Origin of the sequence: Paraburkholderia sp. BL25I1N1, assembly GCF_003002025.1 — a bacterium.
Classification (GTDB): domain Bacteria; phylum Pseudomonadota; class Gammaproteobacteria; order Burkholderiales; family Burkholderiaceae; genus Paraburkholderia.
The window spans coordinates 1-199,800 of the sequence record NZ_PVZB01000017.1; the positions used below are offsets into that span (position 1 = coordinate 1).

Genomic DNA, 199,800 nt, shown 5'->3' on the forward strand with positions numbered 1-199,800 from the left:
AAGGGGCTGGCCGAGGCGATCGGCACGGCGTACCCGCGCACGGCCGTGCAGACCTGCATCGTGCACCTGATCCGCAACAGCCTGGAATACGCCAGCTACAAGGACCGCAAAAGCGTCGCCGCAGCGCTGCGTCCGGTCTATGCCGCCGCGAACGAACAGGCCGCGCAGCAGGCCCTGGAGGCCTTTGCCGAAGGGCCATGGGGTGCGAAGTATCCGACCATCGTGCAGTCGTGGCGACGGGCGTGGGAGAACGTCACACCGTTCTTCGTGTTTCCGCCCGACATACGCCGTGTCGTCTACACCACGAATGCCATTGAGAGCCTGAACATGCAACTACGCAAGATCATCAAGACCCGCGGTCACTTCCCCAACGACGAGGCCGCCATCAAGCTACTGTGGCTGGCATTGCGCAACGTGCTGGCGAAGTCTGTACGGGCGGCATTCGACTGGTCCTCCGCCATGAACCAGTTCGCTATTCTGTTTGGAGAGCGTTTTACCAACGCACGCGGGTAACTCCGCTAACCGCCTCGCACACAAAAATGCGGACAGGTTCTTGCCGCGGCAAAGAAAGTAGGCAAAGAAAGCCGCTTCACACCGCCAGCTCATAAGCGGGTCCCTCGGCTTGGAGGGGGCGCTGGCCCATCTGGAATCTGTGCCCCCGCATATTCAGCCTCAGTGACAAGGCCGTCATTCTTCCGGCGGCGCTGCGCGCGCCGTCGCGGTAATTCTCCAAACCATCGGTTCGCTCTTGTGCTCAGTACTTCCTGAGTTGCCAGTCCCCATCCGTACCAACTTCTCCAGCCCTCATCGTTTCGGCGTTCATGCCAAAACGACGTCGTCGGCCCACCGCGCACGAAAAACCCAATTGACTTACGCAGTCCCTTCCGGCGAGCGCGCAGCGCGAGGCGGGAGGTATGACTGCTGTGTCACAAGCGTCGAATGTGCGAGGGCACAGATTCCAGATGCGCCACTACTGCGGCTGCGCGGGGGACCCGCTTATGGGCTCGCGGTGTGAAGCGGCTTTCTTTGCCTACTTTCTTTGCCGCGGCAAAGAAAGTAGGTGCCGCCCCGCACAGGGGCAACGCCAATAGACCACCATGAATGCAAGGAAAGGCCAACCCCGCAGAGAACACAGACACAAAAATCCGAGCCGGCGCAGACCCAAAACCCCAAATCCCCGCCAGTAAGTTGCCACTACTTTGCCGTCGCCAACTCCGCCGATCAGCGAGCTTCACTCACAAACAGAAACCACCTGCACGGAACATCGCCAAACCCCAGCGCCGCAGGCAAAAAACGCGCATCGAACCCCTAGTGCACAGCACGAAATAAACCGCTAATCTCGACCCCGCAAGCCCGCCAAGAGCCGCGCGCAGCGCAAAAAAATCCGCGCCACCCGACTGAAAACGGCCCTAAAAAGCCACCCCGCGCAGCGGCAAAAAAGCACCCCTGGAGTACCCTTTGGAAAACGCAGCACTACCATCAGCATCCCCCGAAGACTGGATCGCCCGCAGCCTCCGCGCCGTCTGGCACCCCTGCACGCAGATGAAGCACCACGAACGCCTGCCCCTCGTGCCCCTCGCGCGCGGCCAGGGCGCGTGGCTCTATGACCGCGCCGGCCATCGTTATCTGGATGCCATCAGCTCCTGGTGGGTCAACCTGTTCGGCCACGCCAACCCGCGCATCAACGCGGCACTGAAAGACCAGCTCGACACGCTAGAACACGCCATGCTCGCCGGCTGCACGCACGAACCGGCCATCGAACTCGCCGAGCGGCTCAGCGCGCTGACAAGCAACACGCTGGGCCACGCATTCTTCGCATCAGATGGCGCATCCGCCGTCGAAATCGCCCTGAAGATGAGCTTCCACTCGTGGCGCAATCGCGGTTTCGCGGACAAGCAGGAATTCGTCTGCATAGCCAATAGCTACCACGGCGAAACCATCGGCGCGCTCGGCGTCACCGATGTCGCGCTCTTCAAGGACGCCTACGATCCGCTGATCCGTCACGCGCATGTTGTCGCATCGCCCGACGCCCGCCTCGCGCAGCCAGGTGAAAGCGCCGCCGACGTCGCGCGCCGCGCGCTCGATAACGTTCGCTCGCTGTTCGACGCGCGCGCCACGAAAATCGCCGCGCTAATCGTCGAGCCGCTCGTGCAGTGCGCGGCCGGCATGGCCATGCACGACGCGTCGTATATCGCCGGATTGCGCGCCTTGTGCGACCAATACGGTGTGCATCTGATCGCCGATGAAATCGCCGTCGGCTGCGGACGCACCGGCACCTTCTTCGCCTGCGAACAGGCCGGCATCTGGCCGGACTTTTTATGTCTGTCGAAAGGGATCAGCGGCGGCTATCTGCCGCTTTCCATCGTGCTGTCGCGTGACGAAATCTTCGCGGCTTTCTATCACGACGACACCGCGCGCGGCTTCCTGCACTCGCACTCGTACACCGGCAATCCGCTCGCGTGTCGCGCGGCGCTCGCCACGCTCGATCTGTTCGCGAGCGACAACGTGCTCGCCGCCAACGCGCAAAAATCCGCGAAGCTGAAGGCCGCACTCATGCCGCTCGCCGAGCACAAGCAAGTCCGCAATCTGCGCCAGTGCGGCACGATCTTCGCCTTCGACGCCGTGATCGACGACGCCCAGCAAGCCAAAACATTCTCGCGCCGCTTCTTCGAAAACGCGCTGCAGCGTGAACTGCTGCTGCGGCCGATTTCGACCACGGTGTATCTGATGCCTCCTTATATCCTCGACGACGAAGAACTTACGCTGCTCGCCTTGCGCACGCGCGAAACTTTCGAAGCCACGCTCGCGGAGACCCGCTAATGCACCTGCTCGACAGGCTCACCGAAGGCCTCAAGGAAATCGATGCGCGCGGCTTGTGCCGTCGCCGCCGCACTGCCGAAACGCCATGCGCCGCGCACATGACGGTGGACGGCCGCGAAATCATCGGCTTCGCCAGTAACGACTATCTCGGCCTCGCCGCGCATCCGCAACTCATTGCGGCGATCGCCGAAGGCGCGCAGCGTTATGGCGCGGGCAGCGGTGGCTCTCATCTGCTCGGCGGCCACTCGCGCGCGCACGCGCAGCTCGAAGACGATCTCGCAGAATTCGCGGGCGGCTTCGTCGACAATGCTCGTGCGCTCTACTTCAGCACCGGCTATATGGCGAATCTCGCCACGCTCACCGCGCTCGCGGGCCGCGGCACGACGCTTTTCTCCGATGCGCTCAATCACGCCTCGCTGATCGACGGCGCGCGCCTGTCCCGGGCCGACGTGCAGATCTACCCGCACTGCGATACAGAAGCGCTGAGCGCGATGCTCGAAGCCTCGGAGGCCGACGTCAAGGTGATCGTCTCCGATACCGTCTTCAGCATGGACGGCGATATCGCACCGCTGCCGCGTCTGCTGGAACTCGCGGAGCAACACGGCGCATGGCTGATCGTCGACGACGCGCACGGTTTCGGCGTGCTCGGCCCGCAAGGCCGCGGCGCGATCGCGCAAGCCGCGCTCCGTTCGCCGAACCTCATTTCAATCGGCACGCTCGGCAAAGCGGCCGGCGTCTCCGGCGCGTTCGTCGCCGCCCATGAAACCGTGATCGAATGGCTCGTGCAGCGCGCGCGTCCGTACATCTTCACCACGGCGTCGGTGCCGGCCGCGGCGCACGCGGTGTCGGCGAGCTTGCGCATCATCGGTGGCGAGGAAGGCGACGCGCGCCGCGCGCATCTTCAGCAACTGATCGAACGCACGCGCGCCATGCTGAAGGCGACGCCCTGGCTACCGGTCGACTCGCATACTGCCGTGCAGCCGCTCATCATCGGCGCGAACGACGCCACGCTCGACATCGCGGCCACGCTCGATCGGGCGGGTCTGTGGGTGCCGGCGATCCGTCCGCCCACCGTGCCCGCCGGCACGTCGCGTTTGCGTATTTCGCTGTCGGCCGCGCACTCGCAAGCGGACCTCGACCGGCTCGAAGCCGGCTTGCAGCAACTCGGAGCGAAAGCGGCATGAGTAGCACAGTTCAACACGCACTGTCTTTATTCGTCACCGGCACCGATACGGAAATCGGCAAGACGTTCGTCTCGTCGGCGCTGTTGCGCGGCTTCGTCCGCGAAGGCCTGCAAGCCGCCGCGATGAAGCCGATCGCCGCCGGCGCGTTCGAGCTGAACGGTGTGCTGCATAACGAAGACGCGGATCAACTCGACGCCGCGTCGAACGTGTTGCTGCCGCCCGCGATGCGCACGCCGTATCTGCTGAAGGAACCGGCCGCGCCGCATATCGCGGCCGCACTGGAAAACGTTACGTTCGATCTCGACCACATCGTCGATTGTCACGCGCAGGCGCTGAAGCGCGCGGAGATCGTGGTCGTGGAAGGCGTCGGTGGCTTTCGTGTGCCGTTGACGGCCACTCAGGACACCGCCGATCTCGCCGTCGCATTGAAGCTGCCGGTCGTGCTCGTGGTCGGCATGCGGCTCGGCTGCATCAGCCATGCGCTGCTCACCGCCGAAGCAATCGCCGCGCGCGGGCTCATGCTCGCCGGCTGGGTCGCGAATCGCATCGATCCGGACATGACGTTCCCCGACGAAAACATCGCATCGATCCGCGAGCATCTGGCACGTGAATACGACGCACCGTTGCTCGGCATCGTGCCGAATCTGAACCCAGCGTCGCCCGAACTTGCGGCGGACCAACTCGACATCAAACGGCTTTTGCAGACGCTGCGGCACACGCAAACGCATTCGCAGCGCTAAAAACTCACATATCCATCCATGAGGATTGACGACATGACGCAACTGAACATCGCTCCCACGCCCGCCGACACAGCCGCGGCAAACCACAACGCCAACGCCGCAGCCGGCGCGAAACAGGTGGCGCGCTGGCGCGTCGCCGACATCGTCGCGTTGTACGAACTGCCGTTCAACGACCTGATGTTCAAGGCGCAGCAAACCCATCGCGAGCATTTCGACGCGAACACCGTGCAACTGTCCACGCTGCTGTCGATCAAGACCGGTGGCTGCGAGGAAGATTGCGCGTACTGCCCGCAGTCGGTGCATCACGATACGGGCCTGCAGGCCGACAAGCTGATGCCGGTCGACGAAGTGCTCGCCGCCGCCAAGGTCGCCAAGGAAAACGGCGCGACGCGCTTCTGCATGGGCGCCGCCTGGCGCAATCCGAAAGACCGCCACCTCGAACCGATCAAGGACATGATTCGCGGGGTGAAGGCAATGGGTCTGGAAACCTGCGTCACGCTCGGCATGCTCGAAACGCACCAGGCGCAAGGGCTGCGTGAAGCGGGCCTGGACTACTACAACCACAACCTCGACACGTCGCCGGAATTCTACGGACAGATCATTTCGACGCGCACGTATCAGGACCGCCTCGACACGCTCGAACGCGTGCGTGACGCAGGCATCAACGTGTGCTGCGGCGGGATTGTGGGTCTGGGTGAATCGCGTCGTGAGCGTGCCGGTCTGATCGCGCAACTGGCGAACATGGAGCCGTATCCGGAATCGGTGCCCATCAACAATCTGGTGCAGGTGGAAGGCACACCGCTGACCGGCACTGAAGCGATCGACCCGTTCGAATTCGTCCGTACGATCGCGATTGCGCGCATCACCATGCCGCGCGCGATGGTGCGTCTGTCCGCAGGCCGCGAACAGATGGACGAAGCGTTGCAGGCGCTGTGCTTCCTCGCCGGCGCGAACTCGATTTTCTACGGCGATCAATTGCTGACTACCAGCAACCCGCAAGCAGAGGCCGACCGCAAGCTGCTTGAACGTCTTGGCATTCGCGCCGAGGCCGCGCAGCAAATGCCGCTCGATCAAAGCGGCTGCGAACATGGCTGTGATAAGCACGCTGCGCCGAAGTGAGCGTATGCGCCGCGTGAGATAAAGCACGCGCGATAAAAAAGGCTGCCTCGTTGTTTGAGGCAGCCTTTTTACTTACTGACGAAGCGCGGACTTACTTCTTATCCACGATGATCTGATCAAACGTCCCGCCATCGGAGAAATGGGTTTGCTGCGCTTTCTGCCAGCTACCGAACATCTCTTCCACCGTGAACGTCTTGATCGGTTTGAACTCTGCGACGTGCTTCGCGAGCACGGTCTTGTCACGCGGACGCAGATGATGTTGCGCGATGATGTCCTGCGCGGCCGGCGACCATAGATAGTCGAGATACGCCTGCGCTTCCTTGCGCGTCCCGCGCTTGTCGACCACCTTGTCGACGATCGACACCGGCGGCGCCGCCAGCAAGCTCACCGACGGATACACCGCCTCGAAATTGGCCCCGCCCACGCCCGTGTCCATCAGCGCGACTTCGTTTTCGAACGTCACCAGCACGTCGCCGATGCCGCGTTGCGTAAAGGTGGTCGTTGCGCCGCGGCCGCCCGTGTCGAGCACCGGCACGTTCCTGAAGATCTCTTTTTCGAAGTCGAGCGCCTGCGCGTCGGTGCCGCCGTGTTGCTTGCGATAACCCCATGCGGCCAGATACGTGTAGCGTCCGTTACCCGAAGTCTTCGGATTCGCGATGATCACCTGCACGCCGGGTTTGGCGAGATCGTCCCAGTCCTTGATGTGTTTCGGATTGCCCTTGCGCACGAGGAACACCATCGTCGTGGTGTACGGCGCGCTGTCGTCCGGCAGGCGCGCGCGCCAGTTCGCCGGCACCAGTTGACCTTTCTCGGCGAGCAGGTCGATGTCGTTCGGCTGGTTCATCGTCACCACGTCGGCCTGCAGGCCTTGCAGCACCGACAGCGCCTGCGCGCTCGACGCGCCATGCGACTGGCGGATCGATATGTTCTCGCCACTCTTCTGCTTGTACGCCGCGATGAAGCCGGCGTTGATGTCCTTGTACAACTCGCGCGTCACGTCGTACGAGACGTTGAGCAGCGATGTATCCGCGTGCGCCGTCGACATGCCCGCCAGCGCGAGCGTGATTGCCGTCATGCCGGCTGCCAGCCAGCGCGATGTCTCCGTCTTGCCTGCCATCTTGTCCCCGCCTGTCGATGATGAAAACCAGTGGCCGCACGAACGTGCAGCGTGAAGCGGGATTCTAACGGATCGCTTACTTGGCCAGTGATCCGTTCGCGCGTCACTCGATGCACGAACGCCGCGCCCAATCAGTCACACGAACGCTTGCTGTACAGCCTCGAACGACTCCTCGCGAAAGCGCAGCGGCGCCGCGCAGTGCACGAGCGTATCGACGAAATATTTCGCGCGCGGCCACGGACCGAAGCCGGCTGCCGTGTTGATATGCCCCGCGTCGCCGAGATTGACGAACGCGCTGCCGAAACGCTGCGCGAGATCGCGCGAGCCGGCGAGCGGCATCCACGGATCGGTTTCGCTGCCGATCAGGATCGACGGCACGCCGAGACGCCGCGCGTCGAACGCTCCCGCGAAGGCGAATTTCCGCGGACTCGCGGGCGCGACGAACAGCACGCCGACCACGTCGTTCGCATACGACGCCTGCTGCAATGCATACGCAGTCGCGAGGCAGCCGAAGCTGTGCGCTGCCAGCACGAACGGCCCACGCTCGCGCGCCAGCAGATCGCGCAGCGATTTCGACCACAGCGCGAGGTCCGGCGCGTCCCAGTCGGCTTGCTCGACGCGCAACGAGCGCGCGAACTGCCGCTCCAGCCAGCTTTGCCAGTGCGCGCCCTCGCTGCCGTGCAAGCCGGGAACGGTGACGAGCCGCGGCGGCCATATCGATTTGGTGCATGAAAGCATGTGTGTGCCTCGCTGCGGGAATCCGGGTAGTGATTGTCCCGCCGCTCACCGCAAGGGCGAACCAAGTTTTTGTGCTTTGTTTATCCGACAAATGCGCAGCCGAACGCGCCGCCAACATGGGCCGCGCGGCGCAAAGCCCACCTCCGAACCGCACGGCCGTACGCAAACGCGCGCGAATCGCGTCGAAAAAGTAGAATGAAGCCTATCCATAAAAGGAGGAGGCCTCATGCCGCAAGCGTCGTCCGCAACGCCGCAGCCGTCGCGCCGGTCATGCCGTGGCATCTTCGTCCCCAGACCCGATTTCGAAGGCGCCTTCCGGACCGTATGAAAATCCTCTTCTACATGCCGCATGCCGACGCCGCCGCCTGGCTGCACGATTTCGCTCGCGCCCTGCCGGATGCCGATCTGCGTGAATGGCAGCCGGGCGATACCGCGCCCGCCGACTTCGCGGTCGTGTGGCGTCCGCCGCGCGAGATGCTGGCCGGCCGCGACGATCTGCGCGCGATCTTTAATCTCGGCGCCGGCGTCGACGCCATCCTCGCGCTAGAACACGAGCAGCCCGGCACGTTGCCGCGCAACGCGCAGTTGATCCGTCTCGAAGACACCGGCATGGCGCCGCAAATGGCCGAGTATGTGACGCATGCAGTGCTGCGCTACCTGCGCCGTTTCGACGAGTATCAGACGCTGCAGAACAAGCGCCGTTGGGAAGTGCTCGAGCCGCATCCGCGTGACACCTTCACGGTCGGCGTGCTGGGACTCGGTGTGCTCGGCGCGCATGTCGCACGAACGCTCGCGGCGTTCGGCCTGCCGGTGCGCGGCTACAGCCGCAGCGCGCGGCAGATCGACGGCATCACGACATTCGCCGGCGAAGCGCAATTCGACGCGTTTCTCGACGGCGTGAAAGTGCTGGTCAATCTGCTGCCGCATACTCCGGAGACGGGCGATGTGCTGAACGCGCGCACCTTCGCGAAGCTCGCGCATGGCGCATATCTGATCAATGTGGCGCGCGGCGCGCATCTGGTCGAACAGGATTTGCTCGACGCCATCGCAAGCGGGCAGATCACCGCCGCCACGCTGGACGTGTTCCGCGAGGAACCGCTGCCACCGGATCATCTGTTCTGGCAGGAGCCGCGCATCACGATCACGCCGCACGTGTCCGCGCTGACGCTGCGCGAAGAAAGCGTGGCCCAGGTCGCGCAGAAGATCAACGCGCTCGTGCGCGGCGACACGATCAGCGGCGTGGTGAATATCGAACACGGATACTGAACCCATCGAATCCAGTTGAAGGAGCGCCGCCATGCGCGGCGTCGACATAGGAGACACATCATGGCCCTGCCTCAGCAAGTGAAAATCGTCGAAGTCGGTCCGCGTGACGGACTGCAGAACGAAAAGGAATTCGTCGCCACCGCGACCAAAATCGAGTTGATCAACCGTTTGTCGGCGGCGGGCTTCCGTAACGTCGAGGCCGCTTCTTTCGTGTCGCCGAAATGGGTGCCGCAGATGGCCGACGGCGCCGACGTGATGGCCGGAATCGAACGCCGCCCCGGCACGATCTATTCGGTGCTGACGCCGAACCTGCGCGGCTTCGAAGGCGCACTCGCCGCGCGTGCCGACGAGATCGTGATTTTCGGCGCCGCCAGCGAAGCGTTTTCGCAGAAGAACATCAATTGCAGCATCGCGGAAAGCATCGATCGGTTCGTGCCGGTTGCGCAGGCGGCGAAGGAGCATGGCTTGCGGATTCGCGGGAGTGTCTCGTGCGCGCTGGGCTGTCCGTATCAGGGTGAAGTGCCTGTGGCGTCGGTGGTGGATGTGGTCCAGCGCTTCGCGGCGCTCGGCTGCGACGAGATCGATATCGCCGATACGATCGGCGTCGGCACGCCGAAGCGCACGCGTGAAGTCTTCGAGGCGGTCACGCAGGTGTTTCCGCGCGAGCGTCTATCCGGCCACTTTCACGACACCTATGGTCAGGCACTCGCCAACATTTACGCGGCTCTGCAGGAAGGCATCGAAATTTATCACGCGTCGGTGGCGGGCCTGGGCGGCTGTCCGTATGCGAAGGGCGCGACCGGCAACGTCGCGACCGAAGACGTGCTGTATCTGATGAACGGCCTCGGCATCGAGACCGGCATCGACCTCGCGCAAGTCGTGGCGATCGGCGATTTCATCTCGACGTCGATCGGCCGCCCCAATGTTTCGCGCGCAGGCAAAGCACTGCTCGCCAAAGCGCGCAGCGAAGCGGCCAACTGCGTTTGACGCTTGCGCAATGCGGCCGCTCACCACTCACGCAATCAATCAGGACCTGAAACGATGACGGACCAAGCTTCTCTCGAATCCGACGATCTCACCGCACTGCCCGACTCGGCGCGCCGCGTTGCGCTGCTGCTGCGCGAACGCGGTCACGCGGGCCGGATCGTGATGCTGCCGGAAACCGGCAAAACCTCCGCCGAAGCCGCCGCAGGACTCGGCTGCTCGGTCGCGCAGATCGCAAAGTCGATCCTGTTTCGCCGCCGGGAAGACGACGCGCCGGTCCTGGTGATCGCGAGCGGCGCGAATCGTGTCGACGAAAAGAAAGTGGCCGCGCAGGTCGGCGACATCGGCCGTGCGGACGCGAAGTTTGTCCGCGAAAAAACCGGCTATGCGATCGGCGGCGTCTGCCCGATCGGTCATGCGACCGAGCCGGTCACGCTGATTGACGCCGATCTGCTCGAACTCGACAGTCTGTGGGCCGCCGCGGGTCATCCGCATGCGGTGTTCAATCTGACGGCGCAGGAATTAATCGCACTCACGAACGCGCCGGTGATCGACGTCGCGCTGCGCGAGACGGCGTGACGCGATGACGATGATGACAGCGGGCCTCGATAACGAAGACCACCACGCCGTGCCGTCGCCTTGCATCAACGTGTGCAGGATGGATGCGTCAACGGGCTGGTGCGAAGGATGTCTGCGCACCATCGATGAAATCGCCAACTGGTCGTTATTCGACGATGACGCGAAGCGCGCGGTCTGGGACGCGATCGAGCTTCGCCACGCGCAATTCGTCGCGAGCCAGCCGAAGGAGCGGCGATGAACGCAGCCCCGCGCATCGTCACGGTTGGCGAAACGTTCAGTTCGACGCTGGCCCTGTCGGCGGAGTCGGTGAAATCGTTCGCCGCGCTCGTCAATGATTACAACCCGCTGCATCACGATGAAGCGTATGCCGCGCAAAGCCGCTTCGGCGGCCTGATCGCGTCCGGCACGCAGCCCACCGCGCATTTCATGGCGCTGCTCGCCACGCATTATTCAACCTACGCGCAACCGCTGGGTCTCGAGTTCGATATCAAGCTGAAGAAAGCCGTCCAGGCGAACGACACGCTCACGATCACGTGGCGCGTGAAGCATGCTTACTGGAAGCCAAGTTTGAACGGCGATCTGACGCATCTCGAAGGCTCGGTCGTGAATCAGCGTGGCGAAACCATGCTGCTCGGTTCGTCGACGATTCTCGTGATGCCGAAACCCGAAGCGTCCGCGAACGCAGACGCAAGCGCAAACGTAGCGCCCAACTCGCCATGATCACGCTGCCGGAATCGATTCGGGTTTTCGAACGCGGCTGGCTCTCGTCGAACAACGTGCTGCTGGTGGACGACGCCTGCGCCGCGCTGGTCGATACCGGCTACGCCACGCACGCGCCGCAAACGCTCGCCCTCGTGCGGCAAGCACTCGGCGCGCGGCCGCTCGATCTGATCGTCAACACGCATCTGCATTCGGATCACTGCGGCGGCAATGCTCTGTTGCAAGCGACGTGGCCATGCCGCACCGTCATTCCGGCTTCGGAAGCCGGCGCCGTGCAGGAGTGGGACGAAACGCGCCTGACGTTTCGCGCCACCGGCCAGACCTGCGAGCGCTTCACCCTCACTGGAACGATCGCGCCCGGCGCGCGCTTGCGGCTCGGCGCGCTCGATTGGGATGTGCTCGGCGCGCCCGGCCACGATCCGCATTCGCTGATGCTCTACTGCGCGGACGAACGCATTCTGATCAGCGCGGACGCGCTATGGGAAAACGGCTTCGGCGTGATCTTTCCCGAACTGGAAGGCGAAAGCGGTTTCGCCGAGGAGCAAGCCGTGCTGGAAGCCATTGCGAGGCTCGACGTGCGCCTCGTGATCCCCGGCCATGGCGCACCCTTCACGAATGTCGAACAGGCGCTTGAGCGCGCGTTCTCGCGGGTTGCGTGGCTGCGCGCCGATCCGGCCCGCAACGCAAAGAATGCGCTGAAGGTGCTGATCGTATTCAAGCTGCTCGAAGTCCGTGTAATGGGCTTCGATACCTTGCTGCGCATGCTCGACGACGCCAGCGTGATGCGCGCCGCCGCGTCGATGCTCAAGCCGCGTGACGAATGGCCCGCGTTGCTGAAGGCGATTGTCGAGGAACTGGCGGCGAGGAATGGGCCGCTGGAAGTGGATGGCGCGCGCATCGTCGCGCGCGCGGCCTGACGCGCCGCCGCTGACAGAGGCAAAGCGGGATATCGTCGCTACAAAAAGAAAGCCGCTCGACCCTTGCAGGCGAGCGGCGGAAATTCTGTCGGACGTGATCAGCGTCAAGACGCATGATACGCGTGCCGGTTTTTTGACCGCATCGGTGATTTCCCTACAGAAGTTTGACGCCCGCTTTCAAAGCCGCCTACAACGCGTCACGTTACTACGCGCCGTCGTTGCGTATCTTTCGGATCATTAGTCCACGGTATGAATATATTTGCGCATCCGGTTACTCTGGAATCCGTAGCATTGTGATTCGCCGCAAGGGCGCAACGCCCGTCAGGTCGACGACAGGCGCTTTTGCGGCACGATCCGCCAGCCGAGATTGACCCCGGCTGCCGCCACCAGAATCAGCACCGCTCCCAGCACCTGAATCCACGCGAGCGTTTGCCCGAACGCGACCCGGTCGACGATGATCGCCACCACCGGATAGATGAACGAGAGCGCGCCCGTCATGGAGGTCGGCAGCTTCTGGATCGCACCGTACAGCAGCACGTACATGAGGCCGGTATTGACGACGCCGAGCACGACCAGTTCGAGCCACTGCACGCCCGTTGCGGGCAACGCATCGAAGCGCACGAACGGCGCGAGCATCAGCACGCCGAGCGATACCTGGATCAGCGCGATCAGATGGGGCGGCGTGCCCTTGAGCCGCTTCGTGATGATCGACGACACTGCATACATTGCGGCCGCGCCGACCGCGTATGCGACGCCGACAAGATATTGCCCCGGCACCGCGAGCACCGCCGGTTCGACCTTCACGACAAACACGAGGCCGATGAACGCGACCACCAGCCACGCGACCGTCGACGCACTGACGCGCTCGCGAAACACCAGCGCGCCGAGCGCCACCAGCATGAACGGCTGCGTGTTGTAGACGGCCGTCGCCATCGAGATGGACGCGCGCGAATACGCGGCGAACAGCAATACCCAGTTGATCACGATCGCCGCGCCGCCGAGCAAGGCGAGGCCGAGCATCTTCCACGAGAACAACTTGCGCTGAAATAGCCCGAGTAAGGCGCACACGAGCGCGAGCGTCGCGCCGCCGAAAATGCAGCGGAAGAACACGACATTGAACGGGCTTTGCTGCGACGACACCACCAGCCAGCCGATGGTGCCGGACATCAGCATCGCCATGGTCATTTCCGCGGCCCCGCGGCGGATTTCATTTGACGCCATGATTCGATCCTCGAATTGATTCCTGCATGACGAGCAGTGTAATTAATCCGATCGCCCGAATACATGGCTAAACTTAAGCGATCACGCGATCCGACCTAACAATCGAAGGCCCTCATGACCAAACGCCTTACTCTTCCAACGCCCACCCCGCTCGACGACACCGACCGGGCGCTCCTCGCCGCGCTCGCGGAAGACGCCCGTCAGCCGGTCAGCGAACTGGCGCGTCAGGTCGGGCTGTCGGCGCCGAGCACGGCGGAACGCGTGCGCAGGCTCGAAGCGCAAGGTGTGATCGAGCGCTTCACGGTGCAGATCGATCCGCGCGCGCTCGGCTACACGCTGCAGGCCATCGTGCGCGTGAAGCCGCTGCCCGGTCAGTTGCATCTGGTGGAAGAGGTGATCCGGCGCATTCCGGAGTTCGTCGAATGCGACAAGGTGACGGGTGACGATTGCTTCATCTGCCGCCTGTATCTCCATTCGATCGAGCAGCTCGACGAGATTCTGTCCAAGGTCACCGAGCGCGCCGAGACCAGCACCGCAATCGTCAAGTCGACGCCGGTCGCGCGCCGCCTGCCGCCGCTCGGTTGAGCGACGCGCGGACGCGGCTTCGCGTAGGAGCGAAATGAAACGAACGCGACGTTACTGTGCGACCGGTTCGAAAAAAGAAAGCATTTCGGCGACCAGGTCGTCTGACGCTTCCTCAGGTATGTAGTGGCCGCAAGACAGCGCGCGGCCGCTCACGTCGCGCGCCACATGACGCCATTCCGCCAGCGCGTCGAAGCACTTCTCGATCACGCCTTTGTCGCCCCACAGCACGCGCAGCGGGCAGCCGATCTTGAGACCGCGCTCGATGTCGGCGCGATCGTGTTCCAGATCGATGCTCGCCGATGCGCGGTAGTCCTCGCACATCGCGTGAATCGCATCCGGTTGCGCGAGGGCCGCGCGATAGGCGTCGAGCGCGTCGGGCTCGAACGGCGCAAGACCCGCGTGACGGCTGCCCATCACCGCGTCGACATACGCCGCCGGATTTCCGCCGATCAGCGTTTCAGGCAGCGGCGCCGGCTGGATCAGGAAGAACCAGTGGAAGTAATGCGTCGCAAAGGCACGGTCGGTGGCTTCATACATGGCGAGCGTCGGCGCGATGTCGAGCAGCATCAATCGCTCGACGGCGTCCGCATGATCGAGCGCCATGCGGTGCGCGACACGCGCGCCGCGATCGTGCGCGCATACGAGAAAACGATCGAAACCGAAATGGCGCATCACGGCGACCTGATCGGCCGCCATCACGCGCTTGGAATACGGCGTGTGCGCGGCATCGCTCGGCGGCTTGCCCGATGCGCCGTAACCGCGCAGATCGGTGGCGATCACCGTGAAATGCTCCGCCAGTTGCGCGGCGCACTTCCGCCAGATCAGATGCGACTGCGGATGACCGTGCAGCAGCAGAAGAGGCGGCCCCGCCCCGCCCTTCACTCCAAAAATATCGACGTCGCCCACGGCGACGCGAAAGGGCGTGAAATTCTCGAAAGCCATGGCGTCTCGCTCGTGATTTTGGAGTCTCTGCATTGTAGAAGCTCGATGTGTCCGCGCGAGGTGGGATAGCCCACGCAAGCATAGAACCTGAACACTCCTTCCAACTGTTCTAAACGCCTCAATCGAACGCGCTCGTTGCGCTTCGCCTATAATCGAACGACCGTTCTTAAAATCTTCGGATGGCTGTGGCGTGCAGGAAAGCGCCGCAAGCCATGTGCCGCTAAACTCAGTCATCGCCGGACGCGCAACGACGCACCGGCCCGCTCAAATCAGGAGACACGCACTATGGCATTGCCCGCCGTCCTGCAAAAACTTGCGCTGCCCGTCGTCGCTTCGCCGATGTTCATCGTCAGCTATCCCGAGCTCGTGCTGGCTCAATGTAAGGCCGGGATCGTCGGCTCGTTTCCCGCGCTGAATGCCCGTCCGGCTGAACTGCTCGACGAATGGCTCACGCAGATTCAGGCGCAACTCGCCGAGCACAAGGCCGCCAATCCCGATGCGCTGATCGGGCCGATCGCCGTCAATCAGATCGTCCATCAATCGAATACACGGCTCGAACATGACGTGCGCGTGTGCGTCGAACACAAGGTGCCGATTTTCATCACGAGCCTGCGGGCGCCGGCGCGGGAGATCGTCGATGCGGTGCATAGCTATGGCGGCATCGTGCTGCACGACGTGATCAATCTACGCCATGCGCAGAAAGCGCTGGAAGCGGGCATCGACGGTCTGATCCTCGTCGCGTCCGGCGCGGGTGGCCATGCGGGAACGACCTCGCCGTTCGCGCTGGTCGGCGAAGTGCGGCGCATCTTCGACGGGCCGATCGTGCTGTCGGGCTCGATCGCCAATGGCGGCTCGATTCTCGCCGCGCAGGCCATGGGCGCGGACCTCGCCTACATGGGCACGCGCTTTATCGCGACCACGGAAGCGCACGCAGTCGACAGCTACAAGCAGGCGATCGTCAATTCCACGGCGTCGGACATCATCTACACGAACCTGTTCACGGGCGTGCACGGCAACTACATCCGCGAAAGCATCCTGAACGCGGGCTTGGACCCGGACGCGCTGCCGGAATCGGACAAGAGCGCGATGAACTTCGGCAGCGACAAGGCGAAGGCGTGGAAAGACATCTGGGGTGCGGGTCAGGGCGTCGGGCTAATGGACGACGTGCCGAGCGTGGGCGAGTTGGTGCAGCGTTTGACGAAGGAATATAACGACGCAAAGGCGCGGCTGGGGATTGCGCGCTGAGGTGGTGCGCCCGGGCGTGACTTGGCCGGGGTTGCGCGTTTGCCTAAGCGTCTGATTCGGGGCGCTGGATCCGAGGCGCCTGATCCGGACAGCTTTGCACTGCGGCCCGGCTTCACGCCGAGCCGCAGCGATCGCCGCGCTGCCTGACTCACATATTGCGGCGGTACTGCCCGCCCACTTCAAACAACGCGTGCGTGATCTGCCCGAGCGAGCAGACACGCACGACGTCCATCAGCACCGCGAACACGTTCTCATCGTCGATCACCGCGCGTTTCAGGCGTTCGAGCGCGGCCGGCGCCGCGTCGCGATGCTGCGCCTGGAAAGCGCGCAGACGTCGCAACTGGCTCTGCTTTTCGTCGTCGGTGGAACGGGCTAGTGCGATCGGCGGCGGCGCTTCATGCGGATGCGCGCTCAAAAACGTGTTCACGCCGACGATCGGATACGAGCCGTCATGCTTGCGGTGCTCGTACAGCATCGACTCGTCCTGAATGCGTCCGCGCTGATAGCCGGTTTCCATCGCGCCGAGCACGCCGCCGCGCTCGGTCAGCCGGTCGAACTCGGCGAGCACCGCCTCTTCCACCAGGTCGGTCAGTTCCTCGATCACGAAGCTGCCCTGATTCGGATTCTGATTCTTCGCGAGCCCCCATTCACGATTGATGATCAACTGGATCGCCACCGCGCGGCGCACCGAATCCTCGGTGGGCGTGGTGATCGCTTCGTCGAAGGCATTCGTGTGTAGCGAGTTGCAGTTGTCGTAGATCGCGATCAACGCTTGCAGCGTGGTGCGGATGTCGTTGAAGTCGATCTCCTGCGCATGCAGGCTGCGGCCCGACGTTTGCACGTGATACTTGAGCTTCTGGCTGCGTTCGTTCGCGCCGTAGCGCTCACGCATGGCAACGGCCCAGATGCGGCGCGCGACGCGGCCCAGCACGGTGTACTCCGGGTCCATGCCGTTCGAAAAGAAGAACGACAGATTCGGCGCGAAGTCGTCGATCGACATGCCGCGGGCGAGATAGGCCTCGACATAGGTGAAGCCGTTCGCGAGCGTGTACGCGAGTTGCGAGATCGGGTTCGCGCCGGCTTCGGCGATGTGATAGCCGGAGATCGACACCGAATAGAAATTGCGCACACCGTGCTCGACAAAGTAGGCCTGAATATCGCCCATCACCTTCAGGCTGAATTCGGTCGAGAAGATGCAAGTGTTCTGGCCTTGGTCTTCCTTCAGGATGTCGGCCTGCACGGTGCCGCGCACGTTTTCCAGCGCTGCGCGGCGCGTGGCGGCAAGTTCCTGGTCAGTGAGTGCGCGGCCTTGTTGCTGCGTCATGCGCGCGACTTGCTGATCGATCGCCACGTTGAAAAACATCGCGAGGATGGTCGGCGCGGGGCCGTTGATCGTCATCGAGACCGAGGTTTCCGGCGCGCAGAGATCGAAGCCGTCGTAGAGCGTTTTCATGTCGTCGAGCGTCGCTACCGAGACGCCCGAATTGCCCACCTTGCCGTAGATGTCGGGCCGCTCGTCGGGTTCTTCGCCGTAGAGCGTGACCGAATCGAAGGCAGTCGAAAGTCGTTTGGCCGGCATGCCCTGGGAGAGCAGCTTGAAGCGGCGATTGGTGCGTTGCGGATCGCCTTCGCCGGCGAACATCCGCGTCGGGTCTTCGTTTTCGCGGCGGAATGGGAACACGCCCGCAGTGAACGGAAAATAGCCGGGCAGATTGTCGAGCATCAGCCAGCGCAGAATTTCGCCGTGGTCGACGAACTTCGGCAGGGAGACTTTGCGCACTTCAGACCCGGAGAGCGTCGTAACGGTGAGCGCGGTGCGGATCTCGCGGTCGCGGATGCGGACGACGTGTTCGGCACCTGAATAAGCGGCGACGGTTTGCGGCCAGCCGTCGAGCAGCGAGCGTTCGCGTTCGCCGAGGGAGGCGGTGCGTTGGGCGATGAGGGCGTCGAGTTGCTGGAGCGGCGAAGGCGCGCCGGCGTCTGCGACGCTCGCTATGGAGTGTTCGGTTGAGTCGGCGCCTAGGTTGGCGTTCGGGTTGCCGTTCGGGTTGGCGCTCGGGTTGGCGCTCGGGTCGGCGTTCGGGTCGGCGTTCGGGTCCGCGCTCGGGTCCGCGCTCGGGTCCGCGTTCGGGTTGGCGCTCACGCTCGCCCGCGACTGCGCCACAGCCCCAGCGGCCCTCACTGCCTCCGCGAGCATCCTGCGCGCCTCCGCAAGTTGCCAGCGTTCGCGCGCCACCCGCGCTTGCGCGTCGGCTCGCTCGCGATAAGCGTGGACCGTCTGCGCGATATCCGCCAAATAGCGCACCCGGGCCGGCGGCACAATTGCGTTGCGGCCGCTCGAAAAGCGCAAGCCTTCCGGCGCGGCCAGACGGCCGCCGCCTGCGCGCAAGCCATGTTTGCGCAGCGCCTCGGCGACGTGCACATAGAGCGCGGTCACGCCGTCGTCGTTAAAGCGCGAGGCGATCGTGCCGAACACCGGCATCGCTTCCGGCGGCTTCGCGAAGTCGCCGCGATTGCGCTGCACCTGTTTGGCGACATCGCGCAACGCGTCCGGCGCGCCCTTCCGATCGAACTTGTTGATCGCGACGAAGCCGGCGAAGTCGAGCATGTCGATCTTCTCCAACTGGCTGGCCGCGCCGAACTCCGGCGTCATGACATACAGCGATTCGTCGACGAACGGCACGATCGCGGCGTTGCCCTGCCCGATGCCGGATGTTTCGACGACGATCAGATCGAAGCCCGCCGCTTTGCATATCATCAGCACGTCGGGCAACGAGTCGGAGACTTCGCTCGACGCTTCGCGCGTCGCCATCGAACGCATGTAGACGCGCGCGCCGCCGCCCCAGTCGCCGATCGCGTTCATGCGGATGCGGTCACCCAGCAACGCGCCGCCGGACTTGCGGCGCGACGGATCGATGGCGAGCACGGCGATGGTGAGGGCGTCGCCGTAGTCGAGGCGAAAGCGCCGGATCAGTTCGTCGGTGAGCGAGGATTTGCCGGCGCCGCCGGTGCCGGTGATGCCGAGCACGGGGGTGACGGTTGCCTTGACCTTGGCTTGAGCGGACAGTTTTTCGCGCGCGGCTGCGTCGACGCCGCCCGCTTCGAACTCGCTGATGATTCGCGCGAGGCGCCGGAAGGTGAGGGATGTGGGGTCGGCGGTGTCGGCCGTGTCGGCCATATGATCCGCGTTCGCCGCGTTGCCCACCTGACTCGGCTGACTGAACAGATTCCGCGCGGCATTCACGTCCTCGTCGCCGCCAGCATCGCTGCGCGAATCAAATCGCGGCAACCCATGCTTCGAAAGCTCGTTCACCCACTCGCCAACCGGATTCTGCCCGGCCGCCACAGCCGCACGCGCGCCTTCGGCGCAGCGCGCGATCATATCGTCGATCATGCCTTGCAGCCCGAGCCGCTGCCCATCCTGCGGCGAATAAATCTTCTCGACGCCGTAACGCTCGAGCTCCGCGATTTCCTCAGGGACGATCACCCCGCCGCCGCCGCCGAACACCTTGATGCGCTCGCCGCCGCGCGCTCGCAGCAGATCGACCAGATAGCGGAAGTATTCGTTGTGGCCACCCTGGTAGCTGGACACGGCAACGCCGTCGGCGTCCTCTTGCAACGCGGCAGCGGCGACTTCATCGACGGAGCGGTTGTGGCCGAGGTGAATCACCTCTATTCCGCTCGCCTGCAGAATGCGCCGCATGATGTTGATCGACGCATCGTGGCCATCGAACAAGGCAGCCGCCGTGACAAAGCGCAAGCGCCGGCCCGCGGGCAGCTTGTGGCTGCCGGCGCGCTGCGGCGTGGACAGATCGGTCATGTCTCCCCCAGATCGTTACGCGTATGGGTGCTGGCAACCAGTATAGCGAAACGGGTCACGCTGCCTCGGTGGCCAAAGCCGCCTAGCGCACCGCCAAAGCTTTGATCTGTTCGAGCGACGGCCACAACGATTCGTTCGCGAACCGTTCGGCGAGAAAGTCGACAAACGAGCGCACCTTGGCCGACAGATGCCGGCGGCTCGCGTAGACCACGTGAATCGGCAGCTCGCGCGGCGGCACGTCGTCCACCAGCAACGGGACGAGGCGCCCCGCGGCCAGATCGTCGCCGATCACTTCGGTGCCGAGCATCGCGATGCCCGCGCCTTGCAGCACGATCACGCGCTGCGCTTCCAGATGATTGACGATCAGATTGCCCGTCAGACGCACGCGCGGCGAGGCGTCGCCGGTGGCAGGCGCGATTTCGAGCGCCGAGACGCCCGCGTATTGCAGATAGTTGTGGCGCGCCAGATCGGCGACCGTCTTCGGCGTGCCGTGGCGCTTCAAATACGCCGGCGACGCGCACAGCACGAGGTGCGCGGTCGCGATCTGCCGCGCGATCAATGAAGAAGACTTCAGCCCGCTCGGCGACGCGCGGATCGCGACATCGAAACCCTCGTCGATCAATTCGACCACGCGGTCCGACAAGGTCATATCGACAGTGACCTGCGGATACTGCGCGGCGTAGTCGGCCACTGCGGCCATCACGTGGCTCAAACCGAATGCCGACAGCGACGACACCCGCAAGCGCCCCTGCGGCACGACGCTCGCCGCGCCAACCACCTGCTCGGCCTCCTCGAGTTCGGTGAGCACCTGGCTCAGCCGCTCGTAGTACTCGCGGCCCGCCTCGGTCGGCGCGACCCGCCGCGTAGTGCGGTTGAGCAGCCGCGCGCCGAGTTGCTGTTCGAGGTGCATCACATGCTTGCTCGCCATGGCCGCCGACATCTCCATGCGTTCAGCCGCGCCCACAAAACTGCCGACTTCGACCACCTGGCGGAACACTTTCATGCTGACGAGGGTATCCATCTCAATCACTCGCTTTGGGAATCAATCGGCATCATTTTGCCGGGTTTATCAAAGACTGGTCGGCAAAACCGTTTCCCGAGCGAAAGAACAGCGGCGCGTAGACACAAAAAAACCCGCCTTCCGAAGGAGACGGGTTTGGAGATCAAACTGATGCGTCCGTCGCGCGAAGCCCGCAAGCAGACGTCGCGCAGTGCCGCCGGGACGCTTAGAACTTCGCGCGCAGGCCGACGCCGTAGGTGTTGCCGCTCGACACGCTGGAAATGTGGTCGTACATGTAGGCGGCGTAGACGTCCGTACGCTTGGACAGCGGATAGTCGTAGCCGAGCGCTGCCGTCTGACGGGTCTGATCGAAGCCGCCGCCGTCGCGCGAGTAGGCGTACGACGCCATTACCGACCCCGGCCCGAACGGCACCGTCGCGCCGCCTTGCGCCGTGTTCACGTGCCAGCTCGTGACCTGCTGGTCGTTGTACGTGTACATGTACTGGCCGAAGAACTTCACGAACTTCAGGTCATACGACAGGCCGACTTGCGCAACGCTCTGGCTTTTCAGGCCGGGCACGCCCGAGGTGCCGAAGCTGCCGAGGTCGCTCGGCACGTTGTTGAAGTTCACGTACTGGTACACCGCCGTGGCCGCGAACGGGCCGTGGAAGTACAGAACCTGCCCGCTCCATTTCTTCGCGCCGTTCTCGGTCGTGTTGCCGAGCGCGTACATGGCCGTCGCGCTCAAACCGCTGAAGTTCGGCGACGAGTACGACACCGCGTTGCTCCAGCCCGAGTCGCCGGTCACGCCCTGATCCGTCGAGTAGGTCGGGAACGTGCCGAGGCCCAGGTACGTGTGCCAGACCATCGGCGAGAACTGGTACGAATCCACGAACGGGTTGAACAGAATCGTCGACACGAACAACGGCGTCGTCAGACGGCCGGCCGTGACCGTACCGTAGGGCGACTCGATGCCGACGTACGCGTTACGCGAGAACATCGTATCGCCGGTGAAGCGGCCGTACTGGCCGTTTTGCGCCAGGAAGAAACCTTCCAACGCGAAGATCGCCTTGTAGCCGTTGCCCAGATCCTCCGCCCCCTTCAAGCCCCAATACGAAGTCGACATGCCGCCGCCCGCGACCTGCACCGCGGTCTTGCCGCCCGGGAATTTCTGCGCGCCGACCCATTCGTCGACCTGACCGTAAAGCTGCACGCTCGATTGCGCAAAAGCAGACGATGCACTGGCCAGCAGAGCGGCACACGCGGTTGCCTTGAGGGTGGTCTTCAGCGCACTGCTGATGCTTGTTTTCATGGGTTCTCCTGTCTTTGTCAAAAAGGGTGTGGCTGTGCGAAAGGGGGAGCTCGCGCGAATCATTGTTGTTGTCCGTTCGATCATCGAGCCAATCTGGGCGGGACCATCTTTGCGGACCATTTTTATGAACAAAAATATCGTTGGTTATTGCCGGTATATCGGTCTGATTAGTTTTGTCGCTTATCGGCCTGATAAAGCCCTGGCCGATAGCGCGCCCGGGGTGCCGCCCCAAGTTTTGGCGCACCGCGCAAACCGTTGCTCACCTTGCAGCGAACGGATTGATAACGCCTCAGATGACATGCGGATGACGCACCGCCGCAGAAACGACCAAATTTGACGATGGGAGAGGGTGTGCTGCCGAGTATTTTCAAAAAAGTGTGGCGTCGAAACGTCACATCGACGGCGCGCGTCAGGAGTGAAGGCAATGCGGAAGGCTGCTAACAACCAGATTGACAGGCAGGCGAAGCGGTGCGGTGCGACGAAGTGATATGAATTTGGGAGGACGAAATGGGCAGAGACGCCTCGTTCGCGGTTCGCAATGAGGCATAAGTGGGGCGTGCGGAATCAGCTACCCGACGGGAGCATTCGGACAATATTCAAGCGGCAGGAAGATAGAAAGAGATGTGTGCGCGCGCAGCCGGAACGGCAAACACTGGTTGCTCACGCAACAAACCCGATGCACAGCGCACGCAGCGCGTACGCCTAGTTCCGGTAAGGCGAGCCTTCCGATTGGCGCGGGTCGTCGGACTGGCGCTGCATAGCGCGCTGCGAACCGCGTTCTTCGTTGTAGCGGGCGATGTCGGCGCGAATCGAACCGGAGCGAACCGGCGCATTGGCCGGCGGCCGCGGCACCGCGCGCGACTCGGCACTGACTGGCGTGATGGCGCCGGCGTACTGCATGCTGCCGCGGCTGTCGCCGGCATATCCGGCCGGGCCGGCGACCCGGTGCACGCCAGGCTTGTAGACGTCGAAGCCGTCGGCGTAAGTTCCGCCCGCGAAGTTCGCTCCGCCACGCGGCAGACGCGCGTTGCGGTCGGCGTCCCTAGTGCGCGCCGGTGCTGCGGTGGCAGCGCCGTAGTAGCGGCCCCCGTTGCGCATCTCGCCACCCACGGCGCGATTCGCTTCGGCATGCGAATGGCCGCCGCCACCGCCGCCGTGCGGCACGCCCGACGCTTTCGCATAGGCGAACGAGCACAGCGCGGTGATAACCGCGCCCAACACCCAGTGCCTCGTTCTCGACAACCCGTCCACCCAGTGACTCTCATGCCCGAAGACTTGCCTGAAACCCATCGTTCGAGCTGCGATGGACTTGTTTTGGGATTGGCACGGGCGCTGCGACAAGTTCGCGGCGCGGGTACAGCCCGACGGCCTTTGAACCGTAATTTATGGGCACCGGCAAAGGGTGTCGAGCCAAAAAGTGTTAGGCCTCGGACGCGGATGTAACACCTTGTTACTGCGACCTTTTTCCGCCACGGAGGCCCCGCGTGAAAACCGTCAAACCGCTTGAGTCCAATGACTTGACGCGGCCCGCTCACGCGCTTTTGCGTATGACGAATCGTGTGGGATTTTCACCTCGATTGCCAAAAGCGCATAGACCAAACAGATCATGTCGCCAATACTGAAAACGTGAATCAAGGCGCTGTCCGACATTTTCCGGAACGCGCCTTTTGATGCGCAACCCTCATTAATCAATTCGGCAAATGAATTTGCATATTTAATCGAAAATCAACAACAATAGCGGTTTCCCATAGGCTGGGGCGGCGGCGTCACGCGCTTGCCCGGCGCGCTATTCCGCGTCACCGAATCGAGATTCCGACATGGCTCGCCCGAAACTGCTTCCCGACAACTTCACCCTGTGCCTCGTCGGCACCGTGATCCTTGCCAGCTTGCTGCCGGTTCACGGGCAGGCCGCCGTCGGGTTCAACTGGGTGACCAACGTGGCAGTCGGCCTGCTGTTTTTCCTGCACGGCGCCAAGCTCTCACGCGAAGCGATCATTGCGGGCGCGACGCATTGGCGCCTGCATCTTGTAGTGCTGCTCAGTACGTTCGCGCTCTTTCCGCTGCTCGGCCTCGCGCTTAAACCGCTCCTTTCGCCACTTGTCACGCCGGCGCTCTATGCGGGGGTCCTCTTCCTCTGCACGCTGCCGTCTACGGTTCAGTCGTCGATCGCGTTCACGTCCATTGCCAAAGGCAACGTGCCGGCTGCCGTATGCAGCGCGTCGGCCTCGAGCCTGCTCGGCATTTTCATCACACCCGCGCTCGTCAGCCTCGTCGTCACCAATCAGGCGGCCGGCGGCGGCGCTTCGCCGTGGCATACGGTAGGCAACATCGTGCTGCAACTGTTGGTGCCGTTTGTGGCCGGGCAGCTGCTGCGCCCGCTGATCGGCAAATGGATCGAGCGCAATCGCGGCGTGCTCAAGTTTGTCGACCAGGGGTCGATCCTGCTGGTGGTGTACGGCGCGTTCAGCGAGGCCGTCAACGAAGGCCTGTGGCATCAGATTCCGCTCTCGGCCCTCGGCGGCCTGCTGCTGCTGTGCGTCGTGCTGCTCGCACTGGCTCTCGCCGTGACGATATTCGTCAGCAAGCGGCTCGGCTTTAGCCGTGCGGACCAGATCACCATTATCTTCTGCGGGTCGAAGAAGAGTCTCGCCGCCGGCGTGCCGATGGCCAAGGTGATCTTCGCCTCGCATGCGGTGGGCGCCGTCGTTTTGCCGCTGATGCTGTTCCACCAGATCCAGTTGATGGTGTGCGCCGCGCTCGCGCAGCGCTGGGGCGCCCGCGACATGAGCGGCGAGACCCACGCCGCTTCGCGCGAGCGGACCGCCGCCGCCGTCGCCCGCCGGTGAATACGCGCGCAATGCAAACAGGACATTCATAAGCGCCCTCCCTGAGCGTCATTTGAAGAAAGCCGCCTCGCGCGGCTTTTTTGTTATTTCACGCGCAAACGGCGCCGCTGTCGCCTCGGCCGGATGGCATAGGCCGATTCCTGGCAATGCGAAGCCGGACGGGAGCGTCCTTCAGAATGGCTCGACCGAATGCAGCCGCACCAACCCGGTGCAACAGTTCATTAAAACTTCACTTAACTCCAGGCAAGTCCGGCCGATAAGCCGAAGGTCGAACGCTACGCCTACCCGCCATGCAACCTCGCTCGCCCTCCCGACCCGCCGCGCCGCGCGTCGAGGACTTGATCGCCCGGCGTGAGCTGTCCGCCGTGTTCCAGCCGATCATCGATTTCGAAGACGGCGCGATCCTCGGCTATGAAGGTCTGATCCGCGGCCCGGCCGGCACGCCGCTCGAAGCGCCGTTCGCGCTGTTTGCGCAAGCGCTCGCCGAGGGCTGCACGATCGAGCTCGAACGCGCCGCCGCGCGCACCTGCATCGAAGCGTTCGCGCAGCTCGACTTCGACGGAAAGCTGTTTCTGAATTTCAGCGCGGGCGCGATGCGTCAGCTGGCCGAGGCGCGCGACGATACGCTCGCGCTGCTGCGTCATCGCGGCGTCGATCCGCAGCGGATCGTGGTCGAACTGACCGAGCAAAGCACGATTCTGGATGTGGGCAGTTTCCTGCCGGTGATCACGACACTGCGCACAACCGGCGCGCAGTTCGCGCTCGACGACTACGGCACAGCGAACGCCAGCATGAATTTATGGGTGCGGCTGCAACCGGACGTCGTGAAGATCGACCGCTTCTTCATTCACGACATATCCTGCGACCCGCTCAAGTTCGAAGCCGTGCGCGCGATGCAGCACTTCGCCAGCGCGAGCGGTGCGCGGCTCGTCGCGGAGGGCATTGAAAACGAAGCGGATCTGATCGTGGTGCGCGACATGGGAATCGGCTGCGGGCAGGGCTTTTTCTTCGGCCGTCCGCGCGCGCAGCCGGCCCGCCACGTGACCGACGACGCCCGCGATGCACTGCGCGCGGGTCACATCGCTGTGTTCCCCGAGACCACGCGCACGGTGAGCAGCGCCTCACCTTCGGGCGGCATGGCGTCGGAAAAAATGCTGGTGCACGCGCCGGCATTGCCGCGCCACGCGACCAACAACGACGTGCTCGAACTGTTCAACCGCATGCCCGACCTGCACGCGGTTGCGGTGGTCGAACACGACGAGCCGGTCGCGCTGATCAACCGCCGCAGCTTCATGGACCGCTACGCGCTGCCGTATCACCGCGAGCTGTTCGGCAAGCGGCCTTGCCTGCTGTTCGCCAATGCGTCGCCGATGATTATCGAGAAATCGATGACCGTCGAGCAGATGGCCAAGCTCCTCGCCAGCGACGATCAACGCTATCTCGCCGATGGCTTCGTCATCACCGACAATGGCAAATACGTCGGCCTCGGCACCGGCGAGAAGCTCGTGCGCGCGGTCACGGAGGTCCGGATTGAAGCCGCGCGCTACGCGAACCCGCTGACCTTCCTGCCCGGCAACATCCCGATCAGTTCGCACATTGCCCGCCTGCTCGACAACCACGCCGGCTTCTACGCGTGCTACGTCGACCTGAACCACTTCAAGCCGTTCAACGATCAGTACGGCTACTGGCAAGGTGACGAAGTCCTGAAATTCGCCGCCGTCGTACTCGCCGATGCGTGCGATCCCACCCGCGACTTTCTCGGCCACGTGGGCGGCGACGACTTTCTGATCCTGTTCCAGAGCGACGACTGGCGTGAGCGCGTGCTGCGCGCGATTCATGTGTTCAACGAGGGCGCGCAGCGCTTCTACGCACCGGCCGATCGCCTCGCCGGTGGCATTCACGGTGAAGACCGACGCGGCAACCCGACCTTCTTCGGTTTCGTGACGATGGCGATCGGCTGTGTGCGCGTCGAACCCGCCGACGGCCCGTCGCTTTACAGCAGCGAGGAAATCGCATCCGTAGCGGCGCTGGCCAAGCGGCGCGCGAAACACGAGACGAGCGGCTTCGTGCTGATCGATGCCGACGAAAGCGTGGCCTTGTTGCGCGGACAGGCCGAAGCCGCGCATGTTTCGCTCGGGTGAACGAGCGGCGTTGAGACCGCATCGGGCTTTGTTTAGCTAATTTTACTAAACGGCATATTCCGGGCCAACTCCATTGCCTACGGGTATTTCCCGGTGTCGAGCGGGTGTTTTTCGGGCGGTTCCAGAGCGGTTTTACTATACAATCGCCCGAACCCAAACACCGTGCGGCCGCCCTTGCGCGTCCGCCTGATTCGATGGCCACAACCATCCGCGACGTCGCCCGCGCGGCCAGCGTGTCGATCGGCACCGTCTCACGCGCATTGAAGAACCAGCCGGGCCTTTCCGAGGCCACCCGCGAGCGCGTCGTCGAAGCGGCGCGCAAGCTCGGCTATGACGCTGCCCAGTTGCGCCCGCGCATCCGCCGTCTCACCTTTTTGCTGCACCGTCAGCACAATAATTTCGCCGTCAGCCCGTTCTTCTCGCACGTGCTGCACGGCGTGGAAGACGCCTGCCGCGAGCGCGGTATCGTGCCGTCCGTGCTGACCGCAGGCCCCACCGAAGACGTGATCCAGCAGATGCGCCTGCACGCGCCGGACGCGGTGGCGATCGCCGGTTTCGTCGAGCCCGAAACGCTGACCACGCTGGTGGCCATGCAGCGCCCGCTCGTGCTGATCGACCTGTGGGCGCCCGGCATGCGCTCGGTGAATCTCGACAACGCCGCGGGCGCCATGCTCGCCATGCGGCATCTGTTCGAGCAGCGGCGCAAGCGTGTTGCATTCATCGGCGGCTCGCTCGCGCACTTCAGCATCGCGCAGCGCGCGCTCGGTTACCGGCGCGCGTTCTTCGAAGCGGGTTTGCTGTTCGACCCGTCACTGGAAGTAACAATCGACGCCGGCCTCGACCCCGACAGCGGCGCCGCGCGCGCCATGCATCAACTGCTCGACGCGCCGGGCCCGCGCCCCGACGCCGTGTTTGCCTACAACGACGCCGCCGCGCTCGCCGCGCTGCGCGCGTGCCTCGCGCGCGGACTGCGCGTGCCCGAGGACATTGCCATCATCGGTTTCGACGACATTCCCGCCGCCGCCCATGCCACGCCGCCGCTGTCGACCCTCTCGGTCGACAAGGAAGCGCTCGGCCGGCGCGGCGTCGAGCTGCTGCTCGAAGACGCACCCGCCGAACTGGAAGTCCGTTTGCCCGTCCATCTCATTGCCCGTGCCAGTACTTTGGTGAAAATGCCATGACGCAATCCGATCCGCTTCACCCCGCTAACGGCGCCGCTGCGGCGCCGCCCGTCGAGAGCTTCCGCTCACGCGACTTTCTGCTCTCGCATGTGCAGGACACGCTGCGTTTCTACGCGCCGAACGTGTTCGACCCGAGCGGCGGCTTTTTCCATTTCTTCCGCGACGACGGTTCGGTCTACGACAAAACCACGCGGCATCTGGTGAGCAGTTGCCGCTACGTCTTCAACTACGCGATGGCGTATCGCCAGTTCGGCGACCCGCAGCATCTCGAGTACGCGCGCCACGGTTTGCGGTTCCTGCGCGAAGCGCATTGGGACGCGCAGCACGAAGGCTACGACTGGGAACTCGAATGGCACGACGGCAAGAAGCGCACGCTCGACGCGACGCGCCACTGCTACGGCCTGGCCTTTGTGCTGCTCGCCTATTCGCATGCGGCGATGGCCGGCATCGAAGAAGCCAGGCCGATGATCGGCGCAACCTTCGAGCTGATGGAACACCGTTTCTGGGACGCCGCCGCGGGCCTCTACGCCGACGAAGCGTCGCCCGACTGGCGGGTCAGTTCGTACCGTGGCCAAAACGCGAACATGCACACCACCGAGGCGCTGCTCGCCGCGCACGAAGCAACCCGGCATCTCGTCTATCTGGATCGCGCGGAGCGGGTGGCGTCGAATATCACGCTGCGTCAGGCGAAGCTGTCGCAGGGCCTGGTGTGGGAGCACTTTCACGCGGACTGGTCGGTCGACTGGCACTACAACGAGGAAGACAGCTCGAACATCTTCCGCCCATGGGGCTTCCAGCCAGGGCACCAGACGGAATGGGCGAAGCTGCTGCTGATTCTCGAACGCTTCCGTCCGCTGCCGTGGCTGCTGCCACGCGCCATCGAGCTATTCGACGCCGCCATGACGCACGCGTGGGACGAAGACCACGGCGGCCTCTACTACGGCTTCGGCCCCGACGGCACCGTGTGCGACCACGACAAGTATTTCTGGGTCCAGGCAGAGACCTTCGCGACGGCCGCGCTGCTCGGCAAGCGCACCGGCAACGAACGCTTCTGGGACTGGTACGACGAGATCTGGCGCTATAGCTGGGCGCATTTCGTCGATCACAAGTATGGCGCGTGGTACCGCATCCTCACGTGCGACAACCGCAAGTACAGCGACGAAAAGAGTCCGGCCGGCAAGACCGACTATCACACCATGGGCGCCTGCTACGAAGTACTGGCCCACGCGCTGCCCGACGGGGCGGCCGCTGCGCCCGAATCCGCGGAGCAAACAAAATGAGCAATCCCAGCGCGAACCACGAATTCCCCTTCTTCGTCTCAGCCGGCGACATCCTCACCGATCTCGTGCGCACCGGCACGTCGCAATGGCTCTCGCGTCCTGGCGGCGCCGGCTGGAACGTGGCGCGCTGCGTGGCGCGGCTCGGTCTGCCGACCGCGTGCGCGGGATCGTTAGGCGTCGACAACTTCTCCGACGAGTTGTGGAACGCAAGCGTCGCGGCCGGGCTCGACATGCGCTTCATGCAGCGCGTGGAGCGGCCGCCCTTGCTGGCGATCGTCCATCAGACGCATCCGCCCGCGTACTTCTTCATGGGCGAGAACAGCGCCGATCTGGCATTCGATCCGGCACAACTGCCGGCGGGCTGGATGGGTCAGGTGAAATGGGCGCACTTCGGCTGCATCAGCCTCGTGCGGCAGCCGATCGGCAACACGCTCGCGACGCTGGCGGCCGAGTTGCGTTCGCAGGGCGTGAAGATCAGTTTCGATCCGAACTACCGCAATCTGATGGAGCACGGCTACGAGCCCACGTTGCGGAAAATGGCCGCGCTCGCCGATCTGATCAAGGTGTCGGACGAGGACTTGCGCCTGCTGTTCAAGACCGACGACGAAGCGGGCGCACTCGCGCAGTTGCGCGCCATGAATCCGACCGCCACCGTGCTGGTGACGCGCGGACCGGAGACCGCCGTGCTGATAGACGGCGCGATGGTGACCGAGGCACGGCCGCCGCGCGTCGAGGTGGTGGATACGGTCGGCGCGGGCGATGCGTCGATCGGCGGCTTGCTGTTCAGCCTGATGACCGCGCCGCAGCGGGCGTGGCCTGAGCATCTGGCGTTCGCGCTGGCCGCCGGCGCGGCCGCTTGCCGCCATGCCGGCGCCCACGCGCCGTCGCTCGATGAGGTGGTCGCGCTGCTGTAATTCTGTTGCCTTGTGCGGCGCGCATTCTCACCGGCATGGAGCGCCGCCGGGGCGGAGAACGGAAGCTCCATCATCGTGCTAGGATGAAAAAACCGAAACCTTTGGAAGACGGAGAGACGCCATGGACGACATCACCTACACCAAAGGCATTTACACGGCCACTGCCTCCACAAGAGAAGTAGAAAAAGACACCTGGCAGGGCGTGGTCACCCTTTCGCGCGACGAAGGCGACGCAACCGCCGATCAGGAAACCACGCTGTACGAAGTCGAAGCCACTTCGTCGACGCCGGAGGAGGCCCTTGAGGAAGCCAAAGCGCTTGCTCACCGCATCCTCGGAGAAATCGAACTTTAGGCAGCAACCGGCGCCGCGTCTTTCGCGTTCTCGTTTGTCGTCGCTCGGCGCCACCCTGAACCAAACGGCCGGAGGCGGTCATGGCTGAACAGCTCTTCCTCTACGGCGTGTATTCCATTCACGTCCGCCCGCTCGAACTCAATGGTGCCCGCTGGGACGCGGAATACGAAATCCGCCATCGCGAGAAAGCCGTCAAACCGTGGACGACGGTAGGCGGCGACAATGGCTACGGCGACGAGACCGAAGCGGTCGCGGCCGCTCATCAGCAAGCCGTCGACGATATCGAACACGGCGCAGGCATCCCCAAGCCGCGAGCCTTTCCGTAAGTTCGCAGCGTGCGCACGCCGCGGTTCGCGTGCGTGACCGCGTGACTGCGTGACTGCTGCGTGCTTGCTTCCAAGCGCGGTGCGAGCCCATTGAAGCCGGTCGATACGCCGGGCCGAAACATTATGCAGGCATGGCGAACTCACGGCAGCGCCGCACCGTCGCGCCCCACGCGCCACGCCGAAAATCACCTTTCGAGGACGAGGCGGCGTGCTACGCTTTGGCCGTTTTCATCTCCACGAGTTTGCGATGGCGACCGAACCGTCAGACCGTCCTTCCGGCTTCGGCGACGCTGAAGCTCGTGCATCGACGCGCCGCCCAACAGGCAGCCGCGAATTCCGCCTGGACGATCGCGTGGTCATCGATCACGGCATGCCGACGCCGCTCTGGCAGGATCTCTATCATCGCGCGCTCGTGGTTCGCTGGCCGGTTTTTTTCGTATCGCTCGGGGTCTTGTTCCTGCTGCTCAACACCACGTTCGCCGCGCTCTACATGCTGGGCAACGCGCCCATCGCCAATCAGTTTCCCGCCGGTTTTGGTGGCGCGTTTTTCTTCAGCGTCGAGACGCTCGCCACGGTCGGATATGGCGACATGCATCCGCAAACCGTCTACGCGCACTGGATCGCCACGCTGGAAATTTTTGTCGGCATGTCCGGCATCGCGTTGGCAACGGGGCTCATCTTCGCGCGCTTCTCGCGCCCGCACGCCAAGATCATCTTTGCCCGCTACGCGGTGATCCGACCGCTCGACGGACGCATGACGCTCATGGTGCGCTCGGCCAACGCGCGTCAGAACGTGATCGCCGAGGCGCGCGCGCGGCTGCGGATTCTGCGCACGGAAACCACGGTCGAAGGTTATACGTTGCGCAAGCTCTATGACCTCACGCTGGTTCGCGATCAACACCCGGTATTCAAACTGGGCTGGACCGTGATGCACATTGTCGATGAAAGCAGTCCGCTATTCGGCGAGACCGCGGAAACGCTCAATAAACGCGGCACGTTGCTGCTGCTCACACTCGAAGGCATCGACGAGTCAACCTCGCAAACCATGCAGGCGCGCCACACGTGGTCGTGCGACGAGATCTACTGGCAGCACCGTTTCGTCGACATCATGACCGAGAAAGACGGCGTGAGCCATATCGACTACGCGCATTTCAATGAGATCGTGCCGCTCGACGACGCGCCGGTCGCGAGCGCTGCAACGCTGCGGACCTTGCCGTAATCAGGTTCGGACCGCACCAGGGCTTACCCGACTCCGCCCGTTGCGCGGCAGATCCATCTCAAAACTTCATTAAAACGCGCGGGTCTTCGCGCCCATTTGCGACTGTCCGGGCAAAGTAGAAAAAATCCTCTCTCATTGGCGCTAAAAAATAGAGTCTCTTTCGCTGCGTCACCTTCGTGGTCCCCACCACCGCGCGCGGATGCAAACCGCAACTATGTTGCATGGGATCGGAGTAAGCGCTGAAGCGCCAACTCCGGCCGACAACGGAGACTCACCCATGACCGCTCGCCTGCCCATCGACGGCACGCCCGCACTGGCCGATTACAAGCTTTCCGACAACCTCACCGCCACGCGCGGCCGGATCTTCCTGACCGGCACGCAGGCGCTGGTGCGTCTTGTGCTCATGCAGCGCGCCGCCGACAAGGCGCGCGGCATGAATACCGCGGGCTTCATCAGCGGCTATCGCGGGTCGCCGCTCGGCATGGTCGACCAGCAGTTGTGGAAAGCGAACAAACTGCTCGCGGCGAGTGATATCCGCTTTTTGCCCGCCATCAACGAAGAACTCGGCGGCACCGCCGTGCTCGGCACGCAGCGGGTCGAATCGGATCCGGAGCGCACCGTCGAAGGCGTGTTCGCGATGTGGTACGGCAAGGGCCCGGGCGTGGATCGCGCCGGCGACGCGCTCAAGCACGGCAACGCCTACGGCTCGTCGCCGCACGGCGGCGTGCTGGTGGTGGCCGGCGACGACCACGGCTGCGTGTCCTCATCGATGCCGCATCAAAGCGACTTCGCGATGATGGCGTGGCATATGCCGGTGGTGAATCCGTCGAATATCGCCGACATGCTCGAGTTCGGCTTGTATGGCTGGGAGTTGTCGCGCTTTTCGGGCGCGTGGGTTGGCTACAAGGCAATCTCCGAAACGGTCGAATCAGGCTCGACGGTCGATCTCGACGCGCTGCGCACCGACTGGACCATGCCGCAGGATTTCGAAGCGCCCGCTGGCGGCCTGCATAATCGCTGGCCCGATCTGCCGAGCCTGACGATCGAATCGCGGATGCACGCGAAGCTCGACGCGGTGCGCCACTTCGCGCGCGTGAACAGCATCGACAAATGGATCGCGCCGAGCCCGCATGCGAACGTTGGGATCGTGACGTGCGGCAAGGCGCATCTGGACCTGATGGAAACGCTGCGCCGCCTCGACCTGACGGTCGCCGATCTGGAAGCGGCCGGCGTGCGCATCTACAAGGTCGGCCTGTCGTTTCCGCTGGAGATGACGCGGATCGACGCGTTCGTCTCCGGCCTGTCCGAAGTGCTGGTGATCGAGGAGAAAGGCCCGGTCATCGAACAGCAGATCAAGGACTATCTGTACAACCGCACGCAAGGCGCGCGGCCGATCGTGGTCGGCAAGAACGCCGAAGACGGCACGCTGCTGCTGTCGTCGCTCGGTGAATTGCGGCCGTCGCGCATTCTGCCGGTGTTCGCCGACTGGCTCGCGAAGCACAAGCCCGCGCTCGATCGCCGCGAACGCGTGGTCGATCTGGTCGCGCCGCAAATTCTTTCGAACGCTGCGGACAGCGTGAAGCGCACGCCGTACTTCTGCTCGGGCTGCCCGCACAACACGTCGACCAAAGTGCCGGAAGGATCGATCGCGCATGCGGGCATCGGCTGTCACTTCATGGCCTCGTGGATGGAGCGCGACACGACCGGTCTCATCCAGATGGGCGGCGAAGGCGTGGACTGGGCTTCGCATTCGATGTTCACGAAAACGCGTCACGTGTTCCAGAATCTCGGCGACGGCACCTACTTCCACTCGGGCATTCTGGCGATCCGCCAGGCCGTGGCCGCGAAGGCCACGATCACGTACAAGATTCTCTATAACGACGCCGTCGCGATGACGGGTGGCCAGCCCGTGGACGGCAGCATCTCGGTGCCGCAGATCGCGCGTCAGGTGGAAGCCGAAGGCGTGTCGCGCTTCGTCGTGGTCAGCGACGAGCCGGAGAAATACGATGGCCATCACGACCAGTTCCCGAAGGGCACCACGTTTCACCATCGCAGCGAGATGGATACCGTGCAGCGCCAATTGCGCGACACCGACGGCGTGACGGTGCTGATCTATGACCAGACCTGTGCGGCGGAAAAACGCCGGCGCCGGAAAAAAGGTGAATTCCCCGATCCGGACAAGCGTCTCTTCATCAATGAAGAGGTTTGCGAAGGCTGCGGAGATTGCGGCGTACAGTCGAATTGCCTGTCAGTGGAACCGGTTGAAACGGCCTTGGGCCGCAAGCGCCGCATCGATCAATCGTCGTGCAACAAAGACTATTCGTGCGTGAACGGCTTCTGCCCGAGCTTCGTCACGGTGGAAGGCGGCAAGCTGAAGAAAGCCGCGGGCGCCGCGTTCGATCCGCAAGCGCTAGCCGCTCGCGTCGAAGCACTGCCGATTCCTGCGACGCATCTCGACGCCGCGCCGTACGACATTCTGGTGACGGGCGTCGGCGGCACGGGCGTCGTGACGGTCGGCGCATTGATCAGCATGGCGGCGCATCTGGAAGGCAAGAGCGCATCGGTGCTCGACTTCATGGGCTTCGCGCAAAAGGGCGGCTCGGTGCTGTCGTTCGTGCGCTTCGCCGCGCGCGACGAGTGGCTCAACCAGGTGCGTATCGACACCCAACAGGCCGACGTGCTGCTCGCCTGCGATATGGTGGTCGGCGCCAGCGCCGATGCGCTGCAAACGGTGCGTCATGGCCGCACGCGCATCGTCGTGAACACGCATGCAATTCCGAACGCCACGTTCGTGACCAATCCGGACGCGACGCTGCACGCCGACGCATTGCTCGACAAGATGCGTCACGCGGCCGGGCCGGAGCGCATGTCGACATGCGATGCACAAGCGCTCGCCACGCGTTTTCTCGGCGACACGATCGGCGCGAACATTCTGATGCTCGGTTATGCCTGGCAACTCGGTCTGGTGCCCGTATCGTTCGGCGCGATGATGCGTGCGATCGAATTGAACAACGTCGCGGTGCAGATGAATCAGCTGGCGTTTTCGATCGGCCGCCTCGCCGCCGAAGATCCCGCCGCGCTCGAAGCGCTGTGGCAAGCGCGGCATCTCGCCAGGCAGAGCGTGCGCGTGGATACGCTCGACGAACTGATCGCGCATCGCGAAGGACGTCTGCAGACATATGGCGGCGCGAGCTACGTGAAGCGCTATCGCGCGCTAGTAGAGGCGGCACGTCGCGCGGAAACCTCGGTGGATGCGAAGAGCGAGCGCGTGACGCGCGCGGTGGCGACCACGTTCTATCGTCTGCTCGCGGTGAAGGACGAATACGAAGTAGCGCGTCTGCATACGGATGCGGCCTTCCGCGAAGCACTGGAAGCGCAATTCGAAGGCGTGGCCGGCAAGGACTTCGGCATCAAGTTCAATCTCGCGCCGCCGACGCTCACGCGTCCTGAACCGGGCAAGAATCCTTCTAAAAAAACCTTTGGTCAATGGATGTGGCCGGTGCTCGGCGCGCTGGCGAAATTCAGCAGCCTGCGCGGCACGATGCTCGATCCGTTCGGCCGCACGCTGGAACGCAAGATGGAACGCGAACTCGCGGGCGATTATGAAACCACGTTGCAGCGCGCGCTCGCGAAGCTCGATGCCGGCAATCTGGAAGACGTGGCAAAGCTCGCCGACCTGCACGCTCGTGTGCGCGGTTATGGTCACGTGAAACTCGCGAATCTGGCGGGTGTGAAGCGTGGTGAGCGCGATCTGGCCGCACGCTTGCAGATCGAAGCGGCGACGGGTGAGTCGGTGCGGAAATCGCTGGAGGAGGTAAAGGGCGCGGGGCAGTTGCGCGGGATTCCGGTGGTCGTGGCGAAATAGTTTTTTGGGCCTCGTAGAGGCAAGTAAATTAATGCCGCTTGGAGAGCGATCTCGAAGCGGCATTTTTCTTTGCTTCGCTGGTTTAGCTATTGATTCATGCGCTCGCCAATAGTGCGCGCACCTTTGCAATCTTGTCTGGATCGACCGGCGCGAGACCGTCGCTGTTCACGCGCACACCCGAGCCAAAATGCACAGCTTCAACTTGTGTTCTGCTCACGAAGCCGGCAATCGCATCGACCGTCAAGCCGGCTCCGGCCAAGACGGTGCAATGCGAACCGGCCGCTTGCCGCACCAATTCTCGAATCGTGTCTTCTGCGTGCAGCACCGAAGGTTGTCCTCCCGAAGTCAACACGTTCGTCACAGCGTCAAAACCAAGCAGCACATCGAATGAACGGCGCAAATCCCGCGCTTCGTCGAATGCGCGATGGAAGGTGATAGCCAGTCCATCCGCTGCATCGATCGCACGGGCAAGGCCTTCGCGGTCGATCTCGCCGGCGGCGTTCAGCATGCCGATCACCATGCCATTCGCGCCTGCCGCTTTCACCGCGCGCACGTCGCGCAGCATCACTGCGTAGTCGTCGGCGTCGTAGACGAACGAGCGGCTATGCGGCCGCACGATCACATTCACCGGTATCTCGACTGCGGCGACTGCCGCTTCGATCAGCCCGACGCTCGGCGTTAAACCGCCCTCGCCCATCGCGGTGACAAGTTCGAGACGGTCAGCGCCGGCTTGCGCGGCAAGGCGCGCATCGGCAACGGTCGTGGCAATGACTTCAAGGAGGACGGACATAAGCGCGGCTGAGTGTCGTTAAATATCGTTGAAAACGACATGATCTCAGAACCGCTCCTCGTCCACCCAGTCAATATCGCCGCACAACACGCAAGTCTGCTCACCGACACGCGTCGCCACCGAAAGCGTCACGCACGGCAACGCCTCGTTGATCGACAGATACGGCCGCGTCACATGCACGCGCTCCGGCGCATTGATCGCATCGCGGAAATACGGACGACGCAACCAGTTCGCGCCTTGCGCGTCGGCAAGCGGCAGAAAGCGCGTTTCATGCGCGGCGCGATCAGCCCGCAGCACGACGTTGCGGCCCGCCTGCTTGCCCTTTGCATCGAGCAGAAAGCAGCGCGCGGCATGATCGAGCGCCAGAAAATTCCAGCACACTTCCTCCAGCGGTTCGCCGGCCGCGAGCCGCTCCGCGGCCCGCTCGAAAGCCCGCAAGTACGGCGCGAGCCGGCTGGCATTGCGGCGCTCGCGCGCGTCGGCCTGATCGCGATAGCGCTCGGTGAGTTCGCTGATGCAGGTGGTCGCGTGCAACGCATCGGCCGCGCCCGGGTTCGGACGGCCGAAGAAAAAGCCCTGCACGAAGTCCGCGTTGCAGGCGAGCGCCATCTGCGCTTCATGCTCCGTTTCCACGCCTTCGACGAGCACCAGCTTGCCCGCTTCGTGCAGCAGCGCCACGAGGCCAGGCAGGATCGTCGCCATGTCGGCGCGATGCGCGGCATGCGACAGCATGATGCGGTCGAGCTTGACGATGTCGGGATTCAACTGCCAGATCCGTTCGACGTTAGAGTGTCCCGCGCCGAAATCGTCGAGTGCGATCAGGAAGCCGCGCTCGCGGAACTGGCGCACGGCGTCGGCGAGACGCTCCAGGTCTTCGGCGCGATGCTCGAGTACTTCGAGCACGATGCGTCGCGGTGGCAGATCGACGCGCTTTAAAGTTGCCAGCAAGGCAGCGGCGAGATAGGGATCGGTGAGCGCGCCGGGATGCACGTTCAGGAACAACCACTCGCGCTCCGCGCCGAGTACTTTGAAATTCTCCAGATGCAGCGTCTGAGCCAGCTTGTCGACCTGCAGCACATCGCCGAGGCGCGCGGCCTCGCCGAATACGTCGAGCGGCGACACGGGGCGGTCGAGCGCGTCGTGCGCACGCAGCAGCCCTTCGTAACCGACCGCCCGCATATGCGAGAGGCTGAAAATCGGCTGAAACACGCTGCTCAGCGTGAGTTCGCCATGCTGCACCGTAAAACGTTCGAGCCCCGACGTCATCTCGACACCGAAACCGTGTGGCGCGCTGGCCGTCCTTTCCTGTTGCGCAATGGTCATGCAAGTCCTCTCACGCGAGAGCCGGGCCGGTCCGAACGCGGAAGCGAACAACCTCGGCGCCGTTTCTCAAATGTGCGTCATCGATATCCCTTAAGCAAGCTCCATGCGCACGCTGACGCACGTTCCGATGAAAATTATCTGAAAGATTGACCCGTGTAAGGGAGCATGCGCCGCGCGTGGGCGTGGCGCGCACCGTTAAGGTGCGCGGCGTCATGAAAACACGTCAGCACCTCGCTGGCGGCGCGGCATGTCGCCCTGACCGAGGCGGAACGCGTCGTCGGGCTAAACTGCGACCTTACGCTTAGTCAGCTTCGCGTGGCCCGAATCGCCGAAACCCGCCGAAACTCGCCGAACATCGCCGAAGTCACACCGTTATATCCCCAGAAATAGACCGATGGACATTGTCTTTACCGTATTGATTCTCTTGCTCGCCGTCGCCGCGTCGGGCGCCCTCACCCGCGTCCTGCCGATCGCGTTGCCGCTGCCGCTCGTGCAGATCGCGATCGGCGCATTGCTCGCGTGGCCGAGGCTTGGCCTGCACGTCACCTTCGATCCGGAAATTTTCATGATGCTGTTCATTCCGCCGCTGCTGTTCGCGGACGGCTGGCGCATTCCGAAGCGTGAGTTCTTCATGGCGCGCCGCTCGATCCTGATGCTCGCGCTCGGCCTCGTCTTTATGACGGTGCTGGTGGTTGGCTACTTCGTGCACGCGCTGGTGCCGTCGATCCCGCTGCCGGTCGCATTCGCACTGGCCGCCGTGTTGTCGCCGACCGATGCGGTCGCGTTATCCAGCATCGTCGGCAAGGGCAAGATTCCGGGGCGGCTGATGCATATTCTCGAAGGCGAGGCGTTGATGAACGACGCGTCGGGACTGGTCGCGTTGAAGTTCGCGATTGCCGCGGCGCTGACCGGTGTGTTTTCGTTGCGCGACGCGTCGATCAGTTTCGTGATCATCGCCGTGGGCGGCCTCGCGACCGGCGCGGCGGTGAGCTGGCTGTTCGGCTTCGTGTCGGCTCACTTTCTGAATCTCACCGAAGAAGGCGATCCGGCGCCCGGCGTCGTGATGACCCTGCTGATTCCGTTCGCCGCCTATCTGGTGGCCGAGCGTTTCGAGTTGTCGGGCATTCTGGCCGCGGTCGCCGCCGGCATGATGATGAACTACACGACCATAGTGACTGCGGGGCCGGCGTCATCGCGAGTGCGCGCGAGCAGCACGTGGACGATGATCGAGTTCGTGTTCAACGGCATGGTGTTCATTCTGCTGGGGCTGCAGTTTCCGCACATTCTCGGCCGGGCATTGCTCGACGCACACGAGACCAGTGACGCGCAGGTCTGGCGGTTGATCGGCTACATCGCCGCGGTAGCGGGCGCGCTCTACGCGATGCGCTTTGTGTGGGTGTGGCTGCTGCGCTATTTCGCGAGCCGCAGCGCCGCAAAACAAGGCATGGCGAATGCCGTTCCGGGCCTACGCACTGCCGCGGTGACGACGGTAGCCGGCGTGCGGGGAGCCGTGACGCTCGCGGGCGTGTTGTCGTTGCCGGAGGTGTTGCCGGGTGGCGCCCCGTTGCCGGGCCGCGATCTCGCGATCTTCATCGCATCCGGCGTGATTCTGGTCTCGCTGATCGTGGCGGTGGTGGCGTTGCCGCTGCTGCTGAGCGGCTGGCGCCGCGGCGAGGATCCGCACGCCGCCGAGGAAGCGCTCGCCCGGACCATGGCCGCGCAAGCCGCGATTCGCGCCGTCGACGAGGTGCACGACAGGGAGTGCGCGAATCTCGATGAGTCGGCCTCGGCGTATGCGGCGGACGTCACGGCGCGGGTGATGGACCTCTATCGGCGCCGCCTCGCCACGCTCGATGAAGAACGCGAACCGCGCGAGCTAGCGCGCCGTGCCGACGCGCTGGAGTTCAGGATGAAGCTCGCTGCCATGAGAGCCGAGCGTAAGGCGTTGCTGGAACTGCACAGCAGCCAGGAGATCAACGACGAGACGTTGAACAAGCTGATGCGGGAGGTGGACTTGTCGGAGACCGCACTGACGGCGCGAAGAAAGTAACGCGCGCTTGCGCTACTTGGGTGCGATTCCGGCGGCGGCAAAACGGCTTTTCCTTCGATCAAGACAACGTGCAAAAGAAAAAACCTGCGCCGCCGGCGAATCTGTAGAAACGAGTGCTTCGGCGTGCGCGAAAACTCACGCCACCGGACCTTGAGCCGGCTTCCTTCTCAGAAGCGCATAGAGAATGATCGCGCCGAACGTCGCGGTGCCAATGCCGCCGAGACCGAAGCCGCCGAGCTTCAACGAGAAGTCGCCGGCGCCGAGCACGAGCGTGACCGCGGCCACGATCAGATTGCGGTTGTCCGAAAAGTCCACCTTGTTGACGACCCAGATGCGCGCGCCGGTCACGGCGATCAGCCCGAACACGACAATCGACACGCCCCCCAGCACCGGTCCCGGAATGGTCTGGATCACCGCGCCGAACTTCGGCGAAAAACCCAGCACCAGCGCGATCAACGCGGCGATCACAAAGACCAGCGTCGAATAGATCTTGGTAACAGCCATCACGCCGATGTTCTCGGCGTACGTCGTGACGCCCGTGCCGCCAGCAAAGCCGGAGACGATCGTCGCGAGTCCGTCGCCGAGAAACGCCCGGCCGACGTAGCGGTCCAGATTCTGGCCCGTCATCGCGCTCACTGCCTTGATATGCCCGAGGTTCTCCGCCACCAGGATCACCGCGATCGGCGCGAGCAAGGTCATCGCCTGCACGTTGAACACCGGCGCCGTGAAGTGCGGCATGCCGAACCACGCGGCGTTCGCGACGATGGCGAAATCGATCGGCTTACCCATGGCAAGACCGTTCGTCACGATCGCGTAAATGACGTACGCCATCAGCAGGCCGACCAGAATCAGCAGACGCTGCAACATGCCGCGCGCGAACACCGCGACCGCGCCGACGCACAGCACGGTGACGAGCGCCATCCACGAATCGAAGTTGCTGCCGCTTACGCCGCGCACCGCGATCGGCGCCAGATTCAAACCGATCACGCAGACGATCGCGCCCGTCACCACCGGCGGCATCAGCGTCTCGATCCATTTGGTGCCGACCGCCGAAACGATCAGGCCAATCATCGCGTACACCACGCCGCACGCGATGATCCCGCCCAGTGCGACCGGAATGTTCGGGTTCGGGCCATGCCCACCATAACCCGTGACCGCGATCACGAGACCGATGAACGCGAAGCTCGACCCGAGATAGCTCGGCACGCGGCCGCCCACCAGCACGAAGAACAACAGTGTGCCGATGCCCGACATGAAGATGCACAGGTTCGGATCGAAGCCCATCAGCAACGGCGCGAGCACCGTCGAGCCGAACATCGCGACGACGTGTTGCACGCCCATCGCAAACATCTGCGGCCACGCAAGCCGCTCGTCGGTAGCGACGATGCGGCCCTCGGCAGCCGCGGACTGGGGACGCCAGCGGGGGAAGTAGGAATCGGCCATGGCGGGGGTTCTCCTCTGTTCGGCGCTATGTATGGTGGCGCGGCGCCGGCACGAGGCGCCGCCCAGGAATTAGGCGCGAGTGTACGGAGTGCCATTGGGCCTGGCAAGCTCGGGGAAATGCGCGGCGAGGCACAGCGTGGAAGCGGGTGCGAGCCGTTGCGCCCTTCATGAACACCCGCGTGAGCACCCGCGCCCTCAGCCGTGCCGCGCTTCCAGCGAAAACACCGTCACGGCCGCCTGCAACTGCCTCGCCTGATCCGCCATCGACGCTGCCGCGGCCGCCGCCTGTTCGACCAATGCCGCGTTCTGCTGGGTCACGTCGTCCATCTGCGCGACCGCGCGGTTGACCTCTTCGATGCCGGTGCTTTGCTCTTGTGACGCCGACGAAATCTCGCCCATGATGTCGGTCACGCGTTTCACCGCGTGCGTGACTTCGGCCATGGTCTGCCCGGCCCGCTCGGCGAGTTCCGCGCCGCTGGCCACGCGAGCCGTCGAGCTTTCGATCAACTCCTTGATTTCCTTCGCCGACACCGCGCTGCGCTGCGCGAGCGAGCGCACTTCGCCCGCCACGACCGCGAAGCCGCGTCCTTGTTCGCCGGCACGCGCGGCTTCCACCGCCGCGTTCAGCGCGAGGATGTTGGTCTGGAACGCGATCCCTTCGATCACCGCGATGATGTCCGTCATGCGCTTCGAGCCGGCCGCCAACTCACGCATCGTTTCGACCACGTCGCCGACGAGATGGCTGCCGCGCGCCGCGACTTCCGACGCGCCGTGCGCCACGCCGCCGGCCTGCTGCGCGTTCTCGGCGTTCAACTTCACCGTCGATGTCAGCTCCTGCATGCTCGACGCCGTTTCCTGCAGCGCCGCGGCCTGTTCTTCAGTGCGTTGCGACAGATCGGTGTTGCCTTGCGCGATTTCGCCTGACGCCATCAGGATCGATTCGCTCGACTCGCTGATGCCCGACACGATGCCGGCCAGCCGTTCGCGCATGTTGCGCAACGCGAACAGCAAGCTGTGAGCGTCGCCGGCGCGTGTTTCGACGCGCACGCTCAGGTCACCGTCCGCGATGCGGTTGGCGATCTGCATCGCGTAATCCGGTTCGCCGCCGAGTTGCCCCGCGAGACGACGCGCGATCACCATGGCGAGCAGCATGCCGGCGACGATCGCGCCCAGCACCAGCGCGCTCATGACGATGCGCATGTGCTGATAGTCGGTGGACGCTTCCGCTTGCGCGTCGTTGGCTTGCTGGCGGCGATAGTCGATCAGCGCGGTGATGCGATCGCGCAGCGCCTCGCTCGACGCAATCGCGCGACGCACGAGTTCGTTATTGTCGACGCCCGCCGGAATCGGTTCGAGGCCGATCTGCTGATGCACGATACCTTCCCACACCGCCGACTTGCGCAGCACGTCGTCGAACATTTCCTGGCCCTTGCCCGTCTCGATCGTCGCGCGATACTGGTCGTAGGCGGTGTGCATCTCCTTGAGCGAGCCGACAATGCTGTCCTTCAACTTTTGACGGCCGGCGTCGTCGGCGGCGTAGCCGAGATTCGCGGCGGCCAGATCGGAATCGATCTTGTGGCGGTTCGCCTCTTCCATCCAGTACAGGCCGTTCATGTGCTTATCGCAGATGGCGTCGGTAATGCCGTGCATCGACGAGAGCGTACTCAGCGACATTGCGCCGATCACCACGCAAAAACCAATCACCACGGCAAACGCCAGCAGCAGTTTCCTGAACACAGGCATGCGGTCGAACCACTTCATTTCACCATCCTTCACGAGTCACGGCGGACGCTCGAGTCGCCACGCCGTCGCGAACATCTCGCGATCTGTCGGATACGTAGCGACGCTCCCACCTCAATTACGGCGGGCACCACAGAGACTTGATGCGCGAAATGTCAGGAATAACCGGGACAGGATGTTGTAAGCAATGCTTAGCGCACGCGGCCGGGGCACGAGGCGCTATGTGCGCGGTGGGTCAGCGACAAGTTTGGGATTCGTCTGATGTATCGGATAGGAGCAAGCTCTTAGACTTGTTTTGCTGCGCCGACCCCCATGAGTAGGCGCATGCGATGTTGTTGTAACTCTCCGACTTTCCGCTCACGCTTCCCCGCGTGAGCGGCTTTTTTTTGTCTATGCGATTCGGTGCGCGCGTCGCCTGCAAAGACACTGCGATCTGCGTGCCTTTATGCGTGCGTCGCGAAAGCGTTGTTGGCGAGTCGCAAAGTGTAGTCGCGTACGTCCTGCGGCCATGCCGCGACGATCTCGTCGAAACGCGGGCGGTCGTCGGCGTACAGCGCGCGGGTCGCATCTTCATAGCGCGGCAGATTGCCGGCCAGCGCGGTCATGAAGCGATACACGGCTTCCTGCGCCGCGCGCTGACGGTCCTTGTTCTCGCCGGCCACGCGCGCCGCGTCGACCAGTTTGCGCAGCGCGACCGACGCGCCGCCAGACTGTCCATTGAGCCAGTCCCAATGGCGCGGCAACAACGTGATTTCCCTCGCCACCACACCGAGCTTGGGCCGGCCACGGCCGCGTGGCGTGTCCTCTGCGGCGTCGTCGGTGGCATGAGCGGTTTGGGCGCCGTCATCCTCGCTCGCTAGCCGCGCGACGATCTCGTCGGGCGTGCCGCGCAGATCGAATTCGACCGGCCGGCTGGTCACGTCGTCGAAGATCAGAACCGGCGCCTGTTCGCCGCGCGCCAGTACCTCCCTCACGGCAAGCGCCACGTCGGTCAAGGCGCCGGAGGCGATGCGGCGATGGCCTTCGAACGCGGTGCAGGTGGTCGGATGAGCGGTCATGACAAACTCCAAATAAAGAATTTGTCGAATTATATCCGGGTTAAATTCAAATGCAAGATATTACCCGGGTAAATTTATGCAGCTTGCTCTACACGGAGTTCCGCGCTTCGGTGCGGGGTGTCACCGCGCCGCCGCCGATGGGCGAAGTGTGCGTCACGGTGCGAGAACTCAACACGCGATTGCGGCCTGCATCTTTGGCTTCGTACAGCGCGTCGTCGGCGGCGTTCAGGAGGGCGCGGCTCGTTGCGAACGCCTCGCCTCGCGCGGTGGCAACGCCGATGCTCACGGTCAGCACATGGTGCGAACTCGCCACGTGGCGAAGCTGAAGCGCCTGAACCGCCGCGCGAATCTTCTCGGCGATGAAAGTTGCGCCAGTTTCGTCGGTGTCCGGCAGCAGCACGGCGAACTCTTCACCGCCGTAGCGCGCCGCCGTATCGCCCGGACGCCGCACGCTCTGCGTGATACAACGGGCCACGGCCGTGAGTGCGTCGTCGCCCGCGGAATGGCCGTACAGGTCGTTAAAGCCTTTGAAACTGTCGACGTCGATCAGCAGCATCGACAGCGGCCACGCGTTGCGCTGCGCACGACGCCACTCATCTTCCGCGTGTTCCTCGAAGCTGCGGCGATTGTTCAGGCCGGTCAGTCCGTCGGTGCGCGCCAGCACGCGCAATTCTTCTTCGGCCGCGCGGCGATAACGCAATTGATGCGAGAACAGAAGCGCCAGCGCGATGATCGTGACATCGAGCGCGGCGATCAGCGAGCCGATGATCCAGGCGCGGTGCCGCCATTCCACGTAGATATCGCGCGTGGACAGCGCAACGTCGAGGATCAGCGGATACATGTCGATATGGCGGAACGCGTACCAGCGCTCGACACCGTCAATCGCCGCCGTGCCGAAGAAATCCCCGCTCGGCTGCTGGGTGAAGCGCGAGTAGTTGGCGGTGCCGGTCAGATTGATACCGATGATTTTCGGATCGAACGGACGCCGCATCAGCATCGTGCCGTCGTTCAGCATCAGCGCCATCGAACCTCCGGCGCCGAGATTCATGCCGGCGAACAGCCTGCGGAAATAGGTGAGACGCATGGTGCCAACCACTACGCCGCCAAAACTGCCGTCCGGCCGCGTGATGCGCCGGCTCAGCGCGATGCTGATTTCCTTGCCGCTGACCTTCGGCATGAACGGGTGGCTGATGTACAGACCGACGTTGGGCGAGTCCCGCTGCACCTTGAAGTAATCGCGGTCGGCGAGATTGACGAGGCGTGGCGGCGTGGCCTGCGAGTCGAACTTGATGTTGCCGGCTTCGTCGGTCACGAGGATCGAGCCCATGTCTTTGGCGCTCGCCGATCCGTCGAACAACACCATCTGGCGGATGGCCGGATCCAGCTCCAGCACGCCGGGGTGTTTCAGACCGTCGATCACCGCGCGCAGCGAGAGATCGTAAATCTCCAGATTGCGCGACACGTCGCGCTCGACCAGCAGCGACACGTTGAAGACCGAATCCTGGGCGCGCCGCAATGCGTCGTCGCGCATCTGTGCCAGCACCCACACGGCGATCGCAAGAATCGCACTGGCCAGCACGATACTGATCGCAATCACGAAGTTCGGTCGGCGCGTCACCATGGGCTTTTTCGTTCGAACATGCGCTCGCCTAAGCGCGTGAAGAAGAGGGCCGCGTCCTCACTGGCGCGTACCGTGAAGCGGTAGCGTACCAGACGATGCGCCGCGCCAAACCATCGAAAAGACGAGTTTTTTGCCGGGTCGGCTGAGTTCGGCACCGCTCGCGCGTGCTGAGCCGGTGGTGCAGATCGAGCGCGGGCCGGGATGCTGAGCGGCTCAACGCGCGGATGTCGGCGGTCTCGAGCACGGCTTGATCGGCGCCGTGGCGGGCGACCTTCAGCATGGCGAGACCAACGGGCACGGCGACCTTTCTCAAGCGACTGCTCCATCCTCTTGCTCAATGCAATGCTTTCATCACGCGCTCGAATATATTCGGTTGCCGAGAAATTCCACTTTTGTCGGTCATCGCGTGCAAGCCTTGTAGAGATATACCCGATCTGCCTTCAGTACTCGAGTGTGCGAACCGATATCCGGTAAATGGGATACCCATTTTGTGGCTTGCGTCGATGCGCTTTGGCTGCTGCATCGACGCAAGACATTGAAGGGATAGACCGCGCGAGGCCCCGCGATATACGGCGGTCACACAGACGCTCCCATGCCCGGACCTGAGAGTCCATTGCGAACGCATCTACGTTTCGTTATTGGAGAAAAAAATTTTGACACTAAAGCACCTCACCATCAAAGCAAAACTCATTGCCGGGTTCGGCATGCTGTCTCTTATCGTCGTCGCGGTTTCCGGGCTTTCCCTGAAAGCGCTCAGCGACTCAACCGATGGTTTTTCCAGCTTCGTGCGCGGCATCAATGCACGCGCGGACATGGCGGTGCAGGTGCGAACCGCGGTCGACCGCCGGGCAATCGCCGCGCGTAATCTCGTGCTCGTGACCAAGCCGCAGGACCTCGAAATAGAGAAAGCCGATGTGCTGCGCGCGCACGAAGACGTGCAAACCGATCTGAAGAAGCTCAACGATATGATCGCGACCGCTACCGACACGTCGGAGAAAGCGCGCAGTCTCGTCGCCGAAATCAATCGGGTAGAGGCTTTGTATGGACCGGTCGCCACCGACATCGTCAATCTCGCGCTGACCAACAAGCGCGACGAGGCGATCGTCAAGATGGACGATCAATGCCGGCCGTTGCTCGCCGCGCTGATTCGCGCGACCAACGCGTATGCCGACTACACGCATACGCGTCAGGAACAGATGATCAACGACTACGCGGCACACTATGAGAACCAGCGCAATCTGCTGATCGCGATCAGCCTGATCGCGGTGGCGCTCGCGATCGGCGCATGCGTGCTGATCACGCGCGCGGTGACCAGACCGCTGCGCCAGGCGATCGATGTCGCGCGCACTGTGTCGGAAGGCGATCTGCGTACGCGCATCGTGGTCGACGGCAGCGATGAAACCAGCAAGCTGCTGGGTGCGTTGCGCGAGATGAACGAACGGTTGACGGCGATCGTCGGACGCGTGCGCGACAGCAGCACGAGCATCGCCGGCGCCGCGCGCGAGATCGCCGCGGGCAATATGGATCTAAGCCAGCGCACCGAGCAGCAAGCGGCCTCGCTGCAGGAGACGGCGTCGAGCATGGAAGAACTCACCTCGACGGTTAAGCAGAACGCCGACAACGCGCAGCAAGGCAGCATGTTGGCCACGAACGCATCGTCGGTCGCGCAGAAAGGCAGCGAGGTGGTCGGCCAGGTGGTGAACACCATGCACGACATCAGCGATAGCTCAACCAAAATCGCGGACATCACGGGCATCATCGAAGGTATTGCGTTTCAGACAAACATTCTGGCCCTCAACGCGGCCGTCGAGGCTGCGCGCGCTGGCGAACAAGGCCGCGGTTTCGCGGTGGTGGCGAGCGAAGTCAGAAGCCTGGCGCAGCGCTCATCAAGCGCGGCCAAGGAAATCAAGGATCTGATTGCCACCTCGGTGGAGAAGATCCGCGACGGGTCGGCGCTTGCCGGTGAAGCGGGCAAGACGATGGCCGAAGTCACCCAGGCGGTGGCGCGGGTGACGGACATCATGTCGGAGATCGCGGCGGCATCGAGTGAGCAAAGCCGCGGCATCGAGCAGGTCAATCTCGCGATCACGCAGATGGATAATGTCACGCAGCAGAATGCCGCCTTGGTGGAAGAAGCGGCGGCGGCTTCGCGGTCGATGGAAGACCAAGGGCAGCAGTTGAATGAGGCGGTGGCGTTCTTTCAGATTTTGAATGGTGGTGGTGCGGGGGGGATTGTCGCCGCGGCGCCTTCGCGGAAGGGGATGGTGCGGGAGGAGCGGGGGGTTGTGTCTGGGCGAGGGGTGGTGCGGGGGGGGGGTGGGGGGGGTGTTGCGTCGTCGGGTGTCGCGCCGGGTATTGCGTCGGGTGCTGCGTTGGCGACGGCTGCGACTGCCATCGGTGCGGATGAGGGGTGGGATAAGTTTTGAATGTTTTTTCTGCCCGAGCGCCGTGCTTGTGCGGGTGGGGCTCAGGCGGGACGTGGTTGGGACGGCAGAGGGGGTTGGTGCGAAAAGCTTGGGGTAGAAATGCGAAAACCGGCGTTAGCCGGTTTTCGAGTGACGACATGTCTGGTTGGTGGAGAGGAGGAGGATCGAACTCCCGACCTTCGCATTGCGAACGCGACGCTCTCCCAGCTGAGCTACCCCCCCAACGTGCAAACAATTCTAGCACAGGCATTTTCCGTTTTGCCAAGCCGGCCGGAACCAGCAAAACGGCAAAAACCATCACCTGGAAGGCGCCCCCGCAAGCACCCAATCCACCACTGCCCGAATATCCGCATCGCTCATCGACTGATGCGCGGGCATCGGAATCATGCCCCACACGCCAGAGCCGCCGTCCTTCACCTTGCGCGACAATTTTGCCGGCGCCTGGGCGTCGCCCTTGTACTTCGCGGCAATCTGCTGGAACGACGGGCCGACCAGTTTGCGATCCACCGCATGACATCCCATGCAAGCATTCGCGTTGGCGACCAGTTGGCCGCGCGGCGCATCGGCGGCACGCGCAGCCGGTACAACGGCACCCGCCAGCGCACCGACCAACAGCGCGCTGATCACCAAGGCAACACCGCGCATCACGGCGTCGTCGCCTTCGGGTTACCAGGATGCACGGCGTTCGAATTGGTGACCGGCGCGGGCGTCTGCTGTTCGAGCGGCCGCGAACTTACCGACGAATCTGGAATAGTGCCGACGGTCGGCGCACTCGCGTCCGGTTGCGAAGCCGCCGCTACGGGCGCCGTCCCCGCTGCGGCGGCAGCCGCTGCGGCTTCCGCCGGCTGAATGTACTGGAACACCTTCACGACCTGCACCACGCCCGGCACACGGCTCGCGACATCCGCGCCGCGATTGCCTTCGTCCATGGTGACGAGGCCCATCAGATACACCGAGCCACGCTCTGCCACCACCTTGAAGTTGTTCGCCGAAATGTTCTTCTCGGCGATCAGCGCGGTCTTCACACGCGTCTCCAGGTACGTGTCGTTGGTGCGCGACGAGAACGAACTGGCCGGCATGATCGTCAGTTCGTTGACGATCGTGCTGACGTTGTTCAAACCGCGCACGATGGTTTCCGCGCGTTGCTTCGACACGTCCCCCGCCACTTCGCCGGTCAGCAGCACGCGCCGATTGAACACCGTCACGTTCACGTGCGCGTTGTCGGGCAAGTTCTGGCTGATCTGCGAGAGCGCCTTCACCTGCAACTCGCGATCCTCGGTCTGCGCGCCGAGCGTGCGCCGGTCCGTCGCCACCAGCGCGCTGCCGCCCGCCGCGCCGGCAACAGCGAGAAAGCAACCCTGCAACGTTGCGGACAGCCCCGCCGCGAACCCAATCACCAGCACGGTTCTCAACAGTGTCTTCTTGACGCGGAATACGCTCATCAACTAGCTCTCCTTCGGAATCAGTCTCAATCTTCGCCCAGCAACATGGCATCGATGCCGTCGCACAGACAATGGATGGTCAGCAAATGCACTTCCTGAATGCGCGCGGTGCGATCCGACGGCACACAGATATGGATATCGGTATCGCTCAATACTTCCTGCATGCGTCCGCCGCCCTTGCCGCTCAGCGCGACCACGATCATTTCGCGCTCATGCGCGGCCTCGATCGCGGCGAGCACGTTGGCGGAATTGCCGGATGTGGTGATTGCCAGCAGCACGTCGCCCGGCTGGCCAAGCGCCCAAACCTGCTTCGAAAAAATCTGTTCGAATGCGTAGTCGTTGGCGATGGCAGTCAACACCGAGGTGTCGGTGGTCAGCGCGACCGCCGGCAAGCCGGGCCGCTCGCGCTCGAAGCGGCCCATCAGTTCGGCGGCGAAGTGTTGCGCGTCGGCCGCCGAGCCGCCGTTGCCACACGCGAGAATGCGATTGCCGTTGGCCAGCGCGGCGAACATCGTGTCGATCGCAGCGGCGATCGGCATCGACAGGGTTTCGAGGGCTTCGAGTTTGACTGCCGCGCTGTCGCGGAAGTGTTGTTGAATGCGTTCGACTGACATCGAGTCTCTATCTTCTGCCGCGAATGGGCCGCACTGCGCGGCCGTGTTGTGAAGTCGTATTACCAGGTCGTGCCGCTTCGATGAATCAGAGCGGCAACGCGGTGCAGGCGCTCAAACCATCGCTCGTTGCACTGCTCGCCGCGTCGTCGACGTTGCCCCGTGGCCTGCACGCGAGCGCAAGTTTATCGCACTCACGCGCGTTCTCCGCGCCTGGCGTCAGACTTCGTCGGCACGGAACGCGTCGCGCAACCACACGAGACGGCCGGCTTCGAACGCGATCACGTCGAAGCGGCACGCGGGCTGATCGCGCCAGCCGGCGGCACGCGTCACCAGAAAATGTTGCGCGGCGCGTACGATGCGCTGCTTCTTCTGCCAGCCGATACTCGCTGCCGCGCCGCCGTAGCGCTTCTGCGCACGCGCGCGGACTTCAACGAAGACCAGCGCGCCGTCACGTTCGCGCATGACCAGATCGATCTCGCCGCCGCGGCACGACACATTGCGCGCGACGAATCGCAAACGCTGACGCTGCAAAAATTCCTGCGCACGCAATTCGAAAGCCGCGCCGACGAGTTTGGACCCGACGAGTCCCGAAAAGTTGTGCGGCCTGGCGAGGGGACTGCTCGGCGCCGGCGCGCTCACGGCCGGGCCGCCACGCGGATCGCTTGGAACCGCGTGGCACAATGGCGGCCTCGTTCCGTCTGTTTGTGTCTTCTGCCTCATGACTCCTCTCTCCGAACTCGCGCAAGGGCAGCAGTACCCCACTGCCGCGCTATATGTGGTGGCCACGCCGATCGGCAACATCGCCGACGTCACGCTGCGCGCGTTGCATGTGCTCGGACTGGTGGACCGCATCGCCGCCGAAGACACCCGCAACACGGGGCAACTGCTCGCGCGTTACGGCATTTCGAAACCGCTCGTCGCCGTGCATCAACACAACGAGCGCGCCGCGGCACTGCGTCTGATCGAACATCTGCAAGCGGGCGAACGCGTGGCCTACGTGTCCGATGCGGGCACGCCGGGCATCTCGGACCCCGGCGCGAAACTCGTCGACGCGGTCCGCGAAGCCGGCTTTCCCGTCATCCCGCTGCCCGGCGCAAGCGCGCTCGCGACCGCGCTGAGCGTGGCCGGCGACTGGGTCGCGACGTTCTCGTTCCTCGGCTTCCTGCCGCCGAAAGCCAAAGCCCGCGCCGCGACGCTGCAGCCGCTCGCAAGCCATCCTCACGCGATGGTGTTCTACGAAGCGCCGCACCGGATCGTCGAAACAGTGCAGGCACTGGCCGATGCATTCGGCGGCGAGCGCAAACTGCTCATCGCACGGGAATTGACGAAGTTACATGAAGCGCTGCATCGCGGCACCCTGGCCGAAGCGCCAACGTGGCTCGCCGCCGATCCGAACCGGCAACGCGGCGAATTCGTGCTGGTGGTGGAAGGCGCACAGCCGGAAGCCGTCGGCGAACACGACCACGACGCGCTGCTAGGCATTCTGCTGGAGGAGTTGACGGTGAGTAGCGCGGCTAAAGTAGCGGCGGCGATCACCGGAGCGTCGCGCAACGCGCTGTACGCGCGCGCGCTGGCGCTGAAAAAAGAAGACGAAGAGTAAAGCTGACGGACAAACAACAAAGGGCCGCGTAATGCGGCCCTTTGTTCTTCTGCGGACACAACCCGTGAGGCCGCCGACGCGGCACTACGAGGAGCGCGCCTTGGCCGCGCTCGCCGCAGTCATATCACTTCTGGGCGCTCGAATCCGAATTCGACGCCAGCATTTCGTTACGCGCGTCGCGTGCTTCCTGCTGCGTCAGCCCTTCAATCTGCACCCGCGCCGTACCGGCATGGCGCATGTCCAGCGCGGAGGCGGCAGCCATGGAAAGATCGATCACGCGGCCGCGCGCGTACGGACCACGGTCGTTGATACGCACGACGACCGAGCGCGACGTGGCCGGATTGGTCACACGCACATAGGAGCCGAGCGGCAACGTACGATGCGCGGCGGTCAGCGCGTGCATGTCGTAGCGTTCGCCGTTGGCGGTACGGCGGCCATGGAAGCCGCGGCCGTACCACGAAGCGCGACCGGTCTGATGAAAGTCCGAAATGCCGGAACCTTCATCGGTGAGAGGCTTTGCATCGGCCAGCGACGAGCCTTGAGCAGTCGCGCCGGAGGCCGGCGCGCTACCGAAAGCTTGCGGTCCAAAGGAGCCCGCTTGCGTCAGTTTCGTGCTCTGCGGCGCGCCGCTTTCCGACGTGTTGCTAGCGCCCGGAGGCGTGGCGCAACCGGCCAGCACAAAAAAGGCAAAAAGAGTCCCCAGACCACGGGATAACCGAGTTTTCATAAGACGTGCAATCACATTGTCGAGCCGCATCACGCCAAAGTTGAGCGTGTTGCCTGCGACTCCGGCGGCAATGGACGACAACGCGCCGCGCAGACAAGCGCAGAACGTCAAAGCCCGGATGCGGCTCATTCAGCCGCTACCGCACGGTTAATTTTCACGTCTGGCGCAACCTGTCCCCGGCAGCCTGACCAGACCCCACATGCCGCCATCGAACGTGGCAAACACGTTCTTGCGCGCGAAACTCAGCGCGCAGGAACGGCGGCGTAGGCCCCACCCAGCGTCACGGCAGTTAGTCCGTAGCAGGCGCGCGGCGCCTGGCTGGGCAAGACGTGTGCATCGAAAGCATCGATACTTGATGGCCGTCCAAAAGTGCGACAGCCCATACTTGAGTGGCGATCCGCGTGCCCATTTTTGATGGGGACGCATCGCCTTGTGGCATGCACAGTTCCCTGTGCATGGGGTGCATTATACCTAAAACAGAATTCCGGGTTGGCAAGCGACTGAAAACCTTGATGAATTTTCACTCCTGCTGCAAGAATGAGCATGCGAAGCCCGCTGCGCCGGGGCTTCGGCGCCCACAGCGAACGCGGACGAGAGGCCGGTACAATCAATGTTTTTCCAGCGGCGCCGTCATCCATGAAAGTCACCTTGATCCCTGTCACGCCGTTCCAGCAGAACAGTTCGCTGCTCGTTTGCGAGGCAACCGGACGCGCGGCCGTCGTCGATCCGGGCGGCGACCTCGACATCATCGACGGCGAAATCGCGCGGCAGAACGTGACGGTCGAAAAAGTTTTTCTGACGCACGGCCACATCGATCACTGCGCGGGCGCCAAAACGCTGGCCACGCGTTACGGCGTGCCGATCGAGGGCCCGCATCCCGAAGAACGCTTCTGGCTGGACAAGCTGCCGGATCAAAGCACGCGCTTCGGCTTTCCGGCCGCCGAAGCGTTCGAACCGGATCGCTGGCTGCAGAACGGCGAGAGCGTGCAGTTCGGCGACGAAACGCTCGAGGTCTATCACTGCCCAGGTCATACGCCGGGCCACGTGGTGTTCTTCAGCCGCGCGCATCGGCTGGCGCTGGTGGGCGACGTGCTGTTCGCCGGCTCGATCGGCCGCACGGATTTTCCGCGCGGCAATCATGCGGATCTGGTGCGCTCGATTCGCGAAAAACTTTGGCCGCTCGGTGACAACATCACCTTCGTCCCCGGTCACGGTCCCACTTCGACGTTCGGCGCCGAACGCCGCACCAATCCGTACGTCGCCGACGGAGTCGAGGCATGAGCAGCGAAATCTACGTGAGCACCGATGTCGAGGCGGACGGCCCGATTCCCGGTCCGCATTCCATGCTCAGTTTCGCCTCCGCCGCCTACACCGAAGACAAGCGCCTGATCGCCACCTTCTCGGCGAATCTGGAGTTGCTCGAGGGAGCCAAGGCGCATCCCGTGCAGGAAGCGTGGTGGAAGACGCAGCCCGAAGCGTGGGAAGCCTGCCGCAAGGATTTGCAGAAGCCGGAGGCCGCATTGACGGCGTACGTCGACTGGGTCGAGGCCTTGCCGGGCAAACCTGTGTTCGTGGCCATGCCGGCCGGCTTCGACTTCACTTATATGTTCTGGTACATGATGCGGTTTGTCGGCCGCTGTCCGTTTTCCTGGTCGGCGCTCGACATCAAGACGCTGGCCTTCGCCATGACCGGCCTGCCGTACCGCAAAAACATCAAACCGCGCTTTCCCAAGCACTGGTTCGACGAACATCCGCATACGCATGTCGCGCTGGACGACGCGATCGAACAAGGCGCGCTTTTCTGCAACATGCTGAAGGATTTGCGCGCAAGTCAGGCGATCACGCTGGCAGCTGGTAAAGATGGGGACGGCACAGGACAAAACACCACCGAGGAACCGGCAAATTAGGTAATCTCCCTCGCCAGGGCCGTTTTACATTGCGTTTCGTTTTCGCGCCCTCTACCATGCGTTGATACGGCGACGCAAACGGAGGCGCAGTTGACACTCGATACGTTCTCTCAAAAAATCCTGCGCCTATTGCAGCTCGATGCACGCCGCTCGGTGCAAGAAATTTCCGACCAGGTCGGCCTGTCGAGCACGCCATGCTGGCGGCGCATCAAGGACATGGAACAGTCGGGGGTCATCCAGCGCTACACGGCGCTGCTGGATCGGGAAAAACTTGGGCTGCACGTGTGCGCCCTCGCGCACATCCATCTCACCCGGCACACCGAAGGCGGCGTGGAACAGTTCGAGCGGGAAATCGCCACCTGCCCCGAAGTCACCGAATGCTACAGCACGACCGGCGAATCGGACTACATCCTCAAAATCGTCGCGCCGGACATCAAGGCGTACGACAGCTTTCTGCACGAACGCATCTTCAAGATTCCCGCCGTTGCGCAGGTTCGCACGAGCGTGGTGCTGCGCGAGATCAAATTCGATACGCAACTGCCGCTGTGACCCGTTAACGGTATAAGCACGCCACGCGGCCGCGGCATGCTCGCGCGGTTCCGCATGTCTCAGGTAGCGCTGTGCGGTTCCGTCGCCTTCGTGCGTCCTCCAATGCCCACGCCGCCTTTTGCGGCGAGCGTTTCCACATCGACTTCCGCGGACACCGCGTCCAATGCCTGCAGCAATTCCACTCTGCGCGCGCCCAGGCGAGCCCTGAGCGCCGCCAGATCCGCGCGCCCAAGCCGCTGCGCCTCGCTGGGCACCTTGCGCGACGGCGATGCATCCGGCAGCACAACTTCGACATCCAGCCCCATGCTCAGGTAGTGGATATTCACCGCCGCCGCCTTCACGCCGTAAGACGCCAACGCGGAGTTCACCTCTGCAATGACCCGCTCGCGAGTCGGCAGATCGAAGGGCGGACGTGCAAGCGCATCGTTCTCGGGATCGACATGAATCAACGCGTCGAGCACGCGGTTGTCCGTCAACACGCGCAGACGCGCCGACTCGGCAATGTAGTGCCCTTCCGATACCGAAATCAGCGGATCGACGAGAATATGCGCGTCGACCAGCGCGAAATCGCCCATCTTGCGCGTGCGCATTTCGTGCACGTCACGTACGCCGGGCGTCGAGAGCAGCAGCGCGCGCATGTCGGCGGTGGCAGCGTCGTCGAGCGCGCGGTCGGAGAGATCCTGCAGCGCGTCCCAGCCGAACATCCAGCCCATGCGCGCCACCATGAAGCCGACAATCGCCGCGGCAATCGGATCGAGCAGCCGCACGCCGGCGAGGCTGCCGACAATACCGCTCGCGACCACCAGCGACGACGCCGCATCGGAACGCGCGTGCCAGGCATTGGCAATCAACATGGCGGAACGCACGCGTTGCGCTTCCCGCAGCATGTAGCGAAAGAGACTCTCTTTGGAAACCAGAACGAGCAATGCGACGGCAAGCGCGCTCATATGCACGGCGGGAATATTTTGCAAATCGGCGAGACGCGTTCCGGCTCGCCATAACATGCCGACGCCCACCGCAATGAGAAGCGCGCCCAAAAATAGCGACGCCACCGTCTCATAGCGACTGTGCCCGTAATTGTGATCCGCGTCGGGCTTTGCGCCGCTGTGCCGATTGGCAATCAGCACGACAAAATCGGAAATCAGATCGGCGAGGGAATGGACACCGTCGGCGACCAATGCCTGCGAGTGCGCAAACACACCGATGACGATTTGCAGCGTCATCAACACTGTATTGAGCGCAATACTGACAAAGGTACTTTTGCGCGCAACGCGATGTTTTTCGGCGGATGGGGCAGCAGTGGCGGCGGGCATCTCAGAAGTGGAATGAAAAGTTCACTTCCTGCATTCTACCCGGCGCATCTCGAAATGCGCTGAAGATGCCAACAAAATTCCTTTTAAATCAATCGCTTATCTAAACGAAAAGCATTCGCGTTCCAGTTGACTGGTGTTCATGCGGCAAAAAATCACGGCAGTGGCTGCAGTAAATAAAAAAACCGCGCCCTCGACGGTACGCGGTTCTCTTTCGCAACGGCAGACGCAATCACTGCATCTGATTGAAGCTATTCGTATGACTTATGATCAGAAGCATTAGTTGCAGGCAAAAAGCGGCCGGCAAAGCTGCTAGCAAAGCATTACTTCTCGATCAGAAACTTTTCGCGATCCAGACCTGCAATCCAGCGCGGCGGCTTGCCGCGGCCCGACCACGTGCTGCCGCTATCCGGGTCGCGATACTTCGGTGCGACGCCTGCGCGCGGACGCGCGGCTTTAGCGCCCTTGGCAGCGCGACCGCCACCCAGTTCTGTCAGAGAAATGCCGTAGTCGGTCATTTTCTGCTTGATTTCATTTAACACTTCAGCGTATTCGCGCGACTTCGCTTCTTCGATCTGCTTTTCGAGCTTCTCGCGCTGGGCGAGTAGTTCCTTGTAGGAAGACATAGATTCCCTTTGTGGTTTGGATAAATGACCGCCAGTCTTAAGCCGGCTTGCCCTTTGAAGATAGATCACGCCTCGGAATTGGTGGCGAGATTAACACAAGATAGAAAGATTACAAAAGATGGGACGGAAAATTAAACTAGATTCGTTTCAAAAAATTTCCAGCTACCGTCGCGCCCGAGCACTTCCTTTCAGATAGCCCAATTCGCTTTTTGCTGAAAAACGCAGTCAGCATCAGTAAATATGGGATTAACTATCAAAAGATGAAATTTAAAATGCAGATTTGTCACCAACATTTCATGCCGTGATAGCTTCAACATGAAATGTCGTAACATATTGAGACACGCCGTCTGCGCTGTTATTACGCATGAGTGTTTTCCCCGAACGCCGGTAAAAATCTAATTCATGTAGCGCTGCATGCAATCTTCTAGCGCCGCGCGCAAGGTTTCAGTATCGGGTTTGGCGTCGTCAAAGGGAAACCGGCTGCGTTCACCGTTCAGTTTCAGATCCACGCCATAGCGATCGACGCCAACTAGCTGAAAATCGCCCTTACTCCCGGACTGAGCGGCGAATTGCGTGATCAACGCGTTCTCTTCATCGAAACCGAGTGGCGGCAATGGATCGAGTTCATCGCCGGCGAGCCAACCCATTGCGCCGAAACCGCCGATATAACGCAGCCGCTCGAGCCGCATTGCCCAGAAAGTGAAGTCGCCGAGTACGAGATAGCGCTCCGCGTCGGGGTGATAGCGCAGATAACGCTGCACCATCTCGGGCGTCGAGTCGACCGGTTCGAAGGTGCCGAGCAAGGTGACGCGCTGGCCGCTCAGCACGTCGCCGTCGGGGGCGTCTACGGCCAGAAAACCGGCGCGCGGGTCGGCGTGCAGGTTATGGGTATGCTCGGCGAGCCGGCTCACGAGGATCGTCGGACGATGCCGCAAGTCCGGCGCGAACGGCAGCACGGACGGATAAGGGAAACCTTCCGGCTGGCGCGCATGAGTGGCGAGCGTGCCGACAGCGGCCGTATGCAGCAGATGCAGCGGAGCGTGAGCGGGGATATTCAAGTGCGCGTTCCTCGATAGATGAGCGGCGAATCACAAACGCCGGTAAGCAGGCCGCACAACGGTGGCGCCTCCGAACTGAATATTCGCCAATATGCGGATTCCGCCTTCCAAGCATAAGACAGCATGCTTCGTTAGAATCGGAAATTCGCTTTCAACGCGCTTTCTCGCGCGTCACCCCTCCTCGAGATTTCCGTGTCAGACCGTTCCTCCGAATTCGCCGCCCTTCCCGCCGCCCACCGCGACCTCTCCGATACGGCCCGGCAGCGCGCCCGTCTCGCCACGATGGCCGTGTTCTTCATTGCCGGCATGATGTACGCGTCGTGGGGCGTGCACGTGCCGACGGTGCGCGACCGTTTTCATCTGAACGCGGCGCTGCTCTCGTTTGCGTTGCTGGCCGTCGCCGGCGGCTCGATCGGGGCGATGGCGGCCAATGCTTCGTGGATCGCGCGAGTCGGCACGCGCCGCGCCTGCCTCGCCGGCGGCCTCGTGATGGCGGTGTGCGCGGCGCTGATTCTGGTCGTGCCGGCTTACTGGATGCTGCTGGTCGTGCTGGCCGCCTTCGGCGCGGGCATGGCCACGCTGGATGTCGCGATGAACGCCGAGGCCAGCGCCGTCGAAAAAGCACTCGGCAAGCCGATCATGTCGTCGTTGCATGGCATGTTCAGCGTCGGCGGGATGTTCGGTGCGGCGGCCGGCGGAGCGCTGCTGTCGCGCGGCATGGCGCCGGCGGTCCATCTTGCGCTGGCTGCCGCGGTCAGCGCGCTCGTGCTGATCGCCGCCTGTCCTTCCGTGCTGCCGCACGTGCCGCATGCCGACCACCCCGACTCCGCCGCGCCGCGCGCGAATCGCTGGCGCTCGCCGGCGTTGTGGGCGCTCGGCGCAATGGCGCTGGTTGCGCTGATCGCCGAAGGCGCGATGTACGACTGGGCCACCGTCTACATGCGCGACGTCGTGCTTGCCACACCCGCGCTTGCGAGCGCGGCCTACGCGGCGTTCTCGGGCGGCATGGCGGCCGCACGCTTCGGCGGCGACGGCGTGCGCGCCCGCTTCGGCGCACCGCAACTGGTGATGGCAAGCGCGACGCTCGCCTGCGTCGGGATGGTCGGCGCGCTGCTGCTGCCGAATGCGGTCGCGGCGCTGATCGGCTTCACGCTGATGGGTCTTGGGCTCGCGAACATGATGCCGGTGCTGTTCGCGGCGGCGGCGGGCGTGAAAGGCATTCATCCGGCGGAAGGGCTCGCGCATGTTGCCGGGCTGGCGTACTTCGGGCTGCTACTCGGGCCGGTGATCATTGGCGCGGTGACGCAGGTGACCAGTTTGCCGATCGGGTTGTCGGTGGTCGCGATCTGTTCGGCGCTGATCGCGCTCGTCGGTCCGAAGGTTTTGCGGCGTTTGAAGATCTGACACGCAAGCGCGCCGCCGCTGCGCCATGGCGTGCGGCGGCACACGAAACGCGCTCGCTTCACGTTACGTTACGCAGCGGCCGCGCGCTGAGGCGTTCCGCGACACATCGGTTGAATGAAACGTCGCCGCTCGCGGCTCTCATACCCCCAACACATTGATTTATATGCGGTTATTACGTGCACCGGCTAAGCAGATAGAAATGGCATAGGCCTTGCAGTTAGTTCCCCCAAGTAATGACCAAACTACGGGGAGCAGACCATGAATCGCAAATTCAAGCTGACGGCGATCGCCATGTGCGTCACGTCAATGATCGTCCTGACGGGATGCGGAAGCACGTTGAACAGACCGGGCGTGGGGAGCGGATCGGGCGGCGGCACGCCGACGCCCACACCGACCCCTACACCCACACCTACGCCCACGCCCACGCCGACTCCCACACCAACGCCGACACCAACGCCCACGCCTACTCCGACGCCCACCAGCGCCAATCCCGTCGGCGTCGTCGCGCAAAACAGCGGCAACGCCGTCACCGCTGTCGGGCAGACCGTCTCCGCCGTTGGCAGCCAGATCGGTCTCACGCCGATACCGGGCGCGAATCCGGCGACCACCGCGGCGCTCGGCAATGTCGTATCGAATCTCGGCAACGGCGTGACCGCGGTCGGCACGGGCGTGGCGAACGGCTTGGGCCAGTTGGGCAATTCCACCGATCCGCTCGGCACGACGCTCGCCAGCAGCGGCAACCTGGTCTACGACGCAGGCCGGTCCGTCAACAGCGCCGGCCAACTTGTGACGAGTCTCGGCAGCGGCCCCACTGCGCCGCTCAGTCCGTTGACCACGCCGCTCGGCAGCGCGGTCTCGACGGTCGGCAACGCCGTCAGCGGCCTGGGTACGCAACTCGGCTCGCAGTTGACGAACGGCCCGATCCAGCAGGTCACGCAGACGGTCGGCACCGCGATCACGCCGATTACGAGCACGCTCGCGCAGACGACCCAAACCGTCGGCGACACGACCGGTCTCGGCGCACCGCTGAACGGCCTGCTATCGACGGTCGGCCATGGCCTCGACAGCGCCGGCGGCAAACTCAGCGGGGCGACCGGCAATCCGATCGGTGAGAATCTCGGCAACGTGGTCATCAAGCTCGGCGACACGGTCACGTCCGCGGGCGGCCTGCTGACGACGGGCGGCACCGGCAGCGGCAATCCGCTCGGCGGCATCACAGGCATTCTGAGTCCGGGCATCGGCGGCGGCGCGGACTCGCCGCTCGCGCCGTTGACGAGCATCCTCACCGCGTTGCCCGGCACCTTGAGCGGCGGCCTGACGGGCGGCAGCGGCGCCAGCGGCCCGCTCGCGCCGTTGACCAGTGTGGTCAGCACGTTGACCGGCGGTCTCGGCGGAGCGGGTTCGGGTAGTCCGCTTGGGCCGCTCACCGGCGTCGTGAGTTCGGTCACGGGCGCATTGGGCGGCGCGACGGGCAGCGGCGGCAATCCGCTCGCACCGGTGACCTCCGTCGTGTCGTCGCTGACCGGCGCGCTGGGCTTGGCCACGGGATCGGGTAGCAGCGGCGGAAGCAGCAACCCGCTCGCACCGATCACCGGCCTGTTGACCACCGTCACCGGCACCTTGAGCGGCGCGGCAGCGTCCGCCGGCGGCTCGACCGGCGGCGGCTTGCTCGGCGGCCTAGGCGGCATCGCTTCAAAGAAGTGACGAACAAGAATAACGACTGCACATAACGACGCGATAAAAACAGGCGTCGCAGGGGGGCGGCGAGCCGGGCAACCGGCTCGCTGTTTTTTTATCGACGCGTCCGTCTGCGCGAGTCACACGTCGACGATGCAGCGCCGAAGCGCCGCGCTCGCTTCATCCGCACGTCACAGTTCGTGATACGTATCGTAGTGACGCGAGAACTCGTTACCGCGCAGAAAATTGGTGAACGTCATCGTCACCGACGCGTCGAGTCCTTCCACGTAATGCCACCAGCCGATCGGCAAAAACAGCAACTCGCCGGGCGCGAGCGTGCATTCGATCAACTGCGCCTGGCGCATTGACGGGAAGCTGTCGTAGTCGATCGCCGCACCGTCCACCTGCGAATAGCAATGCAGATGGTTCGCCATATATGGCGTGTCCGACAACGGCACGAGTTTGATCTGTTTGCGGCCAATCACCTGAGCCATGAGGTTGTTCGTCAAGTCGTGATGAAACGGCGTCTTTGTGCCGGCCGGTCCCATCCAGAAGAAACCCGTGTCGGGCGATGCAGCGTCGAGATATTCGTCGATTGACGGCACGTCGGACCATAACGCCGCGAGCGCCGCGCGGTTGTGCGAGGTGTTATTGGCGGTCATATAGAAATCGTTAGTCGGCCCGCTCTGTTCGACGAGGTCGACATAGTCCGCAAAGCGCACCATGCGCCTGAGCCTAGGCTGATTGATTTCGTAGTTCGCGTCCGAATCGCGGCCGAACTGCACCTCCACTTCACGATCGCCGCACCGCTCGCGAAAGTAGTCCCAATTCCACCGCGAACGTGCAGGCCAGACATCGAATGCGCCGGTAATGATCACCGGCCGGTTCTGAAAGTAGTACTGCTCAAAGAACGCGTCGCGCGATAACCGTTCGCGCCGTTCGACCACACCGCTCGCCGCGCGCATGCGACTAAGTTCGCCGTACACCGACAAAATCCATTCGCGCTTGCGCAAACGATTGCGCAGACGCGTTGCACCGTGAAAATAAGGACTTGCGAGCGCCGCGTCGATTTCCCGCGTGGCATCGGCCGCGTCGAAACCGTGGCCGACCAGCGCGCCCTGCAAAGCAGATGACGGTGCGTCGAGCATCAAATTCTCGGCAATCCAGCGGCGCCACGCGTGGTCGAACGAACGGGTTACGGCAGTCACGGCGCTCTCTCCCGACAATGCGGATCCGCAAAAGAAAAAAGCACGCGGACCTTGCGGCGCGCGTGCCTTTTAAACCCTGCAACCGAAGACAGACAACACGCTGCCTTCGATCACGGGTTTTTACATCTTCACTACGTCGAGCAGCGTCTTCTTGCCGGACTTGTAGTTGTACAGCGAGATCACGCCGTGCTGAAGGTCGCCCTTCGAGTCGAACGTGGTTTCACCGATCACACCCTTGTAATCCGTGCTCGGCATGGCTGCCAGGATCTTCGCCGGATCGGTCGAGTTGGCACGCTTCATTGCGTCGACGATGATGTACACAGCGTCATACGTGAACGGAGCGTAGATCTGGATCGGCTGACCGAAACGCTTCTGATACTTGGCGAGGAACGCCGAACCGCCAGCCATCTTCTCGAGCGCCATACCGGCCTCCGAGCAGACGATGTTGTCGGTTGCGTCGCCGGCCAGGTCCGACAGCTTGTCGGTACACACGCCGTCGCCTGCCAGCACCTTCGCGCGCAGGCCGAGCTGCTTGGCTTGCTTGGCGAACGGGCCGCCGGTGGCGTCCATGCCGCCGTACATGATCGCGTCCGGGTTTTCGCCCTTGATCTTCGTCAGAATCGCGCGGAAGTCGACAGCCTTGTCGTTCGTCGCATCATGCGACATCACGTTCAGGCCCAGCGACTTGGCGGTCTTTTCGAATTCGTTCGCCAGACCCTGGCCGTAAGCGGTCGAGTCGTCGACGATCGCGACGCTCTTCACTTTCAGACCCTTCGCTGCGTAGTTAGCCAGTGCCGGACCTTGTTGCGCATCGGTCGCGACGACGCGATACGTCGTCTTGAAACCTTGTTGCGTGTAGGCCGGGTTCGTTGCCGACGGCGAGATCTGCACGATGCCTGCATCGCTATAGATCTTCGAAGCCGGAATCGACGTGCCCGAATTCAAGTGGCCAACCACTGCCACGACCTTGTCGTCGACCAGTTTCTGGGCGACTTGAGTTGCCGTGCGCGGGTCAGCTGCATCGTCTTGCGGATCGAGTTGCAGCGTGATTTTCTGGCCACCGATCGTCAGGCCCTTGGCGTTGATTTCTTCAACTGCCAGGCGCGCGCCGTTTTCGTTGTCTTTACCCAGGTGAGCGATACCGCCAGTCAGCGGTGCAACGTGACCGATCTTGACGACCGTGTCGGCTGCAGCCGAAGTTGCCAACGTCGCGAACAGCATCGCCGCAGCGCTGATCGGCAACAGCTTTTGAATCTTGATGTTCATGTAAGTCTCCAGTTTCGGTCCCAAAAACAACGTAATCGCCCTGTGCCCCCGCTTCCCCAACACGTGTCGCTCAGTCCCGTGGACGACCACGCCGGTTGCATCGTTCATGCACTTGGCCAGCACGCTTACCGGACTGTTTGTGGCAGGCGGCAAACCGTACTTGCGCGCAAGTGTAGGCCATCAAATTAATTTGTGGGGCTTTTTTGAGGAAGTGGGATGAACACTAATAGCGTTTATCCAACAGGCGCCGATTCCGGCTGCAGAGAGTGACTGGAAAGCACCAGCCCATGCGGGTTTCCGCCAGGTGAGGCTTTCGTCTAACTGCACGGCCTAAAGCTTTTAGCGTGTTAAACCGTTAATCATCCGAATAGGCTTCGTGCTTGAAAAGGAGGCACGTCCGGACGCTGTCCGGATCGTGTCGAATCAGCGTTTGAACGCAGCGATGCGCGCGGTCGCCGCGCGCCATTCGTCTTCGAGTTGGCTCATCAGTTCGGCGGCGCCGATATCTTCGCGGCGGGCGCGGCCCAAAGGCGCGCCCTGGCCCGACCATAGGGAGAGATAGTCGCCGTTTTCCGCGCGGCTCGCGGTTTGCCGCAACTCCTGCGTCAACGCGTTCTGCACCGGATACGGCGCGATCTTTTCAGCCGCTTCGCTCAAACGCTGCATCAACGGATTACGTATCCCGCGCGCATGGCGGCCGGTGATCGCGCGCGTGACCGAAGTCGACGTGTCGGACGTGGCGCGCACGCGGGTTTTCCATATCTGCGGAATCGCGCTCTCGTGACAGGTGAGAAACGCGGTGCCCATCACCGCGGCTTGCGCGCCGAGCGCGAGTGCGGCGACGATACCGCGGCCGTCCATGATGCCGCCGGCGGCGAGCACCGGCAGTCCGGTCGCGTCGACGAGTTGCGGCACGAGCGCCAGCGTGCCGACCAACGCATCTTCGAATGCGCCGATGAAGGTGCCGCGATGCGCGCCCGCCTCCGCCCCTTGCGCGACAATGGCATCGGCGCCCGCGTCGCGCCAGGCCACAGCTTCGGCGGCATGCGTCGCGGTGCCTATTACATATAGACCGTTGTCGTGCAGACGGGCGACATCGTCGGCCGGGAGCAAGCCGAATGTGAAGCTCGCCAGCGGCACGCGCAATTCGATCAGCATGTTCAGTTGCGCGCGAAAATCCGGCGCGTAGCGTGCGAGCGGAGCGCCCGGCGGCAAACCGAGATCGTGTCGCACGGGATCGATGGCTTCGAGCGCGGTACGCACGGTCGCTTCGTCCGGCGCAGCCGGTTCCAGCACGAACAGATTCACGCCGAACGGACGATCCGTCAGCGCGCGGATCGCCGCGACTTCGCTCGCGATCTTCTCGGGCGAGAGCGCCGCGCACGCCAGAAAGCCGAGACCGCCGGCGTTCGATACCGCGGCGACCAGCGCCGGCGTCGTCGCGCCGCCCGCCATCGGCGCCAGCACCACCGGCACGCGCAACCCGAACCGCTCGGCAAACGGCGTCACAAAACTGCCTTCACTCATGATGGACTCCTTTCCCGTCAATGCGCTGGCCGCATGAGCGAGCCAACACGCTTCAATGTACCGAGCCGGCCCGCGCGGGAAAAATGAATTATCGAGAACGTTTCAATCGCCTTACGAGATTTCAGCCTCACGGGGCCGCGCTGCGCAGCGTTTCTTTTGGTGGCAAACTGACCGCCCCGCTTCAGGCGTTCAGGCCTCTGGCCTTCACTCGGACCGACCTCGCGCAGCCGCGCGCGAGTCAATGGAGAGCAACATGAGCACCACTTCCCGATGGATCGACATTCCCGCTGGCAACGACAGTTTCGGCGGCTACCTGGCGTTGCCTAAAGGCGGCAAGGGACCGGCCGTCATCATCATTCAGGAAATTTTCGGCGTGAACAGCCATATCCGTTCGGTCGCGGATCAGTACGCGCAAGACGGCTACGTGGCGCTTGCACCGGACGTGTTCTGGCGCGTGCAACCGCGCGTGGAATTGACGTACGACGGCGCCGATCGCGAGAAAGGCATCGAGCTGATGCAGAAGCTCAAGGTCCACGAAGCGGTGGCCGATATCGGCGCAGCCGCCGCCGCACTGCGCGCCATGCCGGAAGTGACCGGCAAGGTCGCGGCGATCGGCTTCTGCTTCGGTGGCCGGCTCGCGTATCTGGCCGCGGCGCAAGGCACGCTCGACGGCGCGGTCGCCTACTACGGCGGCGGCATCCAGAACCAGCTCGACGAAGCCGCGAAGATCAAGGTGCCCATGCAGTTCCACTACGGCGAACTCGACGCGCATATCCCGGTGTCGGCTGTCGGTGAGATTCAGGAACGCTTCGCCGGCCGCGCCGACGCCGAATTCCACATCTATCCGAACGCCGATCACGGCTTCAACTGTTCGGACCGCGCGTCGTATAACCAGCGCGCCGCTGCATTGGCGCACGGCCGGACGCTGACGTTCCTCGGCGAACGTCTGTAAAGCGCGGTTCTGGAGGCGTGCTCGTGTGCGCCGCCAGTCGCGTCGATTGATTGCGCGCACCCAGTGCGCTTTTTTCTGGGCGCTTTGCATTGGCGCAAGTAACTCGCGCGCGTAACTCAGTTACTCTCTCGAAGACGGCATTTCAGCGGCACGCCGTTTTTCCCTGTACGGCGATCAATCCGGGCGACGGCAATTCGCCGCGCGCTTCATCGTGCGCATGGACCGCCGGCCGATTCAATACTCGATAGCGAGGGCTCCTTCGTCGTGCATTCAGACTATCTCGCCCATGACGCCACCGGCCTCGCCGAACTGGTACGCAAGCGCGAAGCAAGCGCGCGCGAGTTGCTCGACATCGCGATTTCACGCACGGAAGCCGTCAATCCCGCGATCAATGCGATTGTCCTGAAGGACTACGATGCAGCCCGTCAACGCGCTTCGCGCGACGACGCGAGCCGGGCGAACGGCGCAGACAACGCCGATGGCGTCAGCGCGCAAACCGCGCTGGCCGGCGTGCCTTATCTGATCAAAGACCTCGGCGCGCCGGTTGCCGGACTGCGCATGGCCATGGGCAGCCGCCACTACCGTCATTTCATTCCCACCGAAGACGCGCCCGTGGTCGCGCTGGCAAAAGCGGCCGGCCTCAACATCTTCGCCAAGACCAGCACGTCCGAACTCGGCCAGATGCCTTATACGGAGCCCGAACTGTTCGGCGCATGCCGCAATCCGTGGAATCTCGACCATACGCCTGGCGGCTCGAGCGGCGGCGCGGCGGCGGCGGTTGCCGCGGGTATCGTGCCGCTCGCGCATGCGTCGGACGGCGGCGGGTCGATCCGCATTCCCGCGTCGTGCTGCGGACTTTTCGGGCTCAAACCATCGCGCGGACGCGTACCGCGTACGACTGCGGTGGTGGCAGCCGGTGAACTCGGCGTCGATCATGCGGTGTCGCGCAGCGTGCGCGACAGTGCGTTGCTGCTCGATCTGCTTGGCGGGAATGTCGACCGGCCGCTCGGCGCGCCGGGCACGTTTCTGAGCGCGAGCCGCGAGACGTGCAAGCCGCTGAATATTGCGTACGTCACCGAGCCGATGCTGGCGCCGTCGCTTTCCGCCGACGCGCGCGCCGCGCTCGACGATGCCGCGCAACTCGCCAGTTCGCTCGGCCATAACATCGAACCGGTATCGCTCGGCATTGACTTCGCGGCGGTTCGTCATGCGTTCCTCACGCTCTGGTCCGTCACGGCAGAAGACCTGGTGTTGAACGCCGAGCGCATTAGCGGCCGCAAACCGCTGCGCGCCGAGTTCGAAATTTCGACATGGACGATGGCGCATGTGGGACGCAAGCTCGGCGAACGCGGCCTGCCCGCCGCGCTGGAAGAACAGCGTCGCATCACCGAACGGCTCACCGATCTGCTGAATCGCTACGACGTGATTCTGTGCGCCACGCTCGCCGCGCCACCGATCAAGATCGGCGAGATGCAACCCACTTCGGCGGAGCGGATGCAGATGCGCGCCGTCACCACCATGCCGCTCGAAGCACTGTTAAAGAAGGTGCTGTCGGAAGCGTCGAACAAGGCGTTTACGTGGGCAGGTTGCACGGAATTGTTCAATCTGAGCGGCCAGCCGGCCATGTCGGTGCCACTTTACTGGAATGCGCGCGGGTTGCCGATCGGCGTGCAATTCGCGGCGCGCGTCGGCGGTGATGCGACGCTTCTGCGTCTGGCAGCGCAACTCGAAATGGCACGACCGTGGTTCGACAAACGGCCGCCGTTGATACAGGCGCGCAACTAGACGAAGCAACTGGCGGCGGCGAAAGAATGTGTCGTGGCGAAGTGACTCAGAGAACCGGGCACCGGCGTCGGTGCCTGCCTTATCGCGCCGCCGTTCAGGCCGGTTTGCGATGCGCGTCGAGATCCGCGTGGCGCTTGCCCGGAATGCAGGCCACCGCGACGATCGACAGCGCCAGTCCGCCCATCACGTAGTAAGTCGGCGCGAGCGGCGAACCGGTGGCGTCGATCAGCCACGTCACGACAAACGGCCCGAAGCCGCCGAACACCATCACCGCGATGTTGTAGGCGAGCGATAAGCCGGTCGAGCGGACGTTCGCCGGAAACAACTCCGCGATCAGCGCGCCGAACGGTCCGTAATAGCCGGACAGCGTGATCGACAGCAGCGCCTGCACGAGAATCAGTTTCGACACGCTCGGCTCCGCCGCGAGCCACGCAAACAGCGGATAAATGATCACGAGCGTAATCACCAGCGACCACAGCGACAGCCCCTTGCGTCCGATCCTGTCAGACCATGCGCCGGCCAATGGCGACAGCACCGTCAACAGCAGATTGCCGACGATCACCGCGTAAAAAGATTGCGCGTAGGGCAGCTTCAGCTGATTGACCGCGAAGGTGGGGAGATAGCTGATCAGCACGTAAATCGTCACCGTGAGTGCGATGACCGAGCCGAGTCCGCAGAGCACGTCGCGGGTGTGAGTCTTGAAGACTTCGCCGAGCGTCGCGCGCCGCGCGGTTTTTTGCGCGAGCAGAAACGCTTCCGAATCGGCGAGATGCCGGCGGATGTAGATGCCGATCGGCCCGATGATCAAACCCAGAATGAACGGCACGCGCCAGCCCCAGGATTTCAACGCCTCGGGCGACAGTCCGCGCGTGATCAAGGCGCCCACCAGCGCGCCGAGCAGCAGCGCCGCCGCCTGGCTTGCCATCTGCCAACTGCCGTAAAAGCCGCGCTTCGAAAACGGCGCCGCTTCGATCAGCAACGCCGTCGAACTGCCGAATTCACCGCCGGCGGAAAAGCCTTGCAGCGAACGTCCGATTACGATCATCAACGGAGCGCCGATGCCGATCGCCGAATACGGCGGTGCGATCGCCAGCACCAGAATGCCGAGTGTCATCAGTGCGATGACGAGTGACAACGCTGCTTTGCGTCCCGCGCGATCCGCATAGAGTCCGAGTACGATGCCGCCGATCGGCCGCATGACGAAGGCGACGCCGAACGTCGCGGTGGCGAGGAGCAACGACGAATAGTCGCTGCCGGCCGGGAAGAACAACTGGGCGATCACCACCGTCAGAAAACCGAACACGGTGAAGTCGTACCACTCGAGTGCATTGCCGATCACAGCCGCGACGACGGCTCGCGTATGAAGGCTCCTTGACGCTGGTCTCATTCGGATCTCCAGCCTGCCAAAAGTATCCTGTAGTGCGTCGTTTTAGTGCAATGCCGTGTTAGCGCGAGCGAGAAAAAGAGCGCGAGCCGTAGAGGTCGCATTGGAGTGTAAAGAGCGCATAGGCGGTTTTCAAGCAGCAAAAAGACGTCTGCCGCGCGAGGTGGCAGACGTCTGAATGATGGGACCTTGAATGCGCGCTGTGATGTTGCGGCGCATTTCGCGCAACACGAAGTGCGCGTGCGGCTGATGGGTAATCAGGCCTTCTTGTTATATGCGCTGCACCAACCCTTGCTCGCGACCTGCTTGCCGGCGAACATCGGGCAGCCGGCATAGGCGTCAGTCGGCTTGCCCTGGTAGAAGCTGCAGTTGCCGCAGTCCTGACCTGCTGCGTATTTGGCGAACTTCGCCTTGTCCACTTTCGCGGCGTCTTCCTTGTAGCCGAGTGCTTGCGCGGTCGGATCGGTTTCGGAAACTTTCGGTGCGTCGGCGAACGCCTGGCGCGACAGCGCAAAGGTGGATGCAACGCCAATGCTGGTGATCAAGAATGTACGACGGGAAGGTTTCATGGGGACTCACTCCATTTATATTGAACTGATCGCCGTTCTGGTGACAGCGGTCCCCAAGGATAGCAATGAAGCCGTCGCGCGTGACGGTCCAAATGATAGAGATAAGCGAATTGGTACGACCGCGCGGCTGAATGTCGCGCGGAATGCGAATCGATCGCAGACGAGGTGAGCGCTGGCGGTGAAGCGCGCGATGCGCGAACCGCGCGCTCGCAGCGAGACTGTCGCTGTGGATCACGCGCGTCCGCTCAACTCGCACACTCGCTGCGCAATGGCGAGCGACGCCGTCAATCCTGGCGACTCGATACCGAACAGATTGACGAGTCCACGCACACCGTGCGCAGCCGGACCTTGAATCACGAAGTCGGCAGCGGGTTCGCCGGGACCGGAAAGCTTCGGACGAATCCCCGCATACGCGGGCTGCAATGCATCGTCCGGAAGCGCGGGCCAGTAGGCGCGAATCGCCGCATAAAACGATTCCGCGCGACGCGGATCGACGTCGTAGTTGATCGCATCGACCCATTCGACATCGGGACCGAAACGCGCCTGGCCGCCGAGGTCGATGGTCAGATGCACGCCGAGTCCGGCCTCGTTCGGCATCGGATAAATCAGGCGGCTGAACGGCGCGCGCCCCGAGATGCTGAAGTAGTTGCCGCGTGCGAGATAGAGCGGCGGCACATGCCGCGCGTCGAGTCCGCGGATTCTGCGCGCCAGTGCGTTCGCCTGCAAACCGGCGCTGTTGATCACGCACGCTGCGCTGATCGTGGTCGGGGCGCCGCCGCCCACGTTGATGATGAAGCGGCCGTTGCTCGCTTCGATCGCTTTGACCGGCGCGTGAAACGCACACACCGCGCCGTCGCGCTCCGCGTCGCCCTGCAGCGCCAGCATGAATTGATGACTATCGACGATACCCGTCTGCGGCGAGAACACCGCTTCCACACATTCGAGCGCGGGTTCGAGCGCTTGCGCCTGGTCGCCGGTGATTCGCATGAGGTCGAGCACACCGTTGTCGCGGCCTTTGGCCATGATGCTTTCGAGCTGAGGAATCTGATTGCGTGAAGTGGCCACTAGCAATTTGCCGCAGCGTGAATGCGGCACGTTGCGCTCGACGCAGTAGTCATAGAGCATCTCGCGGCCGCGCACGCAAAGCGCGGCTTTGAGCGAGCCACGCGGATAGTAGATGCCCGCGTGAATCACTTCGCTGTTGCGCGAGCTGGTGCCCACGCCGATTGCTTCGGCGGCTTCCAGCACGATGACGTCGCGGCCCCGCGCCGCCAGTGCGCGCGCCACCGCGAGCCCGATCACGCCGGCGCCGATCACTACACATTCGATTTGGTCCATGTCCCTTGACGCGGCCAACGTCGCCGCGCGCTACCTCGTTCACCCGATCAAGATGAAGACAAGGTGCGGCTTTCGCGTGCCTGACACCGCTCGCTGCCGAACGCACCTGTCCATTCGCCACCGCTACGCAAAATTGTACGACGCCTTACAGACACAAATGCCCGCAGTCGGTAATGGCTGCGGGCATGCGGTCTTGTGCGGGTCTCAAACGTAGTGGCCGGACTTAATTAGTGTACGCCGTCGGGGATCGCGGCGCTCGCTTCTTCGTATGTGGGACGAATGGGAGGCACTGTCGGGTTGCATCTTATTAGTAGCAATAGTTGCCGCGACATTCATTGCATTTCGAGCGCAGATTCCTGCCTTTGGCCATAAAAAAGCCGCCCGAAGGCGGCTTTGCTGCGAAAAATTGGCAAAAATGTTCAGAAACCGATGGGTTTTCGCCGGTTTCCGTGGTCCAGGCGAATGTCGCCCGCTTCGACATGATCCCTTCCATCGATCCGCGCCGCGCCGAAGCCGTTGAGAATCGCGCGGCGCATCTCACGCGGCGACGCCCGCATCAGCGCGTCGAGGGCGTCGTCGCCCAGCACCTCGGGAAAGCGCAGGCCCCAGTTGTGCGCGCTGCGGATCTCGTCGTAGATCGCCTGAGCGATACGGCGTGCGCCGTCGCGATCCGGCGGCGGGATCTCATACACGTTCATCCGGTTCAGGATCGGCTCGGGAATCGAGCGTTCGTCGTTCGCCGTCGCGATCCAGATCACATGCCCGGCGTTGATCGGAATCTCGGCGAACTCGTCGATGAAGGTCTGCGCCGTATCGTGCTCCAGCAGCGCATACAACGCACCGAGCGGATCGTATTGCGAATCGCCGGTGGCCTTGTCGATTTCGTCGACGGCGATCACCGGGTTCGCGTAACTGCCGTTCACGAGCGCATCGAACACCTTGCCCGGCTTCGCGTTCTTCCATTGGGAAGAAGCGCCCGACAGAATCCAGCCCGCCGTCAGCGAACTCATCGCTACGTATTGGTACGAGGTGCCGAGCAGGCGCGCCAACTGCTTGGCGAAGTGAGTCTTGCCGATGCCGGGGTCGCCGAGCAGGAGGATCGGCATCAGTTCGAGCCGGTCTTCGGTCTCGAGGCATAAGGCGACCTGCTTGCGAATGTCGTCGAGTGGCGCGGAAAAGTTGGGCAGCGCGTCGATCAGATCGTCGATCGACGGCATGCGGTTCGGCTTCACGCAAAAGCGCAGATTGCCGGTCTTCAGCATCTTTTCGTAGGTTGCGCGCAGTGCCTCGTTCGCGCCTTCACCGAGATCGTTCAGCGCGGTCTCGACCTGATCGAGGTCGTACACCCTGCTGAAAGACGCCACGGCGATTTCTTGTTTGACCATTGCTGTTGTCATCGCTCACCCCGTCTGGCTGGTCTTGCTGCTGCGGCTCCTTGTATGGCGCCGTTTCAAGTCCAGTGTAACGACGACATATTCGCGTGCAAGCCAGCAGTCTCGCGACTCTGCTGCTAACAGCGGGTTGTTTTTGGTGATTGCCGGCCTTACCTGAAATGGATTGTTGCTGAACCCGGCCCCGTTTGACGTGTCAGAAAGGCGTTACGTCCATCAGGGGTAAGATGGCCTTCTGATTACGCGGCCGGATCTCGTGACCGGAGAATTCTTCTATGTGGAAAACCAGTATCGTGGCCGTGTTGCTCGGCACTTCGTTGCTTGCGAATGCACAACAGAGCGCATCACAGAGCGCACCGCAAAGCACGCCACAACGGCCGGCGCAGCAGGTCGTGCAATGGCAGTTGCAGGTCATGCGCGACGGCCAGCAAATCGACGCGTTCGACGGCACCACCACCGTCGGCCAGGCGCGCACGGACACGCATCACAAGATGGTGCAGCATAGCGTCGGCTGCAAGGATCAGCCCGCCGGCAGTATCGATCTGGCGCGCACGCTGACCGTCTCGCCGCTGCAGGCGGATGCGAGCGGCGTCACCATGTCGATCGATGCACAGGAAACATTCGAGGAAAACGCCGCGCGGCAAACCGACACCGGCTGCAAGCTGCCGCCGCAACCGCGCCAGGTCAGTGCAAGCCATCCGGGTCTGAGGGTGGCGCCGGGGCAATGGGCCACGTGGACCATCGTCGACAAAGACCCGAACCTGGTCTACCGCGTGCGTGCAAGTCTCGCGGACAGCGCAACCTCGGCAAACTGATCGAACTGATGCAAAGCACACGCAAGCGAACACGCAAACAGCACGCGGCTAACCGACGCCCCCAACCAGAACACGTGGACAACGCGGCATGCGAAACCCCGAAGAATTGATCCGCGAGAGCGTAGCGCCCAAAGATTTCGTTGCGGTGAGCTGGAACCTGCATAAAGGCCGCACACCGCTCGGCTTTCAGGCCTGGCAAGCCATGCAACGCTGGGTGCAATCGACCCATGCGGACGCCTATTTTTTACAGGAAGCGATGGCGCGGCGCATGCCGTCGCCGGTATTGGCGAGCAGTTTCGGCTCGCCGCTTGCCGATCCGTTGAGCGATGTCTGGCATTGTCAGGCCACGGAAATCGCGCGCGCGCTCGAACTCGAAATCGCGCTCGGACCAAACGTTTTCAAACCATCGTGGCGGCATGGCAATGCGATTTTGTCGCCGCATCCGCTGGATCTCGGCGGACGCTGGGACATTTCCGCGCATCGCTTCGAAAAGCGCGGTCTGCTGGTGGCGCGCGCGACTTTCGGTGGTCACTCGGTTACGCTGCTGTGCGCGCATCTTGCGCTTACACGTTCAGCCCGCCTGCGTCAGATGAACTGGATCGCGCACTGGATCGCGAAGGAAGCGCCCGAAGGTCCGCTGGTGCTCGCCGGCGACTTCAACGACTGGCGCAACGATTCTGTGCCGCTCTTCGGCGAACATGGTTTGCAGGAAGTCGCCACGCTGCTCGGCGAGGCGGGCCGTACTTTTCCGGCTTTCTCGCCCGCGCTCGCGCTCGACAAAATGTTCGTGCGTGGCATGAAGCCGATCGAATGGATCCAGCCGACGCAGGAGACCGCGTGGCTCTCGGATCACTTGCCATACATGGCGCGCTTGCGAGTCGAATAGACGCGAACCCGAGCGCACGCGCCGCACGTTAGTCCTTGTGCGGCGTCCATTTCGCCGTCGCGGCGATCTGCTCGCCAGGCTGCAATACGCAGCCGCCCACGTGCCCACGCGGGCCGACCGCGTTGAAGCAGTCCGTGGTGTTCGTCACGGGTTCCACGCACAGTTGCGGGTCGTCGGCGGGCGCGAAGATCACCATGTGATCGAACGGGGCGTCGGCGGTCATCGTTAGTCGACGGTGTTCGTCGGGCCACGCAATGGTCGCCTCGCGCGACCAGTTCGCGAAGTTGTTGTCGAGATCGAACGCGTCCGGCGACATGCCTTCGCGCAACGCTTCCACCGCGGGATGCGCGCCGAGATGCGTCGGCAACACGTCGGCGTCGGCGTGCCACATGGCTTTCACCTCAGCGTACACGCGAGTCTGCGCGGTGCGCGGATAGTACGGGTGATGCCCCATGCCGAACGGCATCGGCTGATCGGCCAGGTTTTGCGCGGCTAGCGTGATGCGCAACGCGCCGCCGCTTAACTCGATTCGCTGCCGCGCGCGATAGCGAAACGGCCAGTCGCCGGGTACGCGCGCATCCGGTTCGTGTTCGAAGTGCAGTTCCACCGAGCTTTCGGTACGCGCCCCCACCTGCCACGGATGCCGCCACGCGTTGCCATGCAGCGCGTGGGCGAAACGCGTGTCGTTGCCGGCGAGATCGATCGTGCGGCCGTCGAATTCGAAACGCGCGTCGCGAATCCGGTTGCAGTAAGGAAACAGCGGAAAGCTCGCCATGCGCAGGGGATCGCGCTCAGCGAACGCCGCCGCCGAGGCCGGCCGCAACCAGTGCAATGGACCGTCGGGCGTCGTTTCGTAGAAGGCCGCCAGCGCGCCGCCCACTTCGGGCGCGATCACGACACGCAGCGCACCGGCCGAAAGCGTGACGACCGTGGCCACGACCGCAGGATCGTCGAGCCACATGAGTCCGGTCGCCGACGGCCGGATCGAATGCAAGGAAACGTCGCGCATGGTCAGAAAAGGCAGTGCCTCGAGCGGATGGCGGCATGAACGCGCATGGCATCTCCTGGAACGTGCCGCGCCCAGCGCGCGGCCGGCGGACTGTCACAATCCGCGCGACCGAGAATCGCACGCCAAAGCACAATCGTCAATATTATTAGTAATAAACTTGTCGGATGAGCGTGGTGTGGAGGGCGATGCGAGCCTCCCAAATGACGGGTTAGCGCGCGTTGCCGCGCGCATATTATTAGTGGTACCGTCAGGCACCGGGATGCCCACGGCATGCTCCAGCTTTAGCGCCGCTGCAGCGGCCCGCACAATGAAAAAATCGACTCAACGCCGTCCGACCATGACCGACATCGCCAAGCTCACTGGCGTGTCGCAATCGACTGTCTCGCTGGTGCTGAACAACGCGACCGGCGCGAAGTTCTCGGAGACTACCCGCAACAAGGTGCTGAAGGCCGCGCACGATCTCGGCTACCGGCTCTCGCTGCGCGAACCGGTGTCGGCCTCCGCCGATGAACGCAATCTGATCGTCTATCTCGCCGACGAAATTTCCACCAGTCCGCATCCGGTCGTGAATATCGACGGCGCGCGCGATGCAGCGTACGCAAGCGGCAAGATGCTGGCGGTCTATTCCACGCACGGCAACGCCGACATCGAGAAGCAGGTGCTGGACACCACGCTGTCCAATCCGCATGTGTTCGGCGTAATCTACGCGACCGTCTACACGCGCAAAGTGACGCCGCCGGCGGCGCTGTCGCAGGTGCCGACCGTGCTGCTGAACTGCTACACGGGCGAAGGCGGGTTCTCGTCGGTGGTGCCCGCCGAGGTGGCCGGCGGCCATCTGGCGACCGACTATCTGCTGCAGTCCGGCCATCGGCGCATTGGCTATATCAACGGCGAGCCCTGGCAGGACGCGTCGAAGGATCGCCTCAAAGGCTACCGCACCGCGCTTGCCACCGCGGATCTGCCCTACGCGCCGGAAATGGTGCGCGACGGCGACTGGAGTTCGGGCCTCGGCTTCGAACTGACGCTTTCCCTGATGCGCGAACCCAACCCGCCGACCGCGATTTTCTGCGCCAACGACCTCACCGCCATCGGCGCGATCGAAGCGTTGAAGCAACTCGGCATGCGCGTGCCTGAAGACGTCTCGGTGCTCGGTTACGACGACCAGGAAATCGCCCGCCACACGCATCCCCCGCTCTCCACCGTGGTGCTGCCGAACTACGAACTGGGACGCTGGGCCGTCGAGACTTTGCTGCAGGAAGAACACAATCGTGCCGCCGGCGCGCCGATTCGGCATCGCATGGTGAAACTGGACGGTCCGCTCGTCGAACGCGGTTCGGTCAGGGTAATTACCGAGGCGAAAAAGCCAATAATTAATATTATTAGTGATTGACCGATAATAATTCTGGATGGAATAATCGGCACGTCCGGTAGGGCGGATCAACGTCGACCGGCAGAAGAAAACTAAAAAGCAAATACACCTACCTCACCAGGTACTGGAGGAAGACATGGCGTCGCTCAACACGCAGTCGCGCGGATACGCGCGCAAGCAGCAGATTCGTCCGCTGGCGGGTTCGCTGCTGGCCCTGGCAATCGGTTTCGGCATCGCCACCGCGCACGCCGACGACGCGCTGCCGAAGTTGGCCAGCAAGACTCCGCTGAAGGTCGGCTTCGCGCAGACCGAAAGCAACAATCCATGGCGTCTGGCGGAAACCAAGAGCTTCAAGGACATTGCCGCGAAGTGCGGCTGGCAGTTGGTCATGACCGACGCCAACAGTTCGAACTCCAAGCAGGTGTCGGACATCCAGAACATGATCGCGCAGCACGTCGATCTGCTGGTGTTCCCGCCGCGCGAAGAAAAGCCACTTGCGCCGGTCGTGCTGCAAGCTAAAAAGGCCGGCATTCCGGTGATCCTGGTCGACCGTAATGTCGATCAATCGGTCGCCAAGGCGGGCCGGGACTACATCACTTTCATCGGCTCGGACTTCATCGATCAAGGCCATCGCGCTGCTGACTGGCTCGTCAAGGCGACGGGCGGCAAGGCGAAGATCATCGAACTCGAAGGCACCACCGGCGCGTCCGCCGCGAACGATCGCAAGAAGGGCTTCGACGAAATCATCGCGAAGAACCCGGGCATGACGATCATCGCGTCGCAAAGCGGCGACTTCGCGCGCGACAAGGGTCGCCAGGTCATGGAAACGCTGTTGCAGGCGCATCCGGACGTGACCGCCGTCTACGCGCACAACGACGAAATGGCGCTCGGCGCGATCGCTGCGATCAAGGCCGCCGGCAAGCAGCCGGGCAAGGACATACAGATCGTCACGATCGACGGCACCAAGGGCGGCATGGACGCGATCGCGGCCGGCGAACTCGGCGCGAGCGTGCAGTCGAGCCCATTCTTCGGCCCGCTCGCGTGCGACGTCGCGCAGCGTTACGCGAAGGGCGAAAAGATCCCGACGTGGGTTAAGGTCTCCGACAAGTTCTACGACAAGAGCAACGTGCAGCAGAACATGCAGGACGGCTATTGATCACGAAGCGGAGTTGTACGCGCAGTTGCGAAGTTTGAGCGCCATGCTTTGACGGAGCGTCCACGCGCTCCGGCGGCGCCCCGAAGGAAGTCCCCCGCCCCGAAGCAAGTCCGTTAGATGCATCGGAATCGGGGGATTGCCTCGCAGGACGTCCCCGCCCCGAATCTGTCTCCTCGGGGGGCGGGCGACGGGAAGGGTTCGGAGCGACGCGTTCGTGGCAGCACGAACCGTCGCTTCGCTTTTATGCGGCGTAACATGGTTCGCCAACACTGCCCGCACAAGAGCCCGAACGAGGGCCACACTGGCTCGCATGTGCAGCGCAAAGCGCGCACGCGGCAAATCAGGCAGCACCTGATCAGGAGGACATCCGTGACGGAATCCGGCAAAGAGACGCCACACTCCCCCCTTACGCGTTCGCCGCTGCTGGAGATGCAGGACATCGGCATCAGCTTCGGCGGCGTACCCGCGTTGCGCAGCGCCAATCTGAGCGTCGCCGCTGGCGAAGTGCATGCGCTGATCGGCCAGAACGGCGCGGGCAAATCGACCATGATCAAGATCCTGACCGGCGCGTATCGACGCGGCTCGGGCAGCGTGCGCTTCGAAGGCCGCGAAGTCGATTTCCGCACGCCCAAGCAGGCGCGCGAGGCCGGCATCAGCACGATCTATCAGGAGATCAACCTGGTGCCGTTCCGCTCGGTGGCGGAAAACATTTTCCTTGGCCGTGAGCCGCGCCGCTTCGGCTTGATCGACTGGCGCGCGGTGCAGCAACGCGCCGCCGCGCTGCTCGAATCGTTCGGTTTGCAGATCGATGTGAAGAAGCCCGTCGGCCGCTATTCGACCGCGATTCAGCAGATGGTCGCGCTCGCGCGCGCGGTGTCGTCGGACGCGAAGATGGTCATCATGGACGAGTCCACTTCATCGCTCGACGAACGCGAAGTGGAGCTGCTGTTCACTGTGGTGCGCAAGCTGCGCGACGACGGCCGCGCGGTGATCTTCGTGTCGCACCGGCTCGACGAACTCTACGCGCTGTGCGACCGCGTTACCGTGATGCGCGACGGCGAGACGGTCGCGCAAAGCGCCATGGCGGACATGGACAAACTGCAACTCGTCACGACGATGCTCGGCCGCACACTCGCCGCCGTCGTGCAGGACGACGCCGAAGCACGCGAAGCGAACCTCGCGCGACGCGGCAAGCAGATGATCGCGGCCACGCAACTGAGCGCGCACCCGAAGGTGAGCGACGTTTCACTCGAAGTGCACGCCGGAGAAGCCGTAGGTCTTGCCGGCCTGCTCGGCTCGGGCCGCACCGAAACCATGCGGCTCATGTTCGGCGCCGATCCGCTGGAGCAAGGTTCGCTCTCGATCGGCGGCGAGACAGTCGCGCTGAAGTCGCCGCAGGACGCAATCTCGCGCGGTCTCGCCTATCTCACCGAAGACCGCAAGGCCGAGGGCATCGTCCCCGAACTCTCGGTGCGCGACAACCTCACGCTGGTCTGTCTGCGCACGCTGACCAGGAATGGCGTGGTCGACGTGAAGAAACAGCAGGCGATTGTCGATCGCTTTATTCTGTCGCTCGGCATCAAGCTGCGTTCCGCCGATCAGCCGATCCGCGAACTGTCGGGCGGCAATCAGCAGAAGGTTCTGCTGGCGCGCTGGCTGGCCGCCGAGCCTTCGCTCCTGCTGCTCGACGAACCGACGCGCGGCATCGACGTCGGCGCCAAAGCGGATGTGGCGAAGATCGTGCGCGAGCTGCGCGACGCGGGCCTCGCCGTGCTGCTGTCCGCTTCCGAACTGGAGGAGCTGACCGCTGTGGCCGATCGCGCGGTGGTGATCCGCGACGGCCGCACAGTCGCCGAACTGAATGGCGCCGACATGAGCGAGACCGCGATCATGGACGCCATCGCCTACGGCAGCGACGGCCATTCGCAACTCGCGGAAGCCGCGCAAACGGCAAACGCCGCACACATCGAAGACGCGTTGGAGGACGACCGTCATGGCGCTTAAGTTGCACACCGAATCGTTGCATACCGAGCCGCCGCTCGGGGAAACCGCCCAGCAGACGGCGGCCGCTTTGCCCGCCTCCCCGGCAACCACGGTGCGTAAATGGCGCCATCTCGCCATGCAGCGCGAAGTCATCGTGCTGCTCGCGATGGTGCTGTTCAACCTGATCTTCACGCCGCACTTCTGGTCGCTGCAAACCTTCAACGTCAACATGACGCAGGTGGTGACGATCGTGATCGTCGGCATCGGCATGACGCTGGTGGTAGCGACGGGCGGCATCGATCTGTCGGTGGGCGCGTCGATGGCAATCTCCGGTGCGCTCGCGCCGATGCTGTTCCTGAACATCGCCGGGCCCGGCGGCATCGCGCTCGCGTTCGTGCTGCCGGTACTCGCCGCCGCGCTGTGCGGCGTCTTCAACGGCTTGCTCGTCACGAGGTTATCCGTGCAGCCGATTGTCGCGACGTTGGTGCTGTTCATTGCCGGACGCGGCATCGCGCAGGTCGTCACCGACGGCAGCCTGCAGGCGTTCAACACGCCCGCCTTTCAGTGGATCGCGCTCGGCAAGGTCGCGGGCGTGCCCTTTCAGGTGCTGCTGATGCTGGCGCTGGTCGTCCTGTTCGCGTGGGTCGTGCGCAAGACGCTGTTCGGCCAGTATCTGCTGATCACCGGTGGCAATGAAAAAGCCGCCTATCTATGCGGCGTGCCGACGGCCACCGTGAAGCTGATCGCCTACACGCTCTGCGCGGCGCTCGCGGGGTTGGCGGGGCTGATCTCGATCTCCGTGAATTCATCCTCGGATGCGAACGTGGTCGGACTCGGCGTCGAACTCGATGCGATTGCCGCGGTCGCCGTCGGCGGCACGGCGCTGACGGGCGGCAAGGCGTATATCGGCGGCACGCTGATCGGCGCGCTGATCATCCAGTTGCTGCGCTACACGCTGCTCGCGCACGGCATTCCCGACGCGGCGGCGCTGGTGGTGAAGGCCGCCATCATCGTCGCGGCGGTTTATGTGCAGCGGCGCTCCCGCTAAGTCTCGCTAACTCGCGCGCCTCAGAGAAAATTCCGGACTCCAAGCGATGAAAAAGAATCTTCCTATCCTGCTCGCGCTGGCCGCGCTCGTCGTGTTCGGCCTCGTGCGCTACGAGCATTTCGGCTCGGCGTACAACATCACGTCGTTCTGGCGTTACAACTCGATGTTCGCGCTGATCTCGGTCGGCATGGCGTTCGTGATCATCACGGGCGGCATCGACCTGTCGGTGGGGACCGTGGCCGCGCTGGCAAGCGTTGTCGCCGCGCTGACCAGTGTCCATGGCGGCTGGGTTGCCGTGCTGGCGGGATGCGCAGCGGGACTCGCGGTCGGCGTGCTCAACGGACTAATCATCACGCGCCTGAAAATCCTGCCGTTTATCGTCACGCTCGCTACGAGCCTCGGCGCGCACGGCGTCGCGCTGCTGCTCGGCAAAAACGATGCGGTGTCGATTGCCGCCGAGTCGAACTTCGGCAACTTCGGCCAGGGCGATCTGTTCGGACTGCCGATTCCCGGCATCGTCGCGGTGGTGGCGGCGCTGGCCGGCTGGCTGGCGCTGCGTAGTACGCGCTTTGGGCGGCACTCGCTGGCTATCGGCGGCAGCGAGGAAGCAGCGCGGCTGATGGGTCTGAACGTCGACCGCACGCTGGTGACGGCGTATGCGGTAAGCGGTCTGCTCGCCGGCATGGCGGGCGTGATCCTCGCCGCGCAATTCGGCGCGGGACAACCTAACGAAGGCGTCGGCTGGGAGCTGTTCGCGATCTCGGCGGTGGTGCTCGGCGGCACGCTGCTGACGGGCGGCGAAGGTTCGATCGCGATGACGATCGCCGGCGTGTTGTTGCTCGGTCTGGTGTTCAACCTGCTGAACTTCGAGAACGGGCTAGGGTTTATCAGCTTGTCGGCGTACTGGCAGTCAGTGATTCGCGGCGTGTTCCTGCTGCTGGTGATCGTGTTGCAGGCTCGCGTGCTGAGACAACGAGGGAAAAAACGGGTCGCGGCTCCGGCGTGATTGGCTGAACCACGCGGCTTGAATGATGCATTCGACGTGGCGGGGTGACGGCTCAGAGCGCGCCGCTGATTTGCTTTCCTTTGCCGCGCCTCGGAGTAATCAAAATGGCAAACGTTCAAACCTCGGCTTCAACTGGGATTCCGGCGTGCCTGACGGCCATCGCACCGCCTTTGTGTACCAACACGGCGCCGTCGCAGTTGACCGATAAAAACGCGGTCACGGACACGCCGCGACGCTTTTTCTCTCCGTGCGTCGCCCTTTTTGCCAGTTTTATCAGCAGGGTCAATGCTGCAGCGCATGGCGGGTTTCGGTATCATCCTGAAAATGTTGCCCGCGTGGCGCGCCTACCCGGCGCATCCCGGACAACCGATGGCAGCCGCCCTGCGCGGCATTCGCCCATCGCCGCACCCCTGCTGAAGCGCGTAGCCGCACCACGCCGACGTATTCCGCGGCGCCGATCGCAACGACAGCCGGCGCCGACGCTTCCAGGTCCGGTAACCCGCATGACCACGCTCAACCGCCGCGCCGCAGCCCCCAGGCAGCGGGCGCGGTAAAATAGCGGATTGCGCGTGATTCCCGTATGGGTGAGCGCAGCATCGCCCTTGCCGTGCCGGCCGGCTCAAAACGACTGGCCGCCCTTGTTTTCGCACTATCCAAGAAGCCATGAGCAACCTGAATTCACAAACCGTCCTGAGCGTCCATCACTGGACCGATACGCTTTTCAGCTTCACCTGCACGCGCGACCCGGGGTTCCGTTTCGAAAACGGCCAGTTCACGATGGTCGGCCTCGAAGTCGACGGCAAGCCGCTGATCCGCGCCTACAGCCTCGCGAGTGCGAACTACGAAGAGCACCTCGAATTCCTGAGCATCAAGGTGCAGGACGGCCCGCTCACGTCGCGTTTGCAGCATCTGAAGGTCGGCGACGAAGTGCTGATCGGCAAGAAGCCGGTCGGCACGCTGATGGCCGACAACCTGCTGCCGGGCAAGACGTTGTGGCTGTTGTCCACCGGCACGGGCCTCGCGCCGTTCATGTCGATCATTAAAGATCCGGACATTTACGAGCGCTACGAGCGCGTGGTGCTCACGCACACCTGCCGTTTCGTCGACGAACTGGCGTACAAGGAATACATCACGGATCACTTGCCGGCGCACGAGCATCTGGGCGAGCTGGTTCAGGAAAAGCTGCTGTACTACCCGACTGTCACGCGCGAAGCGTTCCAGAACCGTGGCCGTATCACCGAACTGATCGAAACCGAAAAGCTGTTCGCCGACCTCGGCGTGCCGGGCTTTTCGCTCGAAAACGACCGCGTGATGCTCTGCGGCAGCCCGCATATGCTGCGCGACACGCGCAAGCTGCTCGACGACGCAGGTTTCCAGGAAGGCAGCAACAACTCGCCGGGTCACTACGTGGTCGAAAAGGCCTTCGTCGGCTGAGTCACGTTCCGACCTTCGCGGCCCGCCGCCGCGAAATCAGCAAAAGGAGCCTATGGGCTCCTTTTTTTTGCCCAGTTACAATTCGGCGTCGCCGGACTGACATTCGGCGTCGGTATTCTTCCTACAAAACAGGCGTTACAATTCATCGACCATTGCGTGAAATGTGGGCGCTAACCCTTGGTGCGACTGCATTTTTTCTTTTAATGAGATATCATCGCGGCGCATCATCAGTCGAATTGTCCTGCCTGTCGTGGCCCGTCCGCCATGTTACTGAATGTAAATTTCGTTACGTCACACTGTAGCGATTCATCCGTTGCGTCCTAAGCGCGACGGCCTGCACCTGGAGGCTAGAGACCCACATGCGTTCTTTCGTCTTCGCGCCGCTCATGCGCATCCGCTTCGCTGTCCACAGCGTTTCCTGACAGGGAAAGTCATGGATACGTCGACCGTCGTCCGGTTCACCGCCCCTCTTGCTTCGTCACCGGCACGTGACGGATTCGACGCGTGCGCCGCGGCCGATCCGGTTGCGCTGACCTCGCCGGCCGATCGGGAACTTGCGCGGCTGCGCGCCCGGGTGCGCGAACTCTCGGCCGAACTGGTTCAGGCGCAGGAAGCCGCTTGCCGCCATGTGGCGCGCGAGTTGCACGATGGCGTGGGCGCCGAACTGACGGCGACGCGTTTCGCGCTCGCCGGCGTCGAAACCTGGCTGCCGGCCGACGCGCCGCCGCAGTGCGCCGCCGCGCTCGCCGTGGCGAACCGGTCGCTCGACGCGGTGTGCGAGGCTAGCCGCCAGGCTGTCGCGGAACTGCATGCGCCGTCGCTCGAAGCCGGCATTGTCGGCGCGCTGGCGCACTGGGCCGGCGACTTCGCCGCACGCACGCAACTGCGCACGAGCTTTGTGTGCGCCGCCGACGTGCGCCTCACGCGTCTGCCGGCCGACGCCGCACTGGCCGTGTTCCGCGTCGCGCAGGAAGCGCTCAACAATATCGCCAAGCACGCGCGCGCCGAATCCGCCGATGTGCGGATCGAAACCAGCCGCCGTCACCTCACGCTGCTCATCAGCGACGACGGTGTCGGCGTCACGCGCAACACCCGCAGCCGTCCTGGCCATTTCGGCCTGAGCGGCATGCAGGCGCGCTGCGCGGCTTTCGACGGCACACTGCGCCTGAGCGCCCGGCGCGCCGGTTCTGAGCGCGGCGAGAACAACGAGAACGGCAAGGCGTCGCGCGGCACCCTCGTGCGCGCGCGTTTTGCCTGGGACGCGATGCTGGAGCACGCGCCGCGCGCGGCCCGGCACGCGCTGCAATTGTGAGCACGCCATCATGAGCCTGCGCATTTTGCTCGCCGACGACCACGCGGTGGTTCGCCAGGGCGTCCGCCAGTTGCTGCTCGATCGCGGCGTGGCGCGCGAAGTCACCGAAGCGCAAAGCGGCGCCGAAGCGCTCGACGCCGCTGCCCGGCACGCCTACGACGTGGTGCTGCTGGACATTTCGCTGCCCGACATGAACGGCGTCGAAGTGCTCAAGCGCATGAAGCGCAAGGCGCCGCGCGCGGCCGTGCTGATGTTCTCGATGTACCGCGAGGACCAATACGCCGTGCGCGCCCTGAAGGCAGGCGCCGCCGGCTACCTGTCGAAAACCGTCGACGCCGCCCAGATGATCAGCGCGATCAAACAGGTCGCGGCGGGCCGCAAATACGTGAGCCCGGCGATGGCCGAGGCGCTCGCCGACTACGTTTCCTTCGACGGCGAACAGTTGCCGCACGAAAAGCTCTCCGACCGCGAATATCAGACGCTGTGCATGCTCGCGTCGGGCAAGCGGCTGACGGATATTGCCGTGGCGCTCTCGCTGTCGGTGAAAACGGTCAGCGTGTACCGCACCCGGCTGCTCGAAAAAATGAAGCTGCGCAATAACGCCGAGCTGACGTTCTATGTGATGAGCAACCGGCTCATTGATCTGAATCCGGCGATGGCGGGCTGACAGCCGCTAGACGCCAGCGCGGCGTTAGGTCGCTGGGTCGCTGGGTCGCTGAACAACTCGCCCTTGCCGGCGCTCATTTGCAAGAAGGCGGTTCTCGCCTGGTTGGCTGCGCATCGAGCGAAAACCTTTGCGGGCGTTGCCTGGCCCGCCTCGGACGGGAGTGCCCCCGAGTCACGTCGAACAGGGATTTTCGGCCTCTGCATCCCGCCGCTAAAAGCACGTCCCAACATGGTGCAAGGCGTGCATCCGTTAAAATCGCGGGTTTTCCGACATTCGGCGCGCAACACGCGTGCACTACTGGAGACCCCGCCAATGTCCCTGTTTCGCAAGAAGAGCGTCGAGCACATGATCGCCGCGAGTGCCCAGAACGCCGGTCTCAAGAAAGCGCTCGGCGCGCTCGATCTGACCTTTCTCGGCGTCGGCGCCATTATCGGCACCGGCATTTTTGTGCTGACCGGCACCGGCGCCGTGCAGGCCGGTCCGGCTCTGATGATCTCGTTCCTGATCGCCGCGGTCGCCTGCGGCTTTGCCGCCCTAGCCTACGCCGAATTCGCGTCGACGATTCCGGTGGCCGGGTCGATCTACACCTATTCGTATGCGACGCTCGGCGAACTGGCCGCGTGGATCATCGGCTGGGACTTGATGCTCGAGTATGGGCTGGCCACCTCGGCGGTATCGGTGGGCTGGTCGGGTTATCTGCAATCCTTGCTGTCGGGCTTCGGCGTGTCCTTGCCGGTGGCGCTGACGGCCGCGCCGGGCGCGTTGCCCGGTCATGACACGCTCTTTAACCTGCCCGCCTTCCTCGTGATGATGGCGATCACCGCGCTGTTGTCGGTCGGCGTGCGCGAGTCAACGCGGATCAACAACGTCATGGTCGCGATCAAGGTCGTCGTGGTGTTGCTGGTGATTGGCGTGGGCGTGTTTCACGTGACGCCGGCCAATTGGCATCCGTTCATGCCGAACGGCTGGAACGGCGTGTTCGGCGCGGCGGCGGTGATGTTCTTCGCGTTCATCGGATTCGATTCGGTGTCGTCCGCGGCGGAAGAGGTGAAAGATCCGAAGCGCGATCTGCCCATCGGGATCATTGCGTCGTTGGGCGTTTGCGCGGTGTTGTATGTGGCGGTGGCCGCTGTGGTGACCGGCATCGTGCCGTCGGCGCAGTTCGCGAACATTTCGCATCCGGTGTCGTATGCGTTGCAGGTGGCTGGTCAGAAGTGGGTCGCGGGGTTTATCGACCTTGGCGCCGTGCTGGGCATGCTGACGGTGATTCTCGTGATGGCTTACGGGCAGACGCGGGTGATTTTCGCGATGTCGCGGGATGGGCTGTTGCCGGCGAGGCTTTCGCGAGTGCATCCGCGGTTTGCCACGCCGTTTTTTACGACCTGGCTTGTTGGGATTTTCTTTGGGTTGATCGGCGCGCTCGTTCCGTTGAATGTGCTCGCTGAGCTGATCAATATCGGTACGTTGGCAGCGTTTTCGATGGTGTCGATTGCAGTGCTGGTTTTGCGGAAGACGCATCCGGATTTGCCGAGGGCGTTTCGGTGTCCCGGGGTGCCGGTTGTGCCGGTTTTGGCGGTGGCCGCGTGTCTGTTTTTGATGGTTAATCTTCAGGCGGTTACTTGGGGCGCGTTTGTTGTTTGGTTGCTGGTTGGGATGGTTATTTATTTTGGGTATTCGCGGCGGCATTCAAAGCTGAGTAAGTGATTTTCTCCACTCCGCGCGGGATACGGTTTTCTTGTTCTCGGGTGCTGGCCTTTTCATTGCTCGTCTAAATGCGTTGCACGAGAATGAGAAGGCCAGTCGTCGTAACCGGGTGTGAACGCTGGAGCCACTCTCGCCCGTCTTCAAGGCGCGCGGGACTCAGCGGCCGAGTCGGGGCAATATCGGCGCAGATGTGGATAGGCGGCATCGATTAAAGCGTTTAACCGTTTAATCGATGCATGGCTCATAGCCGATTCAAATGGCATACCTTAAATACGCGCGCGCGTTGCTGGCCGCCAAAATTGCAGATCGATTCCATTTTTTGAGAAGCCAGAGCCAGTAGTATCGCGACTTTCACCTGAAAATGAGGTTGGCAAATGGCGTGGAAGTACAGCCAGGCGACTGGCGTTATATCTCATGATGGAAACTCGTTGACGCCCGCGGCATACTCGGGGATCGGGCCGGGCAAAAATAATCCCTCTGCGCAAATGCAGGAAAGTATCGGTCCGATTCCCCGCGGCGCATGGACAATAGGCCAGCCGTTCACGCACCCGCATGCCGGACCTTACACACTGCGGCTGTCCCCACAAACGGGTACGGTCACGTTCGGCCGCTCGGGTTTTCTGATTCACGGCGATAGCAGCGTCCATCCGGGACAGGCTTCAAATGGCTGCATCATTACCGGCATGAACAACCGTCAACACATATGGGCGAGCGGCGATCACACGCTGATCGTAACGCAATGAAAATACTTCCGTTCATTGCCGCGCTCGCATTGGCGGCCCCTGCCCTCTGCTTCGCGGGCTCGCCCCTCGAATGCAAGAGCTGGCCCACCAATATCGCAATCGTGTATCTGAAAAACGCGGGGATTACCGATCCGACCAGGCTGGACGAATCGAAAACCCGTGCGGTTCGCGTTGCCTCGGAGAAGATCGGCAAAGGTCTTTGGCGTGATGTCTATGACATTACGTTTCACGAGCGCGGCGGACGGTCGATCGAAGTCATCACATCTAGCCAGGCCGGCTCGGTGGAGTGCTCGATGTCGGATCCGGTTGTGTGGGTTGTCTCGGAAAAACTTCCGAAATAGGCAAGTCCTAAACCACACCCCCAAAGCCCCCCGCGCAAAAAACCCCTCATAGCGCCCCAGCCCAATTTGTGCTTTACTTTTCTGCAGCCTTATAAAAACCCGAAGCACCCGCAATCGGACCCCGCGAAACAGGCAACAAAAGAAAAAGCAAAAGGTCCGGTCTCACCCCATAAGGAGACAACTTCATGGCGATCAGCATCAGTCTGACGGTGAACGGCGCGCCCATCAGCGCGTCAATCGATCCTGGCACCCTGCTAGTCCAGTTCCTTCGCGACCAACTGCGCCTGACAGGCACGCACGTCGGCTGCGATACAGCCCAATGCGGCGCATGCACAGTCCACCTCAACGGACGCGCGATCAAATCCTGCAACATCCTCGCCGTGCAAGCGGAAGGCGCGGAAATCACCACCATCGAGGGGCTCGCCAAAGACGGCGCACTGCACCCCATGCAGGCGGCCTTCAGACACTGCCACGGACTGCAGTGCGGCTTCTGCACGCCCGGCATGGTGATGAGCGCGGTCTCGCTCGTCCAGCGTCAACCGAATCTCACCGGCGACGACGTGCGCGCCCAGCTCGACGGCAATCTGTGCCGCTGTACGGGTTATCACAACATCGTCAAAGCAGTGCTCGAAGGCGCCGAAGGCATGAACTCCGCCGGCTCGGCCAATGCGGCCGCGAATGCCAGCTCACAGGCCGACGCGCAAGCCACCGCACCGGCCACCGCCTGAGGAGCCGACGATGAACGCACCCGACACTCACCTGATTGGCGCTTCCGTCGAACGTAAGGAAGACTATCGTTTCCTCACCGGCAACGGCCAGTACACCGACGACATCGTCCTGCCCCAGCAAACCTATGCCGTATTCCTGCGCTCGCCTCACGCGCACGCGAGGATCAACAGCATCGACACCGCCGCGGCCAGACAATCGCCCGGCGTGGTCGCGATCTTCACCGGCGCGGACATGGCGGCGGACAACGTCGGCGGCCTGCCTTGCGGCTGGCTGATCCATAGCACCGACGGCAAGCCGATGAACGAGCCGCCGCATCCGATCATCGCGCACACGAAAGTACGGCACGTCGGCGATCAGGTCGCGCTCGTCATAGCCGATTCGATCAAGGCCGCGAAAGACGCCGCCGAATTGATCGAAGTCGACTACGACGTGTTGCCGGCCGTGGTGGACACCGCGCACGCGGCCGACGCCGGCCAGGCCGCCGTGCACGATGAAGTGCCCGACAACGTCTGCTACAACTGGGGCCACGGCGACAAAGCCGCCACCGACGCCGCCTTCGCCAAAGCCGCGCACGTCACCACGCTCGACATCGTCAATAACCGCCTGATCCCGAACGCGATCGAACCGCGCGCGGTCAACGCGAGCTATTCGGTGCAGGACGACAGCTACACGCTCTATGTCGCAAACCAGAATCCGCACGTGGAGCGGCTGTTGATGGCGGCGTTCGTGCTGTCGCTGCCGGAATCGAAACTGCGTGTGATCGCGCCGGACGTCGGCGGCGGCTTCGGATCGAAGATTTTCCTGTACGCCGAAGACGTGGCGCTGACGTGGGCGTCGAAGAAAATCCGCCGTCCGGTGAAGTGGACGGCCGAGCGCTCGGAAGCGTTCGTTTCCGACGCGCATGGCCGCGATCACGTGACCAAGGCCGAACTGGCCATGGACGCGGACGGCAAGTTCCTCGGCATGCGCATCCACACGACCGCCAACATGGGCGCGTATCTGTCCACGTTCGCGTCGGCCGTGCCGACCATTCTGTACGCCACGCTGCTCGCCGGCCAGTACGCCACGCCCGCGATCTACGCGGAAGTGAAAGCGGTCTTCACCAACACCGTTCCCGTCGATGCCTATCGCGGCGCGGGCCGCCCCGAAGCGACCTACGTGGTGGAGCGGCTGGTGGAAACCGCCGCGCGCGAGATGAAGCTAGACCCGGCCGAGATTCGCCGCCGCAACTTTATCCGCGAGTTTCCGTACGCGACGCCGGTCGGCCTCACCTACGACACCGGCGACTACGAAACCATCCTCGCCCGTTCGCTCGAACTCGCGGACGTCAAAGGCTTCGCGGCACGCAAACAGGAATCCGAAAAGAACGGCAAACTGCGCGGCCTCGGCTACTCCTGCTACATCGAGGCATGCGGTCTCGCGCCGTCGAATATAGCGGGCGCGTTGGGCGCGCGGGCCGGCCTGTTCGAAGTCGGTCAGATTCGCGTGCATCCCACCGGGTCGGTCACCGTGTTCACGGGCTCGCATAGTCACGGCCAGGGGCACGAGACGACCTTCGCGCAAGTGGTCGCCGACCGGCTCGGCATTGCGCTGGAAAGCGTCGAGGTCGTCCACGGTGACACCGGCCGCATTCCGTTCGGTATGGGCACGTACGGCTCGCGTTCGATCGCGGTCGGCGGCTCGGCGATCATGAAGGCGCTCGACAAGATCGAAACCAAAGCGAAGAAGATCGCCGCGCATCTGCTCGAAGCCGCGGCAGAAGACATCGAGTTCAAGGACGGCGTGTTCCGCGTCGCGGGCACGGACCGCACCAAGGCATTTGCGGACATCTCGCTCGCCGCCTACGTGCCGCACAACTATCCGCTCGACGTGCTGGAACCCGGCCTCGAAGAAAGCGCGTTCTACGATCCGACCAACTTCACCTATCCATCCGGCGCGTACATCTGCGAGATCGAAGTCGATCCGGAAACGGGCGTGTGCCGGATCCAGAAGTTCACCGCGGTCGATGATTTCGGCAACGTGATCAATCCGATGATCGTCGAGGGCCAGGTGCATGGCGGGCTCGCGCAGGGCATCGGCCAGGCGATGCTGGAGCGCTGCGTGTACGACAACGAGAGCGGCCAGTTGCTGTCGGGCTCGTACATGGACTACGCGATGCCGCATGCGTCCGATCTGCCGGACTTCACGGTCGAAACCGCGAAGGGCACACCGTGCACGCACAATCCGCTCGGCGTGAAAGGCTGCGGCGAAGCGGGCGCGATCGGCTCGCCGCCGGCGGTGATCAACGCGATCCTCGACGCGCTCGCGCCGCTCGGCGTGACCGACCTGCAAATGCCGGCGACGCCGCATCGCGTGTGGTCCGCGATTCACGCGGCCAAACAACCTCATTGAGATCCTGAGCGGAGCATTCGACATGTATTCATTCGAGTATCAACGCGCGACGGATCCCAAAGCGGCCGCCGCCATTCTCACCGCCGACAGCGACGCCAAGTTTCTGGCCGGCGGCCAGAGCCTTTTGCCTACCATGCGGTTGCGGCTTGCCCAGCCGTCGCAACTGATCGACGTGACGCGCATTCCCGCGCTCAAGGCGATCACCGTCGATGCGAAAACGGTGACCATCGGCGCCGCCGTCTGTCACGCCGATGTGGCGGATCACGCGGAACTTCGGCGTGTCTTGCCGGGCCTCGCGGAGCTCGCCGCGCACATCGGCGATCGACAGGTGCGCGCGCTCGGCACGATAGGCGGCTCGCTCGCCAACAACGACCCGGCCGCGTGTTATCCGGCGGCGGCGATGGGGTTGGATGCGACCATCGTCACAGATCGGCGGCGCATCGCGTCGAGCGACTTCTTCGTCGGCATGTATGAAACGGCGTTGGCGCCCGACGAGCTAATCGTCGCCGTGGAGTTTCCCGTGCCCGAGCGCGCGGCATACGAAAAATTCCGGAACCCCGCTTCGCACTTTGCGCTGGTCGGCGTGTTCGTCGCGAAGTTCGCGAGCGGTGTGCGCGTCGCGGTGACGGGCGCGGCGGCGTCGGTGTTTCGTGTGCCGGAGTTGGAAAGCGCACTGTCGGCGAACTTCACGCCCGAAGCCGCACGCGGGGTGACGGTGTCGGCGGCCGATCTGAACACCGACATGCACGCGAGTGCCGACTATCGCGCGCATCTGATTCCGGTGCTGGCCGCACGCGCGGTGACGAAGGCGAACGCTTAGCGTTTCCTCGCTGTTCGCGGCTGGTGTGATCTGCGCTCACGCAGGGCACATCAGCCGCATTCGCTCACGTGCGTGAATGCGGCCTGGCTTCGTTGGTATCGCTTCATTGCGCAGATCCAGGAACACCATGCAGCCCGCTTCAATCGACGACACCCTCGCTCAACTCGCCGCCCAAAGTTATTTCGCCAGCCGCGAGCTGGCGACCGCGCTGTATCTCGCGCTGCGCATGGAGCGGCCATTGTTCGTCGAAGGCGAGCCGGGCGTCGGCAAGACGGAGCTCGCCAAGGCCGCGGCGGGCATGCTCGGCACCTCGATGTTGCGCCTGCAATGTTATGAAGGTCTCGATACGGCAAGCTCGCTCTACGAGTGGGACTATCCGCGGCAAATCATGGCGCTGCGTCTTGCCGAAGCCGCCGGCGAACGGCCCGACAACGACACCTTGTATCGCGGCGAATTTCTGCTGAAGCGGCCGTTGCTGCAAGCGTTGATGCCGGATGAAAATCATCCCGGCGCGCGGCGCGTGTTGCTGATCGACGAGATCGACCGCGCCGACGAGCCGTTCGAAGCCTTTCTACTGGAACTGCTTTCGGACTTCCAGGTATCGATTCCCGAATACGGCACGGTCCGCGCGGAGCAACCCCCGCTCGTCGTGATGACCTCGAACCGGACGCGCGAAGTGCATGACGCGCTGAAGCGCCGCTGCCTGTATCAATGGATCGGCTATCCGGATCGGGATCGCGAGTTGGAGATCGTCGCTGCTCGCGCGCCGCAAACGTCGGCGGAATTGCAGCGGCGTGCGGTCGATTTCGTGCATCGGCTGCGCGGCATGGATCTGTTCAAGGCGCCTGGCATCGCTGAGACGATAGATTGGTGCCGCGCGTTGGAGGCGTTGTCGGTAACCGAGCTCGATCCGCAATCCGTGCACAACACGCTCGGCGTTCTGCTCAAGTATCAGGACGATCTGGCACGCGTCGATGCCGCGCAAATCGCGCAGTGCCTTGCAGCGCCTGGATAGCCGGCATGACGAACTCACTCGACGACACGCCCACGCTCGCCCGCAACGTCGTCCACTTTGTGCGGGTGCTGCGCGGCGCCGGTTTGCCGATGTCGCCCGCGCAAGCCGTCGATGCGCTGGCCGCGCTGCACTGGATCGACCTCGGCCGCCGCGACGACGTGCGCGCCGCCCTCGCCGCGTCGCTAGTCTCCGCGCCCGACGAACGCGATCTGTTCAACGCCGCGTTCGATCTGTTCTGGCGCGATCCCGATTGGGAAGGCAAGCTGCGCGCGCTGCTTCTGCCAAAAGTCCGCGACGGCCTGCCGCCGCCCAAACGCAACAACCGTCTCGCCGACGCGCTGGCCGTCCGCGCGCCGCAGTCGCCGCATAGCAAAGCGCAGCAGGAAACCGAGCGACACGAACTGCATGCGCACATCACCTTCAGCGCGGAAGAGCGGCTGCGTCATCGCGATTTCGACACGCTTTCCGCTGATGAATGGCGCACTTTGCGTCATCTGATTCGCGGCCAGCGTCTGCCGCTCGCCGCCGAGCCGACGCGTCGTCTGAAAGCGGCGTCGCACGGCACGCACGCGGACTTGCGCGCGAGTGCCCGGCACGCAGTCCGTGCGGGCGGCGACTGGACCGTGTGGAAATATCGCGCGGTGGTCGAACGCAAACCGCCGCTCGTGTTGCTGCTCGACATCTCCGGTTCGATGAGCAGCTATTCGCGCGCGGTGCTGTATTTCTGCCACGCGTTGCTGCAATCGCGCGAACGCCTGCAAGTGTTTCTGTTCGGCACGCGGCTCACCAACGCGACGTGCGCGCTGCGCGAGCGCGATCCCGACGTGGCGATCGCGACGCTCACCGAGCAGGTGGTCGACTGGTCGGGCGGCACGCGGATCGGCGCGGCGCTTGCCGAGTTCAACCGCCGCTGGGCCCGGCGTGTGCTGACCGGCCGGGCTACGGTGCTGCTCGTCACCGACGGCCTCGATCACGAAGCGATCGACGTGCTCGACACCGAGATGGCCCGCCTGCACCGCTTCGCACACCGCATCATATGGCTCAATCCGCTGCTGCGTTTTAGCGGCTTTTCTCCGAAAGCGCGCGGCGTGCAGGCGATCCTGCCGTATGTCGATGCGCATCGTCCGGTTCATAATCTAGACAGCCTGACGGCGTTCGGCCGCGACCTCGCGCAACTCACGCGCGCGCCGCGTCGCAGTGCCGGCGTCACAGGCACCGCAGGAGCGACATCATGGAATTGATCGAAACCCATACGCTGCCCGTTTCGCAGCAGCGCACATGGGACGCGCTGAACGACACCGAGGTTCTGCGCGCCTGCATTCCCGGCTGCGAAAGCATCGAACCCGACGGTGAAAATGCCTATGTGGTGGCGCTGAGCGCCGCAGTCGGGCCGGTCAAAGCGCGCTTCAAGGGGCGCATGCAACTCACCGACATCGAGGCGCCAAACTCGTACAGCATCGTGTTCGAAGGCCAGGGCGGCGCCGCGGGCTTTGCCAAGGGCAACGCGCATGTCTCGCTCGAGGCCGACGGCGATGCCGCCACCAAGCTCAGTTACACGGCGAGCGCGCAGGTCGGCGGCAAGCTCGCACAGATCGGCTCGCGGCTCGTCGACGGCGCAGCGCGTAAAATTGCAGGCGAGTTCTTCAAACGCTTCGGCGCCCAGGTAGGCGGCGGCGATGAGGGCGCCGCAGCCCCGAACGCCGGGGAAAATGCAGCAGATGAAACGGTGCCGCACAATACAGCATCGAATGAGGCCGCGGACGGCGAGTCCGGCGGCGACGCAACGAAAAGGAAGAAATCATGGACAGCGTGGATCTCGAAGTCCTGAAGTCCAGCGCTCGCTGGCTCGAAGAAGGACATCGCGCGCTACTGGTGACGGTGGTGAAGACGTGGGGCTCGTCGCCGCGTCCCGAGGGCGCGATGCTCGCGGTGCGCGATGACGGACTCGTGGTGGGCTCGGTTTCGGGCGGATGCATCGAAGACGATCTGATCGACCGCGTGCGGCAACGCGGTATCGAGCAGACACGGCCGGAAGCGGTCAAGTACGGCATCACGGCGGAAGAAGCGCATCGCTTCGGCCTGCCGTGCGGCGGCACGATCCAGTTGGTGCTCGAACCGCTGACACCCGAAAGCGGCATTGCCGAACTGTGCCACGCGGTGGAGAACGGACGCCTCGTGGCCCGCGAAGTGAATATGACGACGGGCGCCACGCACCTCGAAGACGCGCAGGCAACCGACGGCGTGCATTTCGACGGCGAGCGTCTGCTGACGATTCACGGCCCGCGTTATCGCATGCTGGTAATCGGCGCGGGACAACTATCGCGCTATCTGTGCCACATTGCGGTGGGGCTCGATTATCAGGTCACCGTGTGCGATCCGCGTGAGGAATACACCGAGGAGTGGGACATCCCCGGCACGAAGATCGTGCGCACCATGCCCGACGACACGGTGATCGAGATGAAACTCGACGAACGCTGCGCCGTGATCGCGCTCACGCACGACCCGAAGCTCGACGATCTCGCGCTGATGGAAGCGTTGAAGACGCCGGCGTTTTATGTCGGCGCGTTGGGTTCGCGAAGGAATAATCAGGCGCGGCGCGAACGTCTCAAGGAGTTCGATCTGAACGATACGGAGCTGGCCCGCTTGCACGGACCGGTTGGGATTTATATCGGCAGCCGCACGCCGCCCGAAATCGCGGTGTCGATTCTCGCCGAAGTGACGGCGGCCAAGAACGGCGTTTCGCTGCCGACCTTGCTTCAGGTCGAAGGCGCCAAGGCAGCGCGCGAAATCGCGGCTTCCGGCGGGGCGGCTTGTAGCGTTTGAAGATTTGTTCGATCGCAACGCGCGGCATCCGCTTGACATCTACGCGGCGCAAACCGACTCTAACGGGCGATCCCGTCAACGTTACGTTCGGATACCAGCCTGCCATGCGCGTCCCTTTTCTGGTCTGTCTTGCATCTCTCGGCTGGCTTGCCGGCATCCACGGCGCGGGCGCGAGCGTTCCCGCCAAACTGGACGATCCGTACACCAACGAAGGCGAGACGCAAACCTTCACCGTCAACGCCGACGGCTCGTTCACCAAGCTCGATTCGATGACGCTGCACGTGAATAACGAAGCCGGCGTCGCGCGGGTCGCGCAGCAATATGTCTGGTTCAATCGCAACATGGCGGACGTGCAGATCCTCGAGGCCTACACGATCACCGCCGACGGCGTGCGTCACGACGTGCAGCCCGAGCAGATCCGCAACGTTCAGGAAGCCCGTTCGTTCGACGCGCCGATGTTCCAGGACATCCAGGAAAAGGTGATCGTGTTCCCCGCCGTCGAGCCAGGCGCACGCGTGCATCTCACCTATCGCAAGACGCAGAAGCAGCCCATCGTGCCGGGCGAATTCAGCGACTTCACACCGCCCGACCTCGCGCCGACGCACAACTTCCGTCTCATCTACGATCTGCCCGCCGACAAGCCGCTTTATGCCGACGCGCGTGGTTTCACCGCCGTGCAACCCGTGACGAGCGACGGCCGCACGCGCTACGAATATCGCTACGACAAGGCGCACTTCAGCCGGCTGGAACGCGGCTCCATTGCGTACGTTTCGTATGGCGACCGGCTGATGGTGTCGACCTTCCCCGACTACGCCGCGTTCGCCGCAACTTACCGCGAATCGGCGGCGGACCCGAGCGCGCACGACGCGGCCGTCACGCGTCTCGCGCAACAACTCACCGAGCACGACCGCACCCCGCGCGACAAGGCCAAAACACTGTACGACTGGGTGCGCCGCAACGTGCGCTACGTGGCGATCAATGTCGGACGCGGCGCCGTCGTGCCGCACAACGCGAGCGCGGTGCTCGCGAATCGCTATGGCGATTGCAAGGATCACGTGGCGCTGTATGGCGCGTTGCTCGACGCGGCGGGCGTGCGCAACGAGCCGGCCTTGATCAGCAGCGGCACGATCTACACGCTGCCGAGCGTGCCGGGCTACGGCGTCATCAATCACGTCATTACGTGGCTGCCGGATTTGCAGCAATACGTTGACTCGACCGCCTCGAATGTCGAGTTCGGTTTTCTGCCGTCCTCCGATATGAACCGGCCGACCGTGCTGGTCGGCGAGGGCGTGCTGTCGCGCACGCCCGCCACCATGTTGATGACGCGCAGGACCGATCTGTCGATCAAAGTCGAACCGGATGGCTCCGCGAGCTTTACCTACCGGCTGGAAGCGGCCGGCGCTTCGGCTGAACAGGCGCGCTCGATGTTGCGCACGCAGACACCGGCGCAACGCGAGGAGTCGATTCAGGCCGAACTGCGCAGCGCCAACCTGCGTGGCACCGCGACGCTCGTCACCAATGACCTCGGCGTCGCCGACGGCCCGCTCGTCATTACGATGAAAGGCACGCTGGAAAGTCTCGTGGTGCCGGGCGCGGCGGCGTCGATTCCAGCGTTGACGAGTCTGGCCGGCGGCCTCGCGGCGGATACGCGTTACTGGCTCGGCGAGCGCCGGCGCACGCAGCCGTTCGTCTGTCACAACCTGGCGTTGCACGAACGCGCGCGCATCGAGTTCCCCGCCAATTTTCACGTGCTCGACATGCCGGAGGCGAAACGAACCCAGGATCGCTTCGTCGATTTCGAGTCGCAGTACACGTTCGATCCGCTCAGCAACGTCGTCACGATGACGCGCGACGGCACGACGCACTTCGATAGCGACGTCTGCACGCCCGACGACTTCGTGCAGATGCGTCCCGCAATCGAAGCAATTGGGCGCGACGTGCGAGCGGAGGTGATCGTCAGATCGACGCTGGTGGATTCGTCGAGCGTTGCCGCGCAGGCGCCGTGAGCGCCTGCTTCAGAGCGCACGCGCTCAAACGGGCCAGAGCGGCCCTTCCTGCATCGCGCCAAGCTGCTCGCGCAACTCCAGGATGCGCTCTTCCCAGTAACGCTGCGTGTTGAACCACGGAAACGCCGCGGGGAAAGCCGGATCGTCCCAGCGACGCGCGAGCCACGCCTGATAATGAATCAGCCGCAGCGTGCGCAGCGCTTCGACCAGATAGAGTTCGCGCGGCTCGAAGTCGCAGAAGTCTTCGTAACCGGCGAGCAGATCCGCCAGCGCGCGCGACGCTTCAACGCGCTCGCCGGGCAGCAACAGCCACAAATCCTGCACCGCCGGTCCCATGCGGCTGTCGTCGAAATCGACGAAGTGCGGCCCCGCGTCGGTCCATAACACGTTGCTCGGATGACAGTCGCCATGCATGCGCAGCATGCGGATGTCGCCGGCCCGTTCGAACGCGCGCTCCACGCCTTCGAGCGCGAGGTTCACCACGGTTTCCCACGCGGTGCGCACGTCGTCCGGCACGAAACGGTGCGCGAGCAGAAAGTCGCGCGGTTCATAGCCGAAAGTGTGGATGTCGAGCGTGGGACGTTCGGTGTAATTCTGTGTCTGGCCGACCGCATGGATTCGGCCGATGAAACGCCCGAGCCATTCGAGCGTGTCGCGCCGGTCGAGATCCGGCGCGCGGCCGCCGCGACGCTCGAAGATGGAAAAGCGGAAACCGTCGAACGTATGCAGCGTGCGGCCATCGAGAGCAAGCGCGGGCACAGCCGGAATCTCACGCGCGGCGAGATCGGCGACGAAAGCATGTTCTTCGAGGATAGCGGCGTCGCTCCAGCGCTCGGGACGGTAGAACTTCGCGACCACGGGCGGGCCGTCTTCCACGCCCACCTGGTAGACGCGATTCTCGTAGCTGTTGAGCGGGAGCATACGGCCGTCGGTGCGCACGCCGACTGTACTGAGCGCGCTGTCGAGCGCGTCGAGCACGATTTCCGGCCTGAGCCGGGCGAAAGGCACAGCGCTGTTCGCGCTGTCCTGTGGATCGAGGATGTCGTCGTTCATGCCCGCATTGTGCGCCGCGCCGCCGTCAAAGACGAGGGCGACGGCTCACAAGCGGAATGAACAGCGGAACGACCGCGGCTTACAACTTGCACACGGCTCACACTCAAACTGCCTTCAATGCATCTGCGCGCTCGACGGTCGGACTTGCTCGCCCGTATCGATCAGGTCTTCAAGGAAAAAGGGTTCAGTATTCAGGTGCGGCGAAGCGCCGGGCTCGCCGGCATACCACGCCACCATGGCCATGTCGCCGAGAATGCGCATGACGATCCCGCGCGCGCCTTGCGGCACCGCGATATGCACCGATCGAACAATCGAACCGATTTGCATGATGTTTCCCCGTTTCTCCCATAGCCGGCTTTATGATTTCGCGCCGGTCAATGTGATGATAAAAGCGCCGCCCCGCCGATAACGTTGCGTACGCACCCAATCTGCTGCGCGTGATACGCGTGAAAGGTTCGAGTCATTGTTCCCGTTTTGCGGGGCCGGGGAAAGCGCGAACTCAGGGCTCTTCACCCCTTGTTTCGCCCTATTCCCATTACGGCGCGCTAGACCGATGATTCGGAGCGTAACGCGTCGCAACGAGACCATCATAAACCCTGGTGGGGTGAGATATCAAAAACGTGCATCAACTAGACCATTTGCTCAAGCGGACCGCCCCTGCGGCCTTTGCGCGCTGCGGCGGCGCGCGTCCCGCCGCTCACGTTCACCGCCTCTATGGCGCGGCCTTGCGCGGGTTTGAGCGGCCCGACTAGTCATGTGGATCGTTCGTCTCGCGCTGCGGCGCCCCTACACATTCGTCGTCCTGGCCCTCCTATTGCTGATCGTCGGACCTTTGACGATCCTGCGCACGCCCACCGACATCTTCCCCAATATCGACATTCCGGTGCTCTCGGTGATCTGGTCGTATAACGGCCTGCCCGCCGACGAGATGGAAAAGCGCATCGTGCTGAACTACGAGCGCGGGCTGTCGGTGGCGGTCAACGACATCGAGCACACCGAGTCGACCTCGCTGAACGGCATCGCCGTCATCAAGATCTTTTTCCAGCCGCACGCGAATATCGACGAGGCGCTGGCCGAGGTCACCTCGCTGTCACAAACGCAGTTGCGCTCGCTGCCGCCCGGCATCACGCCGCCGTTCATCCTGCGCTACAACGCCTCGACCGTGCCGATCCTGCGGCTCGCATTATCGTCCGCATCGCTTACCGAGCAGGAACTGTTCGACTTCGGCAACAACTTCCTGAAAACGCAACTCGCCACCGTGCCCGGCGCGTCCGCGCCGCTGCCGTACGGCGGCAAGCAGCGCCAGATCATGGTCGATATCGATTCGCGCAAATTGCAGGAGCGCAATCTTTCGCCGATGGACGTGGTCAACGCGGTGACCGCGCAAAATCTGATCCTACCCTCGGGCACCGCGAAAATCGGCTCGACCGAGTACTCGGTGGAAATGAACGGCAGCCCGGATTCCTTGGCGGGCCTGAACAATATCCCGATCAAGTCCACCGCCAACGGCACCGTTTATATTCGCGACGTCGCTCATGTGCGCGACGGTTTCCAGCCGCAAACCAATATCGTGCGCGTGAACGGCCAGCGTGCGTCGCTGCTGACCATCAACAAAAGCGGCAACACGTCCACGCTCGAAATCGTCGACCGCATCAAGAAGATGATGCCGGCGTTGCGCAATCTCGTGCCCGCCTCGCTGAATATCGACCCGGTCGCCGATCAGTCGCTGTTCGTGCGCGCTTCGGTGCAAGGCGTGCTGCGCGAAGCGCTGATCGCGGCCTGCCTGACCGGTCTGATGATTCTGCTGTTCCTCGGCAACTGGCGCGCCACGCTGATCATCGCCGTGTCGATTCCGCTGTCGATGATCACGTCGATCATCGCGCTCTCTATGCTTGGCGAAACCATCAACATCATGACGCTCGGCGGGCTCGCGCTCGCGGTCGGCATTCTGGTGGACGACGCGACCGTGGCGATCGAAAACATCAGCCATCAACTCGAGCAGGGCAAGACGCTGGAGCAGGCGATTCTCGACGGCGCGCATCAGATTGCGATTCCTACGCTGGTGTCCACGCTGTCCATCTGCATCGTGTTCGTGCCGATGTTTCTGCTGACGGGCGTCGCGCACTATCTGTTCATTCCGCTTGCTGAAGCGGTAGTGTTCGCCATGCTGGCGTCCTACTTCTTCTCGCGCACGCTCGTGCCGACGCTCGCGAAATACCTGCTGCGTTATCACCATAAGCCGGCGGATCTGCATCACGCCCCGGCGCAAACGCGTAATCCGTTCATGCGCGTGCACTACGCGTTTGAAGGCGGCTTCGCGCGTTTGCGCGACCGCTATCGCGTGTTTCTCGAAGCGCGCGTCGCGCGGCCGGGTCTGTTCGTGACGCTGTTTCTGGTTTGCTGTGGCGCGTCGATGGTGCTGATGCCGTTTCTCGGCCGCGACTTTTTCCCTGCCGTCGATGCAGGCACGATCGCGCTGCACCTGCGCGCGAAGACCGGCATGCGGGTGGAGGAAACGGCCGTGGTGACCGATCGTGTGGATACGCGCATCCGGCAGTTGATACCGTCAAGCGAACTGCATTCGATCATCGACAACATCGGCTTGCCGGTGTCGGGCATCAACCTCTCGTATAGCAACACCGGGACGATCGGCACCTCGGATGCGGACGTGCTGATCACGCTCAATCCCGATCATCATCCGAGCGCCGGCTACGTGCGCACCTTGCGGCGCACGCTGACCGACGAATTCCCCGGCGTGCAGTTCGCCTTCCTGCCCGCGGATATCGTCAGTCAAACGCTCAACTTCGGCATGCCGTCGCCGATCGATATTCAGATCGTTGGCCGTGACGTGGCCGGCAATCGCGTGTTCGCCGCGAAGTTGCTGAATCGGCTGCGCACGGTGCCCGGTCTCGTCGATGCGCGCATCCAGCAGCCCGCCGACTTGCCACGCATCTTTATCGACGTGGACCGCACGCGCGCGCAGCAAGCCGGCTTTTCGCAACGCGACATCGCGAGCAATCTGCTGATCACGCTGTCGGGCAGTCAGCAAACCACGCCGACGTTCTGGCTCAATCCGCGCAACGGTGTGAGCTACAACGTGATCACGGAAGCGCCGCAATACACGATCGACTCGCTGCAATCGCTCGCCAACATTCCGCTGAACGCGAATGGCCGCAGCAACATTCTCGGCTCGCTCGCCACCATGCGGCGCGAAGCGGGTAACGCGACACTCACGCACTACAACGCGCAGACCACCATCGACATTTTCGGCACCGCCGACGGCCGCGATCTGGGCGGCGTGTCCGACGACATCCGCAAGATCATCGACGACGCCAAGGCCGATCTGCCCAAAACCTCGACCATCGAAGTGCGCGGCCAGGTGCAGACCATGAACGATTCGTTCTCCGGCCTGTTCGCAGGACTCGTGTTCGCGATTTTGCTGGTGTATCTGCTGATCGTGGTGAATTTCCAGTCGTGGCTCGATCCGTTCATCATCATCACCGCGTTGCCGGGCGCGCTCGCGGGCATCGTGTGGATGCTGTTTCTCACGCACACCACGCTGTCGATTCCCGCGCTCACGGGCGCGATCATGTGTATCGGCATTGCCACCGCCAACTCGATTCTCGTGATCAGCTTCGCGCGCGAGCAGTTGCTCGAACACGGCGACGCGACGCGCGCGGCGATCGAAGCGGGTTTCACGCGTTTTCGTCCGGTGCTGATGACGGCGCTCGCGATGGTGATCGGCATGGTGCCGATGGCGATCGGTCTCGGTGAAGGCGGCGAGCAGAATGCGCCGCTCGGGCGCGCGGTGATCGGCGGTCTGACGATCGGCACGCTGGCAACGCTGATTTTCGTGCCGGTGGTGTTTTCGATGATCTACCGGCGACTAGCGGCACGTCGCTTGCGCGCGGCTGAGCATGTGGTGGGGAAGCCGTGATGCAGCGCATCTTCGTCATCGTGCCGGCAGTGGCATGGAGCATAAGAGGCAGCCTGGACTGCCCACGCATCTCTACAGGGGAAGTTTGATGGAAGGACCACGTCCAGACCGTTCCGGCACCACGCCCGATCCGGCCAAAGCGAAACGCGCACGCTGGATCGGTATCGCGGTCGCCGTGGCCGTCGTCGCGCTGGCGGCACAAGGTATCTGGTCGCGTCACGATGCGCACGCGGCGCTCGAACGCGATGCCGAGCATACGAGCCAGATGAGCGTCGAAGTGGTGCGGCCGCAGAAGTCGACGGCCGGACTCGATCTCGTGCTGCCCGGCAACGTGCAGGCTTTTCTCGATACGCCGATCTACGCGCGCACCAGCGGCTATCTGAAGAAGTGGTATGCCGACATCGGCGCGCATGTGAAGAGCGGCCAGCTGCTGGCGGAAATCGATACACCCGAAGTGGACGATCAACTGCGCGCGGCCCGCGCCGATCTCGCGAACGCCAACGCCAACTATGCGCTTGCGAAAAGCACCGCCGACCGCTGGACCGACATGCTGAAAAGCAAATCGGTCTCGAAGCAGGAAACCGACGAGAAAGTCGGCGACATGCTCGCGAAGAAAGCCACGCTCGACGCCGCACGGTTCAACGTGGCGCGCCTCGAGAAGACGCAGTCGTTCCAGAAAGTGTATGCACCGTTCGACGGCATCGTGACGGCGCGCAATGTGGATGTGGGGGCGCTGATCGACGCGGGCAGTTCGGGCGGACCCACGAAGGAGCTGTTTCACGTCGCGCAGGCGGATCGGTTGCGCGTTTATGTGAATGTGCCGCAAGCGTACGCGCAGCAGGTTCGCGCTCAGCAGACCGCGTTTCTGACGCTGACCGAAACGCCGTCGAAACATTATCCGGGCACGGTGGCGCGCACTGCAGGCGCCGTCGATCCGCAACAACGCACGATGCTGGTGGAGGTCGATGTCGACAACCGAAATGGCGACTTGCTGCCGGGCGCCTATGCGCAAGTGCACTTCGCGTTGGGCACCGGCGCGGCACCGTTCACGCTGCCCGGCAACGCGCTGCTGTTCCGCCCGGACGGCGTGAAAGTCGCGACCGTCGATGCACAACGCAAGGTGAAGCTGGTGCCAGTGTCGCTAGGAACGGACTTCGGCACGCGCGTGGCGGTCGTGTCGGGCTTGCAAGGCGATGAGCAGGTGATCCTGAATCCGCAGGACTCGATCGTCGATGGCGCGCCGGTGCGGATCGTGCCCGCGAAAGCGGGTGCGGCGACGGGTGCGTCGTCATGAACGCGCAAGGATCCCGTCGCCGTTTTGTCGCGGCGCCGCTGCGATATGTCTCGCTGCACGCGTCCGCTTTTGCATTAGCGAGCGTATGCGCACTCACCGCATGCACGCTCGGCCCGGACTACGTGAAGCCGACCGCCACCACCGCCGCCACCTACAAGGAACTCGACGGCACCGGCTGGAAACCCGCCCAACCCGCCGACACGCTCACACGCGGCGCGTGGTGGAGCGTCTACGCGGACCCTTCGCTCGACGCACTCGAACAACAGGTCGCGAGCGCGAACCAGAACGTGCAGGCCGCGCAAGCGCGCTTTCGCGCCGCTCGCGCCACGGTGGCGCAATATCGGTCGAGCTTCTTCCCGGTCGTCAGCGCGAATGGCGCCTATTCGCGTGCGCGTTCTTCGGAGAATGTGCTGCACAAATCGACCGCCGGCCTCACGCTGAACGACTACCTCGTGCAAGCCGACGCATCGTGGGAGCCCGACCTGTGGGGCCGCGTGTCGCGCAGCGTCGAAGGCGCGAAAGCCGAAGCGCAGGCCAGCGCCGCCGATGCCCAAGCCATGCTCCTGTCGATGCAGGCCGAACTCGCCACCGACTACTTCGAGTTGCGTGGACTCGATCAGGAGCGTCGACTGCTCGACGACACGATCGGGGCCTACAAGCAAGCGCTCGATCTGACACAGCACCGCTACACCGGCGGCATCGCCACGGATGCCGATGTCGCGCAGGCGCAGACACAACTGAAGACCACCCAGGCGCAAGCACTCGATCTCGGCGTGCAGCGCGCGCAACTCGAACACGCGATCGCGATCCTGATCGGGCAGTCGCCTTCCACGTATTCACTGCCGGTTGCGCCGCTCGCCGCGGTGCCCGTCGTGGCAGCGGCAGGCGTGCCGTCCGCGTTGCTTGAACGCCGGCCGGACATCGCGGCGGCGGAACGGCATGTCGCCGACATGAACGCACAGATCGGCGTGGCGACGGCGGCGTTTTTTCCGAACCTCATTCTGTCGGTGACGGGCGGCCTCGAAGCCACCAACTACAGCCAATGGTTGCTGGCGCCGAGCCGCCTGTGGTCGCTGGGGCCGACCTTGGCTGGCACGCTGCTCGACTTCGGCGGACGCGCGTCCGTGAAGGAGCAGGCCCGCGCGCATTACGACGAAAGCGTGGCGCAATACCGGCAGACGGTGTTGAGCGCTTTCGGCCAGGTGGAAGACAATCTCGCTGCGCTGCGCGTGCTCGAACAGGAAGCGACTGCGCAAGACGATGCGGTGGCCGCCGCGCAACGAGCGCTCGCGGTCGTATCGAATCGCTACAAGAACGGCGCAATCACTTATCTCGACGTGGTGGTCGCGCAAACCACCGCGCTCACCAACGAGCGCGACGCTGTGTCGATCGCGCGTCGGCGGATGGCCGCGAGCGTGGCATTGATCAAGGCGCTGGGCGGCGGCTGGGACGCATCCGCGCTGCCGACGGACGAACAGATCGTGCATCCGTCCGCACCCGCGAGCGATGCCGCGACGCATGGGTAACCGCCGTTTTTCAATGGCGCGAAAGGCCGTCGGGCGCGCCGTCTGATCGCGTCGCAGCGACGGCCCGCTGATCTGAGTGCCGATTCGCGCGGCTTTTTCAGCGTATCCTTAACTCTTTCGGCCTTCGCATCCCTGAGGAGATTTTTCGTGACCCCGCCGCCGGACGCCCATCAGACTGCTGCTTCGGCTGCTCCCGCTTCTTCGATCGATTCCTCGCCCGTTTCTTCCAGCACCTCTGCTGTGCCCAACATTCCTTACCTCGAACGCGGCACACGCGCGTACTGGCGCGCCAGCATCGCGCTATTGTTCGCCGGCTACGCGACGTTCTCGCTGCTCTATTGCGTACAGCCCTTGCTGCCATCGTTTTCGACGGCGTTCAACGTGACGCCGGCACAGAGCAGCCTGGCGCTCTCGTTCACCACGGCCGCGCTCGCGCTTGCCGTGTTCGTTGCCGGCTTCGTTTCGGAAGGCTGGAGCCGTCATAAGCTGATGACACTTTCGCTCACCGTTTCCGCGCTGCTCACTATCGGCGTGTCGATCGCGCCGCAGTGGCATCAGCTGCTCGTGCTGCGCACGCTCGAAGGTCTAGCGCTCGGTGGCGTGCCCGCCGTCGCGATGGCGTATCTTGCGGAAGAAGCGCATCCCGATGGGCTCGGCCTCGCGATGGGACTTTACGTCGGCGGCACGGCGATCGGCGGGATGGCGGGGCGCGTGATCACGGGCGTGGTCGCGGACCTATTCTCGTGGCGCGTCGCGATCGGCACGATCGGCGTGCTCGGCATTCTGTCGATGCTCGCGTTCCGCGCGCTGCTGCCGCCGTCGCGTCACTTCGTGCCGCGGCGCGGCCTCGGCTTCACGCATCACCGTACCGCCCTGCTCAGGCAATTCACACGACCTGGACTGCCTCTGCTGTTTCTGCTCGGCTTCGTGCTGATGGGCAGCTTCGTCACGCTGTACAACTACATCGGCTACCGGTTGCTCGCGCCGCCGTATCAGTTGAATCAGACGGAAATCGGCGCGATCTTCGTCGTGTATCTGACGGGCGTAGTCGCATCGCCGTGGTCGGGCCGCATGGCCGATACGTTCGGCCGCGCCCGCGTGCTCATCGCCAGTTTGCTGTTGATGGCGCTCGGTCTCGCGCTCACCCTGTTGCATCCGCTGGCGGCGATTGCGGCCGGCATTGCATGCGTGACATTCGGCTTCTTCGCCGGACATTCGGTGGCGAGCGGCTGGGTCGGACGCCTCGCCAAGGATGCGAAAGGTCAGGCCGCCGCCCTCTATCTGCTCGCGTATTACATCGGCTCGAGCCTGGTCGGCTCGTACGGCGGTCACGTATGGGCCGGTTTCGGATGGAACGGTGTCGCGGGGTTGGTGGGCGTGTTGCTCGTCATCGGCCTGGTTGCGGCGATGTGTTTGCGCGGGCGTGAGCAACCTCGCATCTGATGCTCGCGCTTCGACCCAGCGCGCATTGAATAGCGCCTAAAAGTAAGGACAACGTAAGCGAACGCTTAACGTTTTTTATCGTGATTGCTGCGTCGCGACAATCGCGGCGGCCCTTGCCGCGCCGGGTTCAGCGGCTTGCGCATAGGCGCTGCAGCGCCGCAAAGCGTCGCCATATCGACCCGACTTGTCTCCTATACTCAAATCGGGCGTGGACGGTGCATGACTCCATAAATCGAGCCGCCGCCTTCGCCGGAATATAAGGAGACGAGAATGACGACCTACTTCACGATCGGCGATTTCATCCTGGTCATTCCGATGGCGTTGGCCGGGGCCTTGTTTGTCGGTGCACTTCCGTGCAAGACGGAATTCCGGCACAACGCGTTGCGCGTGCTTGGCGCGCTGATCGGCGTGATGTTCGCCGTGGTGCTGGTCGAAGGTTTGCCGGCGCTCGTCTAGAAAAAAGCCGCCCGACGGCGGCTTTTCTCTTGCTGCGGTGTGAACGGTCGAGGCGCGGGGATCAGATCGCCTGATCCGTCGACGGCTTTTCCCACAGGTTGATGCCGCCTTCGGTCGCGTAGCGATCGATCTCGGCCAGTTCGTCCTTCGAGAACGCGAGATTCTTCAGCGCACCGACGTTCTCACGCACCTGCTCGGCACGGCTCGCGCCAATCAGCACGGACGTCACGCGCGGATCGCGCAGCGCCCACGCGAGCGCCATCTGCGCCAGGCTCTGTCCGCGGCGTTGCGCGATGTCGTTAAGCTTGCGCACGTGGTCGATATTCTGCGCGCTCAAATGCTCCTGCTTTAACGAACCGCCGCCCGGCTTGTTGACGCGCGCGTCGTCCGGCACGCCGTTCAGGTACTTGCCGGTGAGCAGACCCTGAGCCAGCGGCGTGAACGCGATGGCGCCCGCGCCGACATTCTCCAGCGTATCCAGCAATCCGTGCTCGATCCAGCGATTGAGCATGTTGTACGCGGGCTGATGGATCAGCAGCGGCACCTTGTACTCGGCGAGCAGCTTCGCCATTTCGAGCGTTTTGGTTGCCGAGTACGACGAGATCCCGATGTATAGCGCCTTGCCCTGCTGCACCGCGCTCGCCAGCGCACCCGCGGTTTCTTCGAGCGGCGTATCGGCATCGAAACGATGCGAGTAGAAAATATCGACGTAGTCGAGACCCATGCGCGCCAGGCTCTGATCGAGACTCGCGAGTACATATTTGCGCGAGCCGCCGCCTTGACCGTACGGACCCGGCCACATGTCCCAACCGGCCTTCGACGAAATCAGCAGTTCGTCGCGATACGGCTTGAAGTCGTCCTTGAAGAGTCGGCCGAAATTGGTTTCGGCGCTGCCGTACGGCGGCCCGTAGTTGTTGGCAAGGTCGAAGTGCGTGATGCCGAGGTCGAAGGCTGTGCGCAGGATGTCGCGCTGCGTGGAAATCGGCGTGGTGTCGCCGAAGTTGTGCCACAGACCGAGCGACAGCGCAGGCAGTTTGAGACCCGACTTACCGCAGACGCGGTACTGCATATCCGAATAGCGTTCTGAAGCTGCTTCGTAAGCCATTGCTAGTGTCCTTGATGGTGAAGGCGCCCGACATGTGCGGGCATGGGCAATTGCATGCTGCGGGAGGCGTGCTGCTTTATTTTTGTAGTGGGGGGATGCAGCCAGACCGCTATGGTAGCGAATCGACGTGATGCATGCAGACACCCAGTATGCGGGATGGACGATCGCCTGCGGCTCCCCTACACTTTGCCCGACTCGAGCTCAGGGGAGAGATAGATGACGAAGGCGATTTCCATCGCGTTGATTGTCGGCGGTATCGTGCTGCTGTATTTCGGCGGGCAGGCGTTCAATTCGGTGAGCAGCGACGTCTCGCGCGTCTTTACCGGTTCGCCGTCCAACAAGGCGATCATGCTGATCGTGGGCGGCGTCGTCGCTACGATCGCCGGCCTGACGGGAATGGGTTTGTCGGGGCGGCGGCGCTAACGGCGTGCGCGATGCGCGGCGAGGTGCTTCGGGCTTCGCGTCTCTGGACCCGAAGCGCCGCCATCACAAATCCGGAAAGCCTAAAACGCCACCTCGGGCTTCGCAGCCGAACGGGTTCCCGGCAACGGCACGTTGCTCGCCCCGTGATAGGTGTACACCAGCGAAAACTTCACTTGATCGCTGATGTTCTTGCCGGCTGAATGCAGCGTATTGCAGTGGAAAAACACCACGTCGCCGGGCTTGAGTTCAGGCGACACCGCGGCGCGAATCCACTCCTGATTCTCTTCCAGATCGGAGCGGAAAAATTTGGCCTGATCGAACCGGTCGGAAGTGAACGCGGCGTTGTGCGACTTCGGCACTAGCCACAGCGCGCCGTTATCCACCGTTTCCGAGCCGACCGCCAGCCACACCGATACCAGATCGTCCCGCTCGAACGACCAATACCGCACGTCGCGATGCCAGCCGGTCAAGCTGCCATACGCCGGATGCTTGGTCATCATGCAGTTATGGTGCGCGCGCGACAGACGCGGCTCCTCGCCGAAATACAGTTCCATCCAGCCGCGAATCTCCGGCGCGGTCGCCCATTGCGCGAAACTCGGATGACGGCCATAAGCATCCAGCAACCGCCGCACCGTATGGCCGCCGGGCGCGTGTTTGGAGGTCGGCGCGCCGGGATACTGCAGATCCGCTTCGAACTCGATCGGCGCGGCCGCTTCCTGCAACTGACGCTGCGCAATCTGCCTGAATTCATCGCAACGCTCGGGCGACACCAATCCGGGCACCACGACAAAGCCCTGCTCCCGCAACGTCTGAATCTGCTCTTTCTTGGAATGAAGTGACATGGTGTTCCGTTACTGTCGACAAGCCGATGCAAGATTGTAAAGCGGGCGCGATCCCAAGGTGTGCCGTTTCACCCGCGAGAAACCGCACCTTACGCACTACTTTCATGCGCTTGGCTCGATGTTGCGGCACTTCGAATGGGCAGGCACGCACGAAAATCGACCGCAAAGGGCGCGATCCAACCGCCGCAAACCGCTATCTACCCCGTAAAACCCGTATTCGCAGGGTAAAAACGGACTTTATGACGTCACGAATCGCGTGTAACCTGCGCTGCATGTTGATCGTTATTCCCGCACTTCCGCGCCGCGTACAGGCCGCCGAGGCCGACTCCGCCGTACACCGTGCACTTTTCCGTCGAATTCCAGGCTTTCGCGCCGTCCATCGCGACACCGCCATTGGCACATTTGGTGCTCGTCTTGGCGCACATTCCGTCGCGCGACACGTTGCCTATTTGTGAAGCCATGCATACTCTCCTGAGCACTCGTCTTACCCGCGCCGCGCTGAAAGCAGCGCGTCCCGCGCGCCGCCATGTCGTGCGCGCGCTGCGCCATCACGCCACCCGCACCCGCGCGCTCGGCGAACAATGGCGCGATGCCAGAGCTGTCGACGGCATTCGCACCTGGTTCAACACGTTCTTCTCCGCCTTGCGTGTGCAAGGCGGCTCGCGCCGTTTTTCGCTGCGCACACTGCTGCGCAAACCGACGCCGCTGCGCCTCACCGCGCCGCGTGCCCCCGTCGCCGTGCCGCAGAACACGAGCCGTCGTCCGCGTCGCATGTCGACGAATGGCAGCACCGGCTGGTTCGCGTTCGCGTTTGCGAGCCGTTAAGGCGACTAGAGAACGCAGCACGTTTCCGAATCGGCACGGCTGCAATGGCTGCGCTGATGCGAGAACACTTCGCAGCCGTTGAAGCTGCCAGTCGACTGCGCAGCAAAGCAACCGACGCAAAATGAAAAAACCCCGCCTGGCTCACGCCAGCGGGGTTTTTTCTGAAACGGACGGCTCGCGCTTATTCGGCCAGCGCGGCAACCGGTTCCGTACCGGCGGCTTCGGCGAGCGCCAATGCCTTGTCCGTGGATTCCCACGTGAATTCCGGCTCTTCACGGCCGAAGTGACCGTAGGCCGCGCTCTTCTCGTAGATCGGGCGCAGCAGGTCAAGCATCTGGATGATGCCCTTCGGACGCAGATCGAAATGCTCCTGCACCAGGCGCGTGATGGTCGCGTCCGACACGCGACCCGTGCCGAACGTGTTCACCATCACCGACGTCGGCTGGGCGACGCCGATCGCGTACGACACCTGAATCAGGCAGCGCGACGCGAGGCCTGCGGCCACGATGTTCTTCGCGACATAACGGCCGGCATAAGCCGCCGAACGGTCGACCTTGGACGGATCCTTGCCCGAGAACGCGCCGCCGCCGTGCGGTGCGGCACCGCCGTATGTATCGACGATGATCTTGCGGCCGGTCAATCCGCAATCGCCTTGCGGACCGCCAATCACGAAACGACCCGTGGGGTTCACGAGGAACTTGATGTCGCCCTTGATGAGTTCGGCCGGCAGCGTCGGCTTGATGGCTTCTTCGATCACGGCTTCGCGCAGCGTGCCCAGATCGATATCCGGCGAATGCTGCGTGGACAGCACCACGGTGTCGATCGCATGCGGCTTGCCGTCGACATAACGCACGGTGACTTGCGACTTCGCGTCCGGACGCAGCCACGGCAGACGGCCGTCACGGCGCAGATTCGCCTGACGCTCCACCAGACGGTGCGACAGGTGGATCGGCAGCGGCATCAGTTCCGGCGTTTCTTCACACGCGTAACCGAACATCAGGCCCTGGTCGCCCGCGCCTTGATCGAGGTTGTTGTCGTGCGCGCGGTCCACGCCTTGGGCGATGTCCGGCGATTGCTTGTCGTACGCGACGAGCACCGCGCAGCCGCGGTAGTCGATGCCGTAGTCGGTATTGTCGTAGCCGATGCGCTTGATCGTGTTGCGCGCGACCTGGATGTAATCGACGTTAGCGGTCGTGGTGATTTCACCCGCCAGCACGACGAGACCCGTATTGCACAGCGTTTCCGCGGCGACACGCGAGTATTTGTCCTGAGCGAGAATGGCGTCGAGAATGGCGTCCGAAATCTGATCCGCGACTTTGTCGGGATGGCCTTCGGAAACGGATTCGGAAGTGAAGAGATAGTCGTTTGCCACGTTGCAGACTCCTGTTGTGTGGTTACGGTTGAGTTTCACGTAGCCAGCTTCGGGAGCCTTGAAGCGGCGACGCTTTAGCGGATTACCTGACCAGGCGGCGCAAATCACATGGATTGCAGCCACCGGCTTCGCCCCGCAAGTTGTCTATTAACTCGGCGAAGCCCTTATTATAGCGACTTCTTATGATTGTCACAGAGTGTCCAAGAGTGCGGTATTACGTCAACTTTTCCGCTTTTCTGAAGCCCGTCCTGTGCCGCGCCTTTTTTCAGGGGGCGGCATGTTGAGCCGCTATGGCGCCAAACTCGCGATCGCGCTGCTGAAACTGTTTGCACTGTTGCCTTATGGTCTTATCGCTCGCATTGGCGACGGACTCGGCTGGCTGCTCTATCAGATCCCGAGCCGGCGCAAACGCATTGTCCATATCAACCTGAAACTGTGCTTTCCCGAGTGGAGCGACGAGCGTCGCGATGACGTCGCGCAGAAGCATTTCCGACACGCGATCCGCAGCTACCTCGAGCGCAGCGTGCAATGGTTCGGCTCGGCGAAGAAGCTCGAAAAGCTGATCCAGCTCGACAGCGCGATCGATCTGACGGATCCGAATCTGCCGCCCACGCTGTTTCTCGGCTTTCACTTCGTGGGTATCGAGGCCGGCTCGATCTTCCTCAACTATTCGCTCAAGCGCCAATGCGGCTCGCTCTATCAGCCGATGTCGAACCCGGAGCTGGAAGAAATCGCCAAAGCGGCGCGCGCGCGTTTCGGCGCGGATATGGCGAGCCGCGCCGACAGCGCGCGCATCGTGCTGCGCTGGCTGCGCGAGCGCAAGCCGGTCATGCTCGGCGCCGACATGGACTATGGCGCGCGCAATTCCACCTTCGTGCCGTTCTTCGGCGTGCCGACGTGTACGCTGACCGCCGTGGGACGTCTCGCCAAGGTCGGCCACGCGCAGGTCGTGCCGTTCATCGGCGAGGTGCTGCCGAACTACAAAGGCTACCGTCTCAAGGTGTTCAAGCCGTGGGAGAACTATCCGACCGGCGACGACGACGCCGACGCCCGTCGCATGAATGCCTTCCTGGAAGAGCAGATTCCGTTGATGCCCGAGCAGTATTACTGGGTCCACAAGCGCTTCAAGACCCGGCCGCCGGGTCAACCGAGCGTGTATTGAGCGACCGCCTTCGCGGTGTGCGAAGCAAGCGCCCGAACACGGAAATAACGCGGCGTTCAGGTCCACCTGTGGGCGGGTCACTTACAATAGCGTGATGAAACTGAAATTCACCAAAATGCACGGCGCGGGCAATGACTTCGTCGTGCTCGACGGCTACACCCAACCGGTCAACCTGACGCCGGCGCAGGTGCGCGCGCTCGCGGACCGGCATTTCGGCGTGGGCGCCGACCAGTTGCTGCTGGTCGAGAAGCCCACGGTGGCCGGCGTCGATTTCAGGTATCGCATTTTCAATTGCGACGGCGGCGAGGTCGAGCATTGCGGCAACGGCGCGCGCTGCTTCGTCAAGTTCGTGCGCGACAGGGGCCTCACCGATCAGCGCAGCGTGCGCGTGCAGGTGCAAAAGGGCACCATCACGCTGACCATGCAGGAAAACGGCGAAGTGCTGGTCGACATGGGCACGCCCATGTTCGACCCGGAACGCGTGCCGTTCGCCACGAAAGGCCTGGAAGGCCGCCGCGAGGGCGCCGACACGCTCTGGCCGCTCGACGTGAACGGCACGACACGCTGGATTTCGGTGGTATCGATGGGCAATCCGCACGCCGTGCAAGTAGTCGACGACGTGGAAGTGTTTCCCGTGCTGGTCGAAGGCCCGGTGATCGAACGGCATGCGCGTTTTCCGCAGCGGGTGAACGCGGGCTTCATGCAGATCGTCGGGCGCAGTGAGATCAAGCTGCGCGTGTACGAACGCGGCGCGGGTGAAACGCTGGCGTGCGGAACGGGCGCCTGCGCGGCCGTCGCGGCCGGCATCCGGCGCGGGCTGCTGGACGCGCCGGTGCTCGTGCACACACACGGCGGCAAACTGACCATCACGTGGGACGCCGCGCAAGCGGACCAGCCGTTGCTAATGGCCGGCCCTGCCGCGACCGTCTTCGAAGGCGAAATCGAACTGGCCGATTCATCAGCCGATTCACAGGCCGCTTAAACTCATTGACCGATGCGCCGCCCCAAGGCGTCGCCCCGTAGTCCTCTAGCCGAAACCATGAACGATCGCGAAGTCGCCGAATACCTGCTCGCCAATCCTGAATTCTTCGCCGAACACGCGGAAATGCTCGCGACGATCCGCCTCGCGAACCCGCACGGCAAAGCCGCGGTGTCGCTGCAGGAACGGCAGATGGAAATGCTGCGCGACAAGAACAAGCACCTCGAACGCCGCCTCGCCGAACTCCTGCGCTACGGCCACGAGAACGACAGCATCGCGTCGAAATTCAACCGCTGGACCATTCGCGTGATGGCCGAGCGCGATCCGTATGCGCTGCCGCGCACGATCGCCACCGGTTTGCGCGACATCTTCGACGTGCCGCAAGCTGCGCTGCGCGTGTGGGATGTGGCCGAGCCGTACGCCCAGGCCGACTTCGCGCGCCATGTCGGCGAAGAAGTGCGCATTTTCGCTAACAGCCTGACCACGCCGTATTGCGGCGCGAATACCGGCTTCGAGGCGGCGCAGTGGCTGGTGCCCTCCGTGGCCACGGTAAGCGACGAGGGCTCGGCCGGCCACGCAGCGCCCGAGCCGGCGCACGCAACCGAATCGATCGCGCTGCTCGCGCTGCGCGATCCGGAGGGCAAGGAAGAAGCGCCGACCTTCGGCCTGCTGGTGATGGGTTCGGCAGACGCACGCCGCTTCCACGACGGCATGGCCACCGATTTCCTCACACAGATCGGCGCGCTGGCCAGCGCGGCGCTGAGCCGTCTGCTGCCGCGCTGAGCCGCACTCAGCTCCGCGCCAGCCGCTCGAAAAACCACCGTGACCGCCGCCGACCCAATCGCCGCCTATCTGTCGAATCTCGAACACGAGCGGCGGCTCTCGGCGCATACGCTGCGCGGCTACGCCCACGAACTGGAAGAACTCAGGCAGTTGGCCAAAGGCCGGCCGCTCGAAAGCCTCACAGCCGTGGACATTCGCGGCGCCGTTTCGCGTGCGCATGCAGGCGGCCTGACGGCGCGCTCGATTAGCCACCGGCTGTCGGCGTGGCGCGCGTTTTACCGCTGGTTCGCCGGCCGCGTCGATCTGCCGGCCAATCCAGTCGCGACCGTGCGCGCGCCGAAGCAGGCCAAACCGCTGCCCAAAGCGCTATCCGTCGACGACGCCACGCGCCTGATGGAAAGTCCGCCCACCGCATCGCCCGAAGGTTTGCGCGATCACGCCATGCTCGAACTGTTCTACTCGTCCGGCCTGCGACTCGCGGAACTGGTCGGGCTCGACGCCCGTTTCGCCGATGCCGACGGCTATCGCTCGGCCGGCTGGCTCAAGCTCGATTCCGCCGAAGTCGAAGTGCTCGGCAAGGGCAACCGGCGCCGCGTCGTGCCGGTCGGCAGCAAGGCGCTGGAAGCTTTGAGCGCCTGGCTCGCCGTCCGCGATCAGATGGTGAAGCACGATCCGCATCCGCTGTTTCTCTCGGCGCGCGGCAATCGCCTGTCGCCGAACGTCGTGCGCGAGCGTGTGAAGCGCGCGGCGCTGGTCGCCGGCATTCCCGCCAATGTGCATCCGCACGTGCTGCGGCATTCGTTCGCCACGCACGTGCTGCAGTCGAGCGGCGATCTGCGCGCCGTGCAGGAGTTGCTCGGCCACGCGAGCATCACCGCGACACAGGTCTACACCGCGCTCGATTTCCAGCATCTCGCGCACGTCTACGATCGGGCGCATCCGCGCGCCAAAAAACGCGACTGATTCCGCGGTCGATTCGCGGCGTACGGTCTCCGCCTCCGCCTTACCTGCTGCGTGCGCTGTGCCGCGCGGCCCATTGCTCTCTCTGACACCCTGATGAATACCGTTACGCTCAAACCGTCGAAAGAAAAGTCGCTGCTGCGCCGCCATCCGTGGGTTTATGCCAACGCGATCGACCGGATCGACGGCAATCCCGCGCCCGGCGCCACCGTGCTGGTGCGCGCGCACGACGGCCGCTTCCTGGCGCGCGCGGCGTACAGCCCGCACTCGCAGATCCGCGCCCGCGTGTGGAGCTTCGACGAAAGCGAGCCGATCGATCACGCGTTCTTCAAGCGCCGCGTGCAGCGCGCGCTCGCGCACCGTCAGACGATGGTCCACGACACCGGCGCGGTGCGGCTGATTTTTGGCGAAGCGGACGGGCTGCCGGGCTTGATCGTCGATCACTACATCGCCGAGGACGAAGGCCAGCGCAGCCAACTCGTCTGCCAGTTCATGGCGGCGGGCGTAGAGGCGTGGAAGGAAGCGATCGTCGCGGCGCTGACTGGCGCGACCGGCTGTCCAAACGTCTACGAACGCTCGGACGTGTCGATTCGTCAGAAGGAAGGACTTGAGCAGATCACCGGCGTGCTGGCGGGGGAAGAGCCGTCGGAAGCGTTGATCGCGAGCGAAAACGGCGTGCGCTATCACGTCGACGTGCGCAATGGCCACAAGACCGGCTTCTACGTCGATCAGCGCGACAACCGCCTGCTCGTGCAGCAGCTCGCGCAGGATCGCGAGGTGCTGAACTGCTTCTGTTACACCGGCGGCTTCTCGCTGGCGGCGCTGAAAGGCGGCGCCAAACGCGTGGTGTCGATCGATTCGTCGGGCGACGCACTGGCGATCGCCCAACAGAACGTCGCGGCCAACGGCTTCGACGCCGAGCGCGCCACCTGGCTCGACGCCGACGCGTTCAAAACGCTTCGCCGCCTTCACGACGAAGGCGAGCGCTTCGACCTGATCGTGCTCGATCCGCCGAAATTCGCGCCGTCGCGCGAGCATGTGGACCGTGCGGCACGCGCTTACAAGGACATCAACCTGACCGGCCTGAAGCTGCTGCGCCCGGGCGGCCTGCTCTTCACCTATTCGTGCTCAGGCGCGATCGACGCCGAGCTTTTCCAGAAGATCGTCTCCGGCGCGGCCGCCGACGCGCGCGTGGACGCCCGCATTCTCAAGCGGCTCGGCGCCGGGGTGGATCACCCATTGCTCACTGCATTCCCCGAAGGCGAATACCTGAAGGGCCTGCTGTTGCAAATCGCCTGATCGCCCATAGTTTCAGGAATGTTTCCGGCGCCGGACGCCTGGGCGAAAGCGGACGCGAACCAGGGTCCGCCAGCGTCGCCTTGACAGATATGTTTCAATAACCGCCTGGACAGGGCAGCGCGCCACCCGGCTGCGCGCCCCGCACACGCATTCGCTTATTCACCCGATTACGCACCGTTACACGACCATACAGGCGACCCACATGATCCCAGTCACCATCTTGACCGGCTTTCTCGGCAGCGGCAAAACCACCCTGCTCAAGCGCATCCTGAATGAAAAGCACGGCATGAAGATCGCCGTGATCGAGAACGAGTTCGGCGAAGAAAACATCGACAACGAAATCCTCGTGCAGGACACGGGCGAGCAGATCATCCAGATGAGCAACGGCTGCATCTGCTGCACGATTCGCGGCGACCTGTCGCGCGTGCTGGGCGATCTGGCGGCGCAGAAGCAATCAGGCAAGCTGGATTTCGACCGCGTCGTGATCGAAACCACCGGCCTCGCCAATCCGGGCCCGGTTGCGCAGACGTTCTTCATGGACGACCAGATCGCCAATGAATTCCTGCTGGACGCGATCATCACCCTGGTCGACGCGAAGCACGCGAACCACCAGCTGGACGAACACGAAGTCGTGCAGCGCCAGGTCGGTTTCGCCGACCGCCTGTTCATCACGAAGTCGGATCTGGTCGATGAAAACCAGTTGGCCGATCTCCGCCACCGCCTGCTGCATATGAACCCGCGCGCGGCCATCAAGGTGGTCAATTTCGGCGAAGCGGACATCAAGGAAATCTTCGACCTGCGCGGGTTCAACCTGAACTCGAAGCTCGAGATCGATCCGGACTTCCTCGTGGAAGACGAGCATGCGCACAGCCACGCTCACGCGCATGACGAGCACGGCCACACCCATGACGATCACGCCAACTGCGATCACGACCACGGCAAATGCGATCACGAAGGCCACGATCACGCGCATCACCATCATGCGCATCATGACGACAAGATCAAATCATTCGTCTACCGCAGCGATCGACCATTCGATCCGAACAAGCTGGAAGACTTTCTTGGCGGCATTCTGCAGATTTATGGCGAGCGCCTGCTGCGCTACAAGGGCGTGCTCTATATGAAGGGCGTCGACCGTAAGGTGGTGTTCCAGGGTGTGCATCAGATGATGGGCAGCGATCTGGCCGCCAAATGGCAGCCCATTGAGAAGAAGACCAACAAGATGGTGTTTATCGGCATCGAACTGCCGCAAGACCTGATCACCGACGGACTGGACGCCTGCCTCGCCTAAGAAATGCGAAGCCCCGGCTTGTCCGGGGCTTGCCGTTTATCCAGACCGGGAGCCGTGCGACGCGGCATGCGCCGTGCTAATGCCTGCATGTAAATATGCGCAAAGCGCGCGCCGGCCAAATCATCTGCTGAATCCGCCTTAACGACGGCCGAAAGCTCACTGAAAAGTCGCGCGTATGAAAAGCGCGTGAAAACCCTGCTGTATTAAAGCGTGCACGACCATCGCTTTTTGGTCGTGCGCGCGTTATATTTTCGGGATATCGGGGTGCCGTACGGGGATTTTCACCACTTGCGGCGCTAGATTGTGGTTCAGTTACAATACGTGCCCACTGGAGAATGACAACGAATTGCCCGGTCAGCGCGTATCCCGCGACGGGCCTGAAAGGCGCCGGAAAATCTTATCCGGACGATACGCCGACAATGCCGGCTGGCAGCGCCTGAAAAGGCGCGCTGTCGGCAAGCAATGCCTCAGGAGCATTTGAGAATCGGTTTCCAGAGGAGTTCGGCCCCGCATTAGCGTTGCGACGCCCGGCGTGTGGGCGCCAGGCGCTTCGGCGTCACGACAGCCCACCGTCCGTGCCCGCCTTGGCGCTCAGCGTCTTCGAGGCGCATTTGCGGGCAATACGAAAATGCGGGCACTATGTAAGAGTTTTGCCTCACATTGAAGAAGTAAGCCAGATGACGACGAAACGACTCTTGACCGAAGCCGAAATCCTGAAGATGAGCGACAAGGATTACATGAATGAGGATCAGCTCGCCTTCTTCAAGAACAAGCTCGAACAACTGCAGGCGGATATTCTCCGCAATGCCGGCCAGACGACCGAGAACCTGCGCGAAACGGTCATCGTGCCGGACCCGGCCGACCGCGCAACGATCGAGGAAGAGCATGCGCTCGAACTGCGCACGCGCGACCGCGAGCGCAAGCTGCTGAAGAAGGTGCAGCAATCCATCGCGCGCATCGACTCGGGCGACTACGGCTGGTGCGAAGAAACCGGTGAGCCGATCGGCATCCCGCGTCTGCTCGCACGGCCCACGGCCACCCTGTCGCTCGAAGCGCAGGAGCGCCGCGAACTGCGCCAGAAGCTGTTCGGCGACTGAACGCTTGCGGCGCGGCTTCGGCTCCGCGCCCTGAAACGCTGCTTCGTCGAGAGGCGCACGGTGAGCCGTGCGCCTTTTTCTTTTGTGTGACGCATATCTGAGGCATTGCCGTGGTGCAGACGGTTTCGACCTTGCCTCGACACCTCCTTATCGGCGTAACCACCGCGTTCGCGTCCGAACTCATCTGTATTTGTCCTATGCCATTTGCCGGCCCGCGACCGGGCTTCATGCTATCCCGACCCCGCGCCGCATGATGCCGCGCGGACGGGCACGCCGCACCAATTCACGTGTTTTTTGTCTTATGCCATTTGCCGGCTCTTGATATGACCGCGCACGCCCTAAAATAAATCGGACATGCGCTGCACGAGCGCGCGCCGGCCGGTTGGTTAGCGTCGCGCGCCGTCCGCTTTCAGGATTCATGCGGTAGCGCAGTGCGCTGCCGCGTCCTACCCGTTTTGCAAAGAGGAACGCATATGGAGCAATTTCACGGCACGACGATCGTCTCCGTGCGCCGCGGCGACAAAGTCGCGCTCGGCGGCGACGGCCAGGTGACGCTAGGCAACATCGTCATGAAAGGCGGTGCGAAGAAAGTCCGGCGCATCTATAACGGCAAGGTGCTGGTCGGCTTCGCCGGCGGCACGGCCGACGCCTTCTCGCTGCTCGACCGCTTCGAAGCGAAGCTGGAAAAACATCAGGGCAATCTCACGCGCGCCGCCGTCGAACTCGCCAAAGACTGGCGCACCGACCGCATGCTGCGCCGTCTCGAAGCCATGCTGATCACCGCGGATGCCACGACCACGCTCGTCATCACCGGCAACGGCGACGTGCTCGATCCGGAAGGCGGCATCTGCGCGATCGGTTCCGGCGGCGCTTATGCGCAAGCCGCCGCGACCGCGCTCGCTCACAACACTGACCTGTCGCCCCGTGAAATCGTGGAGAAGTCGCTGGAGATTGCCGGCGACATGTGCATCTACACGAACCATAACCGCGTTATCGAGACGATCGAGTAAGGACCCACGATGAGCACCATGACCCCTGCCGAGATCGTCTCGGAACTCGACAAACACATCATTGGCCAAGGCCGCGCGAAAAAAGCGGTGGCGGTGGCGCTGCGCAATCGCTGGCGCCGTCAGCAGGTTGAAGATCCGCTGCGTCAGGAAATCACGCCGAAGAACATTCTGATGATCGGACCGACCGGCGTCGGCAAGACCGAAATTGCGCGGCGTCTGGCGAAACTGGCCGACGCGCCGTTCATCAAGATCGAAGCCACCAAGTTCACCGAAGTCGGCTACGTGGGCCGTGACGTGGACAGCATCGTGCGCGACCTGATCGAAATTTCCGTCAAGCAGACGCGCGAAACGGAAATGCGCAAAGTGCGGACCAAGGCCGAAGATCAGGCCGAAGACCGCATCCTCGATATTCTGCTGCCGAGCGCGCGGCCCGTCGGCTTCGGCGCGAGTTCGAGCGCGGCTGATACCGTCGACGAAGGCAGCACGACACGCCAGACCTTCCGCAAGCGTCTGCGCGAAGGCCTGCTCGACGACAAGGAAATCGAGCTCGACGTGGAACAGCCGCAAGTCGGCATGGACATCATGGGGCCGCCGGGCATGGAAGACATGACCGAGCAGATCCGTTCGATGTTCGCGAACATCGGCGGCGGCAAGAAAACGCGCCGCAAGCTGAAGGTGAAAGAAGCACTGAAAGTTCTCACCGACGAAGAAGCCGGCAAGATGCTGAATGACGAAGAGGTGAAAACCAAGGCTGTGCAGAACGTCGAGCAGAACGGCATTGTGTTTCTCGACGAAATCGACAAGATCGCCTCGCGCAACGAAGCCGGCGGCGGTGAAGTTTCGCGTCAGGGCGTGCAGCGCGATCTGCTGCCGCTGGTCGAAGGCACCACGATCAACACCAAGTACGGCATGGTGAAGACCGATCACATTCTGTTCATTGCGAGCGGCGCATTCCATTTGGCCAAGCCGAGCGATCTGATTCCGGAACTGCAGGGCCGCTTTCCGATTCGCGTCGAACTGGACTCGCTCTCGGTGAACGACTTCGAATCGATCCTGGTTTCCACGGATGCGAGCCTCGTCAAGCAATACCAGGCATTGCTCGCCACCGAAGACGTGCACCTGGAATTCGCCGACGACGGTATCCGCCGCCTCGCCGAGATCGCATACTCGGTGAACGAAAAGACCGAGAACATCGGCGCACGGCGTCTGTACACGGTGATCGAAAAGCTGCTCGAAGAAGTCTCGTTCGCGGCCGGCAATCACTCGGGCCGGACGGTGCAGATCGACGCGGCTTATGTCGATCGCGCGCTGAATGAAGTGGCGGAAGACGAGGATCTGTCACGCTACGTGCTGTGATGTCGTTGCGGGGATTGCCTCGTTCCGTTGCTTTCGCGGCTTGAGGCGGAACAGATGCAAGGCGTATAAGAAAACGGGCTGCCTTTGATCTGGCAGCCCTTTTTTTATTTGCCTACGGCAGGCGGAATTGAATTGAGGCTCTTATTGCTTGACCGGCCGCTTCGCCAGCTTGCGCTGCAGCGTGCGACGATGCATGTTCAACGCGCGCGCGGTAGCCGAAATATTGCCGCCGTGCTCGGCGAGCACGCGTTGAATATGCTCCCACTCCAGACGCGCCACCGACAACGGCGTGGGATGCTCGATCGCCTCTTCAGCTTGCAGCGCACTCGCTTCACTTTGCAGCGCCGACAGAATCGTCTCGACGTTGGCAGGTTTGGCCAGGTAATTATCCGCACCGTCTTTCACCGCCTGCACTGCGGTGGCGATGCTCGCATAACCCGTCAGCACCAGCATGCGCGCGTCGGGCTGCAAATCGCGCAACGGTGCGACGAGCGTGAGACCTGAGTCGTTGCCGAGATGCAGATCCACCGTGATCTGGCTGAACTTCTGCTGATTTGCCAGCTTGATGGCCTCATCCGCGTTGTGCGCCTCGCTCACCGTGTAGCCGCGCCGGGTGAGCCCACGAGCGAGGATGCCGGAGAACACCTCATCGTCGTCGATCACCAGAAAATTCATATCGCTCATGCCTGTTTCTCCGTGTTGGATGGCGCAGCGCCTAGACGGCCTTTGCCAGAAAATTTGCGTCCGGCGAGCGGCAGCTTAAGGACCGCGCGCGTGCCACGCGGCTTGATCGCGCTGACATCGGTCAGTTCGATCGACCCATTCAGACGCGCCGCCGCCGAAAAAGCCAGATAGAGGCCCACACCGTGCCCACCTTGCGTGCTCTCGACCGGCATCGCTCCGAGCGAGCCGCGCAACGCGGCCGGAATGCCGGGGCCCGCATCACATACTTCGAAGACGATCTGGTCGCCGCGCGCCCCCAGCGCGCAGGACAGCGTCACGTGATCGCGGCTTGCACGCGCGGCGTTGTCGAGCAAAATCGTGAGAATCTGACTCACGGCCACCGTATCGTCAAGACTGACATCCGCCGGCGGCACGCCAACCCGCTCGAACTTCACATGCGGATGACGCAAGCGCCACTGCTCGGCAAACGATTCGAGCCACTCGCCGACCTGCTGCCGGTTGGTCGTTGTCGATGCCCGGCTGCGCAAGCGTGCAAGCGCCGACGTACACAGGGTCATCTGCTGTTCGAGCAATTCGAGATCGGCGCTATAAGGTGCAAGTCCCTTATCTGAACGCGCTGCATCTCGTAATTCTTCGGACAACATGGCAATTGTAGACAACGGCGTTCCGATTTCGTGCGCGACGGTAGCGGCCTGCACACCCAGAGCGACCGCGCGTTCGTCGTGAAGCAAGCGCTGCTGCGCGTCTCCGAGCGCTGCGTCACGTAGTCGCAATGCTCGCGACATGCGCGCAACGAACCATGCAATGAGGCCAACGCTGACCATGAAGTTCACCCACATGCCGGCTCGGTAGTAGTCGAACAGGTTCGCCGGATTGTCGAGATTCAGCGGCACGGAATCGAAACCGAGGACTGCGTAACAGGCCACGGCGAACGCCGCGAGCCACGCCATCAGATGCCACGGCAGCACGGCCGCGGCGATGGCGAGCGACGGCAGATAAAGCGAAACGAATGGATTGGTGGTGCCGCCGGAGAGAAACAGCAGCGCGGACAACGCGCCCAGATCGACCCAGATCTGGCCGAACAATTCCATGTTGGATTCGGGGCGCTGCTGCGAGACACGCCACCATGTAATTCCGTTGAAGATCACTTCGAGCGCGATCACCAGCAGCATGGCGGGCAGCGGCAAGTGCACGCCGATGAAAATCTGCACGAACGCAATCGTCATCAACTGGCCAATGATCGCAAGGCTGCGCAGCCAGAACAGATGCCCGAGATTGACGCGGCCAGTGTTGGTGATTCGGTGCATGACTTTAACTTTAATTTACCTGTTCGGACTAGTCCGACTTACCTCGCGGCCTTGCGTCGGTAACATGGAATTTTTGCGATAGCGCTTAACGGGAACGAACTTTTCTTCGGCTCCTTCATCGCGCAACCCATCCATGCTACCGACTCCCCACAGCGAGGCCGACGCCTCTTCAGCTTTCCTGACTGTTCTGCGACAAGCCGCCGCAGCCCGGCAAACCGGCACGGCGCAGGCCGAAGCCGACTGCCTCGACGCTGCGGCGCGAATTCATCCGCTCGACGACGCCTCGCTCAGTTCGCTCATGGCCACGCTGCTCGAACAACAGCGCTCCGGCGACGCAATCGAACTCGCCGCCATTATTGCCCAACTCGATCCGCGCAACGCTCTTGCACACTTTCGCCTCGGCTACGCGCTGCAGATGGCGAACCGGCATGCCGAAGCCATCGCGCCCTATCGCCATGCACTCACAATCGATCCGCGTTTGCCGCGCCTGTGCAACAATCTCGCCGCTGCGCTGACGTTCACCGGCGGCAACCTGAACGAACGGATCACGCTGCTGGAAAATGCCGTCCGCGATGAACCCGATGAGGGCGACGGCTGGACCAATCTCACGCACGCTTACCGTATAAATATGGACCTGCCGCGCGCGCTTGAAGCCGGCGCAAAGGCCGTGCAATGCGCGCCGCATAGCCCGCTGGCGCACAACAACTATGGGCTGACGCTGCGTGAAGCGCAACGTTGGGACGACGCGGCGCAAGCCGCCCAAACCGCTTGCGCGCTAGCCCCCGACGACGCCAGCATGCGCTCCAATCTCTCCATGCTGCAGCTTGTGCATGCCGATTATGCGCACGGTTGGGCATCGCATGAAGCGCGCTGGGACGGTTCTTCGGAATTGGGCGGCAACCGTCCGGTAATGCCGGCGCCGGTTTGGCGCGGCGAACCGCTTGCCGGAAAGACGTTGCTCGTGTGGGGCGAGCAAGGCATGGGCGACCTGTTGCAGTTCTGCCGCTATATTCCAATGCTGGCCGAGCGCGTCCATCGCGAAGGCGGCCGTCTCGTCTGGAATTCATTTCCGCAGATGGGCGCGCTGCTCGCGCGCAGCCTCGGCGCTCATGCGGACGAGTTTTCAGCCGGTGGCGGGGTCGAATCGCTGCCGGCGTTCGATTACGAGGTTCCTTTGCTGAGCCTGCCGCTGATTTTCGACGCGCGCGAGGAAACGATTCCGGCGGCGCCCTATCTGCAAGCGGACCCGCGCGCCATCAACTCGTGGCAAGAGCGGCTGGCCGGGGAATCGCGGTTCAAAGTCGGGTTGACGTGGACCGGCAGCCACGGCCATCAACGCAATCCGTTCCGGCGTGTCGGCTGGGAGCGCTATGCGGCTCACTTCGGCGGCATGCAGGACGTGGCGTTCTATTCGTTGCAGCCGGGCGCTGGCGCGGACGTGGCGGCGGCACGTGCGGCCGGCTTGCCGATGACCGACTACACCGCCGAATTCGCGACCTTCGACGATACAGCCGCGTTTGTCGGCGCGCTCGATCTCGTCATTACGGTTTGCACCTCGGCGGCGCATCTGAGCGGCGCAATCGGCCAGCGCACGTGGGTGCTGCTCGACGTCAACCCGCATTGGGTCTGGCTGCTCGACCGCCGCGACAGCCCGTGGTATCCGAGCGCCACGCTTTACCGGCAGCCGCAATTCGGTCAGTGGGAGCCGGCGCTGGAAGCCGTCGCGCGTGATCTGAGTGCGCTTGCGGCTCAGCACCGCCGGGCGGTGTAAGCGCGCGGCGCTTATGTAGGCGGATCGCGCTACCGTGAGCCGGTGGCGCCCCCCCTTGAGCCGGTGGCGCTCTCGCAAGACGGCGACGCTGCGCCCGTAGGCCAGTGGCGCGCTCGCCAGCCAGCAACACTCCCGAGGACTGACTGTGCTTTCCCCGAGCTACGCCGGCTCCCGTGGTCTCCCGCCACCAATCACACGCCGCCGGGCCTCACCTGAGCCGCCTGCGCAATCTCCGCCGCAAGACATTCAGGACACAAACAGCGCCCAGTTGGATCGAGCCGGTCCGCCGGCAACGGCGGCATCTCACGGCACCAGCAGTCAAATGGCTGGCCGTGCATGGCGCAATCGAACGCGTTGCCGCAGCGCGGGCAGCGCGCGCGGCCTTCAGAACGGGAAACGGACGGTTTCATGACAGCCTGGACACCCTCGCAGCAACGGGAATCAGGAAATGATGCCACGACTGGCGAACCATCGTGAGTCGTCCGTTCGGCTAATTTACGGGCACCTTCGAGGCGCGGTACGCTTTGTCGTCCGCTGGCGTGTGCGGGCCGTGATTGCGCGGTGCGCAAAGCCCACGGCGCCCGCCGCCCGCGCAACTATCGAAAACCCTGTTGCAGCGCGCCAGTCCTGTACAATTCGCCCTGTTTCAACTGTTCCGTGCCTGAGCCTGCCGCCATGTCCGAGCTTCCCGACCTTTCGCAGATTGCGCCCACCCTGAAGGCTGAAATCCTGGCCGAGGCGCTTCCCTACATTCGTCAGTATCACGGTAAGACCGTGGTCATCAAATACGGCGGCAACGCCATGACCGAAGAGCGGCTCAAGCAAGGCTTCGCGCGCGACGTGATCCTGCTCAAGCTGGTCGGCATCAATCCGGTCATCGTGCACGGCGGCGGCCCGCAGATCGATCAGGCGCTGAAAAAGATCGGCAAACAAGGCACGTTCATTCAGGGCATGCGCGTCACCGACGAAGAGACGATGGAAGTCGTTGAATGGGTGCTCGGCGGCGAAGTGCAGCAGGACATCGTCACGCTGATCAACCACTTCGGTGGCCACGCGGTCGGTCTGACGGGCAAGGACGGCGGCCTGATCCACGCTCGCAAGATGCTGATGCCGGATCGCGACAATCCGGGCCAGTACGTGGATATTGGCCAGGTGGGTGAAGTCGAGGCGATCAATCCGGCGGTCGTGAAAGCGCTGCAAGATGACGCGTTCATTCCGGTGATCTCGCCGATCGGCTTCGGCGAAGACGGCCTCTCGTACAACATCAACGCGGATCTGGTCGCGGGCAAGCTGGCGGTGGTGCTGAACGCCGAAAAGCTCGTGATGATGACCAACATCCCCGGCGTGATGGACAAGGAAGGCAATCTGCTGACCGATCTGTCGGCGCGCGAAATCGACGGCCTGTTCGCCGACGGCACGATCTCCGGCGGCATGCTGCCGAAAATCTCGTCGGCGCTGGACGCGGCCAAGAGCGGCGTGCGTTCGGTGCACATCATCGACGGCCGTATCGAGCACTCGGTGCTGCTGGAAATTCTCACCGAACAGCCGTTCGGCACGATGATCCGTTCGCATTGATTCCTGCCTCAAATCCGGCACACGCGGCACGTCATGGCGTGCCCTGTGTGCCGTGCTGCTGCGCTGGGCGGTCATACGGCGCGCGCTACACCTTCGGCGGCTCGCAGCGGCGCGCCGCCACAAAGCACCACCCCGCTACCTCGTCCTTGCTCGCCACCCGCACCGTGAACCGTTCGCGTTCGCCGCGTGAGGCAACTGTTCGCGCCTGAACGGCGTTCTCCACCATGCGCACTCCCACCTCCCGAAACCGTCGTCCGCACATCGCAGGTGGCCGTCCGGTCTGGCTGTTCGATCTCGACAACACGCTGCATCACGCGTCGCACGCGATTTTTCCGGCGATCAATCAGGGGATGACGCAGTACATCATCGACGCGCTGCAAGTAGATATCGACGAAGCAAACCGTCTGCGCACCGGCTACACGCAACGCTATGGCGCAACGCTGCTGGGCCTGACACGCCACCATCCGCTCGACGCGAACGACTTCCTGAAGGTCGTGCACACCTTCCCCGATCTCGGTTCGATGATCCGCCATGAACGCGGCGTCGCGCGCCTCGTCGCTGCGCTGCCGGGCCGCAAGATCGTGCTGACGAACGCGCCCGAAGCCTACGCGCGCGCGGTGCTCGCCGAACTGCGAATCGAGCGTCTGTTCGAACAGGTGATTGCCATCGAACATATGCGCGATCGCCGCCGCTGGCGCGCCAAGCCCGACCACGCGATGCTGCGCAAGGCCATGCGCGACGCGCACGTTTCGCTAAAGGACGTGATCCTCGTCGAAGACACGCGCTCGCACTTGAAAAACTATCGGCGGCTCGGCATCCGCACGGTGTGGATCACCGGCCATCTGCCGCGCAAGCCGCACGCGGACGGCATACCGACTCGCCTGCCGGGCACCGGCCGGCCGCACTATGTCGATAGAAGCATTCGTTCGTTAAAATCGCTACGACTGAGCACCCGCTCGGTTCGATTGAAGAGACAGCAGACGGGACGACAGCCATGCAGCCGATCGACAAACCTGACGAAGTCTTAACCGAACACGAACCGACCACCACGCTCACCGCCCCGCGCGCGCAGCGCCTGAAGCCGGGCGAGCGCCGCGTGCACATCCTCCAGACGCTCGCCGCGATGCTGGAGGCGCCCAAGAGCGAAAAGATCACCACCGCCGCGCTCGCCGCCCGGCTCGGCGTCTCGGAAGCCGCGTTGTATCGTCATTTCGCCAGCAAGGCGCAAATGTTCGAAGGGCTCATCGAGTTCATCGAGCAGACGATCTTCGGGCTGATCAATCAGATCGTCGAGAAGGAACCCAACGGCGTGCTGCAGGCGCGCTCGATTGCGCTGATGCTGCTCAACTTCCCCGCGAAGAATCCCGGCATGACGCGCGTGTTGACGTGCGAGGCGCTGGTCGGCGAGCATGAACGGCTGACCGAGCGCGTCAATCAGATGCTGGAGCGCGTCGAGGCGTCGTTGAAACAATGCCTGCGGCTCGCGCAAATGGAGGCGAACACCACGGCGAGTTCGGGCGAGGGCGCCGTCCCGCTGCCGGCCGGCTACGATCCCGCGATCCGCGCGAGTCTGCTGCTGAGCTATATCATCGGCCGCTGGCATCGCTATGTGCGCAGCGGCTTCGCGCGGCCGCCCGCCGACCACGCCGACGCGCAACTGCTCCTGATTCTTCAGTAGTCCGCGCGGCTTGCGTCGCGCCATGCTCTGCGCCCGCGACGTTGCCGCACGAAAATTTCCGCTATACTTTGCGCCTGACCGCGGGACCCCGATTCATTCGGAACCGCTGTCCGCAACACCCTGAACACCTGCTTGAAAACCTTATACGCGCCGATTTGCTGACTCGATTGCGGGCGCGCGAACTGCCGGGAACGTTTCCCGCGGTTCACTATAAATGCGGCTAAAGAGGTCGTCAGCCACGCACACAGTCGTTCCTCCGTGCTTTTGCCGACGCCGTTTAGCCGCCCTGTTTTGACAAATGGCGGAATGAATGGAATCGATCGGTATCGTCGCTCCCCACAAAATGCATTTCTCCGAGCCGCTGCAATTGCAGAACGGCAGCTCGCTGGCCGGTTACGACCTGATGGTCGAGACCTACGGCACGCTCAACGCCGCGCATAGCAACGCGGTGCTGGTGTGCCACGCGCTCAACGCGTCGCATCACGTGGCGGGCGTGTACGCTGACAATCCCAAGGACATCGGCTGGTGGGACAACATGGTCGGTCCGGGCAAGCCGCTCGACACCGACAAGTTCTTCGTGATCGGTGTGAACAACCTCGGATCGTGCTTCGGCTCAACCGGGCCGATGAGTATCGACCCGGCCACCGGCAACCCGTACGGCGCCACGTTTCCGGTCGTGACAGTGGAAGACTGGGTCAACGCCCAGGCGCGCGTCGCCGACCAGTTCGGCATCACGCGTTTCGCGGCGGTGATGGGCGGCAGCCTCGGCGGCATGCAGGCGCTCGCGTGGAGCATGATGTATCCGGAGCGCGTCGGTCATTGCATCGTGGTCGCGTCCACGCCCAAGCTGTCGGCGCAGAACATCGCGTTCAACGAGGTCGCGCGCTCGGCGATTCTGTCGGACCCGGATTTCCACGGCGGCAACTACTACGCACACAACGTGAAGCCGAAGCGCGGCTTGCGCGTCGCGCGCATGATTGGCCACATCACGTATCTGTCGGACGACGACATGGCCGAGAAATTCGGCCGCTCGCTGCGTCGCGCGGAAGGCGCGGTAGACGCGTATAACTTCAACTTCGACGTGGAATTCGAAGTGGAGTCCTATCTGCGTTATCAGGGCGACAAATTCGCCGACTACTTCGACGCGAACACCTACCTGCTGATCACCCGCGCGCTCGACTATTTCGATCCGGCCAAGGCTTTCGACGGCGATCTGACCGCCGCTGTCGCGCACACCACGGCGAAATATCTGATCGCCAGCTTCTCGACCGACTGGCGTTTCGCGCCGGCCCGCTCGCGCGAACTGGTGAAAGCGCTGCTCGACCACAAGCGCACAGTCACGTATGCGGAAATCGACGCACCGCACGGCCACGACGCCTTCCTGCTCGACGACGCGCGCTATCACAACCTGATGCGCGCCTACTACGAACGTATTGCGAACGAGGTGAACGCATGAACCAGCGAGCACTCGATTACCTGGCGCTGCGTCCGGACTTCCGCGCGATCGCGCGCTGGGTCGAACCGCGCGCCACCGTGCTGGATCTGGGCTGCGGCGATGGCTCGCTGCTCTCGCTGCTGACCGAAGAACTGGACGTGCAGGGCTACGGCATCGAAATCAACGACGCCGGCGTGCTGGCGTCGACGCAGAACGGCGTCAACGTAATCCAGCAGAATCTGGAAGACGGCCTGCGCCTGTTCGAAGACGGCAGCTTCGATTTCGCGATTCTGTCGCAGACGCTGCAAACCATTCATCAGACGGCGGCGATCCTGCGCGAGACCGTGCGGGTCGGCAAGGAATGCATCGTGTCGTTCCCGAACTTCGGCTACTGGGCGCATCGGCTTTCGGTGCTGCAGGGGCGCATGCCGGTGTCGAAGTCGCTGCCTTATCAGTGGCACAACACGCCGAACGTGCGGGTACTGACCATCGAGGATTTCGAGGCGCTGGCGCCGGAAGTCGGCATCGAAATTCTTGACCGCGTAGTACTGCACGACGGTCAGGTGGTGCGGTGGGGGGTGAACTGGCGTGGTAGTCTTGCGGTCTATCGCGTCAAGAAAAGCTAACCCCACTTATTCACATGTCGAACCCGCCGCACGAGGCGCCTGCACTTACCGCTCACGAAGAACATCCCGGCTGGCGCGCGTTCCTGAATACGCGCATGCTGATCTGCGTCTTTCTCGGCTTTACGTCGGGCTTGCCGCTGTTCACGCTCGTCTACCTGGTGCAGGCGTGGTTACGCTCAGAAGGCGTCAATCTGAAGGAAATCGGCCTCTTTGCGCTGATCCAGTTCCCGTACACCTGGAAATTCATCTGGGCGCCGTTGATGGACCGCTACGTCCCACGTTTTCCGGGCTGGCGTCCGGGCAGACGGCGCGGCTGGATGCTGGTCACGCAAATCCTCGTGGCCGGCGCCATCGCCACCTTGGGGTTCGTGTCGCCTAAAGATTCGATCTGGACGGTGGCGGCTTTGACCGCGCTGGTCGCGTTCTTTGGCGCAAGTCAGGACATTGTGATTGACGCCTACCGGCGCGAGTTGTTGAGCGATACCCAGCAGGGTCTCGGCAACGCGGTGCACGTGAACGCTTACAAGATCGCGGCGCTGGTGCCCGGTTCGCTCGCGTTGATCCTGTCCGATCATTTGCCTTGGACCACCGTTTTCATTGTGACGGCCGCGTTCATGCTGCCTGGCATGGTGATGACACTCGTCGTGCGCGAACCCGAAGTCCACGGCACGCCGCCCAAAAACCTGCGCGAAGCGATCGTGCAGCCATTCAAGGAATTCATTCAGCGCGACGGCTGGCGCGGCGCGCTGTTCGTGCTCGGTTTCATCTTTCTGTACAAGCTCGGCGACACGATGGCGACCACGCTGTCCACCTCGTTCTTTCTCGACATCGGCTTTTCGCGCACGCAGATCGGCGTGATCGCGAAAACCACCGCGTTCGGCGCGAGCCTGGCGGGCGGGATCGTCGGTGGGATCTGGCTGATGAAAATCGGCATCGGCCGCGGGCTGTGGATCTTCGGCGTCCTGCAGATGGTGTCGACGCTCGGCTTCGCATGGCTCGCGCACCTCGGGCCGGCATCGCCGGGTCTCGTGGCAATTTACGACATCGCCGTCTGGCTGAGCGAAGGCACGACGAAGCTGCTGGCACTGGTGGGCGTCGATTGGGCGGTGCAGCTCGAGCCGCGTTCAGTTGCGCTGGCGCTTGTCTACGGACTGGAAACCTTTGCCACCGGGCTGACGATGGCGGCCTTCACCGCCTATATCGCCAGCACCACCGATCCACGCTACACCGCCACCCAGTTCGCGCTCTTCACGAGCCTTGCTTCGGTGCCGCGCACGCTGGCTTCCGCGGCGAGCGGCTACGTGGTCGCGCAGATCGGCTGGTTCGACTACTTCATCGTTTGTACCGCGCTGGGGTTGCCCGGCATGCTGCTTCTGCTGCGTATCGCGCCGTGGAGGAAGCAGTCGTGAAGGCGCTTTTTTCCAAGGGTGCGGCGCGCTCGGTGACGTCTCGGCGCCCTGCCATCAAGGGCAGCCGCGCCACACTGCACGCCATATGCGCGCTTGGCTGTGCGAGCCTGACATTAGCCGCGCCATTGAACGCCTATGCGGCGGCCGTGCCGGCTGCGGCTACCAGCGCACCCGCGGCGGCTCCGGCGCCGGCCACTACGTCAGCACCGACGGCGAAGCCCGCAGCGGCGGCTGCCGCGAGCCCGGAAAGCGCGACATCGGCGGCACAAGGGGTGAACAATGCCACCGGCGCAGCGGGCGCAGGCAGCGCGCCCGCCGCCGCAACGCCGCCTTCATCGCCCCCCTCGCCCCAACTGACGCAGCCGCCGCCGGCCCCGGTCACGGCCAGAACGCCCGCCGCAACATCTTCGCCACCCGCGGCCGCCAAAGCGCCGGCCGTCCCCTCGATGCCCGCCGCGGCGTCCGCGTCGTACACCCTGAACACGCAGTTGCGTTACGGCGGCTATCTGGTGTTCCGCAACCTGATCCCATCGCCGATGCTCGAGGCGCAAGCCGCCGACGAGTTCAGCCAGATCACCTACGGCGCCGAGCATTCGAACCGCCTGTACGCCGACACCGACGCGCATGTCACGCGCGTGCGCTCGATCGTCGACAAGATGATTCCGTACTCGCTGAAATGGAACGAGCGGGCCAGGAACTGGAAATGGGATGTAGCGGTGGTGCGCTCGCCCGATATCCGCATGTACTGTCTGCCGGGCGGTAAGATTGTCGTGTACGGCGGCCTTCTCGATCGCGCGAAACTGAACGACAACGAGCTCGGCATGCTGATCGGCCATGAGATCGCGCATGCGCTGCGCGAGCATGCGCGCGAGCGGCTCGGCCAACTGCAGGCAAGCCAGCTCGACTCGTCCGGCACGATCCCGCAGCTATTCGGGCTTGCAGATCTGGGCGCGGCACCGCTCGGCATCGGCTCGCGCCTGCTGGAAATGAAGTACGAAAATACGGACGAGACCGAAGCCGACGTGATCGGCAGCGATATCGCATCGCGCGCTGGCTTCGATCCGCGCGCGGCGGTCACGCTGTGGGACAAGCTGGCGCAGGCCACGCGCACCAATCGCGATCAGGGCTTCATCTACGTGCATCCCTACACGCCGGCGCGCCGTCAGGACATCGTCAAGCGCTTGCCGGACATGCTGCCGCTGTACGCGAAGGCGATCGGCAAGACCGTGGACGCGTTGCCGGACTACGCTGGCATGGGCCGGCCGCGCCGCAAACTGGCCCGCGATTGAGTTGCGCGGGTCTTTAGCGTCCGCCTCTTCCATGACAACGTGTTCCGCAGGGTCGAGTTCAGGTTTACGTGCTGCGCACTCGCGACCATTGTCATGACAAAGGCGAGGCCTCAGCCTCGCTTGCCATGCTTACTTCTTCACCTTGTGGTCGTAATCCACCGTTAGCGGCGCATGGTCGCTGAACTTGATATCGCGGAACACGTCGGTGCGTTTCGCCTTGCTCGCGATACCCGCCGTCGCGATCTGATAATCGATCCGCCACCCGACGTTCTTCGCATACGCCTGACCGCGATTGCTCCACCATGTGTACTGTTCCGGCCGCTGGTCGAGCGTGCGGAACACGTCGACGTAGCCCACTTCATCGAATAGTTTGGTGAGCCATGCGCGCTCTTCCGGCAGGCAACCCGAATTCTTCTGGTTGCTCTTCCAGTTCTTGATATCGATTTCCTTGTGGACGATGTTGACGTCGCCGCACACGATCACCTCACGCTCCTGAGCCAGCTCCGCGAGATGCGGCATGAACTCGTCCATGAAACGGTATTTGGCCTGCTGGCGTTCCTCGCCGCTCGAACCCGAGGGCACATACACCGAAATCACCGAGAGCTTGCCGAAACGCAGTTCGACATAACGCCCTTCCGGGTCGAACTCCTCGCTGCCGAAGCCGATCACCACTTCGTCCGGTTCGTGACGCGTGTACACGCCCGCGCCGCTATAACCCTTCTTCACGGCGTGTTGAAAATAGCCGGTGAAGTTGTGCGGGGCCATGAATTCCGGCGTCATGTCGTCCTGCGAGCATTTGATTTCCTGCACGCACAGCACGTCGGCCTTCTGCTCTCCGAACCAGTCGAAAAAGCCTTTCTTGGCCGCTGAGCGGATGCCGTTCAGGTTCGCGGTAATCACACGCAACATGTCGTTCCTTTTTACGTTCGATTCGTTGATGAAGCGAAAGGCATGGTCACTCGACCTTGATGCCCTTCAGCGATTCTTTGGCAGGCGGATATTCGAGCTTGAGCGCTTCGAACGTGCGCAACAGCAACTCCGCAACCATCACATTGCGATGCGTCTTGGAGTCGGCGGGAATCACGTACCACGGCGCGTACTCCGTCGAGGTCGCCGCCAGCGCGTCCTGGTACGCCACCTGATACTGGTCCCACTGCTTGCGCGCTTCGAGATCGGCAAGGTCGAATTTCCAGTGCTTGCTCGGATCGTCGATGCGCGCCTGCAGACGCGTCCGCTGCTCGTCTTTCGAAATGTGCAGCATGCACTTGACGATGGCCGTGCCGCTATACGCCAGCAATTCCTCGAACTGGCGGATGTGGCAGCAGCGCTGCACGAAGGCTTGCTCATCCAACGTGCCGAGCACGGTAGGCACCAGCAGATCTTCGTAGTGACTACGGTTGAAGATCGTCAACTCACCGGCGGCCGGCGCTTGTGAATGCACGCGCCAGAGAAAGTCATGCGCGAGTTCGACAGGCGTCGGCGCCTTGAAGGGCACGATGCGCAAACCGAGCGGATCGACTTCGTGAAACACGGCGCGGATCGTGCCGTCCTTGCCGCTCGTGTCCATGCCCTGCAGCACCAGCAATACGCGGCGCGTTTGCTGCGCGTGCAAGCGCTCCTGCAAGTTGTCGAGCTTCGTGCCGATCTCCGACAGACGCGCCTTGTCGCCATCTTTCGAGCCGGCCGAAAACGGCTTGGCGGCCGGGTCGAAATCGCTCAGCGAGAATTTGTTTTTCTTCTTGCCGTCGTCGAAATACGGCACGCGGAAATCGTCGAGTTCGGGTTGCCTGGCCATCCACACACTCCGTGATCTGCGTTTGTTTAAACGGACCCGCAAAATGAAACGGGCCGTTGCCCCACTTTCGTTGCCGGCAACAGCCCGTGCTGACCTGAGCTTTAACGCTTCAGTCGTTCACGCTCAACTTAACTTCGACTCAGGATAGCTTCTTCTTCAGCAGTTCGTTCACCTGCGCCGGATTGGCCTTGCCCTTCGTCGCTTTCATTGCCTGACCGATCAGCGCGTTAAATGCCTTTTCCTTGCCGGCGCGGAACTCCTCGACCGACTTCTGATTCGCGGCGAGCACTTCGTCGATGATCGCTTCCAGCGCGCCGGTATCCGAAATCTGCTTCAGCCCCTTCGCTTCGATGATGCGGTCGGCGGCGGCTTCGTCGGTGGCCTTCTCTTCCCAGGTCGCGAGGAAAATTTCCTTGGCGATCTTGTTGGAGATGGTGCCGTCGGCGATACGCTGCAGCAGCAACGCGAGTTGCGCGGACGACACCGGGCTCCCGGCAATGTCGAGACCCTCGCGATTCAGTTGCGACGACACTTCGCCCATCAGCCAGTTAGCGGCAACCTTCGCGTTGGCCGGACCGACCTTGCTCACCACCGCTTCGTAGTACGCGGCCATGGCTTTGCTCGACGTCAGCACGTTAGCGTCGTACGGCGTCAAACCGTATTGCGACACGAAACGCTGTTGAATCGCCACCGGCAGCTCTGTCATCTCTGCCTTGACGCGCTCGATCCACGCCGTGTCGATCACGAGCGGCATCAGATCGGGATCGGGGAAATAGCGGTAATCGTGCGCGTCTTCCTTGCTGCGCATGGAGCGCGTTTCGCGCTTGTCCGGATCGTACAGACGCGTTTCCTGCACCACCGTGCCGCCGTCTTCGATCAACTCGATCTGACGGCGAACTTCGTACTGGATCGCTTCTTCGAGGAAGCGGAACGAGTTCAGGTTCTTGATCTCGGCGCGCGTGCCGAATTCGGCCTGGCCGACCGGACGCACCGACACGTTCGCGTCGCAACGGAACGAGCCTTCCTGCATGTTGCCGTCGCAGATACCGAGCCACGTGACGAGCGTATGCAGCGTCTTCGCGTAAGCGACCGCCTCCGCCGCGCTGCGCATTTCAGGCTCGGTCACGATTTCAAGCAGCGGCGTGCCGGCACGATTCAGGTCGATGCCGGTCATGCCCGCGAAGTCTTCGTGCAGCGACTTGCCCGCGTCTTCTTCGAGGTGAGCGCGCGTGAGATTGACGACCTTCTCATACGCTTCCTTGCCGGCCTTTTCATTAGCCGGCACCTGAATCGTTACCTGACCGCCCTGCACGACGGGGATTTCGTACTGGCTGATCTGATAGCCCTTCGGCAGATCGGGGTAGAAATAATTCTTGCGCGCGAAGATGCTGCGCGGCGCCACCGTTGCGCCGATCGCGAGACCGAACTGGATCGCGCGCTCCACGGCGCCGCGGTTCATCACCGGCAACGTGCCCGGCAACGCCAGATCGACGGGGCTGGCTTGCGTGTTCGGCGCCGCGCCGAATTGCGTCGCGGTGCCCGAAAAAATCTTCGATTGAGTCGACAGTTGCGCGTGGGTCTCCAGACCGATCACGACTTCCCATTGCTTGGCCATGGTGCTCACACTCCTGCCGGTGCTTTGCGGTGCCAGTCGGTCGCGCGCTGGAACGCGTCGGCCACCTGCAACATCCGGGCTTCATTGAAATAGTTGCCGATGATCTGCAAACCGACCGGACGCTGCGCATTCGCGCCCGCACCGAAGCCGCACGGCACGCTCATGCCCGGCAAACCGGCGAGGCTCACCGACAGCGTGTAGATGTCGGCCAGATACATCTGCACCGGATCGTCGCCCTTCGCGCCGAGGTCCCACGCCACCGACGGCGCGACCGGTCCCATGATCACGTCGCACTGCTTGAACGCTTCCTGGAAGTCCTGCGCGATGATGCGGCGGATCTTCTGCGCCTGCAGGTAGTACGCGTCGTAATAGCCGTGCGACAGCACGTAGGCGCCGACCAGAATGCGGCGCTTCACTTCCGGGCCGAAACCTTCGGCGCGCGACTTCTTGTACATGTCGAGCAGATCGCGATACTCCGCAGCGCGATGGCCGAAGCGCACGCCATCGAAACGCGACAGGTTCGACGAAGCCTCGGCCGGCGCGATCACGTAGTACACCGGAATCGACAACTCCGTTTTCGGCAGCGAGACTTCGACCAGCGTGGCGCCGAGTGCTTCGTATTGCTTCAACGCGGCGTCGATCGAGGCGCGCACGTCGTCGGCAAGACCGGCGCCGAAATACTCTTTCGGCAGGCCGATGCGCAGGCCGGCGAGCGGCTTGCCGGCGCCGTCTTCTTTCCACGGTTTGCCGAGGTAGCGCGTGTAGTCTTCGTCGTCGCGCACGAGGCTGGTCGAATCGCGTTCGTCGAAGCCGGCCATGGCGTTGAGCAGCGTCGCGCAATCCGCGGCGCTTTGCGCCATCGGACCGCCCTGATCCAGCGACGAGGCAAACGCGATCATGCCGTAACGCGACACGCGACCATACGTGGGCTTGATACCGGTGATGCCGGAGAACGACGCCGGCTGACGGATCGAGCCGCCGGTATCCGTACCCGTTGCAGCGGGCGCGAGGCGCGCGGCCACAGCGGCAGCCGACCCGCCCGACGAACCGCCCGGCACAGCCTTAACATCCCACGGATTCTGCACAGGACCAAAATACGAATTCTCGTTGGACGAGCCCATCGCGAACTCGTCCATATTGGTCTTGCCCACGCACACCATGCCGGCGTTCTGCAGACGCGCGACCACGGTCGCGTCGAACGGGCTTTCGTAGTTCGACAGCATTTTCGAGCCGGCGGTGGAGCGCCAGCCCTTGGTGACGAACACGTCCTTGTGCGCGATCGGCAGGCCGACCAGCGGGCCGGCGTGGCCGGTATGAAGCAGCGCGTCCGCGGCTTTCGCCTGCGCGAGCGTCAGATCGGGATCGACCTGGATGAATGCGTTCAGGCTGTTGGCCGCGTCGATCCGCTTCAGATAGAGCTGCGCCAGTTCGACTGCGGAGCATTCCTTGGCCGTCAGTGCGGCGCGCAGTTCGGTCAAACTTTTTTCATGCATTGCGTTTTATCCTGAAGAGCGCGGCAGCGTAGTCACGCTGCCGTGGAGGCGTTCGGCTACCCGCCGGCAAACCGAGCCGAGGAAGCCGGAGACGACGGTTATGCGAGCGCTGAAGCCACGAGTCGATATGCCGCAAGTCGGCACTTCTTCTGGAGGCCCGCTCGCATACCGCGCCGGGCTCGATGCGCGGGTGTTACTCGATCACCTTCGGCACGAGATACAGGCCGTCCTGCACGGCGGGCGCCGGGCGCTGGAAAGCTTCGCGTTCGACCGTTTCGGTCACCGCGTCGTTACGCAAACGCAGCGCGACGTCTTCGATCTGCTCGATCGGATGGGCAAGCGGCGCGATGCCGGTGGTATCGACCGCCTGCATCTGCTCGACGAGGCCGAAAAAATCGTTGAGCTGGACGAGCGTGTGCTCAGCGTCGGCGTCGGCCAGTTCGAGCCGCGCGAGATGCGCGATGCGTTTTACATCGGTCAGGGTCAGAGCCATGCAGTCACCGGAAAATGTGGTGGACCGCCGCAGCAAGCAAAAAACGATGCCGCGACAGCGGGTTACGACGCTGGAGGAAGACCTCGAAAAAGGGGCCAGCGGTGGCAAAAAGTGCCGTCCGTTTCCTTCAAAACATCCAAAATTATAAGGTATCATTACGCGTTCGACCCAAACCCGGACCGTCTTACCAAGGCCTTTCTGAACAATTCCCAAAGATAGTTCGGATTTTTCTGACCTGGCTTTGCATCGGCCTCCGGTAGACTCCCTCGCAGCTTCAAGTTCCTGTGGCGCCGCATCCGCCCGGTTGAAGCTGTTATTTTTTCCGCTGCCGCCCTGCGCAACCATTGCGAGGCCCGGCCCCCAGCGAGACAGGATTTTGAATGTTCGGTTTTTTGCGCAGCTACTTTTCCAACGATCTGGCCATTGACCTCGGTACGGCCAACACGCTTATCTACATGCGTGGCAAGGGCATCGTTCTTGATGAACCGTCGGTGGTGTCGATCCGCCAGGAAGGCGGTCCCAACGGCAAGAAAACCATCCAGGCAGTCGGCAAGGAAGCCAAGCAGATGCTCGGCAAGGTGCCGGGCAACATCGAGGCAATCCGCCCCATGAAAGACGGCGTGATCGCCGACTTCACGGTCACCGAGCAGATGATCAAGCAGTTCATCAAAACTGCTCACGAATCGCGCATGTTCTCGCCGTCGCCGCGCATCATCATTTGCGTGCCGTGCGGTTCGACCCAGGTCGAGCGCCGCGCCATTAAAGAAGCCGCGCACGGTGCGGGCGCTTCGCAGGTCTACCTCATTGAAGAACCCATGGCCGCGGCTATCGGCGCCGGCCTGCCGGTGTCGGAAGCAACCGGCTCGATGGTCGTCGATATCGGCGGCGGCACGACCGAAGTCGGCGTGATCTCGCTCGGCGGCATCGTGTACAAAGGCTCGGTGCGCGTGGGAGGCGACAAGTTCGACGAAGCCATCGTCAACTACATCCGCCGCAACTACGGCATGCTGATCGGCGAGCAAACCGCCGAAGCCATCAAGAAGGAAATCGGCTCCGCCTTCCCGGGTTCCGAAGTCAAGGAAATGGAAGTGAAGGGCCGCAATCTGTCGGAAGGCATTCCGCGCAGCTTCACCATCTCCAGCAACGAAATTCTCGAAGCCCTCACCGATCCGCTGAACCAGATCGTGTCGTCGGTGAAGATCGCGCTCGAACAAACGCCGCCGGAACTCGGCGCCGACATTGCCGAGCGCGGCATGATGCTCACGGGCGGTGGCGCACTGCTGCGCGATCTGGACCGCCTGCTCGCCGAAGAAACCGGCCTGCCGGTGCTCGTCGCCGAAGACCCGTTGACCTGCGTTGTGCGCGGCTCGGGCATGGCGCTCGAACGCATGGACAAGCTGGGCAGCATCTTCTCGTACGAGTAAGCGAGCCCGTCTCCATGTCAGTAGCGCGGATCAGGCAAACGGCTCCTTGCGGGCCGGTTTGCCGTTGGCTGGGCCTACCAGCCTCCGCGCGCTGAACGCGCGTTCCTCGCGCGCCGCCGTCTCACCCAACCGCTCACGCCCCCGGCGCCGACCATGGAATACAGTCCGCCGCCCCTGTTCAAGCAAGGACCGTCCGCCCTCGCACGACTCGTATTTTTTGTCTTGCTGGCGATCGCCCTGCTGATCTCCGACGCACGCTTCAAAACGCTCGAAATCGTTCGCGGCGTGCTCGGCGCGGGTCTCTATCCGTTGCAACGCGCCGCCCTCGTGCCGCGCGATATGTTCGTGGGCGCCGCCGACCTGGCCGTGACCAGCGCCACGCTGCGCAGCGAAAACGACAAACTGCGCACCAAAGATCTGCAGCTTTCGCAGCAAGCCAATACGGCCGCTGGGTTGGCGGCCGAGAACGCGCATTTGCGCGCGCTGCTGCAACTGTCGCAGCGCTCCACCACGGAATCGCTGCCTGCCGAAATCCAGTACGACACGCGTGATCCGTTCACGCAGAAGGTCGTGATCGGCCGAGGTGCGCAGCAAGGCATCCAGAACGGTTCGCCGGTCGTCAACGAAGACGGCGTGATTGGCCAGGTAACGCGCGTGTTCCCGCTCCAAGCCGAAGTGACGCTGCTCACAGACAAAGATCAGGCAGTGCCTGTGCAGATCGTGCGCACGGGTCTGCGCAGCGTGATTTACGGCACGCCGAAGGGCGACACGCTGGATCTGCGCTTCGTGCCGATCAGCGCCGACATTCAGACGGGCGATGAACTCGTCACCAGCGGTCTGGACGGCGTGTATCCGCCGGGTCTGCCGGTCGCCAAGGTGGTGCGGGTCGACAAGCAGGCCGATACGGCGTTCGCGCGTGTGATCTGCCTGCCGGTCGCGCCGGTGCGCGGCGCGCGTCAGTTGCTGGTGCTGCATTACGTGAACAATGTGCCCCCGCGTCCGGCCGAAGAGCCCGACGCAGCCACGGCCGCGAAAGACGCAAAAGCGAAGAAAGGCGCCAAATCGGCCGACGGCAAGGCCGCGGCGGATAAATCCCCGGCAAAAGCCGGCGAAAAGGCCGCAGCCGAGAAACCCGTAACCGCCAAGCCCACCGAAAAAGCGCCGGCCAAACCGCCCGCAGCGGAGAAAAAGCCCGCCGCCGAAAAGAAACCGGCCGCTGACAAGAACGCGAAGCCGCCAGCCAAGCCAGGGGCCCAGCCATGAACCGTCCGCAATACATCCTGCAGCCGGTCAATCCTTACTTCATCTCGTTCAGCCTCGCTGCGGCGTTCCTGCTTAACCTGATGCCGTGGGGGCGCCTCGTCGGCGTGCCGGACTTCGTCGCGCTCGTATTGCTGTTCTGGAACGTGCACCAGCCGCGCAAAGTCGGCATGGGTATCGCGTTTTCGCTCGGTTTGCTGATGGATGTACACAACGCCAGCCTGCTCGGCGAGCACGCGCTGGCGTACACGTTGTTGTCGTACGGTGCGATCACGATTCACCGCCGTGTGCTGTGGATGTCGCTCGGCGTGCAGACCTTCGCGGTCATGCCGCTGCTCGTGGTCGCGCAACTGGTGCCGTTCGTGATCCGTTTGCTGACGGGCGCGGCGTTCCCGGGCTGGGGATATCTGATCGACGGCTTCGTCGAAGCCGCGCTGTGGCCGGTCACCAGCATGCTGCTGCTGATGCCGCAGCGCCGCCCCGCCGATCCGGACGATACGCGGCCTATTTGATCCCGCATCGAGCGCGCCGGCCGTTCTTGCCAGAACCCACTTTCCCGGCCCGCTCGACGCGCATCGCTGTTCATGCCTCCCGGTTCCGGCCGGAAAAGGCGCACACTCATGATGGCCGTCACCCGGCCTTTTGCAGAATCGCATGACCGAATTCAAGGACACTCAGCAACAGCTCTCGAAGTTCCGCCTGCGCGTCGCGGCGGCGGGCCTGTTCGTGTTCGTCTGCTTCGGGTTGATCGGCTTCCGTTTCCTGTTTCTGCAGGTCTGGCACTACAGCAAATACTCGCTGCAGGCCGATGAAAACCGCATCTCCGTTGCGCCGATCGTGCCGAACCGCGGCATCATCACCGATCGCAACGGCGTGGTGCTGGCCAAGAACTACTCGGCCTACACGCTCGAACTGACGCCGTCGAAGCTGAACGACTCGATCGAAAACGTGATCGACAACCTGGCCACGGTCGTTTCAATCGATGCACGCGACCGCCGCCGCTTCAAGAAGCTGCAGGAGGACTCGAAGAACTTCGAGAGCCTGCCAATCCGCACCCGACTGACCGACGACGAAGTGGCGCGCTTCACCGCGCAGCGCTTCCGCTTTCCTGGCGTGGAAGTGCGCGCGCGCCTGTTCCGTCAATATCCGCTCGGGCCGACCGCGGCGCACGTGATCGGCTACATCGGCCGGATTTCGCAGCGCGATCAGGACCGTATCGACGACGCAAGCGACCAGAACGACAGCGATCCGGACCACTACGATCCGCGTCTGGACGCGAATAACTACAAGGGCACCGACTACATCGGCAAGATCGGCGTCGAGCAGAGTTACGAGACCGAGTTGCACGGCCAGACCGGTTTCGAGGAAGTGGAAGTGACCGCAGGCGGCCGCCCGGTGCGCACGTTGTCGCGAACCCAGGCGACGCCCGGCAACAACCTCGTGCTGTCGCTGGATATCGGCTTGCAGCAGGTCGCCGAGCAGGCCTTCGCGGGCCGCCGCGGCGCGCTGGTCGCGATCGAACCGTCGACGGGCGACGTGCTCGCCTTTGTGTCCGCGCCGAGCTTCGATCCGAATTCGTTCGTCGACGGCATCGACCAGCAGACCTGGGACGATCTCAACAACTCGCCCGACCATCCGCTGCTCAACCGTCCGCTGCACGGCACCTATCCGCCGGGCTCGACCTACAAGCCCTTCATGGCGCTCGCCGCGCTCACGCTGCACAAGCGCACGCCGGGCTGGGGCTTCCAGGATCCCGGTTCGTACACCTTCGGCGGCCACACGTTCCGCAACGACGTGCGTTCGGGCCAAGGCTGGGTCGATATGAACCGCGCGATCGTGGTGTCGAACGACACGTATTTCTACATGCTCGCGCACGATCTCGGCGTCAACAATATCGCCAACTTCATGAAACCGTGGGGTTTCGGCCAGATCACCGGCATCGACATTTCGGGCGAGGCGAAGGGCATTCTTCCCTCCACGGAATGGAAGCGCAAGGCGTACCGCAAGCCCGAGCAGCAACGCTGGTATGAAGGCGAAACGATCAGTCTCGGCATTGGCCAGGGCTACAACTCGTTCACCATTCTCCAGCTCGCTCACGCCACGGCCACGCTCGCGAACAACGGCGTCGTGATGAAGCCGCACCTCGTGCGCGACATCGAGAATCCGATCACGAAAGACACGCGGCCGGTGGTGCGCGATCCGAGCGACAAGATCGCGGTCAAGCAATCGGACATCGACATCATCAAGCGCGCGATGGAAGGCGTCGTGACCAACGGCACGGCGTCGAAGCTGTTCATCGGCGCGCCGTATCAGGCGGCCGGCAAGACGGGTACGGCGCAGGTCTACTCGCTGCAGGGCGCGAACTACAAAGGCCACGCGGTCGCCGAGCATCTGCGCGACCACGCGCTCTTCATCGCGTTCGCACCAGCCGAGCAACCGAAGATCGCGCTCGCGCTGATCGTCGAAAACGGCGGCTGGGGTGCGGAATCCGCAGGCCCGATTGCGCGCAAGGTGCTCGACTATTACCTGGTCGGCAAGAACAAACCGGGTGCGCAGCAAGCGGCCATCGAAGCAGCGGCGTCGGCAACCGAAGATGCGTCCGCGCCGGAAGTCGGCGGCGCACCGCTGGCGCCGCAGGACGGCGTGCAGCCGGTCAAGGTCGCAGCGGGCTTCACCGCGCTGCCGATTCCCGGCGCGGCTTCGGCGGCAGCGGCGGCCTCCGCTGCGGCGGCTGCGAAGGCGGCGTCCGCGGCGGCAGCAGCTTCCGCCCCTGATGCCGCATCGGCACCGGTTGCCGCCTCGACGTCCGCATCCACCGCCACGAAGAATCCGTCGTCGCGTAAATCCGGCGTCCCGCATAAACCCCGTCCGGCCAGCGAGCCGGCGCCGACAGCCGCCGCTGCGTCGCGCGATGGCGGCATTCAGGCCACGTCGCCACGCCAGCCGGTTTCCGGCGGCATCGACGAGTAAGGAGAAGGCATGCAATTCGACAAGCGCGCCTGGCTCGACCGCATCAAGCGGATGTTCGCGGGCTTCGATCGCCCGCTCGCACTGATCGTGTTTCTGCTGTTGTGCGTCGGCATCGTCACGCTGTACAGCGCGAGTCTGGATGTCCCCGGCCGCGTGGAAGACCAGTTGCGCAACATCATGCTGACCTTCGTGCTGATGTGGGCGCTCGCCAATGTGCCACCCACCACGCTGATGCGCTTCGCGGTTCCGCTCTATACATTCGGGATCGCGTTACTGGTCGCGGTGGCGCTATTCGGCCTCACGCGCAAAGGTGCGAAGCGTTGGATCAATGTGGGCGTGGTGATCCAGCCGTCGGAAATCCTGAAGATCGCCACGCCGTTGATGCTCGCCTGGTACTACCAGCGGCGCGAAGGGGTAATGCGCTGGTACGACTTTCTGGTCGGTCTGGTGATTCTCGCGGTGCCGGTCGGCCTGATCGCCAAGCAGCCCGACCTCGGCACAGCCGTGCTGGTGTTCGCGGCCGGCCTCTTCGTGATTTACTTCGCTGGCCTGAGTTTCAAGCTGATCGTGCCGGTGCTGATTGCAGGCGTGATCGCGGTCGCGTCCATTGCGGCCTTTCAGGACAAAATCTGTCAGCCGGAAGTGCAATGGCCGCTGATGCACGACTACCAGAAACACCGCATCTGCACACTGCTCGATCCGACTTCCGATCCGCTCGGCAAGGGCTTCCATACCATTCAGGCGGTCATTGCGATCGGCTCGGGTGGCCCGCTTGGCAAAGGCTGGCTGAAGGGCACGCAGGCGCACCTGGAGTTCATCCCTGAGAAGCACACCGACTTCATTTTCGCCGTGTTCTCCGAAGAGTTCGGGCTGGCGGGCGGCGTCGTGCTGCTCACGCTATACATGCTGTTGATCGCGCGTGGCCTGTATATCGCGGCCAATGGCGCGACGCTATTTGGACGCCTGTTAGCCGGCTCATTGACCATGGCGTTTTTCACCTACGCGTTCGTGAATATCGGCATGGTGAGCGGCATCTTGCCGGTGGTCGGCGTGCCGTTGCCATTCATGAGTTACGGTGGCACCGCGCTGACCACGCTGGGCGTCGCGATCGGCCTGATCATGAGTGTCGCGCGGCAGAAGCGGTTGATGCAGAGCTAGCGCGGCGGTGCCGCGCGGGCTTTGCCGGCGACTCCATAAGCAAACGGGACGCTCTTCACGGAGCGTCCCTTTTTGCATCCAGCGTCGTTATCAAAACACCACGGTCTTACTGCGGCTTCACTTCCTTCTGATCCCGCAACTGCGCGCTGAGTTGCTGATACTTGAGGCGCGCCGCCGGATCGCCCTGCGCCGCCGCGGCTGCGTAATAAGCGCGCGCCACGTTGAGATTCTTCTCCACACCGTCGCCGCCCCGCTCATAAAACGAGCCGGCCACGTATTGCGCGGTCATGTCGCCGCCCTGCGCGGCTTTCTTGTACCAGACGAACGCCTGCTTGTTGTCGCGCTCGGTGCCGCGGCCATCGAGGAACTGATTGGCCAGTGCCAGCTCCGCCTGCACGTGTCCCTGCTCCGCCGCCTTCAGGAACCAGCGGTGCGCCTCAACCGGATCGCGCCCGACGAACTCGCCATCGTCGTACATCTTGCCGTACACGTATTGCGCGTGCGACATGTTGGCGTCGGCGGCCTTGCGCAGCCATTTCTTGCCTTCATCGACATTGACCGACGTGCCTTCGCCGTTGAGCAGCATCATCGCGTAGTTGAACTCGGCGAGACGGCTGCCGCGCTCGGCAGCTTTGCGGAACTCGACAAGCGCCGCAGCCAGATTGCCGGCGTTGTAGTCGGCGACCGCGGTTTGCGTCTCCGGATCATTCGACTTCGCGATCCGGCTGTCTTGCGCATAGGCCGCCACATTCGCCATCAATGCCGCTGCAACTGCCAGACGCACCACGACGCACTGCACCATCCCCTTCATGACCTCACCTCCTGCAGCGCCTGGCGAGTCGCGCGCAACATCCACATGACATCGGCGGCCAGAGCGATGAATCGAAAACCGGCATCGCGGTGCTGCTTCGCACTCGCGACGTCCATGGCAAAAATACCGGCAGCAATGCCCACCTTGTCCGCAGCGCTGACGATGCGCGCCATTGCGGCCTGCACGTCGGCGTGCTTCGAATCGCCGAGATGACCGAGGCTCGCGGCGAGATCCGCCGGCCCGACGAACAGGCAATCGACGCCCGGCGTCGCCGCGATCTTTTCCACTTCCTGCAAGCCGCGCGCCGACTCGATCTGCACGATGGTCGCAATCTGCGCGTTGGCCGTCTGCACGTAGTCACGCCGCATGCCGTAACCCGCAGCCCGCACCGCGCCGGCGACGCCGCGCTCACCGTCGAGCGCGCCGGCGGTCGGATATTGCGTGAGACGCACGGCGCGCGCCGCCTCGTCCGCGGACTCGATATTCGGGAACATCAGCGTGCGCGCGCCGGCATCCAGCACACGCTTGACGAACCATGCCTCGCTGGACGGCACGCGCACCACCGGCTCGCTCGGCAGATGCGCGGCGGCGATCGCGCGCAATTGCGAGGCGACGTCGCCGCTATCGTTCGGCGAGTGCTCCATGTCGATCAGCAGCCAGTCGTAACCGGCGTGCGCGAGCGCTTCGGCGGCGGCGTCGCTGCCGAGCGAGAGCCACAGTCCGAACAGCGGATCGGTTTCTTTAAGGCGTGACTTGAGGGGATTGGTGAAGGTGCTCATCGCCGCGCTCCCTCGCAATGAAGCGGCGCTTCGCCTGAACTGCGGAAAAGCGCGCTGGCCTTGTGGGCCAGATGAGCGCCCGGGCCGTGGCGGCCCGGCTGCCTGCTGCGACGCAATGCGGTGACCGGCATGTCTCGCTCCGTGTGGTTGTCGGAGCGATCATACCGTGACAATAACGCGAGGGTTGGGCCGCGCGAGCGGCCCGCGAGCGTCGGGTTACAGGCTTTAGTCGCGGACCACGTCGGCCCAGCAATTCGGCGTCTCGTACAGACGCAGCTTGTGCAGACGCAGATTCACGCCGTAGTGCGCGTCGTAGACGTTCGCGAGAATGTCGAACGCCACGGCGGCAAGATTTTCGACGGTGGGAATGCGATCGAGCACGACCGTCTTGTGGCCGGCCATCGTTTCCAGGAAACCGCGCACTTGCGCGTCGCCTTCGTAGACGAGAAACGCGTGGTCCCACTTGTCGACGAGATGCTCGACGGCGAGCGACTTCACGTCGGCGAAGTCCATCACCATGCCGCGATCGGGCGCGCCTTCGGTGTCGACCAGATCGCCTTGCAGCGTGATTTCGAGCACATAGCGATGACCGTGCAGATTACGGCACTGGCTGCGGTGATCGGGGATGCGGTGACCCGCGTCGAATTCGAGTTTTCGTGTAATCGTCAGCACGGCAAATCAGGGAATGTTCAGATACTTGTGGGTCTGCATCGACAGGCGCCATTGCGGATGGCGTTTGCACCAGTCGATCGCGAGTTTGGTGTTGAGGTCGCGCGACGGCCCGTCCATAGGCTGGACGAGGAAATACTCGAAGTCGAGCTTCGCATACTCGGACAAACGCTGGTTGTCCTGCGGAATCACAACCTTCAATTCGTTGCCCTTGGTCACGACGAGCGGTGCGTCGGCCTTCGGGCTCACGCAGATCCAGTCGATCGTTTCGAGCACCGGCAGCGAGCCGTTGGTTTCGATGGCGATTTCGAAGCCGGCGGCATGCAGCGCGTCGACCAACGGTTGATCGATCTGCAGCATCGGCTCGCCGCCCGTGCACACCACGAAACGCTCGCCCTCGCCTTCGGGCCATTGCGACGCGATCATCTTCACGAGATCGTCAGCCGTGCGGTACTTGCCGCCGTTCTCGCCGTCGGTGCCGACAAAATCCGTATCGCAGAAGCGGCACACCGCCTCGGCACGATCTTCTTCGCGGCCCGACCACAGATTGCAGCCGGCGAACCGGCAAAAGACAGCCGGACGCCCGGCATTCGCGCCCTCGCCCTGCAACGTGTAGAAGATTTCCTTGACCGCGTAAGCCATGCTGCTTTCTGCCCTGTGTTCCTGAAAATTATTGCCTGAGTTGCGCTGCTGCGCCGCGCGTCATCAGAGCGGCGCCTCGGTGACCTTCTCACCCGACAGATACGCCTCGTAACCGCGCTTGCGCAAACGGCACGCCGGGCATTCGCCACAACCGAAACCCCATGCATGCAATTCAGCGCGTTCGCCGACATAGCATGTATGCGTCTCAACGCGCACCAGCTCGACCAGCTCGTCGCCGCCGAGCTCGTGTGCGAGACGCCACGTGTCGGCTTTGTCCAGCCACATCAACGGTGTTTCGAGCAGGATGCGCGTGTCCATGCCAAGGTTCAACGCGACTTGCAACGCCTTCATCGTGTCGTCGCGGCAGTCGGGATAGCCCGAGAAATCCGTCTCGCACATGCCGCCGACCAGCACCTGCAAACCACGTCGATAGGCAATCGCCGCAGCGATGGTCATGAACATCAGATTGCGGCCCGGCACGAACGTGTTCGGCAAACCGTTCGCCGTAGCTTCGATCTCGATCTCGCGCGTCATCGCCGTATCGCTGATCGCGCCGAGCACCGACAGATCGATCATGTGGTCGTCGCCGAGACGCTCGGCCCATGCCGGAAATGCGCGCGCGACCGCATTGCGAAATCCCTCGCGGCATTCCAGTTCGACGCGGTGCCGCTGACCGTAATCGAAGCCCAGTGTCTCAACCGTTTCATAACGTTCGAGCGCCCAGGCGAGACATGTGGCGGAATCCTGGCCGCCGGAAAACAGCACCAGAGCGCTACGTTTAGCGTCTTTGCGGATCACCGTGAAACTCCGTGAATGAAGAGTGCCACGTCGCGCTGCGCGAGGTGCGCCATGCAAGCAACGCGGCGCGACGCGTGCCGGCACTGCTGCCGGCCCAAAGCAGTATAGGCCGCGCCTTCCGCTCGCAGAGTCGCTGGGCGCTTATACCGTTAATCGTCGGGCGAAGGGTTCGGTGCTAGTGGCGGCGTTGCCGCGCGGCACCCAGGCGACGCACTTACGTGCAAGTCCTTGAACTGGCGCGATTTTATCACGCGACGCCGAACACCGCCGAGCGCGCCCTGCACACGTGGCGCACGCAAGCCGAAGCAACGCTGCCCGTCACGCCCCATCACACCAGGCGCACAAAAAGGAAAAGCCCCAGGAATCTTGCGATTTCCTGGGGCTGAATCCTGGTGGCCTGGGACGGAATCGAACCATCGACACGCGGATTTTCAATCCGCTGCTCTACCAACTGAGCTACCGGGCCAACGAAGAACGAAATGATATCAAAGGGTCAGCGCTCCGACAAGCCCCTTCTCGAAAAATTCTGTGGAAGCGAGATCCGCATGTTTAACGCCGACTTCACTTCCGCGGTTCACTCACCTTTGTTCTTGCCGAGATCCACGCCGAGCTGCTTGAGCTTGCGGTACAAGTGCGTGCGCTCCAGCCCGGTCTTCTCCGCCACGCGCGTCATGCTGCCGTTCTCCCGCGCGAGGTGATATTCGAAGTACGCGCGCTCGAACGCGTCGCGTGCATCACGCAGCGGAATGTCGAACGAGATCGAGGCCGTTTGCGCAGCCAGCGCGCCGCTGCCCATGCCGTCGGTGGAGAGCATCGGCAATGCCGCCGCCGAAGCGACCGCCGAAACACTCACCGGCAACACCGGCTTGGCCGCCGCGCCGCCGGGCGCACCCACTGCCGTGCCCCGCGCGAGACCCTGTTCGACGGCCTTCAGCAGCTTCTGCAGCGCAATCGGCTTCTCGAGAAAATTGAGCGCGCCGATCTTGGTTGCTTCAACCGCCGTGTCGATGGTTGCGTGGCCGGACATCATGATCACCGGCATGGTCAGTTGCCCTTGCGCGGCCCATTCCTTAAGCAAGGTCACGCCGTCGGTGTCGGGCATCCAGATGTCGAGCAGCACCAGGTCAGGCGCCTGGCGCAAACGGAATTCGCGCGCTTCCTGCGCGTTTTCCGCGGCCTCCACGACATGCCCTTCGTCGCTCAGGATCTCCGAGAGCAATTCCCGGATGCCCATTTCATCATCTACCACCAGGATGGTTGCCATTTACGCTGCCCTTGTCTGCACTGTTGCTTTTGTCTTTCCCTGCGACGCACCGCCGTGCGCCGGACGCGGCCCTGTTCCGGGTGCCACGCCATCGTCTGCCAGTTGAAGGAAGAGGATCGAAATCTGCGCGCCCTCGATGACATCTCCCGCTTTCATGCGATTGCGGATGTCGATGCGCGCGCCGTGTTCATCGACGATCTTCTTGACCATCGCAAGACCCAGGCCCGTACCTTTGGCCTTGGTCGTTACGTAAGGTTCGAATGCACGTGTGAGGATACGCGCGGGAAAGCCCGCTCCGTTATCCGACACGGTCAGACGCACCGCGACGCGGACTTTGCCTTCCGCGTCGGGGTCTCCGTATTCTACTGTCCTCGTCTCGAGCAACACACGCGGATGCTCGAGGTCCGCCACCGCATCCTGCGCGTTCTGCAGCAGGTTGTGAATCACCTGACGCAATTGCGTCGCGTCGCCACGAATCGCCGGCAATGCGGCGAGCTCCACCTGAATGGCGCCCTTGCCTTCTTCGATACCGTACAGCGTGAGCACTTCGCTGACCAGATCGTTCAGCTGCAAATGCGCGAGCACCGCCGGCGGCGTACGCGCGTAATCGCGGAAGTTGTCGACCATCTGCTTCATCGCGGCTACCTGGTTCACGATCGTGGTCGCGCCGCGCTTCAACACATCGGCATCGGATGGCGAGAGCTTGTCGGCGAGTTTCATCTGCAGACGTTCGGCGGAGAGCTGGATCGGCGTGAGCGGATTCTTGATTTCGTGCGCGAGCCGCCGCGCGACTTCACCCCACGCGATGGAACGCTGCGCGGAGATCACGTCCGAGATATCGTCGAACACCACGACGTAACCGGAAGTCTGCATGTCTTCCGCGTCGCGGTCCGTCGCCGAGACAAGCCGCGCACCGCGCACGAGCAACGTAAGCGGCTCGGTTTCGTCCGGCACCTGCACGGAAAACTGCTGCTGCCAGTGACCGCGATCGTCGTGACCATCGCCGCTCGCCGCTTCGCGATCGGCAAACGCCTTGCGCACCATGCCGCCGAATTCGCTCAGCACGCCGATCTGATCCAATGCCGAACCCATCACCGCCTGGAACGGCTGACGGAAAATCCGCTCGGCGCCGCGATTCGCGGTGGTCAGTCTGAACTGCCGGTCGAACACGAACACGCCCGCAGTCAGGTTCGCGAGAATGCTTTCCAGATACGCCTTCGAGTGTTCAAGCGCGATGCGGTTGTTCTCGACCGCCGCGCGCGCTTCGGACAACTGCCGCGTCATTGCATTGAACGATTGCGTGAGAAAGCCCAGTTCGTCGCGCGATTTGATTTCGCGCTTCGGCGTGTAATCGCCTTCCGTGATTTCCTTGGTGCCTTGCGCCAGCAGGAACAATGGCCGCGCGAGCTGATTGCCGAGCGCGAGCGCGAGCATCATCGCGATGAAGGTGGCAAGGAACAGCGCGAGCGTCAGTGTGCCGATATACATCTTGCGCAGACCCGTACGGCCGAGCGCCTTCTCCTGGTACTCGCGATAGGCGCGCTGCACCGCGTCGGCATTGCGCGCGAGCGTGGGCGAAACCGGCTGCGTGAGTTGCAGGAAGCGTTCGGTGGGCTGCAACAGCGCGGCGTTCGAATCGGGGATGCGTTGCACCACCCGCAGCCGCAACACGCCCTTGCTGCCATGCGCGTGAGGATCGCCGTCCACTTCGCCTTCGATCGCCGCATAGCCACGGCCGCGCGCCTGTTCGATCATCAACGGCGTGGGCAAATCGTTCGGCACCAGCGTCGCGTAGTTGCCGGAGGCCTGCGCGACCACGTGCATGTCGGGCGTCGCGCCTGACATGCTGCGCGTAGGTTCGACGATCGTCGCATCCTGCACGCCGAACTGGTCGCGCAGACGCAGCAGCGTGAGCGTGGTGCCGGCGGCGTCCGCGCTCGCCAACTGTTCCGACATCAAGCGGCCCTTGGTTTGCAGATCGGACAGCGACGCGTCGAGCATGCCGCGCCCGAGATTCAATCCGGACGTGAGCGCTGTTTCGACATTCACATCGAACCACGACTCGATACTGCGCGACACGAACTGATACGACACGACGTAGATGATGCCGCCCGGCACCACGCCGACCAGCGCCATGAAGAACGCAAGTTTCGCCAACAGCCGCGTACCGAACTTACCCTTTCTCAGCCGCGCGATGATGATGATGACGAGCGTCGCCACCACCAGCAAAAAGATCATCGCGACCACGAGATTGGCGGCGTAGAGCCACTGGTAATAGCGGTCGAAGAATTCGGTGTTCGCGCTGGCCGCGGCGAGCAGCACGAGCAGCAGCACGGCCGTCACGGCGACCGTCGACACCAGCACGCGCACGACGATGCTGCTGACACTGGTAGCGGAGCGCACTTTATTTAGCACGTTCGGTCACCGTGAAGGTAAAGCGCTTCCATTCGGAAGCGAGATTCCAGTCGCGGTTGTTCACCGCGTCGATCTGAAACGGCTTGGGCATCAGCGCGATGTCGAGTTGCATGCGCACCGACGCGTTATACGTCTCGCCGACACGCACTTCATTGCGTTCGATCACGTGCCACGACGTGATGTGCTTGATCACCGCGAGCGCATCCTTGAGCGTGGTGAAGCCGAGCTGCAAACCGCCGGACGACACGCTCGATACGCGATACTCGCGCGTGAGCGGCTGGAACGACAGGCGAATGCTTTGCGACACGCTCACCGGCTGCTCGTCGAACCAGTACCAGCGCGGCCGGCTCAGTTCGAAGTCGGTCGTGAAATACAGCGGAATGCCTTTATTGACCGCGTCTTCGAGGTTGCTGTTCAGATCGAAGTCGAAACGTGCGTCGAGATTCCAACCCGTGTTGTCGGCTTGCAGCGACGCACGCTGCACCGCGATCGAATCAGCGTGCGCCACGCCCGGCGCCGCCAGCCATACGGCCAGCGCGATCCAGAGCACGGCAGCGAGCCGAAGCGGGAAGAAGCGTTTGATGGTCACCGTTTCTGAAAGCGCGCGTAGAAGAATCCGTCGTGGTCTGAGTTCGCGCCGGCGCTGTCTTCAGCGGGTTGTCCGGCATGAGAACCGGCCGATGTGTCGGCGGGCGCGCGAGCGACTGAAGGCAGCAGTTGCCCCGGCGCGTCCAATCGTACCGCATCCTGATACTTGTTTCCAAACCACTGCGCCTGCAACTCGCCTTCTTCGGGAAAGATCGAACACGTAACGTAGAGCAACTCGCCGCCTGGTTTCACGAGCGGCCAGAGCGCGTCGAGAATGCGGCGCTGCTCGGCGACCAGCGCGGGAATGTCGGACGCGCGGCGCAGCCAGCGGATATCCGGATGACGCCGCACGATGCCCGACGCCGAACACGGCACGTCGGCCAGAATGCGATCGAACGGCGGGTCGATGTCGTCGTGCCATTTTGCGGGCGCGCCCGCGTCGCCGATCCGCACTTCCGCTTCGAGCTTGAGCCGCCGCAAATTTTCGCCGATACGGCGCGCGCGCGACGCGTCGCTTTCGAGCGCGACGAGCTGAAGGTTGGCCAGTTCGAGCAGATGGCCGGTCTTGCCGCCGGGCGCCGCGCACGCGTCGAGCACACGCATGCCGTCGCGCACGTCGAGTAGCGGCGCGGCGAGCTGCGCGCCGGCGTCCTGCACCGAGACGACGCCGTCGCTGAAGCCCGGAATGCGGTCGACCGGCATCGGCGTGGCGAGCTTGACGGCGTACTCGCCGGCCCTGCTCGCCGCAATGTGATGGTTTTGCAGCACTTGCAAGTAGGCGTCGACCGTCGATTGACGCGCGTTCACGCGCAGCGTCAGCGGGCCTTGTGTGTTGCCGGCGGCTAGCACCGACTGCCATGCGTCGGGCCACGCGCGCTTCACGGCATCGATCCACCATGCCGGATAGTTCCAGCGTGCGACTTCGTCGGCTTGCGCGGCGCTCAATAGCGTTTCGCGTTCGCGCAGGAAACCGCGCAGCACGGCGTTGACGAGGCCCTTCGCAAAGGCAAATTCACGGCGCGCGCCGATCGCGCTCACTGCCTGATCGACGACCGTGAATGGTGCGTACGCAGCGTTCGCTTCGTCGTCGACGAGCAGGGCCAGCGAGCACGCGAGCACATGGCCGACGTGCGGCGGCGGCGCCTTTTTCACCAGCTTCGCGATCAGCCACTCGGCAATCGCGAGACGTCGCATGGTGCGGTAGGCGATGTCCTGCACCGCGCCACGCGCCGCGGCAACGCTGGCCTCGGGCGCGGACACGAAGACGGATTGCAGCGCGGCTGGCAACGCTGCGCCGAGACGCACGGCGCCGACCGCCTGGCCCGCGCAGTCGAGCGCGAAGCCGAGCGATTCGGGCGCGAGATGCAGCATCGACAAACGTGGTTCGCGCGGGCGCGCCGATGAGGAAGCGGTACGCGAAGAAGGCTTTGTAGTCATCAAGAAGGCTATGGCGGGCCGCGCGGGAGCGCGCGACGCAATCAACACGCATTGTAGCGTGGCGCGCGACGCGGGCCGGCGGGCGGTCTGTGAGCGTGGTGATCGCGGATCGATGGCGAGCGGGAAGGAGTGGGACTGAAGCGCGGGTTGGATATATCGGCGCGGACGTGGCGTAACGCGGCGCACGAGTCCGCGGGCAGCCTGCAAGCGTAGCGAGTGCAAATCCTCGGTGGCCACGAAGGCCGGGGCGCCGAGGCGCAGTTCAACGATGCGGCGCGGACCCTCAGGCGCCTGGCGAACAGAGTGAATTTTCTCGTGATAACGCAGCGCATCAGCCGCTCACGCCCTTGCGCCGAAATAAAAAGGCGAGCCCGCAGACTCGCCTTTTTCCTCACACCGCGCAAGGACGGCGCAGCGTTATTCGAAGCGCCCCGTGCGCGCCATTTCCATCAAACGCGCGATGCGTTCCTCGGTGGCCGGGTGCGTAGAGAACAGATTCGCGATGCCGCCGCCCGACAGCGGATTCATGATCATCATCTGCGCGGTGGCCGGATGCTGCTCGGCGGTCGGAAACGGAATTCCGCTCGCGTAACGATGGATCTTGTCGAGCGCCGAAGCGAGCGCCTGCGGGTCGCCGGAAATCTGCGCGCCGCCGCGATCGGCTTCGAATTCACGTGCGCGCGAAATCGCCATCTGGATCAGCGCACCGGCGATCGGCGCCAGCAGCGCGACGGCGATGCCAGCGATCGGGTTCGTGGAACGGCCGTTTTCGTCGCGGCTGCCGAAGAACATCGCGAAGTTCGCCAGCGCGGAAATCGCGCCGGCCATGGTGGCCGAAATGGTCGAGATCAAAATGTCACGATGCTTCACGTGCGAGAGCTCGTGCGCCATGACCCCGCGCATTTCGCGCTCGGACAGCACGCGCAGAATGCCGGTGGTGGCGGCGACCGCCGCATGTTCCGGATTGCGGCCGGTGGCGAACGCATTCGGCGCGTCTTCGTTGATCAGGTACACGCGCGGCATGGGCAGGCCGGCGCGTGTGGAAAGTTCGCGCACCATGCGATAGAACTGCGGCGCACTGGTTTCGTCGACTTCCTGCGCGTTGTACATGCGCAGGACCATCTTGTCCGAGAACCAGTACGAAAAGAAATTCATCCCAAGGGCGATCACGAGCGCGATCGTCATGCCGCGCGACCCGCCGATCATCCCGCCGATCACGATGAAAAGGGCCGTGATCGCGGCCATCAACATCGCGGTTTTGACCCAATTGAACATGTCTGCAACTCCTTGCCCTAACGCGGGTTCATATCTGCGCCGCGTGATCGCGGCGCCCGATTGTAAGCAAAATGTTAGATATGGGCGCGTCAGGAAAATTCAATCATCTTGACGCGGTGGCGAGCTTGATACCCAAGCCGACAAAAGCGCCGCCGACTCCGCGATCCAACCACTTCTTCACCGCCGCCCGGCCAGCGAAACGCCGCGTCACACTGCCCGCGATCCACGCGACAAAACTGTTCCAGATCATGCTCATCATGACGAACACCGCACCCAGTGTGAGGAAAGCGAGCGCTTTGTGATCAGTGCCGGTCGTGACGAACTGCGGGAAGAACGACACGAAAAACAGCACGACCTTCGGGTTCAGCACGTTAGTCCAGAAGCCTTGCAGGAAAAGCTGGCGCAGCGACCTGGGCGCGCCGGCCGCGCGCGCTTCGCCCGCAGCATCGCTGACAGCCGGCTTGGCGAAGAGCAAACGCACGCCGAGATACATCAGATAAATAGCGCCGACGAACTTGATGACCGTAAATGCGGTGGCCGATGCAGCCAGCAACGCGGTCAAGCCGAACGCGCAGGCCAGCGAGTGAACGCAGCAGCCGGCGGAAATGCCGAGCGCCGACATGAGACCCGCGCCGCGGCCTTGAGCGACGCTGCGCCCGACGATATAAGCCGTATCGGGACCGGGCGTCACGTTTAAAAGGAAGACCGCGACGACGAAAAACTCGAAATGGGTAATGCCGAACATGTGAATCCTCAAAATCCGGGGCCGTTGCATGAAGGATTCTACGCGTGGCAGGCCTGTCCTGCGGGGCCTCGAACATCGGCCGAATGGACGATGTTCAGGGCATAAGCAGCGGTGCTACTTTGCTTCGGGAAGTTGAAAGCGCTGCCCCACAGCCAGCGTCGAGCCAGCCAGAAATTCGCGCACCGGCAGGCGTTTGCCACCGGGTTTCTGCAATTGCGTGAGACGCAGCGCGCCTTCGCCACAGGCTACGACTACGCCTTCGGGGGAGACGTCGGTGATCGTGCCGGGCGCGTGGCTGGCGGCTGCGCCGTCGGTCACAACAGCGGCCCAGATTTTGATGGACGAGCCGTCTTCAAGCGTGGCCACACCGCCAGGGAACGGATCGAACGCACGCACCTGGCGCGCGAGCACGTCCGCCGGGCGGCGCCAGTCCAGCGCGGCTTCGTGTTTGCCGATCTTTTCCGCGTAGCTGACGCCTTCCGCGGGTTGCGGCGTTGCCGCCAGATTGCCGGTGCGCTCGAGTTCGATCAGCGCCTCGACGATCAGCTTCGCGCCGTCCTGCGCGAGACGGTCGTGCAACGTGGCCGTGGTGTCGTCGGCGGAAATCGCGGTGCGTGCTTCGGAGATCATCGCGCCCGTGTCGAGCCCGACATCCATCTGCATCAGCGTGATACCGGTTTCGGCGTCGCCCGCTTCGATCGCGCGATGAATCGGCGCCGCGCCGCGCCAGCGCGGCAACAACGACGCATGAATGTTGATGCAGCCGAGCGGCGGAATATCGAGCACTTCCTGCGGCAGGATCAGGCCGTACGCGGCGACCACCATGACATCGTGCGGCGTAGCGCGTAGTTGGTCGATCGCGGCAGCGGCTTCAGCCGGATATTTGCCGGCGCGGCGCAGCGAAGGCGGCTGGGCGACGGCCAGTCCGTGCTCCTGCGCGTAGCGCTTGACCGGGCTTGCCTGCAACTTCATGCCGCGCCCGGCGGGCCGGTCCGGCTGGGTCAACACGAGCGGCACCTGGAATCCGGCGCGGTGAATCGCGGCCAGCGCGGCCGCGGCGAACTCCGGCGTACCGGCAAAGATGACGCGCAACGAATGACTCATGAACGGGGGCGGTAGGCGAGGTGAACGCGCATTACATCGCGTGGGCGAGCTTCTTCATCTTGCTCTTGATGCGCGTCTGCTTCAGCGACGACAGGTACTCGACGAACACCCGGCCCATCAGGTGATCCATTTCGTGCTGGATGCACACCGCAAGCAGGCCTTCGCAGTCCATCTCGAAGGTTTCGCCCTTCTCGTTGAGCGCCCGCACCCGCACTTTCTCCGCACGCTCGACGTTGTCGTAAATGCCCGGCACCGAGAGGCAGCCCTCTTCCGACAGCTTCCTTTCGTCGCTCGACCAGATGATTTCGGGGTTGATGAAGGCGAGCAGTTCGTTGTGGTCGTCCGACACGTCGATCGTGATCACGCGCTCGTGCACGTCCACCTGGGTCGCGGCAAGGCCGACGCCCGGCGCGGCGTACATGGTTTCGGCCATGTCCTTGACGAGGCGGCGGATGCGGTCGTTGACCACTTCGACCGGCTTGGCGATCTTGTGCAGCCGTTTGTCCGGGTAATTGAGGATGTTGAGTAAAGCCATGATCTTGAGTGTGATTTTCGGGCGCCGCCGACCCGTTGAAGGTTCGTTGGCCTTTCGGCCAGGTTGTGAGCCCGTCGCGTTGCGCAGAGGATAGATGGTGTCGAACCGGTTCGATTCAACGCGCCACGGCGCCAGACGACGAGCCCGCGCGGGTGGGCGCGGCGCTGCGGTTATTTCGGATGATGAAAATTTTAGCATGGCGCCCGCCTGCCCGCTGGCCCTGCAGGAGGATCGACCCGCAATGCACACTTTGCCTGCAACCCATATTGAACTTGCCGCCTGGCTGCGGCTTGCGCTCGCGCCGGGTCTGAAACCCGGAGCGCTGCGCTTATTGCTCGGCGCTTTCGGCTTGCCTGAAGCGATATTCGAGCAAGCACCTGAGGCGCTCGCCGAGATTGCCGGTGAGGCCGCGGCACGCGCAGCGCTGGCGCCGACAGGTCCCGATTTCGACGCCCAGCTGGACGCGGTCATCGCGTGGCGCGAGCAACCCGGCAATCAGGTCGTGACACTCGACGACCCCGCTTATCCGCCAGCACTGCTGACCATGCCCGATCCGCCGCCGCTGCTATATATAAAGGGCCGGTTGAACCTGCTGCACACGCGAGCGGTCGCCCTTGTCGGGAGCCGCAGCGCGACGCCGCAAGGCGTCGAAGACGCGGAGCGATTCGCGCGCGAGCTGTCGGTGGCCGGTGTGACCGTCGTCTCCGGCCTCGCGCTCGGTATCGACGGCGCCGCGCATCGGGGCGGCCTGGAAGGCATCGGTGGCACGGTGGCCGTAATCGGCACCGGCGCGGACCTCGTGTATCCGGCCGCACACCACGCGCTCGCGCGGCAAATCGCGGTGCAGGGCGCGATTCTCTCCGAATGGCCGCTCGGCACGCCCGCGCGCGCCGCCAATTTTCCGCAGCGTAATCGTCTGATCGCCGGCCTCGTCAGCGGCGTGGTGATCGTCGAAGCGGCGATGCGCTCCGGTTCGCTGATCACGGCGCGGCTCGCCAACGAGATGGGACGGGATATCTTCGCGTTACCGGGTTCGATTCACGCGCCGCTGTCGCGCGGGCGTCATCGGATCATCAAGCAGGGCGCGAAGCTGGTGGAAACGCCGGATGAAGTGCTGGAGGAACTGGGTTTCGCGCGGCGGGCGGCTCCGCGAGCGGGTTCGGGTTCAAGTTCGGCGCACGCCACCTTCTGGAGCCGCGCTGGCTCGGGAAACAGGCCCGCGCGCAGCGCCGCGGACGTGGATCGCGTGAAACCGGCAGCGTTTCAGCCGACAGAAGCGTCTCCGGCCGATTCACCAGGAGCAGCATTGGCCGCCGCACCGCCCTGCCCGCCGGCCAATCCCGAAGCACAGCGCCTCCTCGCCGCGCTCGGCCATTCGCCCACCACGCTTGAAATTCTCGCTACCCGTACCGAGATGGAGGACGCGGACCTGCAAACCGCCTTGCTGCAACTGGAACTCGCCGGCCAGGTGACCATGCTGCCCGGCGGCCGCTTCATGCGGGCAAGCCACGGCCAACGCGGCATTGATCAGAGTTGACCACCATTCATGATCGGCCATGCTACATTCGCGCCAAAGCACCTGACAAAAGTACGCAAGGAACCCTGATGCCCGCGCTAAACCTCGACACCGACCAAGACCGGATCGCCGAGCGCGTCAACGAACCGGAAACGCTGTTCGTGGCCTGCCTCTGCGCGGAATGGTGCGGGACCTGCCGCGAGTATCAGGACGCCTTTGACAAGCTGGCCGACCGGCACCCGGACATCTGTTTCGCATGGATCGATATAGAGACGCATGCGGACCGATTCGAGGATCTGGATGTGGAGAACTTTCCGACCATCCTGATCGAAGATTCGGTTACGACGCGATTCTTCGGCACGGTTTTGCCGCAAGCGGCGATTGTGGAACGGATGTTGTCTGATCTGACGGCCGTGCCCGGCGTCAGCGGTGCGCCGAAACTGCGGCCCGCGCTGGCGGTCGCCTGATTCAGACTGGCCAGCTTGCAAGCCCAGCGGCCCGTTGCGAGCGGTGTACAAGGCGTTGGCGGCAGCTTGCCCAATGCCTGAGCACGCATTTATGAATTCGCGCTTTTTATGGCACTTGACACGCCGGTCTCGCGCCGTGTGCTATAAAGCGGTCGTTAATGGGTCGCAAAGGTCGCAAACGAGGGTAGCGCTGACAGAAGCGCACTCACGGCCATCAACCCTGATCTACCAACCTCACATCGAGTCATGTCCAAAGCACTGATCATCGCCGAAAAGCCTTCCGTCGCGAACGACATCGCGCGCGCTTTGGGCGGATTTACCAAGCATGACGAATACTACGAGAGCGACGAGTACGTCCTTTCCTCGGCAGTCGGCCATCTGCTGGAAATTGCCGCGCCTGAAGACTACGAAGTCAAACGCGGCAAGTGGAGTTTCGCCAATCTGCCCGTCATTCCGCCGCACTTCGATCTGAACCCGATCGCCAAGAGCGAGTCGCGCCTGAAGGTGCTGACCAAACTGCTCAAGCGCAAAGACGTCGACCGTCTGATCAACGCATGTGACGCGGGGCGCGAGGGCGAGCTGATTTTCCGCCTGATCGCGCAGCACGCGAAAGCCAAGCAGCCGGTGCAGCGCCTGTGGCTGCAATCCATGACGGCAGGCTCGATCCGCGACGGCTTCGCCCGTCTTCGCAGCGACGAAGAGATGCAGCCGCTCGCCGATGCGGCGCGTTGCCGCTCGGAAGCGGACTGGCTGGTCGGCATCAACGGTACGCGGGCCATGACCGCGTTCAACAGCAAAGGCGGCGGCTTCTTCCTGACCACGGTCGGGCGGGTGCAGACGCCGACGCTGTCGATCGTGGTCGAGCGCGAAGAGAAGATTCGCCGCTTCGTGCCGCGCGATTATTGGGAAGTGAAAGCGGAGTTCGTCTGCGCGGCCGGTTTCTACGAAGGCCGCTGGTTCGATCCGAAATTCAAGCGCGACGAGTTCGATCCGGAAAAACGCGATTCGCGTCTGTGGGCGCTGCCCGCGGCCGAAACGATCGTCGCCGCCTGCCGTGGCCAGATCGGCACGGTGACGGAAGAATCGAAGCCGTCCACGCAACTGTCGCCGGCGCTGTTCGACTTGACCAGCTTGCAGCGCGAGGCCAACGGCCGCTTCGGCTTCTCGGCGAAGAACACCTTGGGCCTCGCCCAGGCACTGTACGAAAAGCACAAGGTGCTGACCTATCCCCGTACCGACGCGCGCGCGCTGCCGGAAGACTACCTGGATACGGTCAAAGAGACGCTCGGCATGCTCAAGGAGAGCAATAACTATCTGCCGTATGCCAAGCAGGTGCTCGACAAGGGCTGGGTGAAACCGAACAAGCGCATCTTCGACAACTCGAAGATCAGCGACCACTTCGCAATCATCCCGACCCTGCAGGCGCCGAAGAATCTGTCGGAGCCCGAACAGAAGCTCTACGACCTCGTCGTGAAGCGCTTCCTCGCAGTGTTTTTCCCCGCCGCCGAATACAAAGTGACGACGCGGATCACGGAAGTGGTCGGCCATCACTTCAAGACCGAAGGCAAGGTGCTGGTCGAGCCCGGCTGGCTGCAAGTCTACGGCCGCGAGATCAGCGGCGAAGACGCGAACCTCGTGCCGGTGCAGAAAGACGAAAAGGTCAAGACCGACAAGATCGCCGCCCAGCAACTGGTGACGAAACCGCCGGCACGCTACAACGAAGCAACCTTGCTGTCGGCCATGGAAGGCGCGGGCAAGCTCGTCGAAGACGACGAACTGCGCGAAGCCATGGCGGCCAAGGGGCTCGGCACGCCGGCCACGCGCGCGGCGATCATCGAAGGTCTGCTGGGTGAAAAGTATCTGATTCGCGAAGGCCGCGATCTGATTCCGACCGCCAAGGCTTTCCAACTCATGACGCTGCTGCGCGGGCTAGGCGTGAAGGAACTGACGGCGCCCGAACTGACCGGCGAGTGGGAGTACAAGCTCTCGCAAATGGAACGCGGCAACCTGCCGCGCGACGCGTTCATGCAGGAAATCGCCCGCATGACGCAGACCATCGTCAAGCGCGCTAAAGAGTACGATTCCGACACGATCCCGGGCGATTACGCGACGTTGCAAACGCCTTGCCCGAATTGCGGCGGTCAGGTGAAGGAAAACTACCGGCGCTTTGCCTGCTCGAAATGCGAGTTCTCGATTTCGAAAATTCCGGGCGGACGTCAGTTCGAAATTCCGGAAGTCGAAGAACTGCTGCAGAACAAGACGATCGGTCCGCTTTCGGGTTTCCGCAGCAAGATGGGGCGCCCGTTCTCGGCGATCCTGAAACTGTCGTTCGATGACGAGATCAAGAACTACAAGCTCGAATTCGACTTCGGCCAGGATGCGGGAGGCGAAGACGGCGAACCGCCTGACTTCTCCGATCAGCAGCCGGTGGGCGCATGTCCGAAGTGCAAGGGCCGCGTGTTCGAGCACGGCATGAGCTACGTCTGCGAAAACTCGGTCGCCAATCCGAAGACTTGCGACTTCCGTTCGGGCAAGGTGATCCTGCAGCAGGAAATCGCCCGCGAACAGATGGCCAAGCTGCTCGAAGAAGGCCGCACGGATCTGCTGACGAACTTCAAGTCGTCGCGTACCGGCCGTAACTTCAAAGCGTTCCTCGTCAAGCAGAACGACGGCAAGATCGGTTTCGAGTTCGAGAAGAAGGAGCCGTCGGCGAAGACTGCCGCGAAGACCGCAGCGGCGAAGTCGGCTGCGAAGGCTGCCCCAGAAGCGGAGTCGGACGACGACGAAGTGTCCGTGGCCGTGAAGGCCGCGCCGGCAGCCAAGAAGACAGCGGCGAAAAAAGCGCCGGCGACCAAGACCGCTGCGGCCAAGAAAGCACCCGCCAAGAAAGCGGTGGCGCGCAAAACCGGCTCGTAAGTCGACTGGTCGCTGGAAGGCCGGAAGAGGATTCGCTTCCGGCTCGCTTCGTTTGAATTTGCCATGAAAAAGGCGCGATCACATAACGTGACCGCGCCTTTTTGTTTGTCCGGCGAAAAGTGCTTATCAGCGGCTTTACAGGCTCGCCCGATTCGCGACTTATAGCGGCGACAAAGCCGTGGGCCGGGTGCGAGGTGTCGTCTTGGCCAGCGTCTTGGGCAGCGGCGATAACTCGCTGTCCAGCAGGCGTGAGAGCGGCTCAGCGCCGTCGAACGCTTCCGGCGGCATGGCGTCCGCGGAATCGAGCGCCGTCGTCGTGGCGGCCCGGCCGAGGCCGTCTTCCTTGATCCACTGTTCACCAAGCAGGCTGTTCGGCGTCTGGCTGAAATGCTCAACAAGATGGTCGATAAACGTGCGCACCTTGGCCGGCAAGTGACGGCGGCTCGGATACGCAATGTTGATCTCGACCTGCGGCAACCGGTAATCGCCGAGCAGACGCACAAGGCGGCCACGCGTCATGTCGCGGCCGATCAGATAGCTCGGCAGGATCGCGATGCCCATGCCGAGCAACGCAAACTGACGCAGCATTTCCGTATTGTTCGCGACGATCACGTTCGCCGGACGTACGCGCACTTCGCCTTCCGGGCCGGTGAACACGCGCTCGTCGCCCCAATATTCGGACGGCAGGCTCAGGCACGGATGCTCGAGCAGATGCTCCGGACGCGTCGGCATGCCGTGCTTCTCGAGATAAGCCGGCGTGGCGCACACCGTCATGCAACCGGTGGTGAGACGCCGAGTGACGATACTTGCGCTGCGCATTTGCCGCGCGATCACCACGCCCACGTCGAAGCCTTCTTCGACCAGATCCACCTGACGGTCGACCAGCGTGACATCGGGAATGACTTTCGGATAACGCTCCGCGTACGTCTGGAGCACGGGTGCCAGATTGTGCAATCCGAACACGACCGGCGCGACGATTCGCAACGTGCCGACAGGTTCGTGATTGCGCGCGACCACCATCTGCTCGACGTCTTCCAGTTCGTCGAGAATCTGGCGCGCGCGCTCGAGATAAACCTGACCTGATTCGGTCAGAGACAAGCTGCGGGTGGTGCGATTGAGCAGCCGCGTACCTAGACGGCCTTCGAGGTCCGCAACGTGCCGGGTCGCAACTGCGTTGGAAATATCCATCGCGCTCGCAGCGCGGGCAAAACTGCCGAGATCCGCCACTCTGACGAAAACTCGCATCGACTGCAAATGATCCATAGGACAACTCCTGCCGTGTTACAGCTTCCTGACAATCGGGGAAAACCAGCGAAGCGAACTTGGAATTCTCCTACGACTCGCGGAATCGTGCAGAAGTTGCCCGCGAAAGCGGAAATATTGTCAATATTTGTGCGACTGTGCTCCCCAGTGTGGGGCACGATCACGAATTGTTCCTAAAAAAGAAACAATCTGCTGCGGTGCAGCTTGAACTGCCTTTTTTGTTCGAACAGACGGAATGGTGGACGGCGTGGCAAAACCAGGAAGCTCTTCACGCGGACGGGAGGCAACAAAAAACCGCCCGAAGGCGGTTCCGTGCGAAGTGAACACTCACCTGATCAGGCGGCGAGCTTCTCTTCGAGCGCGCGTTTGGCCTCCGTCAGCGCGGGCGGCAAGCCTTGCTGCAACGTGTCAAACAGCTCGGCGTGCAGCGCGAATTCCGCGCGCCAGGCTGCGTCGTCGACGGAAATGACCTGCTCGAACTGCTCGCGGCTAAAATTCAGCCCGCGCCAGTCGAGGTCCTCGTAGTGCGGCGACACGCCGAACGCATGTTCCTCACCGTGAGCCGTGCCTTCGATCCGGCCGACCATCCAGCTCAGCACCCGCATGTTCTCGCCGAAGCCCGGCCATACGAACTTGCCGTCCGCGCCTTTGCGGAACCAGTTGACGCAGAAGATTTTCGGCAGCTTCGCGTTCAGTTTCTCCAGACGCTCGCCGGTTTTCAGCCAGTGACCGAAGTAGTCGCTCATGTTGTAGCCGCAGAACGGCAGCATCGCGAAAGGGTCGCGGCGAACCACGCCCTGCTGACCGGCTGCGGCGGCGGTCGTTTCGGAGCCCATGGTCGCGGCCATGTAGACGCCTTCCACCCAGTTGCGCGCTTCGGTGACGAGCGGCACGGTGGTAGAGCGACGGCCGCCGAAGATGAACGCGTCGATCGCGACGCCCGCCGGATTTTCCCAGTCGGGGTCGATGGACGGGCATTGCGAGGCCGGCGCCGTAAAGCGCGCGTTCGGATGCGCCGCCTTGCGGCCGCTTTCCTTCCCGCTGGCCGGCGTCCAGTCCTTGCCTTGCCAGTCGATCAGGTGCGCGGGCGCATCGTCCGTCATGCCTTCCCACCAGACGTCGCCGTCGTCGGTGAGCGCGACGTTCGTAAAGATCACGTTTTCCTTCAACGTGGCCATGGCGTTGAAGTTGGTCTTCTCGCTCGTGCCCGGCGCCACGCCGAAGTAGCCGGCTTCCGGATTGATCGCGTACAGGCGACCGTCCTTGCCCGGTTTGATCCAGGCAATATCGTCGCCGATCGTGGAGATTTTCCAGCCGTTCAAGCCTTCCGGCGGAATCAGCATCGCAAAGTTGGTCTTGCCGCACGCCGACGGAAACGCCGCCGCGACATGATGCTTGCGCCCTTCCGGCGAGGTCACGCTGAGAATCAGCATGTGTTCGGCGAGCCAGCCTTCGTCGCGGCCCATGGTCGAGGCGATGCGCAACGCGAAACACTTCTTGCCTAGCAGCGCGTTGCCGCCGTAGCCCGAACCATAGCTCCAGATTTCGCGCGATTCGGGGAAATGGACGATGTATTTGGTTTCGTTGCACGGCCACGGCACGTCTTTCGCGCCGGACGCGAGCGGCGCGCCGACCGAATGGACGCACGGCACGAACTCGCCGTCTTCGCCCAGCACGTCGTAAACCTTGCGGCCCATGCGCGTCATGATGCGCATGTTGGTGACCACGTACGGGCTGTCGCTCAATTCAACGCCGATGTGCGCGATCGGCGAGCCGAGCGGGCCCATCGAAAACGGCACGACATACATGGTGCGGCCGCGCATGGAACCTTCGAACAGGCCGTCGAGCGTCGAGCGCATTTCGGCCGGTGCGATCCAATTATTGGTGGGACCTGCGTCTTCGCGACGCTGCGAGCAGATGAAAGTGCGATCTTCGACACGCGCCACATCGGACGGGTCGGACCATGCCAGATAAGAATTGGGGCGTTTGGCGGGATTGAGCTTCTTGAGTGTGCCTGCTTCGACCATCTGTGCACAAAGCCGGTCGTATTCCTCCTGCGAACCGTCACACCAGACGACCCTGTCCGGCTTGGTCCTGGCGGCAACGCGCTGGACCCAGTCGAGCAGCTTTCGGTGTTTGACCCACGCGGGCGCCTCGATAGTAGGCTGTCCTTCGAATGAGGGGTGGTTCATCGACTTGTCTCCGTTTTGAAAAACAATAGAAAAAACGGTACAAGCCCAGAGACGCTGCATGCGAGAGGCATTCAATTCTTCACGCCGGGTGCCTGCCACCCGACGCGCAATTGTGCAGATCGTTCCGGGCCACACAGCCTGTGAGCGGAGGCGCCAGCCGACGGGCTTCTGCAACCGTCTGTAAAGCGGCTTGCCTCAACACGCAACAAACTGTTAAAAACGATGTCAATCGGCCTTGCCGTGGCGCTGCCATTCTGTGCGGTAGCTACTACGGTAAGGCATTCAGCCAGACCGGCATGTGACCTAGGTCACATGGTGGGACAGTCAGCATAACACTCCGTTCCGCACCACCAAGGTGCGTCGTAAGACACATACCATGAAGATTGCCATCCTCGACGATTATCAGGACGCCGTGCGCAAGCTCGACTGCTTTCAATTGCTGGCCGACCATGAGGTCAAGGTCTTCAACAACACCGTCCGCGGTCTCGGCCAGTTGGCAAGCCGTCTTTCGGAAGTCGACGCGCTCGTCCTGATTCGCGAACGCACCCGCATCAGCTCGCAACTCCTGGATAAACTGCCGCGTTTGCGCATGATCAGTCAGACCGGCAAGGTTTCCAGCCACATCGATCTGAACGCGTGTACTGAGCGCGGCATTGCCGTGCTGGAAGGCACCGGCTCACCGTTCGCGCCTGCCGAGTTGACGTGGGCTCTCATCATGGCCGCCCAAAGGCGGATTCCGCAATACGTAGCAAACCTTAAGCAAGGAGCCTGGCAGCAGTCCGGCCTGAAGACGTCGGCGCTGCCGCCGAACTTCGGTTTGGGCCAGGTATTGCGTGGCCAGACGCTGGGAATCTGGGGTTATGGCAAGATCGGCAGGCTGGTGGCCGGTTATGGCAAGGCGTTCGGCATGAACGTATTGATCTGGGGCCGCGAGCATTCGCGCGAAGCCGCTCGCGCTGACGGGTACAGTGTCGCGGAGAGCCGCGAGGCGCTGTTCGAGCAGAGCGACGTGCTGTCGCTGCATTTGCGCATGCACGACGACACGCGTGGCATCGTCAAACAGGAAGACCTGATGCGGATGAAGCCGACCGCGCTGCTCGTGAACACGAGCCGGGCCGAGTTGCTCGACGACAACGCGCTGGTGAATGCGCTATCGCACAACCGCCCGGGCATGGTCGCGATCGACGTCTACGAAAGCGAGCCGATTCTGCAGGGCTACAGCCTGCTGCGCATGGAAAACGTGATTTGCACGCCGCACATCGGCTATGTGGAACGCGAAAGCTACGAGCAGTATTTCACCGCCGCATTCAAGAACATTTTGGCTTTCGACGCCGGCGATACGAGCAGCGTGGCGAATCCGGAAGCCTTGCAGGGCGGTCGGCGGCGTTAAAAAACCACCGCGTTTTTTCGGGCGATAAGCGCGCCGTGCGAATTCGTGCGACGCGCTTATCGCCGTTTGGCTTCGCGCCGCCGCTACCGCTACCGCTTAATTCACCGTACTGCTTCGTGCGCGCCGGCCTCAAGCAGATCGGGCATGCGTTCGAGGAAGGTTTCGCCGTCGGCACGGCCGAGGTTGTACGCGTGGATCATCTGTGACGGATTCGTGTAATCCCAGCTCGAAATCGGCACCTTGCGCGACGGCTGTACGTAAAGCCGTTGTTGCACGCCGTGCGGCACGACGAACATTTGCGGGCGCGGATAGAGGCGGGTGACCATCACCAGCACGTTGCCCGGCGCCTCGGCGTCGAGCGCGCCGACCGGCACGTTGTCGACCATCCCGCCGTCCAGCACCGGCCGGCCGTTGCGTCGCAAAACCGGCGTGAACGGCGGCGTACTCGACGACTGCAAGATCAGATCCGCCAGATCCTCGACGCTCGCGCAATCCTGTGCGCGCACGAATTCCGGATGAAAGCCGAGCGTCTGACCAAGTGTCGGATGCAGCGTCTTGCGGACGTATTTTTCGATGTTGTACGCGATCAGGCCGGCCGCGACCGCGCTGCGCGCGCCGAGCCAGCGCGGCAGATGCGATACGCCGATGCGGATTTCCGGCGCATCGGCGAGCGTCGAAAACTTCTCGCCGTAGATGTCCAGCAGCGCCTGACGGTAGATGCGGTAATGCGGAAACACCGACGCGCCGCGCAGCAGATTGCCCCAGTAGGCGTTGCGGGTGTTGTGGCGCAGCGCCTCTTCGTAATAGCGCATGACCCAGTCGGAATCGCGCGTGTAGAGCATGCACGCAGTCGCGGCGCCGGCAGAAATACCGGTGATGACACGCGGCCTGATCCGCAGCTCCGGCTGGATCACATCCCAGAAACCCGCCTGCCACCAGCAGCGATTGCCGCCGCCGGCGAATACGACCTGATCGAACATCCTGGTTTTTCCTCTAATGCGGCTCTCTGGCCGGTTTTAGTCGAGCAGTGCGTAGGTGGTGGTGGCGTGAACGGCCATGTTGCCGGATTCATCGAATAACTCGACTTCGCCGAACACCAGATTGCGGCCCATGCGCAGCACTCGGGCGGTGATCAGCACGTCGCCCTTGCGCACCGCGCGCATGAAATTGATGTTGAGCGAGACCGTGGTCATAGGCTTGAAACCACCGAGCGCGGCCGAAATGGCGACGATCATCGCCGTGTCCGCCGCGGCCATGAACACTTGCCCGCAGATCACGCCGCCCGAATGACGCAGCCCGCCGGAAAACGGTAGGCGCAGAGTGGCAGCTTCCTCATTGACCTTGACCGGCGTCAGCGTGAGCGCACGGACCCACGGCGCGAGGATGCGGTCGAGCAATTCGTTAATCTCTTTGTCATCCATGGCAATCCCCGGTCGAAGGCCGCGCGAGGCTTCGTGCGGCAAGGTGTCCGCGACATGATACCGGGACGATGCTGGGCGCGCCTTTTTCGCGACAGTGCGGCCATCGACGAACGCATCGGGCTCTCGGGTGCAATTATTTTTAAGAAATCTGCGAAGGGGACTTGGCAAGCCCGAAAAATTTCTGCATAATTTCGCTTCTGTTGGGGGCGTTAGCTCAGTTGGTAGAGCAGCGGACTCTTAATCCGTAGGTCGAGTGTTCGAGTCACTCACGCCCCACCAAAGATTCAAAGCAAAAAGCCCGGTCCTTGCGACCGGGCTTTTTGCGTTTCGGGCCGCGCGCTCCCACCACGTCAGACTCACGAACGTCCCCACGCCGGAACGCCCGCAGATACGCAAAAGACTACTTCGCCGTCACGTCGATGTTGCCGAGATATTTCGCGGCCAGCGTCTTCACCGTGCCGTCGGCCTGCACCTTCGCGATCGCCGCATTCAAGCGGTCACGCAGCGCCGTATCGCCCTTGCGAATTCCGTATGCAATGCCGCTGCCGAGGATCTTGTCATCGCGCACCGGCTCGCCGACGAAGGCGTACCCTTCACCGCTCGGCTTCGACAGAAAGCCGGTTTGTCCGGCCGGCGCCAGCACGAGCGTCGCGTCCAGACGCCCGGCCACGAGATCGGTATAAACCTGGTTCTGGTCCTGATACGGCACGACGGTCACGCCCGCGGATTCCCAATGCGTCTTCGCAAAGGTTTCCTGAATCGACGCCTGCAACACGCCCACGCGCTTGCCCTTCAGCGAGGCCGGCGTCGGCAGCAGACCGCTGTCGCGTTTGGCGATCAACTGCGTCGGCACGCGATACACAACGGTGGTGAAATCGATTGCCTGCCGACGCGCGTCGGTCGCGTTCATCGCCGAATTGATCGCGTCGAACTTGCGGCCCTGCAGCGCGGGAATCAGCCCGTCGAACGAGGTCTCGACCCATTTGCACGTCATATGCGCGGCAACGCAAACGGCATTGCCGACGTCGATATCCAAGCCTTGCAATTCGCCGTTCGGGCCTTTCGATTCGAACGGCGGGTACTGCGCTTCGAGGCCGAAGCGCAGCGTATCGGCAGCGCTTGCACCAGACGACGCCGCGAGTGACGCGAATGCACAGGCCAACGCCAGAAGAGGCTTGAGCAATTTCATAGCAGGTCCCTTTTCCTTCGATTTTGTTGTTACGCCGCCTTGCGGCGCGCTAATGCGTACCCGCGCGACGATCATACTTCGTTCAAAAAACGCAGCCGCCTCGCGGAGCCGTGTCGTCTTTCCGATCAGATCTCGCAAAGACGCCGCGCACCTTCGATCAAGGTCGCATCGTCCTTCGAGAAGCTTAGGCGGATCAAGCCGGAGTCCGTACCATCGGTATAAAACGCCGACAGCGGAATGGTGGCGACACGCGCGTCGCGAATCAGCCGCAGCACGAAATCGCTATCGCTTTCCTCGGAGAAGCCGCGAAAACGCGCGAGCATGAAGAAGCTACCTTCGCTCGGCAACAACTCGAAGCGCGATTCGCACAGCGCCTCGGCGAGCAGATCGCGCTTCTTCTGATAGAACGCGGACAAACCGAGGTAGCTGTCGCGATTGGCCAATGCGTCGACGAACGCGTACTGCATCGGTGTATCGGCGGAAAACACCATGAACTGATGGACTTTGCGAATCTCGTCCATCAACGCAGCGGGCGCGAGGCAGTAACCGACGCGCCAGCCGGTCACGTGATAGGACTTGCCGAACGACGAGACGATCACACTGCGTTCGGCGAGCTCGGAATGACAAGCCATGCTCTGATGTTTCGCGCCGTCGAACACCACGTGTTCGTAGACCTCGTCGGCGAGAATCACGATATCGGTGTTGCGCGTAACGGCTTTCAGGCGTTCGACGTCGGCTTCGCTGAACACGGTCGCGGTCGGATTGTGCGGCGTGTTGATGATGATCATGCGAGTCTTCGGCGTGATCGCGACGGCGACCTCGTCCCAGTTCACGCGGAAGTCGTTCAGCGACAGCTTGATCGGCACGGGCGTGGCGCCTTGCAGTCGCACGATCGGCCCGTAGCTGTCGAACGAGGGCTCGAAGTAGATCACTTCGTCGCCCGGATGCACCAACGCGCTGATCGTCGAATACAGTCCTTCGCTTGCGCTGGCGATCACGGTGACTTCGCTCGCCGGGTCATAGCGCACGCCGTATAGCGTGGCGACCTTGTCGGCGAGCACTTCGCGCAAGGCGGCGATGCCGGCCATCGGCGCGTACTGGTTATGACCGGCGCGCATGGCCTGGGCGACGCCGTCGATCAGTTTGGCGTCCGGCGCGAAATTCGGCGCGCCTTGCGATAGATTCAGCGCGTCGTGCTGAGCGGCCAGTTGACCGATCACGGTAAAAATCGTCGTGCCTACGTCAGGCAACTTCGAGCGGGCTTGCGTGGCGCTCTGCATAAGGCTTTCTCCCTTTCTCCATCCGGCAGCGGATTCACGGAACAGCCAGCTGCGCGGCGGTCCCTTCCGGTTTGGTGATTAGGCATCAGCCAAAGAACCGTCACAATCGAAACTTTGTCATGCGCGGCATGCATTTACGTCATGCCTCACGCGAAGGCGCGCCGCCATGGGCAAAGCCGGTCGGATCGGTACTTTCGGGGAAGAAGCGAGGCCGCACGAGAAGTGCGGAGAACTGCAGAGGTATGACGTAATGTGATGCGGCCGGTCTCGAGCGGAGCGCTCGCGACCGGCCTCGCCGTCTATCAGGCGTCGTCCATCAAACGAACTTTGACTTTTTTGCCCTTTACCTTGCCGGCGCTGAGCTTGCGCAACGCTTCACGCGCGACGCTACGCTCCACCGCGACGTAGGTGGACATTTCCGTCACGTTGATCTTGCCGATCTGCGAGCCGGCGAAACCCGCCTCGCCGGTCAGCGCGCCGAGCACGTCGCCGGGACGGATCTTTTCCTTGCGACCGCCGAGAATCTGCAGCGTCTCCATGGGCGGCAACAGCCGCTCATTGCTCGCTGCGGTCAGTTCGGACAGCTTGTGCCATTCGACCTCGCGCTTTTGCGCCTGTTCGAGACTGCCGACGCGGCCCATCTCGTTCATGCTCGCGAGACTCAGCGCCCAGCCTTCCTGATCGGCGCGGCCCGTACGGCCGATGCGGTGAACGTGCACTTCCGGATCCGGCGTCACGTCCACGTTGATCACGGCTTCGAGCTGAGCGATGTCGAGACCGCGCGCGGCGACGTCGGTGGCTACCAGCACCGAGCAGCTGCGATTGGCAAACTGGATCAGCACCTGATCGCGTTCGCGCTGATCGAGTTCGCCGTGCAGCGCGAGCGCATGAAAACCCTGCGCGCGCAGCACGTCGAGCAGATCGCGGCACTGCTGCTTGGTGTTGCAGAACGCGAGCGTGCTCACCGGACGATAGTGATTCAGCAGCAGACCGACGGCGTGCAGCCGCCCGTCTTCAGTCACTTCATAGAAGCGCTGACGAATCTTGGTGTTGTCGTGCCGCTCGGCGAGCTTCACTTCCTTCGGATTGCGCAGGAACTGCTGGCTCAGCTTGACGATGCCTTCGGGATACGTCGCCGAAAACAGCAGCGTTTGGCGTTCTTTCGGGCATTGCTTCACGACGGTGGCGATGTCGTCGAAGAAACCCATGTCGAGCATGCGGTCCGCTTCGTCGAGCACCAGCGTGTTGAGCGATTGCAGCGGCAGGCTGCCGCGCTCGAGGTGATCCATGATGCGGCCCGGCGTGCCGACCACGATGTGCGCGCCGTGTTCGAGGCTGGCCGTTTGCGGACGCATCGGCGTGCCGCCGCACAGCGTCAGCACCTTGATGTTTTCTTCGGCGCGCGCGAGGCGGCGGATTTCCTGCGTGACCTGATCGGCGAGTTCGCGCGTGGGGCATAGCACCATCGCCTGCACGGCGAAGTTGCGCGCGTCGAGGCGCGCCAGCAGCGCCAGCGAAAACGCCGCGGTCTTGCCGCTGCCGGTTTTCGCCTGGGCGATCAGATCGTGGCCGGCGAGCGCGATCGGCAGACTTGCGGCCTGAATCGGCGTCATCTCGACGTAGCCGAGCTGCGTCAGGTTGGCGAGCGTCGCGGGCGGCAGCGGTAGCTGGCTAAACGGCGCGCCGGCGGTGGTGGGACTGTTCATAGGGTGATGACTCGCAAAGCGGATAGGCGGCTAGGGACAACGATTATTCCGCCATCGGGCCGGTGTCGGGACGGCCTTCGATCTGCTCGTACAGCACCGAGCCATCGTCCCCGTCGAAACGCTCGACGTAATTGCGCGCGCCGCACATCGGGCAACGGAACAGGAGGCCCTGCCCTTCGTTCTTGATGACGACGTCCGATTGCTCCCACTGCGCCTGGCAGGACTGGTTTCTACAGGTAAACACGTTGATTCTCCAACTGGATTCGATTGCTTGTCCGGCGAGCCGTACGGACGGCCCGGCCGTGAATGGGACGGTTGCTGCCACGGTGGCGACGGCTGATGCACGTCAACCCGGCACATCAACCGAGATGCGTATGCCGCGCGCGCGGCGCGCTCACATCCATCTCGGCGAGGCCCTGCACGATGCCGCAGTCTTCCACGGCCTGTTCGCCGTGGCACTGCTCGCGCAAGGTGGTCAATTGCACTTTCAGCTGCTTCAGTTCGTCGATGCGCATATCGACGTGCGCAATGTGCTCGTCGATCAAGGCATTGATGCCGCCACAGCCGTCCGCCGGTGCGTCGGTCAGACGCAGCAGCGCACGGATTTCGTCATGGGTCATGTCGAGCGCGCGGCAATTACGGATGAAACGCAGCCGCTCGACGTGCTTCGCCGTGTAGCTGCGGTAATTGGCCTCGGTGCGCTCCGCTTCGGGCAACAAGCCCTCTTTTTCGTAGAAACGGATGGTTTCGGTCGTGCAATGGGCGATTTTCGCCAATTCGCCGATTTTCATGGACCCTCCGGCTGGCAGCCTTGACCTTGTAGTGGCTTCAGGGTGTTTACTAGACCACAAATCGAACCAGGAAGCCACCATGCCTCAAACCGACCACGCCGACGTCGACCGCCTTGAACAGGCGAAAGCGCATGCGGACGGGCACGAAGGGGACGTGCATGCCCCCAACTGCGGCCATCGCCACGACGCGCACGATCACGACCATGCTCACGACGGCCCGAGCCACGCGCCCGTCCACAGTCATGCCGATGCGGCGTGTTGCAGCACAGGAGCAGCAACAACGGCAGCCGCACCGGCCGCACTGCCGCCATCCGAGGCCATCGGCAGCAACATGCGCACCGCCATCCGCATCATGCAGATGGATTGCCCGACCGAAGAAGCGCTGATCCGCAAGAAATTCAGCCGCATGCCGCACGTGCGCAGCATGGAATTCAACCTGATGCAGCGCGTCCTGACGGTCGTCCACGCGCCGGAAGCGCTCCATTCGATCCTCACCGCGCTGCGTTCGCTCGATTTCACGCCCGAACTCGCTGACGCCAGTCCGGACGCCGCAGGCACGCCTGCGCCGCACGCGTCGCCCAAGCCGTGGTGGCCGCTGGCGCTCGCCGGCGTGGCCGCGGCAGGTTCAGAGGCCGCTGGCTGGCTCGGCGCACCGGCCTGGCTGCCTGCGGGTCTGGCGATCCTCGCCATCGTCTCCTGCGGCCTCACGACGTATAAGAAGGGCTGGCTCGCGATCCGCAACGGCAACCTGAACATCAACGCGCTGATGAGCATCGCGGTGACCGGCGCACTGGTTCTGCGTCAGTGGCCGGAAGCCGCGATGGTGATGGTGCTGTTCACCATCGCCGAACTGATCGAGGTGAAATCGCTCGACCGCGCCCGCAATGCGATCCAGGGTTTGATGCAACTCACGCCTGAACAGGCGAGCGTCCGGCAACTCGACGGCACCTGGCGACTAGTGGATCTCAAGGCCATTGCGATCGGCGCCGTGGTTCGCGTGAAGCCGGGCGAGCGGATCGCACTCGACGGCGAAATCGTCGCGGGCCGCTCGAGCGTGGACCAGGCGCCGATCACCGGCGAAAGCCTGCCGGTCGATAAGGCCGTGAGCGACGCGGTGTTCGCCGGCACGATCAACCAGACCGGCTCGTTCGACTATCGTGTCACCGCTGCCGCCAGCAACACGACACTCGCACGCATCATCCACGCAGTCGAGGAAGCGCAAGGCACCAAGGCGCCGACGCAGCGTTTCGTCGACCAGTTCGCCCGCGTGTATACGCCGATCGTGTTCGCCGTCGCGCTTGCCGTGGCCATCGTGCCGCCGCTGCTGTTCGACGGTTCGTGGCAGGCGTGGGTCTACAAGGCGCTGGTGCTGCTGGTGATCGCGTGCCCATGCGCGCTCGTGATCTCCACGCCGGTGACGATCGTCAGCGGTCTTGCCGCGGCGGCCCGCAAAGGCATTCTGATCAAGGGCGGCGCCTATCTCGAGCAAGGCCGCAAGCTGACGCGGCTCGCGCTCGACAAAACCGGCACGCTCACGCACGGCAAACCCGTACAGACCGAGTTCGAAATACTCGCTGAGATCGACGCTCTCCGTTGCCGCACACTCGCAGCGAGTCTCGCGGGGCGCTCCGATCATCCTGTCTCGACGGCTATCGCGACGGCAGCCAAAGCCGACGGTCTGGCGCCCATCACCGTCGACGCCTTCGAGGCAATCACGGGACGCGGCGTGCGTGGCGAGATAGACGGCGTGCCGTACTGGCTCGGCAATCATCGGCTGATCGAAGAACTGGGACGCTGCTCCGCGTCGCTCGAAGCGCGGCTGGATGCGCTCGAAACTCAGGGCAAGACGGTCGTGATGCTGGTGGACGCCGAACGCGTGCTGGCGCTGTTCGCGGTCGCCGACACAGTGAAGGAAACGAGCCGCGCGGCAATCGCCGATTTGCAGCGGCTCGGCGTGAGCACCGCCATGCTCACCGGCGACAACCCGCACACCGCCGCCGCGATCGCGCAGCAGGTGGGTATCGACGAAGCGCGTGGCGACCAGTTGCCGGAAGACAAGCTTAACGCAGTCGCACGGTGGTCGAACGATGGCGCGACGGTCGGCATGGTCGGTGACGGCATCAACGACGCGCCCGCGCTGGCACGTGCCGACATCGGCTTCGCGATGGGCGCGATGGGCACCGACACCGCGATCGAAACCGCGGACGTCGCGCTGATGGACGACGACCTGCGCAAGATCCCGTCGTTCATTCGTCTGTCGAGGGCGACGCATTCGGTGCTGGTGCAGAACATCGCGCTCGCGCTCGGCATCAAGAGCGTCTTCCTCGTGCTGGCCGTGACCGGTCTGGGCACGATGTGGATGGCCGTGTTCGCCGATGTCGGTGCGAGTCTGCTGGTGGTGGCGAACGGGTTGCGGCTGTTGCGCAAATAACGGTGCGGCAGTTTTTTGTGATTTGACGAAGGGAGTCGCGAAATGGGATTCTGGGAAAAAATGCTCGGCGGCCACCATAGTGGCGGTGGTCATGGAGGAGGTCACGGCGGCGGTCATGACGCCTGGGGCCGCGGCAATCGTCACGGATCATACGGCGATCAATCCGGCCACGGCATGCCGCCGTCTCCAACCAGCAGCGCGGGGGCGTCTTGTCCGCGGTGCCGGACCGCCAACGCGCAAGGTGCGCGCTTCTGCCAGCAGTGCGGAACCTCGCTCATGCCGGCGACGTGCGGCGCTTGCCGCGCTTCCATTGCGCCTGGAGCGAAGTTCTGTCAGCAGTGCGGGACCGCGACATAGGCTTGAAGCAGGGACGATGACCCGGGCCTGCGTGCCACAGTTCCGTTCAGACTAATGCGCCAACGCAACCCGGTTAACCGAGCCGATCGCGGCCTTCAACGTATCCGAAGGCCGCATGCCAAAGAGCTTCCGGTAATCGGTTGCGAACTGGCTCAAGTGCCAGAAGCCCCACGCCGCGGCCACGTCCTGCACCGAGCGTGATTCGCGCGACGCATTCGACAGATCGCGCCGCGCGCCATTCAGACGGATGGCGCGCAGATACGTGGCAGGCGCCATGCCGAACACGTCCTGAAAGCAGTATTGCAGCGTGCGCCGGCTCACATGGAGTTGCTCGCACAACTCCGGCACACTCACTGCCCGCTCGCGATTGACCAGCACATAGTCGCGCGCTTCCGACACGATCGACTGACGGCGTGGCCGCGCCGGCATCGCCACCGGCTCCGAGCCGGGCAACGCGCCGACGTCGAAGAGCAAAGCCAGCACCGAAGCCTGCAGATTGTTGCGCGCGACCGAAGAGAGCGGCGTGCCGCGCGCCGCGCCATCGTCGAGCAGTTGACGCAGCGTGGCGCACAACTGCTGCTTGCGAGCCATGCCGATCGGCACGACTTGCGTGTTCGGCACATGATCGGCCAGCCCGACGCGCTCCACTTCCGCCGCGTAACGGCGCAGCACTTCGCCTTTGACCACCACGCCAAAAATCTCGTAACCCGCCGAGGTCAGCAATTCGAATTCGATACCGCCCGGACGAAACGCGAGCGCGTCGCCGGCAATCACCTGAGCGTCGATGCGCCCCGAACCCGCGGGGCAAGTCGGGATACCGAACCAGTACGCGTCCTTTTGCACCTCGCAGGTTTGCCGCAGCGTGTGACTGGTCGTTTCGACGAACACCTGCATGTGATCGAGGCACAGCTCCGTCAGGCCGCCGACAAAACATCCCGCCGTCAACTGATCGTAGGTCTGGCTCCAGCCGTGGAGATTGCGCGCCTGTTCGTCGGCATCGTGCGCGACGCAGGTCTGCACGCGGAAGCTCGGCTGCGGCGTGAGCGTCGGGCTGAACAGGGTGTCGCTGAGCGTATCAATCGTCATACCGGACCTGCCCAAATGGAATATCGAGGAGGATCGAAGGGAAAGAACAGGCAATTCCCATGCCGAACGAATCCGGTGCCTGCTCACGCGTTTGTATCGGCAGACCTCAAAGCCCATGTTCAACGGATGAACAGCGCTGCACACCTTGCTCAGAAACGAAACGCTCACCTTGCGCCGGTTGATCAGCGTGACGCCTCTTACCGTGCGCGAGTGCCTGCTACACGTGCAAGGATCACCTGCGCGGTGCATTGGCACACTTCTGGCTCTAGCCGTTCGCGGCCAATCGATATATCGAGCCGAATATAGCCCATTCAAACATGTGAGGAGCACACAGATGAATCACGCAGAGATGCAATTTCTGACCACCGAATTCCCGTACAAGAAGCAGTATGCGAATTTTATCGGCGGCGAATGGGTGAAGCCCGTAGGCGGCGAGTACTTCGACAACGTGTCGCCGATCACCGGTGAAGCTTTCACGTCGATCCCACGTTCGCGCGAAGCCGACGTCGAACTCGCGCTCGATGCGGCGCATCGTGCGAAAGCCGCGTGGGGAAAAACCTCCGCCGGCGACCGCTCGAACATTCTGATGCGCATTGCCGACCGGATGGAAGCGAACCTGCAGCGTCTCGCCGTGGCCGAGACGATCGACAACGGCAAGCCGCTGCGCGAAACCATGGCCGCCGACATTCCGCTCGCCATCGATCACTTCCGCTATTTCGCCGGCGCCGTGCGCGCGCAGGAAGGCTCGATCTCCGAGATCGATCACGACACCGTCGCGTATCACTTTCATGAACCGCTCGGCGTGGTCGGCCAGATCATTCCGTGGAATTTCCCGATCCTGATGGCCGTATGGAAGCTTGCACCCGCACTCGCCGCCGGCAACTGCGTCGTGCTCAAGCCGGCCGAGCAGACGCCCGCTTCGATTCTCGTGCTCGTCGAACTGATTCACGACCTGTTGCCCGCAGGCGTGCTGAACGTGGTGAACGGTTTTGGTCTCGAGGCCGGCAAGCCGCTCGCCTCCAGCAAGCGCATCGCCAAGATCGCGTTTACCGGCGAGACCACGACCGGTCGCCTGATCATGCAGTACGCGAGCCAGAACATCATTCCCGTGACGCTCGAACTCGGCGGCAAGAGCCCGAATATTTTCTTCGACGACGTGATGAGCGCCGACGACAGCTATTTCGACAAGGCGCTCGAAGGCTTCACAATGTTTGCGCTGAATCAGGGCGAAGTGTGCACGTGTCCGTCGCGCGTGTTGATCGATGAAAAGATCTACGATCGCTTCATGGAGCGTGCGCTCAAGCGCGTCGCGGCGATCACGCAAGGGCATCCGCTCGACACCAAGACGATGATCGGCGCGCAGGCCTCGCAGGAACAGTTGGAAAAGATTCTCTCGTATGTCGATCTCGGCAAACAGGAAGGCGCCCAATGCCTGATCGGTGGCGAACGCAATGCGCTCGGCGGTGAATTGAGCAAAGGCTATTACGTGAAGCCGACCGTGTTCCGCGGCCACAACAAGATGCGCATCTTCCAGGAAGAAATTTTCGGACCAGTGGTGTCCGTCACGACGTTCAAGACCGAAGAAGAAGCGCTCGAAATCGCCAACGACACGCTCTACGGTCTCGGCGCCGGCGTGTGGACACGTGACGGCACGCGCGCCTATCGTTTCGGCCGGCAGATTCAGGCAGGCCGCGTGTGGACCAACTGCTATCACGCCTATCCGGCGCATGCGGCATTCGGCGGCTATAAGCAGTCCGGCATCGGACGTGAGAATCACAAGATGATGCTCGACCACTATCAGCAAACCAAAAACCTGCTGGTCAGCTATAGCGACAAGCCGCTCGGTTTCTTCTAAGCGTCGCGTTCCTGTTCGAGCGGGCCGCATCGCGCGGCTCGCTCTTTTTTCTGCGAGGACATGTGATGGCTGCCGAGAAAGAAGTTGCCCGCGTGATCGCAACGCCTGCGGCTGTCGACCTGATCGACAAGTTGCGCGCCGAGCATGGCGAGGTGCTGTTCCATCAATCGGGTGGATGCTGCGACGGCAGCGCGCCGATGATGTTTCCTCAAGGCGAGTTCATGGTCGGCTCGTCCGATGTCAAACTCGGCACGATTTCGGGCGTGCCGTTTTACATGAGCGAATCGCAATTCGAATACTGGCAGCACACGCAGTTGATCATCGACGCAGTGCCGGGGAACGGCGGAATGTTTTCACTGGAGCGGCCCAGTGGTCTACGGTTCTTGACGCGCTCCCGTCTTTTCGAGGACGGAGAGAATGCGTGGCTGGAAACGCATCCGGTGGAACGCGCCGATGCTTGATCGTTTTATGGTGTGCCTGATTTTGAATCGTCGCTGACGGCGGGCGCCGCTGGTGTATCGGCCAGCAGCGCATCGCTGTCGTCTTTCAGGCCGACGCCGGTCAAACCCAAACGCCTTGCATGCGTCAGCAGATAGTGCAGCTTGTGCGCGGCCAGCGGAAAGTCGAGGCCTTCAGGACGCACATTCGAAATACAGTTGCGCTGGGCGTCGCTACAGCCCACTTTGGGCGCGTACGTCAAATAGACGCCGAGGCTGTCGGGCGAACTCAAACCTGGCCGCTCACCGATCAGCATCACCACCAACTTTGCATTGAGCAACTCGCCGATCTCGTCACCCAACGCGACGCGCGCCTGACGCGCGATCACGACTGGGCCAATCTTCCAGTCCGCGAGTCGCGGAACGGCAGCTTGCAGCAAAGGGATCGATTGCTTCGCCGCTGCGAACGCCGAAAGACCATCGCCGATCACGAAGACCACTTCGGGGGAATCGTTCTGCACCGCTGCCAGAGCCACGCGACTCTCTTCCGATAAACGCCGCCCGAGATCGGGACGCCGCAAATAATGCTCACGATCCGGCGCGGCGCTATGCACATCGAGCGTCTTGAAGTTTTGCGCGCGCAATTGCCCATGCAGCACGTCGGTATCGAGCGGATGATGCACGGCGTCGCGCGCCTGCGCGTGCGACAGGTTGAACGCAAGCAGCGGCGCGGTCGGCAAGCTATTGCCCGCGCGGCCCAGCGCGATGCGCGCGTTGGTGAATTGCCGCAGCGCGTTCCAGGGATTCTTTTCGAGGAAGTCGCTCATGCGATGCCCATCCAGTCGCGCGCGCCTTCGAGCAACGGTTGCTGTGTCGATGCGCTCAGCAGCGCGCCGCGCGTGTCGGTGATCTGCATCGACTCCAGCCATTCTTCGAATTCCGGCGCGCGGCGCAAGCCGAGTACATCGCGCACATAAAGCGCGTCGTGGAAAGACGTGCTCTGATAGTTGAGCATGACGTCGTCCGCGCCTGGAATGCCCATGATGAAGTTGATGCCCGCTACGCCAAGCAGCGTGAGCAGATTGTCCATGTCGTCCTGGTCGGCTTCAGCGTGATTCGTGTAGCAGATGTCGCAACCCATCGGCACGCCAAGCAGTTTGCCGCAGAAGTGATCCTCAAGACCGGCGCGGGTGATCTGCTTACCGTCGTACAGATACTCCGGGCCGATGAAGCCGACCACAGTGTTCACCAGAAAAGGATTGAACTTGCGCGCGACCGCATAAGCGCGCACTTCGCACGTCTGCTGGTCCACGCCGAAATGCGCATCCGCCGACAAAGCGCTGCCCTGACCGGTTTCGAAGTACATCAGGTTATTGCCGACCGTCCCGCGCTTCAAGGAGAGTCCCGCTTCATACGCTTCCTGCAGCAGCGCGAGCGAAATGCCAAAGCCCGCGTTCGCTTTCTCCGTACCCGCAATCGATTGAAACACCAGATCGACTGGCGCGCCTTTTTCGATTGCGGCAATCGTGTTGGTGACGTGAGTCAGCACGCACGATTGCGTCGGCACCTGATAGCGTTGGCGGAAGTCGTCGATCATCAGCAGCAATTTGGTGATCGCGGCGAGATTGTCGCTCGCCGGGTTGATGCCGATCATCGCGTCGCCGCACCCGTACATGAGGCCGTCGAGCATCGAGGCGGCGATGCCTTTGACGTCGTCGGTCGGATGATTCGGTTGCAAACGCACCGACATGTGCCCCGGTAAACCGACTGTGTTTCGAAACCGCGTAATCACCGGACGTTTGCGCGCCGCCGCGATCAGATCCTGATTGCGCATCAGCTTGGACACCGCCGCGACCATCTCCGGTGTCAGACCCGCGGTGATACGCGTGAGCGCGTCGGCATCCGTGGTGCTGCTCAGCAGCCAGTTGCGAAAGTCGCCGACCGTGAGGTGAGATATCTCGGCGAACGCCTGCGGCGAATGATCGTCGATCACGAGACGCGTGACTTCGTCGCTTTCGTAGGGAATCAGCGCCTCGTTGAGGAAGGTGCGCAGCGGCACCTGCGCGAGCGCCATCTTGGCCGCGACGCGTTCTTCCTCGCTCGCGGCCGCCACGCCCGCGAGTTGGTCGCCGGAGCGTTGCGGGCTGGCCTTCGCCAGCAGGGTCTTCAGGTCGGCAAAGCGATAGGTGCGGCTGCCGATCGTCTCGGTGTAGCTCATCTTTACGACTCCATCGCCGCTGCTTGCGCAGCGGCTTGATCCGTCATTCCTCGAGCAAGGCGTCGGACGGCGCGGCTTCGCGTTGATGGCGCGTCATCAGGAAGTAGACGTAGCCCAGTGCGAGAAAGATTGCGAACACGATCGCCACCAGAAAATTGAAGTAGACCATTGTCGCCAGACAGATGACCGCCGCCACCAGTGCGAACGCCGGGAAGACCGGAAACAGCGGCGCGCGGAACGGGCGCTCCATATTCGGTTCGGTGCGGCGCAGCTTGAACAGCGACAACATGCTGATGATATACATCACGATAGCGCCAAATACCGACATCGTCACGATGTTCGCCGTCAGCGTCTGGCCGCCGAACTGGATCAGTTCGTCGCTGTAGATCGCGGCGATGCCGACCACGCCGCCCGCAATGATCGCGCGATGCGGCGTCTTGAAACGCGGATGCACTTTCGAGAGCCACTCCGGCAGATAGCCGGCGCGAGCCAGCGCGAAAATTTGCCGCGAATAGCCGAGGATAATGCCGTGAAACGAGGCGACCAGCCCGAACAGGCCGAGCCACACGAGCATATGCATCCAGCCGCTATGTTCGCCGACGATGTATTTCATCGCCTGCGGCAGCGGATCGTTGATGTTGGACAGCTTGGTCCAGTCGCCTGCCGCGCCGGCAAACACCATCACGCCGATGGCGAGCACCACGAGCGTCAGAATGCCGGCGACGTAGGCGATCGGAATCGAGCGCTTCGGGTTCTTGGCTTCCTCGGCGGCCATGGCCACGCCTTCGATCGCCAGGAAAAACCAGATGGCGAACGGAATCGCCGCGAACATGCCGTGAAACGAGCCCATGCTGAAGGTATCGGCACCCGACCAGCCGCCCTTGGTGAAATTCGACCACTGAAAGCCGGGCGACACGACGCCCATGAAAACCAGCAGTTCGAAGATCGCGAGCAGCGTCACGCACAATTCGAACGCCGCGGCGATCTGCACGCCCACGATATTCAGCGCCATGAAGATAAGGTAGGCGCCCATCGCCGCGTGTTTAGGCTCGAGACCAGGAAACTGCACGTGCAGATACGCGCCGATCGCAAGCGCGATGGCCGGCGGCGCAAACACAAACTCCACCAGCGTCGCCGCGCCGGCCAGATAACCGCCGGTTGGGCCGAACGCATGGCGGGCGTAGGCGAACGGACCGCCCGCATGCGGAATCGACGTGGTGAGCTCGGTGAAACTGAAAATGAACGTCGTATACATCGCGGCAATGAAAATCGCCGTGATGACAAAGCCGAGCGTGCCGGCGCTCGCCCAGCCATAGCTCCAACCGAAATATTCGCCGGAAATGACGAGGCCGACCGCGATGCCCCACAGTTGCCACGTGCCGAGCGTCTGCTTCAACTCGTGATGCGTGACTTTGCCGACGTGCTGATTCTTCGACTCTGATTTCATCGGACGCTCCCTGATAGTGCCGGCAGCCCGACGCCGCAAGGCTTTGCGGTGCACGGGCGGACAGGCTTGAGCCGATGGTAGTGAGCCATTATTCGAGGTGTTATCGAAATTCGGCAAAGTTCTGGGCAGTTTCGGTGTCAGCGGGCGCTTAATTGAGTATCACGTTCAACGGGCACTCGACTGAAGTTCGCAGGATTTGGTAAAGGGGCGCGTGGTACTTTCGTCCGCATCCGTTCGACAATTTTTGTGGCCATTTTGTATTCACCACGCATAGCCGGTTTCGGCCGGCACTATCAGGAGACGATCAAATGACGATGCGTGAAGTGGTGATTCGTCACGTGGAGCCGATGGAAGTTTTGTCGGTCGATCACGTTGGGCCGTATATGCAGATCGGCAAGGCGTTCGATGCGCTGTTCGGCTGGCTCGCGAAACACAATTTACTCGCGGCTGAGATGCGCATGATCGGTGTTTACTACGACGATCCCGGCGTTGTTGCAGAAAGCGAGTTGCGCTCGAAGGCCGGTGTGTTGTTGCCGCATCCGGTTCAGGCGTCCGTGACGGTGAGTCCGCCGGTTTCGGTGGCGCATGTGAAAGGTGGTGAGTACGCGGTGTTGCGACATCAAGGACCGTATAGCGATATGCGTGCCGCGTATGAGTGGCTGTACGGGACATGGCTCGTGCAGTCCGGGCGAGAGGCGGCGGACGCGCCGGTATTCGAGGAGTATGGGAATAGCCCGAAGGATACGGCGCCTGCGGATCTCATCACGGAGATCTGTTTACCGCTGGCTTGAGCGTATACCTGCCCGGCTATGCACGCTCGTGCAGCGTGCCGCGCGGATGCCTCTCTGGTTTTTATAGTCTTTGTATATGTATACGTAGTAATAGTTAACAAGCCTCTCATCCTGCTGTGGATAACCTGAAACTTCGTTGACGGATCAAGGCACTGCGGAATCGATAACCCTGCGGAGCGTGCTCGGACAGGAACACGGAGCCAGGGACAACTTTTGTGCGGCCTGGCGACGTGGCGTTCTTATCAAGGTTTCACCCACAATGTGTCAGGTGGCTTGTACAAGAGTTGTCCAGAGGGGGCTGTGGATAACCCGGCGGACTTGGCGTCGCCCAACGCATCTTGTTGACTCTGCACGAACATACGCTGTGTCAGTTCCGTTCGACGACGCGACCGTCAGATTTCCGCCGTTCATCTATGGCGAAAAATCGCTTCATACGGCCAACGCGTTGACAAGCTCCGGGTCGCTCGCTTATCGTCGCCACGCGGGACGGCTGGTCAAGCACGCCTGGATACAGGCCGCATCGGTTCCGGGCACTACGGGGCTACCCCGTGGATCGACACTCCTCCGCAGTTCGTCGCATGAGCCTCAGTTGCGCGTTGCGCAAGAGAGCTCACGCAGCACAAGACGCGTTGACTGGCCGCCCCGCCTTCTTTTGCTATGTCCTTATCTTCGCTGCAACACGTCACTTACGCGATTGCCGATGCCATGCTGGCCGGCCCGGCTGAGCCTGCGGGAATGGTCGAGCGGATGACGCTCGCATTAGGCGAGGCCGCCGGCTGGATGAACGGATTGGCGCGCCACGTGGCGAAGAGATTTGCTGCGCGGTGGGATAGCGTCGGGCGCAAGGAGTTGTCGACGGTCGTGGCCGGGATGCCCGGCTTCGTTTCAGCGTGGCGCAGCGAGCAGCCGCCGACCGTGGTTCGCGTGCTGACACGGCTGCCTTTTCAGCGACCGCCTCCGCCATGGTTGCGCGACGTAATGCTGCCGCAGCTGCCCACACTTGGCGATCTGGCTGCGTGGTTAAAAGTCGAGCCGGACGAATTGGACTGGTTTGCCGATCGCTGGCGCGTGCCGGCACACAGCGCGGCGACCCCGCTTCACCACTATTCGTACAAGGCGATCGAGAAGTGCGACGGTCGATGCAGGATCATTGAGATTCCCAAATCGCGACTGCGGGCTTTGCAACGCAAAGTGTTGTCAGGTTTGCTCGACCGTATTCCAGCTCACGAATCGGCGCATGGTTTTCGACGTGGCCGGAATATCGTGACTTTTGCCGCGCCGCATGTGGCGAAAGCGGTGGTGATGCGCTTTGATCTTACTGACTTCTTTGCGTCAGTCCATGCGGGACGCGTTTACTCCGCTTTTCACGTGTTGGGCTACCCGCTCGCCGTTGCGAGGACATTGACTGCATTGTGTACCAATCGTATCCCGAGCAGCCGCTTGCTCGCGCCGGATGTGCGCGACCGGATCGATTGGCAGGAGCGGCAGCGGTATCGGAACCGGCATTTGCCGCAGGGCGCGCCGACGTCACCGGCGTTGGCGAATCTGTGCGCTTTTCGGCTTGATGTTCGGCTTGCGGGTCTGGCGCGTTCGGTCGGTGCGAGTTACACGCGGTATGCCGATGACCTGGCGTTTTCCGGTGACGAAAATCTTGCTCGTATGGCGGAGCGCTTAACCGTTCGTGTCGCGGCGATTGCCCTCGAAGAAGGGTTTTCGGTCAATCTGAGGAAGACGCGCGTGATGCGGCGCGGTGCGCGGCAGCATCTGGCCGGGGTGGTGGTTAACAGCCATGCGAATGTGGCGCGGCCGGAGTTCGATGCGCTGAAAGCCTTGCTGACCAATTGCGCACGGCATGGGCCGCGCTCGCAGAATCGGGATGATCATGCGGATTTTCGGGCGCATCTTGCGGGGCGGGTTGCGCATGTCGCCATGGTGAATGCGGCGAGAGGTGCGAAGCTGAGGGCTTTGTTTGAGCGGGTCGAGTGGGATGAGGGGAGCGAGGTTGGGGCTGGTTCTAACGGTGAGGCAAGTCGCTGAGGATTCGGTTACGCCTAGGGTCACGGGGCGGCAGTCCGTGCCAAATACATGGTTCTTCATCGATCCTTGACTTGCGGCAAGCATCAATTGACCGTCGAATCCTGTGACAATCGCGAGAGCGAAATGCGCAAATGGCTGCAGGACGGTATCGACGCCGAGGACAAGAAAGTTTCGCGCCAGCGCGAGAAGATCGTGGTCGCCATGCGCGAATATTGCACAGCTTTCCGCTCGAGACGCAGGAAGTGGATGCTGCCATTGAAGCCGCGCAAGAATATCGCGCCATGCTGAACACGTTGAAAGCAGACGATTTTCCACGCTTCGAAGCCCCGCTTCAACGATTTGCTCAATGAGAACACCATTCGCGAAGTGGCCAACTTCCAGTCCCAGCTGGCGCGCGAACGCGAGACGATACGGGAGCGGATTGCGTTGATCAACGAGTCGCTCACGCAGATCGACTATAACGCCGGCCGTTATATCGTTCTGGAAGCGCAGTTGAGTCAGGACGCAGAGATCCGCGACTTTCAGAGCGATTTGCGTTCGTGTACCGAAGGCACGCTAATAGGCTCGGATGACGTCCAGTATTCCGAAGCCAAGTTTCTTCAAGTCAAACAGATTATCGAACGATTTCGTGGACGTGAGGGGCTGGCAGAGCAGGATCGTCGCTGGTCGGCGAAGGTCACTGACGTGCGCAACTGGTTCGTCTTCGCCGCCAGCGAACGTTGGCGCGAGGATAACAGCGAGCACGAGCACTATTCCGACTCGGGCGGCAAGTCTGGCGGGCAAAAAGAAAAGCTCGCCTATACGATCCTGGCCGCGAGCCTCGCTTACCAGTTCGGTCTCGAGTGGGGCGCCGTGCGCTCACGCTCTTTCCGATTCGTCGTCATCGACGAAGCATTCGGGCGCGGATCCGACGAGTCCGCGCAGTACGGTCTGCGGCTTTTCGCCCAGTTGAACCTGCAATTGCTAATCGTCGCCCCACTGCAAAAGATTTATATCATCGAACCATTTGTGGCCAGAGTCGGATTTGTCGACAATCAGGAGGGACGTGAATCGAGGTTGCGGAATCTTTCAATCGAAGAGTATCGCGAGGAAAAAGGCAGGAGCGAGTCGTGAGCTGGACGACACCGGCAGATCTGCGCATGCAGGTAAACAGGCTCTGGGAAAGGGGTGAACTGCTTGCTGGACTCGCTACGGGCGCTACTATGTTCCCGAAGCGTCTCGGGCTCAAAGGGCCCACATCGGCCGAAATCACGGAGCGCTTCCAAGACATTCGTCAGTGGAGTGGAAGCCTCAGGGCGGCAGCGCATTGCCGCGTCGAGATGCGTGAGTTCCGGCACCGGGTTTTCGGCGCTAATGCGTTACCGGTTGAAGTCTGGATCGACTCATTCGAGGATGCCGTCGCGTTGATTGGAAAACAACGCGATGCAGCCAGGTTCGCCTTGTTGCTGGATGTGACTCGCGCGCGCGAACCGCGCCTTGTTGCATGGTTAGCGAAAAGACCACTCAGGGCGCTTGAACTGGCGGACGTATGGGGACGGCTGCTTGATGTGTGCATGTGGCTGGAGCGGCATCCGCGTCCCGGTGTGTATGTCAGGCAGATCGACATCGCAAATGTGCACACTAAATTTATCGAGGCTTATCGCGGTGTGCTTTCGGAATTGCTCGATAGCGTGCTTCCCGAGCCAGCCGTGGATTTCGAAAGGTCGGGTCTGGGTCAGTTCGCGGCGCGTTATGGGTTTCGGGAAAAGCCATTGCGTATCCGATTTCGCGTGCTGGATGTGAAGAAGGCGCTGTTTCATCCCGCCAGCGTTGAGCAGGACATCACGCTCGATGCCGCCAGTTTTGCTCGCCTGGAGCTCGATGTCAGCCGCGTTTTTATCACCGAGAACGAAACTAATTTTCTGGCCTTTCCGCCAGTTGAAGACAGCGCGGTTGTTTTCGGCGCGGGATATGGTTTTGAAATGCTGACTGCCGCCAAATGGCTTTTGCATCGGCGGATTCACTACTGGGGCGATATCGACACGCATGGGTTCGCGATTCTCGATCAGCTACGCTATCAGTTCGACCACGTGGAATCGTTCTTGATGGACCGGGAGACGTTGCTAGCGTTTGAATCGCAGTGGGATCGAGAGGATAAGCAGACGCTGCGGGATCTGTCGCGGTTGAATCGCGATGAGGGAGCGTTGTATGACGATCTGCGCGATAACCGTTTGCGTGCGAATCTGCGGCTGGAGCAGGAGAAGATTGGGTTTGGATGGGTGGAGGCGGCGCTTGGGAAGTTGGGTGGGGGGTGAAGTTTGTTGCTGTTTGATGGCTGCTTTCACCGTGCAGATGCGGGGTGGACTGGTTCTCTCCTCGAGCGCCGACGACGCATTGCGCATGGTCAACCGGTAGGTCACCAGCGACCTGTCCGATTGGTCTGCGCGGGGGGCGGTGACGATTGAGCAGATCCGGTGCGAGCCACTACAGTCGCCGCTGACCCAGGAGCGTTAAATGACTCAGCGAGCAATGGGGAGAAATCGCGCGACGTACCTAGGACCATTTCGATCGCATCACGACAAATGACCTGACCGGTCAAAGTAATTCATCTGTTGCCGACCAGTCCTCTTTGCGAATACTCCCATCATTCCAGATGCAGTCAATCGCTGCAAGTTTGCCTTCTTGAATGCGGGCCGCCACCGCAAACGAGCGCCGCCAGATGATCAGCTCGTCGACGCTGAAGGACTCCCAGCCGTTTTGAGCATCCAGCGCCTTCCACCCTGCTCCCGCCAGATCCAACACGGTCGTGCAATCGGGCGCGAGCACCGGTCCTGTGCCGATGTCCAGTGCGTCGTTTGACAAATTAAAGGTACCCGACATCAATAACTCGCGGAGTTCAATACCAACGAGATAGTTTTAGGCATGACTGGCATGCATATATAAAGCAGGTATGCGACCTTGCAGAGTCGGACAATCAGCATCGCGACCGGGTTCGGACAATTCCTCGCATTCACGAATCTTTGTTAGCCCGCTTCGACACCAGAGGACTCGTCGCTGGGAGGTCGCCGCCTTGCCGCTTATTGGTGGTCGAAAATCTGTGTGCGGCAGAAATCTCTAGTTAAACCGGCCTCCTTGCTACTTCTTTTATGCCTCTAACGATTCCCTCGCGACTGTCGAAGGCGGCCGCAAATCAATTGCAATACATGCAATCTGAATATCCGGGCGATGGTTCGGGGTGCAGTGGTCGGAAATAACGACCGACCTATTTTTTATCTGGCAAAATTTTCTTGTCAATTGTCAATTTTCCCGCGCGTATCGGGATTTCATTGTTTGGATTGCTATTTCGTCTTATTATTTGCGCGTAAAAATTTGCTGGCGGGGGCGGGGTATGACAATAAACGACTTGGCTACCGTAATTGGTGCTGGAATCGACCAATCGCGAAGATTGTTAAAGCTGGACACAGCTTTAGGGGCGAGCGTTCTGGTGCCGGTCCGCGCTGTTGGTAATTGTCGCATCGGTCGCAATTATGAGTTCACCGTTGACGTAGCTTCACTAAAGGATTCCATCGAGCTTAAATCCCTCATCGCGAAGCCGGTGACCTTGTGGACCCAACAGACCGATGCATCCTATTTGCCCCGCCACGGCTACGTCCACACCGCGCGAATGCTTGGCTCGGACGGAAGCGTTCAGCTATATCAGATTAGCTTTTCCTCGTGGTTGCACTTCCTGAGATTCAGAAGTGATGCACGGATTTTTCAGGACAAAACTGCAGAGGATATTTTATCGGCGGTTTTCGACGAGCATCCACAATCACGCGGCGCATATCGCTTTGATCTCCGAAATCCGCTTCCACAGAGATCATTCTGTGTCCAGTACGAGGATGACTGGAATTTCGTGCATCGGCTCATGGAAGAGGAAGGCATCTTCGGCTACTTCGAGCAGGCGGAAGATGGCAAAGCGCATACGCTGGTCATTACAGACGACCTGTACTCTCTGAAAGCCCTGGCGCCGCAAGAAGTCCCTTTTTACCGCGCGGGCATTGGAAGCGAGACAGATGCTGTGGTGCATTGGGGTGGTGTACGCACTTTGCAAAGCGTGAACTACACCACGCGTACCTTTGACTACAAAGATCCGACCTTCAAGAAGGAAATGTGCACTCCGACTGTCGGCATGCAGGGCGATTTGCCCGACCAGGCAGAGGTCTATGAATACACAGGTGCCTATACCTACGGCACTAGCGAAAGGGGGAATGCCCTGTCCAAGACGCGGATGGAGGAGTGGGAATCTCGCGCCAAGCGTTTCTTTGCCACAGGTAGTGTTCGGCGCGCTGATGTAGGGCGCTGGTTTCAGTTGGAGGGGGCTACGGCGCTTGCTTCCGACAGTGCAGAAAACCGCCAGTTTGCAATTCTAGCCGCGACCTGGTACATCGAAAACAATCTTCCAGTGTCCACCGAGACGCAATTCCGTCATAGCCTCCAGCCGCAACTGGCGGAGGCGCGCGCATACCACGCGGGTGCGTCGGACGCCTTCAACGTGAAAGATGCACTTGGGGGCGATGGATTCTTCCTCGTTGAACTGGAGACGCAGCGCCGTACTGTCCCTTTTCGCAGTCCGTTCGAACATCGCAAGCCCCAGATGTACACCCAGACCGCAACCGTGGTCGGGCCGCAGCAGGACGAGGTGTTCACGGACAGCCTCAATCGGGTCAAGGTTCTGATGCACTGGGACCGCCAGAACGGTGGCGATGAGAAAGCGTCGTGCTGGCTGCGTGTCATGTCGCCGCACGCCGGCGGAACTCTTGGCGGTGTATTTGTCCCGCGCGTAGGACACGAGGTCGGAATCGTGTATCTGGACGGCGACTGTGATCGTCCGGTAGTGAGTGGCAGTCTCTTCAACGGACGGCAGACGCCGCAATGGCATTCCAACGGCCTACTGTCGGGATATAAGTCGAAGGAGTTTCAGGGGACTGGCTATAACCAGCTTGTGATGGACGATTCGACGGGTCAGAACCGTGCGCAACTGTTCAGCAGTGTCGGGCAGACACACTTGCATCTCGGATACCTCATTGACCAGCAAGGCAACACCCGCGGTTCCTTTCTTGGAAACGGTTTCGACCTCAAGACCGACGCCTATGGCGCAGTACGGGCGGGGCAAGGCATCTTCTTTTCGACGTTCGCACGCGGCGGTTCTGCGAGTCAGCCTCTGGATGTTCGGGAGGCGAATGAACATTTGACGGAATCGACAAACGTCGTCGAGATTCGCTCGGACGCCGCCAGGGCTGTGCAGGCCGACGATTTGACGGACGCTCATTCCGACCTGCAGGCATTCACCAATGCGACGAAGCAGGAAATCACCGGCAGTACGAGCGGCGGTAATACCGCAGGTGGCGGCACTGGCACGGCCAATGGATTTTCCGAGCCCGTCATGCTGCTAGGTAGCCCCGTTGGCATCGGCCTGACCTCGATGAAATCAATTCATGCAGCGGCCACCGACCACGTCAATCTTGTCAGCGGGGCAAATACCCACGTAGCTGCCACCAAGTCGCTCATAGCAAGCGTTGGGGAAAAAATAAGTCTTTTCGCCCAGACCGCGGGGATGAAGCTGTTCGCTGGCAAGGGGAAAGTCCAAGTCATGGCACTTTCCGACAACATCGAATTGACAGCGGACAAGACGGTGAAGGTTGTATCGACTTCTGATGCCGTCTCGGTCGTCGCGCAAAAGGAGATCACGCTGACAGCGGCCGGCGCTGTAATCAAGATGTCTGGTGGGAATATCTCCGTGCACGCGCCTGGAGCACTCGACTTCAAAGGCGCTTCTCACAGCTTTGCAGGACCTCAAGGTGAGTCAGCGGCCAATTCGGTGCCGACGTCGGCCTCCTGCACATCGCAGTTCGCGTCTGCCGCACAGAGCGGCGCAGCCTTAGTTGGCTAAGACTAAAAGGAATGCGTATGCCGATTTCAACCTATGTCATTGTCGAACCCAGCAACGGGGAGTTCGACATCCAGCCCGCGCCAAATCCCTATGAGATTGGCGAGCTTGTTCCGACCGCGCGCCCGGAACTCGAAGGCGTTGCCCCAATCCTCTATCGCCTTGAGCACTCGGACCGGCAACTGGCACGTGTCAAGGAGCTCGCCGAATATCACCGCCGCGAGGGACGTCCACCACTTGTCTGTTGCATCATCGAGACGCCTGCGGACACCGACACGATACGACATCACCTGGCCGATTCGTTGGTGCTCGATAAGCCGGAGTCGGGAACCACCGTTTTCCGCTATTACGACCCTCGAGTGTTTGCGCATCTGCGCTGGATACTGGACATGCAGCAGTTCCACGCCCTCACAGGTCCCACGACGCACTGGACCTACCTTTCGAGCGCCGGGAACTGGGTTGAGATGCCGCTAGAAGGCCTCCCGGGTTCCCGCGTCGAGGTCACCGAAGAACAGTTCGGGCAACTGGGGCGACTTGCCTTTGTCCGGCACGCTCTTGAACCGCTTACCGCTAAAAATATCTCAATACCCGAGGACCTGCCTCGCCGTCTGGACACACAGCTGGTAAAGGCAGAGCGGTATGGGCTTCCGGACGAGGACCGTGTGCCGTTCGCATTGCACGGCGTGTTCGTTTCGCCAAATTTCGACCAGCACCCGCAGGTGAAATCCGTTCTCGCAGGTATTGGGCAGACGCCTTACACAGAGGCGGTGGCTGATTGGACCGACGATGACTGGTCGCGCATTGCACGCGAGAGCGCGTTGTACCAGTACCAATAATCACTATCCAAACAATACAAGGGAACGCTCATGTTGCTGGACTCGGGCTACCAAAGTATCTCCGACCTCACGAAGGTCGCCGCAGCGGGTGGCGCGCCCGTCACGCAGTGCAAGATGTGCGAGAAAAAGGGACTACCGATCCTGCCGGTCAGGTATTCAGCCTTTGCCGCGACGCGCGCACACGGAATTGACGGTGTTCCCATCCTGATGGGCGGCAATTTTGGACAGCATGTGATGGACATCGCATCGCGCAAAACGAAGTACACCTTGCGCTCGCTTCGCTATGGCTTCGTCTACGTCTTCTACCCGAAGACATCTAAATGGCAGTGTTATGCCGTGACGAAGGAAGGCTACGTCTATGACTACCCGCTCGACGCCGTGTTAGATCGTTCGACGGAAATGCCCTTTTCCTGCACCCAGACCGGGCATCCGGAGCTTGCGCAATGCATAACCATTGAGAATGCCGAAAAGGCAGGGACGGTCTATCTGGCGTTCAGTACGGTTCAGTGGACAAAGACCGTCCGTGACCGGTATGCGAAGAACAGTGAGGGATGCCGTACCAAGCGTATGCAGGCGTTCGACGCGGCCGGCTGGTTCGCCAGCCCCGGGGCAAACGTCCCGCACGCCACGAAAGCGACCGATGTTCAGAAGTATGTGGCGGAATACAAAGGCGGAGCTGGGAAGGCCTTTGTAACATCGCCGTTCCCGTTTCGGGAACGAAGCTTGGAAACGGCTGCGCTAAACGCGGCGATGGACCACCTTGCTCCGCACAAGGGCGCGGTGTTCGCGCTATGGGATCCGATTGGTATCACGCAGGAACTCAATATCGAAAACAAATACGCTTACGGCGTTGTGATGGCAGATCACCAATGGGGCACATGGTCGGCCGAAATGGTGGAAAACGTGAAGGAAGTTGTCCAGGCTGGGGCCGTCAAGAGTGACGAGATATTCGAACAGATGGCCGAAGGCCAGATGATGGAAGCTCAATCGATGGGCGCCCTCTGGGATGGCGGCAAGCAGTTGGAGAAAAACCTGTCGGACATGCGCGCCAACCAGATTGCCGAACTTCCGAAAGTGCGCGAAGAAGCCTGGAAAGAGTACGCAACGGCTGTAAGCGAGACGGCTGCGACCGAATACCGAAACAAGATGAAAGCGGACCTTGCACAGGAGGGGAAAGAAACCTGGACGCCCTTGTCGATGGACCATGCCGCATGGCTCGGCTCACCAAACCTCGCGCACGTCTTTCATTACGACCATGACGAACAGGACCCTCTGGGTGGCGCATGGTACGCAATGGCGTTCCACGATTGTATTGCGGGTGCCTCGGCGCGAAAGGAAGGGCTAGATCTGTTGTACAAGTGGTTGCAAGGTAAGTCGGATGATCACAATAACCTCCTGCTTCGGGCAATGGCGTTGAACCAGGCAGTCAACGCCCAACATCTTCTGGCAGCCGGGGACTTTCCCTACACGGAGTTGCGCGAGACATGCGCAAAAGCAATTGAGACGTGGTTTAACTCGGCGAAAGCACTTGAGAGTAAAGCGCCTCGTTTTTTCGCCGATTTTTACAAGGCGGGTTCGAAACTCATATACGAGATTGGAGCGCCTGTTGCGAAGTTACTCTCGGACAGTATCGATACAGTTGCGGCCAAAGCTGCTGTGCTTATGATTTCCGCGCGCAGCGGCAAGGTGGTGATTGAACACTCCGTTCGAGGTACGCAGTCCCAATGGGTCACGTACTTTGCCCGTCAAATGTGGGAAATGATGCCGGCCGACAAGCGGCCGACAATGAAATCCCTTAAGGCCTCGATCCGAGCCCAGTTCACTACAAAAGGCGCGGAGGGGCCAGTTACAGAGGTGCCTCAATTCATCATTGTTGACCGTGATGGCTTGCAGAGCCTGAATCTGAGCGGGACGAGCAAGGAAAAGGCCGCCAGCATTACCAACCCGGCCAACAAGCTCATGCTAACGGACGAAGTTATCGAGAAAGAGTTTGCTCCCACCTTTCGCAAACTCACCGGAGGCGAGGTCGCAGGCGCGGGCATCGGCGCAGTATTCGCGGCGATCAATGTTTTCTTTGCCGCCAAGGAGTTCGAGAAATCGACCCACTTCAACAGCACGGAGACGATGCTCAAGTTCCGGACATCAATTGTCGCGTTGGGCGGTGGGGCCATGGCCTTAGCGGGGAACTCCCTGGAAGCCATGCACAAGCTGGAACTGTCTTTGCCCCGATACCTTTCAGCGGCGGCGGCTGAGCGACTGCTACTTGCAAGTCGGCTGCTGGCAGCGCCGGCTGCCCTGATCGGCGTCTGGTATGACGGGGTCAATGCGAAGGCAGCGTGGAAGGACGGCCATGTGGGCCTCTTCCTGGCATATTCGACCTCGGCGGCAGCAGGGCTCGCCCTGACGATTTGCGTAACTTTCGGAGTGCTGACCTCCCTTATCCTACCGCTCACTATTCTGTTAATAGTCATCGGTCTGATTATCATGTGGTTCAAGGAAAGAGAACTGAAGGAATTCCTCGGTCGAAGCTTTTTCGGAACGAATAAGAAGGACGACCGATATACTTCGTTTGCTGAAGAACAGAAAGCCTATAACGGACTTGGAGCATAACGATGGCTTGGGATGGTACGGTCTGGGTGAAGTTGAAACGTCCGCTTACCGAGGAAGAGAAGGCACGTCAGCTCAAGGTTGAAGTTGCTGCTAGTGAAACGCCGAACGATGACTTCACGGTGTTCTCCATGAATGACGTTTTCCTGGAAAGCACCAACGTCGCATTCATGCAGCGAGGTCTGCTGACGTACGGCTGCCTGGCAATTATTGCGGGAGGTGGTTTTTTCGCGTGGGTTATGGTTTGGTGCCTGAATAATCCTCCTGGCAACGGTAGCGTCCAAGGGACGACACTCGCTATTGCATATGGTTTCGCTACGTTATTTCTCGTATTTGCATTGGCTGTTGTCTTCATCGGTCTCTGGGGGCTGCGTCAGGAAAACTTCACCTGGACGCGATTTCCGATCAGGTTCAACCGGCAGACTCGAACGGTTTACGCCTTCAGAGGAGCCGGTTCGAAGGGCGTAATAACCGTACCGTGGGATAAAGCGTTCTTCTTCGTCGAGCCTCGCCCGCGAGACCCGATTTCACGCGCCTACGTGTTTGGCATTCGTTGCCACGTGCTGGATGAAAGAGGCATCGTCACGCAGTCGTTTTCGGTAGGCCACCGTGTGGTCACCATCTCCGATGAGACCACGGAGAGTGGCCGCTCAATCGTCGACGGGCTCAAACGTCAGTTTGAATATATCCGCAGATACATGGAGCAAGGTCCGGGCGTCTTGTCCTATCCAGAACTTGTTCCCACGCAGGTATCGCTCGCCAACTCGATGCGGATCTGGCGCCGTGCCGACCGGGCTATCCTGGCCGAGCGGAATCTTTTCACAACACTGCTCGTGGTCATTTTGAGCCCGTTTATTTATTTGACTGCCTTGTTGCACTACATCGGGCAACGAACGAGCCGACAGCCAGTGTGGCCTGCAGACGTGGAGCACGAATGCGAGCGGGCGCCGCTCGTTGAGACAGTCCGGGTGTAACTTCCAAGACGACACGTGTCTGCACGGGAACGAGGAGAGAATGTATGGCGCGACGAATCATATTGAAGGGTGACAAGACAGACCGCAATGGCGAGGTGCTTGAGGGTGTGGCTACCTCCACGCTTGAAGGGCGTTCCATTGCCTATCATGGAGCGCCGGTATTCTGTCACACGTGTAATACGCAGGGGGTGATTGTGGGCGATGGACCATCTTTACCCATGACTTTCACGGGTAAGCAACTCGCGCTCGAAAACGATATCTGCAAATGTAAGTGCGAGCCGCCACCGCGCCTCGTAGCTTCGCAGCGTCAGGGGTCTATATCGGTTTGAATGATCTTTGCAATCCTCTGCTGACGTTTTAGATGCTATGCCTCTGGGTGACTAGCCACTCTCAGCAGAATCAGTTCGTGAAACTCGCAAATGAAACCGACGAGGCAGCTTGGATGCGTTCAGCTGATGATGGCGGTGAACGATGTAACCGCCGAATACACCAAAGCGTTGCTCGTTGCCAAACCTGCTGCTTGTCTCACGGAAGGAAAGAAGGCGCCGTAGCTCGCCAGTGCCAGTCCGAACAGATGGCAAAGACGGAACGAGAGGTGAGCGACTTGCACACGCGGCACAGGCAAGCGGGACAGACATAGCGAGTCGACGATTCTTAGTAACTCGCTCTCGTGCAGTGCTTAAAGTCGTCTGTCTGCCATTCTTTGCCTCACGTCTCATGTTCACTGCATCGCTGGCAAAATTTCCCTGCGCTTGTGCCGCTACAGCTTCGCAGACAACCCGGCGTTCGGGAAGCCGTCACGCGCGAGTGCCACTTGTCACCGGCACGCCGTCCGCTTAACGCGCGCATCATAGAAAAGTAAGCGTTGCGCGAGCACCGTCTAGACCGACGGCGCCAAAGTGGACACAGTGGGCCCCACCAAACGAGTGGTGGAGACTACTTTGTCACCTGAG

At 62.7% G+C, this 199,800-nt stretch carries 174 protein-coding genes, 3 tRNA genes and 1 pseudogene; 104 read left to right on the forward strand and 74 right to left on the reverse strand.

Annotated features, from left to right (window positions below; all coding sequences use genetic code 11):
- The 5 genes from B0G73_RS24565 to bioB all read left to right on the forward strand — a co-directional run.
- The coding region (locus tag B0G73_RS24565) for a transposase (protein WP_181196636.1) at positions 1-513 on the forward strand (513 nt) is incomplete at its 5' end.
- Between the two features lie 1,029 nt (positions 514-1,542).
- Entirely contained in the window at positions 1,543-2,820 is a 1,278-nt protein-coding gene (bioA, locus tag B0G73_RS24575; RefSeq protein ID WP_374957032.1) for an adenosylmethionine--8-amino-7-oxononanoate transaminase, read from the forward strand.
- On the forward strand, positions 2,820-4,004 hold the full coding sequence (gene bioF / locus B0G73_RS24580; RefSeq protein ID WP_106283844.1) for an 8-amino-7-oxononanoate synthase: 1,185 nt from the start codon (positions 2,820-2,822) through the stop codon (positions 4,002-4,004). Before bioA ends, bioF begins: the two co-directional genes overlap by 1 nt.
- On the forward strand, positions 4,001-4,744 hold the full coding sequence (bioD, locus tag B0G73_RS24585) for a dethiobiotin synthase (protein ID WP_106283845.1): 744 nt from the start codon (positions 4,001-4,003) through the stop codon (positions 4,742-4,744). The genes bioF and bioD overlap by 4 nt, the downstream gene beginning before the upstream one ends.
- A 33-nt stretch (positions 4,745-4,777) precedes the next feature.
- Positions 4,778-5,863, forward strand: a complete 1,086-nt coding sequence (gene bioB, locus B0G73_RS24590) for a biotin synthase BioB (RefSeq protein ID WP_106283846.1) — start codon at positions 4,778-4,780, stop codon at positions 5,861-5,863.
- Between the two features lie 91 nt (positions 5,864-5,954).
- Here the strand turns inward: bioB and B0G73_RS24595 are convergent, their stop codons facing one another.
- Both B0G73_RS24595 and B0G73_RS24600 read right to left on the reverse strand, forming a co-directional pair.
- On the reverse strand, positions 5,955-6,980 hold the full coding sequence (locus B0G73_RS24595) for a sulfate ABC transporter substrate-binding protein (protein ID WP_106283847.1): 1,026 nt from the start codon (positions 6,978-6,980) through the stop codon (positions 5,955-5,957).
- 135 nt (positions 6,981-7,115) lie between these two features.
- Positions 7,116-7,718 carry an alpha/beta hydrolase gene (locus tag B0G73_RS24600; protein ID WP_106283848.1) on the reverse strand — a complete coding sequence of 201 codons (603 nt, stop codon included), beginning with the start codon at positions 7,716-7,718 and terminating at the stop codon, positions 7,116-7,118.
- Between the two features lie 324 nt (positions 7,719-8,042).
- Here B0G73_RS24600 and B0G73_RS24605 point away from each other — a divergent pair, with 324 nt between their 5' ends.
- From B0G73_RS24605 to B0G73_RS24635, 7 genes are read left to right on the forward strand one after another with little or no spacing between them, the layout of a single operon-like run.
- Entirely contained in the window at positions 8,043-8,984 is a 942-nt protein-coding gene (locus tag B0G73_RS24605) for a glyoxylate/hydroxypyruvate reductase A (RefSeq protein WP_106283849.1), read from the forward strand.
- A 60-nt stretch (positions 8,985-9,044) separates the two neighbouring features.
- A complete protein-coding gene (locus B0G73_RS24610; RefSeq protein ID WP_106283850.1) occupies positions 9,045-9,971 on the forward strand; it encodes a hydroxymethylglutaryl-CoA lyase in 927 nt (308 codons plus the stop codon).
- 54 nt (positions 9,972-10,025) lie between these two features.
- On the forward strand, positions 10,026-10,547 hold the full coding sequence (locus tag B0G73_RS24615) for a YbaK/EbsC family protein (protein WP_106283851.1): 522 nt from the start codon (positions 10,026-10,028) through the stop codon (positions 10,545-10,547).
- Positions 10,548-10,560: 13 nt separating this feature from the next.
- Positions 10,561-10,785 (forward strand): DUF1289 domain-containing protein, encoded by a 225-nt coding sequence (locus B0G73_RS24620; protein WP_106283990.1) that lies wholly within the window; start codon positions 10,561-10,563, stop codon positions 10,783-10,785.
- Positions 10,782-11,267: a MaoC family dehydratase gene (locus B0G73_RS24625; RefSeq protein WP_106283852.1), complete on the forward strand. Its 486-nt coding sequence runs from the start codon at positions 10,782-10,784 to the stop codon at positions 11,265-11,267. The genes B0G73_RS24620 and B0G73_RS24625 overlap by 4 nt, the downstream gene beginning before the upstream one ends.
- A complete protein-coding gene (locus B0G73_RS24630; protein WP_106283853.1) occupies positions 11,264-12,184 on the forward strand; it encodes an MBL fold metallo-hydrolase in 921 nt (306 codons plus the stop codon). The genes B0G73_RS24625 and B0G73_RS24630 overlap by 4 nt, the downstream gene beginning before the upstream one ends.
- Positions 12,135-12,425, forward strand: a complete 291-nt coding sequence (locus B0G73_RS24635) for a hypothetical protein (RefSeq protein ID WP_146144232.1) — start codon at positions 12,135-12,137, stop codon at positions 12,423-12,425. Before B0G73_RS24630 ends, B0G73_RS24635 begins: the two co-directional genes overlap by 50 nt.
- An 80-nt stretch (positions 12,426-12,505) precedes the next feature.
- On the opposite strand, the gene B0G73_RS24640 is transcribed toward B0G73_RS24635, so the two are convergent.
- On the reverse strand, positions 12,506-13,405 hold the full coding sequence (locus B0G73_RS24640; RefSeq protein ID WP_106283855.1) for a DMT family transporter: 900 nt from the start codon (positions 13,403-13,405) through the stop codon (positions 12,506-12,508).
- A gap of 114 nt (positions 13,406-13,519) precedes the next feature.
- Between B0G73_RS24640 and B0G73_RS24645 the strand changes: the two genes are divergently transcribed.
- Positions 13,520-13,990, forward strand: a complete 471-nt coding sequence (locus B0G73_RS24645) for an Lrp/AsnC family transcriptional regulator (RefSeq protein ID WP_106283856.1) — start codon at positions 13,520-13,522, stop codon at positions 13,988-13,990.
- 51 nt (positions 13,991-14,041) lie between these two features.
- Here B0G73_RS24645 and B0G73_RS24650 read toward each other — a convergent pair whose 3' ends face one another.
- On the reverse strand, positions 14,042-14,932 hold the full coding sequence (locus B0G73_RS24650; protein ID WP_106283857.1) for an alpha/beta fold hydrolase: 891 nt from the start codon (positions 14,930-14,932) through the stop codon (positions 14,042-14,044).
- Between the two features lie 285 nt (positions 14,933-15,217).
- Here B0G73_RS24650 and B0G73_RS24655 point away from each other — a divergent pair, with 285 nt between their 5' ends.
- On the forward strand, positions 15,218-16,177 hold the full coding sequence (locus B0G73_RS24655) for a nitronate monooxygenase family protein (RefSeq protein WP_106283858.1): 960 nt from the start codon (positions 15,218-15,220) through the stop codon (positions 16,175-16,177).
- 148 nt (positions 16,178-16,325) lie between these two features.
- Here the strand turns inward: B0G73_RS24655 and B0G73_RS24660 are convergent, their stop codons facing one another.
- From B0G73_RS24660 to B0G73_RS24670, 3 genes are all read right to left on the reverse strand, one after another.
- The gene (locus B0G73_RS24660; protein ID WP_106283859.1) at positions 16,326-19,997 is read right to left on the reverse strand and encodes a methylmalonyl-CoA mutase family protein; all 3,672 of its coding nucleotides are present in this window, start codon (positions 19,995-19,997) and stop codon (positions 16,326-16,328) included.
- A gap of 82 nt (positions 19,998-20,079) precedes the next feature.
- On the reverse strand, positions 20,080-21,018 hold the full coding sequence (locus B0G73_RS24665) for a LysR family transcriptional regulator (RefSeq protein ID WP_106283860.1): 939 nt from the start codon (positions 21,016-21,018) through the stop codon (positions 20,080-20,082).
- 205 nt (positions 21,019-21,223) lie between these two features.
- On the reverse strand, positions 21,224-22,309 hold the full coding sequence (locus tag B0G73_RS24670) for a porin (RefSeq protein WP_106283861.1): 1,086 nt from the start codon (positions 22,307-22,309) through the stop codon (positions 21,224-21,226).
- Here B0G73_RS24670 and B0G73_RS40130 point away from each other — a divergent pair.
- Positions 22,308-22,646 carry a hypothetical protein gene (locus tag B0G73_RS40130; protein WP_146144233.1) on the forward strand — a complete coding sequence of 113 codons (339 nt, stop codon included), beginning with the start codon at positions 22,308-22,310 and terminating at the stop codon, positions 22,644-22,646. The two genes, B0G73_RS24670 and B0G73_RS40130, sit on opposite strands and share 2 nt — an antisense overlap.
- 365 nt (positions 22,647-23,011) lie before the next feature.
- On the opposite strand, the gene B0G73_RS24675 is transcribed toward B0G73_RS40130, so the two are convergent.
- Positions 23,012-23,530: a hypothetical protein gene (locus B0G73_RS24675; protein WP_258193424.1), complete on the reverse strand. Its 519-nt coding sequence runs from the start codon at positions 23,528-23,530 to the stop codon at positions 23,012-23,014.
- 596 nt (positions 23,531-24,126) lie between these two features.
- Between B0G73_RS24675 and B0G73_RS24680 the strand changes: the two genes are divergently transcribed.
- The 9 genes from B0G73_RS24680 (at position 24,127) to B0G73_RS24720 (ending at position 36,433) form a co-directional block, all read left to right on the forward strand.
- Positions 24,127-25,155 (forward strand): bile acid:sodium symporter family protein, encoded by a 1,029-nt coding sequence (locus B0G73_RS24680; RefSeq protein ID WP_106283862.1) that lies wholly within the window; start codon positions 24,127-24,129, stop codon positions 25,153-25,155.
- 290 nt (positions 25,156-25,445) lie between these two features.
- Entirely contained in the window at positions 25,446-27,296 is a 1,851-nt protein-coding gene (locus tag B0G73_RS24685) for a phosphodiesterase (protein WP_106283863.1), read from the forward strand.
- 194 nt (positions 27,297-27,490) lie between these two features.
- Entirely contained in the window at positions 27,491-28,477 is a 987-nt protein-coding gene (locus tag B0G73_RS24690) for a LacI family DNA-binding transcriptional regulator (protein ID WP_106283864.1), read from the forward strand.
- Positions 28,474-29,757: an AGE family epimerase/isomerase gene (locus B0G73_RS24695; RefSeq protein WP_106283865.1), complete on the forward strand. Its 1,284-nt coding sequence runs from the start codon at positions 28,474-28,476 to the stop codon at positions 29,755-29,757. Before B0G73_RS24690 ends, B0G73_RS24695 begins: the two co-directional genes overlap by 4 nt.
- On the forward strand, positions 29,754-30,671 hold the full coding sequence (locus B0G73_RS24700; RefSeq protein WP_106283866.1) for a carbohydrate kinase: 918 nt from the start codon (positions 29,754-29,756) through the stop codon (positions 30,669-30,671). The genes B0G73_RS24695 and B0G73_RS24700 overlap by 4 nt, the downstream gene beginning before the upstream one ends.
- A 121-nt stretch (positions 30,672-30,792) precedes the next feature.
- Positions 30,793-31,023 carry a hypothetical protein gene (locus tag B0G73_RS24705; RefSeq protein ID WP_012431490.1) on the forward strand — a complete coding sequence of 77 codons (231 nt, stop codon included), beginning with the start codon at positions 30,793-30,795 and terminating at the stop codon, positions 31,021-31,023.
- Positions 31,024-31,103: 80 nt separating this feature from the next.
- On the forward strand, positions 31,104-31,349 hold the full coding sequence (locus B0G73_RS24710) for a hypothetical protein (protein ID WP_106283867.1): 246 nt from the start codon (positions 31,104-31,106) through the stop codon (positions 31,347-31,349).
- Between the two features lie 247 nt (positions 31,350-31,596).
- Positions 31,597-32,568, forward strand: coding sequence for an ion channel (locus B0G73_RS24715; protein WP_106283868.1), 972 nt, complete (start codon positions 31,597-31,599; stop codon positions 32,566-32,568).
- Positions 32,569-32,845: 277 nt separating this feature from the next.
- Positions 32,846-36,433: an indolepyruvate ferredoxin oxidoreductase family protein gene (locus tag B0G73_RS24720; protein WP_106283869.1), complete on the forward strand. Its 3,588-nt coding sequence runs from the start codon at positions 32,846-32,848 to the stop codon at positions 36,431-36,433.
- A gap of 94 nt (positions 36,434-36,527) precedes the next feature.
- On the opposite strand, the gene B0G73_RS24725 is transcribed toward B0G73_RS24720, so the two are convergent.
- Together B0G73_RS24725 and B0G73_RS24730 are read right to left on the reverse strand one after the other, a co-directional pair.
- Complete coding sequence (locus B0G73_RS24725) at positions 36,528-37,223, reverse strand: copper homeostasis protein CutC (RefSeq protein ID WP_106283870.1); 696 nt, start codon at positions 37,221-37,223, stop codon at positions 36,528-36,530.
- 45 nt (positions 37,224-37,268) lie between these two features.
- Entirely contained in the window at positions 37,269-38,546 is a 1,278-nt protein-coding gene (locus B0G73_RS24730; RefSeq protein ID WP_106283871.1) for an EAL domain-containing protein, read from the reverse strand.
- A gap of 394 nt (positions 38,547-38,940) precedes the next feature.
- Here B0G73_RS24730 and B0G73_RS24735 point away from each other — a divergent pair, with 394 nt between their 5' ends.
- The gene (locus B0G73_RS24735; protein WP_106283872.1) at positions 38,941-40,596 is read left to right on the forward strand and encodes a Na+/H+ antiporter; all 1,656 of its coding nucleotides are present in this window, start codon (positions 38,941-38,943) and stop codon (positions 40,594-40,596) included.
- 135 nt (positions 40,597-40,731) lie between these two features.
- Here the strand turns inward: B0G73_RS24735 and B0G73_RS24740 are convergent, their stop codons facing one another.
- From B0G73_RS24740 to B0G73_RS41400, 5 genes are all read right to left on the reverse strand, one after another.
- Positions 40,732-42,039: a solute carrier family 23 protein gene (locus B0G73_RS24740; RefSeq protein ID WP_106283873.1), complete on the reverse strand. Its 1,308-nt coding sequence runs from the start codon at positions 42,037-42,039 to the stop codon at positions 40,732-40,734.
- A 195-nt stretch (positions 42,040-42,234) separates the two neighbouring features.
- On the reverse strand, positions 42,235-43,800 hold the full coding sequence (locus B0G73_RS24745) for a methyl-accepting chemotaxis protein (RefSeq protein ID WP_106283874.1): 1,566 nt from the start codon (positions 43,798-43,800) through the stop codon (positions 42,235-42,237).
- A 422-nt stretch (positions 43,801-44,222) separates the two neighbouring features.
- Entirely contained in the window at positions 44,223-44,837 is a 615-nt protein-coding gene (locus tag B0G73_RS24750) for a DUF2239 family protein (RefSeq protein ID WP_106283875.1), read from the reverse strand.
- A gap of 88 nt (positions 44,838-44,925) precedes the next feature.
- Positions 44,926-46,458 (reverse strand): sensor domain-containing diguanylate cyclase, encoded by a 1,533-nt coding sequence (locus B0G73_RS24755; protein ID WP_106283876.1) that lies wholly within the window; start codon positions 46,456-46,458, stop codon positions 44,926-44,928.
- Between the two features lie 28 nt (positions 46,459-46,486).
- On the reverse strand, positions 46,487-46,771 hold the full coding sequence (locus B0G73_RS41400) for a hypothetical protein (protein ID WP_258193425.1): 285 nt from the start codon (positions 46,769-46,771) through the stop codon (positions 46,487-46,489).
- A 340-nt stretch (positions 46,772-47,111) separates the two neighbouring features.
- Here B0G73_RS41400 and B0G73_RS24765 point away from each other — a divergent pair, with 340 nt between their 5' ends.
- Positions 47,112-48,884, forward strand: coding sequence for a methyl-accepting chemotaxis protein (locus B0G73_RS24765; protein WP_106283992.1), 1,773 nt, complete (start codon positions 47,112-47,114; stop codon positions 48,882-48,884).
- 146 nt (positions 48,885-49,030) lie between these two features.
- Here B0G73_RS24765 and B0G73_RS24770 read toward each other — a convergent pair.
- The 5 genes from B0G73_RS24770 to B0G73_RS24790 all read right to left on the reverse strand — a co-directional run bounded on the left by B0G73_RS24770 (position 49,031) and on the right by B0G73_RS24790 (position 51,660).
- Positions 49,031-49,106 (reverse strand) — tRNA-Ala (locus B0G73_RS24770).
- A 75-nt stretch (positions 49,107-49,181) separates the two neighbouring features.
- A complete protein-coding gene (locus B0G73_RS24775) occupies positions 49,182-49,529 on the reverse strand; it encodes a c-type cytochrome (RefSeq protein WP_106283877.1) in 348 nt (115 codons plus the stop codon).
- On the reverse strand, positions 49,529-50,326 hold the full coding sequence (locus tag B0G73_RS24780; RefSeq protein ID WP_106283878.1) for a BON domain-containing protein: 798 nt from the start codon (positions 50,324-50,326) through the stop codon (positions 49,529-49,531). The genes B0G73_RS24775 and B0G73_RS24780 overlap by 1 nt, the downstream gene beginning before the upstream one ends.
- Positions 50,327-50,352: 26 nt before the next feature.
- Positions 50,353-50,940, reverse strand: coding sequence for a phosphoheptose isomerase (locus tag B0G73_RS24785; protein ID WP_106283879.1), 588 nt, complete (start codon positions 50,938-50,940; stop codon positions 50,353-50,355).
- Between the two features lie 216 nt (positions 50,941-51,156).
- Positions 51,157-51,660 (reverse strand): YraN family protein, encoded by a 504-nt coding sequence (locus tag B0G73_RS24790; RefSeq protein WP_106283880.1) that lies wholly within the window; start codon positions 51,658-51,660, stop codon positions 51,157-51,159.
- On the opposite strand from B0G73_RS24790, the gene rsmI reads away from it, so the two are divergent.
- Entirely contained in the window at positions 51,659-52,540 is an 882-nt protein-coding gene (rsmI, locus tag B0G73_RS24795) for a 16S rRNA (cytidine(1402)-2'-O)-methyltransferase (RefSeq protein WP_106283881.1), read from the forward strand. The two genes, B0G73_RS24790 and rsmI, sit on opposite strands and share 2 nt — an antisense overlap.
- Before the next feature lie 124 nt (positions 52,541-52,664).
- On the opposite strand, the gene B0G73_RS24800 is transcribed toward rsmI, so the two are convergent.
- Positions 52,665-53,267 carry a septal ring lytic transglycosylase RlpA family protein gene (locus tag B0G73_RS24800; protein WP_374957034.1) on the reverse strand — a complete coding sequence of 201 codons (603 nt, stop codon included), beginning with the start codon at positions 53,265-53,267 and terminating at the stop codon, positions 52,665-52,667.
- A 636-nt stretch (positions 53,268-53,903) separates the two neighbouring features.
- Here B0G73_RS24800 and B0G73_RS24810 point away from each other — a divergent pair.
- From B0G73_RS24810 to B0G73_RS24820, 3 genes are all read left to right on the forward strand, one after another.
- A complete protein-coding gene (locus B0G73_RS24810) occupies positions 53,904-54,548 on the forward strand; it encodes an MBL fold metallo-hydrolase (RefSeq protein WP_106283883.1) in 645 nt (214 codons plus the stop codon).
- Positions 54,545-55,174 carry an exonuclease gene (locus B0G73_RS24815; protein ID WP_106283884.1) on the forward strand — a complete coding sequence of 210 codons (630 nt, stop codon included), beginning with the start codon at positions 54,545-54,547 and terminating at the stop codon, positions 55,172-55,174. Before B0G73_RS24810 ends, B0G73_RS24815 begins: the two co-directional genes overlap by 4 nt.
- 90 nt (positions 55,175-55,264) lie before the next feature.
- Entirely contained in the window at positions 55,265-55,723 is a 459-nt protein-coding gene (locus B0G73_RS24820) for an Lrp/AsnC family transcriptional regulator (RefSeq protein WP_012431468.1), read from the forward strand.
- A 59-nt stretch (positions 55,724-55,782) separates the two neighbouring features.
- Here the strand turns inward: B0G73_RS24820 and B0G73_RS24825 are convergent, their stop codons facing one another.
- The 3 genes from B0G73_RS24825 to B0G73_RS24835 all read right to left on the reverse strand — a co-directional run bounded on the left by B0G73_RS24825 (position 55,783) and on the right by B0G73_RS24835 (position 58,717).
- Positions 55,783-57,036, reverse strand: a complete 1,254-nt coding sequence (locus B0G73_RS24825; protein ID WP_106283885.1) for a cation diffusion facilitator family transporter — start codon at positions 57,034-57,036, stop codon at positions 55,783-55,785.
- A gap of 320 nt (positions 57,037-57,356) precedes the next feature.
- Positions 57,357-57,659: an H-NS family nucleoid-associated regulatory protein gene (locus tag B0G73_RS24830; protein WP_106283886.1), complete on the reverse strand. Its 303-nt coding sequence runs from the start codon at positions 57,657-57,659 to the stop codon at positions 57,357-57,359.
- A 395-nt stretch (positions 57,660-58,054) separates the two neighbouring features.
- The gene (locus tag B0G73_RS24835; RefSeq protein WP_106283887.1) at positions 58,055-58,717 is read right to left on the reverse strand and encodes a HugZ family protein; all 663 of its coding nucleotides are present in this window, start codon (positions 58,715-58,717) and stop codon (positions 58,055-58,057) included.
- Between the two features lie 192 nt (positions 58,718-58,909).
- Here B0G73_RS24835 and B0G73_RS24840 point away from each other — a divergent pair, with 192 nt between their 5' ends.
- Both B0G73_RS24840 and B0G73_RS24845 read left to right on the forward strand, forming a co-directional pair.
- Positions 58,910-60,121 (forward strand): MFS transporter, encoded by a 1,212-nt coding sequence (locus tag B0G73_RS24840; RefSeq protein ID WP_106283888.1) that lies wholly within the window; start codon positions 58,910-58,912, stop codon positions 60,119-60,121.
- Positions 60,122-60,379: 258 nt separating this feature from the next.
- The gene (locus B0G73_RS24845) at positions 60,380-61,825 is read left to right on the forward strand and encodes a collagen-like triple helix repeat-containing protein (RefSeq protein WP_106283889.1); all 1,446 of its coding nucleotides are present in this window, start codon (positions 60,380-60,382) and stop codon (positions 61,823-61,825) included.
- A gap of 164 nt (positions 61,826-61,989) precedes the next feature.
- Here the strand turns inward: B0G73_RS24845 and B0G73_RS24850 are convergent, their stop codons facing one another.
- From B0G73_RS24850 to B0G73_RS24860, 3 genes are all read right to left on the reverse strand, one after another.
- Positions 61,990-63,006, reverse strand: a complete 1,017-nt coding sequence (locus tag B0G73_RS24850; protein ID WP_181196637.1) for a cupin-like domain-containing protein — start codon at positions 63,004-63,006, stop codon at positions 61,990-61,992.
- 120 nt (positions 63,007-63,126) lie between these two features.
- Positions 63,127-64,272 carry a branched-chain amino acid ABC transporter substrate-binding protein gene (locus B0G73_RS24855; protein WP_106283890.1) on the reverse strand — a complete coding sequence of 382 codons (1,146 nt, stop codon included), beginning with the start codon at positions 64,270-64,272 and terminating at the stop codon, positions 63,127-63,129.
- 423 nt (positions 64,273-64,695) lie between these two features.
- A complete protein-coding gene (locus B0G73_RS24860; protein ID WP_106283891.1) occupies positions 64,696-65,799 on the reverse strand; it encodes a nitronate monooxygenase family protein in 1,104 nt (367 codons plus the stop codon).
- 253 nt (positions 65,800-66,052) lie between these two features.
- Here B0G73_RS24860 and B0G73_RS24865 point away from each other — a divergent pair, with 253 nt between their 5' ends.
- On the forward strand, positions 66,053-66,751 hold the full coding sequence (locus B0G73_RS24865) for a dienelactone hydrolase family protein (protein ID WP_106283892.1): 699 nt from the start codon (positions 66,053-66,055) through the stop codon (positions 66,749-66,751).
- A gap of 264 nt (positions 66,752-67,015) precedes the next feature.
- On the forward strand, positions 67,016-68,536 hold the full coding sequence (locus B0G73_RS24870; RefSeq protein WP_106283893.1) for an amidase: 1,521 nt from the start codon (positions 67,016-67,018) through the stop codon (positions 68,534-68,536).
- A 94-nt stretch (positions 68,537-68,630) separates the two neighbouring features.
- Here B0G73_RS24870 and B0G73_RS24875 read toward each other — a convergent pair whose 3' ends face one another.
- From B0G73_RS24875 to B0G73_RS24890, 4 genes are all read right to left on the reverse strand, one after another.
- Positions 68,631-69,923, reverse strand: a complete 1,293-nt coding sequence (locus tag B0G73_RS24875) for an MFS transporter (RefSeq protein WP_106283894.1) — start codon at positions 69,921-69,923, stop codon at positions 68,631-68,633.
- Between the two features lie 254 nt (positions 69,924-70,177).
- Complete coding sequence (locus B0G73_RS24880; RefSeq protein ID WP_106283895.1) at positions 70,178-70,489, reverse strand: high-potential iron-sulfur protein; 312 nt, start codon at positions 70,487-70,489, stop codon at positions 70,178-70,180.
- Positions 70,490-70,720: 231 nt separating this feature from the next.
- Complete coding sequence (locus B0G73_RS24885) at positions 70,721-71,827, reverse strand: NAD(P)/FAD-dependent oxidoreductase (RefSeq protein WP_106283896.1); 1,107 nt, start codon at positions 71,825-71,827, stop codon at positions 70,721-70,723.
- Between the two features lie 419 nt (positions 71,828-72,246).
- The gene (locus B0G73_RS24890; protein ID WP_106283897.1) at positions 72,247-73,224 is read right to left on the reverse strand and encodes an AAA family ATPase; all 978 of its coding nucleotides are present in this window, start codon (positions 73,222-73,224) and stop codon (positions 72,247-72,249) included.
- A 269-nt stretch (positions 73,225-73,493) separates the two neighbouring features.
- Between B0G73_RS24890 and B0G73_RS24895 the strand changes: the two genes are divergently transcribed.
- The gene (locus tag B0G73_RS24895) at positions 73,494-74,033 is read left to right on the forward strand and encodes a hypothetical protein (RefSeq protein ID WP_106283898.1); all 540 of its coding nucleotides are present in this window, start codon (positions 73,494-73,496) and stop codon (positions 74,031-74,033) included.
- A gap of 88 nt (positions 74,034-74,121) precedes the next feature.
- Positions 74,122-74,919 carry an endonuclease/exonuclease/phosphatase family protein gene (locus tag B0G73_RS24900; protein WP_106283899.1) on the forward strand — a complete coding sequence of 266 codons (798 nt, stop codon included), beginning with the start codon at positions 74,122-74,124 and terminating at the stop codon, positions 74,917-74,919.
- 28 nt (positions 74,920-74,947) lie between these two features.
- Here B0G73_RS24900 and B0G73_RS24905 read toward each other — a convergent pair whose 3' ends face one another.
- A complete protein-coding gene (locus B0G73_RS24905; protein WP_106283900.1) occupies positions 74,948-75,928 on the reverse strand; it encodes an aldose 1-epimerase in 981 nt (326 codons plus the stop codon).
- Between the two features lie 337 nt (positions 75,929-76,265).
- Between B0G73_RS24905 and B0G73_RS24910 the strand changes: the two genes are divergently transcribed.
- The 19 genes from B0G73_RS24910 to B0G73_RS25005 all read left to right on the forward strand — a co-directional run bounded on the left by B0G73_RS24910 (position 76,266) and on the right by B0G73_RS25005 (position 98,475).
- Positions 76,266-77,318: a LacI family DNA-binding transcriptional regulator gene (locus B0G73_RS24910; protein ID WP_106283901.1), complete on the forward strand. Its 1,053-nt coding sequence runs from the start codon at positions 76,266-76,268 to the stop codon at positions 77,316-77,318.
- A gap of 115 nt (positions 77,319-77,433) precedes the next feature.
- A complete protein-coding gene (locus B0G73_RS24915) occupies positions 77,434-78,453 on the forward strand; it encodes an ABC transporter substrate-binding protein (RefSeq protein ID WP_106283902.1) in 1,020 nt (339 codons plus the stop codon).
- Positions 78,454-78,882: 429 nt separating this feature from the next.
- Positions 78,883-80,457, forward strand: coding sequence for a sugar ABC transporter ATP-binding protein (locus B0G73_RS24920; protein ID WP_258193428.1), 1,575 nt, complete (start codon positions 78,883-78,885; stop codon positions 80,455-80,457).
- Positions 80,447-81,484 (forward strand): ABC transporter permease, encoded by a 1,038-nt coding sequence (locus B0G73_RS24925; RefSeq protein ID WP_181196638.1) that lies wholly within the window; start codon positions 80,447-80,449, stop codon positions 81,482-81,484. Before B0G73_RS24920 ends, B0G73_RS24925 begins: the two co-directional genes overlap by 11 nt.
- 46 nt (positions 81,485-81,530) lie before the next feature.
- A complete protein-coding gene (locus B0G73_RS24930; protein ID WP_106283904.1) occupies positions 81,531-82,490 on the forward strand; it encodes an ABC transporter permease in 960 nt (319 codons plus the stop codon).
- A 663-nt stretch (positions 82,491-83,153) separates the two neighbouring features.
- Positions 83,154-83,924 (forward strand): ferredoxin--NADP reductase, encoded by a 771-nt coding sequence (locus tag B0G73_RS24940; protein ID WP_106283905.1) that lies wholly within the window; start codon positions 83,154-83,156, stop codon positions 83,922-83,924.
- A gap of 433 nt (positions 83,925-84,357) precedes the next feature.
- Positions 84,358-85,236: a sensor histidine kinase gene (locus B0G73_RS24945; RefSeq protein WP_106283906.1), complete on the forward strand. Its 879-nt coding sequence runs from the start codon at positions 84,358-84,360 to the stop codon at positions 85,234-85,236.
- A 10-nt stretch (positions 85,237-85,246) separates the two neighbouring features.
- Positions 85,247-85,903, forward strand: coding sequence for a response regulator transcription factor RqpR (gene rqpR, locus B0G73_RS24950; RefSeq protein ID WP_012431442.1), 657 nt, complete (start codon positions 85,247-85,249; stop codon positions 85,901-85,903).
- Positions 85,904-86,215: 312 nt separating this feature from the next.
- The gene (locus B0G73_RS24955) at positions 86,216-87,607 is read left to right on the forward strand and encodes an amino acid permease (RefSeq protein WP_106283907.1); all 1,392 of its coding nucleotides are present in this window, start codon (positions 86,216-86,218) and stop codon (positions 87,605-87,607) included.
- Positions 87,608-88,035: 428 nt separating this feature from the next.
- Positions 88,036-88,350 carry a DUF2778 domain-containing protein gene (locus tag B0G73_RS24960; RefSeq protein ID WP_258193427.1) on the forward strand — a complete coding sequence of 105 codons (315 nt, stop codon included), beginning with the start codon at positions 88,036-88,038 and terminating at the stop codon, positions 88,348-88,350.
- The gene (locus B0G73_RS24965) at positions 88,347-88,691 is read left to right on the forward strand and encodes a hypothetical protein (protein ID WP_106283909.1); all 345 of its coding nucleotides are present in this window, start codon (positions 88,347-88,349) and stop codon (positions 88,689-88,691) included. Before B0G73_RS24960 ends, B0G73_RS24965 begins: the two co-directional genes overlap by 4 nt.
- Positions 88,692-88,876: 185 nt before the next feature.
- Positions 88,877-89,419: a (2Fe-2S)-binding protein gene (locus B0G73_RS24970; protein WP_106283910.1), complete on the forward strand. Its 543-nt coding sequence runs from the start codon at positions 88,877-88,879 to the stop codon at positions 89,417-89,419.
- Between the two features lie 10 nt (positions 89,420-89,429).
- Positions 89,430-91,811: a xanthine dehydrogenase family protein molybdopterin-binding subunit gene (locus B0G73_RS24975; protein WP_106283911.1), complete on the forward strand. Its 2,382-nt coding sequence runs from the start codon at positions 89,430-89,432 to the stop codon at positions 91,809-91,811.
- Positions 91,812-91,833: 22 nt separating this feature from the next.
- Positions 91,834-92,631 carry a xanthine dehydrogenase family protein subunit M gene (locus tag B0G73_RS24980; protein ID WP_106283912.1) on the forward strand — a complete coding sequence of 266 codons (798 nt, stop codon included), beginning with the start codon at positions 91,834-91,836 and terminating at the stop codon, positions 92,629-92,631.
- 127 nt (positions 92,632-92,758) lie between these two features.
- Complete coding sequence (locus B0G73_RS24985) at positions 92,759-93,646, forward strand: MoxR family ATPase (protein WP_106283913.1); 888 nt, start codon at positions 92,759-92,761, stop codon at positions 93,644-93,646.
- Positions 93,647-93,651: 5 nt separating this feature from the next.
- Positions 93,652-94,887: a VWA domain-containing protein gene (locus tag B0G73_RS24990; protein ID WP_106283914.1), complete on the forward strand. Its 1,236-nt coding sequence runs from the start codon at positions 93,652-93,654 to the stop codon at positions 94,885-94,887.
- Positions 94,878-95,474, forward strand: coding sequence for a CoxG family protein (locus tag B0G73_RS24995; RefSeq protein ID WP_106283915.1), 597 nt, complete (start codon positions 94,878-94,880; stop codon positions 95,472-95,474). Before B0G73_RS24990 ends, B0G73_RS24995 begins: the two co-directional genes overlap by 10 nt.
- Complete coding sequence (locus B0G73_RS25000) at positions 95,447-96,469, forward strand: XdhC family protein (RefSeq protein WP_106283916.1); 1,023 nt, start codon at positions 95,447-95,449, stop codon at positions 96,467-96,469. The genes B0G73_RS24995 and B0G73_RS25000 overlap by 28 nt, the downstream gene beginning before the upstream one ends.
- Positions 96,470-96,573: 104 nt before the next feature.
- A complete protein-coding gene (locus B0G73_RS25005) occupies positions 96,574-98,475 on the forward strand; it encodes a DUF3857 and transglutaminase domain-containing protein (protein ID WP_106283996.1) in 1,902 nt (633 codons plus the stop codon).
- Positions 98,476-98,499: 24 nt separating this feature from the next.
- Here B0G73_RS25005 and B0G73_RS25010 read toward each other — a convergent pair whose 3' ends face one another.
- Both B0G73_RS25010 and B0G73_RS25015 read right to left on the reverse strand, forming a co-directional pair.
- Positions 98,500-99,528, reverse strand: a complete 1,029-nt coding sequence (locus B0G73_RS25010) for a serine/threonine protein kinase (RefSeq protein WP_106283917.1) — start codon at positions 99,526-99,528, stop codon at positions 98,500-98,502.
- A gap of 114 nt (positions 99,529-99,642) precedes the next feature.
- Positions 99,643-99,855 (reverse strand): hypothetical protein, encoded by a 213-nt coding sequence (locus tag B0G73_RS25015; RefSeq protein ID WP_042327325.1) that lies wholly within the window; start codon positions 99,853-99,855, stop codon positions 99,643-99,645.
- Positions 99,856-100,282: 427 nt separating this feature from the next.
- On the opposite strand from B0G73_RS25015, the gene B0G73_RS25020 reads away from it, so the two are divergent.
- The 5 genes from B0G73_RS25020 (at position 100,283) to B0G73_RS25040 (ending at position 108,184) form a co-directional block, all read left to right on the forward strand.
- Positions 100,283-103,465, forward strand: a complete 3,183-nt coding sequence (locus tag B0G73_RS25020; protein WP_106283918.1) for an efflux RND transporter permease subunit — start codon at positions 100,283-100,285, stop codon at positions 103,463-103,465.
- A gap of 88 nt (positions 103,466-103,553) precedes the next feature.
- Positions 103,554-104,759, forward strand: coding sequence for an efflux RND transporter periplasmic adaptor subunit (locus tag B0G73_RS25025; RefSeq protein ID WP_106283919.1), 1,206 nt, complete (start codon positions 103,554-103,556; stop codon positions 104,757-104,759).
- Positions 104,756-106,285, forward strand: a complete 1,530-nt coding sequence (locus tag B0G73_RS25030; RefSeq protein ID WP_106283920.1) for an efflux transporter outer membrane subunit — start codon at positions 104,756-104,758, stop codon at positions 106,283-106,285. The genes B0G73_RS25025 and B0G73_RS25030 overlap by 4 nt, the downstream gene beginning before the upstream one ends.
- A gap of 240 nt (positions 106,286-106,525) precedes the next feature.
- The gene (locus B0G73_RS25035) at positions 106,526-107,728 is read left to right on the forward strand and encodes an MFS transporter (protein WP_374957035.1); all 1,203 of its coding nucleotides are present in this window, start codon (positions 106,526-106,528) and stop codon (positions 107,726-107,728) included.
- Between the two features lie 270 nt (positions 107,729-107,998).
- The gene (locus tag B0G73_RS25040) at positions 107,999-108,184 is read left to right on the forward strand and encodes a hypothetical protein (RefSeq protein ID WP_012431424.1); all 186 of its coding nucleotides are present in this window, start codon (positions 107,999-108,001) and stop codon (positions 108,182-108,184) included.
- A 61-nt stretch (positions 108,185-108,245) separates the two neighbouring features.
- On the opposite strand, the gene mgrA is transcribed toward B0G73_RS25040, so the two are convergent.
- Entirely contained in the window at positions 108,246-109,289 is a 1,044-nt protein-coding gene (gene mgrA, locus B0G73_RS25045) for an L-glyceraldehyde 3-phosphate reductase (RefSeq protein WP_106283922.1), read from the reverse strand.
- Positions 109,290-109,505: 216 nt separating this feature from the next.
- Between mgrA and B0G73_RS25050 the strand changes: the two genes are divergently transcribed.
- Entirely contained in the window at positions 109,506-109,712 is a 207-nt protein-coding gene (locus B0G73_RS25050; RefSeq protein WP_106283923.1) for a DUF3185 family protein, read from the forward strand.
- Positions 109,713-109,792: 80 nt separating this feature from the next.
- Here the strand turns inward: B0G73_RS25050 and B0G73_RS25055 are convergent, their stop codons facing one another.
- Together B0G73_RS25055 and B0G73_RS25060 are read right to left on the reverse strand one after the other, a co-directional pair.
- Positions 109,793-110,554 (reverse strand): phytanoyl-CoA dioxygenase family protein, encoded by a 762-nt coding sequence (locus tag B0G73_RS25055; protein WP_106283924.1) that lies wholly within the window; start codon positions 110,552-110,554, stop codon positions 109,793-109,795.
- Positions 110,555-110,799: 245 nt separating this feature from the next.
- Complete coding sequence (locus tag B0G73_RS25060) at positions 110,800-111,015, reverse strand: hypothetical protein (RefSeq protein WP_106283925.1); 216 nt, start codon at positions 111,013-111,015, stop codon at positions 110,800-110,802.
- Between B0G73_RS25060 and B0G73_RS25065 the strand changes: the two genes are divergently transcribed.
- Positions 111,014-111,379 (forward strand): hypothetical protein, encoded by a 366-nt coding sequence (locus B0G73_RS25065; RefSeq protein ID WP_106283926.1) that lies wholly within the window; start codon positions 111,014-111,016, stop codon positions 111,377-111,379. The two genes, B0G73_RS25060 and B0G73_RS25065, sit on opposite strands and share 2 nt — an antisense overlap.
- 181 nt (positions 111,380-111,560) lie before the next feature.
- Here B0G73_RS25065 and metK read toward each other — a convergent pair whose 3' ends face one another.
- Positions 111,561-112,751: a methionine adenosyltransferase gene (gene metK, locus B0G73_RS25070; RefSeq protein ID WP_106283927.1), complete on the reverse strand. Its 1,191-nt coding sequence runs from the start codon at positions 112,749-112,751 to the stop codon at positions 111,561-111,563.
- A gap of 277 nt (positions 112,752-113,028) precedes the next feature.
- Between metK and B0G73_RS25075 the strand changes: the two genes are divergently transcribed.
- The 9 genes from B0G73_RS25075 (at position 113,029) to hslU (ending at position 122,688) form a co-directional block, all read left to right on the forward strand.
- Positions 113,029-113,913 carry a lipid A biosynthesis lauroyl acyltransferase gene (locus B0G73_RS25075; protein ID WP_106283928.1) on the forward strand — a complete coding sequence of 295 codons (885 nt, stop codon included), beginning with the start codon at positions 113,029-113,031 and terminating at the stop codon, positions 113,911-113,913.
- Positions 113,914-114,007: 94 nt separating this feature from the next.
- Positions 114,008-114,895: a diaminopimelate epimerase gene (gene dapF, locus B0G73_RS25080; protein ID WP_106283929.1), complete on the forward strand. Its 888-nt coding sequence runs from the start codon at positions 114,008-114,010 to the stop codon at positions 114,893-114,895.
- Positions 114,896-114,952: 57 nt separating this feature from the next.
- Positions 114,953-115,675: a DUF484 family protein gene (locus tag B0G73_RS25085; protein WP_106283930.1), complete on the forward strand. Its 723-nt coding sequence runs from the start codon at positions 114,953-114,955 to the stop codon at positions 115,673-115,675.
- A 39-nt stretch (positions 115,676-115,714) separates the two neighbouring features.
- Positions 115,715-116,638 (forward strand): tyrosine recombinase XerC, encoded by a 924-nt coding sequence (gene xerC / locus B0G73_RS25090; protein ID WP_106283931.1) that lies wholly within the window; start codon positions 115,715-115,717, stop codon positions 116,636-116,638.
- Between the two features lie 93 nt (positions 116,639-116,731).
- Positions 116,732-117,934 (forward strand): class I SAM-dependent rRNA methyltransferase, encoded by a 1,203-nt coding sequence (locus B0G73_RS25095; RefSeq protein WP_106283932.1) that lies wholly within the window; start codon positions 116,732-116,734, stop codon positions 117,932-117,934.
- A 202-nt stretch (positions 117,935-118,136) separates the two neighbouring features.
- The gene (locus B0G73_RS25100; protein ID WP_106283933.1) at positions 118,137-119,225 is read left to right on the forward strand and encodes a GTP-binding protein; all 1,089 of its coding nucleotides are present in this window, start codon (positions 118,137-118,139) and stop codon (positions 119,223-119,225) included.
- A gap of 677 nt (positions 119,226-119,902) precedes the next feature.
- Positions 119,903-120,322, forward strand: coding sequence for an RNA polymerase-binding protein DksA (dksA, locus tag B0G73_RS25105; RefSeq protein ID WP_012431412.1), 420 nt, complete (start codon positions 119,903-119,905; stop codon positions 120,320-120,322).
- A gap of 473 nt (positions 120,323-120,795) precedes the next feature.
- Positions 120,796-121,332 (forward strand): ATP-dependent protease subunit HslV, encoded by a 537-nt coding sequence (hslV, locus tag B0G73_RS25110; RefSeq protein ID WP_106283934.1) that lies wholly within the window; start codon positions 120,796-120,798, stop codon positions 121,330-121,332.
- A gap of 9 nt (positions 121,333-121,341) precedes the next feature.
- Positions 121,342-122,688, forward strand: a complete 1,347-nt coding sequence (hslU, locus tag B0G73_RS25115; RefSeq protein ID WP_106283935.1) for an ATP-dependent protease ATPase subunit HslU — start codon at positions 121,342-121,344, stop codon at positions 122,686-122,688.
- A 141-nt stretch (positions 122,689-122,829) separates the two neighbouring features.
- Here hslU and B0G73_RS25120 read toward each other — a convergent pair whose 3' ends face one another.
- Together B0G73_RS25120 and B0G73_RS25125 are read right to left on the reverse strand one after the other, a co-directional pair.
- Complete coding sequence (locus B0G73_RS25120) at positions 122,830-123,372, reverse strand: response regulator transcription factor (RefSeq protein ID WP_012431409.1); 543 nt, start codon at positions 123,370-123,372, stop codon at positions 122,830-122,832.
- On the reverse strand, positions 123,369-124,679 hold the full coding sequence (locus B0G73_RS25125; protein WP_106283936.1) for an ATP-binding protein: 1,311 nt from the start codon (positions 124,677-124,679) through the stop codon (positions 123,369-123,371). Before B0G73_RS25125 ends, B0G73_RS25120 begins: the two co-directional genes overlap by 4 nt.
- Before the next feature lie 133 nt (positions 124,680-124,812).
- Between B0G73_RS25125 and B0G73_RS25130 the strand changes: the two genes are divergently transcribed.
- Positions 124,813-126,450, forward strand: a complete 1,638-nt coding sequence (locus B0G73_RS25130) for a tetratricopeptide repeat protein (protein ID WP_106283937.1) — start codon at positions 124,813-124,815, stop codon at positions 126,448-126,450.
- Between the two features lie 191 nt (positions 126,451-126,641).
- Here B0G73_RS25130 and B0G73_RS25135 read toward each other — a convergent pair whose 3' ends face one another.
- On the reverse strand, positions 126,642-126,860 hold the full coding sequence (locus B0G73_RS25135; protein ID WP_106283938.1) for a cysteine-rich CWC family protein: 219 nt from the start codon (positions 126,858-126,860) through the stop codon (positions 126,642-126,644).
- A 265-nt stretch (positions 126,861-127,125) separates the two neighbouring features.
- On the opposite strand from B0G73_RS25135, the gene argB reads away from it, so the two are divergent.
- From argB to B0G73_RS25170, 7 genes are all read left to right on the forward strand, one after another.
- Positions 127,126-128,025 (forward strand): acetylglutamate kinase, encoded by a 900-nt coding sequence (gene argB, locus B0G73_RS25140; RefSeq protein WP_007179687.1) that lies wholly within the window; start codon positions 127,126-127,128, stop codon positions 128,023-128,025.
- A 224-nt stretch (positions 128,026-128,249) separates the two neighbouring features.
- On the forward strand, positions 128,250-129,053 hold the full coding sequence (locus B0G73_RS25145; RefSeq protein WP_106283939.1) for a pyrimidine 5'-nucleotidase: 804 nt from the start codon (positions 128,250-128,252) through the stop codon (positions 129,051-129,053).
- A complete protein-coding gene (gene slmA / locus B0G73_RS25150) occupies positions 129,020-129,703 on the forward strand; it encodes a nucleoid occlusion factor SlmA (protein WP_106283940.1) in 684 nt (227 codons plus the stop codon). Before B0G73_RS25145 ends, slmA begins: the two co-directional genes overlap by 34 nt.
- Before the next feature lie 310 nt (positions 129,704-130,013).
- Positions 130,014-131,159, forward strand: a complete 1,146-nt coding sequence (locus B0G73_RS25155; protein ID WP_106283941.1) for a homoserine O-acetyltransferase — start codon at positions 130,014-130,016, stop codon at positions 131,157-131,159.
- Positions 131,156-131,764, forward strand: a complete 609-nt coding sequence (metW, locus tag B0G73_RS25160; protein ID WP_012431403.1) for a methionine biosynthesis protein MetW — start codon at positions 131,156-131,158, stop codon at positions 131,762-131,764. The genes B0G73_RS25155 and metW overlap by 4 nt, the downstream gene beginning before the upstream one ends.
- Before the next feature lie 14 nt (positions 131,765-131,778).
- Positions 131,779-133,173, forward strand: coding sequence for an AmpG family muropeptide MFS transporter (locus tag B0G73_RS25165; RefSeq protein ID WP_106283942.1), 1,395 nt, complete (start codon positions 131,779-131,781; stop codon positions 133,171-133,173).
- Positions 133,170-134,462: a M48 family metallopeptidase gene (locus B0G73_RS25170; protein WP_106283943.1), complete on the forward strand. Its 1,293-nt coding sequence runs from the start codon at positions 133,170-133,172 to the stop codon at positions 134,460-134,462. Before B0G73_RS25165 ends, B0G73_RS25170 begins: the two co-directional genes overlap by 4 nt.
- Before the next feature lie 129 nt (positions 134,463-134,591).
- Here B0G73_RS25170 and B0G73_RS25175 read toward each other — a convergent pair whose 3' ends face one another.
- The 5 genes from B0G73_RS25175 to gatC all read right to left on the reverse strand — a co-directional run bounded on the left by B0G73_RS25175 (position 134,592) and on the right by gatC (position 139,858).
- Complete coding sequence (locus tag B0G73_RS25175) at positions 134,592-135,371, reverse strand: exodeoxyribonuclease III (protein ID WP_106283944.1); 780 nt, start codon at positions 135,369-135,371, stop codon at positions 134,592-134,594.
- Between the two features lie 46 nt (positions 135,372-135,417).
- On the reverse strand, positions 135,418-136,257 hold the full coding sequence (locus B0G73_RS25180) for a PPK2 family polyphosphate kinase (RefSeq protein WP_106283945.1): 840 nt from the start codon (positions 136,255-136,257) through the stop codon (positions 135,418-135,420).
- Positions 136,258-136,396: 139 nt separating this feature from the next.
- On the reverse strand, positions 136,397-137,872 hold the full coding sequence (gene gatB / locus B0G73_RS25185; protein ID WP_106283946.1) for an Asp-tRNA(Asn)/Glu-tRNA(Gln) amidotransferase subunit GatB: 1,476 nt from the start codon (positions 137,870-137,872) through the stop codon (positions 136,397-136,399).
- A gap of 5 nt (positions 137,873-137,877) precedes the next feature.
- Positions 137,878-139,365, reverse strand: a complete 1,488-nt coding sequence (gatA, locus tag B0G73_RS25190) for an Asp-tRNA(Asn)/Glu-tRNA(Gln) amidotransferase subunit GatA (protein WP_106283947.1) — start codon at positions 139,363-139,365, stop codon at positions 137,878-137,880.
- A gap of 193 nt (positions 139,366-139,558) precedes the next feature.
- On the reverse strand, positions 139,559-139,858 hold the full coding sequence (gene gatC / locus B0G73_RS25195) for an Asp-tRNA(Asn)/Glu-tRNA(Gln) amidotransferase subunit GatC (protein WP_105511670.1): 300 nt from the start codon (positions 139,856-139,858) through the stop codon (positions 139,559-139,561).
- Here gatC and B0G73_RS40635 point away from each other — a divergent pair.
- The 6 genes from B0G73_RS40635 (at position 139,857) to rodA (ending at position 146,670) form a co-directional block, all read left to right on the forward strand.
- Positions 139,857-140,006, forward strand: a complete 150-nt coding sequence (locus B0G73_RS40635; protein WP_181196639.1) for a hypothetical protein — start codon at positions 139,857-139,859, stop codon at positions 140,004-140,006. The two genes, gatC and B0G73_RS40635, sit on opposite strands and share 2 nt — an antisense overlap.
- Before the next feature lie 232 nt (positions 140,007-140,238).
- Entirely contained in the window at positions 140,239-141,282 is a 1,044-nt protein-coding gene (locus B0G73_RS25200; RefSeq protein ID WP_004189550.1) for a rod shape-determining protein, read from the forward strand.
- A gap of 153 nt (positions 141,283-141,435) precedes the next feature.
- Complete coding sequence (mreC, locus tag B0G73_RS25205; RefSeq protein ID WP_106283948.1) at positions 141,436-142,545, forward strand: rod shape-determining protein MreC; 1,110 nt, start codon at positions 141,436-141,438, stop codon at positions 142,543-142,545.
- A complete protein-coding gene (mreD, locus tag B0G73_RS25210; RefSeq protein ID WP_095417751.1) occupies positions 142,542-143,054 on the forward strand; it encodes a rod shape-determining protein MreD in 513 nt (170 codons plus the stop codon). Before mreC ends, mreD begins: the two co-directional genes overlap by 4 nt.
- 142 nt (positions 143,055-143,196) lie before the next feature.
- A complete protein-coding gene (gene mrdA, locus B0G73_RS25215; RefSeq protein WP_106283997.1) occupies positions 143,197-145,512 on the forward strand; it encodes a penicillin-binding protein 2 in 2,316 nt (771 codons plus the stop codon).
- Positions 145,513-145,521: 9 nt separating this feature from the next.
- Positions 145,522-146,670, forward strand: a complete 1,149-nt coding sequence (rodA, locus tag B0G73_RS25220; protein WP_106283949.1) for a rod shape-determining protein RodA — start codon at positions 145,522-145,524, stop codon at positions 146,668-146,670.
- Between the two features lie 106 nt (positions 146,671-146,776).
- On the opposite strand, the gene B0G73_RS25225 is transcribed toward rodA, so the two are convergent.
- The 14 genes from B0G73_RS25225 to def all read right to left on the reverse strand — a co-directional run bounded on the left by B0G73_RS25225 (position 146,777) and on the right by def (position 159,732).
- On the reverse strand, positions 146,777-147,481 hold the full coding sequence (locus B0G73_RS25225; protein ID WP_106283950.1) for a tetratricopeptide repeat protein: 705 nt from the start codon (positions 147,479-147,481) through the stop codon (positions 146,777-146,779).
- Positions 147,478-148,260, reverse strand: a complete 783-nt coding sequence (locus B0G73_RS25230) for an HpcH/HpaI aldolase/citrate lyase family protein (RefSeq protein WP_106283951.1) — start codon at positions 148,258-148,260, stop codon at positions 147,478-147,480. Before B0G73_RS25230 ends, B0G73_RS25225 begins: the two co-directional genes overlap by 4 nt.
- A gap of 225 nt (positions 148,261-148,485) precedes the next feature.
- Positions 148,486-148,929: a 6-carboxytetrahydropterin synthase QueD gene (gene queD / locus B0G73_RS25235; protein ID WP_106283998.1), complete on the reverse strand. Its 444-nt coding sequence runs from the start codon at positions 148,927-148,929 to the stop codon at positions 148,486-148,488.
- 9 nt (positions 148,930-148,938) lie between these two features.
- Positions 148,939-149,571: a 7-carboxy-7-deazaguanine synthase gene (gene queE / locus B0G73_RS25240; protein WP_106283952.1), complete on the reverse strand. Its 633-nt coding sequence runs from the start codon at positions 149,569-149,571 to the stop codon at positions 148,939-148,941.
- A gap of 63 nt (positions 149,572-149,634) precedes the next feature.
- Positions 149,635-150,369, reverse strand: coding sequence for a 7-cyano-7-deazaguanine synthase QueC (gene queC, locus B0G73_RS25245; protein WP_106283953.1), 735 nt, complete (start codon positions 150,367-150,369; stop codon positions 149,635-149,637).
- A 390-nt stretch (positions 150,370-150,759) separates the two neighbouring features.
- Positions 150,760-150,835 (reverse strand) — tRNA-Phe (locus B0G73_RS25250).
- A 108-nt stretch (positions 150,836-150,943) separates the two neighbouring features.
- Positions 150,944-151,633 (reverse strand): response regulator transcription factor EsaR, encoded by a 690-nt coding sequence (esaR, locus tag B0G73_RS25255; RefSeq protein ID WP_106283954.1) that lies wholly within the window; start codon positions 151,631-151,633, stop codon positions 150,944-150,946.
- On the reverse strand, positions 151,634-154,048 hold the full coding sequence (locus tag B0G73_RS25260; protein ID WP_106283955.1) for a PAS domain-containing sensor histidine kinase: 2,415 nt from the start codon (positions 154,046-154,048) through the stop codon (positions 151,634-151,636).
- Positions 154,038-154,637, reverse strand: coding sequence for a DUF4390 domain-containing protein (locus B0G73_RS25265; RefSeq protein ID WP_106283956.1), 600 nt, complete (start codon positions 154,635-154,637; stop codon positions 154,038-154,040). The genes B0G73_RS25260 and B0G73_RS25265 overlap by 11 nt, the downstream gene beginning before the upstream one ends.
- Entirely contained in the window at positions 154,634-156,073 is a 1,440-nt protein-coding gene (gene rsmB / locus B0G73_RS25270) for a 16S rRNA (cytosine(967)-C(5))-methyltransferase RsmB (RefSeq protein WP_106283957.1), read from the reverse strand. The genes B0G73_RS25265 and rsmB overlap by 4 nt, the downstream gene beginning before the upstream one ends.
- 417 nt (positions 156,074-156,490) lie before the next feature.
- A complete protein-coding gene (gene htpX / locus B0G73_RS25275; protein WP_012431382.1) occupies positions 156,491-157,348 on the reverse strand; it encodes a zinc metalloprotease HtpX in 858 nt (285 codons plus the stop codon).
- Positions 157,349-157,451: 103 nt separating this feature from the next.
- On the reverse strand, positions 157,452-158,093 hold the full coding sequence (locus tag B0G73_RS25280) for a LysE family translocator (RefSeq protein ID WP_106283958.1): 642 nt from the start codon (positions 158,091-158,093) through the stop codon (positions 157,452-157,454).
- 114 nt (positions 158,094-158,207) lie between these two features.
- On the reverse strand, positions 158,208-159,197 hold the full coding sequence (gene fmt / locus B0G73_RS25285; protein WP_106283959.1) for a methionyl-tRNA formyltransferase: 990 nt from the start codon (positions 159,195-159,197) through the stop codon (positions 158,208-158,210).
- A 31-nt stretch (positions 159,198-159,228) separates the two neighbouring features.
- On the reverse strand, positions 159,229-159,732 hold the full coding sequence (gene def, locus B0G73_RS25290; RefSeq protein WP_106283999.1) for a peptide deformylase: 504 nt from the start codon (positions 159,730-159,732) through the stop codon (positions 159,229-159,231).
- Between the two features lie 241 nt (positions 159,733-159,973).
- On the opposite strand from def, the gene dprA reads away from it, so the two are divergent.
- The 3 genes from dprA to B0G73_RS25305 all read left to right on the forward strand — a co-directional run bounded on the left by dprA (position 159,974) and on the right by B0G73_RS25305 (position 164,631).
- The gene (gene dprA / locus B0G73_RS25295; protein WP_106283960.1) at positions 159,974-161,269 is read left to right on the forward strand and encodes a DNA-processing protein DprA; all 1,296 of its coding nucleotides are present in this window, start codon (positions 159,974-159,976) and stop codon (positions 161,267-161,269) included.
- 68 nt (positions 161,270-161,337) lie between these two features.
- On the forward strand, positions 161,338-161,715 hold the full coding sequence (locus tag B0G73_RS25300; protein WP_106283961.1) for a thioredoxin family protein: 378 nt from the start codon (positions 161,338-161,340) through the stop codon (positions 161,713-161,715).
- Between the two features lie 246 nt (positions 161,716-161,961).
- Entirely contained in the window at positions 161,962-164,631 is a 2,670-nt protein-coding gene (locus tag B0G73_RS25305) for a DNA topoisomerase III (protein ID WP_106283962.1), read from the forward strand.
- Between the two features lie 159 nt (positions 164,632-164,790).
- Here the strand turns inward: B0G73_RS25305 and B0G73_RS25310 are convergent, their stop codons facing one another.
- Positions 164,791-165,894, reverse strand: a complete 1,104-nt coding sequence (locus tag B0G73_RS25310; RefSeq protein WP_106283963.1) for a LysR family transcriptional regulator — start codon at positions 165,892-165,894, stop codon at positions 164,791-164,793.
- A 59-nt stretch (positions 165,895-165,953) separates the two neighbouring features.
- Here B0G73_RS25310 and B0G73_RS40135 point away from each other — a divergent pair, with 59 nt between their 5' ends.
- Positions 165,954-166,217 carry a hypothetical protein gene (locus B0G73_RS40135; RefSeq protein ID WP_146144234.1) on the forward strand — a complete coding sequence of 88 codons (264 nt, stop codon included), beginning with the start codon at positions 165,954-165,956 and terminating at the stop codon, positions 166,215-166,217.
- 12 nt (positions 166,218-166,229) lie between these two features.
- Here B0G73_RS40135 and B0G73_RS25315 read toward each other — a convergent pair whose 3' ends face one another.
- Positions 166,230-168,086 (reverse strand): phosphoenolpyruvate carboxykinase (GTP), encoded by a 1,857-nt coding sequence (locus B0G73_RS25315; protein ID WP_106283964.1) that lies wholly within the window; start codon positions 168,084-168,086, stop codon positions 166,230-166,232.
- Positions 168,087-168,462: 376 nt separating this feature from the next.
- Between B0G73_RS25315 and B0G73_RS25320 the strand changes: the two genes are divergently transcribed.
- Positions 168,463-169,476: a D-2-hydroxyacid dehydrogenase family protein gene (locus B0G73_RS25320; RefSeq protein WP_106283965.1), complete on the forward strand. Its 1,014-nt coding sequence runs from the start codon at positions 168,463-168,465 to the stop codon at positions 169,474-169,476.
- 101 nt (positions 169,477-169,577) lie between these two features.
- Here the strand turns inward: B0G73_RS25320 and B0G73_RS25325 are convergent, their stop codons facing one another.
- Both B0G73_RS25325 and B0G73_RS25330 read right to left on the reverse strand, forming a co-directional pair.
- Entirely contained in the window at positions 169,578-170,456 is an 879-nt protein-coding gene (locus tag B0G73_RS25325; RefSeq protein ID WP_106283966.1) for a patatin-like phospholipase family protein, read from the reverse strand.
- A gap of 36 nt (positions 170,457-170,492) precedes the next feature.
- Positions 170,493-170,897 carry a PaaI family thioesterase gene (locus tag B0G73_RS25330; RefSeq protein WP_106283967.1) on the reverse strand — a complete coding sequence of 135 codons (405 nt, stop codon included), beginning with the start codon at positions 170,895-170,897 and terminating at the stop codon, positions 170,493-170,495.
- A gap of 203 nt (positions 170,898-171,100) precedes the next feature.
- Here B0G73_RS25330 and B0G73_RS25335 point away from each other — a divergent pair.
- Positions 171,101-171,176: transfer RNA gene (locus tag B0G73_RS25335), tRNA-Lys, on the forward strand.
- Positions 171,177-171,297: 121 nt separating this feature from the next.
- On the opposite strand, the gene B0G73_RS25340 is transcribed toward B0G73_RS25335, so the two are convergent.
- The 5 genes from B0G73_RS25340 to cadR all read right to left on the reverse strand — a co-directional run bounded on the left by B0G73_RS25340 (position 171,298) and on the right by cadR (position 175,863).
- Positions 171,298-172,086 (reverse strand): ABC transporter substrate-binding protein, encoded by a 789-nt coding sequence (locus B0G73_RS25340; protein ID WP_106283968.1) that lies wholly within the window; start codon positions 172,084-172,086, stop codon positions 171,298-171,300.
- 125 nt (positions 172,087-172,211) lie between these two features.
- Positions 172,212-173,366 carry a pyridoxal phosphate-dependent aminotransferase gene (locus B0G73_RS25345; RefSeq protein ID WP_106283969.1) on the reverse strand — a complete coding sequence of 385 codons (1,155 nt, stop codon included), beginning with the start codon at positions 173,364-173,366 and terminating at the stop codon, positions 172,212-172,214.
- Positions 173,367-173,668: 302 nt separating this feature from the next.
- Positions 173,669-175,072: an ATP-dependent RNA helicase DbpA gene (gene dbpA, locus B0G73_RS25350; RefSeq protein ID WP_106283970.1), complete on the reverse strand. Its 1,404-nt coding sequence runs from the start codon at positions 175,070-175,072 to the stop codon at positions 173,669-173,671.
- A 43-nt stretch (positions 175,073-175,115) separates the two neighbouring features.
- On the reverse strand, positions 175,116-175,316 hold the full coding sequence (locus B0G73_RS25355; protein ID WP_012431140.1) for a hypothetical protein: 201 nt from the start codon (positions 175,314-175,316) through the stop codon (positions 175,116-175,118).
- A 115-nt stretch (positions 175,317-175,431) separates the two neighbouring features.
- On the reverse strand, positions 175,432-175,863 hold the full coding sequence (cadR, locus tag B0G73_RS25360; RefSeq protein WP_106283971.1) for a Cd(II)/Pb(II)-responsive transcriptional regulator: 432 nt from the start codon (positions 175,861-175,863) through the stop codon (positions 175,432-175,434).
- Between the two features lie 79 nt (positions 175,864-175,942).
- Between cadR and B0G73_RS25370 the strand changes: the two genes are divergently transcribed.
- Both B0G73_RS25370 and B0G73_RS41405 read left to right on the forward strand, forming a co-directional pair.
- A complete protein-coding gene (locus B0G73_RS25370) occupies positions 175,943-178,294 on the forward strand; it encodes a heavy metal translocating P-type ATPase (RefSeq protein ID WP_374957033.1) in 2,352 nt (783 codons plus the stop codon).
- A 174-nt stretch (positions 178,295-178,468) separates the two neighbouring features.
- Positions 178,469-178,651: a zinc ribbon domain-containing protein gene (locus tag B0G73_RS41405; RefSeq protein ID WP_258193429.1), complete on the forward strand. Its 183-nt coding sequence runs from the start codon at positions 178,469-178,471 to the stop codon at positions 178,649-178,651.
- Positions 178,652-178,702: 51 nt separating this feature from the next.
- Here the strand turns inward: B0G73_RS41405 and B0G73_RS25380 are convergent, their stop codons facing one another.
- Positions 178,703-179,737: a helix-turn-helix domain-containing protein gene (locus tag B0G73_RS25380; protein ID WP_106283975.1), complete on the reverse strand. Its 1,035-nt coding sequence runs from the start codon at positions 179,735-179,737 to the stop codon at positions 178,703-178,705.
- A gap of 334 nt (positions 179,738-180,071) precedes the next feature.
- Here B0G73_RS25380 and adh point away from each other — a divergent pair, with 334 nt between their 5' ends.
- Entirely contained in the window at positions 180,072-181,592 is a 1,521-nt protein-coding gene (adh, locus tag B0G73_RS25385) for an aldehyde dehydrogenase (protein WP_106283976.1), read from the forward strand.
- Positions 181,593-181,657: 65 nt separating this feature from the next.
- A complete protein-coding gene (locus B0G73_RS25390) occupies positions 181,658-182,053 on the forward strand; it encodes a DUF779 domain-containing protein (RefSeq protein ID WP_106283977.1) in 396 nt (131 codons plus the stop codon).
- 5 nt (positions 182,054-182,058) lie between these two features.
- Here B0G73_RS25390 and eutC read toward each other — a convergent pair whose 3' ends face one another.
- The 3 genes from eutC to eat are packed head-to-tail and all read right to left on the reverse strand — an operon-like array spanning position 182,059 to position 185,694.
- Entirely contained in the window at positions 182,059-182,856 is a 798-nt protein-coding gene (eutC, locus tag B0G73_RS25395; protein ID WP_106283978.1) for an ethanolamine ammonia-lyase subunit EutC, read from the reverse strand.
- Positions 182,853-184,247, reverse strand: a complete 1,395-nt coding sequence (locus tag B0G73_RS25400; RefSeq protein WP_106283979.1) for an ethanolamine ammonia-lyase subunit EutB — start codon at positions 184,245-184,247, stop codon at positions 182,853-182,855. The genes eutC and B0G73_RS25400 overlap by 4 nt, the downstream gene beginning before the upstream one ends.
- 43 nt (positions 184,248-184,290) lie before the next feature.
- Positions 184,291-185,694, reverse strand: a complete 1,404-nt coding sequence (eat, locus tag B0G73_RS25405) for an ethanolamine permease (RefSeq protein WP_106283980.1) — start codon at positions 185,692-185,694, stop codon at positions 184,291-184,293.
- Between the two features lie 308 nt (positions 185,695-186,002).
- Between eat and B0G73_RS25410 the strand changes: the two genes are divergently transcribed.
- The 4 genes and pseudogenes from B0G73_RS25410 (at position 186,003) to B0G73_RS25425 (ending at position 190,816) form a co-directional block, all read left to right on the forward strand.
- A complete protein-coding gene (locus B0G73_RS25410; RefSeq protein WP_106283981.1) occupies positions 186,003-186,485 on the forward strand; it encodes a GyrI-like domain-containing protein in 483 nt (160 codons plus the stop codon).
- A 657-nt stretch (positions 186,486-187,142) separates the two neighbouring features.
- Positions 187,143-188,522 carry a reverse transcriptase family protein gene (locus B0G73_RS25415; protein ID WP_106283982.1) on the forward strand — a complete coding sequence of 460 codons (1,380 nt, stop codon included), beginning with the start codon at positions 187,143-187,145 and terminating at the stop codon, positions 188,520-188,522.
- A gap of 75 nt (positions 188,523-188,597) precedes the next feature.
- Positions 188,598-189,635, forward strand: a pseudogene (locus B0G73_RS25420) (SbcC/MukB-like Walker B domain-containing protein); the annotation flags it as partial.
- Complete coding sequence (locus B0G73_RS25425) at positions 189,632-190,816, forward strand: Wadjet anti-phage system protein JetD domain-containing protein (protein WP_106283983.1); 1,185 nt, start codon at positions 189,632-189,634, stop codon at positions 190,814-190,816. The pseudogene B0G73_RS25420 and the gene B0G73_RS25425, both read left to right, overlap by 4 nt.
- 280 nt (positions 190,817-191,096) lie before the next feature.
- Here B0G73_RS25425 and B0G73_RS25430 read toward each other — a convergent pair whose 3' ends face one another.
- Positions 191,097-191,381 (reverse strand): hypothetical protein, encoded by a 285-nt coding sequence (locus B0G73_RS25430; RefSeq protein WP_106283984.1) that lies wholly within the window; start codon positions 191,379-191,381, stop codon positions 191,097-191,099.
- A gap of 508 nt (positions 191,382-191,889) precedes the next feature.
- Between B0G73_RS25430 and B0G73_RS25435 the strand changes: the two genes are divergently transcribed.
- Genes B0G73_RS25435 through B0G73_RS25455 form a run of 5 tightly spaced genes read left to right on the forward strand, consistent with a single transcriptional unit; the run spans position 191,890 to position 199,176 of the window.
- Positions 191,890-194,433, forward strand: a complete 2,544-nt coding sequence (locus B0G73_RS25435; RefSeq protein ID WP_106283985.1) for a type VI secretion system Vgr family protein — start codon at positions 191,890-191,892, stop codon at positions 194,431-194,433.
- 17 nt (positions 194,434-194,450) lie between these two features.
- Positions 194,451-195,266 (forward strand): DUF4123 domain-containing protein, encoded by an 816-nt coding sequence (locus B0G73_RS25440; RefSeq protein WP_181196640.1) that lies wholly within the window; start codon positions 194,451-194,453, stop codon positions 195,264-195,266.
- 30 nt (positions 195,267-195,296) lie between these two features.
- Positions 195,297-197,876, forward strand: a complete 2,580-nt coding sequence (locus B0G73_RS25445; RefSeq protein ID WP_106283987.1) for a T6SS effector BTH_I2691 family protein — start codon at positions 195,297-195,299, stop codon at positions 197,874-197,876.
- Positions 197,877-197,878: 2 nt separating this feature from the next.
- The gene (locus B0G73_RS25450) at positions 197,879-198,847 is read left to right on the forward strand and encodes a DUF6708 domain-containing protein (RefSeq protein WP_106283988.1); all 969 of its coding nucleotides are present in this window, start codon (positions 197,879-197,881) and stop codon (positions 198,845-198,847) included.
- Positions 198,848-198,891: 44 nt separating this feature from the next.
- The gene (locus B0G73_RS25455; RefSeq protein WP_106283989.1) at positions 198,892-199,176 is read left to right on the forward strand and encodes a PAAR domain-containing protein; all 285 of its coding nucleotides are present in this window, start codon (positions 198,892-198,894) and stop codon (positions 199,174-199,176) included.
- Positions 199,177-199,800 lie beyond the last annotated feature (624 nt).

Coding starts and splice junctions, on each gene's coding strand:
- B0G73_RS25450 (WP_106283988.1), top strand. CDS start 197,879: ATGGCTTGGGATGGTACGGTCTGGGTGAAGTTGAAACGTCCGCTTACC.
- B0G73_RS24610 (WP_106283850.1), top strand. CDS start 9,045: ATGGCCCTGCCTCAGCAAGTGAAAATCGTCGAAGTCGGTCCGCGTGAC.
- B0G73_RS24905 (WP_106283900.1), bottom strand. CDS start 75,928: ATGCGCGACGTTTCCTTGCATTCGATCCGGCCGTCGGCGACCGGACTC.
- B0G73_RS25340 (WP_106283968.1), bottom strand. CDS start 172,086: ATGAAATTGCTCAAGCCTCTTCTGGCGTTGGCCTGTGCATTCGCGTCA.
- gatC (WP_105511670.1), bottom strand. CDS start 139,858: ATGGCTCTGACCCTGACCGATGTAAAACGCATCGCGCATCTCGCGCGG.
- B0G73_RS24775 (WP_106283877.1), bottom strand. CDS start 49,529: ATGCGCGGTGTTGCCTTGGTGATCAGCGCGCTGTTGGTCGGTGCGCTG.
- B0G73_RS24810 (WP_106283883.1), top strand. CDS start 53,904: ATGAAAGTCACCTTGATCCCTGTCACGCCGTTCCAGCAGAACAGTTCG.
- B0G73_RS24880 (WP_106283895.1), bottom strand. CDS start 70,489: ATGAAACCTTCCCGTCGTACATTCTTGATCACCAGCATTGGCGTTGCA.
- B0G73_RS24875 (WP_106283894.1), bottom strand. CDS start 69,923: ATGAGACCAGCGTCAAGGAGCCTTCATACGCGAGCCGTCGTCGCGGCT.
- B0G73_RS25440 (WP_181196640.1), top strand. CDS start 194,451: ATGCCGATTTCAACCTATGTCATTGTCGAACCCAGCAACGGGGAGTTC.
- B0G73_RS24890 (WP_106283897.1), bottom strand. CDS start 73,224: ATGACAACAGCAATGGTCAAACAAGAAATCGCCGTGGCGTCTTTCAGC.
- bioB (WP_106283846.1), top strand. CDS start 4,778: ATGACGCAACTGAACATCGCTCCCACGCCCGCCGACACAGCCGCGGCA.
- B0G73_RS24700 (WP_106283866.1), top strand. CDS start 29,754: ATGAGCAATCCCAGCGCGAACCACGAATTCCCCTTCTTCGTCTCAGCC.
- B0G73_RS40635 (WP_181196639.1), top strand. CDS start 139,857: ATGCAGTCACCGGAAAATGTGGTGGACCGCCGCAGCAAGCAAAAAACG.
- B0G73_RS24685 (WP_106283863.1), top strand. CDS start 25,446: ATGCAACCTCGCTCGCCCTCCCGACCCGCCGCGCCGCGCGTCGAGGAC.
- B0G73_RS25415 (WP_106283982.1), top strand. CDS start 187,143: ATGTCCTTATCTTCGCTGCAACACGTCACTTACGCGATTGCCGATGCC.
- rsmI (WP_106283881.1), top strand. CDS start 51,659: ATGACTCCTCTCTCCGAACTCGCGCAAGGGCAGCAGTACCCCACTGCC.
- B0G73_RS24885 (WP_106283896.1), bottom strand. CDS start 71,827: ATGGACCAAATCGAATGTGTAGTGATCGGCGCCGGCGTGATCGGGCTC.
- mgrA (WP_106283922.1), bottom strand. CDS start 109,289: ATGGCTTACGAAGCAGCTTCAGAACGCTATTCGGATATGCAGTACCGC.
- dprA (WP_106283960.1), top strand. CDS start 159,974: ATGCACACTTTGCCTGCAACCCATATTGAACTTGCCGCCTGGCTGCGG.
- argB (WP_007179687.1), top strand. CDS start 127,126: ATGTCCGAGCTTCCCGACCTTTCGCAGATTGCGCCCACCCTGAAGGCT.
- B0G73_RS24800 (WP_374957034.1), bottom strand. CDS start 53,267: ATGAAAACTCGGTTATCCCGTGGTCTGGGGACTCTTTTTGCCTTTTTT.
- B0G73_RS25065 (WP_106283926.1), top strand. CDS start 111,014: ATGCATACTCTCCTGAGCACTCGTCTTACCCGCGCCGCGCTGAAAGCA.
- B0G73_RS24790 (WP_106283880.1), bottom strand. CDS start 51,660: ATGAGGCAGAAGACACAAACAGACGGAACGAGGCCGCCATTGTGCCAC.
- B0G73_RS25200 (WP_004189550.1), top strand. CDS start 140,239: ATGTTCGGTTTTTTGCGCAGCTACTTTTCCAACGATCTGGCCATTGAC.
- B0G73_RS24750 (WP_106283875.1), bottom strand. CDS start 44,837: ATGACCGCTCATCCGACCACCTGCACCGCGTTCGAAGGCCATCGCCGC.
- B0G73_RS24650 (WP_106283857.1), bottom strand. CDS start 14,932: ATGGCTTTCGAGAATTTCACGCCCTTTCGCGTCGCCGTGGGCGACGTC.
- B0G73_RS25015 (WP_042327325.1), bottom strand. CDS start 99,855: ATGCAAATCGGTTCGATTGTTCGATCGGTGCATATCGCGGTGCCGCAA.
- B0G73_RS25410 (WP_106283981.1), top strand. CDS start 186,003: ATGACGATGCGTGAAGTGGTGATTCGTCACGTGGAGCCGATGGAAGTT.
- mreC (WP_106283948.1), top strand. CDS start 141,436: ATGGAATACAGTCCGCCGCCCCTGTTCAAGCAAGGACCGTCCGCCCTC.
- B0G73_RS24920 (WP_258193428.1), top strand. CDS start 78,883: ATGCAGGACATCGGCATCAGCTTCGGCGGCGTACCCGCGTTGCGCAGC.
- B0G73_RS25010 (WP_106283917.1), bottom strand. CDS start 99,528: ATGAACGACGACATCCTCGATCCACAGGACAGCGCGAACAGCGCTGTG.
- B0G73_RS24615 (WP_106283851.1), top strand. CDS start 10,026: ATGACGGACCAAGCTTCTCTCGAATCCGACGATCTCACCGCACTGCCC.
- B0G73_RS24990 (WP_106283914.1), top strand. CDS start 93,652: ATGACGAACTCACTCGACGACACGCCCACGCTCGCCCGCAACGTCGTC.
- B0G73_RS25330 (WP_106283967.1), bottom strand. CDS start 170,897: ATGGATGACAAAGAGATTAACGAATTGCTCGACCGCATCCTCGCGCCG.
- B0G73_RS25300 (WP_106283961.1), top strand. CDS start 161,338: ATGCCCGCGCTAAACCTCGACACCGACCAAGACCGGATCGCCGAGCGC.
- B0G73_RS24740 (WP_106283873.1), bottom strand. CDS start 42,039: ATGGCCGATTCCTACTTCCCCCGCTGGCGTCCCCAGTCCGCGGCTGCC.
- B0G73_RS25400 (WP_106283979.1), bottom strand. CDS start 184,247: ATGAGCTACACCGAGACGATCGGCAGCCGCACCTATCGCTTTGCCGAC.
- rqpR (WP_012431442.1), top strand. CDS start 85,247: ATGAGCCTGCGCATTTTGCTCGCCGACGACCACGCGGTGGTTCGCCAG.
- B0G73_RS25455 (WP_106283989.1), top strand. CDS start 198,892: ATGGCGCGACGAATCATATTGAAGGGTGACAAGACAGACCGCAATGGC.
- B0G73_RS25120 (WP_012431409.1), bottom strand. CDS start 123,372: ATGAGCGATATGAATTTTCTGGTGATCGACGACGATGAGGTGTTCTCC.
- esaR (WP_106283954.1), bottom strand. CDS start 151,633: ATGGCAACCATCCTGGTGGTAGATGATGAAATGGGCATCCGGGAATTG.
- B0G73_RS25130 (WP_106283937.1), top strand. CDS start 124,813: ATGCTACCGACTCCCCACAGCGAGGCCGACGCCTCTTCAGCTTTCCTG.
- B0G73_RS24930 (WP_106283904.1), top strand. CDS start 81,531: ATGAAAAAGAATCTTCCTATCCTGCTCGCGCTGGCCGCGCTCGTCGTG.
- B0G73_RS25430 (WP_106283984.1), bottom strand. CDS start 191,381: ATGTCGGGTACCTTTAATTTGTCAAACGACGCACTGGACATCGGCACA.
- B0G73_RS25320 (WP_106283965.1), top strand. CDS start 168,463: ATGAAGATTGCCATCCTCGACGATTATCAGGACGCCGTGCGCAAGCTC.
- B0G73_RS24745 (WP_106283874.1), bottom strand. CDS start 43,800: ATGAAGTGGTTCGACCGCATGCCTGTGTTCAGGAAACTGCTGCTGGCG.
- B0G73_RS25280 (WP_106283958.1), bottom strand. CDS start 158,093: ATGTTCGGCATTACCCATTTCGAGTTTTTCGTCGTCGCGGTCTTCCTT.
- B0G73_RS25050 (WP_106283923.1), top strand. CDS start 109,506: ATGACGAAGGCGATTTCCATCGCGTTGATTGTCGGCGGTATCGTGCTG.
- B0G73_RS24730 (WP_106283871.1), bottom strand. CDS start 38,546: ATGACCATTGCGCAACAGGAAAGGACGGCCAGCGCGCCACACGGTTTC.
- B0G73_RS24705 (WP_012431490.1), top strand. CDS start 30,793: ATGGACGACATCACCTACACCAAAGGCATTTACACGGCCACTGCCTCC.
- dapF (WP_106283929.1), top strand. CDS start 114,008: ATGAAACTGAAATTCACCAAAATGCACGGCGCGGGCAATGACTTCGTC.
- B0G73_RS24855 (WP_106283890.1), bottom strand. CDS start 64,272: ATGAACATCAAGATTCAAAAGCTGTTGCCGATCAGCGCTGCGGCGATG.
- B0G73_RS24620 (WP_106283990.1), top strand. CDS start 10,561: ATGACAGCGGGCCTCGATAACGAAGACCACCACGCCGTGCCGTCGCCT.
- eutC (WP_106283978.1), bottom strand. CDS start 182,856: ATGAGCGACTTCCTCGAAAAGAATCCCTGGAACGCGCTGCGGCAATTC.
- B0G73_RS24735 (WP_106283872.1), top strand. CDS start 38,941: ATGGACATTGTCTTTACCGTATTGATTCTCTTGCTCGCCGTCGCCGCG.
- B0G73_RS24630 (WP_106283853.1), top strand. CDS start 11,264: ATGATCACGCTGCCGGAATCGATTCGGGTTTTCGAACGCGGCTGGCTC.
- eat (WP_106283980.1), bottom strand. CDS start 185,694: ATGAAATCAGAGTCGAAGAATCAGCACGTCGGCAAAGTCACGCATCAC.
- B0G73_RS25230 (WP_106283951.1), bottom strand. CDS start 148,260: ATGAGCACCTTCACCAATCCCCTCAAGTCACGCCTTAAAGAAACCGAT.
- rsmB (WP_106283957.1), bottom strand. CDS start 156,073: ATGACTACAAAGCCTTCTTCGCGTACCGCTTCCTCATCGGCGCGCCCG.
- B0G73_RS24725 (WP_106283870.1), bottom strand. CDS start 37,223: ATGTCCGTCCTCCTTGAAGTCATTGCCACGACCGTTGCCGATGCGCGC.
- B0G73_RS24985 (WP_106283913.1), top strand. CDS start 92,759: ATGCAGCCCGCTTCAATCGACGACACCCTCGCTCAACTCGCCGCCCAA.
- def (WP_106283999.1), bottom strand. CDS start 159,732: ATGGCTTTACTCAACATCCTCAATTACCCGGACAAACGGCTGCACAAG.
- B0G73_RS24600 (WP_106283848.1), bottom strand. CDS start 7,718: ATGCTTTCATGCACCAAATCGATATGGCCGCCGCGGCTCGTCACCGTT.
- B0G73_RS24625 (WP_106283852.1), top strand. CDS start 10,782: ATGAACGCAGCCCCGCGCATCGTCACGGTTGGCGAAACGTTCAGTTCG.
- B0G73_RS24825 (WP_106283885.1), bottom strand. CDS start 57,036: ATGCCCGCCGCCACTGCTGCCCCATCCGCCGAAAAACATCGCGTTGCG.
- B0G73_RS24695 (WP_106283865.1), top strand. CDS start 28,474: ATGACGCAATCCGATCCGCTTCACCCCGCTAACGGCGCCGCTGCGGCG.
- B0G73_RS24915 (WP_106283902.1), top strand. CDS start 77,434: ATGGCGTCGCTCAACACGCAGTCGCGCGGATACGCGCGCAAGCAGCAG.
- B0G73_RS24900 (WP_106283899.1), top strand. CDS start 74,122: ATGCGAAACCCCGAAGAATTGATCCGCGAGAGCGTAGCGCCCAAAGAT.
- B0G73_RS25135 (WP_106283938.1), bottom strand. CDS start 126,860: ATGAAACCGTCCGTTTCCCGTTCTGAAGGCCGCGCGCGCTGCCCGCGC.
- dksA (WP_012431412.1), top strand. CDS start 119,903: ATGACGACGAAACGACTCTTGACCGAAGCCGAAATCCTGAAGATGAGC.
- B0G73_RS25040 (WP_012431424.1), top strand. CDS start 107,999: ATGACGACCTACTTCACGATCGGCGATTTCATCCTGGTCATTCCGATG.
- B0G73_RS24755 (WP_106283876.1), bottom strand. CDS start 46,458: ATGGTGACGCGCCGACCGAACTTCGTGATTGCGATCAGTATCGTGCTG.
- gatA (WP_106283947.1), bottom strand. CDS start 139,365: ATGCATGAAAAAAGTTTGACCGAACTGCGCGCCGCACTGACGGCCAAG.
- B0G73_RS24845 (WP_106283889.1), top strand. CDS start 60,380: ATGAATCGCAAATTCAAGCTGACGGCGATCGCCATGTGCGTCACGTCA.
- B0G73_RS25175 (WP_106283944.1), bottom strand. CDS start 135,371: ATGTTGCGTGTGATTACCGCGAACCTGAACGGCATCCGCTCAGCGGCC.
- slmA (WP_106283940.1), top strand. CDS start 129,020: ATGCAGCCGATCGACAAACCTGACGAAGTCTTAACCGAACACGAACCG.
- queE (WP_106283952.1), bottom strand. CDS start 149,571: ATGGCTTACGCGGTCAAGGAAATCTTCTACACGTTGCAGGGCGAGGGC.
- B0G73_RS24655 (WP_106283858.1), top strand. CDS start 15,218: ATGGCATTGCCCGCCGTCCTGCAAAAACTTGCGCTGCCCGTCGTCGCT.
- B0G73_RS25155 (WP_106283941.1), top strand. CDS start 130,014: ATGGAATCGATCGGTATCGTCGCTCCCCACAAAATGCATTTCTCCGAG.
- B0G73_RS24635 (WP_146144232.1), top strand. CDS start 12,135: ATGGGCCGCTGGAAGTGGATGGCGCGCGCATCGTCGCGCGCGCGGCCT.
- B0G73_RS24690 (WP_106283864.1), top strand. CDS start 27,491: ATGGCCACAACCATCCGCGACGTCGCCCGCGCGGCCAGCGTGTCGATC.
- B0G73_RS24925 (WP_181196638.1), top strand. CDS start 80,447: ATGGCGCTTAAGTTGCACACCGAATCGTTGCATACCGAGCCGCCGCTC.
- bioA (WP_374957032.1), top strand. CDS start 1,543: ATGAAGCACCACGAACGCCTGCCCCTCGTGCCCCTCGCGCGCGGCCAG.
- adh (WP_106283976.1), top strand. CDS start 180,072: ATGAATCACGCAGAGATGCAATTTCTGACCACCGAATTCCCGTACAAG.
- B0G73_RS24670 (WP_106283861.1), bottom strand. CDS start 22,309: ATGAAAACAAGCATCAGCAGTGCGCTGAAGACCACCCTCAAGGCAACC.
- B0G73_RS24645 (WP_106283856.1), top strand. CDS start 13,520: ATGACCAAACGCCTTACTCTTCCAACGCCCACCCCGCTCGACGACACC.
- dbpA (WP_106283970.1), bottom strand. CDS start 175,072: ATGAACAGTCCCACCACCGCCGGCGCGCCGTTTAGCCAGCTACCGCTG.
- B0G73_RS25005 (WP_106283996.1), top strand. CDS start 96,574: ATGCGCGTCCCTTTTCTGGTCTGTCTTGCATCTCTCGGCTGGCTTGCC.
- B0G73_RS24975 (WP_106283911.1), top strand. CDS start 89,430: ATGAACGCACCCGACACTCACCTGATTGGCGCTTCCGTCGAACGTAAG.
- B0G73_RS25030 (WP_106283920.1), top strand. CDS start 104,756: ATGAACGCGCAAGGATCCCGTCGCCGTTTTGTCGCGGCGCCGCTGCGA.
- B0G73_RS24860 (WP_106283891.1), bottom strand. CDS start 65,799: ATGAGTGAAGGCAGTTTTGTGACGCCGTTTGCCGAGCGGTTCGGGTTG.
- B0G73_RS25165 (WP_106283942.1), top strand. CDS start 131,779: ATGTCGAACCCGCCGCACGAGGCGCCTGCACTTACCGCTCACGAAGAA.
- B0G73_RS41405 (WP_258193429.1), top strand. CDS start 178,469: ATGCCGCCGTCTCCAACCAGCAGCGCGGGGGCGTCTTGTCCGCGGTGC.
- B0G73_RS24720 (WP_106283869.1), top strand. CDS start 32,846: ATGACCGCTCGCCTGCCCATCGACGGCACGCCCGCACTGGCCGATTAC.
- B0G73_RS25445 (WP_106283987.1), top strand. CDS start 195,297: ATGTTGCTGGACTCGGGCTACCAAAGTATCTCCGACCTCACGAAGGTC.
- B0G73_RS25020 (WP_106283918.1), top strand. CDS start 100,283: ATGTGGATCGTTCGTCTCGCGCTGCGGCGCCCCTACACATTCGTCGTC.
- B0G73_RS25345 (WP_106283969.1), bottom strand. CDS start 173,366: ATGCAGAGCGCCACGCAAGCCCGCTCGAAGTTGCCTGACGTAGGCACG.
- B0G73_RS25075 (WP_106283928.1), top strand. CDS start 113,029: ATGTTGAGCCGCTATGGCGCCAAACTCGCGATCGCGCTGCTGAAACTG.
- B0G73_RS25380 (WP_106283975.1), bottom strand. CDS start 179,737: ATGACGATTGATACGCTCAGCGACACCCTGTTCAGCCCGACGCTCACG.
- B0G73_RS24660 (WP_106283859.1), bottom strand. CDS start 19,997: ATGACCGATCTGTCCACGCCGCAGCGCGCCGGCAGCCACAAGCTGCCC.
- B0G73_RS25310 (WP_106283963.1), bottom strand. CDS start 165,894: ATGGATCATTTGCAGTCGATGCGAGTTTTCGTCAGAGTGGCGGATCTC.
- mreD (WP_095417751.1), top strand. CDS start 142,542: ATGAACCGTCCGCAATACATCCTGCAGCCGGTCAATCCTTACTTCATC.
- hslV (WP_106283934.1), top strand. CDS start 120,796: ATGGAGCAATTTCACGGCACGACGATCGTCTCCGTGCGCCGCGGCGAC.
- B0G73_RS25390 (WP_106283977.1), top strand. CDS start 181,658: ATGGCTGCCGAGAAAGAAGTTGCCCGCGTGATCGCAACGCCTGCGGCT.
- B0G73_RS24715 (WP_106283868.1), top strand. CDS start 31,597: ATGGCGACCGAACCGTCAGACCGTCCTTCCGGCTTCGGCGACGCTGAA.
- B0G73_RS25060 (WP_106283925.1), bottom strand. CDS start 111,015: ATGGCTTCACAAATAGGCAACGTGTCGCGCGACGGAATGTGCGCCAAG.
- B0G73_RS24710 (WP_106283867.1), top strand. CDS start 31,104: ATGGCTGAACAGCTCTTCCTCTACGGCGTGTATTCCATTCACGTCCGC.
- B0G73_RS24830 (WP_106283886.1), bottom strand. CDS start 57,659: ATGTCTTCCTACAAGGAACTACTCGCCCAGCGCGAGAAGCTCGAAAAG.
- htpX (WP_012431382.1), bottom strand. CDS start 157,348: ATGTTCAATTGGGTCAAAACCGCGATGTTGATGGCCGCGATCACGGCC.
- B0G73_RS40130 (WP_146144233.1), top strand. CDS start 22,308: ATGGGTTCTCCTGTCTTTGTCAAAAAGGGTGTGGCTGTGCGAAAGGGG.
- B0G73_RS24955 (WP_106283907.1), top strand. CDS start 86,216: ATGTCCCTGTTTCGCAAGAAGAGCGTCGAGCACATGATCGCCGCGAGT.
- B0G73_RS24940 (WP_106283905.1), top strand. CDS start 83,154: ATGAGCAACCTGAATTCACAAACCGTCCTGAGCGTCCATCACTGGACC.
- mrdA (WP_106283997.1), top strand. CDS start 143,197: ATGACCGAATTCAAGGACACTCAGCAACAGCTCTCGAAGTTCCGCCTG.
- B0G73_RS25225 (WP_106283950.1), bottom strand. CDS start 147,481: ATGAAGGGGATGGTGCAGTGCGTCGTGGTGCGTCTGGCAGTTGCAGCG.
- B0G73_RS25325 (WP_106283966.1), bottom strand. CDS start 170,456: ATGTTCGATCAGGTCGTATTCGCCGGCGGCGGCAATCGCTGCTGGTGG.
- B0G73_RS24680 (WP_106283862.1), top strand. CDS start 24,127: ATGGCTCGCCCGAAACTGCTTCCCGACAACTTCACCCTGTGCCTCGTC.
- hslU (WP_106283935.1), top strand. CDS start 121,342: ATGAGCACCATGACCCCTGCCGAGATCGTCTCGGAACTCGACAAACAC.
- B0G73_RS24965 (WP_106283909.1), top strand. CDS start 88,347: ATGAAAATACTTCCGTTCATTGCCGCGCTCGCATTGGCGGCCCCTGCC.
- B0G73_RS24665 (WP_106283860.1), bottom strand. CDS start 21,018: ATGGATACCCTCGTCAGCATGAAAGTGTTCCGCCAGGTGGTCGAAGTC.
- B0G73_RS25095 (WP_106283932.1), top strand. CDS start 116,732: ATGAATACCGTTACGCTCAAACCGTCGAAAGAAAAGTCGCTGCTGCGC.
- B0G73_RS25145 (WP_106283939.1), top strand. CDS start 128,250: ATGCGCACTCCCACCTCCCGAAACCGTCGTCCGCACATCGCAGGTGGC.
- B0G73_RS24945 (WP_106283906.1), top strand. CDS start 84,358: ATGGATACGTCGACCGTCGTCCGGTTCACCGCCCCTCTTGCTTCGTCA.
- B0G73_RS24865 (WP_106283892.1), top strand. CDS start 66,053: ATGAGCACCACTTCCCGATGGATCGACATTCCCGCTGGCAACGACAGT.
- B0G73_RS25025 (WP_106283919.1), top strand. CDS start 103,554: ATGGAAGGACCACGTCCAGACCGTTCCGGCACCACGCCCGATCCGGCC.
- B0G73_RS24970 (WP_106283910.1), top strand. CDS start 88,877: ATGGCGATCAGCATCAGTCTGACGGTGAACGGCGCGCCCATCAGCGCG.
- B0G73_RS24595 (WP_106283847.1), bottom strand. CDS start 6,980: ATGGCAGGCAAGACGGAGACATCGCGCTGGCTGGCAGCCGGCATGACG.
- B0G73_RS24910 (WP_106283901.1), top strand. CDS start 76,266: ATGACCGACATCGCCAAGCTCACTGGCGTGTCGCAATCGACTGTCTCG.
- B0G73_RS25315 (WP_106283964.1), bottom strand. CDS start 168,086: ATGAACCACCCCTCATTCGAAGGACAGCCTACTATCGAGGCGCCCGCG.
- B0G73_RS24605 (WP_106283849.1), top strand. CDS start 8,043: ATGAAAATCCTCTTCTACATGCCGCATGCCGACGCCGCCGCCTGGCTG.
- B0G73_RS25435 (WP_106283985.1), top strand. CDS start 191,890: ATGACAATAAACGACTTGGCTACCGTAATTGGTGCTGGAATCGACCAA.
- B0G73_RS24785 (WP_106283879.1), bottom strand. CDS start 50,940: ATGTCAGTCGAACGCATTCAACAACACTTCCGCGACAGCGCGGCAGTC.
- B0G73_RS24640 (WP_106283855.1), bottom strand. CDS start 13,405: ATGGCGTCAAATGAAATCCGCCGCGGGGCCGCGGAAATGACCATGGCG.
- fmt (WP_106283959.1), bottom strand. CDS start 159,197: ATGAGTCATTCGTTGCGCGTCATCTTTGCCGGTACGCCGGAGTTCGCC.
- B0G73_RS25085 (WP_106283930.1), top strand. CDS start 114,953: ATGAACGATCGCGAAGTCGCCGAATACCTGCTCGCCAATCCTGAATTC.
- bioF (WP_106283844.1), top strand. CDS start 2,820: ATGCACCTGCTCGACAGGCTCACCGAAGGCCTCAAGGAAATCGATGCG.
- B0G73_RS24815 (WP_106283884.1), top strand. CDS start 54,545: ATGAGCAGCGAAATCTACGTGAGCACCGATGTCGAGGCGGACGGCCCG.
- bioD (WP_106283845.1), top strand. CDS start 4,001: ATGAGTAGCACAGTTCAACACGCACTGTCTTTATTCGTCACCGGCACC.
- gatB (WP_106283946.1), bottom strand. CDS start 137,872: ATGGCCAAGCAATGGGAAGTCGTGATCGGTCTGGAGACCCACGCGCAA.
- B0G73_RS25125 (WP_106283936.1), bottom strand. CDS start 124,679: ATGCACCGAATCACCAACACTGGCCGCGTCAATCTCGGGCATCTGTTC.
- cadR (WP_106283971.1), bottom strand. CDS start 175,863: ATGAAAATCGGCGAATTGGCGAAAATCGCCCATTGCACGACCGAAACC.
- B0G73_RS24780 (WP_106283878.1), bottom strand. CDS start 50,326: ATGAGCGTATTCCGCGTCAAGAAGACACTGTTGAGAACCGTGCTGGTG.
- B0G73_RS24895 (WP_106283898.1), top strand. CDS start 73,494: ATGTGGAAAACCAGTATCGTGGCCGTGTTGCTCGGCACTTCGTTGCTT.
- B0G73_RS25055 (WP_106283924.1), bottom strand. CDS start 110,554: ATGTCACTTCATTCCAAGAAAGAGCAGATTCAGACGTTGCGGGAGCAG.
- B0G73_RS25370 (WP_374957033.1), top strand. CDS start 175,943: ATGCCTCAAACCGACCACGCCGACGTCGACCGCCTTGAACAGGCGAAA.
- metW (WP_012431403.1), top strand. CDS start 131,156: ATGAACCAGCGAGCACTCGATTACCTGGCGCTGCGTCCGGACTTCCGC.
- B0G73_RS25180 (WP_106283945.1), bottom strand. CDS start 136,257: ATGGCCAGGCAACCCGAACTCGACGATTTCCGCGTGCCGTATTTCGAC.
- B0G73_RS24995 (WP_106283915.1), top strand. CDS start 94,878: ATGGAATTGATCGAAACCCATACGCTGCCCGTTTCGCAGCAGCGCACA.
- rodA (WP_106283949.1), top strand. CDS start 145,522: ATGCAATTCGACAAGCGCGCCTGGCTCGACCGCATCAAGCGGATGTTC.
- B0G73_RS24980 (WP_106283912.1), top strand. CDS start 91,834: ATGTATTCATTCGAGTATCAACGCGCGACGGATCCCAAAGCGGCCGCC.
- B0G73_RS25100 (WP_106283933.1), top strand. CDS start 118,137: ATGATCCCAGTCACCATCTTGACCGGCTTTCTCGGCAGCGGCAAAACC.
- B0G73_RS25000 (WP_106283916.1), top strand. CDS start 95,447: ATGGACAGCGTGGATCTCGAAGTCCTGAAGTCCAGCGCTCGCTGGCTC.
- B0G73_RS25305 (WP_106283962.1), top strand. CDS start 161,962: ATGTCCAAAGCACTGATCATCGCCGAAAAGCCTTCCGTCGCGAACGAC.